This window comes from Citrobacter sp. 506 (assembly GCF_050434985.1).
Taxonomy (GTDB): domain Bacteria; phylum Pseudomonadota; class Gammaproteobacteria; order Enterobacterales; family Enterobacteriaceae; genus Citrobacter; species Citrobacter braakii.
Window position 1 is genome coordinate 1612463 of the sequence record NZ_JBNDJN010000001.1, and the last position, 230686, is coordinate 1843148.

At 52.6% G+C, this 230686-nt stretch carries 209 protein-coding genes, 1 tRNA gene, 1 other RNA gene, 2 pseudogenes and 1 other annotated feature (2 of these 214 cut by a window edge); of the genes and pseudogenes, 120 read left to right on the plus strand and 93 right to left on the minus strand.

The features are described 5' to 3' along the window. From miaB to ABIE10_RS08040, 12 genes and pseudogenes are all read left to right on the plus strand, one after another. A protein-coding gene (gene miaB, locus ABIE10_RS07985; RefSeq protein WP_103766019.1) for a tRNA (N6-isopentenyl adenosine(37)-C2)-methylthiotransferase MiaB crosses the window boundary here: on the plus strand, positions 1 to 165 show its end. Its footprint begins 1266 nt before the window's first position; only the last 165 of its 1431 coding nucleotides appear in the window; its start codon lies beyond the left edge, outside the window; it ends in the stop codon at positions 163 to 165. A 191-nt stretch (positions 166 to 356) separates the two neighbouring features. Beyond that, complete coding sequence (locus ABIE10_RS07990; protein WP_019076268.1) at positions 357 to 1403, plus strand: PhoH family protein; 1047 nt, start codon at positions 357 to 359, stop codon at positions 1401 to 1403. Next, positions 1400 to 1867 (plus strand): rRNA maturation RNase YbeY, encoded by a 468-nt coding sequence (ybeY, locus tag ABIE10_RS07995; RefSeq protein ID WP_003835559.1) that lies wholly within the window; start codon positions 1400 to 1402, stop codon positions 1865 to 1867. Before ABIE10_RS07990 ends, ybeY begins: the two co-directional genes overlap by 4 nt. 162 nt (positions 1868 to 2029) lie before the next feature. After that, positions 2030 to 2908, plus strand: a complete 879-nt coding sequence (gene corC, locus ABIE10_RS08000) for a CNNM family magnesium/cobalt transport protein CorC (protein WP_005121418.1) — start codon at positions 2030 to 2032, stop codon at positions 2906 to 2908. 24 nt (positions 2909 to 2932) lie between these two features. Continuing rightward, positions 2933 to 4471, plus strand: a complete 1539-nt coding sequence (lnt, locus tag ABIE10_RS08005) for an apolipoprotein N-acyltransferase (RefSeq protein ID WP_019076267.1) — start codon at positions 2933 to 2935, stop codon at positions 4469 to 4471. 357 nt (positions 4472 to 4828) lie between these two features. Beyond that, positions 4829 to 5737, plus strand: a complete 909-nt coding sequence (gene gltI, locus ABIE10_RS08010; RefSeq protein ID WP_016152242.1) for a glutamate/aspartate ABC transporter substrate-binding protein GltI — start codon at positions 4829 to 4831, stop codon at positions 5735 to 5737. Positions 5738 to 6025: 288 nt separating this feature from the next. Continuing rightward, positions 6026 to 6766: a glutamate/aspartate ABC transporter permease GltJ gene (gene gltJ / locus ABIE10_RS08015; RefSeq protein WP_016152241.1), complete on the plus strand. Its 741-nt coding sequence runs from the start codon at positions 6026 to 6028 to the stop codon at positions 6764 to 6766. Then, positions 6766 to 7440 (plus strand): glutamate/aspartate ABC transporter permease GltK, encoded by a 675-nt coding sequence (gltK, locus tag ABIE10_RS08020; RefSeq protein ID WP_003022757.1) that lies wholly within the window; start codon positions 6766 to 6768, stop codon positions 7438 to 7440. The genes gltJ and gltK overlap by 1 nt, the downstream gene beginning before the upstream one ends. Then, the gene (gltL, locus tag ABIE10_RS08025; RefSeq protein ID WP_003022754.1) at positions 7440 to 8165 is read left to right on the plus strand and encodes a glutamate/aspartate ABC transporter ATP-binding protein GltL; all 726 of its coding nucleotides are present in this window, start codon (positions 7440 to 7442) and stop codon (positions 8163 to 8165) included. The genes gltK and gltL overlap by 1 nt, the downstream gene beginning before the upstream one ends. 116 nt (positions 8166 to 8281) lie before the next feature. Further along, positions 8282 to 9217 (plus strand): pyrimidine-specific ribonucleoside hydrolase RihA, encoded by a 936-nt coding sequence (gene rihA, locus ABIE10_RS08030; RefSeq protein WP_103766016.1) that lies wholly within the window; start codon positions 8282 to 8284, stop codon positions 9215 to 9217. 284 nt (positions 9218 to 9501) lie between these two features. Then, positions 9502 to 9747 carry a hypothetical protein gene (locus tag ABIE10_RS08035; RefSeq protein ID WP_369463263.1) on the plus strand — a complete coding sequence of 82 codons (246 nt, stop codon included), beginning with the start codon at positions 9502 to 9504 and terminating at the stop codon, positions 9745 to 9747. A gap of 255 nt (positions 9748 to 10002) precedes the next feature. Further along, a pseudogene (locus ABIE10_RS08040) lies at positions 10003 to 10194 on the plus strand (type VI secretion system tube protein Hcp); the annotation flags it as partial. A gap of 49 nt (positions 10195 to 10243) precedes the next feature. Here the strand turns inward: ABIE10_RS08040 and ABIE10_RS08045 are convergent. Continuing rightward, positions 10244 to 10726 carry a zinc ribbon-containing protein gene (locus tag ABIE10_RS08045; RefSeq protein WP_003022748.1) on the minus strand — a complete coding sequence of 161 codons (483 nt, stop codon included), beginning with the start codon at positions 10724 to 10726 and terminating at the stop codon, positions 10244 to 10246. A gap of 235 nt (positions 10727 to 10961) precedes the next feature. On the opposite strand from ABIE10_RS08045, the gene leuS reads away from it, so the two are divergent. The 4 genes from leuS to nadD are packed head-to-tail and all read left to right on the plus strand — an operon-like array spanning position 10962 to position 15826. Then, on the plus strand, positions 10962 to 13544 hold the full coding sequence (gene leuS, locus ABIE10_RS08050; RefSeq protein ID WP_049040670.1) for a leucine--tRNA ligase: 2583 nt from the start codon (positions 10962 to 10964) through the stop codon (positions 13542 to 13544). Positions 13545 to 13558: 14 nt separating this feature from the next. After that, a complete protein-coding gene (lptE, locus tag ABIE10_RS08055) occupies positions 13559 to 14152 on the plus strand; it encodes an LPS assembly lipoprotein LptE (RefSeq protein ID WP_204551558.1) in 594 nt (197 codons plus the stop codon). Continuing rightward, on the plus strand, positions 14152 to 15183 hold the full coding sequence (gene holA / locus ABIE10_RS08060) for a DNA polymerase III subunit delta (RefSeq protein ID WP_047501748.1): 1032 nt from the start codon (positions 14152 to 14154) through the stop codon (positions 15181 to 15183). The genes lptE and holA overlap by 1 nt, the downstream gene beginning before the upstream one ends. Position 15184: 1 nt before the next feature. Continuing rightward, positions 15185 to 15826: a nicotinate-nucleotide adenylyltransferase gene (gene nadD / locus ABIE10_RS08065; protein WP_087121840.1), complete on the plus strand. Its 642-nt coding sequence runs from the start codon at positions 15185 to 15187 to the stop codon at positions 15824 to 15826. On the opposite strand, the gene cobD is transcribed toward nadD, so the two are convergent. Next, positions 15801 to 16895: a threonine-phosphate decarboxylase CobD gene (gene cobD / locus ABIE10_RS08070; protein WP_046274590.1), complete on the minus strand. Its 1095-nt coding sequence runs from the start codon at positions 16893 to 16895 to the stop codon at positions 15801 to 15803. The two genes, nadD and cobD, sit on opposite strands and share 26 nt — an antisense overlap. Positions 16896 to 16991: 96 nt before the next feature. Here cobD and ABIE10_RS08075 point away from each other — a divergent pair, with 96 nt between their 5' ends. From ABIE10_RS08075 to lipA, 10 genes are all read left to right on the plus strand, one after another. Continuing rightward, positions 16992 to 17603, plus strand: a complete 612-nt coding sequence (locus ABIE10_RS08075) for an adenosylcobalamin/alpha-ribazole phosphatase (protein WP_200051410.1) — start codon at positions 16992 to 16994, stop codon at positions 17601 to 17603. A 254-nt stretch (positions 17604 to 17857) separates the two neighbouring features. Further along, on the plus strand, positions 17858 to 18175 hold the full coding sequence (gene rsfS, locus ABIE10_RS08080; RefSeq protein ID WP_003022728.1) for a ribosome silencing factor: 318 nt from the start codon (positions 17858 to 17860) through the stop codon (positions 18173 to 18175). A 3-nt stretch (positions 18176 to 18178) separates the two neighbouring features. Next, positions 18179 to 18646 carry a 23S rRNA (pseudouridine(1915)-N(3))-methyltransferase RlmH gene (gene rlmH, locus ABIE10_RS08085; RefSeq protein ID WP_003022725.1) on the plus strand — a complete coding sequence of 156 codons (468 nt, stop codon included), beginning with the start codon at positions 18179 to 18181 and terminating at the stop codon, positions 18644 to 18646. Positions 18647 to 18676: 30 nt separating this feature from the next. Then, positions 18677 to 20578, plus strand: a complete 1902-nt coding sequence (gene mrdA, locus ABIE10_RS08090) for a peptidoglycan DD-transpeptidase MrdA (protein WP_016152233.1) — start codon at positions 18677 to 18679, stop codon at positions 20576 to 20578. Positions 20579 to 20580: 2 nt separating this feature from the next. Next, a complete protein-coding gene (mrdB, locus tag ABIE10_RS08095) occupies positions 20581 to 21693 on the plus strand; it encodes a peptidoglycan glycosyltransferase MrdB (protein WP_006685529.1) in 1113 nt (370 codons plus the stop codon). A 10-nt stretch (positions 21694 to 21703) separates the two neighbouring features. Beyond that, a complete protein-coding gene (rlpA, locus tag ABIE10_RS08100) occupies positions 21704 to 22813 on the plus strand; it encodes an endolytic peptidoglycan transglycosylase RlpA (protein WP_429155238.1) in 1110 nt (369 codons plus the stop codon). A 142-nt stretch (positions 22814 to 22955) separates the two neighbouring features. Then, entirely contained in the window at positions 22956 to 24167 is a 1212-nt protein-coding gene (gene dacA / locus ABIE10_RS08105) for a D-alanyl-D-alanine carboxypeptidase DacA (RefSeq protein ID WP_003022711.1), read from the plus strand. Positions 24168 to 24273: 106 nt separating this feature from the next. Then, positions 24274 to 24537 (plus strand): DUF493 family protein YbeD, encoded by a 264-nt coding sequence (gene ybeD, locus ABIE10_RS08110; RefSeq protein WP_003022706.1) that lies wholly within the window; start codon positions 24274 to 24276, stop codon positions 24535 to 24537. 96 nt (positions 24538 to 24633) lie between these two features. Beyond that, positions 24634 to 25275 (plus strand): lipoyl(octanoyl) transferase LipB, encoded by a 642-nt coding sequence (gene lipB, locus ABIE10_RS08115; protein ID WP_259686020.1) that lies wholly within the window; start codon positions 24634 to 24636, stop codon positions 25273 to 25275. 206 nt (positions 25276 to 25481) lie between these two features. Then, the gene (lipA, locus tag ABIE10_RS08120; protein WP_003022702.1) at positions 25482 to 26447 is read left to right on the plus strand and encodes a lipoyl synthase; all 966 of its coding nucleotides are present in this window, start codon (positions 25482 to 25484) and stop codon (positions 26445 to 26447) included. A 77-nt stretch (positions 26448 to 26524) separates the two neighbouring features. Here lipA and tatE read toward each other — a convergent pair whose 3' ends face one another. Together tatE and ABIE10_RS08130 are read right to left on the minus strand one after the other, a co-directional pair. Then, complete coding sequence (tatE, locus tag ABIE10_RS08125; RefSeq protein ID WP_016152230.1) at positions 26525 to 26728, minus strand: twin-arginine translocase subunit TatE; 204 nt, start codon at positions 26726 to 26728, stop codon at positions 26525 to 26527. A 128-nt stretch (positions 26729 to 26856) separates the two neighbouring features. Further along, positions 26857 to 27645, minus strand: coding sequence for a deaminated glutathione amidase (locus ABIE10_RS08130; RefSeq protein WP_049282443.1), 789 nt, complete (start codon positions 27643 to 27645; stop codon positions 26857 to 26859). 90 nt (positions 27646 to 27735) lie between these two features. Between ABIE10_RS08130 and crcB the strand changes: the two genes are divergently transcribed. Continuing rightward, positions 27736 to 28119: a fluoride efflux transporter CrcB gene (gene crcB, locus ABIE10_RS08135; RefSeq protein WP_003831281.1), complete on the plus strand. Its 384-nt coding sequence runs from the start codon at positions 27736 to 27738 to the stop codon at positions 28117 to 28119. 51 nt (positions 28120 to 28170) lie between these two features. On the opposite strand, the gene cspE is transcribed toward crcB, so the two are convergent. Both cspE and pagP read right to left on the minus strand, forming a co-directional pair. After that, positions 28171 to 28380 carry a transcription antiterminator/RNA stability regulator CspE gene (gene cspE / locus ABIE10_RS08140; protein ID WP_000034825.1) on the minus strand — a complete coding sequence of 70 codons (210 nt, stop codon included), beginning with the start codon at positions 28378 to 28380 and terminating at the stop codon, positions 28171 to 28173. A 189-nt stretch (positions 28381 to 28569) separates the two neighbouring features. Continuing rightward, positions 28570 to 29133 (minus strand): lipid IV(A) palmitoyltransferase PagP, encoded by a 564-nt coding sequence (gene pagP / locus ABIE10_RS08145; protein WP_210590548.1) that lies wholly within the window; start codon positions 29131 to 29133, stop codon positions 28570 to 28572. A 451-nt stretch (positions 29134 to 29584) separates the two neighbouring features. Here pagP and dcuC point away from each other — a divergent pair, with 451 nt between their 5' ends. Further along, complete coding sequence (gene dcuC, locus ABIE10_RS08150; protein ID WP_047501759.1) at positions 29585 to 30967, plus strand: anaerobic C4-dicarboxylate transporter DcuC; 1383 nt, start codon at positions 29585 to 29587, stop codon at positions 30965 to 30967. 149 nt (positions 30968 to 31116) lie between these two features. Here dcuC and dpiA read toward each other — a convergent pair whose 3' ends face one another. After that, positions 31117 to 31797 (minus strand): two-component response regulator DpiA, encoded by a 681-nt coding sequence (dpiA, locus tag ABIE10_RS08155; RefSeq protein ID WP_016152226.1) that lies wholly within the window; start codon positions 31795 to 31797, stop codon positions 31117 to 31119. Then, positions 31766 to 33427: a sensor histidine kinase DpiB gene (dpiB, locus tag ABIE10_RS08160; protein WP_046274583.1), complete on the minus strand. Its 1662-nt coding sequence runs from the start codon at positions 33425 to 33427 to the stop codon at positions 31766 to 31768. The genes dpiA and dpiB overlap by 32 nt, the downstream gene beginning before the upstream one ends. A gap of 388 nt (positions 33428 to 33815) precedes the next feature. On the opposite strand from dpiB, the gene citC reads away from it, so the two are divergent. The 8 genes from citC to rna all read left to right on the plus strand — a co-directional run bounded on the left by citC (position 33816) and on the right by rna (position 41470). Then, positions 33816 to 34892: a [citrate (pro-3S)-lyase] ligase gene (citC, locus tag ABIE10_RS08165; protein WP_016152224.1), complete on the plus strand. Its 1077-nt coding sequence runs from the start codon at positions 33816 to 33818 to the stop codon at positions 34890 to 34892. After that, on the plus strand, positions 34889 to 35185 hold the full coding sequence (gene citD, locus ABIE10_RS08170; protein WP_181220688.1) for a citrate lyase acyl carrier protein: 297 nt from the start codon (positions 34889 to 34891) through the stop codon (positions 35183 to 35185). The genes citC and citD overlap by 4 nt, the downstream gene beginning before the upstream one ends. Beyond that, positions 35182 to 36090: an aldolase/citrate lyase family protein gene (locus ABIE10_RS08175; protein ID WP_019076252.1), complete on the plus strand. Its 909-nt coding sequence runs from the start codon at positions 35182 to 35184 to the stop codon at positions 36088 to 36090. Before citD ends, ABIE10_RS08175 begins: the two co-directional genes overlap by 4 nt. Positions 36091 to 36099: 9 nt before the next feature. After that, complete coding sequence (citF, locus tag ABIE10_RS08180; RefSeq protein WP_429155249.1) at positions 36100 to 37632, plus strand: citrate lyase subunit alpha; 1533 nt, start codon at positions 36100 to 36102, stop codon at positions 37630 to 37632. A gap of 3 nt (positions 37633 to 37635) precedes the next feature. Then, positions 37636 to 38190 carry a citrate lyase holo-[acyl-carrier protein] synthase gene (gene citX / locus ABIE10_RS08185; RefSeq protein ID WP_429155251.1) on the plus strand — a complete coding sequence of 185 codons (555 nt, stop codon included), beginning with the start codon at positions 37636 to 37638 and terminating at the stop codon, positions 38188 to 38190. Next, a complete protein-coding gene (citG, locus tag ABIE10_RS08190) occupies positions 38159 to 39064 on the plus strand; it encodes a triphosphoribosyl-dephospho-CoA synthase CitG (protein WP_429155253.1) in 906 nt (301 codons plus the stop codon). Before citX ends, citG begins: the two co-directional genes overlap by 32 nt. Before the next feature lie 25 nt (positions 39065 to 39089). Beyond that, positions 39090 to 40553: a citrate/succinate antiporter CitT gene (citT, locus tag ABIE10_RS08195; protein WP_016152219.1), complete on the plus strand. Its 1464-nt coding sequence runs from the start codon at positions 39090 to 39092 to the stop codon at positions 40551 to 40553. A 110-nt stretch (positions 40554 to 40663) separates the two neighbouring features. Next, the gene (gene rna / locus ABIE10_RS08200) at positions 40664 to 41470 is read left to right on the plus strand and encodes a ribonuclease I (protein WP_049282446.1); all 807 of its coding nucleotides are present in this window, start codon (positions 40664 to 40666) and stop codon (positions 41468 to 41470) included. Positions 41471 to 41511: 41 nt separating this feature from the next. Here the strand turns inward: rna and ABIE10_RS08205 are convergent, their stop codons facing one another. Together ABIE10_RS08205 and ABIE10_RS08210 are read right to left on the minus strand one after the other, a co-directional pair. Further along, complete coding sequence (locus tag ABIE10_RS08205) at positions 41512 to 42135, minus strand: flavin reductase family protein (protein ID WP_429155254.1); 624 nt, start codon at positions 42133 to 42135, stop codon at positions 41512 to 41514. Between the two features lie 96 nt (positions 42136 to 42231). Beyond that, positions 42232 to 43062: an alpha/beta fold hydrolase gene (locus ABIE10_RS08210; protein ID WP_429155255.1), complete on the minus strand. Its 831-nt coding sequence runs from the start codon at positions 43060 to 43062 to the stop codon at positions 42232 to 42234. A gap of 275 nt (positions 43063 to 43337) precedes the next feature. Between ABIE10_RS08210 and rnk the strand changes: the two genes are divergently transcribed. Together rnk and uspG are read left to right on the plus strand one after the other, a co-directional pair. Beyond that, positions 43338 to 43748, plus strand: coding sequence for a nucleoside diphosphate kinase regulator (gene rnk / locus ABIE10_RS08215; RefSeq protein ID WP_005120853.1), 411 nt, complete (start codon positions 43338 to 43340; stop codon positions 43746 to 43748). A gap of 187 nt (positions 43749 to 43935) precedes the next feature. Continuing rightward, entirely contained in the window at positions 43936 to 44364 is a 429-nt protein-coding gene (gene uspG, locus ABIE10_RS08220) for a universal stress protein UspG (RefSeq protein ID WP_016152215.1), read from the plus strand. A 250-nt stretch (positions 44365 to 44614) separates the two neighbouring features. Here uspG and ahpF read toward each other — a convergent pair whose 3' ends face one another. Together ahpF and ahpC are read right to left on the minus strand one after the other, a co-directional pair. After that, complete coding sequence (gene ahpF / locus ABIE10_RS08225) at positions 44615 to 46180, minus strand: alkyl hydroperoxide reductase subunit F (RefSeq protein ID WP_429155257.1); 1566 nt, start codon at positions 46178 to 46180, stop codon at positions 44615 to 44617. Positions 46181 to 46334: 154 nt separating this feature from the next. After that, positions 46335 to 46898: an alkyl hydroperoxide reductase subunit C gene (ahpC, locus tag ABIE10_RS08230; protein WP_004859485.1), complete on the minus strand. Its 564-nt coding sequence runs from the start codon at positions 46896 to 46898 to the stop codon at positions 46335 to 46337. A gap of 374 nt (positions 46899 to 47272) precedes the next feature. On the opposite strand from ahpC, the gene dsbG reads away from it, so the two are divergent. From dsbG to ABIE10_RS08250, 4 genes are all read left to right on the plus strand, one after another. Continuing rightward, positions 47273 to 48019: a thiol:disulfide interchange protein DsbG gene (gene dsbG, locus ABIE10_RS08235; protein ID WP_049282448.1), complete on the plus strand. Its 747-nt coding sequence runs from the start codon at positions 47273 to 47275 to the stop codon at positions 48017 to 48019. A 205-nt stretch (positions 48020 to 48224) separates the two neighbouring features. Next, positions 48225 to 49145 carry a DNA-binding transcriptional repressor CitR gene (gene citR / locus ABIE10_RS08240; RefSeq protein WP_049282450.1) on the plus strand — a complete coding sequence of 307 codons (921 nt, stop codon included), beginning with the start codon at positions 48225 to 48227 and terminating at the stop codon, positions 49143 to 49145. A 149-nt stretch (positions 49146 to 49294) separates the two neighbouring features. Then, on the plus strand, positions 49295 to 50518 hold the full coding sequence (locus ABIE10_RS08245) for a phosphoadenosine phosphosulfate reductase (protein WP_047501773.1): 1224 nt from the start codon (positions 49295 to 49297) through the stop codon (positions 50516 to 50518). Beyond that, positions 50503 to 51120, plus strand: a complete 618-nt coding sequence (locus tag ABIE10_RS08250; protein WP_046275109.1) for an IbrB-like domain-containing protein — start codon at positions 50503 to 50505, stop codon at positions 51118 to 51120. Before ABIE10_RS08245 ends, ABIE10_RS08250 begins: the two co-directional genes overlap by 16 nt. Here ABIE10_RS08250 and ABIE10_RS08255 read toward each other — a convergent pair whose 3' ends face one another. Beyond that, positions 51121 to 52281 carry a pyridoxal phosphate-dependent aminotransferase gene (locus ABIE10_RS08255; protein ID WP_429155261.1) on the minus strand — a complete coding sequence of 387 codons (1161 nt, stop codon included), beginning with the start codon at positions 52279 to 52281 and terminating at the stop codon, positions 51121 to 51123. 132 nt (positions 52282 to 52413) lie between these two features. Here ABIE10_RS08255 and ABIE10_RS08260 point away from each other — a divergent pair, with 132 nt between their 5' ends. Beyond that, positions 52414 to 53502: an oxidoreductase gene (locus ABIE10_RS08260; RefSeq protein ID WP_016155948.1), complete on the plus strand. Its 1089-nt coding sequence runs from the start codon at positions 52414 to 52416 to the stop codon at positions 53500 to 53502. Positions 53503 to 53605: 103 nt separating this feature from the next. Here ABIE10_RS08260 and ABIE10_RS08265 read toward each other — a convergent pair whose 3' ends face one another. The 7 genes from ABIE10_RS08265 to entC form a co-directional block, all read right to left on the minus strand. After that, a complete protein-coding gene (locus ABIE10_RS08265; RefSeq protein WP_019076244.1) occupies positions 53606 to 53803 on the minus strand; it encodes a YbdD/YjiX family protein in 198 nt (65 codons plus the stop codon). A gap of 63 nt (positions 53804 to 53866) precedes the next feature. Continuing rightward, the gene (gene cstA, locus ABIE10_RS08270; protein WP_429155263.1) at positions 53867 to 55972 is read right to left on the minus strand and encodes a pyruvate/proton symporter CstA; all 2106 of its coding nucleotides are present in this window, start codon (positions 55970 to 55972) and stop codon (positions 53867 to 53869) included. Positions 55973 to 56156: 184 nt separating this feature from the next. After that, complete coding sequence (entH, locus tag ABIE10_RS08275; protein WP_029139447.1) at positions 56157 to 56570, minus strand: proofreading thioesterase EntH; 414 nt, start codon at positions 56568 to 56570, stop codon at positions 56157 to 56159. A gap of 2 nt (positions 56571 to 56572) precedes the next feature. Continuing rightward, positions 56573 to 57328: a 2,3-dihydro-2,3-dihydroxybenzoate dehydrogenase EntA gene (gene entA / locus ABIE10_RS08280; RefSeq protein ID WP_016155947.1), complete on the minus strand. Its 756-nt coding sequence runs from the start codon at positions 57326 to 57328 to the stop codon at positions 56573 to 56575. Further along, entirely contained in the window at positions 57328 to 58185 is an 858-nt protein-coding gene (locus tag ABIE10_RS08285; protein WP_153690631.1) for an isochorismatase, read from the minus strand. The genes entA and ABIE10_RS08285 overlap by 1 nt, the downstream gene beginning before the upstream one ends. Before the next feature lie 13 nt (positions 58186 to 58198). Continuing rightward, complete coding sequence (gene entE / locus ABIE10_RS08290; RefSeq protein ID WP_047358073.1) at positions 58199 to 59809, minus strand: (2,3-dihydroxybenzoyl)adenylate synthase EntE; 1611 nt, start codon at positions 59807 to 59809, stop codon at positions 58199 to 58201. 33 nt (positions 59810 to 59842) lie between these two features. Beyond that, on the minus strand, positions 59843 to 61018 hold the full coding sequence (gene entC / locus ABIE10_RS08295; protein ID WP_259685812.1) for an isochorismate synthase EntC: 1176 nt from the start codon (positions 61016 to 61018) through the stop codon (positions 59843 to 59845). Positions 61019 to 61205: 187 nt separating this feature from the next. Between entC and fepB the strand changes: the two genes are divergently transcribed. Beyond that, positions 61206 to 62162, plus strand: coding sequence for a Fe2+-enterobactin ABC transporter substrate-binding protein (gene fepB, locus ABIE10_RS08300; protein WP_016155944.1), 957 nt, complete (start codon positions 61206 to 61208; stop codon positions 62160 to 62162). Positions 62163 to 62220: 58 nt separating this feature from the next. On the opposite strand, the gene entS is transcribed toward fepB, so the two are convergent. Further along, positions 62221 to 63459, minus strand: a complete 1239-nt coding sequence (gene entS, locus ABIE10_RS08305; RefSeq protein ID WP_016152195.1) for an enterobactin transporter EntS — start codon at positions 63457 to 63459, stop codon at positions 62221 to 62223. A gap of 109 nt (positions 63460 to 63568) precedes the next feature. Here entS and fepD point away from each other — a divergent pair, with 109 nt between their 5' ends. From fepD to fepC, 3 genes are read left to right on the plus strand one after another with little or no spacing between them, the layout of a single operon-like run. Continuing rightward, complete coding sequence (gene fepD / locus ABIE10_RS08310; protein ID WP_235116623.1) at positions 63569 to 64576, plus strand: Fe(3+)-siderophore ABC transporter permease; 1008 nt, start codon at positions 63569 to 63571, stop codon at positions 64574 to 64576. Beyond that, positions 64573 to 65565, plus strand: a complete 993-nt coding sequence (fepG, locus tag ABIE10_RS08315) for an iron-enterobactin ABC transporter permease (RefSeq protein WP_016152193.1) — start codon at positions 64573 to 64575, stop codon at positions 65563 to 65565. The genes fepD and fepG overlap by 4 nt, the downstream gene beginning before the upstream one ends. Beyond that, a complete protein-coding gene (fepC, locus tag ABIE10_RS08320) occupies positions 65562 to 66359 on the plus strand; it encodes an iron-enterobactin ABC transporter ATP-binding protein (protein WP_046275116.1) in 798 nt (265 codons plus the stop codon). The genes fepG and fepC overlap by 4 nt, the downstream gene beginning before the upstream one ends. Before the next feature lie 46 nt (positions 66360 to 66405). Here the strand turns inward: fepC and wzz(fepE) are convergent, their stop codons facing one another. The 4 genes from wzz(fepE) to fes all read right to left on the minus strand — a co-directional run bounded on the left by wzz(fepE) (position 66406) and on the right by fes (position 73121). Further along, the gene (gene wzz(fepE), locus ABIE10_RS08325; protein WP_235116624.1) at positions 66406 to 67539 is read right to left on the minus strand and encodes an LPS O-antigen length regulator Wzz(fepE); all 1134 of its coding nucleotides are present in this window, start codon (positions 67537 to 67539) and stop codon (positions 66406 to 66408) included. A 228-nt stretch (positions 67540 to 67767) separates the two neighbouring features. Next, entirely contained in the window at positions 67768 to 71658 is a 3891-nt protein-coding gene (gene entF / locus ABIE10_RS08330; protein WP_429155269.1) for an enterobactin non-ribosomal peptide synthetase EntF, read from the minus strand. Next, complete coding sequence (locus ABIE10_RS08335; protein ID WP_016152190.1) at positions 71655 to 71873, minus strand: MbtH family protein; 219 nt, start codon at positions 71871 to 71873, stop codon at positions 71655 to 71657. The genes entF and ABIE10_RS08335 overlap by 4 nt, the downstream gene beginning before the upstream one ends. 30 nt (positions 71874 to 71903) lie before the next feature. Then, positions 71904 to 73121 carry an enterochelin esterase gene (gene fes, locus ABIE10_RS08340; protein ID WP_279265177.1) on the minus strand — a complete coding sequence of 406 codons (1218 nt, stop codon included), beginning with the start codon at positions 73119 to 73121 and terminating at the stop codon, positions 71904 to 71906. 253 nt (positions 73122 to 73374) lie between these two features. On the opposite strand from fes, the gene ABIE10_RS08345 reads away from it, so the two are divergent. The 6 genes from ABIE10_RS08345 (at position 73375) to ABIE10_RS08370 (ending at position 80677) form a co-directional block, all read left to right on the plus strand. Then, positions 73375 to 75669 (plus strand): TonB-dependent siderophore receptor, encoded by a 2295-nt coding sequence (locus tag ABIE10_RS08345; protein WP_200046384.1) that lies wholly within the window; start codon positions 73375 to 73377, stop codon positions 75667 to 75669. Between the two features lie 50 nt (positions 75670 to 75719). Further along, on the plus strand, positions 75720 to 76382 hold the full coding sequence (gene entD / locus ABIE10_RS08350; RefSeq protein ID WP_141874952.1) for an enterobactin synthase subunit EntD: 663 nt from the start codon (positions 75720 to 75722) through the stop codon (positions 76380 to 76382). A gap of 117 nt (positions 76383 to 76499) precedes the next feature. After that, positions 76500 to 77441 carry a D-ribose ABC transporter substrate-binding protein gene (locus tag ABIE10_RS08355; RefSeq protein ID WP_016152186.1) on the plus strand — a complete coding sequence of 314 codons (942 nt, stop codon included), beginning with the start codon at positions 76500 to 76502 and terminating at the stop codon, positions 77439 to 77441. Between the two features lie 11 nt (positions 77442 to 77452). After that, the gene (locus tag ABIE10_RS08360) at positions 77453 to 78061 is read left to right on the plus strand and encodes a DUF2291 family protein (protein WP_016152185.1); all 609 of its coding nucleotides are present in this window, start codon (positions 77453 to 77455) and stop codon (positions 78059 to 78061) included. Beyond that, entirely contained in the window at positions 78061 to 79587 is a 1527-nt protein-coding gene (locus ABIE10_RS08365) for a sugar ABC transporter ATP-binding protein (RefSeq protein WP_176443253.1), read from the plus strand. The genes ABIE10_RS08360 and ABIE10_RS08365 overlap by 1 nt, the downstream gene beginning before the upstream one ends. A gap of 1 nt (position 79588) precedes the next feature. Continuing rightward, positions 79589 to 80677 (plus strand): ABC transporter permease, encoded by a 1089-nt coding sequence (locus ABIE10_RS08370; protein ID WP_016152183.1) that lies wholly within the window; start codon positions 79589 to 79591, stop codon positions 80675 to 80677. An 81-nt stretch (positions 80678 to 80758) separates the two neighbouring features. Here ABIE10_RS08370 and ABIE10_RS08375 read toward each other — a convergent pair whose 3' ends face one another. Further along, complete coding sequence (locus ABIE10_RS08375) at positions 80759 to 81709, minus strand: sugar-binding transcriptional regulator (RefSeq protein WP_047358065.1); 951 nt, start codon at positions 81707 to 81709, stop codon at positions 80759 to 80761. 316 nt (positions 81710 to 82025) lie between these two features. On the opposite strand from ABIE10_RS08375, the gene ABIE10_RS08380 reads away from it, so the two are divergent. Genes ABIE10_RS08380 through ABIE10_RS08395 form a run of 4 tightly spaced genes read left to right on the plus strand, consistent with a single transcriptional unit; the run spans position 82026 to position 86793 of the window. Next, on the plus strand, positions 82026 to 82856 hold the full coding sequence (locus ABIE10_RS08380) for a transketolase (protein ID WP_016152181.1): 831 nt from the start codon (positions 82026 to 82028) through the stop codon (positions 82854 to 82856). After that, a complete protein-coding gene (locus tag ABIE10_RS08385) occupies positions 82849 to 83796 on the plus strand; it encodes a transketolase family protein (RefSeq protein WP_016152180.1) in 948 nt (315 codons plus the stop codon). Before ABIE10_RS08380 ends, ABIE10_RS08385 begins: the two co-directional genes overlap by 8 nt. Positions 83797 to 83833: 37 nt before the next feature. Next, positions 83834 to 85252: an L-fucose/L-arabinose isomerase family protein gene (locus ABIE10_RS08390; protein WP_047358063.1), complete on the plus strand. Its 1419-nt coding sequence runs from the start codon at positions 83834 to 83836 to the stop codon at positions 85250 to 85252. 32 nt (positions 85253 to 85284) lie between these two features. Beyond that, complete coding sequence (locus ABIE10_RS08395) at positions 85285 to 86793, plus strand: FGGY family carbohydrate kinase (protein ID WP_429155274.1); 1509 nt, start codon at positions 85285 to 85287, stop codon at positions 86791 to 86793. Positions 86794 to 86868: 75 nt separating this feature from the next. Here the strand turns inward: ABIE10_RS08395 and ABIE10_RS08400 are convergent, their stop codons facing one another. Next, positions 86869 to 87573 (minus strand): GNAT family N-acetyltransferase, encoded by a 705-nt coding sequence (locus tag ABIE10_RS08400; protein ID WP_065554207.1) that lies wholly within the window; start codon positions 87571 to 87573, stop codon positions 86869 to 86871. 169 nt (positions 87574 to 87742) lie between these two features. On the opposite strand from ABIE10_RS08400, the gene ABIE10_RS08405 reads away from it, so the two are divergent. Together ABIE10_RS08405 and ABIE10_RS08410 are read left to right on the plus strand one after the other, a co-directional pair. Continuing rightward, complete coding sequence (locus ABIE10_RS08405) at positions 87743 to 88861, plus strand: YbdK family carboxylate-amine ligase (RefSeq protein ID WP_429155276.1); 1119 nt, start codon at positions 87743 to 87745, stop codon at positions 88859 to 88861. 66 nt (positions 88862 to 88927) lie between these two features. Then, entirely contained in the window at positions 88928 to 89176 is a 249-nt protein-coding gene (locus ABIE10_RS08410; protein WP_016152175.1) for a DUF1158 domain-containing protein, read from the plus strand. A 21-nt stretch (positions 89177 to 89197) separates the two neighbouring features. Here ABIE10_RS08410 and ABIE10_RS08415 read toward each other — a convergent pair whose 3' ends face one another. After that, on the minus strand, positions 89198 to 89539 hold the full coding sequence (locus tag ABIE10_RS08415; protein ID WP_003021996.1) for a RamA family antibiotic efflux transcriptional regulator: 342 nt from the start codon (positions 89537 to 89539) through the stop codon (positions 89198 to 89200). Between the two features lie 17 nt (positions 89540 to 89556). After that, positions 89557 to 90669 (minus strand): MBL fold metallo-hydrolase, encoded by a 1113-nt coding sequence (locus tag ABIE10_RS08420; protein ID WP_429155278.1) that lies wholly within the window; start codon positions 90667 to 90669, stop codon positions 89557 to 89559. Positions 90670 to 90858: 189 nt separating this feature from the next. On the opposite strand from ABIE10_RS08420, the gene ABIE10_RS08425 reads away from it, so the two are divergent. From ABIE10_RS08425 to ABIE10_RS08440, 4 genes are all read left to right on the plus strand, one after another. After that, positions 90859 to 91440, plus strand: a complete 582-nt coding sequence (locus ABIE10_RS08425; protein ID WP_016152173.1) for a TetR/AcrR family transcriptional regulator — start codon at positions 90859 to 90861, stop codon at positions 91438 to 91440. Next, on the plus strand, positions 91440 to 91808 hold the full coding sequence (locus ABIE10_RS08430; RefSeq protein ID WP_016152172.1) for an MmcQ/YjbR family DNA-binding protein: 369 nt from the start codon (positions 91440 to 91442) through the stop codon (positions 91806 to 91808). The genes ABIE10_RS08425 and ABIE10_RS08430 overlap by 1 nt, the downstream gene beginning before the upstream one ends. 119 nt (positions 91809 to 91927) lie before the next feature. Next, on the plus strand, positions 91928 to 92581 hold the full coding sequence (nfsB, locus tag ABIE10_RS08435) for an oxygen-insensitive NAD(P)H nitroreductase (RefSeq protein WP_200051393.1): 654 nt from the start codon (positions 91928 to 91930) through the stop codon (positions 92579 to 92581). A 64-nt stretch (positions 92582 to 92645) separates the two neighbouring features. Further along, positions 92646 to 93890 carry a mechanosensitive ion channel family protein gene (locus tag ABIE10_RS08440; protein ID WP_016152170.1) on the plus strand — a complete coding sequence of 415 codons (1245 nt, stop codon included), beginning with the start codon at positions 92646 to 92648 and terminating at the stop codon, positions 93888 to 93890. A 3-nt stretch (positions 93891 to 93893) separates the two neighbouring features. On the opposite strand, the gene ABIE10_RS08445 is transcribed toward ABIE10_RS08440, so the two are convergent. The 5 genes from ABIE10_RS08445 to pheP form a co-directional block, all read right to left on the minus strand. Then, positions 93894 to 94874: a LacI family DNA-binding transcriptional regulator gene (locus ABIE10_RS08445; RefSeq protein ID WP_016152169.1), complete on the minus strand. Its 981-nt coding sequence runs from the start codon at positions 94872 to 94874 to the stop codon at positions 93894 to 93896. Positions 94875 to 94951: 77 nt separating this feature from the next. Next, a complete protein-coding gene (locus tag ABIE10_RS08450) occupies positions 94952 to 96103 on the minus strand; it encodes a Gfo/Idh/MocA family protein (RefSeq protein WP_049282473.1) in 1152 nt (383 codons plus the stop codon). Continuing rightward, positions 96100 to 97128: a sugar phosphate isomerase/epimerase family protein gene (locus tag ABIE10_RS08455; protein ID WP_429155282.1), complete on the minus strand. Its 1029-nt coding sequence runs from the start codon at positions 97126 to 97128 to the stop codon at positions 96100 to 96102. The genes ABIE10_RS08450 and ABIE10_RS08455 overlap by 4 nt, the downstream gene beginning before the upstream one ends. A 15-nt stretch (positions 97129 to 97143) precedes the next feature. Continuing rightward, complete coding sequence (locus ABIE10_RS08460; RefSeq protein ID WP_429155284.1) at positions 97144 to 98385, minus strand: MFS transporter; 1242 nt, start codon at positions 98383 to 98385, stop codon at positions 97144 to 97146. A 165-nt stretch (positions 98386 to 98550) separates the two neighbouring features. Then, a complete protein-coding gene (gene pheP, locus ABIE10_RS08465; protein ID WP_047415083.1) occupies positions 98551 to 99945 on the minus strand; it encodes a phenylalanine transporter in 1395 nt (464 codons plus the stop codon). Positions 99946 to 100191: 246 nt separating this feature from the next. Between pheP and ABIE10_RS08470 the strand changes: the two genes are divergently transcribed. From ABIE10_RS08470 to ABIE10_RS08480, 3 genes are all read left to right on the plus strand, one after another. Further along, positions 100192 to 101367, plus strand: coding sequence for a DnaJ family molecular chaperone (locus ABIE10_RS08470; RefSeq protein ID WP_016152164.1), 1176 nt, complete (start codon positions 100192 to 100194; stop codon positions 101365 to 101367). A gap of 618 nt (positions 101368 to 101985) precedes the next feature. Then, on the plus strand, positions 101986 to 102564 hold the full coding sequence (locus ABIE10_RS08475) for a helix-turn-helix transcriptional regulator (RefSeq protein WP_047501815.1): 579 nt from the start codon (positions 101986 to 101988) through the stop codon (positions 102562 to 102564). A gap of 196 nt (positions 102565 to 102760) precedes the next feature. Further along, positions 102761 to 112093: an autotransporter outer membrane beta-barrel domain-containing protein gene (locus tag ABIE10_RS08480; protein WP_429155287.1), complete on the plus strand. Its 9333-nt coding sequence runs from the start codon at positions 102761 to 102763 to the stop codon at positions 112091 to 112093. A 188-nt stretch (positions 112094 to 112281) separates the two neighbouring features. Here ABIE10_RS08480 and ABIE10_RS08485 read toward each other — a convergent pair whose 3' ends face one another. From ABIE10_RS08485 to rclA, 6 genes are all read right to left on the minus strand, one after another. Then, complete coding sequence (locus tag ABIE10_RS08485; protein WP_016152160.1) at positions 112282 to 113049, minus strand: putative bifunctional diguanylate cyclase/phosphodiesterase; 768 nt, start codon at positions 113047 to 113049, stop codon at positions 112282 to 112284. Between the two features lie 101 nt (positions 113050 to 113150). Beyond that, complete coding sequence (locus ABIE10_RS08490) at positions 113151 to 113738, minus strand: helix-turn-helix domain-containing protein (protein ID WP_019076223.1); 588 nt, start codon at positions 113736 to 113738, stop codon at positions 113151 to 113153. 24 nt (positions 113739 to 113762) lie between these two features. Beyond that, on the minus strand, positions 113763 to 114449 hold the full coding sequence (locus ABIE10_RS08495; RefSeq protein ID WP_047501820.1) for a flagellar brake protein: 687 nt from the start codon (positions 114447 to 114449) through the stop codon (positions 113763 to 113765). A gap of 578 nt (positions 114450 to 115027) precedes the next feature. Beyond that, a complete protein-coding gene (gene rclC / locus ABIE10_RS08500) occupies positions 115028 to 115588 on the minus strand; it encodes a reactive chlorine resistance membrane protein RclC (protein ID WP_016152157.1) in 561 nt (186 codons plus the stop codon). Between the two features lie 11 nt (positions 115589 to 115599). After that, complete coding sequence (gene rclB / locus ABIE10_RS08505; protein WP_049282516.1) at positions 115600 to 115836, minus strand: reactive chlorine resistance periplasmic protein RclB; 237 nt, start codon at positions 115834 to 115836, stop codon at positions 115600 to 115602. Positions 115837 to 116000: 164 nt separating this feature from the next. Continuing rightward, positions 116001 to 117326, minus strand: coding sequence for a reactive chlorine resistance oxidoreductase RclA (gene rclA, locus ABIE10_RS08510; RefSeq protein WP_429155290.1), 1326 nt, complete (start codon positions 117324 to 117326; stop codon positions 116001 to 116003). Between the two features lie 235 nt (positions 117327 to 117561). Here rclA and rclR point away from each other — a divergent pair, with 235 nt between their 5' ends. After that, positions 117562 to 118416, plus strand: a complete 855-nt coding sequence (gene rclR / locus ABIE10_RS08515) for a reactive chlorine-specific transcriptional regulator RclR (RefSeq protein ID WP_259685794.1) — start codon at positions 117562 to 117564, stop codon at positions 118414 to 118416. A gap of 51 nt (positions 118417 to 118467) precedes the next feature. Here rclR and ABIE10_RS08520 read toward each other — a convergent pair whose 3' ends face one another. The 4 genes from ABIE10_RS08520 to ABIE10_RS08535 form a co-directional block, all read right to left on the minus strand. After that, positions 118468 to 121611, minus strand: a complete 3144-nt coding sequence (locus tag ABIE10_RS08520) for a CusA/CzcA family heavy metal efflux RND transporter (protein WP_016152153.1) — start codon at positions 121609 to 121611, stop codon at positions 118468 to 118470. Positions 121612 to 121622: 11 nt separating this feature from the next. Continuing rightward, positions 121623 to 122915: an efflux RND transporter periplasmic adaptor subunit gene (locus tag ABIE10_RS08525; protein WP_016155926.1), complete on the minus strand. Its 1293-nt coding sequence runs from the start codon at positions 122913 to 122915 to the stop codon at positions 121623 to 121625. Positions 122916 to 122991: 76 nt separating this feature from the next. Beyond that, the gene (gene cusF, locus ABIE10_RS08530; RefSeq protein ID WP_016152151.1) at positions 122992 to 123339 is read right to left on the minus strand and encodes a cation efflux system protein CusF; all 348 of its coding nucleotides are present in this window, start codon (positions 123337 to 123339) and stop codon (positions 122992 to 122994) included. A gap of 32 nt (positions 123340 to 123371) precedes the next feature. Next, positions 123372 to 124754, minus strand: a complete 1383-nt coding sequence (locus ABIE10_RS08535) for an efflux transporter outer membrane subunit (RefSeq protein WP_429155294.1) — start codon at positions 124752 to 124754, stop codon at positions 123372 to 123374. A 195-nt stretch (positions 124755 to 124949) separates the two neighbouring features. On the opposite strand from ABIE10_RS08535, the gene cusR reads away from it, so the two are divergent. The 6 genes from cusR to ABIE10_RS08565 all read left to right on the plus strand — a co-directional run bounded on the left by cusR (position 124950) and on the right by ABIE10_RS08565 (position 129673). After that, positions 124950 to 125633 carry a copper response regulator transcription factor CusR gene (cusR, locus tag ABIE10_RS08540; RefSeq protein WP_016152149.1) on the plus strand — a complete coding sequence of 228 codons (684 nt, stop codon included), beginning with the start codon at positions 124950 to 124952 and terminating at the stop codon, positions 125631 to 125633. Next, positions 125623 to 127074 (plus strand): Cu(+)/Ag(+) sensor histidine kinase, encoded by a 1452-nt coding sequence (locus tag ABIE10_RS08545; RefSeq protein WP_049282488.1) that lies wholly within the window; start codon positions 125623 to 125625, stop codon positions 127072 to 127074. Before cusR ends, ABIE10_RS08545 begins: the two co-directional genes overlap by 11 nt. Before the next feature lie 246 nt (positions 127075 to 127320). Next, entirely contained in the window at positions 127321 to 127647 is a 327-nt protein-coding gene (locus ABIE10_RS08550) for a hypothetical protein (protein WP_016152147.1), read from the plus strand. 369 nt (positions 127648 to 128016) lie between these two features. Beyond that, a complete protein-coding gene (locus ABIE10_RS08555; RefSeq protein WP_075846844.1) occupies positions 128017 to 128523 on the plus strand; it encodes a hypothetical protein in 507 nt (168 codons plus the stop codon). A 14-nt stretch (positions 128524 to 128537) separates the two neighbouring features. Beyond that, positions 128538 to 128789, plus strand: coding sequence for a membrane lipoprotein lipid attachment site-containing protein (locus ABIE10_RS08560; protein WP_019076216.1), 252 nt, complete (start codon positions 128538 to 128540; stop codon positions 128787 to 128789). Positions 128790 to 128869: 80 nt separating this feature from the next. Next, the gene (locus ABIE10_RS08565) at positions 128870 to 129673 is read left to right on the plus strand and encodes an MBL fold metallo-hydrolase (RefSeq protein ID WP_016155919.1); all 804 of its coding nucleotides are present in this window, start codon (positions 128870 to 128872) and stop codon (positions 129671 to 129673) included. Between the two features lie 69 nt (positions 129674 to 129742). Here ABIE10_RS08565 and ABIE10_RS08570 read toward each other — a convergent pair whose 3' ends face one another. After that, positions 129743 to 132187, minus strand: a complete 2445-nt coding sequence (locus tag ABIE10_RS08570) for a trimethylamine-N-oxide reductase 2 (protein ID WP_429155297.1) — start codon at positions 132185 to 132187, stop codon at positions 129743 to 129745. 20 nt (positions 132188 to 132207) lie between these two features. Further along, positions 132208 to 133302, minus strand: coding sequence for a NapC/NirT family cytochrome c (locus tag ABIE10_RS08575; protein ID WP_016155916.1), 1095 nt, complete (start codon positions 133300 to 133302; stop codon positions 132208 to 132210). 528 nt (positions 133303 to 133830) lie between these two features. On the opposite strand from ABIE10_RS08575, the gene uspF reads away from it, so the two are divergent. Beyond that, a complete protein-coding gene (uspF, locus tag ABIE10_RS08580) occupies positions 133831 to 134259 on the plus strand; it encodes a universal stress protein UspF (protein WP_016152141.1) in 429 nt (142 codons plus the stop codon). Between the two features lie 240 nt (positions 134260 to 134499). On the opposite strand, the gene torD is transcribed toward uspF, so the two are convergent. The 3 genes from torD to torC are packed head-to-tail and all read right to left on the minus strand — an operon-like array spanning position 134500 to position 138819. Next, the gene (gene torD / locus ABIE10_RS08585) at positions 134500 to 135114 is read right to left on the minus strand and encodes a molecular chaperone TorD (protein WP_429155299.1); all 615 of its coding nucleotides are present in this window, start codon (positions 135112 to 135114) and stop codon (positions 134500 to 134502) included. After that, a complete protein-coding gene (gene torA, locus ABIE10_RS08590) occupies positions 135111 to 137651 on the minus strand; it encodes a trimethylamine-N-oxide reductase TorA (RefSeq protein ID WP_016152139.1) in 2541 nt (846 codons plus the stop codon). Before torA ends, torD begins: the two co-directional genes overlap by 4 nt. Further along, positions 137641 to 138819, minus strand: a complete 1179-nt coding sequence (gene torC / locus ABIE10_RS08595; protein WP_429155301.1) for a pentaheme c-type cytochrome TorC — start codon at positions 138817 to 138819, stop codon at positions 137641 to 137643. Before torC ends, torA begins: the two co-directional genes overlap by 11 nt. A gap of 131 nt (positions 138820 to 138950) precedes the next feature. On the opposite strand from torC, the gene torR reads away from it, so the two are divergent. Next, on the plus strand, positions 138951 to 139643 hold the full coding sequence (gene torR, locus ABIE10_RS08600) for a two-component system response regulator TorR (RefSeq protein WP_016152137.1): 693 nt from the start codon (positions 138951 to 138953) through the stop codon (positions 139641 to 139643). Here the strand turns inward: torR and torT are convergent. Then, positions 139616 to 140647: a TMAO reductase system periplasmic protein TorT gene (torT, locus tag ABIE10_RS08605; protein ID WP_047358039.1), complete on the minus strand. Its 1032-nt coding sequence runs from the start codon at positions 140645 to 140647 to the stop codon at positions 139616 to 139618. The two genes, torR and torT, sit on opposite strands and share 28 nt — an antisense overlap. An 82-nt stretch (positions 140648 to 140729) precedes the next feature. Between torT and torS the strand changes: the two genes are divergently transcribed. Beyond that, on the plus strand, positions 140730 to 143516 hold the full coding sequence (gene torS, locus ABIE10_RS08610; protein WP_429155304.1) for a TMAO reductase system sensor histidine kinase/response regulator TorS: 2787 nt from the start codon (positions 140730 to 140732) through the stop codon (positions 143514 to 143516). Between the two features lie 8 nt (positions 143517 to 143524). On the opposite strand, the gene ABIE10_RS08615 is transcribed toward torS, so the two are convergent. Both ABIE10_RS08615 and ABIE10_RS08620 read right to left on the minus strand, forming a co-directional pair. Then, positions 143525 to 143601: transfer RNA gene (locus ABIE10_RS08615), tRNA-Arg, on the minus strand. 39 nt (positions 143602 to 143640) lie between these two features. Beyond that, complete coding sequence (locus tag ABIE10_RS08620) at positions 143641 to 143820, minus strand: hypothetical protein (protein ID WP_016152134.1); 180 nt, start codon at positions 143818 to 143820, stop codon at positions 143641 to 143643. A 37-nt stretch (positions 143821 to 143857) separates the two neighbouring features. Between ABIE10_RS08620 and fimW the strand changes: the two genes are divergently transcribed. From fimW to fimZ, 3 genes are all read left to right on the plus strand, one after another. Beyond that, entirely contained in the window at positions 143858 to 144451 is a 594-nt protein-coding gene (gene fimW, locus ABIE10_RS08625) for a fimbria biosynthesis transcriptional regulator FimW (RefSeq protein ID WP_429155306.1), read from the plus strand. 385 nt (positions 144452 to 144836) lie between these two features. Beyond that, positions 144837 to 145559, plus strand: coding sequence for a fimbria biosynthesis regulator FimY (gene fimY, locus ABIE10_RS08630; protein WP_047501853.1), 723 nt, complete (start codon positions 144837 to 144839; stop codon positions 145557 to 145559). A gap of 587 nt (positions 145560 to 146146) precedes the next feature. Then, entirely contained in the window at positions 146147 to 146779 is a 633-nt protein-coding gene (gene fimZ, locus ABIE10_RS08635; RefSeq protein ID WP_016152131.1) for a fimbria biosynthesis transcriptional regulator FimZ, read from the plus strand. Between the two features lie 49 nt (positions 146780 to 146828). Here fimZ and sfmF read toward each other — a convergent pair whose 3' ends face one another. The 6 genes from sfmF to fimA all read right to left on the minus strand — a co-directional run bounded on the left by sfmF (position 146829) and on the right by fimA (position 152898). Beyond that, positions 146829 to 147365, minus strand: a complete 537-nt coding sequence (gene sfmF, locus ABIE10_RS08640) for a fimbria assembly protein (protein ID WP_141874935.1) — start codon at positions 147363 to 147365, stop codon at positions 146829 to 146831. Further along, the gene (gene fimH / locus ABIE10_RS08645) at positions 147358 to 148365 is read right to left on the minus strand and encodes a type 1 fimbria D-mannose specific adhesin FimH (RefSeq protein WP_047501858.1); all 1008 of its coding nucleotides are present in this window, start codon (positions 148363 to 148365) and stop codon (positions 147358 to 147360) included. Before fimH ends, sfmF begins: the two co-directional genes overlap by 8 nt. A gap of 4 nt (positions 148366 to 148369) precedes the next feature. Next, on the minus strand, positions 148370 to 150991 hold the full coding sequence (locus tag ABIE10_RS08650) for a fimbrial biogenesis usher protein (RefSeq protein ID WP_429155308.1): 2622 nt from the start codon (positions 150989 to 150991) through the stop codon (positions 148370 to 148372). A 7-nt stretch (positions 150992 to 150998) separates the two neighbouring features. After that, complete coding sequence (fimC, locus tag ABIE10_RS08655) at positions 150999 to 151691, minus strand: type 1 fimbria chaperone FimC (RefSeq protein WP_065554225.1); 693 nt, start codon at positions 151689 to 151691, stop codon at positions 150999 to 151001. A gap of 41 nt (positions 151692 to 151732) precedes the next feature. Continuing rightward, on the minus strand, positions 151733 to 152266 hold the full coding sequence (gene fimI, locus ABIE10_RS08660) for a type 1 fimbrial protein subunit FimI (protein ID WP_429155310.1): 534 nt from the start codon (positions 152264 to 152266) through the stop codon (positions 151733 to 151735). A 77-nt stretch (positions 152267 to 152343) separates the two neighbouring features. Further along, positions 152344 to 152898 carry a type 1 fimbrial major subunit FimA gene (fimA, locus tag ABIE10_RS08665; RefSeq protein ID WP_032931075.1) on the minus strand — a complete coding sequence of 185 codons (555 nt, stop codon included), beginning with the start codon at positions 152896 to 152898 and terminating at the stop codon, positions 152344 to 152346. Between the two features lie 575 nt (positions 152899 to 153473). Between fimA and folD the strand changes: the two genes are divergently transcribed. From folD to ABIE10_RS08680, 3 genes are all read left to right on the plus strand, one after another. Continuing rightward, the gene (gene folD, locus ABIE10_RS08670) at positions 153474 to 154340 is read left to right on the plus strand and encodes a bifunctional methylenetetrahydrofolate dehydrogenase/methenyltetrahydrofolate cyclohydrolase FolD (protein WP_003021887.1); all 867 of its coding nucleotides are present in this window, start codon (positions 153474 to 153476) and stop codon (positions 154338 to 154340) included. Position 154341: 1 nt separating this feature from the next. Further along, positions 154342 to 154554: a ribosome-associated protein YbcJ gene (gene ybcJ / locus ABIE10_RS08675; protein WP_016152124.1), complete on the plus strand. Its 213-nt coding sequence runs from the start codon at positions 154342 to 154344 to the stop codon at positions 154552 to 154554. Between the two features lie 123 nt (positions 154555 to 154677). Beyond that, entirely contained in the window at positions 154678 to 155202 is a 525-nt protein-coding gene (locus tag ABIE10_RS08680; protein WP_429155313.1) for a metal-dependent hydrolase, read from the plus strand. 90 nt (positions 155203 to 155292) lie between these two features. Here ABIE10_RS08680 and cysS read toward each other — a convergent pair whose 3' ends face one another. After that, positions 155293 to 156678 (minus strand): cysteine--tRNA ligase, encoded by a 1386-nt coding sequence (gene cysS, locus ABIE10_RS08685; RefSeq protein WP_006685638.1) that lies wholly within the window; start codon positions 156676 to 156678, stop codon positions 155293 to 155295. A 173-nt stretch (positions 156679 to 156851) separates the two neighbouring features. Between cysS and ppiB the strand changes: the two genes are divergently transcribed. The 5 genes from ppiB to mnmH all read left to right on the plus strand — a co-directional run bounded on the left by ppiB (position 156852) and on the right by mnmH (position 161001). After that, positions 156852 to 157346 (plus strand): peptidylprolyl isomerase B, encoded by a 495-nt coding sequence (gene ppiB, locus ABIE10_RS08690; RefSeq protein ID WP_003021875.1) that lies wholly within the window; start codon positions 156852 to 156854, stop codon positions 157344 to 157346. A 2-nt stretch (positions 157347 to 157348) separates the two neighbouring features. Continuing rightward, positions 157349 to 158071 carry a UDP-2,3-diacylglucosamine diphosphatase gene (gene lpxH, locus ABIE10_RS08695; protein ID WP_103765973.1) on the plus strand — a complete coding sequence of 241 codons (723 nt, stop codon included), beginning with the start codon at positions 157349 to 157351 and terminating at the stop codon, positions 158069 to 158071. Between the two features lie 173 nt (positions 158072 to 158244). Continuing rightward, the gene (gene purE / locus ABIE10_RS08700) at positions 158245 to 158754 is read left to right on the plus strand and encodes a 5-(carboxyamino)imidazole ribonucleotide mutase (protein ID WP_016152120.1); all 510 of its coding nucleotides are present in this window, start codon (positions 158245 to 158247) and stop codon (positions 158752 to 158754) included. Beyond that, positions 158751 to 159818, plus strand: a complete 1068-nt coding sequence (gene purK, locus ABIE10_RS08705; protein WP_429155316.1) for a 5-(carboxyamino)imidazole ribonucleotide synthase — start codon at positions 158751 to 158753, stop codon at positions 159816 to 159818. Before purE ends, purK begins: the two co-directional genes overlap by 4 nt. Positions 159819 to 159915: 97 nt before the next feature. Next, entirely contained in the window at positions 159916 to 161001 is a 1086-nt protein-coding gene (gene mnmH, locus ABIE10_RS08710) for a tRNA 2-selenouridine(34) synthase MnmH (RefSeq protein ID WP_200079453.1), read from the plus strand. Here mnmH and ABIE10_RS08715 read toward each other — a convergent pair whose 3' ends face one another. The 6 genes from ABIE10_RS08715 to ybbA form a co-directional block, all read right to left on the minus strand. After that, positions 161002 to 161661 carry a methionine ABC transporter permease gene (locus ABIE10_RS08715; RefSeq protein ID WP_003831085.1) on the minus strand — a complete coding sequence of 220 codons (660 nt, stop codon included), beginning with the start codon at positions 161659 to 161661 and terminating at the stop codon, positions 161002 to 161004. Further along, positions 161654 to 162670, minus strand: a complete 1017-nt coding sequence (gene sfbB / locus ABIE10_RS08720; RefSeq protein ID WP_235116646.1) for a virulence-associated ABC transporter ATP-binding protein SfbB — start codon at positions 162668 to 162670, stop codon at positions 161654 to 161656. The genes ABIE10_RS08715 and sfbB overlap by 8 nt, the downstream gene beginning before the upstream one ends. Before the next feature lie 62 nt (positions 162671 to 162732). After that, positions 162733 to 163563, minus strand: coding sequence for a MetQ/NlpA family ABC transporter substrate-binding protein (locus tag ABIE10_RS08725; protein ID WP_016152116.1), 831 nt, complete (start codon positions 163561 to 163563; stop codon positions 162733 to 162735). Between the two features lie 244 nt (positions 163564 to 163807). Continuing rightward, positions 163808 to 164941 (minus strand): porin, encoded by a 1134-nt coding sequence (locus ABIE10_RS08730; protein WP_047416825.1) that lies wholly within the window; start codon positions 164939 to 164941, stop codon positions 163808 to 163810. A 187-nt stretch (positions 164942 to 165128) separates the two neighbouring features. Continuing rightward, positions 165129 to 167543 (minus strand): putative ABC transporter permease subunit YbbP, encoded by a 2415-nt coding sequence (gene ybbP / locus ABIE10_RS08735; protein WP_429155318.1) that lies wholly within the window; start codon positions 167541 to 167543, stop codon positions 165129 to 165131. Further along, complete coding sequence (ybbA, locus tag ABIE10_RS08740) at positions 167540 to 168226, minus strand: putative ABC transporter ATP-binding protein YbbA (RefSeq protein ID WP_016152113.1); 687 nt, start codon at positions 168224 to 168226, stop codon at positions 167540 to 167542. Before ybbA ends, ybbP begins: the two co-directional genes overlap by 4 nt. Here ybbA and tesA point away from each other — a divergent pair. From tesA to ABIE10_RS08755, 3 genes are read left to right on the plus strand one after another with little or no spacing between them, the layout of a single operon-like run. Further along, positions 168194 to 168820, plus strand: coding sequence for a multifunctional acyl-CoA thioesterase I/protease I/lysophospholipase L1 (tesA, locus tag ABIE10_RS08745; protein WP_085951033.1), 627 nt, complete (start codon positions 168194 to 168196; stop codon positions 168818 to 168820). The genes ybbA and tesA overlap by 33 nt on opposite strands. Positions 168821 to 168848: 28 nt before the next feature. After that, entirely contained in the window at positions 168849 to 169619 is a 771-nt protein-coding gene (locus tag ABIE10_RS08750) for an SDR family oxidoreductase (protein ID WP_429155320.1), read from the plus strand. Positions 169620 to 169677: 58 nt separating this feature from the next. After that, positions 169678 to 170532 carry a co-chaperone YbbN gene (locus ABIE10_RS08755; protein ID WP_016152110.1) on the plus strand — a complete coding sequence of 285 codons (855 nt, stop codon included), beginning with the start codon at positions 169678 to 169680 and terminating at the stop codon, positions 170530 to 170532. A gap of 78 nt (positions 170533 to 170610) precedes the next feature. On the opposite strand, the gene fetB is transcribed toward ABIE10_RS08755, so the two are convergent. Next, positions 170611 to 171390 (minus strand): iron efflux ABC transporter permease subunit FetB, encoded by a 780-nt coding sequence (gene fetB, locus ABIE10_RS08760; RefSeq protein ID WP_016155894.1) that lies wholly within the window; start codon positions 171388 to 171390, stop codon positions 170611 to 170613. Further along, positions 171377 to 172054 carry an iron efflux ABC transporter ATP-binding subunit FetA gene (gene fetA / locus ABIE10_RS08765; RefSeq protein ID WP_019076194.1) on the minus strand — a complete coding sequence of 226 codons (678 nt, stop codon included), beginning with the start codon at positions 172052 to 172054 and terminating at the stop codon, positions 171377 to 171379. Before fetA ends, fetB begins: the two co-directional genes overlap by 14 nt. Before the next feature lie 134 nt (positions 172055 to 172188). Between fetA and ABIE10_RS08770 the strand changes: the two genes are divergently transcribed. From ABIE10_RS08770 to ABIE10_RS08785, 4 genes are read left to right on the plus strand one after another with little or no spacing between them, the layout of a single operon-like run. After that, positions 172189 to 173106 carry an SPFH domain-containing protein gene (locus ABIE10_RS08770; RefSeq protein ID WP_016152106.1) on the plus strand — a complete coding sequence of 306 codons (918 nt, stop codon included), beginning with the start codon at positions 172189 to 172191 and terminating at the stop codon, positions 173104 to 173106. Next, positions 173103 to 173561 carry an NfeD family protein gene (locus ABIE10_RS08775; protein ID WP_016152105.1) on the plus strand — a complete coding sequence of 153 codons (459 nt, stop codon included), beginning with the start codon at positions 173103 to 173105 and terminating at the stop codon, positions 173559 to 173561. Before ABIE10_RS08770 ends, ABIE10_RS08775 begins: the two co-directional genes overlap by 4 nt. A 19-nt stretch (positions 173562 to 173580) precedes the next feature. Further along, positions 173581 to 175725 (plus strand): hypothetical protein, encoded by a 2145-nt coding sequence (locus tag ABIE10_RS08780; protein ID WP_153690657.1) that lies wholly within the window; start codon positions 173581 to 173583, stop codon positions 175723 to 175725. Beyond that, entirely contained in the window at positions 175695 to 176411 is a 717-nt protein-coding gene (locus ABIE10_RS08785) for a DUF3142 domain-containing protein (RefSeq protein ID WP_053389379.1), read from the plus strand. Before ABIE10_RS08780 ends, ABIE10_RS08785 begins: the two co-directional genes overlap by 31 nt. Here the strand turns inward: ABIE10_RS08785 and cueR are convergent. Next, positions 176408 to 176818 (minus strand): Cu(I)-responsive transcriptional regulator, encoded by a 411-nt coding sequence (gene cueR, locus ABIE10_RS08790; RefSeq protein WP_029139441.1) that lies wholly within the window; start codon positions 176816 to 176818, stop codon positions 176408 to 176410. The genes ABIE10_RS08785 and cueR overlap by 4 nt on opposite strands. 290 nt (positions 176819 to 177108) lie before the next feature. On the opposite strand from cueR, the gene ABIE10_RS08795 reads away from it, so the two are divergent. The 10 genes from ABIE10_RS08795 to ybaK all read left to right on the plus strand — a co-directional run bounded on the left by ABIE10_RS08795 (position 177109) and on the right by ybaK (position 188702). Then, positions 177109 to 179253 carry a TonB-dependent receptor plug domain-containing protein gene (locus tag ABIE10_RS08795; RefSeq protein WP_016152101.1) on the plus strand — a complete coding sequence of 715 codons (2145 nt, stop codon included), beginning with the start codon at positions 177109 to 177111 and terminating at the stop codon, positions 179251 to 179253. A 2-nt stretch (positions 179254 to 179255) separates the two neighbouring features. Next, positions 179256 to 180080: a heme/hemin ABC transporter substrate-binding protein gene (locus ABIE10_RS08800; RefSeq protein ID WP_316148077.1), complete on the plus strand. Its 825-nt coding sequence runs from the start codon at positions 179256 to 179258 to the stop codon at positions 180078 to 180080. 18 nt (positions 180081 to 180098) lie between these two features. Next, positions 180099 to 181445, plus strand: a complete 1347-nt coding sequence (hutW, locus tag ABIE10_RS08805; protein WP_049282504.1) for a heme anaerobic degradation radical SAM methyltransferase ChuW/HutW — start codon at positions 180099 to 180101, stop codon at positions 181443 to 181445. A 3-nt stretch (positions 181446 to 181448) separates the two neighbouring features. After that, complete coding sequence (gene hutX, locus ABIE10_RS08810) at positions 181449 to 181943, plus strand: heme utilization cystosolic carrier protein HutX (RefSeq protein ID WP_047501882.1); 495 nt, start codon at positions 181449 to 181451, stop codon at positions 181941 to 181943. Further along, positions 181943 to 182566, plus strand: a complete 624-nt coding sequence (gene chuY / locus ABIE10_RS08815; protein WP_016152097.1) for an anaerobilin reductase — start codon at positions 181943 to 181945, stop codon at positions 182564 to 182566. Before hutX ends, chuY begins: the two co-directional genes overlap by 1 nt. A gap of 51 nt (positions 182567 to 182617) precedes the next feature. After that, positions 182618 to 183610 carry a FecCD family ABC transporter permease gene (locus ABIE10_RS08820; protein ID WP_207388536.1) on the plus strand — a complete coding sequence of 331 codons (993 nt, stop codon included), beginning with the start codon at positions 182618 to 182620 and terminating at the stop codon, positions 183608 to 183610. Continuing rightward, positions 183607 to 184377, plus strand: coding sequence for a heme ABC transporter ATP-binding protein (locus tag ABIE10_RS08825; RefSeq protein WP_019076187.1), 771 nt, complete (start codon positions 183607 to 183609; stop codon positions 184375 to 184377). Before ABIE10_RS08820 ends, ABIE10_RS08825 begins: the two co-directional genes overlap by 4 nt. Positions 184378 to 184523: 146 nt before the next feature. Continuing rightward, the gene (copA, locus tag ABIE10_RS08830; RefSeq protein WP_429155325.1) at positions 184524 to 187025 is read left to right on the plus strand and encodes a copper-exporting P-type ATPase CopA; all 2502 of its coding nucleotides are present in this window, start codon (positions 184524 to 184526) and stop codon (positions 187023 to 187025) included. 202 nt (positions 187026 to 187227) lie between these two features. Continuing rightward, positions 187228 to 188022: a TraB/GumN family protein gene (locus ABIE10_RS08835; RefSeq protein WP_047358021.1), complete on the plus strand. Its 795-nt coding sequence runs from the start codon at positions 187228 to 187230 to the stop codon at positions 188020 to 188022. A 200-nt stretch (positions 188023 to 188222) separates the two neighbouring features. Further along, positions 188223 to 188702 (plus strand): Cys-tRNA(Pro)/Cys-tRNA(Cys) deacylase YbaK, encoded by a 480-nt coding sequence (gene ybaK, locus ABIE10_RS08840; RefSeq protein WP_016152092.1) that lies wholly within the window; start codon positions 188223 to 188225, stop codon positions 188700 to 188702. A gap of 181 nt (positions 188703 to 188883) precedes the next feature. Here ybaK and ushA read toward each other — a convergent pair whose 3' ends face one another. Continuing rightward, positions 188884 to 190536, minus strand: a complete 1653-nt coding sequence (gene ushA / locus ABIE10_RS08845; protein ID WP_181546436.1) for a bifunctional UDP-sugar hydrolase/5'-nucleotidase UshA — start codon at positions 190534 to 190536, stop codon at positions 188884 to 188886. A 297-nt stretch (positions 190537 to 190833) separates the two neighbouring features. On the opposite strand from ushA, the gene fsr reads away from it, so the two are divergent. Together fsr and ybaL are read left to right on the plus strand one after the other, a co-directional pair. Further along, on the plus strand, positions 190834 to 192054 hold the full coding sequence (gene fsr / locus ABIE10_RS08850; RefSeq protein ID WP_016155879.1) for a fosmidomycin MFS transporter: 1221 nt from the start codon (positions 190834 to 190836) through the stop codon (positions 192052 to 192054). A 224-nt stretch (positions 192055 to 192278) separates the two neighbouring features. Beyond that, a complete protein-coding gene (gene ybaL, locus ABIE10_RS08855; protein ID WP_016152087.1) occupies positions 192279 to 193958 on the plus strand; it encodes a YbaL family putative K(+) efflux transporter in 1680 nt (559 codons plus the stop codon). A gap of 45 nt (positions 193959 to 194003) precedes the next feature. On the opposite strand, the gene gsk is transcribed toward ybaL, so the two are convergent. After that, on the minus strand, positions 194004 to 195308 hold the full coding sequence (gene gsk, locus ABIE10_RS08860) for an inosine/guanosine kinase (RefSeq protein ID WP_429155329.1): 1305 nt from the start codon (positions 195306 to 195308) through the stop codon (positions 194004 to 194006). Positions 195309 to 195460: 152 nt separating this feature from the next. Here gsk and aes point away from each other — a divergent pair, with 152 nt between their 5' ends. Then, positions 195461 to 196420 carry an acetyl esterase gene (gene aes, locus ABIE10_RS08865; RefSeq protein ID WP_047501896.1) on the plus strand — a complete coding sequence of 320 codons (960 nt, stop codon included), beginning with the start codon at positions 195461 to 195463 and terminating at the stop codon, positions 196418 to 196420. On the opposite strand, the gene hemH is transcribed toward aes, so the two are convergent. The 8 genes from hemH to ABIE10_RS08905 all read right to left on the minus strand — a co-directional run bounded on the left by hemH (position 196417) and on the right by ABIE10_RS08905 (position 204587). After that, positions 196417 to 197379, minus strand: a complete 963-nt coding sequence (gene hemH, locus ABIE10_RS08870; protein WP_016152084.1) for a ferrochelatase — start codon at positions 197377 to 197379, stop codon at positions 196417 to 196419. The genes aes and hemH overlap by 4 nt on opposite strands. A gap of 180 nt (positions 197380 to 197559) precedes the next feature. Continuing rightward, a complete protein-coding gene (adk, locus tag ABIE10_RS08875; RefSeq protein ID WP_003021773.1) occupies positions 197560 to 198204 on the minus strand; it encodes an adenylate kinase in 645 nt (214 codons plus the stop codon). 232 nt (positions 198205 to 198436) lie between these two features. Beyond that, the gene (htpG, locus tag ABIE10_RS08880) at positions 198437 to 200311 is read right to left on the minus strand and encodes a molecular chaperone HtpG (RefSeq protein WP_016152083.1); all 1875 of its coding nucleotides are present in this window, start codon (positions 200309 to 200311) and stop codon (positions 198437 to 198439) included. 110 nt (positions 200312 to 200421) lie between these two features. Then, the gene (gene recR, locus ABIE10_RS08885; RefSeq protein ID WP_016152082.1) at positions 200422 to 201027 is read right to left on the minus strand and encodes a recombination mediator RecR; all 606 of its coding nucleotides are present in this window, start codon (positions 201025 to 201027) and stop codon (positions 200422 to 200424) included. Continuing rightward, positions 201027 to 201356 carry a YbaB/EbfC family nucleoid-associated protein gene (locus tag ABIE10_RS08890; protein WP_003021764.1) on the minus strand — a complete coding sequence of 110 codons (330 nt, stop codon included), beginning with the start codon at positions 201354 to 201356 and terminating at the stop codon, positions 201027 to 201029. Before ABIE10_RS08890 ends, recR begins: the two co-directional genes overlap by 1 nt. 58 nt (positions 201357 to 201414) lie before the next feature. Continuing rightward, positions 201415 to 203346 (minus strand): DNA polymerase III subunit gamma/tau, encoded by a 1932-nt coding sequence (gene dnaX, locus ABIE10_RS08895; RefSeq protein WP_047501898.1) that lies wholly within the window; start codon positions 203344 to 203346, stop codon positions 201415 to 201417. Next, positions 202018 to 202082: a sequence feature (DnaX frameshifting element), on the minus strand. It overlaps the preceding gene by 65 nt. Positions 203347 to 203464: 118 nt before the next feature. Beyond that, a complete protein-coding gene (gene apt / locus ABIE10_RS08900) occupies positions 203465 to 204016 on the minus strand; it encodes an adenine phosphoribosyltransferase (protein WP_006685676.1) in 552 nt (183 codons plus the stop codon). A 193-nt stretch (positions 204017 to 204209) separates the two neighbouring features. Beyond that, positions 204210 to 204587 (minus strand): DUF454 family protein, encoded by a 378-nt coding sequence (locus ABIE10_RS08905; protein ID WP_029139439.1) that lies wholly within the window; start codon positions 204585 to 204587, stop codon positions 204210 to 204212. Positions 204588 to 204656: 69 nt separating this feature from the next. On the opposite strand from ABIE10_RS08905, the gene priC reads away from it, so the two are divergent. Continuing rightward, positions 204657 to 205184, plus strand: a complete 528-nt coding sequence (gene priC / locus ABIE10_RS08910; RefSeq protein ID WP_016152078.1) for a primosomal replication protein N'' — start codon at positions 204657 to 204659, stop codon at positions 205182 to 205184. Between the two features lie 14 nt (positions 205185 to 205198). Continuing rightward, complete coding sequence (gene rsmS, locus ABIE10_RS08915) at positions 205199 to 205360, plus strand: pleiotropic regulatory protein RsmS (RefSeq protein ID WP_103765961.1); 162 nt, start codon at positions 205199 to 205201, stop codon at positions 205358 to 205360. Positions 205361 to 205434: 74 nt separating this feature from the next. On the opposite strand, the gene mscK is transcribed toward rsmS, so the two are convergent. Next, positions 205435 to 208800: a mechanosensitive channel MscK gene (mscK, locus tag ABIE10_RS08920; protein WP_047501900.1), complete on the minus strand. Its 3366-nt coding sequence runs from the start codon at positions 208798 to 208800 to the stop codon at positions 205435 to 205437. Positions 208801 to 208927: 127 nt separating this feature from the next. Then, positions 208928 to 209578 carry a multidrug efflux transporter transcriptional repressor AcrR gene (gene acrR, locus ABIE10_RS08925; RefSeq protein WP_047416857.1) on the minus strand — a complete coding sequence of 217 codons (651 nt, stop codon included), beginning with the start codon at positions 209576 to 209578 and terminating at the stop codon, positions 208928 to 208930. A 141-nt stretch (positions 209579 to 209719) separates the two neighbouring features. On the opposite strand from acrR, the gene acrA reads away from it, so the two are divergent. The 6 genes from acrA to ABIE10_RS08955 all read left to right on the plus strand — a co-directional run bounded on the left by acrA (position 209720) and on the right by ABIE10_RS08955 (position 216512). Then, entirely contained in the window at positions 209720 to 210913 is a 1194-nt protein-coding gene (gene acrA, locus ABIE10_RS08930; protein WP_016152074.1) for a multidrug efflux RND transporter periplasmic adaptor subunit AcrA, read from the plus strand. Positions 210914 to 210935: 22 nt separating this feature from the next. Beyond that, positions 210936 to 214085 carry an efflux RND transporter permease AcrB gene (gene acrB / locus ABIE10_RS08935; RefSeq protein ID WP_016152073.1) on the plus strand — a complete coding sequence of 1050 codons (3150 nt, stop codon included), beginning with the start codon at positions 210936 to 210938 and terminating at the stop codon, positions 214083 to 214085. Positions 214086 to 214572: 487 nt separating this feature from the next. Then, positions 214573 to 214947, plus strand: a complete 375-nt coding sequence (gene tomB / locus ABIE10_RS08940) for an Hha toxicity modulator TomB (RefSeq protein WP_019076175.1) — start codon at positions 214573 to 214575, stop codon at positions 214945 to 214947. 27 nt (positions 214948 to 214974) lie between these two features. Next, on the plus strand, positions 214975 to 215193 hold the full coding sequence (locus tag ABIE10_RS08945) for an HHA domain-containing protein (RefSeq protein ID WP_002892050.1): 219 nt from the start codon (positions 214975 to 214977) through the stop codon (positions 215191 to 215193). Between the two features lie 180 nt (positions 215194 to 215373). Then, positions 215374 to 215925, plus strand: a complete 552-nt coding sequence (maa, locus tag ABIE10_RS08950; RefSeq protein ID WP_429155340.1) for a maltose O-acetyltransferase — start codon at positions 215374 to 215376, stop codon at positions 215923 to 215925. A 116-nt stretch (positions 215926 to 216041) separates the two neighbouring features. Further along, a complete protein-coding gene (locus ABIE10_RS08955; RefSeq protein WP_016152071.1) occupies positions 216042 to 216512 on the plus strand; it encodes a YlaC family protein in 471 nt (156 codons plus the stop codon). Between the two features lie 78 nt (positions 216513 to 216590). Here the strand turns inward: ABIE10_RS08955 and ykgO are convergent, their stop codons facing one another. Both ykgO and ABIE10_RS08965 read right to left on the minus strand, forming a co-directional pair. Beyond that, positions 216591 to 216731 carry a type B 50S ribosomal protein L36 gene (ykgO, locus tag ABIE10_RS08960; RefSeq protein WP_005125190.1) on the minus strand — a complete coding sequence of 47 codons (141 nt, stop codon included), beginning with the start codon at positions 216729 to 216731 and terminating at the stop codon, positions 216591 to 216593. A gap of 1 nt (position 216732) precedes the next feature. Beyond that, positions 216733 to 216993, minus strand: a complete 261-nt coding sequence (locus ABIE10_RS08965; RefSeq protein WP_016152070.1) for a type B 50S ribosomal protein L31 — start codon at positions 216991 to 216993, stop codon at positions 216733 to 216735. A 188-nt stretch (positions 216994 to 217181) separates the two neighbouring features. Here ABIE10_RS08965 and ABIE10_RS08970 point away from each other — a divergent pair, with 188 nt between their 5' ends. Beyond that, a complete protein-coding gene (locus ABIE10_RS08970) occupies positions 217182 to 218735 on the plus strand; it encodes an EAL domain-containing protein (RefSeq protein ID WP_047501906.1) in 1554 nt (517 codons plus the stop codon). A gap of 51 nt (positions 218736 to 218786) precedes the next feature. On the opposite strand, the gene ABIE10_RS08975 is transcribed toward ABIE10_RS08970, so the two are convergent. Together ABIE10_RS08975 and ABIE10_RS08980 are read right to left on the minus strand one after the other, a co-directional pair. Beyond that, the gene (locus ABIE10_RS08975) at positions 218787 to 219140 is read right to left on the minus strand and encodes a DUF1428 domain-containing protein (RefSeq protein WP_003831033.1); all 354 of its coding nucleotides are present in this window, start codon (positions 219138 to 219140) and stop codon (positions 218787 to 218789) included. Between the two features lie 64 nt (positions 219141 to 219204). Then, positions 219205 to 219834, minus strand: coding sequence for a YczE/YyaS/YitT family protein (locus tag ABIE10_RS08980; protein WP_016155872.1), 630 nt, complete (start codon positions 219832 to 219834; stop codon positions 219205 to 219207). 87 nt (positions 219835 to 219921) lie between these two features. Here ABIE10_RS08980 and ABIE10_RS08985 point away from each other — a divergent pair, with 87 nt between their 5' ends. Then, entirely contained in the window at positions 219922 to 221349 is a 1428-nt protein-coding gene (locus ABIE10_RS08985) for a PLP-dependent aminotransferase family protein (protein WP_047501908.1), read from the plus strand. A 59-nt stretch (positions 221350 to 221408) separates the two neighbouring features. On the opposite strand, the gene ABIE10_RS08990 is transcribed toward ABIE10_RS08985, so the two are convergent. The 3 genes from ABIE10_RS08990 to ffs all read right to left on the minus strand — a co-directional run bounded on the left by ABIE10_RS08990 (position 221409) and on the right by ffs (position 222169). Further along, on the minus strand, positions 221409 to 221627 hold the full coding sequence (locus ABIE10_RS08990) for a hypothetical protein (RefSeq protein ID WP_016152066.1): 219 nt from the start codon (positions 221625 to 221627) through the stop codon (positions 221409 to 221411). Continuing rightward, positions 221624 to 221875, minus strand: a complete 252-nt coding sequence (locus tag ABIE10_RS08995; RefSeq protein WP_259685574.1) for a hypothetical protein — start codon at positions 221873 to 221875, stop codon at positions 221624 to 221626. The genes ABIE10_RS08990 and ABIE10_RS08995 overlap by 4 nt, the downstream gene beginning before the upstream one ends. Before the next feature lie 197 nt (positions 221876 to 222072). Beyond that, positions 222073 to 222169: signal recognition particle sRNA small type (gene ffs / locus ABIE10_RS09000), an RNA gene on the minus strand. Between the two features lie 84 nt (positions 222170 to 222253). Between ffs and ABIE10_RS09005 the strand changes: the two are divergent. Further along, a pseudogene (locus tag ABIE10_RS09005) lies at positions 222254 to 222643 on the plus strand (MGMT family protein). Positions 222644 to 222674: 31 nt separating this feature from the next. Here ABIE10_RS09005 and ABIE10_RS09010 read toward each other — a convergent pair. Then, positions 222675 to 223244: a YbaY family lipoprotein gene (locus tag ABIE10_RS09010; RefSeq protein WP_016152063.1), complete on the minus strand. Its 570-nt coding sequence runs from the start codon at positions 223242 to 223244 to the stop codon at positions 222675 to 222677. A gap of 212 nt (positions 223245 to 223456) precedes the next feature. On the opposite strand from ABIE10_RS09010, the gene tesB reads away from it, so the two are divergent. Next, entirely contained in the window at positions 223457 to 224317 is an 861-nt protein-coding gene (tesB, locus tag ABIE10_RS09015) for an acyl-CoA thioesterase II (protein WP_016152062.1), read from the plus strand. A gap of 49 nt (positions 224318 to 224366) precedes the next feature. Here the strand turns inward: tesB and amtB are convergent, their stop codons facing one another. From amtB to decR, 5 genes are all read right to left on the minus strand, one after another. Next, positions 224367 to 225653 carry an ammonium transporter AmtB gene (gene amtB / locus ABIE10_RS09020; protein WP_008783954.1) on the minus strand — a complete coding sequence of 429 codons (1287 nt, stop codon included), beginning with the start codon at positions 225651 to 225653 and terminating at the stop codon, positions 224367 to 224369. A gap of 31 nt (positions 225654 to 225684) precedes the next feature. Then, positions 225685 to 226023, minus strand: coding sequence for a P-II family nitrogen regulator (glnK, locus tag ABIE10_RS09025; RefSeq protein WP_003021657.1), 339 nt, complete (start codon positions 226021 to 226023; stop codon positions 225685 to 225687). Between the two features lie 256 nt (positions 226024 to 226279). Beyond that, positions 226280 to 228058 (minus strand): SmdB family multidrug efflux ABC transporter permease/ATP-binding protein, encoded by a 1779-nt coding sequence (locus tag ABIE10_RS09030; RefSeq protein WP_053388981.1) that lies wholly within the window; start codon positions 228056 to 228058, stop codon positions 226280 to 226282. Further along, a complete protein-coding gene (locus ABIE10_RS09035; protein ID WP_425135516.1) occupies positions 228051 to 229823 on the minus strand; it encodes a SmdA family multidrug ABC transporter permease/ATP-binding protein in 1773 nt (590 codons plus the stop codon). The genes ABIE10_RS09030 and ABIE10_RS09035 overlap by 8 nt, the downstream gene beginning before the upstream one ends. Positions 229824 to 229867: 44 nt before the next feature. Beyond that, the gene (decR, locus tag ABIE10_RS09040) at positions 229868 to 230326 is read right to left on the minus strand and encodes a DNA-binding transcriptional regulator DecR (protein ID WP_016152059.1); all 459 of its coding nucleotides are present in this window, start codon (positions 230324 to 230326) and stop codon (positions 229868 to 229870) included. A 116-nt stretch (positions 230327 to 230442) separates the two neighbouring features. Between decR and ABIE10_RS09045 the strand changes: the two genes are divergently transcribed. Next, positions 230443 to 230686, plus strand: partial view of a PLP-dependent cysteine synthase family protein gene (locus ABIE10_RS09045; RefSeq protein WP_429155347.1) — the start only. It continues 812 nt past the right edge of the window; only the first 244 of its 1056 coding nucleotides appear in the window; it begins with the start codon at positions 230443 to 230445; its stop codon lies off the right edge, out of view.

Sequence of the window (230686 nt, forward strand, 5' to 3'; positions counted from 1 at the left end):
AAGTTCGTGGATGTAGAAATTACCGATGTCTGGACGAACTCCCTGCGCGGTAAAGTGGTGCGCACCGAAGACGAAATGGGTCTGCGCATCGCTGAATCCCCTGAGTCGGTTATTGCGCGTACCCGCAAAGAAAACGATCTGGGCGTCGGTATTTATCAGCCTTAATCTTCAATGCCCGATGGCGCTACGCTTATCGGGCTTACTCTTCTGGGCTCGCTGCCCCGGCGGGCCTTGTAATCTACCTCATCATCCCCATATTTATCGCAATGCTTGCGCCTTTCCCCCATGGCGTGAATAATTTCCTTAGATGCCGGTAAATGTTCAGCGTCCGGCAAGACATGCAAAAGAGGAACAGTTTGAACATAGACACTCGTGAAATCACCCTTGAACCCGCAGACAATGCCCGCCTGTTGAGCCTTTGCGGCCCATTTGATGACAACATCAAGCAGCTGGAACGTCGCCTCGGCATCGAAATTAACCGCCGTGATAACCACTTTAAGCTGACCGGTCGCCCAATTTGCGTCACCGCGGCGGCAGATATTTTACGTAGCCTGTACGTCGATACTGCCCCAATGCGTGGTCAGACGCAGGACATTGAGCCTGAACAAATTCATCTGGCAATTAAAGAAGCGCGAGTGCTTGAGCAAAGCGCAGACAGCGTGCCGGAATTTGGCAAAGCGGTGAACATCAAAACCAAGCGCGGGGTAATTAAGCCGCGTACGCCGAACCAGGCACAATACATTGCGAATATCCTCGACCACGACATCACCTTTGGCGTTGGCCCTGCGGGTACGGGTAAAACGTATCTTGCGGTTGCCGCTGCGGTCGATGCGCTTGAGCGTCAGGAGATCCGTCGAATCCTGCTGACCCGTCCGGCAGTGGAAGCGGGCGAAAAACTCGGCTTCCTGCCGGGTGACCTCAGCCAGAAAGTCGATCCCTACTTACGACCGCTGTATGACGCACTGTTCGAAATGCTCGGGTTTGAGAAGGTCGAAAAGCTGATTGAGCGTAACGTCATTGAAGTTGCGCCGCTGGCCTACATGCGCGGTCGTACGTTAAACGATGCGTTCATCATTCTTGATGAGAGCCAGAACACCACCATCGAACAGATGAAAATGTTCCTGACCCGTATCGGCTTTAACTCCAAAGCGGTTATCACCGGCGATATCACCCAGATTGACCTGCCGCGAAGCACCAAATCCGGTCTGCGTCATGCCATTGAAGTGCTGGCTGAAGTTGACGAAATTAGTTTTAATTTCTTCCATAGCGAAGACGTGGTTCGCCACCCGGTGGTCGCCCGTATCGTCACGGCGTATGAAGCCTGGGAAGAAGCAGAACAGAAACGCAAAGCCGAGCTGGCTGCAGAACGCAAGCGCGAAGCTCAGGAGCAGGAACAAAAATGAGTCAGGTTATTCTCGATTTACAGCTGGCATGTGAAGACGAATCCGGTTTACCAACAGAAAGTCAGTTTCAAGGTTGGCTGGATGCGGTGATCCCACAGTTTCAGGAAGAGTCTGAAGTTACCATTCGTCTGGTCGATGACGCGGAAAGCCACGAGCTGAACCTGACCTATCGCGGGAAAGATAAGTCAACCAACGTACTCTCTTTCCCGTTTGAAGCCCCGCCGGGCATTGAAATGCCGCTGCTGGGCGATTTGATCATCTGCCGTCAGGTAGTCGAGAAAGAAGCGCAGGAACAAGGCAAACCGCTTGAGGCCCACTGGGCGCACATGGTGGTGCACGGTAGCCTGCATTTACTCGGTTACGACCATATCGAAGACGATGAAGCGGAAGAGATGGAATCCCTAGAAACAGAGATTATGCTTGCTCTGGGCTATGAGGATCCGTACATTGCCGAGAAAGAATAAGCATTTCGAAATCTTGTAAGCCTGATAAGGCGCAGCCGCCATCAGGTATTGCGCCTTATCCGGCTTACCTGGTTTGAAGTACGATGAAGAGACATGCCGTCAACAGCTGAATATACGCATGACGAGCTTTGTATTAACTAACATGAGAACCCATACGACGCCATGAGCGACGACAATTCACACAGTAGTGACACCTTAAACAGCAAAAAGGGATTTTTCTCCCTGTTACTGAGCCAACTTTTCCACGGTGAACCAAAAAACCGCGACGAACTGTTGGAGCTGATCCGTGATTCCGGGCAAAACGACCTTATCGATGAAGATACGCGCGATATGCTCGAAGGGGTGATGGATATTGCGGACCAACGCGTGCGCGACATCATGATCCCTCGCTCTCAGATGATTACCCTGAAACGCAACCAGACCCTGGACGAATGTCTCGATGTCATTATCGAGTCTGCCCACTCGCGTTTCCCGGTGATCAGCGAAGACAAAGATCACATTGAAGGGATTCTGATGGCCAAAGATCTGCTGCCGTTTATGCGCAGCGATGCCGAAGCCTTCAGCATGGAGAAAGTGTTACGCCAGGCGGTTGTCGTACCTGAAAGCAAGCGAGTTGACCGCATGCTGAAAGAGTTCCGCTCCCAGCGTTATCATATGGCTATCGTCATCGACGAATTCGGCGGTGTCTCAGGTCTGGTGACCATTGAGGACATCCTTGAACTGATCGTGGGTGAAATTGAAGATGAGTACGACGAAGAAGACGATATCGATTTCCGTCAGCTCAGTCGCCACACCTGGACCATTCGCGCTCTGGCGCCGATCGAAGACTTCAACGACGCTTTCGGTACCCATTTTAGCGACGAAGAAGTAGATACCATCGGCGGGCTGGTCATGCAGGCCTTTGGTCATCTGCCCGCGCGCGGGGAGACTATCGACATTGATGGTTACCAGTTCAAAGTGGCAATGGCCGACAGCCGTCGTATTATTCAGGTTCATGTCAGAATTCCGGACGACTCACCCCAGCCCAAACTGGACGAATAAACCCGAAACTGGATCTAAGACTACATGGCATTTGCCCCATTAATTGAACGCCAGCGCATTCGCCTGCTGCTGGCGTTATTATTCGGTGCCTGCGGGACGCTGGCTTTCTCTCCGTATGACATCTGGCCCGCTGCGATCGTTTCGCTGATGGGCCTGCAGGCTCTTACCTTCAATCGCCGTCCGCTCCAGTCTGCCGCAATCGGCTACTTCTGGGGATTGGGGCTGTTTGGCTCCGGCATCAACTGGGTTTACGTCAGCATCGCGCAGTTTGGCGGTATGCCGGGCCCCATTAATGTGTTCCTCGTGGTTCTGCTTGCCGCATACCTTTCCCTCTACACCGGCTTGTTTGCCGGCGTGTTGGCGCGTCTGTGGCCGAAAACCACCTGGATACGCGTGGCGATTGCCGCGCCGGTCGTCTGGCAAATAACCGAATTCCTGCGCGGCTGGGTACTGACCGGCTTTCCGTGGCTACAGTTCGGCTACAGTCAGATCGACGGTCCGTTAAAAGGGCTGGCTCCGGTGATGGGCGTTGAGGCGATTAACTTCCTGCTGATGGTGGTTAGCGGCCTGCTGGCGCTGGCGCTGGTGACGCGTAACTGGAAGCCGCTGATTGCCGCGCTGGTGCTCTTTGCTCTGCCCTTTCCGCTGCGCTATATCCAGTGGTACACGCTTGAGCCGGAAAAAACCACTCAGGTCTCGATGGTGCAAGGTGACATTCCGCAGTCGCTCAAATGGGATGAAGGTCAGTTACTCAACACCCTGAAGATTTATCTCGACGCCACCCAGCCTGAGATGGGCCAATCACAGCTGATCATCTGGCCAGAATCCGCTATTCCGGACCTGGAAATTAATCAGCAGCGTTTTCTGGGCATGATGGATGACCTGCTGAGATCGAAAAACAGCACGCTGATTACCGGTATCGTTGACGCACGTCTGAACAAGCAGAATCGTTACGACACCTACAACACCATCATCACGCTGGGTAAAGACAGCCCGTACAGTTACGATTCCAGCAACCGCTACAACAAAAACCATCTGGTACCGTTTGGCGAATTCGTCCCGCTGGAATCGATCCTGCGCCCGTTAGCGCCGTTCTTTGACCTGCCAATGTCGTCTTTCAGCCGTGGGCCTTATGTGCAGCCACAGCTGCATGCGCACGGCTTTAAGCTGACGGCTGCCATCTGCTATGAAATCATTCTTGGCGAACAGGTACGGGATAATTTCCGCCCGGATACGGACTACCTGCTGACGATTTCCAACGATGCCTGGTTTGGTAAATCCATCGGCCCGTGGCAGCACTTCCAGATGGCGCGTATGCGTTCCCTCGAGCTGGCGCGCCCTCTGCTGCGTAGCACCAACAACGGTATTACGGCGGTGATTGGTCCACAGGGTGAGATTCAGGCGATGATCCCGCAGTTTACCCGCCAGGTCCTGACCACCAGCGTGACGCCAACAACGGGCTTAACCCCTTATGCCCGTACCGGTAACTGGCCGCTCTGGCTGCTGACCGCGCTGTTTGGCTTTGGTGCGGTGGTAATGAGCCTGCGCCAGCGTCGTAAGTAACCTTCCTTTCCTGGCCGGATAACGTTTCGCTTATCCGGCCCACAAAACATTTCCCGCTCCCCATTCTGGCACGTCTATTGCTTTGTTCTACAAGACAAATGCAGTTTTGGCTGAATGTGCAACCTGGTCGCACCAACGTTGAGCGCCGGTAGCACCTGAAAAGTGCAACAAGATATTTTTGCCCCCAAATGGTGCGGCGCACTTCGCAAAAATAAACAATAAAACAGCAAATTCTTTACATTCATCCAAACTAAATGTTAACAAACATATACAAGACTGCACGTTTCAGTAGCAAACAATAACAACATCACAATGGGTATCAATGCGTCCCTGGCGCAGACGATAAAGGAGTTGGATATGCAATTACGTAAGCTCGCCACTGCCATGCTGGTCATGGGAATGTCCGCCGGTCTGGCGCACGCAGAAGACGCAGCACCAGCGGCAGGCAGCACGCTGGACAAGATCGCCAAAAACGGCGTGATTGTGGTCGGCCACCGTGAATCATCGGTACCGTTTTCTTACTACGATAATCAACAAAAAGTTGTCGGTTATTCACAGGATTACTCCAACGCGATCGTTGAAGCCGTGAAGAAAAAGCTGAACAAGCCTGACCTGCAGGTGAAACTGATCCCGATTACTTCACAAAACCGTATCCCGCTGCTGCAAAACGGCACCTTCGACTTTGAATGTGGCTCCACCACCAACAACGTCGAGCGCCAAAAACAAGCGGCTTTCTCTGACACCATTTTCGTTGTTGGTACTCGTCTGCTGGCGAAAAAAGGCGGCGACGTCAAAGATTTCGCCGATCTGAAAGGTAAAGCCGTAGTCGTGACTTCGGGTACCACCTCAGAGGTGCTGCTGCACAAGCTGAATGAAGAGCAAAAAATGGATATGCGCATCATCAGCGCGAAAGACCACGGTGACTCTTTCCGTACTCTGGAAAGCGGCCGCGCCGTTGCCTTTATGATGGATGACGCCCTGCTGGCTGGCGAGCGCGCGAAGGCGAAGAAACCAGACAACTGGGAGATCGTCGGCAAGCCGCAGTCTCAGGAAGCTTACGGCTGCATGCTGCGTAAAGATGACCCTCAGTTCAAAAAGCTGATGGATGACACTATCGCCAAGGCGCAGACCTCAGGCGAAGCTGAGAAATGGTTTGATAAGTGGTTTAAAAATCCAATTCCACCGAAGAACCTGAACATGAATTTCGAACTGTCAGACGAGATGAAAGCCCTGTTCAAAGAACCGAATGATAAAGCGCTTAACTAATTAATTAGAAGAGTACACAAAACCTTTCAAGTTATATCGAGGCGGCAACTGAGCGAATTCCCGGGCGCTTACATGAGTAAGTAACCGGGATGAATAAAGGCAGCCAACAACGAGACATCTTGAAGGATGAAGTGTAATCAGGGAGGCTTCCCCTCCCTCTCGATTGCTACTCAGCACGGACAGACTATAAGCCTGATGGTCGTTCCCCATCAGGCCTGAAAACCGCAAAACGCTGAATAACAATCTTCGGGGGTAGCGCTGCTACCCTTTTTTTTCTGGAGTAGATTTATGTCTATAGACTGGAACTGGGGTATTTTTTTACAACAAGCCCCGTTCGGCAACACCACCTATCTCGGCTGGCTTTGGAGTGGTTTCCAGGTCACTGTCGCGTTATCTATCACCGCCTGGGTTATCGCTTTCCTCATCGGCTCTTTATTCGGCATCTTACGTACCGTACCAAATCGTTTCCTTTCCGGGATCGGCACGCTGTACGTCGAGCTGTTTCGTAACGTTCCGCTCATCGTCCAGTTTTTTACCTGGTATCTGGTCATTCCTGAACTGCTGCCGGAAAACATCGGGATGTGGTTTAAGTCAGAACTGGATCCCAACATTCAGTTCTTCCTCTCATCCATGCTTTGTCTGGGGCTGTTTACCGCTGCGCGCGTCTGCGAACAGGTTCGTGCCGCTATTCAGTCTCTGCCTCGCGGGCAGAAAAATGCCGCGCTGGCGATGGGGCTGACGTTGCCGCAGGCCTACCGCTATGTTCTGCTGCCAAACGCTTACCGCGTGATTGTTCCGCCAATGACCTCAGAGATGATGAACCTGGTAAAGAACTCCGCGATCGCCTCCACTATCGGCCTGGTCGATATGGCTGCGCAAGCGGGAAAACTACTGGATTACTCCGCCCACGCATGGGAATCGTTTACGGCCATCACTCTGGCCTACGTACTGATTAACGCCGTCATCATGCTGGTGATGAATCTCGTCGAACGCAAAATCCGCCTGCCTGGCAATTTGGGAGGCAAATAATGTACGAATTTGACTGGAGTTCTATCGTCCCTTCCCTGCCGTATCTGCTGGATGGGCTGATCATCACGCTGAAAATCACCGTCACGGCAGTCGTCATTGGTATCGTCTGGGGGACCATCCTTGCAGTAATGCGTCTGTCCAGCTTCGCGCCGATTGCCTGGTTTGCGAAGGGCTACGTCAACGTATTCCGCTCCATTCCGCTGGTGATGGTGCTGCTGTGGTTCTACCTGATTGTGCCCGGCTTCCTGCAAAACGTGCTGGGTCTGTCGCCAAAAACCGATATTCGCCTGATCTCAGCGATGGTCGCATTTTCGATGTTTGAAGCCGCGTACTATTCCGAGATTATCCGCGCCGGTATCCAGAGTATTTCTCGCGGGCAGTCCAGTGCCGCGCTGGCGCTGGGGATGACCCATTGGCAGTCGATGAAGCTCATCATTCTGCCGCAGGCATTCCGCGCGATGGTGCCGCTGCTGCTTACCCAGGGCATCGTACTCTTCCAGGATACCTCGCTGGTCTATGTATTGAGTCTGGCAGACTTCTTCCGTACCGCCTCCACCATTGGCGAGCGTGACGGCACGCAGGTTGAAATGATCCTGTTTGCTGGCGCCGTTTATTTTGTATTCAGTCTGAGCGCATCGTTGTTGGTCAGCTATTTGAAGAAAAGGACAGTTTAATGATTACCCTGAAAAATGTTTCTAAATGGTATGGTCACTTTCAGGTGCTGACCGACTGCTCCACGGAAGTGAAAAAAGGTGAAGTGGTGGTGGTCTGCGGCCCGTCAGGTTCAGGTAAATCAACGCTTATCAAAACGGTGAACGGGCTGGAGCCGGTACAACAGGGCGTCATCACCGTTGATGGTACCGTGGTGAATGATAAAAAGACCGATTTGGCCAAACTGCGCTCCCGCGTTGGCATGGTGTTCCAGCACTTTGAACTGTTCCCGCATCTGTCGATTATTGAGAACCTGACTCTGGCGCAGGTAAAAGTGCTTAAACGCGATAAAAAGCCGGCCCGCGACAAAGCGCAAAAGTTACTGGAACGCGTTGGTCTGTCAGCGCATGCCGAGAAGTTTCCAGCTCAGCTCTCCGGGGGCCAGCAACAGCGTGTCGCCATCGCTCGGGCGCTGTGCATGGATCCTATCGCTATGCTGTTTGACGAACCGACGTCAGCGCTCGACCCAGAAATGATCAACGAAGTACTGGACGTCATGGTTGAACTGGCCAATGAAGGGATGACCATGATGGTGGTTACCCACGAAATGGGCTTTGCGCGTAAAGTGGCTAACCGGGTGATCTTCATGGATGAAGGGAAGATTGTTGAAGACTCACCGAAAGAAGAGTTCTTCGCTAATCCAAAATCAGACCGTGCCAAAGACTTCCTCGCGAAAATCCTGCACTAATTTTGCTGGCGCGCACCTCCATGTGCGCGCCACCTCACGATTTATCTCTTCACTTCTCGAAACAGGCACAGCCCAGCGTTAACCTTGTCACAAAGTCCCACTTACAAGGAGCAACAATGGCACTTCCTATCCTGTTTGATTGCGATCCAGGTCATGACGACGCTATCGCAATTGTTCTCGCCCTCGCTTCACCTGAACTGGATGTGAAAGCGATAACCTCCTCTGCCGGTAACCAGACCCCCGACAAAACGCTGCGTAACGTATTGCGTATGTTAACGTTGCTCAACCGTACGGATATCCCAGTGGCCGGTGGCGCAGTCAAACCGCTGATGCGCGACCTGATAATTGCCGATAACGTCCACGGTGAGAGCGGGCTTGATGGCCCGGCGCTGCCTGAACCCGCTTTTGCTCCACAGGACTGCACCGCCGTGGAATTGATGGCGAAAACCCTGCGTAACAGTCAGGAACCGGTGACGATTGTCTCCACCGGGCCGCAAACTAACGTGGCATTGCTACTGAATAGCCATCCTGAACTGCACCCCAAAATTGCCCGTATCGTGATCATGGGTGGTGCAATGGGCCTCGGAAACTGGACGCCCGCCGCTGAGTTCAACATCTTCGTGGATCCAGAAGCCGCTGAGATCGTGTTCCAGTCGGGCATTCCGGTGGTGATGGCTGGACTGGATGTCACGCATAAAGCGCAAATACATCGTGAAGATACCGAACGGTTCCGCGCTATCGGCAATCCCATTTCGACAATCGTTGCTGAACTACTCGACTTCTTCTTTGAATATCACAAAGATGAAAAATGGGGATTCATTGGCGCGCCGCTGCACGATCCATGCACCATTGCCTGGCTGCTGAAACCTGAACTGTTTACCACCGTTGAACGCTGGGTTGGTGTGGAAACTCAGGGCAAATACACCCAGGGAATGACCGTGGTTGACTACTACTCCCTGAGCGGCAATAAGCCAAACGCCACCGTGATGGTGGACGTGGATCGCCAGGGGTTTGTCGATCTGCTAGCGGAGCGTTTGAAATTTTACGCCTGAAATTTATCATTGAGTAAGATCGCTATGTTGAATCATAGCGATCTTACTGTTAGCTAATAGCGAACGTGAATACTGCGTTACTTCATTAATTTGTCAGGTAATACTGAATAAATCCCCCCAGCAGATTAATGTATCATGCAACATCCGGCACAACAAATCAGAGGAACATTGAATGAATGCTTCAGATTATCTCAGGGTAAGATTTCAGAATGACAGGCAGTTATCTATATATATTGAGAATGGATTCACAAATACGATGTACACGGTTTACTGTAGCCTCAGCTATGGCGGAAGCTATTGCACAGTCAGCGTTTCTATCAAAAGCCGTTGCGCGAAAACTGGCTGGTAAAATGCCAGTTGGCGTTTATCTTCTGCAGGTCTATGGGTTTCAGCAAAAAGCAGCTATGGCAGCCCGGGCACAGAAAGCAATAGATCCAAGTTATTATTGGATTCTTTACCAAGCAAAGCTGGAGATGCTCTATTACTTCGTTGAGCCAGCTTCTTTCAGAAATAATTCAGAAAGTTCATGATGGTATCTATTCTAACCTCGATCAGCTTGCCGACGAAATCATGGAAAGATTCGATGTTTAAGAGTCTAATATCAGTTGTACTCTATAATCTTGTACTCCCAGCAATCTTGATAGTTTTTGCCGTGCTCTGGTTATATTTATTTCCTGAATACTGGTGGGAGCTAATGCTCATCAGTATTATTGCTATTTTTTGGTTTTATCCGTTCATTACAGAAAAATTCGAAAAATTAAAATAACCCAATATTATATATTTATATGGAAAAGGAGTATTTTAATATCATTCTAAACAATGTGAAAATCACATCCATTACCGCAGATCTTTATCCTGGAGCTTCAACCGGGACACATCTTGAAACCATTCTACTACGCTATGAAAGCATCACATGGAAGCATTGCGATGGAAATATCATCTATACGGATGCGTGGAATCAACGCGTTGTGGCGTAACACATTCGCAATCCCTCACAGAGCCGCGTTAGCGGCTCTCAGGTGAAAATCACGGCTCAAACGGTCGACGCTGGAACTGATCGTGTCCGCATTTCGGGCATAGCGGCAGCACATCAGGAGTGTACACCGCTAAATGGAAGTGGCACTTCTCGCACACCAGATTGCCCAACCCGACCACCTCGCCGCTGTGATAAACCCCGTGATGGCTGAGGTCCTGGAACACTTCGCGCCATTCGAGCTGCGTTTTATCGGTAATATCGGCCAGTTCCTGCCAGATACTCTCTTTGATTACCCGCATAAAGACGCTATCGGTCTCCTCATCGAGGCTTTCTTCATAGCTCAGAGCAAACTCTTCCAGGTCGCGTCTGACGGCCCGGGTGAGCTCTTCCACCTCGGTGCGCGTTAACTCCCCGGTCTGCATAACGCGCTGACGCGCCTGTTCCACCAACGCATCAATATCGCGTTCGCCATTACGCAGGCGTTCACTCAGTGAAGCCACCAGTTCACGGTAATATTGAGCAACCTTGTTCATCGCTTCGCCTCCTGGGTCGTTAACTGTCTATAATAATAGACGTTATTTACGCTACGCTTTGCAAGACTGTCCACAGAGTGTGTAAATTCGTGCAAGAATTATCCTTACGGGAATTCAACGTTGAATGCGCGAAAGGCTGTTTTGGCGCGGGCGTTTGGGCTATGCTATGCGGATCTAAAACACCACATCTAGAGCTACGTTTGTAGCTGTATTGAAAACAGGACCACTGGCTGCCATGCAAGAGCAATACCGCCCGGAAGAGATAGAATCCAAAGTACAGCTTCACTGGGATGAGAAGCGCACATTTGAAGTTACCGAAGACGAGAGCAAAGAGAAGTATTACTGCCTGTCTATGCTTCCCTATCCTTCTGGTCGACTACACATGGGCCACGTACGTAACTACACCATCGGTGACGTGATCGCTCGCTATCAGCGTATGCTGGGCAAAAACGTACTTCAACCAATTGGCTGGGATGCGTTCGGCCTGCCTGCCGAAGGCGCTGCGGTTAAAAACAACACCGCCCCGGCACCGTGGACGTATGACAACATTGCATACATGAAAAACCAGCTCAAAATGCTGGGTTTCGGTTACGACTGGAGCCGTGAGCTGGCAACCTGCACCCCGGAATACTACCGCTGGGAACAGAAGTTCTTCACCGAGCTGTACAAAAAAGGGCTGGTGTACAAGAAAACGTCTGCCGTTAACTGGTGCCCGAACGACCAGACCGTACTGGCGAACGAACAGGTTATCGACGGCTGCTGCTGGCGTTGCGATACCAAAGTTGAGCGTAAAGAGATCCCGCAGTGGTTCATCAAAATCACCGCTTACGCTGACGAACTGTTGCGCGATCTGGATAATCTGGATCACTGGCCTGACACCGTGAAAACGATGCAGCGCAACTGGATTGGCCGTTCTGAAGGCGTGGAAATCACCTTCGATGTGAACGATTACGACAACACGCTGACCGTCTACACCACACGCCCGGACACCTTTATGGGTGCGACCTACCTGGCGGTTGCTGCAGGTCATCCGCTGGCGCAGAAAGCCGCTGAAAATAACCCAGAACTGGCTGCCTTCATTGACGAATGCCGCAACACCAAGGTTGCTGAAGCCGAAATGGCGACCATGGAGAAGAAAGGCGTCGACACTGGTTTCAAAGCCGTTCACCCGCTGACTGGCGAAGAGATCCCGGTTTGGGCGGCAAACTTCGTGCTGATGGAATACGGTACAGGCGCAGTTATGGCCGTTCCGGGTCACGATCAGCGCGATTACGAATTTGCGACCAAATATGGCCTGACCATCAAGCCGGTAATTCTGACCGCTGAAGGCGCAGAGCCGGATCTGTCTGAACAAGCGCTGACCGAAAAAGGCGTGCTTTTTAACTCCGGTGAGTTTGACGGCCTCGACTTCGAAGCGGCCTTCAACGCCATTGCTGACAAGCTGGTAGCTAAAGGCGTGGGTGAGCGTAAAGTTAACTATCGTCTGCGTGACTGGGGTGTTTCCCGTCAGCGTTACTGGGGCGCGCCGATTCCGATGGTGACGCTGGAAGACGGTACCGTCCTGCCAACGCCAGAAGACCAACTGCCGGTTATTCTGCCGGAAGACGTAGTCATGGACGGCATTACCAGCCCAATCAAAGCCGATCCGGAGTGGGCGAAAACCACCGTTAACGGTATGCCTGCGCTGCGTGAAACTGACACCTTCGATACCTTTATGGAGTCGTCCTGGTACTACGCGCGCTACACCTGCCCGCAGTATCAGGAAGGTATGCTGGATTCCGACGCGGCGAACTACTGGCTGCCGGTTGATATCTACATTGGCGGTATTGAACACGCCATCATGCACCTGCTCTACTTCCGCTTCTTCCACAAACTGATGCGCGACGCAGGCATGGTCAACTCTGATGAACCAGCTAAACAGCTGCTGTGTCAGGGGATGGTTCTGGCCGATGCGTTCTACTACGTTGGCGCCAACGGCGAACGTAACTGGGTTTCTCCGGTTGATGCCATCGTTGAGCGTGACGAAAAAGGTCGTATCGTCAAGGCTAAGGACGCAGAAGGCCATGAACTGGTGTATACCGGCATGAGCAAGATGTCCAAGTCAAAAAATAACGGTATCGACCCGCAGGTCATGGTTGAACGCTACGGCGCCGACACCGTACGTCTGTTCATGATGTTCGCTTCTCCGGCTGATATGACGCTGGAATGGCAGGAGTCCGGCGTTGAAGGGGCGAACCGCTTCCTGAAACGTGTCTGGAAACTGGTTTACGAACATACGTCCCAGGGAGATGTTGCTGCCCTGAACGTTGATGTGTTGAGCGAAGATCAAAAAGCGCTGCGTCGCGACGTGCATAAAACCATTGCTAAAGTCACCGATGATATCGGTCGTCGTCAGACCTTTAACACCGCGATTGCGGCGATTATGGAGCTGATGAACAAGCTGGCGAAAGCACCGCAGGCAGACGAGCAGGACAGAGCCCTGATGCAGGAAGCATTGCTGGCTGTTGTACGCATGCTTAACCCGTTCACCCCACACGTTTGCTTCACCCTGTGGCAGGCGCTGAAAGGCGAAGGCGATATCGACAACGCGCCGTGGCCGGTGGCGGACGAAGCAGCAATGGTTGAAGACTCAACGCTGGTTGTGGTTCAGGTAAACGGCAAAGTACGTGGCAAAATCACCGTTCCGGTAAACGCCACTGAAGAGCAGGTTCGTGAACGTGCTGGCCAGGAGCATCTGGTGGCAAAATATCTTGATGGCGTTACCGTACGTAAAGTGATTTATGTACCGGGTAAACTCCTCAATCTGGTCGTTGGCTAAGCGCGGGAGGAAGCGTGCGACTTCTGACAACATTGTTGTTATCGCTGGCGGTGCTTGTCACCGCCGGGTGTGGCTGGCATCTGCGTAGTACTACGCAGGTTCCACCCTCAATGAAAACCATGATCCTGAACTCTGGCGATCCGAACGGCCCGTTAAGCCGCGCGGTGCGTAATCAGCTGCGTCTGAACGGCGTTACGCTGCTTGAAGACGGCACCATGCGTAAAGATGTGACGTCCTTACGTCTGGGTGCGGTCAGCCTTTCGCAAGATACGGCATCGGTATTCCAGAACGGTCAAACGGCTGAATACCAGATGGTGATGTCCGTAAGTGCTACTGTGCTGATTCCAGGTCATGATATTTACCCAATCAGCGCCAAAGTTTATCGTTCGTTCTTTGACAACCCACAGGCTGCACTGGCGAAGGATAACGAGCAGGACATGATCATAAAAGAGATGTATGACAAAGCGGCTGAACAGTTGATTCGTAAGCTGCCAAGCGTACATCTGGCCGATACTCAGTCATCCAATGCTGATGCTGAGCCTGCGGAGAATAAAACCGTAGCGCCTGCGTCATCTCCGGCGCGTGTCTCCACCACGCTGGGTAACTGATGCTCAAGTTGTACCCTGAACAACTCCGCGCACAGCTCAATGAAGGGCTGCGCGCGGCGTATTTACTCTTGGGCAACGATCCCCTCTTATTGCAGGAAAGCCAGGATGCCATCCGTCAGGCTGCCGCAACACAAGGATTCGAAGAACACCACGCCTTCACTCTGGACAACAGCACCGACTGGGGAGAGATTTTTTCACTCTGCCAGGCGATGAGCCTGTTTGCCAGCCGTCAAACCCTGCTTCTGCAATTGCCTGAAAATGGCCCTAATGCCGCCATTAATGAACAGCTCGCGTCACTCGTCACTCTGTTACATGACGATCTGCTGCTGATAGTTCGCGGCAACAAACTCACCAGGGCACAGGAAAACGCCGCATGGTATACCAAACTTGCCAATAATGCGGTGCAGGTAAGCTGCCAGACGCCGGAACAAGCACAGCTTCCTCGTTGGGTTGCCGCCAGGGCGAAACTTAACAACCTGCAACTGGATGACGCGGCCAATCAGCTTTTGTGCTATTGCTATGAAGGTAATTTGTTAGCACTGGCGCAAGCGCTGGAACGATTAGCGTTGCTTTGGCCTGACGGCAAACTAACGCTGCCTCGCGTAGAGAAAGCGGTTAACGATGCCGCGCACTTTACCCCATTCCACTGGGTAGACGCGCTGCTGATGGGCAAAAGCAAACGCGCGCTGCACATTCTGCAGCAGCTACGCCTGGAAGGTAGCGAGCCGGTTATTTTGCTGCGTACGATCCAGCGTGAGTTGCTGTTGCTGGTTAACTTAAAACGGCAGTCGGCCCATACGCCTTTGCGCACGTTGTTTGATAAACACCGGGTGTGGCAAAATCGCCGGGGCATGATGGGAGATGCGCTAAACCGGCTGAACCCGGCGCAACTGCGTCAGGCTGTTACGCTTTTAACGCGTACGGAAATTACGCTTAAACAAGACTATGGTCAGTCAGTGTGGGCGGAACTTGAGGGGCTTTCCCTTTTGCTCTGTCATAAATCGCTGGCCGATGTTTTTATTGATGGTTGATATGAAATCATTGCAGGCTCTGTTCGGTGGCACCTTTGATCCGGTGCATTACGGTCATCTTAAACCGGTTGAAATTCTGGCGAATCTGATTGGCCTTTCCCGGGTCATCATCATGCCCAATAACGTGCCGCCACATCGTGCGCAGCCCGAAGCGTCCGGTGAGCAACGTAAGCGTATGGTTGAACTGGCCATTGCTGATAAACCGCTGTTTTCCCTGGATGAACGCGAGCTGAAACGCGATACCGCCTCCTACACCGCGCAAACGCTAAAAGAGTGGCGCGAGGAGCAAGGCCCGAACGTGCCATTAGCGTTTATCATTGGTCAGGATTCGCTGCTTACCTTCCCTTCCTGGCATGACTACCACACGATTCTGGGTAATACCCACCTCATCGTGTGCCGACGTCCGGGCTATCCACTCGAAATGGCGCAGGAAAAACACCAGCAATGGCTGGAGGATCATCTGACCCATTCAGCAGATGACCTGCACAACCTGCCTTGCGGGAAAATTTACCTGGCCGAAACGCCGTGGTTTAACATCTCCGCCACGCTCATCCGTGAGCGCCTGGAAAAGGGCGAGCCGTGCGACGACCTGATGCCAGACGCGGTGCTTGACTATATCAATCAACAGGGACTGTACCGCTAAGCGCCTTGCGTAAGGCCGTCAGCAGGCGGTTATTCTCTTCCTGGCTGCGAACGGCTACCCGATAATAGCGCGCATCCAGCCCCGGATAATTGGCGCAACTGCGAATCAAGACATGCTGTTTCAGCAACGCAAGTTGCAGATCAATATCCGCACGATCGCAGCGTAATAAACGATAATTTGCCCGGCCGGGATACGCCGTCAGGCCGGGCAGATCTTGCAGTTGTTGATCAAACCGCTCCCCCTCTTGTTCCAGCCATTTCCACGTCGCCCGCTGATATGCGCTATCGCGTAAGATAATCTCGCCTGCCAGGGCAGCAAACGCATTAATTGACCACGGCATTTGTTGGCTGCGCATCTGTGCAACGGCCTGTTCGTTACTGTTGACCAGATACCCCAGACGCAGTCCCGGGATCGCATAGAACTTGGTGAGCGAACGCAGCACCCAAATATGCGGGTTCTCGTGCAGTAACGGGATAAATCCCGACTCCCCGGCAATAAAATCGATAAACGCTTCATCAAGGATCAGGGCGATCCCCAGCGACTCGCAACGCGTGGCAATTTCACGCAGCAGGCGGGTTTCGGGCAACAACCCGGTGGGATTATTGGGCGTACAGAGAAACAGGCAGTCCAGCTCAGGCGTTAACGCATCGAGGATCGCATCGGTAAGCTGCCAGCCATCGTCTTCGCACAGCGCAAACTCATGGATCGTACACTCTCCCCATTGCAGCGCCCGACGATATTCCGCAAACCCGGGCGTCACGATCATCGCGTGGCGTGGCTTCAGGCCATGCACCAGGGTAAAAATGGATTCGGTTTCACCGTTCCCGGCCAGGATCCACGAGGACGGAATTTGATGATGCTCCGCCAGCGCGGCATGCAGTTGCGCGTAATCGACATCCGGGTAACGCTCCGTGCAGTCCAGATTGTCGATAATCGCCCGTTTTAAACTTACTGGCATACCCAGCGGGTTAATATTCGCGCTAAAATCCAGCAACTGCTCAGGCAAGATGCCCAACAATTCGGCGGCTTCTCGGGTGTTACCGCCATGTGCGCTCTTCAATAAAGACATCGTGCCGCTCCACGTAAAAAAGGGTATTTTAGTGAAAAATCACTGCGCAATCAGGGCAAACATCATATTTTGTGCGAATAGCCTCACGAGGAAAACATGAGACTCTGGTTAGTACGTCATGGCGAAACCGAAGCCAATGTCGCTGGTTTATATAGCGGCCATGCCCCCACACCGCTAACGGAACGGGGGATCGCTCAGGCACAAACGCTGGGTACGCTGTTACGCAATGTCCCTGTCGACAACGTTCTGTGCAGCGAACTGGAACGCGCCCACCATACAACGCAGTTGATTCTGGCGGAACGCGAAGTTCCTGTGCGCAACATGCCTGAGCTTAATGAGATGTTTTTTGGTGACTGGGAAATGCGTCACCATCGCGATCTGGCGCGCGAAGACGCCGAAAATTACGCCGTGTGGTGTAACGACTGGCAGAATGCGACGCCCACCAATGGCGAAGGTTTTCAGGCGTTTTCCCAGCGAGTGGAACGTTTCATTGCCCAGCTTGCTGATTATAAAGCGTGCCAAAATCTGCTGGTGGTGAGTCATCAAGGCGTGCTGAGCGTGTTGATCGCCCGTCTGCTGTCCATGCCCGCTGCGGCAATGTGGCATTTCCGCGTCGAACAAGGCTGCTGGAGCGCAATTGATTTTTGTGACGATTTTGCGGTTCTGAAAGTGCTTAACAGCCGGGCCGTATGGCGCGACGGGGAGTGAAAGCGCTGTTTTTTATGCCGAAGAGCCTCTCTCCCATTGACACCCCATGACAGGCTGTTATTCTCCGCAGCCTGACTTTTCCCGCCCTTCAGAGCTTTGCAGAAATTGTTTTACAAAAATGGCGATGCATTCTGTGGCGTGGGGTGGGATGATAGCGCACTTCACAAGCGCATTCGGAGACATTTGTCCCGATATCGCCTCTGGTTCAGGTATACTAACAGACGTTTTTAACTCTTTTCACCCAGGGGGAACACTTGCAGGGTAAAGCACTCCAGGATTTTGTAATCGACAAAATTGATGACCTGAAAGGTCAAGACATCATCGCCTTAGACGTTCAGGGCAAATCCAGCATCACTGATTGCATGATTATCTGCACCGGTACATCCAGCCGTCACGTTATGTCTATTGCAGACCACGTGGTCCAGGAGTCCCGCACTGCTGGCCTGCTGCCGCTCGGCGTGGAAGGCGAGAATGTCGCTGACTGGATCGTCGTTGACCTCGGCGATGTGATTGTCCACGTGATGCAGGAAGAGAGTCGTCGCCTGTATGAACTGGAAAAACTCTGGAGTTAATGCGTGAAGCTGCAACTTGTCGCTGTGGGTACGAAAATGCCTGACTGGGTACAAACCGGATTTACCGAGTATCTCCGTCGGTTTCCGAAAGATATGCCCTTTGAGCTGATCGAAATCCCGGCAGGAAAGCGCGGCAAGAACGCGGACATTAAACGCATTCTCGACAAAGAGGGTGAGCAGATGCTGGCTGCCGCAGGCAAAAACCGCATCGTCACCCTTGATATCCCGGGTAAACCCTGGGACACGCCGCAGCTGGCGACCGAACTGGAGCGCTGGAAACTGGACGGTCGTGACGTCAGTCTGTTAATTGGCGGGCCGGAAGGTCTCTCTCCTGCCTGTAAAGCCGCAGCGGAACAAAGCTGGTCACTCTCTGCATTAACCCTTCCACACCCTCTTGTTCGGGTTCTGGTTGCGGAGAGTCTGTACAGGGCGTGGAGCATTACCACCAACCATCCTTATCACCGTGAGTGATCATTGATTCTTGAGTAGATTAAGCAGCGGATGAAACTACAGAATTCTTTTCGCGACTATTCGGCTGAGTCCGCGCTGTTTGTGCGCCGGGCGCTGGTCGCTTTTTTGGGGATTTTGCTGCTAACCGGCGTGCTGATCGCCAACCTTTATAATCTGCAAATCGTTCGCTTCACTGATTATCAGACCCGTTCGAACGAAAACCGCATCAAACTGGTGCCTATCGCGCCGAGTCGCGGCATCATTTATGACCGCAACGGAATTCCTCTCGCCCTTAACCGCACCATTTATCAGATAGAAATGATGCCGGAAAAGGTAGACAACATTCAGGATACCCTCGACGCGCTGCGTAACGTCGTAGACCTGACGGACGACGATATTGCCGCCTTTAAAAAAGAGCGCGCCCGTTCACACCGTTTCACCTCTATTCCGGTAAAAACCAACCTGACTGAAGTTCAGGTCGCACGCTTTGCCGTGAATCAATATCGCTTTCCTGGGGTCGAAGTTAAAGGCTATAAACGCCGCTATTACCCATACGGCTCTGCGCTGACCCACGTAATTGGCTACGTATCGAAGATCAACGATAAAGACGTAGACCGCCTGGACAAAGACGGTAAACTGGCTAACTACGCGGCAACGCATGACATCGGCAAGCTGGGTATTGAACGCTATTATGAGGACGTGCTTCACGGCCAAACCGGGTATGAAGAAGTTGAAGTGAACAACCGCGGCCGCGTCATTCGCCAGTTGAAAGAAGTGGCGCCGCAGGCCGGGCACGATATCTATCTCACCCTTGATTTGAAACTCCAGCAGTATATTGAAACGCTGCTGGCGGGCAGTCGTGCCGCCGTGGTAGTTACCGACCCGCGTACCGGTGGCGTTCTGGCGCTGGTATCTATGCCGAGCTACGACCCGAATCTGTTCGTGGATGGTATCTCCAGTAAAGATTATTCCGGGTTGCTCAATGACCCGAACACCCCCTTGGTTAACCGCGCCACACAGGGTGTTTACCCCCCTGCTTCGACGGTTAAACCTTACGTTGCCGTTTCTGCGTTAAGCGCAGGCGTCATCACCCGCAATACCGGCCTGTTCGATCCGGGCTGGTGGCAGCTACCGGGCTCTGAAAAACGTTACCGCGACTGGAAAAAGTGGGGGCACGGCCATCTGAATATCACCCGCTCTCTGGAAGAGTCCGCGGATACGTTTTTCTATCAAATCGCCTATGATATGGGGATTGACCGGCTTTCAGAGTGGATGAGCAAATTTGGCTACGGCAAATATACGGGCATCGATCTTGCCGAAGAACGCTCTGGCAATATGCCAACCCGCGAGTGGAAGCAAAAACGGTTTAAAAAGCCATGGTATCAGGGTGATACCATTCCCGTCGGCATCGGCCAGGGTTACTGGACAGCAACCCCAATCCAGATGAGTAAAGCGCTGATGATCCTTATCAACGACGGTTTGATAAAAGTCCCGCATCTGTTGATGAGCACGGCAGAAAACGGCAAGCAGGTGCCGTGGGTACAGCCGCACGAACCGCCCGTTGGCGATATTCATTCTGGTTACTGGGAAATCGCGAAAGACGGTATGTACGGTGTTGCGAACCGCCCTAACGGAACTGCGCATAAGTATTTTGCTGGCGCGCCTTACAAAATTGCGGCGAAATCCGGTACCGCGCAGGTCTTTGGCCTGAAAGCTAATGAAACCTATAACGCACATAAGATCGCCGAGCGTTTACGTGACCACAAGCTGATGACGGCCTTCGCCCCCTATGATAAACCCCAGGTCGCTGTCGCCATGATCCTTGAAAACGGCGGTGCGGGTCCGGCGGTGGGTACCATTATGCGCCAGATCCTTGACCATATTATGTTGGGCGACAACAACACCAATCTGCCTGCGGAAAACCCAGCGGTTGCAGCAGCGGAGGACCAATAATCGTGACGGATAATCCGAACAAAAAAACATTCTGGGACAAAATCCACATCGATCCCACAATGTTGCTTATTTTGCTGGCTCTGCTGGTTTACAGCTCACTGGTCATCTGGAGCGCCAGCGGCCAGGATATTGGCATGATGGAGCGCAAAGTCGGCCAGATCGCAATGGGCCTGGTCATCATGGTAGTGATGGCGCAAATTCCCCCCCGGGTGTATGAGGGCTGGGCGCCCTATCTCTATATCTTTTGCATCATTCTGTTGGTGGCGGTAGACGCCTTCGGCGCCATTTCCAAAGGTGCGCAGCGCTGGCTGGATTTGGGTATCGTGCGTTTTCAGCCTTCTGAAATTGCCAAAATCGCCGTGCCGCTGATGGTTGCGCGCTTTATTAACCGTGACGTTTGCCCACCATCGCTAAAAAATACCGCCATTGCGCTGGTGCTGATTTTTATGCCCACGCTGCTGGTCGCCGCCCAACCTGACCTCGGCACTTCAATTCTGGTCGCTCTTTCCGGTCTGTTTGTCTTGTTCCTTTCTGGTTTGAGCTGGCGCTTAATCGGCGTTGCGGTGGTTCTGGTCGCGGCGTTTATCCCGATACTGTGGTTCTTCCTGATGCATGATTACCAGCGTCAGCGCGTCATGATGCTGCTCGACCCGGAAACCGATCCGCTGGGCGCGGGTTATCACATAATTCAGTCTAAAATTGCTATTGGCTCCGGCGGGTTACGCGGCAAAGGCTGGCTGCATGGTACACAATCGCAGCTTGAGTTTTTACCCGAACGCCACACCGACTTTATCTTTGCTGTCTTAGCGGAAGAGCTGGGTCTGGTGGGGATCTTGATTCTGTTGACGCTCTACATTTTGCTGATTATGCGCGGATTATGGATCGCTGCCCGCGCGCAAACCACCTTTGGTCGCGTCATGGCGGGTGGCTTAATGTTGATATTATTCGTTTATGTCTTCGTAAATATTGGTATGGTGAGCGGTATTCTGCCCGTGGTTGGGGTTCCACTCCCACTGGTCAGTTACGGAGGCTCGGCACTTATCGTGCTGATGGCCGGGTTCGGGATTGTTATGTCGATCCACACCCATAGAAAAATGTTGTCGAAAAGCGTGTAAGGGGTACGCAATGCGTAAGCAGTGGCTTGGTATCTGCATCGCAGCAGGAATGCTCGCGGCGTGTTCGAGTGATGATGGTCAGCAACAGGTTGCTGTCGCGCCGCAGCCTGCGGTGTGTAATGGTCCGATTGTTGAAATCAGCGGGGCCGATCCGCGCTTTGACCCCCTGAACCCAACGGCGAATCAGGACTACCAGCGTGATGGTAAAAGCTACAAAATCGTGCAGGATCCCTCCCGCTTTAGCCAGGCCGGACTTGCCGCTATCTATGATGCGGAACCAGGAAGCAACTTAACCGCGTCTGGCGAAGCGTTCGACCCGATGCAGCTGACCGCTGCGCATCCGACGCTGCCTGTCCCCAGCTATGCCAGAATTACCAATCTGGCGAACGGCAGGATGATCGTCGTGCGCATTAACGATCGCGGGCCTTATGGCAACGATCGCGTGATTTCACTTTCGCGCGCCGCAGCCGATCGTCTGAACACCTCCAACAACACTAAAGTGCGTATCGACCCAATCATCGTCGCCCAGGATGGTTCATTGTCCGGACCGGGTATGGCTTGTACCACGGTCGCGAAACAAACTTATGCCTTGCCTGCGCGTCCTGATTTAAGCGGTGGCGGCAATATGGGAAGCATGCCTTCGCCATCGGATGCAGGTCAGCCGCAAGGCGATATTCGTCCGATCAGTAATTCCACGCTGAAAAGCGATGATCCAACCGGTGCGCCAGTAAACAGCAGTGGATTCCTCGGTGCGCCAACCACGCTCGCATCAGGCGTGCTGGAAAGCAGCGAGCCGACTCCGGCGCCGCAATCGACAACCACCGCACCGGTCACGTCAACCGCGCCGGCAGCAACCCCAGCAGCCGTCACAGCTCCTGCGCCTGCGGCAACCGCCAACGGACGCTATGTGGTTCAGGTTGGCGCAGTCAGCGAGCAGTCGCGCGCGCAGCAGTATCAAAAGCGTTTAAGCCAGCAGTTTGGCGTTCCTGGCCGGGTGGTACAAAACGGCGCAGTCTGGCGTATCCAGATGGGGCCGTTTGCCAGCAAAGCTGAAGCCTCCACATTGCAGCAGCGTCTTCAATCCGAGGCGCAATTACAGTCCTTCATCACCGGCGTGTAATAACGTAAATCAGGTATCTGAACTGTCAGTTTCTGTAAATGACATTAACAAAGTCACGCGGAAAGTCAGATGCCTGCCAGTTATGCATTTGCTATAGTAGGGCACTTTTTTTAATTTCATCACGGACGTCGTAGTTCAGACCATGAAGACCACTTTTTCCGCTCGTTTCGTGCAGCGTATGGCGCTCACCGCGGCTCTCTGCGCAGCCTCTCTCTCTGCTGCTCATGCCGATGACCTGAATATTAAAACCATGATCCCGGGTGTTCCGCAGATCGATGCGGAGTCGTATATCCTGATTGATTACAATTCAGGTAAAGTTCTGGCAGAACAGAACGCAGACACTCGCCGCGACCCCGCCAGTCTGACCAAAATGATGACCAGCTACGTCATCGGCCAGGCGATGAAAGCCGGGAAATTCAAAGAAACCGATCTGGTCACCGTCGGCAATGACGCATGGGCTACGGGCAACCCGGTCTTCAAAGGTTCATCGCTGATGTTCCTCAAGCCAGGCATGCAGGTTCCTGTTTCTCAGCTGATCCGTGGTATTAACCTGCAATCCGGAAACGACGCGTGCGTGGCGATGGCAGACTTCGCAGCCGGTAGCCAGGATGCTTTCGTCGGCCTGATGAACAGCTATGTGAATGCGCTGGGCCTGAAAAACACCCACTTCCAGACCGTTCATGGTCTCGATGCTGACGGTCAGTACAGCTCGGCTCGCGACATGGCGATGATTGGTCAGGCTCTGATTCGTGACGTGCCTAACGAATACTCTATCTATAAAGAAAAAGAGTTCACTTTTAACGGCATTCGTCAGTTAAACCGCAACGGCCTGCTGTGGGATAACAGCCTGAATGTCGACGGTATCAAAACCGGTCACACCGATAAGGCTGGCTATAACCTCGTTGCATCCGCAACCGAAGGCCAGATGCGTCTGATCTCCGCCGTTATGGGTGGTCGCACCTATAAAGGCCGAGAAACCGAAAGTAAAAAACTGCTGACCTGGGGCTTCCGTTTCTTTGAAACCGTGAACCCGTTGAAAGTGGGTAAAGAATTTGCCTCAGAACCCGCCTGGTTTGGTAACACCGATCGTGCGTCGTTAGGCGTTGATAAAGATGTCTACCTGACCATTCCGCGCGGCCGCATGAAAGACCTGAAAGCCAGCTATGTGTTGAACACCACTGAACTGCACGCCCCGCTGCAGAAAAACCAGGTTGTCGGCACTATCAACTTCCAGTTGGATGGCAAAACCATTGAACAGCGCCCGCTGGTGGTGCTGCAGGAAATCCCTGAAGGCAACTTCTTTGGGAAAATCATTGATTACATTAAATTAATGTTCCATCACTGGTTTGGCTAAAAATCGAACACTTGAAAGTGTGATTTACGTCCCCATATACTAGGTATCCAGATAACTCCCACGCGCAGTGGGAGTTATTATTTTTTGATGTAACGCCGGAGCTGACATGAAAACCAAACTTAACGAACTGCTTGAATTCCCTACTCCATTTACTTACAAAGTAATGGGGCAGGCGTTGCCTGAGCTGGTTGATCAGGTGGTTGAAGTGGTACAGCGCCATGCGCCAGGTGATTACTCTCCGACGGTAAAACCGAGCAGCAAAGGCAACTACCACTCGGTCTCAATCACCATCACTGCTACACACATTGAGCAGGTTGAAACGTTGTACGAAGAATTAGGCAATATCGATATCGTACGCATGGTGCTGTAAAAACCTGTCGGTTACCCGCTGCATCCCCGCTCGGGTAACCCCTCCCCCCTGTGATATACTTTTCCCCTCTTTAACATTCTCTACGGAGATGCCGTTTTGTATCAGGATAAAATTCTGGTCCGCCAGCTCGGTCTTCAACCTTACGAGCCAGTCTCTCTGGCCATGCATGAATTTACCGATACCCGTGATGAAAACAGTCATGATGAAATCTGGCTGGTAGAGCATTATCCTGTCTTCACCCAGGGTCAGGCAGGTAAAGCTGAGCACGTATTGATGCCGGGAGATATTCCGGTGATCCAGAGCGATCGTGGCGGTCAGGTGACCTACCACGGACCAGGCCAACAGGTTATGTATGTGCTGTTGAACCTGAAGCGTCGTAAACTTGGCGTGCGCGAACTGGTTACGCTGCTGGAGCAAACCGTCGTGAATACCCTTGCGGAAATCGGCATTGACGCCCACCCGCGAGCCGATGCGCCTGGCGTATATGTGGGTGAGAAGAAAATCTGTTCTTTGGGATTACGTATCCGTAAAGGATGTTCATTTCACGGCTTAGCGCTCAACGTGGATATGGACTTGTCACCTTTCCTGCGAATCAATCCTTGCGGTTATGCCGGAATGAAGATGGCGAAAGTATCGCAGTGGGATAGCACAGCCACGACCGAGAGCATTCGCCCCCGCCTGCTGGCCAACATCTTCGCGCTGTTGGGTAACCCACCGCACGAGTACATTGCGGGCTGAAAATACGGTCATACTTTGCCACGGCATATGTTGTGGCAAATGGCACAAAACAACAACTATTTTACATTTTGCCAGCCTGTCAGGCTGCTTTCTGGCCCGTTTCAATGATATACTGCGTATCACTAATTCAAAAATAGTTGATAAATGCAACATTCCCTTGAATTGAAACGCTTTCCTTCGTAATTCGCAACTGGAACACGCAAGCTATGAGTAAACCCATTGTGATGGAACGCGGTGTTAAATACCGCGATGCCGATAAGATGGCTCTTATCCCGGTAAAAAATGTGGCAACAGAGCGTGAAGCCCTGCTGCGTAAACCGGAATGGATGAAAATAAAACTGCCAGCGGACTCCACTCGCATCCAGGGCATCAAAGCGGCAATGCGCAAAAATGGCCTGCACTCTGTCTGCGAAGAAGCTTCCTGCCCTAACCTGGCTGAATGTTTCAATCACGGAACAGCAACCTTTATGATCCTCGGCGCAATCTGTACTCGCCGTTGCCCATTCTGTGACGTTGCCCATGGCCGTCCGGTTGCTCCTGACGCCAACGAGCCGTTAAAACTGGCTCAGACAATTGCGGACATGGCGCTGCGCTATGTCGTGATTACCTCCGTTGACCGCGACGATCTGCGTGACGGCGGCGCTCAGCACTTTGCTGACTGCATCACCGCGATTCGTGAGAAAAGTCCGTCGATTAAAATCGAAACGCTGGTGCCTGACTTCCGTGGTCGTATGGATCGCGCGCTGGATATCCTCACAGCCACGCCGCCGGACGTGTTTAACCACAACCTCGAAAACGTACCGCGTATTTATCGTAATGTACGCCCTGGGGCTGACTACAACTGGTCGCTGAAGCTTCTGGAACGCTTCAAGGAAGCGCACCCGGAGATTCCGACCAAATCGGGTCTGATGGTGGGTCTGGGTGAAACTAATGCTGAAATCATTGAGGTCATGCGCGACCTGCGCAGCCATGGCGTGACCATGCTGACGCTGGGGCAGTATTTACAGCCAAGCCGCCATCACCTCCCGGTTCAACGCTATGTAAGCCCGGATGAGTTCGATGAGATGAAAGCAGAAGCCATGGCTATGGGCTTTACCCACGCTGCTTGCGGTCCATTCGTGCGCTCTTCATACCATGCTGACATGCAGGCCAAAGGGCTGGAAGTGAAGTAATCGTGTAATACTCACTTACATATCAGCAATAAAAAACCGGCAAATCGCCGGTTTTTTTTCATGCAGAGTTTGCAGAATTACTCTTTATGAGAAAGCTTCTCAGCCTGAACGCTACCATCAGCCTCTTTCTTGGCATCGGCATTATCGTCGTTCATTGCTTTCTTGAAGCCCTTGATTGCCGTCCCCAGGTCTCCACCCAGAGTACGTAACTTCTTGGTACCAAACAGCAGAACAACCAGTGCGGCAACCACCAGCAGTTTGGTAATACTAATCTCACCCATAGATACCTTCTTGACTTAAACCAGGCTACATAAAGCGCCATATTAACCTGAGAATATTAACGGCCTTTCGACGCGCGCACACAATAGCAATCTGTAACAAGGTGAATCAAGCCTTGTTTAAAAAAACGTCATAATAATTGCGGTGGCGCAAAGCGTCGGTTACTTAACACCGGAAGTTGTGCCCTGACCTGCCTGACCCGCTCGGCGGAAACCTCGGCCATAATGAGCGCGGGTGTTTCAGCCGCCGCCGCAATAGTCACGCCAAAGGGATCGATGACCCGGCTTTGGCCGATATTCTTGTTGCCGCATTCTCCGGCCGCAACCAGATAACACGTGGCATCCAGCGCTCTTGCCGCCAAAAGCGTGGCCCAATGATGCTCTTTTAACGATCCCCGCACCCAAGCCGCAGGTAAAACGAGAATCTCAGCCCCCTGCAACGCGAGCGCCAGCGCCAGCTCAGGGAAGCGCAGGTCATAGCAGGTCATTAGTCCTACTTTTAATCCGCCTACGTCCAGCAGCGGCGCTATGGCGTCCCCTGCATCGACATTACGTGACTCCTGAATCGAAAAGGCGTCATAGAGATGTAATTTAGCGTAATGGGCCACTACCCGACCAGCCCGTAGCGCCACCAGCATGTTAAATGCCCGGCCTGGCACAGAGGGAACATGAATCGTCAGGATTGTCGTCATCTCATTTTGTGCGCTTTCTCGCAACAAACGCGTCAGAAACCCACCTTCCAAAAGCTGAGCTGATTTCACTGACAGGTCAGGGTCTAAATCGTCACGCGCCAGCAATGCCTCCGGTAATACCAGTAGCGACGCCCCCTCTCCTGCAGCCTGAGACATCAGTAAGGCGCAGGTTTCTGCATTTTTTTCCCATGAAGGTCCCACGGCAAATTGCCCTGCTGCAACGAACATATTCCCTCCAGAAAACTTTGTTAAGCTCGCCAACAACAATTATTCAGCGTTACACTCACCCTCTATACAATCAAATAGCAGGATTACGCAGTGTTACAACTCCTTTTAGCGGTTTTTATCGGTGGTGGCACAGGTAGCGTAGCAAGATGGATGTTGAGTATGCGGTTTAACCCGCTGCATCAGGCCATTCCATTCGGTACGCTGGCTGCAAACTTACTTGGCGCATTTATCATTGGTATGGGTCTGGCATGGTTTAATCGCATGACAAATATTGACCCAATGTGGAAGGTGCTGATTACTACTGGCTTTTGCGGGGGACTGACAACGTTTTCCACTTTCTCTGCTGAGGTAGTGTTTTTACTGCAGGAAGGACGCTTTGGTTGGGCTATGGTGAATGTACTGGTTAATCTGTTGGGATCATTCGCGATGACCGCCCTGGCATTCTGGTTGGTATCTGCTTCTCCCGCACATTGAAGCGAAAAAAACCCGCAATTAAGCGGGTTTTGAATGCTTGCTGTCGTATGCTTACAGAGCGATTACGTTTGCAGCAGAAGGGCCTTTGGCACCGTTAGTGATTTCGAACTCTACACGCTGACCTTCAGCCAGAGTTTTAAAACCATTGGTCTGGATTGCAGAGAAGTGTACGAACACATCTTTGCTGCCATCTTCCGGAGTAATGAAACCGAATCCTTTGGACTCATTAAACCACTTAACGTTACCTTTAATCTTAGACATCAAAATTACCTTTACATGAAAAATAGACACAAATGCTGTGTCGGGTATCAGTACAACAATTGTGGTGCACTTTGTCCAGTCGAACTTTATCAAAAAGTGATAAATGTCGCGTTATTTTTCAGTTAAACTTACTATCACTATGTTTTTAAAAGATTTTTCAATAAACCACCTGACAATACAGGTAGTCCATCAAAACTGGAACCGCATCCACGCAAAGTAGACGTTGCCGTTATTATACGTTCCAGGAATGTAGGTCATCTGAAACGTTGCCGGACCATAACCAATTGATGCCAGAGGTAACAGCACCGGTACCGGAATGTAGTTCCAGTTATCACGCGCGGTGAAACCGGCGGTAAAGCCGAGACCTGTATGGAAGTTTTCATCAGCCAGCGGTCGCCAGGTTTTTTCCCAGCCATAGCCGCCAATGGGTTCCCATTTATTGTAGGAATCCTTAAACGCCATGATATAAAGTCCGTGCCAGTTACCTTTATCATCCCAACGGGATTGACCAAATCCTGCACCCCACGGCCGTTCATTGTAGCGATCCGTTTTTTCTTTATCGTAGGCAAAACGCGCATGCCAGGTAATAGCAGGTACATACAGATCATAATGTTCCGGCTGCTGCCAGGTTTCACTGACATTATCTTTAAAAGTAGCAAACCAGCCTTTATCTTCAGCAGCAGCCTGGGAAGTGAAAGCTAACTGAATAAAAGTAAATGAAAAAATGAGAAAATATCGTTTAGCGAAAATCACAACTTAATTACCATCCTGGGATTTATTATTAATTTTAGCAAACCCAACCTTAATGTCAGCTTAACAAAAATGCGCAAATAAAAAATCAGAATATTCCTCAGCCTATAAGTTATCCCTTTATTTACTGAGCCATTTCATAGGAACTATTTTCTCTTTATTGCCAATAAATTGTGCTTTCCTGCGGCAAGAGTTAAATAACATTACAACAAATTAACAATAAATTATCAATAACACCACAAAACACACACACCAACGCTGCGCTTCACAGTTTTTTATTGTGATATTCTTTTTTTAATCGCGATGCTGAAAAAACGGCTTAGCCATCGCTTGAATCCGTATTTTTATTGATTTCAATCAGCAAGAGTTATCGGTTTATTAGGCACATTCTGTCACCACTTTTTACTTTTTTTAGTTTTTTAACTTTCTGGGCAGCAATGCGACAGGGGAAACAATGTTGACATTTATTGAACTCCTTATTGGGGTTGTGGTTATTGTGGGTGTAGCGCGCTACATCATTAAAGGTTATTCCGCGACAGGCGTACTGTTTGTCGGCGGTCTGGTTTTGCTGATTATCAGTGCGTTGATGGGCCATAAAGTTTTGCCGTCTAGCGCAGCAACGACGGGCTATACGGCAACAGACATTGTTGAATATATTAAAATTTTGCTGATGAGCCGTGGCGGCGATCTCGGCATGATGATTATGATGCTGTGTGGTTTTGCCGCCTACATGACGCATATTGGCGCGAATGATATGGTGGTTAAGCTGGCCTCTAAGCCGCTGCAGTATATCAATTCACCTTATCTGCTTATGATTGCCGCCTATTTTGTCGCCTGCCTGATGTCCCTGGCGGTCTCTTCAGCAACCGGTCTGGGCGTATTGCTGATGGCGACATTGTTCCCGATCATGGTTAACGTTGGGATTAGCCGTGGCGCCGCAGCGGCCATTTGCGCCTCCCCAGCCGCTATTATTCTTTCGCCAACATCCGGTGATGTAGTGCTGGCTGCAAAAGCCGCGGAAATGCCGCTGATCGATTTCGCGTTTAAAACCACGCTGCCAATTTCCATTGCCGCCATCATTGCTATGGCGATTGCCCACTTTTTCTGGCAGCGTTATCTGGATAAAAAAGAGAACATTTCTCATGAAATGTTAGATGTGGCTGAAATTACCACTACCGCCCCGTCGTTTTACGCCATCTTGCCATTTACCCCGATCGTTGGCGTCCTGATTTTCGATGGGAAATGGGGCCCACAGCTTCATATCATTACGATTCTGGTGCTGTGCATGCTCATCGCTGCTGTACTGGAGTTCGTACGAGGATTCAACACCCAGAAGGTTTTCTCGGGTCTGGAAGTCGCCTACCGTGGTATGGCGGATGCCTTTGCTAACGTGGTGATGCTGTTAGTCGCGGCGGGCGTTTTTGCCCAGGGTCTGAGCACAATCGGCTTTATTCAGAGTCTGATTTCTATCGCCACCTCGTTTGGCTCCGCGAGCATTATTCTGATGCTGGTACTGGTGATCCTGACTATGCTGGCGGCAATGACCACGGGGTCCGGTAACGCACCGTTCTATGCCTTCGTTGAGATGATCCCGAAACTGGCGCACTCTTCTGGTATTAACCCGGCTTACCTGGCTATCCCGATGCTGCAGGCATCAAACCTTGGACGCACAATCTCTCCGGTCTCCGGTGTGGTTGTCGCTGTCGCAGGGATGGCAAAGATCTCTCCGTTCGAAGTAGTGAAACGTACCTCGGTTCCGGTTCTGGTTGGACTGCTGGTTGTGATTATCGCAACTGAAGTGATGGTGCCGGCGACGTCCGCCCTGATTGGCGGTTAACGATAACTGTCAGTATCTGACCTTGATACGCAAAATCATTTAAGCTGCATCAAGGCGGCAAGTGAAGACATCCCCAGTACCATAGATAATTATGTGACTGGGGTTTCTTCACGCAGCCCACAAAGAGGCAGCTTCAAGGATGACGTGAATTAGCCGCCGTGATAAATACGCTGCGGCCTCCCCACCTTACCGTGAATAATCTCCGCAATAATCAAATGACGGCTGGCACAGTACTCCAGGTAGCGCCTGGAGGTGGTACGGCTGATAGTGAGCGCCTGGGCGATCGTTTCCGCAGTATGATGTACCGTCGGATCGGCAAATAATTTCAACACCGCATTCAGCGTTAACGCATCAATTCCGGTCGGCAAATCGCCTTTCGGTTCGCCGCGCGCATAAGCATTAAACATTTCATCAATCTGCTTTTGACTGGCGCTGTCATTACCGGCCAACATGCGTCTGCGCTGTTGATAACGCGTCAGCGTCTGTCCCAGGCGCTCGTAGGCAATGGGTTTGACCAGATAATCAAACGCGCCGCTGCGCACGGCCTCGGAGACCGTTTCCATGTCGCTGGCCGCCGTGGTAAACACCACGCCCCCCGGATAACGCGTCTGGGTTAGCTCATGCAACAACGTAATTCCCTTGCCGTCCGGCAAGTAGTTATCGAGCAGAATCAAACCGGGCTTAAAACGCTCAATCATCATCCTCGCTTGCGCAAGATTACCCGCCAGCCAAATCTGGCTGAAGCCGGGTATATGGCGGATATATTCAGCATGCATTTCCGCCAGTAGCGTTTCATCCTCAACGATCAATAGCGTTAATGGTTCCGTCATTATTTTTTTTCACTTTCGGAAGAAATAAAGAAAATAAGGTGCCGCAGGGGGAGTTATCTTCGAGTGTAATCACCCCGTTACAGCGCCTCACATAACTTGCAATCAGATACAAACCGATGCCATGTTCACCTGGTTCATCGGTACGGGTGCTCACACCCTGTTCAAATATTTTTTCACGCAATGCTTCCGGTACACCGCATCCCTGATCGGCAACTTCGATGATCACGTCATCCCCTTCATCGCTCAAATAGAGTTCGACGATCTTGTTGCCTTGCTGGGTGCGCAAGCTCGCTTCAAATGCATTATCAAGCAGATTGCCAACAATTGCTGCAAACTCTGTGCTATCCAGCCCCTCAGGGAGTTGATGCAGTTGACTGCCAGGAACGATAGTCATAGTGAGGCCCAGTTCACGTGCACGCTGCACCTTGCCAAACAACAGACCGGCTACCTGACGATCGGCAAACGCGCCACGCAGGCTGTCAATCAGTTGCTGTTGCGCCTGCGACTCCCCCTGCACCATTGCCAGCACCCGGTCATACTCTTTCATTTGCAGCAGGCCATTAATGGTCGACATCCAGTTAAGGTGTTCATGACGCAGCGTTCTCAGGCTCTCTACATACTGTTTGATCTGCGTTAATTGCGCATTAAGAGTAGCAATTTCATCTTTACTACGAAAACTGATGATTGCCCCAAGCAGTTCATCGCCGGAGCGAATCGCCTCACGGTTAGCGATAACGCTCAGGCCATTAAAGTTCACCATCGCGTCCTGTCGTTTTTCCGCAATCTGCTGGGTGAAAAAGTCAGTCGGCTGAACCACCTCACTAACCGGTTTTCCAAGCCACTTTCGTCCAGGCGAAGACAGTCCCAGCATTTTCCTCGCGCTGCGGTTTATTGCGGTGATATACCCATCAGGGTCCACGGCGATCAAACCTTCATATACCGAGCTGAATAGCGCTTCCTGCTGACGCACTACCCGCGCAATTTGCTTAGGCTCCATCCCCAACATCTGCCGGCGAATATGGGCGGCAAATAACCAGGAGAGCAGCATAAGTACCAGCAACAGCAGGATAAACACCCCTGCCATTGGGAGTAAAAAGTCCGATCGCCAGCTATCGATTTTACTGATCAGATAGCCAATTGAGACCACGCCAATGATTTTGCCATCGTCATCAAAGATGGGCGTTTTGGCACGCATCGCCATCCCAATCGACCCTTTGCCGGTAATAAAGTAACTTTCCCCTCTTTCCAGCGCGCCGGGTTTGGTGAACTGCATCGGGTAGCCAATTTTTTCCGGATTTGGGTGGTAAAGGCGGACAGAATTGGTATCCCCGATAACCACATAGTCGAAGTCAGTCCCGCTCTGCAGTTTGTCGGCAATGGTCGCCAGACGCTTGTAATCACGATGCTTCACCGCCGCGATGATACTGTCGTTAGAGGCGATGATTTTGGCCTGGTTCATCGCCATATCGCGGACATGCGTTGCCAGATAATCTTCAAAACTGGCGGTAAAGTATTGTGCTAACGCGGCGATAATAAAAACAGAAACGACCAAAATAAGCAGAAAGATACGCAATGGAAACGCCAGACTACGAAAAAAAGGAAACCGTGTTTTATTTTTCTGCTCTGCCATATTTCTTCCTCAGCGACGATACCCGAAACTTATTTCTCATTGTAGTTGTAATAAAAATGTTTTATTTGCAAGTTGCGGTATAAAACAGGATCGTTGCAGATTCCCCACCTTAAATCAATTAAACAAATTAAAACCACACGCTATTTTGGAGTTAAATTAATTAAAAAACTTAAAACCATAAAACACATTAAAACCTTCTAACTTATTGTGAAATAAATCAAAAATTACCTCCAAAATACTCCTTACGATGTATGCAGCAGGGAAAAAAAGAAATACTCCGTAATAAAAAACATTCCCTTCAATTGCAAACAAGAAGTTATCAGGTTGCTAAACAGAGCAACAAAAACAGAAACCCAGTAACAAATATAGCATCGGGGCTCTATTCACTATGTTCGGTAATAATATATTCACGCAAGTTAAACGCTCAGAAAATAAAAAGATGGCGGCTATCGCGCAATTTCTGAAAGAGAATGATTTGAGCGTTGATACAACTGTCGAAGTATTTATCACCGTCACCCGTGATGACCGCCTGATTGCCTGCGGCGGCATTGCCGGCAATATCATAAAGTGCGTCGCCATCTGCGAATCCGTAAGGGGTGAAGGCTTAGCGCTGACGCTGGCGACCGAGTTAATCAACCTCGCCTATGAGCGCCACTGTACGCACCTCTTCATCTATACCAAAACCGAGTACGAGTCGCTGTTTAAGCAGTGCGGTTTTTCTACGCTGACCAGCGTTCCCGGCATTATGGTGCTGATGGAAAACAGCACCACACGTCTGAAACGCTACGCTGAATCACTGGCGAAACAGCGCCATGAAGGGAAAAAAATTGGCTGTATCGTCATGAACGCCAACCCCTTCACCAACGGACATCGTTTTCTGATCCAACAAGCAGCCGCGCAATGTGACTGGCTGCATCTGTTTTTGGTGAAAGAAGATACCTCGCGTTTTCCGTATGAAGACCGACTGGATCTGGTGCTTAAAGGGACAAAAGACATTCCACGTTTAACCGTTCATCGCGGTTCGGAATACATCATTTCCCGCGCCACGTTCCCGTGCTACTTCATCAAAGAGCAGAGCGTTATTAACCACTGCTATACCGAAATAGACCTGAAAATCTTCCGCCAGTATCTGGCCCCGGCTCTTGGCGTCACGCACCGCTTCGTCGGTACCGAGCCGTATTGCACCGTCACCTCCCAGTACAACAACGATATGCGCTACTGGCTGGAGACCCCAACGCTTCCCGCCCCACCGATTGAACTGGTGGAAATTGAGCGGCTGTGCTTCCAGGAGATGCCGATTTCTGCCTCCTGGGTGCGCAAGCTGCTGGTTAAAAAAGATCTCACGGCTATCGCATCCCTGGTCCCTGACGCCACGCTGCACTATCTGCAAAGCATGGTTGAGCGGGCCTCATCGGGTGCGGCAGTCCGCCAAAATACCCCCGCATTAGCAACAGGTGAAAAATGAAAATAAACCAGGCAGCCGTCGCAGGCACACTCGAGTCCGGTGATGTGATGATTCGCATCGCCCCACTCGATTCGCAGGATATTGACCTGCAGGTTAACAGTAGCGTCGAAAAGCAGTTCGGTGATGCCATCCGGGCCACCATTCTGGACGTTCTGGCCCGCTACAACGTACGCGGCGTGCAATTAAATGTTGATGATAAAGGCGCACTGGACTGCATTTTACGTGCGCGACTGGAAGCACTACTGGCCCGCGCTGGCGGTATTCCGGCACTGCCATGGGAGGATTGCCAGTGATTAGTGAATCTTTGCAGCAACGTAAAACCCGTACCCGCCGCAGCATGCTGTTCGTACCGGGCGCCAATGCCGCCATGGTCAGCAACTCGTTCATCTATCCGGCAGATGCGCTGATGTTCGACCTGGAAGACTCCGTCGCGCTGCGCGAGAAAGATACTGCTCGCCGTATGGTGTACCACGCGCTGCAGCATCCGCTGTATCACGACGTTGAAACTATCGTGCGCGTAAACGCCCTCGACTCCGAATGGGGCATTAACGATCTCGAAGCCGTGGTACGCGGCGGCGCTGACATCGTGCGTTTACCGAAGACCGATACCGCGCAGGACGTCATCGACATCGAAAGCGAAATCCTGCGTATCGAGAAAGCCTGTGGCCGTGAGCCCGGCAGTACCGGTCTGTTAGCTGCCATCGAATCGCCGTTAGGCATTACCCGCGCGGTAGAAATTGCCCACGCTTCCGAGCGCCTGATCGGTATTGCACTGGGTGCGGAAGATTATGTGCGTAACCTGCGCACTGAGCGCTCTGCGGAAGGGACTGAACTGCTGTTTGCCCGCTGCTCTATTTTGCAGGCGGCACGCTCTGCCGGCATTCAGGCGTTCGACACCGTTTATTCCGATGCCAACAACGAAGCAGGTTTCCTGCATGAAGCCGCACACATCAAACAACTGGGTTTCGACGGTAAGTCGCTCATCAACCCGCGCCAGATCGAGCTCCTGCACAACCTGTACGCGCCGACACGCAAAGAGCTGGCTCACGCGCGCCTGGTCGTGGAAGCCGCTGAAGCCGCCGCTCGCGAAGGCCGTGGCGTAGTTTCCCTGAACGGCAAAATGGTCGACAGCCCGGTTATCGAGCGCGCCCTTCTGGTTATCTCCCGTGCAGAACTTTCCGGCATTCGCGAAGAATAAGGCAAAAAAATGACGCAGAAAATCGAACAGTCTCAACGCCAGGATCGCGTGGCGACCTGGAGCCGTCATGCAGAAAGTGAGCTTTCCGCTTATCAGAGCACCGCAAAAGTAGAATTACAGGCGCAAAAACCGCGCGACAAAAAGCTGTGCGCTAACCTGGAAGACGCCATTCGTCGTTCAGGTTTACAGGATGGCATGACCATCTCTTTCCACCACGCTTTTCGCGGTGGCGATCTGACGATTAACCTGGTGATGGACGCCATCGCCAGAATGGGCTTTAAAAATCTGACGCTGGCCTCCAGCTCCCTGAGCGACTGCCATGCTCCGCTGGTTGAGCACATCCGTCAGGGCGTGGTCAGCCGTATTTACACCTCCGGGCTGCGTGGCCCGCTGGCGGAAGAGATCTCCCGTGGCCTGCTGGCCGAGCCTGTGCAGGTCCACTCCCATGGCGGCCGTGTACACCTGGTGCAGAGTGGCGAACTCAGTATTGATGTGGCGTTCCTCGGCGTACCGTCCTGCGACCAGTTTGGTAACGCTAACGGCTATACCGGTAAAGCGTGCTGTGGTTCACTGGGCTATGCCCGCGTCGATGCCGAAAATGCAAAACAGGTTGTCCTGCTGACTGAACAGCTGCTGACCTATCCGCATAACCCGGCCAGCATTACGCAGGATCAAGTGGATCTGATTGTACAGATCGATCAGGTCGGCGATGCGGACAAAATCGGTGCTGATGCGACACGCATGACCACCAACCCGCGTGAACTGTTAATCGCCCGTAGCGCGGCAGACGTCATTGCTAACTCCGGTTACTTCAATGAAGGCTTCTCACTGCAGACAGGAACCGGCGGCGCTTCTCTGGCCGTTACTCGTTTCCTGGAAGACAAGATGCGCAGCCGCGATATCCGTGCTGACTTCGCGCTGGGCGGCATCACCGCTACCATCGTTGACCTGCACGAAAAAGGCCTGATTCGCAAACTGCTGGACGTACAGAGCTTTGACCGTAACGCGGCAGAGTCGCTGGCCCGCAATCCAAACCACATTGAAATCAGTGCCAACCAATATGCCAACTGGGGCTCAAAAGGCGCCTCCGTCGATCGTCTGGACGTCGTGGTGCTGAGTGCGCTGGAAGTTGATACCAGCTTCAACGTTAACGTACTGACCGGTTCTGACGGCGTACTGCGCGGCGCATCCGGCGGTCACTGCGATACTGCGGTTGCCGCTGCGCTTTCTATCATTGTCGCTCCGCTGGTTCGCGGACGCATCCCGACGCTGGTTGATAACGTCCTGACCTGCGTAACCCCGGGCTCCAGCGTAGACATCCTGGTCACTGACCACGGTATCGCCGTTAACCCTGCGCGTCCGGAACTGGCTGAACGTCTGAAAGAAGCCGGTATGAAAGTGGTGTCCATTGAATGGCTGCGCGAACGTGCACAGCTGCTCACCGGTCAGCCACGCGCTATCGAATTCACCGACCGCGTGATTGCCGTTGTGCGTTACCGCGATGGCTCGGTGATTGACGTTGTGCATCAGGTGAAGGAATAAGCCATGCGCCTGCTCCCTGAACACGCCACCCAAAACGCGGTTTCGATTCCCGAGCTGCTCGCCAGCCGGGATGAGAGACAAGCAAGGCAACATGCCTGGCTGACGCGTCATCACGCGCCACTGGTCTCATTTACCGTGGTCGCACCGGGTCCGATTAAAGACAGCGCATTAACCCGTCGCATCTTTAATCACGGCGTCACCGCCCTGCTCGCGCTGGCGGAAAAATTCGCCTGGATTGTCAGGGAGCAAACGGCGCTGGTTTCTGCCAGCGGTCCGGAAGGTCTTTTGTCTATTGAGGCCCCGGCCCACGATCTCAAGCTCGCCACGATTGAACTTGAGCATTCACATCCGCTGGGACGGTTATGGGACATCGATGTCCTGACCCCTGAAGGGGAAATTCTGTCCCGGCGTCATTTCGCACTCCCTGCCCGCCGCTGTCTGCTGTGCGAGCAAAGCGCTGCCGAATGTTCTCGGGGTAAAACCCACGCGCTTTCCGACTTACTCTCTCAGATGGAGGCTCTGCTGCATGATGCCGATTCCCGCAACATCAACCAATAACGCAGTCCTTCCTCTGGATCTGCCTGACGCTTACGCAACGCTTGCGTGGCGGGCCATGTTGACTGAAGTCAACCTGTCGCCCAAACCAGGTCTGGTGGATCGTATTAACAACGGCGCACATAAAGATATGGCGCTGGAAGATTTTCATCGCAGCGCTGAGGCAATTCAGGCCTGGCTGCCGCGTTTTATTGAATATGGGGCGTTTAGCGCACAGCTGTCGCCCGAAGATGTGTTGAAAGGACTGCGCCCACTGGGCATGGCCTGCGAAGCCGATATGTTTCGCGCCACCGAGGGGGTAAACACCCATAAAGGGAGCATCTTTTCACTGGGGCTGCTGTGTGCCGCCATTGGCCGCCTGCACCAGCTCCAACTGACTGTTACCGCTGAAACCCTTTGCTCAACGGCAGCAACATTTTGCCGTGGCCTGACCGAGCGCGAACTGCGCCAGAACAATCAACAACTCACGGCTGGCCAACGTCTTTATCAGCAACTGGGATTAACCGGCGCACGGGGCGAAGCCGAAGCGGGATACCCGCTAGTCATCCAGCATGCCCTGCCGCACTACCGCGCACTGCTGACTCAGGGCCGCGATCCTGAACTGGCGCTACTCGACACGTTATTGCTGCTGATGTCTATCAATGGCGACACCAACGTGGCTTCACGTGGCGGCGCAGAAGGTCTGCGCTGGCTACAGCAGCAGGCCACAACTCTTTTGCAGCAAGGGGGGATTCGCACCCCTGCCGATCTCGAATACCTGCGCCAGTTCGACCAACAGTGCATTGAACGCAACCTCAGCCCAGGAGGCTGCGCCGATCTGCTGATCGTCACCTGGTTCTTAGCTCAGATTTCACAAGTTCATTATTATCACAATTAAAGATCCTTTCCGGAGAATCACACACATGTCTTTAGCAAAAGATAAAATATGGAAATTACTGGCCCCATTGGTCGTAATGGGCGTCATGTTTCTTATCCCTGTCCCTGATGGAATGCCCCCGCAGGCCTGGCACTATTTTGCCGTTTTCGTGGCAATGATTGTCGGGATGATCCTGGAGCCAATCCCGGCAACAGCGATAAGCTTTATCGCCGTAACGATCTGCGTCATCGGCAGCAACTATCTGCTGTTTGATGCTTCAGAGCTGGCCGACCCAGCGTTTAAAGCGGGTAAGCAAGCGCTGAAATGGGGTCTGGCAGGCTTCTCCAGCACGACCGTGTGGTTGGTGTTTGGCGCGTTTATCTTCGCGCTGGGCTATGAAGTCACCGGTCTTGGTCGTCGTATCGCGCTGTTCCTGGTAAAATTCATGGGTAAGCGCACCCTGACGCTGGGCTACGCGATTGTCATCATCGACATTCTGCTGGCGCCGTTTACACCGTCCAACACCGCGCGTACCGGTGGTACCGTATTCCCGGTTATCAAAAACCTGCCGCCGCTGTTTAAATCATTCCCGAACGATCCGTCCGCACGCCGTATCGGCGGATATCTGATGTGGATGATGGTAATCAGTACCAGCCTGAGCTCCTCTATGTTCGTTACCGGTGCTGCACCTAACGTGCTGGGTCTGGAATTCGTCAATAAAATTGCCGGTATTCAAATCAGCTGGTTGCAATGGTTCCTCAGCTTCCTGCCGGTTGGTATTATTTTGCTGATCGTTGCTCCGTGGCTGTCCTATGTTCTTTACAAGCCAGAAGTTACTCACAGTGCTGAAGTTGCCGCGTGGGCTGGTGATGAACTGAAAACCATGGGTAAACTGACGCGTAAAGAGCTGACCCTGATCGGTCTGGTTCTGCTCAGCCTGGGTCTGTGGGTCTTTGGCGGTAAACTGATTGATGCGACCGCTGTGGGTCTGCTGGCAGTCTCGCTGATGCTGGCGCTGCACGTTGTCCCGTGGAAAGACATCACCCGTTATAACAGCGCATGGAACACCCTGGTTAACCTCGCCACGCTGGTCGTTATGGCGAATGGTTTAACCCGTTCAGGCTTCATCGACTGGTTCGCCAACACGATGAGCTCGCACCTGGAAGGCTTCTCGCCTAACGCGACCGTGATCGTTCTGGTGCTGGTGTTCTATTTTGCTCACTACCTGTTTGCCAGCCTTTCCGCACACACCGCCACCATGCTGCCGGTTATTCTGGCCGTCGGTAAAGGCATCCCGGGCGTTCCGATGGAACACCTGTGTATCCTGCTGGTACTGTCCATCGGTATCATGGGCTGTCTGACTCCGTATGCAACTGGCCCTGGCGTTATTATTTACGGCTGCGGTTATGTGAAGTCCAAAGACTACTGGCGTCTGGGTGCTATCTTCGGCGTTATCTACATCTCTATGCTTCTGCTGGTCGGCTGGCCGATTCTGGCAATGTGGAGCTAATCATTCGGGTTCCCGCCTGATGAAAATGATGCCAGTCAGCTAAACCTGACTGGCATTTTTTATGATTAAATAGATGATATTCAGAATTTATATAAGTATCCGAAATCATCATGACATCAACATGGCGTTATTCTTCGCTGCTGGCAGCACTTCTGCTCCCAGTTTCTGTAGCTCAGGCCGATGAACTTCAGGCAAAACAGTACGCTGATTTTGACAGCTACGTGCTGGCCCTCTCCTGGCAAACCGGATTTTGTCAGAGCCAACACGAGAGAAATCGTCAAGAGCCCGACGAATGTCGTCTGCAAAAAGAGAGCGCGGATAAAGCAGATTTCCTGACCGTTCACGGTTTATGGCCCAGCCTGCCAAAATCCATCGCCGCCCGTGGAGTAGACAACCGCCGCTGGATGCGCTTTGGCTGCGCGACTCGCCCTATTCCCAACCTGCCTGAAGCGCGCGCCAGCCGTAAATGCGCGGCTCCCGAAACGGGCCTGTCGTTGGAAAGCGCGGCAAAACTCAGTGCCGTAATGCCCGGTGCCGGCGGGAGATCCTGTCTGGAACGTTACGAATATGCCAAACATGGCGCCTGTTTCGGTTTTGATCCCGACGCGTACTTCGGCACGATGGTACGGATGAATAATGAGGTTAAGAACAGCGAGGCTGGCAAATTCCTCGCAGAAAACTACGGCAAAACCGTCAGCCGCAGCGCATTTGACGCCGCCGTCGCTAAAAGCTGGGGCAGAGAGAACGTTAAAGCCGTGAAGCTAAGCTGCCACGGCAATCCGGCCTATCTCACAGAAATCCAGTTGTCCCTGAAAGCCGACACCATTAACCAGACGTTATCCGCACAGTCATTCTTACCGCAACCGCATCCGGGTAACTGCGGTAAACAGTTTATTATCGACAAAGTGGGATACTGAAAATAACGACCGGCGCGGCAAGCTGGCGTCGGTCCATATGGTTAGCGTTTTGAACGGGCATCCGGGCGAACTAAATCAAAGCGGTGTGTTTCACTGTTCGAATAATACGCCGTTGGCCCGCCCGCACGCAGTACCGGTTTTGCTTTCGCCGTCTGGTAGATGACGCCTTCCAGTAGCGTTTCATCAATATGAATGCCCACCACTTCTCCCAGCACCAGCCAGGTTTCAACAGGCGAACCATCAGCGGTGGTCAGTTGCAGACTTTGCGATAAACGACACTCAAAATTGACCGGGCTTTGCGCCACCCGCGGCACGCTGACTATCCGACTATCTGCCTTACTAAGCCCGGCGGCAAAAAACTCATCCTCGCCGTGAGGCAAGCTGGCTGACGTTTCGTTCATTGCACTGGCCAACTCAAGAGTCGTCAGATTCCAGACAAACTCACCGGTGTCGATAATATTCTGCACGCTGTCTTTCCAGCCGCTGCTGGCGAAACCAATAATCGGCGGGTGATAATTAAAGCAGTTAAAGAAACTGTACGGTGCAAGGTTATGCCGACCATCGCTGTCGCGGGAGGCAATCCAGCCAATAGGGCGCGGTCCAATGATGGCATTCAGCGGGTCATGCGGTAAGCCGTGTCCTTGTGATGGTTGATAGAAATACATAGTGTTCTCTGTTGAAGTTAACATCAGCGCAGCACAAATTATGCTTCGCTCATCTCCCTGGAAAAAGAAGATCAGCGTAGAACAATCCGCTAAAGATTACGATTGAATAAAGTTGAGCAGATCGCCGTTGATCTGTTGTTTATGGGTAGTGCAAATGCCATGCGAACCGCCAACATACAACTTCAACTGCGAGTCCGGCAGTATTTGCGCCGCAACCTTTCCGCAGGTTTCAAACGGGACAATCTGATCGTCATCACCATGGATCACCAGCGTCGGGATAGTCATCTTTTTGAGATCCTCACGCAGGTCAGTTTCTGAAAACGCGTGAATACAGTCGTACAACGCTTTGATGGAACCTTGTAAGCCCTGTTCAACAAAGCTTTCACGAACGGCTTTCGACGCATTTACGCCCGGGCGGTTGTAGCCATAGAATGCAGCGGTCAGTTCATAGAAGAAGGCAGCGCGATCGTTTATCACTCCCTCACGGATGCCATCAAACACCTCTTTCGGCACACCATTTGGGTTAAAGTCTGTCTTGATCATTATGGGCGTCACCGCGCCGATTAACACCGCTTTGGCTACCCGCTGCGTTCCATGGCGTCCAATGTACCTCGCCACTTCCCCGCCCCCGGTAGAGTGTCCAACATGTACGGCATCTTTAAGATTGAGATGCTCGGTAAGTTCAGCCAGATCGTCAGCATACTGATCCATATTGTGACCATCCCAGGGTTGGGCTGAACGCCCATGCCCACGCCTGTCATGGGCGATCACCCGAAATCCTTTCGACCCGAGGAACAGCATCTGATCCTCAAACGCATCTGCCGTCAGCGGCCAGCCATGGCTAAAGACGATAGGCTGCCCACTTCCCCAATCTTTAAAATGCAAATAGCTGCCGTCTTTCAAGGTAAGTTTGTCGTACTGGCTCATGAGATCTCCTGTCGCGGAACACTGAGTTGTTTGACGCGCCCGCAGCGAGCGCTTAAAAAGCATAATGCAAATTGGAGAACGATCGCGTTTTTCGGCTAAAATCACACCATACGCAACAATATTGATGATTTGCCTGAATGTGAACTAAATCACTTCAAACCAGGGGTAAGTCTCAGTATCATCATAAAAGCTAAACCCTTGCCGCCTGACGGTGAGGGTTTTCTTTTGGGATTATTTACCTGCGCACCCGCAGTATCGACGACATGGAGTAACAAATGTCCAGACCAACTATCATCATTAACGACCTCGATGCGGAACGCATTGACCGCCTGTTGGAGCAACCTGCGTTTGCTGGTTTACCGATTGCCGACGCCCTGAACGCCGAGCTGGATCGTGCCCAAATGTGTTCACCAGAAACCATGCCGCACGATGTCGTGACCATGAACAGCCGCGTGAAATTCCGCAATCTGAGTGATGGCGAAGTCCGTGTGCGTACCCTGGTGTATCCGGCCAATATGACTGACAGCAGCACACAGCTTTCGGTAATGGCACCTGTTGGCGCTGCACTTCTGGGCCTGCGCGTTGGCGACACCATTCACTGGGAACTACCAGGCGGGACCTCAACACACCTCGAAGTCATCGAGCTTGAGTACCAACCTGAAGCTGCGGGCGACTACCTGCGCTAACTCTGTCTTATCAAAGCCACTCGCTTTATCTTACAGGGGATGCATCCGCATCCTCTTTCCGGTTAGTCCTCTGCTCCTGACTCTCACCTTATCTCCTGTTCGCAAAACATAAATCTGTGTCGTGACTGACAGAATCATTTTTAATACTATGCTGATATGTGTTCATGTAATGACAAGGAGAATGTTTATGTACAACACAATCATAATGCCTGTTGATGTATTCGAAATGGAACTGAGCGACAAGGCTATTCGCCATGCAGAATTTCTGGCACAGGAAAACGGGGTTATCCATCTGCTGCATGTGCTGCCAGGCTCAGCAAGCTTAAGCCTGCACCGCTTTGCAGCCGATGTCCGTCGTTTTGAAGAGCATCTACAACACGAAGCGGAAACTCGTCTGCAAACGATGGTCGGTCACTTCAGCATCGATCCTTCCCGTATTAAACAACACGTCCGCTTTGGCAGCGTACGTGACGTCGTCAACGAGTTGGGTGAAGAGTTGAATGCGGATGTGGTCGTCATTGGATCGCGCAACCCATCAATCAGCACTCATCTGCTCGGCTCAAACGCTTCCAGCGTTGTTCGCCACGCTACTCTGCCAGTGCTGGTTGTACGTTAATAGCCTCTAATTTGCTAAAGAAAACCCCTGCCAGGTTAACGCCTGACAGGGGTGACCATTAAAACGTAATGCAGGTTGATATAATAAAGAAAACGCCTCATCTTTCTTTGATGAAACTAATGGTCAGACTCATTAAATGAATGTGTTATGCGGTTTATTGTTTCAAGAATTGACAATCTGAAAGCGTGGAAATAAAAAACCGCCAGCGGATGGCTGACGGTTTTGGCATTGCAGGTGTGTCTTACTTTTTTTATGCTACTGTCGTGCGAATCAGATAATCAAACGAACTCAATGAGGCCTTCGCGCCTTCACCGGTCGCGATGATGATCTGCTTATACGGTACGGTGGTGCAGTCACCAGCGGCGAAAACCCCCTTCACGCTGGTTTCGCACTTGGCATCGATGATGATTTCACCCATGCGATTACGCTCGACGGCACCTTCCAGCCAGTTGGTGTTTGGCAGCAGACCTATCTGTACAAAGATACCCGCCAGTTCCACACTGTGAACGTCGCCACTCACGCGGTCGCGATACTCCAGGCCGGTGACTTTGCTGCCATCGCCTTTCACTTCTGTCGTTTGCGCATTCAGAATAATATTGACGTTTTTCAGACTGCGAAGCTTATTCTGCAGCACCTGGTCAGCCTTCATTTCAGGTGCGAACTCCAGCAGCGTCACATGTTCAACAATGCCTGCCAGGTCAATAGCAGCTTCAACACCGGAGTTGCCGCCACCAATCACCGCAACGCGCTTGCCTTTGAACAGCGGGCCATCGCAGTGCGGGCAGTAGGTTACGCCTTTGGTGCGATACTGATCTTCGCCCGGAACGTTCATGTTGCGCCATTTCGCACCGGTGGCAATGATAATGCTGCGTGCTTTGAGCACCGCGCCGGATGCCGTTTCAATCTGATGTAAACCGCCTTCCTGCGCCGCCGGAACCAGTTTACTTGCGCTCTGGCTGTCGATCACATCAACATCATAATCATCAACGTGTGCTTTCAGCGCACCCGCCAGTTTCTGGCCTTCGGTTTTCGGTACCGAGATGTAGTTTTCAATATCAACGGTATCAAGAACCTGACCGCCAAAACGTTCGCCCATCAGACCGGTGCGAATACCTTTACGTGCAGAGTACACTGCCGCTGCCGCCCCCGCAGGACCGGAACCGACAATCAGCACGTCATAAGCATCACGTTTGTTCAGCTCTTGTGCCGCACGTTTTTCTGCGCCGCTATCTACTTTCGCCACGATCTCAGTCAGCGTCATACGCCCCTGACCGAACTCTTTGCCGTTCATATACACCGCCGGAACGCCCATCACGTTGCGATCGGTAATTTCGTTCTGGAATGTACCGCCATCAATCGCCGTATGCTTGATGCGTGGATTCAGTACCGACATCAGGTTCAGCGCCTGTACCACGTCCGGACAGTTATGACAGGAAAGCGAATAATAGGTTTCAAACTCAAAATCACCGTCGAGATCGCGGATCTGCTCCAGCAACGCCTGCGCCTCTTTTGACGGATGACCACCGGTCCACAGCAGCGCCAGCACCAGGGAGGTAAACTCATGGCCCAGCGGAGAACCGGCAAAGCGCGGCCCCTGGTGAGAACCTGGATTGGTGATCAGGAACGATGGCTTGCGTACCGCCAGAGTATTGTCTTCTTTAAAGGTGACTTTTTCTGACAGTTCAGCAATTTCAGTCAGCAGTTCCTTGATTTCTGCCGATTTGGCGCTGTCATCCAGCGTAGCAATCAGCTCAACAGGTTTGGTCAGTTTCTCAAGATAAGCCTTGAGCTGGGTTTTCATATTTGTGTCGAGCATTCTTCTTCCCTCTCTGAAAACATCATCATGCAAGCCGACTTTGCGGGACTGCATTAATGCAACTTGCGTCATGGTGCTGGAATAAAACAGGCGCAAACTGCGCCTGTGGAATGGCCGGATGCACTGCGTTTATCCGGCCAACAAACTATGCGACTTAAATCTTACCGACCAGATCTAAGGATGGAGCCAGGGTCGCTTCGCCTTCTTTCCATTTCGCCGGGCAAACTTCACCTGGGTGAGAGGCAACGTACTGTGCGGCTTTAATTTTACGCAGCAGGTCAGACGCATCACGGCCGATACCTTCAGCGGTAACTTCGATTGCCTGGATGATACCCTGCGGGTCTACAACGAAGGTTGCGCGGTCAGCCAGACCTTCATCTTCACGCATGTTGTCGAAGTTACGGGTCAGGGCGCCAGTCGGGTCGCCGATCATCGCGTATTTGATTTTCGCGATGGTGTCAGAGCTGCTGTGCCATGCTTTGTGGGTGAAGTGGGTGTCAGTAGATACGGAATAGACATCTACGCCCAGTTTCTGCAGTTCTTCGTAGTGGTCAGCCACATCACCCAGCTCGGTCGGGCAAACGAAAGTAAAGTCAGCCGGGTAGAAGAAGAAGACGCTCCAGCGACCTTCGGTATCTTTCTCGGTTACTTCGATGAACTCACCGTTTTTGAACGCCTGGTTTTTGAAAGGTTTAATTTTGGTATTAATCAAAGACATCTGTACTTCCTCCGTGTTTTCGTTGAGAGATAAGTTAACGAAAATCTCTTCGCAGGGCTAATGCGTTTCCTTTATCAAATCAATAAGCGTTAACTAACAACCCACTCAAACTCATGTTGTGAACCTAAAGATAAAAGTAAAAAAGGCCCCCTTTGCAGGGAGCCTCATTACCCGAGCTACCCGCAGGTAACGTCAGTGCCAGCAGGGCTGGCTATGTGTTGCGCTCTACATTACCTTAACAAAGGTCGTAACAGCGATTGGGATTACATCACCCCACTCAAGAAAGGGCAATCGACAGACGGTCGATCTTACCTATGGCTGCGATAGGTTTTGCAACTTAGCCCCCTTTCCTTCTGATTTTATAAGGAAAATCAATGTTTAAACGTACCTTACTCTTAACCCTGCTTCCTGCCGTGGTGCACGCCGAAGAACTTCCTGCTCCCGTTAAAGCTATTGAGAAACAGGGCATTACTATTCTGAAACCCTTCGACGCGCCGGGTGGAATGAAGGGCTACCTGGGAAAATACCAGGATATGGGCGTTACTATCTATGTTACGCCTGACGGTAAACACGCCATTTCCGGTTATATGTATAACGAAAAAGGTGAAAACCTCAGTAATGCGCTGATAGAAAAAGAGATCTACGCCCCTGCCGGGCGCGAAATGTGGCAGCGAATGGAAAAAGCATCCTGGATTCTGGACGGGAAAAAAGAGGCTCCGGTCATTGTCTACGTGTTTGCCGATCCCTTCTGTCCCTATTGCAAACAGTTCTGGCAGCAGGCTCGCCCGTGGGTGGACTCAGGTAAAGTTCAGTTGCGCACATTACTGGTTGGCGTAATTAAACCCGAAAGCCCGGCTACCGCCGCAGCGATTCTGGCCGCAAAAGATCCGGCCAAGACCTGGCATGACTATGAGGCATCCGGTGGGAAAATGAAGCTACAAATCCCGACTTCCGTCTCACCGGAGCAGATGAAAGTGTTGAATATCAATCAAAAGTTGATGGATGATTTAGGCGCCAACGTCACGCCGGCTATCTATTACATGAGTAAAGACGATACGTTACAACAGGAAGTCGGCTTACCGGATAAGGAGAAATTAAACATTATCATGGGTAATAAATAAATGTGAAAAAATGAGTGGTTGTTATCATTCCCATGTCAATCACTCATTTAAATTAACTTTTTTGGTCAAAATTACGCAACATGTGCTATTTTTAGTTTAAATTAATAATTCATTAAGCACACAAACATAAATCACAAGAATATTCACAACTTAAAATATTTCAGAATTAAATTTTTCAAAACATGACCATCACAGGAAGGTATGTATGGCTAACCTCTATGACCTTAAAAAGTTCGATCTCAATCTATTGGTTATCTTTGAGTGTATTTATCAACATTTGAGTATCACTAAAGCTGCCGAAACTTTGTATATCACCCCCTCTGCCGTTAGCCAGTCACTGCAACGGCTACGCACACAATTTAATGACCCACTGTTTATCCGCTCCGGAAAAGGCCTAACGCCAACGATTATGGGGATTAACCTCCATCATCATCTTGAGAAAAACCTCAACAGTCTGGAGCAGACACTAAACATCATGAATAACTCCAGTCTGAAGAAAAAATTCGTTATTTACTGTCCACAACTGCCAACCATTATCAACATCGAGGAAGTTATTCATTTTCTCAGAGAAGACTCGCATGTCGAAATTGAGCACCATAACATACTGATCACTGCTGAAAGCACGGAAAATCTGTTGGCTTACAGAAAAGCAGATTTAGTCATTGCTACCGCTCCAGTGAGTAATCGTTCGATAATATGCTCGCCATTTAAAACTGCTGAAACAATATTAGTTTGCAACAAAAACCATCCGAGAATTAATGGAGAAAGTACGCTTGAAACAATATTAAAAGAACAGTTCACGCAACTTATCTCTGAAGATCCTGGCGTTAAAGAATACTGGCAAAAAACCAGCGCATTGCTGGCTAATCGAGATATTGGCTTCCGCAGCGACTCATTAATAACGATCATTAATATTATTTCAAACACAGATATCATAGGTCTGTTACCAAGAGATGTTTACGAACAATATATCGGCTCATTTAATTTAAAAGAGATCCGTATCGATATCCCCTTACCCAAAATAAATTTATTTTTAATGTATAACAGAGCGTCACTCAACAATACTGGCTTCGTTAATTTAATTAATAAAATAAATGATAAAAATGACCAAAGGACTAACAAGTAGAGCTTTACCTATTCATTTTATATTTTTATGAATGAAGGCAATTCAAAATAACCATGAATGTATTAAAACGTTGCACCTGGAAAAAATTAGCATATCTTATTGTCAGCATTTGTTATTGTTTTAAATAATAATTTTGATATGAGTTTAATATGTCTATTTATAAAATCCCGCTTGATCAAAACGTGCTGGACGCCGCTCTGGAGCGCATAACCTGGGCGCTGGAAACTCTGCCTCGGGTTTGTGTCTCTTTCTCCGGCGGGAAAGATTCAGGACTGATGTTACATCTGACAGCTATGCTTGCACGCCAACTGCATAAAAAAATTGACGTACTATTTATCGACTGGGAAGCCCAGTTTTCCTGCACTATTGATTATGTTGAGGCGCTTCGTGCACGTTATTCTGATGTCATCGAGCGCTTTTATTGGGTGGCTTTACCGCTCACCACCCAGAATTCACTCTCTCAATTTCAGCCAGAATGGCAGTGTTGGGAACCAGGTACTCCGTGGGTTCGCCAGCCTCCCACGGATGCCATAACCGATCCAGATTATTTCTCCTTCTATCAACCCGGCATGACCTTTGAACAATTTGTTCGCGAGTTCGCTGACTGGTATTCAGAGAAACGTCCAGCCGGCATGATGGTCGGGATCCGCGCCGATGAGTCATATAATCGTTTTGTCGCCATTGCCAATTCGCAAAAGCAGCGCTTTGCCGATGATAAACCCTGGACCACCAGCGCCCCCGGCGGGCATACCTGGTATATTTACCCGATTTATGACTGGAAAACTGCCGATATCTGGACCTGGTTCGCAAAAACCAGAATGTCGTGCAATCCCTTATACAATCTCATGTATCAGGCCGGTGTCCCAACACGTTACATGCGTATTTGTGAGCCCTTTGGCCCGGAACAGCGTCAGGGATTATGGCTATATCACGTCATTGAACCCGAGCGTTGGGCAACCATGTGCGCCCGTGTCAGCGGTGTAAAAAGTGGCGGAATTTATGCCGGTCAGGACAACCATTTTTACGGGCACCGCAAAATATTGAAACCCGAACATTTAAACTGGCAGGAATACGCCATGCTGCTGCTCAACAGCATGCCGGAAAAGACCGCTGAGCATTATCGCAATAAAATCGCCATCTATTTGCAGTGGTATAAGAAAAAGGGCATGGACAATATCCCGCAAACTCAGGAAAAAGATATTGGCTCAGCGGATATTCCGTCATGGCGGCGTATCTGTAAAGTCCTGCTGAATAACGACTACTGGTGCCGGGCGCTGTCATTCAGCCCCACAAAACCCAAAAACTACCAACGTTATAATGAACGCATGAAAATAAAACGCCAGCAATGGGGAATCTTATGCAACACCGACTAACTCAAGAACTCACTGGTTTTCTTTCTGGGCTGTCAGAAGAAGAACGAATTGAAGCAATCAACCAATTCAGAATGGCTATCCACAGCGTCAGCCCTTTTCGCGAAGAGCCAGTAGACTGTGTACTATGGATTAAAAACGAGCATATCTCACCCAATGACTATAACCCTAATAACGTTGCGCCTCCGGAGAAAAAGCTGCTGCAGAAATCCCTCGAAGCAGACGGATTCACGCAGCCCATCGTGGTAGTTCACTCCACGGCGGAAGAATACGAAATTGTCGATGGTTTCCACCGTCATGAGCTAGGTAAAAGCAAACCGTCGCTGAAATCACGCCTGCATGGCTACCTGCCGGTCACCTGTTTACAGCGTGAGCGCCATGAACGCATGGCAGCGACAATTCGTCATAACCGTGCCCGTGGGCGGCATAAAATTCATGCCATGTCGGAAATCGTTCGTGAATTATCACTACTGGGATGGAGCGCAGAGAAAATCAGTAAAGAGTTAGGTATGGACGACGATGAGGTTTTACGTCTGAAACAAATTAACGGTCTGCAAGAGTTGTTTGCCGACCGTCGCTTCTCCAAAGCCTGGACAGTAAAATAACTACAGTGCAACCAGACGTTCGGCTGCCGCCAGCAGCGTCGATTCTTGCTTGGCAAAACATAGGCGAATCAGCTTATGCGGGAAAGGATCGGCGCAGAAAACCGACAACGGGATCGCGGCAACGCCCACTTCTTTGGTCAGCCACTGGCAAAACTCAACGTCGTTAAGCGTGGAGACGGCACTGTAATCGACCAGCAGAAAATAGGTGCCTTCACACGGCAAAATTTCCAGTCGGCTGTCACGCAGCGCGTGCACCAACACATCGCGTTTTTTCTGATAAAAGGCTGGCAACTCACGATAGTGTGTTGGATCCTCCCGCAGCATATCCGCCAGCGCCAACTGAGCCGGCGTATTAACTGAGAACGTCAGATACTGGTGTACCTTGCGTAATTCAGCGCTAATGGCGGCAGGCGCAACGCAGTAGCCGACTTTCCAGCCGGTCATATGGTAGGTCTTCCCAAACGATGAAACGGCAACGGCGCGTTCGCGCAGCTGTGAATGCGCCAGCACGCTGGCATGTCCTTGTCCGGCGAAGCAAATGTGCTCATAAACTTCGTCGCTGATGACAAAGATCTCGCGTTCTTTAATTGCCTGCCACAGGGCATCAAAATCGGCGTGATGCCATACGGTGGCGGAAGGATTGTGCGGCGTGTTAAGGATCACCAGTCGGGTGCGTTCGCTGAGTACAGCGCTAAATTCCTGCCAGTCGACGCGAAAAGACGGCGGTTGCAGCGCGATACGTTTAACTACGCCGCCGGATAATTCGACCGCGGGTGCATAGCTGTCGTAGCTCGGGTCAAAACAAATCACCTCATCGCCAGGACGCACCAGCGCCGTAATTGCGGCGAACAGCGCTTCTGTGGCCCCCGCCGTCACGGTCACTTCACTATTCGCATCAGGTTTATAGCCGTACAACTGCGCGGTTTTATCCGCAATGGCTTCGCGCAGCGGCTGTACGCCCGTCATCGGCGCATACTGGTTTGCGCCATGCGCGACGTGATACGCCAGACGTTCCTGCAAAAAGAGTGGCCCGTCAAAATCAGGAAATCCCTGCGAGAGGTTAATGGCCTGATGCTGCTGCGCCAGCGCGCTCATTTGCGTGAAGATAGTGGTGCCAAGATTAGGCAGTTTGCTTTGCGGAATCAGCGGGTTATTACTCATTATTGTTATCCCAGCGGGTGATGTTGTGGTTGAAGCCACTATAGCACGATGCTAGTATTTGGCAATCAAGACGTTCAGACGTCTATATAAAAATAACCTGCATTGACAGGACAGCCAAAAGGACAACACAACATGAGTAATACCGAGATTCGCGTCGTCACCGGCCCGGCCAACTATTTTTCCCATCCCGGCAGCCTGTCAAGACTCAACGATTTTTTCACCGCAGAGCAACTCTCACGCGCCGTCTGGGTGTACGGTGAACGCGCCATCGACGCGGCCCGCCCTTATCTGCCTGAGGCATTTCATCTTGCCGATGCCAGGCACCTGCTGTTTACGGGACATTGCAGCGAAACCGATGTTACTCAACTGGCAAAAGAGTCAGGAGAGAATCGCAGCGTGGTGATTGGTGTGGGCGGCGGGACATTGCTCGACACAGCCAAAGCGCTGGCTCGTCGTCTGGGTCTGCCTTTTGTCGGTATTCCTACTATCGCAGCGACCTGCGCCGCATGGACACCGCTCTCCGTCTGGTACAACGATGCAGGCCAGGCGCTGCATTTCGAAATTTTCGCTGACGCCAATTTCCTCGTGCTGGTCGAGCCAGAGATCGTTCTCAATGCGCCTGAAGAATACTTACTGGCGGGGATCGGCGACACGCTGGCGAAATGGTACGAGGCCGTCGTGCTCGCACCTGAGCCGGAAAACCTGCCTCTGACCGTACGTCTGGGTATCCATGCTGCGCAGACGATCCGCGACGTCCTGTTGGAAAGCAGCGAGCAGGCGCTGGTCGATAAGCAACAAGGCACGTTAAGCCGCACGTTTTGCGATGTGGTGGATGCAATTATTGCCGGAGGCGGCATGGTCGGCGGTCTGGGTGAGCGCTACACCCGCGTGGCGGCGGCGCATTCGGTACATAATGGCCTGACCGTGCTCCCGCAAACGGAGAAGTTTTTACATGGCACCAAAGTGGCGTACGGCATACTGGTGCAAAGCGCGCTGCTGGGACAAGATGATGTGCTGGCGCAGTTAATTACCGCCTATCAGCGCTTCAACCTGCCAACCCGGTTGGCTCAACTGGACGTGGACATCAACAACCGCGCCGAAATCGACAACGTGATTGCGCACACCCTGCGCCCGGTGGAGTCCATTCATGCGCTGCCGGTAACGTTAACGCCACAGACGCTGCGCGCAGCGTTCGAAAAAGTAGAATCGTTTACGGTGTGATTATGGTGTGGGATGCCTGATGGCGGCAACGCAGCGAAACCCTGGAGCTTACAAAGGTAAGTGACCAGGGTGAACACGCCTGCAGCTTGAATGATGAAGAGCATTAACAGCAGCGTGCGCCGCCTTTCCCCCCGTAGCGCGCATCCTGGCGTTCGCGGAAAAATTCTTCGTAGGTCATTGGCGTCAGGTCCGGATGCGTGACGCGCATATGCTCAACATAGTTGTCGTAATCCGGCACACCTATCATTAATCGGGCGGTTTGACCCAAATACTTCCCGGCTTTAGAGAGCGTTTCAAACATAGTGGTTCCCTGTCGAACAAACGCCCTCCCCATTCAGGAGAGGGCTCGTTGGTTAAGAGAATATTAGTGCGCGCCTTTCGCCTGCGCCACGATCTCTTCGACATTCTCAGGCATCGGTTCGTATGGCGTTTCTTTCGACGTAGGTTTGTCCTCTTTCAGTGCTGCCAGTGCAGTTTTGATGGAGAACAGACCCAGCACCACAACGACTACCATGAAGAAGATAGTGAGACCCGCATCCAGGCGGTTGTTAAACACCAACTGCGTCAGCTGCGACTGAGTGTACTGCGCCGGAATATTACCGCTGTCGATCATCGCCTGGAACTTGTTAGCGATGGCGAGGAAGCCAATTTTCGCATCCGGGCTAAACGCTTTCTGCCAGCCGGCGGTCAGGGTACAAATCAGCAGCCAGGCCGTTGGCACCAGCGCCACCCACGCGTAGCGCTGACGTTTCATCTTGAACAGCACCACCGCGCAAAGCATCAACGCCATACCGGCCAGCATCTGGTTGGCGATACCAAACAGTGGCCACAGGGTATTAATACCACCCAATGGATCCACCACGCCCTGGTGCAAGAAGTAACCCCAGGCCAGCACGCACAGCGCCGTTGCCAGCAGGTTCGCAGGCAGGGAATCAGTACGTTTCAGACCCGGTGACACCACGCCCAGCAGATCCTGCAGCATAAAGCGTGCGGCGCGCGTACCGGCGTCTACCGCCGTCAGAATAAACAGGGCTTCAAACAGAATGGCGAAGTGATACCAGAACGCCACATCCATCATGCCGCCCAGCGCACCATGCAGAATATACGCCATGCCCACCGCCAGCGTCGGCGCACCGCCTGCGCGGGAGATAATGGATTGTTCGCCGACATCGTTCGCAATCTGATGCAGCGTATCAGGCGTGATAACAAAGCCCCAACTGCTCACAACCTGTGCCGCTGACGCAACCACATCGGTGGTTCCGGCAGGTGCCAGTACAGCCATCGGGCTGTTCATCGCAAAATAGACGCCCGGGTCGATAACGCAGGCCGCCACCAGCGCCATAATGGCGACAAAGGATTCCATCAGCATCCCGCCGTAGCCAATAAAACAGGCCTGACCTTCATTCGCCAGCATCTTCGGCGTGGTGCCGGAGGCAATCAGCGCGTGGAAACCAGAGACCGCACCGCAGGCGATGGTAATAAACAAGAACGGGAACAGGTTACCGCTCCAGACCGGGCCTGTACCGTCAACAAACTTGGTCAGCGCAGGCATGGTCAGCGTCGGACGCATGATCAGAATCCCTACCGCCAGACCAACAATGGTACCGATTTTCAGGAAGGTAGAGAGATAATCACGCGGTGCCAGCAGCAGCCACACCGGCAACACAGCGGCGACAAAGCCGTATCCCACCAGCATCCAGGTCAACTGTACGCCGGTAAAGTCAAAGTACGGTGCCCAGGTCGGGCTTTCAGCCACCCAGCCGCCGGAAATAATAGCAAACACCAGGAATACCAGACCGATGACCGACACTTCACCAATGCGGCCCGGGCGCAGATAACGCAGGTAAATCCCCATGAAGATCGCCAGCGGGATAGTAAAGGTGACGGTGTAGGTTCCCCACGGGCTGTGGGTCAGCGCTTTCACGACGATCATCGCCAGTACCGCGAGGATAATCACCATGATCATAAAACAGGCCACCAGCGCAATGACGCCCGCCGTTGGGCCCATTTCTTCTTTCACCAGTTCGCCAAGGGAACGACCATCGCGACGGGTAGAAACAAACAGCACCATAAAGTCCTGCACCGCCCCCGCCAGTACCACCCCGGCAAGCAGCCAGATCATACCCGGCAGATAGCCCATTTGCGCCGCCAGCACCGGTCCAACTAATGGACCCGCTCCAGCAATCGCCGCGAAATGGTGGCCAAACAGCACTTTTTTATCGGTAGGAACATAGTCCAGACCATCGTTATGACGCACGGCAGGCGTCATACGCGTCGGGTCCAGCGCCAGTACATTTTTCGCGATGTACAGGCCGTAGAAACGGTAAGCGATAAGGTAGACACAGACCGACGCCACGACTATCCACAACGCGTTGATCTGTTCGCCACGATTTAATGCGATATAGCCGAGGGCAAATGCTCCCATAACGGAGAGCACTGTCCAGACGAGGTACTTCCCTGATTTATTCATACTTGGTTTTCCGTTGTCCTGGTCAGAGAGATGTTACATTTTGTTTCTATAACATCTTTTCTGAATTTAACAACCTGACAACCATGTAAACCCGAAGTATCACTGAGTATTTACATTGCATTGTTAACTGGATCACTTCATTTAGCCGTTAACCCTGCAATTTCATTTTACTTTGTCGGGCGACTCACCCCATCACCGCAGTGCCTAAACGACAGGTGCAACAGCGTCGTCCCTGCTCATCAAAGATGACGATTTCCCAGCTTTGACTCTGACGCCCGAGGTGCAACGGCTGGCAAACGCCGCGCACTTTCCCCTGCGCAACCGCCCGATGGTGCGTGGCGTTCAGTTCCGTACCCACCACACACTGCCCGTCGCGAGTCATCAGATAACCCGCCATCGAACCCAATGTTTCCGCCAGGGCCGCCGACGCGCCGCCGTGCAGCAGACCAAACGGCTGATGCGTCCGGCTATCCACCGGCATTTCGGCTTCCAGCACATCATCCCCCAGTCGGGTATAGACCATGCCTAAATGCGCCACCATCGTGTTCTGACTAGTGGCATTGAGTTCATCCAGCGTTAAATGACGTTTCCAGATCATCGTCATGCCCCCAGCGTGGAGCCGCCGTCCACCACGATATCCTGAAGCGTAATGTGGCTCGCCAGATCGGAAGCGAGGAATAAAATCGTGTTAGCGATTTCCTGTGGACGAGCGATTTTCCCCAGCGGAATGCCGAGCTTAAACTGCTCGCCAAACCCACGAATGCGCTGTTGCTCCGCATCATCGCTGACCCACAACGTACGCTGCATGTCGGTGTCGGTCGAGCCTGGCGAAACCACATTGCAACGCACACCGCTGCCTGCCAGTTCAAGTCCGACGGTCAGTGCCAGGTTTTTCAGCGCGGCTTTTGACGCACCGTATGCGCTCATACCGATACGCGGCGTGTGCGCCGCATCCGACGCGACGGTCACGATTGCCCCGCCCTGCTGGCGACGAAACTGCGCCATCGTCTGCTGAAACAGATTGAACGCCCCACCAACGTTAACCGCAAACGTCTGCTGCCACTCCTCAATGCTCAGCGCATCGGTGGCCCCCATACGCAAAATACCCGCCGCATTGACCAACACATCCAACCGCTCGCGCGTTTGCAGGACGCGCTGACACACCTCAGCCACCTGTTCAGCATTCGCCACATCCAGCACTTCGGTGGCAAACGGGTAGTTATTCTGAGAAAATTCACGATCGAATCCTGTCACCTCAGCACCCGCTTTCACAAACGCCAGCGCCGTGGTGTAGCCAATCCCTTTTCCCGCGCCGGTTACCCAGACGGTTTTCCCTGCGAAGTCAAATCCAGACATTACTTCACCTCGCGAGAGAGCAGCGTCCACCAGGCGTCAATGGTCGGGTTTTTCGCCAGCATCACGAAGTCAATATCGCTATGAACCTTACGCCAGCGCGCCGCCAGCGCCATCATGCGCACAGAATCCAGTCCGTAGTCGATCAGGTTTTCGTCATCCATCGGCTCTTCGGACTCATCGAGCAGCGGCAGAATAATGCTGCGTAACGCATCTTTGCTGGCCGGTACCGGCGTCGGTAATAATTCCTGAGTCATCACCACACGCCCGGAGCGTCCCGCCACGTATTTCAGCGACATCAGATGTTCGTCACGGCTAAAGTCTGCCAACGCATCGGCAACCATAAACGGCTTGATGTCGCGCATAAAGGCGTCCGTTGCGGTGGTCATACAGCCAATATGCGCATACACGCCGGTAATGATCAGTTGATTACGTCCGGTTTCCTTAAGCATCTGTTCCAGCGGGGAGCGATGAAATGCGCTGTAACGCCATTTCACCAGAATGGTATCCGCTTCATCCGGCGCCAGCGCCTCTACGATTTTTTGCTGTTCCGGCGAACGCGTCAGTCCCGGTCCCCACATATCATTGAGCAGTGCGCGGTCTTCATCACTTTGTTCTTTCGGCTGAGCGGTGTAATACACCGGAATGTTATGCTCTTTGCAGTACTGACGCAGTGCGGCGATGTTAGCGACGACCTGCTCCATCATCGGGCAGTTATCGCCCCAAAAACCGATAAAATAGTCCTGCATGTCGTGGATCAGCAGTGCGGCGCGTTCGGGGTCAAACGCCCAGTCCACTTTGTTCACCGGAACATCAAGCGCCGTGGGTAGCGCATAAGCCTGCAGTTTAGGAATTGCCATCTCTTATTCTCCTTCAGGCCAGTGAACGTGATGCCAGCCACTGACGTAATTGTTTTTTATCTACTTTCCCAACCGGAGTCAGCGGTAACGACTCAACGCACTCCACGCGGTCAGGTAATTTAAATTCCGCTACGCCCTGTTCGCGTAGAAAACGACGCACCTGCACCGCTCGCAGCGGCTCTTTTACCACCAACCAGGCACAGCTTTTCTCGCCCATCAGTTCGTCATCCATACTGACCAGCGCGGCATGGATCACCATCGGGTGGCGCAGCAGCAGGTTTTCAATCTCTTCTGCAGCGATCTTCTCCCCACCGCGGTTGATCTGATCTTTCTCGCGTCCCTGGACGGTGATGTAGCCATCTCGATCGATGGCGATCAGATCGCCGGAGCAGTAAAAACCGTTGGCGTCAAAGGCGCTGGCATTGTGCTCAGGACTGTTGAAGTAGCCGCGGAAGGTGTATGGGCCACGCGTCATCAGGCGCCCGGTTTCTCCCTCGGCTAAAGGGTTGCCGTCAGCGTCTGCTACCCAGACTTCATCATCGGGACACATCGGGCGGCCCTGGGTATTGATGATGCGTTCAGGACTGTCGTCCAGACGGGTGTAGTTCACCAGCCCTTCCGCCATGCCGAAGACCTGCTGCAGCTGGCAGCCGATCTCCGCCGGAATACGCGCCGCAAGCGAGGCGGAAAGCCGAGCCCCACCGACCTGTAGCAGCGTCAGCGAAGCCAATTGCGCATTGCTCCCCCACTCCGCAATTGCTTGCAGCCACAGGCTCACCGCTGGCGGCACCAGCGCCGTGACGTTAACCTGATGCTGTTCAATCAGAGGGAAGCACAGGGTGGCGCTCGGGTCAGCCGCCAGCACGACGGTGCCGCCAGCCAGGAATACCCCCAACGCGCCAGGCGAACTCATCGCGTAGTTATGCGCCGCCGGGATCGCGCATAAATAACGCGTTTCCCCGGTGAAGCGGCAAATCTCATTGCTGCGACGCACGCTGTAGTAGTAATCGTTATGGGTACGAGGAATCAGCTTTGGCGTCCCGGTAGTCCCGCCAGAAAGCTGGAAATAGGCCACCTCATCAGCAGGCGATGGCGTGGCGGAAAAATCAGTCGCAGGCTGGCTTATCGCCGTTTGCAGATTGTGTTCGCCTTCATCATTGCGCAGTTGCACCACGCGCACTGAATTGTGTTCAGCCACAAAAGCGTTAAGAAAATCGTCCCCGCTAAACAGCGCATGCTGACGATCGGCAATCAGCAGCGCCGGTTCAATCTGTTTGGCATAGGCGTTAAGTTCGTTACGCTGATGGCTGAATAATGCCAGCACCGGAGCTACGCCCAGCTTGAGCAGCGCAAAGAAAGTGATATACAACTCAGCCACGTTGCCCAGTTGCACCAACGCGGTTTCGCCGGGTTTGATCCCCTGACGGCGCAGACTGCAGGCGAGATTGTCAGTGGCCTGATTCAGTTGACGATAGCTCAGATGGCGTTCGCCATCGATCACCGCCGTATGGTCGCTGTCGGCGTGACGGGTCAGAATGTCGGTCAGCGGCAAATCCTGCCAGTAACCTTTTTCACGATAGCGGCGGGCAAACTCCTCCGGCCAACGGGTGAAAGGAATACTCATTATCGCTCCTTAGAGGCCTGGTCAATAAGGCTCTTAATGCAGTCCAAAAACATTCAACATCGTGGAGAGTTTGGCTCCCGTTTCACGCCATTCCGCAACCGGGGACGAAGCCGGAACAATCCCGGCACCGGCAAAGAAACGTACCTGATTACGCAGCAGCTTCGCACAACGGATCGTCACCACCCATTCGCCGTTGCCTTGGGCATCACACCAGCCGACAATGCCACCGAACAGTTCGCGATCGAACGGCTCCAGCTCGGCGATAAGTTTGCGCGCAACCTGATGCGGGAAGCCGCTCAGCGCAGGCGTCGGATGCAGCAGGCACGCGAGCGTCAGGGCGTTTTCTTGCGTGTTGGCTTTACCCTCAAACGGCGTGCCGAGGTGCCAGAGCGTAGGCGTGGTGACCAGTTGCGGAGAAGAAGGGAGTTGCAGTTCACGGCTGCGATCGCGCAGGACATTTTTCATGGCTTGCGTCACCAGTTCGTGCTCATGGCGATCCTTTTCGGACGCCAGCAGGCGGATGCCCGCCTCACGGTCCAGCACATCGTCCGGTTGACGTCGTGCCGAGCCTGCCAGCGGTAATGAGCTGAAACGATCGCCTTCTTTGCGTAACAGCAGTTCCGGACTGGCGCCAATCAATACGCCACCGTCTTCAAGGGGAACGTGAAAGTTGTAGCTCGCCGGATTTTGCGCCACCAGGCGCTCCAGCAGCGCCCCGCTGTCAATATTGGCATCAGCGGTGATATCGATCAGGCGTGACAACACCACTTTGTCGACTTCCGGGGTTGCCGTCAGCGCAGCCGCGCGAGTGACCATATCTTCAAAGAAGTTCTGTTCCGGGATCGATTTACGTTCAACAACGTTCAGCGACTGATGCGCGTTAAAGTAACGAGATGATTGCTGCTTCGCCGTTCGGGAGAAAGTCTGCCATGACTGGGGAATAAACAGCGATGACGGCTGGCGGGTGTCAAAAGGAATCGCTCCGACCATGATGGGGTTAGCGATACCCTGCGCTTTGGCATCAGCAAACAGCGCATGCATTTTTTGTTGGAAAGGGCTGTCTGGCGAATCGCCATCAATTGCCGGTTCCGCATAGCGGGCGAAGCATCCTGACGTCGTAAAACTACGGTACGGCGACATAAAGAAAAAACTGTCGGGAGCGAGCGTCGGCATAGTCTGCGTTTTTTCCTCGGCCAGTGACGTTTCCATATCATCCTCCAAAAATGATAAAAGCTCTAATAATGATTATCATTTATATTTTCGGTCGCTAACCTAAAAGCAAAGCGGCGGTATGTCAACTCTTGTGGCAGCACAATGTGCGACTTTGGCTTGCATCCTTGTCCACTAACAATGAAAATGAGAAGCATTACTTATACTGATAACAGGATGCTGATTCGTGAGTCTCCCCTCTTTTTGCCGCACCGTGCTCTTACTGGCAGGTTTGTCTATTTCAGGAATTTCTTCAGGTTATGCCGCCGACTGGCCGCGTCAGGTTACCGACAGTCGTGGTACGCATACGCTGGAACATAAGCCGCAGCGAATTGTCTCCACCAGCGTCACCCTCACCGGCTCGCTGCTGGCAATTGATGCCCCGGTCATCGCCAGCGGCGCTACTACGCCGAACAATCGCATCGGCGATGCACAGGGCTTTTTACGCCAGTGGAGCGAAGTGGCAAAAGCGCGCAAACTGAGCCGCCTGTATATCGGCGAACCGAGCGCTGAGGCCGTGGCGGCGCAAATGCCGGATCTGATTCTGATCAGCGCCACCGGGGGAGATTCAGCCCTCGCGCTATACGATCAGTTGTCCACCATTGCGCCAACGCTAATCATTAATTACGACGACAAAAGCTGGCAGGCGCTGCTGACGCAGTTAGGTGAAATTACCGGTCAGGAGCAACAGGCGGCTGCGCGTATTGCCGAGTTTGATAAGCAACTGCAGGCGGTCAAGCAGCGTATTACCCTGCCGCCGCAACCGGTCAGCGCGCTGGTGTACACCGCTGCAGCGCACAGCGCCAACCTGTGGACGCCTGAGTCGGCGCAGGGCAAGCTGATGGAGCAGTTAGGTTTCACCCTGGCACCGCTGCCTGCCGGATTGCACACCAGCCAGAGTCAGGGCAAACGCCACGATATCATCCAGCTTGGCGGTGAGAACCTGGCGGCTGGCCTGAACGGCGAAGCGCTGTTCCTGTTCGCTGGCGACAACAAAGATGCCGACGCCATTTATGCTAATCCGCTGCTGGCACATCTGCCGGCCGTGCAGAATAAACGTGTTTACGCCCTGGGTACGGAAACCTTCCGTCTCGACTACTACAGCGCGACCTTGCTGCTGCAACGTCTGTCAGCTCTCTTTTAATCGCCAGCGCCGGATACGGCTAACGCCTTATCCGGCCTACAAACCGTAGAGGACAACGCTATCCGGCATTCACAGGCATTTGTCGGAATCGGCGCACTTCTCCCAGCAACAGCAGCAGTAGCAGACCGACAATCACCAGCCCAAACCCACTTACGCTTGCCGAAGCAACCGGTGTCATCATCGCCCCCAACCCCCCTAACAGCGCCGCGCCGATCGCATCTCCTGTTACGTTCTGCGCAGTCCACAAACCGTTAATTCGCCCGAGCATCGCTTCTGGCGTCTGCGTCTGTAACAGGGTGTACTGCAACAAAGAGCTGACCGCACTCAGCCAACCGAACAGCGCCAGGCAGACAACGCCAAGCTCCCAGACCGGCATCAACCCAAACAGACCGATAGCCAGGAACGAAGCCACGGTCGATACCAGCATGATCAGTCCCGGACGCACGCTGTGCGCCAGTTGCCCGCTGGTCAACGCGCCCACCGCCGCGCCAAGAGGAATGGCCGCATACAGCAGACCTATTTGCGCACTCGACATTTGCCAGTTAATCGCCAACGCGGGGTACAACACGCGCACGGCGCTCGCCATAGTCAACAGACCGCCAAGCAGCGCAATGCCGCCAATCAGCGGGCTGGCAAGCAGAAAGCGAAATGCTGCCAGCAGCGATTTTAGCGGATGCTCGCGCGGCTGCGGCGGAGGTGGCAGCGCAGGAAGGCTCAGCAACGGCAGCAAGGTAATGAAAGTGCCCGCCGCCGCCAGACCGTAGTTCCACGCCACGCCACCGGTCGCGAGCAATACCCCGCCAAGCATCGGCGAAATAACCGAACCCAGACGTACCGTCAACATGGTAATCGCCCCGGCCTGCATCAAATTCTCCCGGCCAACCAGCGCCGGTGTTGCCGCCAGCAACGCGGTCACGCCCAGCGAGGCAAAGAAACCGTCCCATAAGCCAAGCAAATAAATCGCCAGTAACGACGGTTCGGGCAGCAGCGCATTCAGACACAGACCAATAAAGCCGATTCCGCAGGTTCCACGAGCCAACAGGATCACTTTTTTACGCTCATAGCGGTCGGCCAGCACCCCGCCCACCATCAGACCAATAAACATTGCGCTGCCGGTCAACGTCACTGACAAACCTACCTGCCAGGTCGACTGGGTCATCATCTGGATCTGTACCGGAACCGCCACGCCGAGTAGCCCCAGAGAGACAATGGAAATAAAACGGGCGAGGAAGACGGCGCGAAATGCAGGGTGGGTCTTTAACAGGCTGAGATTGAGCAGCCAGGATTGTCGATTCATTACAGAGCCTTACCAGGTACTTTTTCAATATCCATTCGATGGCTGCACATGCTAACATATCCAAATAAGATCGATAACGATAATTACTATCATTATCAGGGAAGTTGATATGTCATGCTCTGTTTCCGCGACACGTGCCTTCGCCGTTCCCGGACTATTGTTATTACTTGTTCTCACCACGATATTAAGTCTGGTTATTGGCGCCAAGTCGCTACCTGCCTCCGTGGTGCTGGATGCACTTACCAGCAGTTGTCAAAGCGCTGATTGCACCATCGTGCTGGACGCGCGACTGCCGCGCACGCTGGCGGGGCTTCTCGCCGGTGGGGCGCTGGGTCTGGCTGGTGCATTAATGCAAACGCTCACGCGTAACCCTCTCGCCGATCCCGGCATTCTGGGCGTTAACTCCGGTGCCAGCTTCGCTATTGTGCTGGGAGCCGCGCTGTTCGGCTTTTCCTCTGCGCAAGAACAACTGCTGATGGCCTTTTCCGGGGCGCTGGCCGCGTCGCTTATAGTGGCATTTACCGGCAGCCAGGGCGGCGGGCAGTTAAGCCCGGTGCGTCTGACGCTGGCGGGCGTTGCGCTGGGCGCGGTACTGGAAGGATTATCCACCGGAATCGCCCTGCTCAACCCGGATGTCTACGATCAGTTGCGTTTCTGGCAGGCCGGTTCATTGGATATCCGCAGCCTGCAAACGCTGAAGGTCGTCCTGGTGCCGATACTGATTGCCGCGGCTGTCGCGTTGTTCCTTAGCCGCGCCCTGAACAGCCTGAGCCTCGGGAGCGACACCGCCACCGCGCTTGGCAGCAAAGTCGCTCGCACGCAGTTTATTGGCCTGCTGGTGATTACCGTACTGTGCGGCAGTGCGACCGCGATTGTCGGCCCTATCGCCTTTATCGGCCTGATGATGCCGCATATGGCGCGCTGGCTGGTGGGGGCAGATCACCGTTGGTCGCTGCCCGTTACCCTGCTGGCAACCCCCTCTCTGTTGTTAATTGCCGATATCATCGGTCGCCTGATTGTCCCCGGCGAACTGCGCGTTTCAGTGGTCAGCGCATTTATCGGCGCGCCGGTGCTTATCTTTCTGGTACGCCGGAAACCGCGCGGGGGTGGCGCATGATGCACCTCTCCCGCCGCCTGATCGTCAGCAGCCTGCTGCTGGTTGTAGGTTGTCTCGCCGTTGGCTTGTGGAGCCTGCGTAGCGGCGTCGTGACGCTGGAAACCCAGCAAATTATTGCCGCTCTGCTTGGCGATGCGCCGCGCAGTATTACGCTGGTGGTGACCGAATGGCGTTTGCCACGCGTGCTGATGGCGCTATTGATTGGCGCGGCGCTCGGCGTGAGCGGTGCAATATTCCAGTCGCTGATGCGCAACCCGCTGGGCAGCCCGGATGTGATGGGTTTCAATACCGGTGCCTGGAGCGGTGTGCTGGTGGCAATGGTGCTGTTCGGACAGCATCTCACCGCTATCGCGCTTGCGGCCATGGTTGGCGGGGTCCTGACGTCTCTGGTGGTCTGGGCGCTCGCCTGGCGCAATGGTATCGACACCTTTCGGCTGATTATTATTGGGATCGGCATACGCGCCATGCTGGTTGCGTTCAACACCTGGCTACTGCTGAAGGCATCATTAGAAACCGCGCTGACCGCCGGACTGTGGAACGCCGGATCGCTCAATGGCCTGACCTGGGCCAAAACCTGGCCTTCTGCCCCACTGATTATCCTTATGCTGGTGTGCGCCACGCTGCTGGTGCGCCGGATGCGTTTACTGGAAATGGGTGATGACAGCGCCTGTGCGCTTGGCGTCAGCGTAGAGCGCTCACGTCTGATGATGATGCTGGTTGCGGTTGTACTGACCGCTGCCGCCACCGCGCTGGCTGGCCCTATCTCGTTTATTGCCCTTGTCGCCCCACATATCGCGCGGCGGATTAGCGGCACATCGCGCTGGGGATTAACCCTGTCGGCGCTGTGTGGCGCGTTGCTGCTGTTGATGGCGGATTTATGCGCCCAACAGCTGTTTATGCCTTATCAGCTTCCGGTGGGCGTTGTCACCGTAAGCCTCGGCGGTATTTATCTTATCGTCTTGTTAATTCAGGAGTCCCGCAAAAAATGATCGAATCAGTAGCCCGTTTGCGTGGCGACCAGTTAACGCTGGGTTATGGCAAATTTACCGTAGCGGAAAACCTCAATGTGTCGATTCCAGACGGTCACTTCACCGCGATTATCGGGCCAAACGGCTGCGGAAAATCAACGCTACTGCGCACGCTTAGTCGTCTGATGACGCCCGCGCACGGTAAGGTCTGGCTCGACGGCGAGCATATCCAGCACTATGCCAGCAAAGAGGTTGCTCGCAGAATAGGTTTGTTGGCGCAGAACGCCACCACGCCGGGTGATATTACGGTACAGGAGCTAGTTGCCCGTGGGCGCTACCCGCACCAGCCATTGTTTACCCGCTGGCGAAATGAGGATGAAATCGCGGTCTCAAACGCAATGCAGGCGACGGGAATCACTCATCTTGCGTCACAAAGTGTGGATACCCTTTCCGGTGGACAACGCCAGCGCGCATGGATTGCGATGGTGCTGGCGCAGGAAACGTCGATTATGCTGCTCGACGAACCTACCACCTGGCTGGATATCAGCCATCAGATCGATCTGCTGGAGCTGCTGAGTGAGCTAAACCGGGAGAAAGGGTATACGCTGGCCGCCGTTCTGCACGATCTTAATCAGGCGTGTCGCTATGCAACGCATCTGATTGCGCTGCGTGACGGAAAAATTGTTGCCGAGGGTGCGCCGAAGGAGATCGTCACCGCGCAGCTTATTGAAAAAATCTATGGTCTGCGCTGTATGATTATCGACGATCCAGTTGCCGGAACGCCGTTAGTGGTGCCGCTTGGGCGCAATAAATAGCAAGATTTACCGTCTGGCGGACTGTTCGCCGCCAGACGAAAAGTCATCACACCAGTTGTTGGTCAATAAACGTCATTTTTTGCTTACGCGCCACCATGGCGTAATTCAGCAGAACACCACCGCACGCCACCATGCCACCCAGCAAAGCAGCCAAAATAACGATCATCGATTTTGCCGGACCATCTTTATGCACTGGTAGCGAAGGTGAAAGTTGATATTTAAATGGCGTAAATTTTACATCATTCACATTCATAGCTAACAGCTGTTCAACGTGATATTGGCGGTTACGTAATTCACCGTTAATTTCAGCAACATCCGTTACCGACTTTTCTATTTCTAATTTACGTGCAATGCCATCAGCGCCCAGTGAAATAGAGAAATCAGGGTCATCTTTCACCGCCTGGCCATTACTGTAGACCGGTTTTTTAATCCCAGCGGCATTCGCAATTTCCAGTGAATAATTCAGTCGCTGGATTTTGGCGTCCAGTTGATTCTTAAGCCTGACGCGATCCATCTCCAGTCTTTCTTTCTCAAAGCTGGTTTTGATGGACAGTTTATTACGAATATCTTCCAGCGTTTCTTTCACCACAGCATCAGAAATATACTGGATATAGCCCTTCAGCACAGACTGGGCTTCTTCAGCCTGGGGCGCGGTAAAGCTTAGCGTCCATGCGGTATACAGCGAAGTCTCATTCTTTTTTCCCACATTGCTGTCAACGGCGTTCATTTTTTCACTGAGCCTGACAATTGCCCGATGCAGGTCCATTTCATCGATATCCGCGCCTTTCAGTTGTCCCATCACGTAAGGAGAAGAACGCAGATACTCTTCCAACAATGAGGGCGACTGAAATTTTTTGATAAACAGGTTAAATACATCACCACGGCTAACGTTAATATCCATATCCAGCACGCGCAATTTGGTCAACGTATTTTCGAGGTTCTGCCACTGGACGGGCTCGGCCGGCGTCACGATGGCCTGACTGGTCCATTTTTGCGGTAGTAGAAAAGAGAACAGAATACCCACACAGGCAAAGGCGAAAACGGTCGCCATAATTTTCGTCCTGGCGCGCCATAAGATTTCGATTAGATTAACTAAATCGATTTCGTTAGCATTTACCGCTGGCTGAGGATACGCAGTAAAATCCGAAACGTTATCTTGCTTAATATTTAATGATGACATGTGTGTGACCTGAGATCCGTACCCAAAGAAGAACATTTCCGAAAGAGAAGTCTACCAGTTAGTAAGAATTATCCGAAACACTCTTTGTGCACGAAGCCCTACCAAAAATTATATTCGGAATTTATTCACCCTTTTAATCGCCCTCATCACACCAAAAAAGATCAACCCCATAACATAATTATTACATCATGGGGTTATTTGATCGTCGCGATAGTAAGATTCGCTTTGTTACACCGATTTATTGATCAGGGTGTTTATTATTGGCCCTATCGCCTCAAACGAGCTGGGAGAGATAATATCGACATGCGCGCAATCCTGACGATATACATCCAGACTGGATATCCACGGTGACCAACTGCGTTCAGGACTGACACCCGGCACTAAGGTGCGCTCAGCGACGAACAGCGTGGCGTGACCAGCAAATGGCACGCTGTGTGCCGTGGTGAGCAGGCGAACCGCATCGGCGTAGTTGCCTTCGATAGCATTAAATAAGGCCTCTGACGCATTCCCCTGCTGCGCTGCCAGAAACGCTTCACGTTCACGCTCGATCTCGGCCAGTACCGCGGGATCCAACCCATTAGCCTCCTTTTCCTGCCAGTTTTGCGTTTCCGGCGGCCAGGTATCCAGCAGCCCCAGGAATGCAACTGTCTCTCCTCTGGCATGTAAGCGTGCGGCGATTCCCTGCGCCAACGTCCCCCCCAGCGAGTAGCCTAATAAATAATAGGGACCATGAGGCTGCTGGCTGAGCAGCGTTGCCAGGTGATGTTCGCATACCGCATCAAGGTTTTCCGCCGTCTGCATAGGGCCATCCGGTCGCGGCGACTGAATGCCAATAATCGACCACTGCGGACTGAGGTAACGCGACAGCACGCTAAACTGCCAGGCGAAACCCGACGCCGGATGGAAGCAAAACAGCGTTGGGCCATGACTTTCACGCAGCGGCAGCAGCGTCTCGAATCCCAGACGCTGCGACTGTTCATCATCATTGCTCTCCAGCAGTGCACTCAGTTGTTCAACAGTAGAAGCCACCATTATTTGCCCAGGCGTTACCTGACGCTCAAAAATCTGGCTCAACTGCGCTGCCAGCTTCATCGCCAGCAGCGAATGTCCGCCAAGCGCAAAGAAGTCAGCCTCTACGTCATTAACCTCGCAATCCAGCAAAGCCGCAAAAGACTGCGCGATGGCGGTTTCAGTCCCTGCTCGCGGCGCACGTCCTGACGTACGCGACGTCAACTGCGGCATCGGCAGCGCTTTACGATCCAGTTTACCGTTTGCACTCAGCGGCAGCTCCGCCAGTTGCAACAATACCGTCGGCACCATATGCGCAGGCAGTTTTTCACGCAGAGTTTCCCGCAATGCAGACGTATCCAGCGGTAACCCCGATTGCGACACCAGATACCCCACCAACTGTCGTGCATCGCCGCCTGTCGCCGCCGCCTGGTTGAATACGCAGGCGTGGGCTACGGCATGTTCGACATCTGGCAGTTGCTGCATCACCCGATCAATCTCACCGAGCTCAATGCGCTGTCCGCGAATTTTAAGCTGGTCATCGCTGCGCCCGAGGTATTCCACTGCGCCATTCTCCAGCCAGCGCGCCACATCCCCGGTACGGTACATGCGTTCACCAGGGTTAAATGGATCGGCGATAAAGCGGCTCGCGGTTAGATCCGCTCGCCCCAGGTATCCTTGCGCCAGTTGGATCCCCGTCAGATAGAGATCACCTGCCACGCCAAAGGGCACCGGGCGCATCATGGCGTCCAGGATCCGTAAACCGGTATTCCATACCGGATAGCCAATCGGCACGCTATTGCCCGTTACGGCAGCGAGATCGTCCCCCCAGGCCGGATACCAGCTCACATCGACCGCCGCTTCCGTTGGCCCGTATAAATTGTGCAGTGGCGCATGAGTCAACTGTTCCCATTCGCGGCATAAATCTGCAGGTAAGGCTTCGCCGCTGCAGAATACCCGTTTCAGCGAGGCACAGCTCTCCCGCGCGGTTTCCGGCGTCAGTGAAGCAACAAAAGCGGCCAGCATAGAGGGAACAAAGTGCGTGGTCGTCACCCCTGATTGCGCAAAGAACTGCTGCATCGCCAGCGGATCGCGGTGCGCTTCAGGTTCTGCCATGACCAGTTTTGCCCCGGCAATAAACGGCCAGAAAAACTCCCATACCGAGACGTCAAAACTGCACGGCGTTTTTTGCGCCACCACATCATCGGCGGTCAGTGGATAGTGATTTTGCATCCACAGCAAACGGTTAACGATGGCTGTTTGCCCGACCATCACCCCTTTTGGTCTGCCGGTAGAACCGGAAGTAAAAATAATATAGGCCGTATGATTAGGTTGAGATAGCGCCAGCGGTGCAGCATCCTCTTCTGGCAGCGGCGCGTTGTAGCACAGACTTTCCAGCTCCGGAATATCGCTAAAGCGCGCCAGTTGCTCTTCGGTCGCGATCAACAATTTTGGCTTCGCGTCTTCGAGCATCATCCGCAGGCGATCGTCCGGGTATCCGGTATCCAATGGCAGCCAGGCGGCTCCCGCCTCAACAATACCGTGCAGCGCCAGCGTGAGGAACACGGAACGCGGTAATGCCACGGCAACGCTGTCACCAGGCTGTACGCCACGCTCGCGCAGGCGGCGCGCCAGCGCCACAACCTGTTGGCGCATTTCACGATAGCTAAACTGATAGCGGGCATCAGCCAGCGCCGGGGCATCCGGCGTTTTATCGGCCTGCTGTGCCACCAGCGCGCTCAGCGTGGTGGACGGGATCGCCACGGTCGTGTCGTTAATCTTCGCCAGCCGCTCATGTTCTGTCGGCAACAGCATCCCGGCATCGCCGCAGCATAGCGACGGATTGTCGGCAAACTGCGCGATAAGCGCGGTTAAACGTGATGCATGTTGCGCCAGCGTCGCGGCATCGTAGCGCTGTTTATTGGCCAGGATTTCAATACTCAGCCCGCCGTTTTCATCCGGGAACAGCGCCAGCTCCAGATCGTTCACCGGACCTGTCGCCAACGTATGGGTTTGCGCCTGAACGCCAGGAATATTCAGTTGATAGTCGAATATTTTCACGTTCAGTACCGGGCCAAACAGCGGTTCGGCACCGGCTGCGCGCCCGCTGTCGCGAACAATTTGCTCAGCATCATATCGCTGATGTCGGCGCATTTTCTTCAACTGTGCGGCCAGTCGTTGGGCAAGTGCAGGCAAGCTTTCTGCCGCATTCAACTGCACGCCAAATGGCAGGACGTTTAAAACCGGTCCGGTGGACGTGAGCGCCGCCGACCCCATACGCCGCATAAAGATAAACCCGGCGGCATATTCCATTCGGCTGCATAAACGGCCGAGCCACAGCGCCACCAGCGCAAGGGCCAGATCCGCACGCTGAACGTCTGGCATACGTGCCGCAAGCCGGCGAAACTCCCCTTCAGGCGCGGTTAACTTCAGACGAATAATATCCGCGCTGGCCGACCGCCCTGGCAGGGGTTTGTTAGACAGCGAAGCCGGAGGTGGGAGTTGCTTTCGCTGCTCGGTCCAGAAGGCGCCGTCGCGTTGCCAGGCATCGCTTTGCCGATACTGTTGATACTCTTCCACCACCTCAGAAAATGGCGTAAAAGGTGATTCCGGCGTGGGCTCGCCATGCAGCCATGCGCGGTAAATTGCGGCTATCTGGCGGGTAATGGCCGGGAAACTGAAGCCATCAACCAGCAGATGATGGTAACGCTGATACCAATACCAACGCTTTTCTCCCACCTGAATGAGCAGGTGAAAAACCAGCGGCTTAGTGCCATCAGCACGGATGTCCTGCTGCAGGTCTGCCTGCATCAAGGCGCGCGCTGTCGCATGCAGATCGGATTTTTCGCGCAGATCGATAATTTCTGGTGGCGCAAAGGCAAGCGCAGAGTCTACCCATTGCCAGACCTCGCCGTTATCTTCGCTAAACCGCATCCTTAGAGTATCGGCCTGCTGCAGACCCGCCACTACCGCTTTCGCCAGCAACGGTGCGTCCAGTTCGCCGGTTAATTCTACGTAGTGCGCCACGCTCCACGCTGAGGGCAATGTGGAGAGTTTTTCCGCCATCCAGATCCCCGGCTGAGCCGCAACTAACGGTAAACGTTGAGTCATGGAGCCTCCTGCACATCGACGTAGTTCGCTGGCGTCAGCGTGGTCCAGTTTGCATCCAGCCATTGCTGGCAGGCTTCCTGTGATTGGGGTTCGCACGCGACCGTCCAGCCAGCAGGAAGTGAGCATTGCTGCGGCCAAAGGCTAAACTGACGTTGGGGATTTTGCAGAATGTAAAACTGGCCCTGCGGATTATCGAAGGGGTTACTGAATTCCATACTCAACTCCTGTCGTGGAACATCGTCCGGTTAAATCGTGTCGGTAAGCGGTTGCCAGAGCGTGATCAGCCCTTGCATGAGTCCGCCGCGCCAGCAAAGCGCATCGTGTCCACCATCAACCTGACGCCAGAAAATAGACTGTGGTGCAGAGGGTAACTGGGCATATAGCGCCTGATTGGCGCGATAAATAATGGGCTCGCGGATCCCGGCTTCCAGGATAATACGCAGCCCCTGGGCGCTTATCTTTCCGCTCTTCAGTTGCTCAACGATCGCCCCATCCTGATGACCACCGCGATGCGGCCACCAATAAGAGCCCGACTGGCTGAGCACACAGCCAAAGCGCGCGGGCCAGTTCAGCCCGGCATACAGCGATGACAGCCCGCCAAAACTTTGCCCGGCGACGACGGTACGCTGCGGGTCGTCACTGAACGCGGTCGTGGTCTTCACCAGCGGCAATAACTCCTGCTGTACCGCCAACCAAAAATCCGCATTACACGGCAATTCGCGGCTGCGGTGAGCCGTGTCGATGGTATCAATCAGGAGATAAACAGCGGGCGGGAGGTGTCCGCGATGGGTGAGTGAAGTCAGCGCAGGCCAGACCGGCATACTCTGTGCCCAAAACTGTCCGTCCAGCAGGATAGCCAGCGGACGCGCTTCCGGCTGGGCTTCACCAGTGGTAAACACCCACACGCGGCGCGTATTGCCGAGCCTGGCGCTACGCCATTGCAGGCAAACTGCGGGCGAGTCGGGGTTTTCAGGTCGATCCCATCCCGGTTGTACGGGTGCATCAGGCATTTCCAGCGCAGACACCGCATGGCCACGACCGCCCTGCCAGCTCTGCGGATTGAGGGGATCGGCAATAGCCTGCGGCAACAATTGCCGCCAGCCTTCACGCAGCACGGTTCGGTCAGGCGCTTCGCCCGGCGTCTGCGCGGCAAAAATATCATTTCGTTCTGTTGGGATAAAACAGTAACTGCCGCGCCAGTTGGCGCTAAGGGAAACACTCCAGCACCAAACATTTGTCCCATCAATGCGTTGCATCGACTGCGGGGTGGCATTTTGATGGTGGTCGGTGACGCCGGTGATATAGACCCATACGCGATGAATGGCTGACTCTTTTTCCGTTCCCTGCGGGTCGCGCCACCAGAAGGTTACCCGATAATTTCCGTTGTCTTCACGCTCCCACTCCGGGCCTTTTTTTGACTGCCACCACGCCTCGCTTCCCATCTTTAACGTCGTCACCGCCATAACCCCATGTTTATTGTCAAATTTTATGATCTAGCGTGAAATATATTGATAATATTATTGATAACTATTTGCATTTGCAATAGCGTATTGTCGCGCTGTGGGAAGCGCGCACAGTTTTTCACCACTTATAAACCGGCCTGGCGCTGCGTACTTTTTCTGGAAGGGAGGGTTTACGCGGATGCGGGCGACATCAGACCAAATGCCGCACCACGGCACATTGGTACTCGTGGCTAAAAGAACAGCAGGACATACAATGAACAACAAGATTCATTCACTGGCCTTATTGGTCAATTTAGGGATTTACGGGGTAGCCCTGCCAGCGATGGCAGAAGATCAAACCGATAGCGCCGCTGTCTCTCATGAAGACACCATAGTGGTTACCGCCGCCCAGCAGAACCTGCAGGCACCGGGCGTTTCAACCATTACCGCTGATGAAATTCGTAAGAATCCTCCCGCTCGCGATGTGTCGGAAATCATCCGTACCATGCCAGGCGTCAACCTGACCGGTAACTCAACCAGCGGTCAACGCGGCAACAACCGCCAGATCGATATTCGCGGCATGGGGCCGGAAAACACCCTGATTCTGATCGACGGCAAACCGGTAACCAGCCGTAACTCTGTGCGTCAGGGCTGGCGCGGCGAGCGTGATACCCGCGGCGATACCGCATGGGTTGCTCCGGAAATGATCGAACGTATTGAAGTGCTGCGTGGTCCTGCCGCGGCACGCTATGGCAACGGTGCGGCTGGCGGCGTGGTGAATATCATCACCAAGAAAGGCGGCGATGAGTGGCATGGCTCCTGGAATACCTATTTCAACGCCCCGGAACATAAAGACGAAGGTTCAACCAAACGCACCAACTTTAGTTTGAATGGCCCGCTGGGCGGGGATTTCAGCTTCCGCCTGAACGGTAACCTCGACAAAACCCAGGCCGACGCGTGGGACATTAACGATGGTCACCAGTCTGCACGTACGGGCGACTACGCAGATACCATGCCAGCGGGTCGTGAAGGGGTAAAAAACAAAGATATCAACGGCCAACTGCGGTGGGATTTTGCGCCAATGCAATCGCTGGAGTTTGAAGCCGGCTACAGCCGCCAGGGCAATCTATACGCTGGCGACACCCAGAACACCAACAACGATAACAAAACCAACGGACTGGTAAAAAAATACTACGGTAAAGAAACCAACCGTATGTACCGTCAGAACTATGCGCTGACGTGGAACGGCGGCTGGGACAATGGCATTACCACCAGCAACTGGGCGCAATACGAACATACCCGCAACTCCCGTTTGGGTGAAGGTCTGGCAGGAGGTCTTGAAGGGCTATTTAACAGTAATCATTTTACCGACACTGACCTGGCGGATGTCACCCTGCACAGCGAAATTAGCATTCCATTCGACCTGTTGGTTAACCAAAATCTGACGCTCGGTACCGAATGGAACCAGCAGCGCATGAAGGACATGAGTTCTAATACTCAGACCTTTATGGGCGGTAATATTCCTGGGTCCAGCAGCACCAACCGCAGCCCGTACTCAGACGCAGAGATTTTCTCTCTGTTTGCTGAAAACAACATGGAACTGACCGACAGCACCATGCTGACGCCAGGTTTGCGTTTCGATCATCACAGCATTGTGGGCGATAACTGGAGTCCGTCCCTGAACCTGTCCCAAGGTCTGGGCGATGATTTCACCCTGAAGATGGGGATTGCGCGCGCCTATAAAGCGCCAAGCCTGTATCAGCTCAACCCGAACTACATTCTGTACAGTAAAGGTCAGGGTTGCTACGCCACTGGCTCAGCGACCGGTATTGGTTGCTACATGATGGGCAACGATGATCTGAAGGCCGAAACCAGTATCAACAAAGAGATTGGTCTGGAGTTCAAACGTGATGGCTGGCTGGCCGGGGTAACCTGGTTCCGCAACGATTATCGCAACAAGATTGAAGCAGGAACCGTACCGTTAAGCAGAACATCGATTACCCAGCAAAACCCGACCACAGGTAAAACAACAACAACCTACACCGATATCTATCAGTGGGAAAACGTGCCTAAAGCGGTGGTGGAAGGTCTGGAAGGGACGTTGAACGTGCCGGTTAGCGAGACCGTTACCTGGACCAACAACATTACCTACATGCTGCAAAGTAAGAATAAAGAGACCGGCGAACGCCTGTCGATTATTCCTGAATACACGCTGAACTCGACCCTGAGCTGGCAGGCACGTGAAGATCTGTCATTGCAATCCACCTTCACCTGGTACGGCAAACAGCAGCCGAAAAAATACGATTACCAGGGTAAACCGGTGACCGGCAGTTCAGCCCAGGAAGTGAGTCCGTACAGCATTGTCGGCCTGAGTGCGACCTGGGATGTGACGAAAAACGTCAGCCTGACCGGCGGCGTGGATAACGTCTTCGACAAACGTCTGTGGCGTGAAGGTAATGCCCAAACCACCAGCGACAACAAAACTGGCTATTATATGGCGGGCGCAGGCGCGCACACCTATAACGAACCGGGCCGGACGTGGTTCATGAGCGTTAACACACACTTCTGATAACGTTTTTCCCTCTCCTCGTTACGGGGAGAGGGAAACCGTAAGAAATCATGCACACAACGCACATCCCGCTCCCTTTCGCAGATCATATGCTGCACATTGTCGAATTTGATCCCGACACTTTCCATGAGCACGACCTGCTCTGGCTTCCCCACCACACTCAGCTCCACTCCAGTGGGCGTAAGCGTAAAGCTGAGCACTTAGCGGGGCGTATTGCCGCAGTACACGCACTGCGTGAATTTGGCCACAAAACCGTGCCCGGCATCGGTGTGCAACGCCAACCATTGTGGCCGCAGGATCTGTTTGGCAGCATCAGCCATAGCGCAACAACGGCGCTGGCGGTCGTATCAACGCATCCCATTGGGCTGGATATAGAAGCTATTTTTACACCACAAACCGCAGTTGAGCTGGCTGATGGCATTATTGATAACCACGAACATCAGATTTTACAGCATGCCTGCCTGCCCTTTCCGCTCGCCTTAACCCTGGTATTCAGCGCAAAGGAGAGCCTGTATAAGGCGTTTTCCAATCAGGCATCGGGGCTACCAGGTTTCACCAGCGCAAAAATCACCGCACTCACGACTCAGCAATTAACATTACAAATCATGTCGTCATTTTCGGCAAACCTCGGCAATCAAGAAGTTAACGTTCATTGGTTTCAGCGTGATAAAAATATCGTGACGCTATTTCCATCCTCACCATCAGGATCGTGATCCTTTTCTCTTTTTAAGAAATTAGCTGCGCAAATCGTAGACAGTTCGATTATCTCGACTTATCGTTAACTTGAATAATAAATCATATTTGAATAAATATTCAAAGTGGAGAAAGAGATGAACAAGACCTTGATTAAATCCGTATTACTGGCCTCGATCCTTACCACATCGGGTTCGCTGTATGCTGCCGACAACGGACTGATTGCGATTATTACCCCTTCTCACGATAACCCGTTTTTTAAAGCCGAAGCCGACGGTGCAGTCGCCAAAGCAAAAGAGCTGGGATACGCCACGCTGGTTGCCTCTCATGATGATGACGTCAATAAACAAAACCAACTGATTGAGACTGCTATTGCTCGTAAAGCGAAAGCGATCATTCTCGATAATGCGGGTGCAGATGCCACCGTAGGGCCGCTGGAAAAAGCCAAAGCAGCGGGTGTAGCTGCTTTTCTTATCGATCGCGAAATCAATAAAACCGGCATCGCGGTGGCGCAAATCGTGTCGAATAACTATCAAGGCGCACAGCTCGGCGCAGAGAAGTTCGCCAGGTTACTGGACGGAAAAGGGAAGTACGTTGAACTGCTGGGACGTCAATCCGACACCAACGCCCATGTACGCTCGCAGGGGTATCACGATGTACTCGATGACTATCCGGACATGAAAATGGTAGCCCAGCAGACGGCAAACTGGAGCCAAACCGAAGCCTTTACCCGAATGGAAGCCATTCTACAAACCAACCCAGATATCGTAGGCGTGATCTCAGGTAACGATACTATGGCGCTGGGTGCAGAAGCCGCACTAAAAGCGGCGGGGAAAAATAATGTCATCGTGGTCGGTTTTGATGGCAGCGACTACACCCGCGATTCAATCATTAATAAAAGCAATATTAAAGCGACAGTACTGCAGCCCGGCTGGCAGCAGGCACAAATGGCTGTTGAGCAGGCGGATTACTATCTGAAAAACGGCAAAGCCCAGAAAGAAGAAAAACAGCTCATGGATTGCGTGCTGATTGACGAAACCAATGCCAGCAAGCTGAACAAGTTCAACCTGAGCCACTAAGCGGAGGCACTATGTCGTTAACACAATGGGGTGCCGCGCTGGTTGGATGCGCCACCCTGTTGCTGACGGCCTGTACGGTAGTTGACCTCGACGAAAACGGCAAACCAATTATCCCGGCCGATCCTCAGGCCAAAGCCAGTTTCGACAACCAGACTCCCGATCAGATCGCGCAACAAACCTGGCAATCCCGCGTCCTGGAAGCGGCACAGCAACATGTTCTGGATGCTTCAGCGCTGACCACTCGCCTGAAGGCCCCCTCACCCGCTCCCGAAAGCGTGTTTGTACGCCTGACCAGCCAGATTGATAGCGTCGACACCACCAATGGGCGAGAGCACACCATCGTGGTGAGGGTCAATGATATGCCCGTCACGATTCAGATTGGCCCGGTAATGCGTGGCAATGCTATTCGCGATGCCAGTGGTTTCAAGTTTGAAGATTTTACTAACCAGGTTCAGTTTGCCCAACTGTCACGGGCTTATAATCGTGAAGCGGCGAAACAGTTACCCGCCGTAGACACTAGCTGGCAAGGGAAAACTGCCACGGTGCTGTTCGCCGTGACGTTGAATGCTGGAAAAGCGGAAAACGCAGCAGCACTGACGCTGGAACAGGAGGCTCACTAATGCGCAATACCTCAGCTGATGACATCATCCTGCGCACGCATGCCATTTCAATGCTGTTTCCCGGCACAATTGCGCTGGACAGCGTCGATTATCAGGTCTGGCGTGGCAAGGTGAATGTGATTATTGGTGAGAATGGTGCGGGGAAATCGACGTTGATGAAGATCCTCGCTGGCGTTCAGCAACCCAGTAGCGGTGAGATGTCGCTCAATGGAAATCCCGTGCGCTTTGCCAGCACCCGGGATGCTGCGGCACATGGAATTGGTATGGTGCATCAGGAGCTAAACCTGTTTGAGAACCTCTCCGTCGCGGAAAACATTTTCCTCGGTCGGGAGATTCAAAAAGGCATGGCTCCCATTAATGAGGCCGAGCAAGAGAAACGCACCGCGGAATTATTAACCCGGCTCGATCAGCCGATATCACCGCGCGACCTGGTTGGCAATCTCAAAGTAGGGCAGCAACAGCTGGTCGAAATCGCCAAAGCACTGGCTGAAGATGCAGATATCCTGATTCTTGATGAACCCACCTCAGCGCTCAGTAAAACTGAAGTCGAGATTCTGTTTCGCGTGATCCGTGAACTTACTCGCCAGGGCGTGTCGATAATCTATATCTCCCATCGCCTCGAAGAATTGATGGCAATTGGCGATGTGATCACTATTTTACGCGATGGTAAATTTCAAGCCGAAGCCAAGGTTAGCGACATCGATGTCCCGTGGATTGTGCGCGAGATGTTGGGCAGTGATCCGGTAAGCAACTTTCTCGAACCCGGCCGCACGTTTGGAGCTCCGGTTCTGGAAGCTGAACATATCACCTGCGTGAATACCGCTGGCAGCGCAGTCGTCAATGACGTCACCTTTAACGTTCATGCCGGTGAAATTGTCGGTATCTATGGACTTATGGGGGCTGGGCGAACCGAATTGTTCGAGTGCTTGTTAGGTACTGAGCGCAACTACCTCGGAAAACTGTGGCTCGACAGCAAACCGGTCCCGCAGCGCTTAACCACCGCCGATCGCATCCGTATGGGAATGAGTCTGGTGCCGGAGGATCGCAAGCGCACAGGGATTTTCCCCATTTCATCCGTCGCCACCAATCTGACCATTGCCAGCCTTTGGCGGCGTCTGCAACGTGGCTTTGCCATTGCCCGCAAAGATGAAGAGGCCGTGGTCGCCAGCACAATTGGCAATCTGTCGATAAAAGTCTCCTCGCCAGAGGTTGAAATTCAGGCGCTGAGCGGGGGGAACCAGCAAAAAGTGGTGATTGGTCGCTCTCTGCTCACCAATCCCAAAATTCTATTTCTTGACGAACCCACACGCGGCATCGATGTCGGGGCGAAAGCCGATGTGTTCCGCATGATGGTCCAGCTTTCCCAGCAGGGTATTGCTGTGGTCTTCTCCACCTCAGATTTAAAAGAAATTATGGCGGTTTCTGACCGCATTCTGGTGATGTCCGGCGGCAAGCTAACTGCCGATATCGCCCGCGATCGTGCCGAAGAATCGGCGCTGGTAACCGCAAGTGCTCAGGGGTTCTGATATGAAAACACTACAATCTGCCGCCATCGCGCCTCGATCCACAGTCGCCTTCTCTCGGGAAAATATCCTGCTACTAATCCTAAAACTGCGCACTTTTATTGCACTGTTTTTAATCGTCGGGTTCTTTGCCTTCACCGTACCGGGATTTCTCTCTGGCGGCAGCATGGTCATTATGATCAAGCATATCGCCATTAACGCCTTTCTGGCGCTGGGGATCACGTTTGTCATTATTACCGCCGGGATTGATCTCTCAATTGGCGCTACGCTTGGGCTGTGCGGCATGGTCGCGGGATGGCTAATCACTAAAGGCATTGTATTGCCAATGTTCGGCATCGCAATTTTCCCCAGCGTCTGGGTGATTGTGCCTGTCGTCTTGTTGATTGGTGGGCTGATTGGCGCGGCAAATGGTTGGATCATCACCCACTATAACGTCGCACCGTTTATTTGTACGCTCGGAACCATGTACGTTTTGCGCGGGGCGGCGATGCTGACCTCCGATGGGCAAACCTTTCCCGGGCTTTCCGGCAATCCGCAGCTCGGCAATACCGGTTTTGATGAGATTGGTGCCGGTACACTGTTTGGGATTCCGTGGGCCATCTGGATGATGATTGTGCTGGCACTGGTCATTGCTTACGTCGCTCGTCGTCTACCTTTTGGTCGCCACGTTTACGCCATCGGGGATAACGAACGCGCTGCTGAGCTGTCAGGGGTAAAAGTAAAACAGGTGAAAATCTGGGTGTATACCCTATCCGGACTGTGTGCCGCGATTGCTGGAATTGTGGTCTCGGCACAGCTTTCCGCCAGCCATCCGGCCAACGGTACGGCATTTGAGATGAACGCCATTGCCGCAGTGGTTCTCGGCGGTACGTCACTGGCCGGTGGACGGGGCACGATTTTAGGCACGCTGATTGGCGCTTTCGTTATCGGTTTTCTGGCCGATGGTCTGGTGATGATGGGCGTCAGCGAGTTCTGGCAAATGGTGATTAAAGGTATCGTGATTATCGTCGCGGTCATCATCGACCAGATGCAAAACCGGATGCAGCAAAAAGCCGCGGTGGTAGCACAAAAGGCGGCGATGGAAAGCCAGTAATCCCCTCTGAAAAGTCTGATATGCACAACCAGACAGCTCAGGAACCTCCTGGGGCTGTCAATTGTTTAACTCACCGTGACATCACCCTTTCACCAGACTGCGGGCTGTCGGGTAGTCGGTGATCAATACGTCAATATAATTCCCCTGCAATGCCCCGCGTATCGCATTCTGTTTTTCCACACCACCAGCCAAAGCAATCACGTGGTTACACTCCCGGATCTGCGAAAGCTCCATTCCGATGACCGGGTCTTCCTCATGGCTGAGTACCGGGTTGCCTGCTGCATCGTAATAATGCAGACAGATATCGCCTACTGCGCCGCGCTCGGCGAGCAGTCGCAACATTTCTTCGTTGTAGTAGTTGCCTGAGTTTTTCAGCAATTGAGAAGGCTCCAGTTCGCCAATACCGACAATTGCCACATCCACTTCAGCGAACTTTTCAACCACCGCGGCAACGTCAGGGCTGTTAACCAACCGTGTACGCTCTTCAACCGAATGCTCAATACTTTGTGAAGGCAGCAGCCAGGCCGGACAGCCGAGGTGCGCTGCCAACTGTTGCGTAAGAATCGTGGCCTGCACGTTACCATTCGGCCCTACGCCGCCCAGCAGTTGGATCACACCCGCCGCACGGATATTTTGCGGGTGCATCTCATCGACCATACAGCGAATGGTGCTACTCCAGGAGGAAATTCCAACCAGGTCCTCGGCTCGCAAGCGGGTTTCAACGTAATGCGCCGCCGCGCTGCCAATAGCATGCTTAATTTGCGTATTGCTGGGGTTGTCACCGACATCCACGACAATCGCCTGACGAATACCAAACTGCTCTTCAATGGCTTTTTCCAGCGCCACAAAGATATTGGTCGGCTGTACGACGGTGATTTTCACCAGCCCTTCTTTCTGACAACGCGTTAAAGCACGGGAGACAAAGGACTGCGACAAATGCAGCAGCGTGGCGATTTCAGACTGTTTTTTATTTTCGGCGTAGTAAAGCGTGGCAATCTTAACCAGCAACCGCTGTTCATCCTGCTTTGACATGGCATTCCCCCTGATAAACTGCCTGTTATTTTTATTCATACCTGAATAGATAACAAGTCATCAGTACCTTTCCAGTTATCACGTTAGTGTGATCCTTTTCTCTTTTCTCCAAAATTTGGTGGCACAAGCCGTAGACAAACCGCCAGACAAGGCATATCTTTAATCATGAATAATAAATCAGTAGTGAATATTTATTCTAACCAATAACGACTGACTGTTTTATCTGCAGATTACGTAGTGGGTAGAGAGACAGTTGCACTACTGCACTCACATGGAATATTTATTCATTCAAGATTAAACATTCAAGAGGTGTCTTATGAATCCGTTTTCGCTCTCAATACCAGAGCTAGAAAAGAAAGCACGTGCCGTGCGTCGCCGCATTATCGTGTTGAATGCTGAAAGCCCGGCTGGCGGGCACACTGGCGCAGACCTGTCGCAGGTTGAACTGCTGACAGCACTCTATTTTCGTATCCTGAATTGCTCCCCGGAGATTAAAGAGAGCGACGAGCGCGATATCTACATCCAGTCAAAAGGTCACGCTGTGGGCGGTTACTACTGTGTCTTGGCAGAAGCCGGTTTTATTCCTGTGGACTGGCTGGCGACCTATCAACACGCTGATTCGCATCTGCCGGGGCATCCGGTAAAACATAAAACGCCAGGAATTGAATTGAATACCGGAGCTCTTGGTCACGGTCTGCCGGTTGCAGTAGGGATTGCGCTGGCGGCTAAACGCAGCAACAGCAAACGCCGGGTGTTTGTCGTCACCGGTGATGGTGAACTGGCCGAAGGCAGCAACTGGGAAGCAGCACTGGTCGCTGCCCACTATAAACTGGATAACCTGATTATCATCAACGACAAAAATAACCTCCAGCTTGCCGGATCAACCAAAGAGATCATGAACACCGATCCGCTGGATGAAAAATGGCGAGCCTTCGGTATGCAAGTCACAGAGTGTCGCGGGAACGATATGAGCGATGTGGTGCGCACGCTGGAAGGATTAACCCCTGAAGGCAAGCCATATGTCGTCATTGCACACACCACCAAAGGAGCTGGGATCTCTTTTATCCAGGGCCGCCCGGAATGGCACCACCGCGTGCCAAAAGGAGAAGAAGTTGAACTGGCGCTGGAGGAACTGAAAGATGCGTAATAGCGAACACCTCGCCACCGTCATGGTGAACACGTTAATTGCCGCGGTCAAACGTGGAATGGATGTTGTGCCGGTGGTGGCTGACTCAACATCAACAGCAAAAATCGCCCCATTTATGAAGGAATTTCCCGGTCGTCTGGTCAACGTGGGTATTGCCGAACAGACGTTGGTCGGTGCTGCTGCCGGACTGGCGCTGGGCGGTAAAATCGCCGTCACCTGTAACGCTGCGCCCTTCTTGATTTCTCGGGCCAATGAGCAAATTAAAGTCGATATTTGCTACAACAATACCAACGTGAAGTTGATTGGCCTGAACGCAGGGGCCAGCTACGGCCCGCTCGCCAGTACACACCACAGCATTGATGATATTTCCGTGCTACGCGGTTTTGGCAATATTGAGATTTACGCCCCGTCCTGTCCGGTGGAATGCCGACAGATTCTCGACTACGCCTTAAGCCACATAGGTCCGGTTTATATTCGCCTGGATGGCAAAGCCTTACCCGAATTACACGATGAAAACTACCAGTTCGCGCCGGGTAATATCGATATTTTGCGCAAAGGAAAAGATGTCGCACTGGTGGCAATGGGCTCAACTGTGCATGAAATTGTCGAGGCTGCCACAGTGCTGGAACAGGCGGGTATTGACGCCAGCGTAATCAGTGTACCGTCAATTCGTCCCTGCAATACCCAACAGTTACTGGCGGCTTTAACCCACTGCAAGGCAGTGGTTAGCGTGGAAGAACATAACATTAATGGCGGCGTGGGAAGTCTGGTGGCTGAAGTGCTGGCAGAAGCTGGCTGTGCCATTCCACTGCGTAGATTGGGGATTGCCGATGGCCAATATGCAATCGCAGCCGATCGTGCAGCAACGCGCGCGCACCATGAAATTGACGCGGCGGGTGTCGTGAAAAACGCCACCGCACTGTTGCTGGCAACACGATAAAACAATAACAACAACAGAACACTTACTGGAGAAAGCGATGTCACGAATTCCTCATCAGTTGACCATGGCGGTGATTATTGGCAATCGGGGATTTTTCCCGAGCTATCTGGTTGCTGAAGCCCGCGAACAAGCCAGCGTGCTCTTTGAACGGCTGGGCATTAACACCATAATGCTCAACGAAACGCAGACAGAACTCGGCGGTGTTGAAACCCGTCAGGATGCGAAAGTTTGTGCTGAACTTTTCCGCGCTCACCGCGACAAGATTCACGGTGTGGTGGTACTACTGCCGAACTTTGGCGATGAAAAAGCGATAGCGGAAACGCTGCGACTTTCCGGTTTAGATGTCCCGGTTCTGATCCAGGCGCAGGAAGACAACCTGGATAAAATGGGGCTTGCCACTCGCCGTGACAGCTTCTGCGGCAAGATCTCCCTGTGCAATAACATGCGCCAGTACGGTATACCGTTTACGCTAACCACCCAGCATGTCTGCGACCTGTCAGGCGAGGTGTTTGCACAAGACCTGAAACGTTTCGAACAAATCTGTCGCGTGGTCGCCAGCATGCGCGGAGTTCGCGTCGGCGCTATCGGCGCACGTCCAGCCGGGTTTAATACCGTCCGTTACAGCGAAAAATTGCTCGAAAGACTGGGTATTGCCGTCGAAACACTGGATCTGTCTGAAGTATTTACCCGCATCAAACGACTGCGCGACGACGATATCCGGGTGGATGAAAAACGCCGCCTGTTGATGGATAACGCCGACGCCAGCGCCATTCCAGCCGACAAACTGGTCACCATGGCAAAACTGTTTGTCGTTATCAGCGAATGGGTCATCGCTAATGATATTGATACGACTGCCATCCAGTGCTGGACCTCGCTGCAGGAAAATTTAGGCATCAACGTGTGCTCAATCATGAGCGTGATGTCCGGGCAGTTAATGCCCAGTGCCTGCGAAGTGGATGTGATGGGCGCGTTGTCAATGTACGCCCTCGCCAGCAGCAACTTAAGTCCAGCATCCATTGCCGACTGGAACAATAATTTCGGCGACGATCGTGATAAATGTGTTCTTTTTCACTGCGGTAATTTCGCATCAGCCAGTCTGGACAGCCCAAAGATGGGGACGGCGGATATCATCGGTACCACCGTCGGTAAAGAGAACACCTGCGGTGCAGTTCACGGTCGTATGAAAAGCGGTGCCTTGACCTACTTCCGCCTGAGTACCGACGATTTAACCGGTGAAATCAAAGCCTACGTCGGTGAAGGGCTATCGGTTGACGATCCGCTGGACACTGTCGGCTGCCGAGCGGTAATCCAGGTGCCTCATCTGGAGAACCTACTGGCCTGGATTTGTCGTAATGGCTTTGAGCATCACGTGGCAATGAACCATTCCGCCAGCGCAGAGGTACTGCATGAAGCTTTCACCCGCTATCTCGGGGTGGATACCTTTTTCCATCGCTAATACTCAGGGAAACCGAAGGGCTGGAGAAAACAATGTCAGCACAAAAAGACATTATTATTGCGCTTGATGAAGGCACCACCAATGCCAAAGCCGTAGCGCTGGATGGTCAGGGAAACGTGGTCGCGAAGTTCTCCCGCGCGCTGGCGATCCACACGCCCCGTGAAGGCTGGGTTGAACAGTCAGGTGATGCACTTCTGGACGCATCGCTGGATGTTGTGGCACAAGCCATTACCTGCGTCGGCGCACAACGCGTCGCAGCGCTGGCGATCAGCAATCAACGTGAAACGGCGATAGGCTGGTATCGTGCCAGCGGTCGCCCTCTCGGCCCTGCTATCACCTGGCAATGTTCGCGCACGGCCGATTGTTGTCGTGCATTACGTGAACAGGGACACGAGGCGTACATAAAATCCATCACCGGATTACCCGTTGCCCCACTCTTTTCCGCCTCTAAAATGCGCTGGCTGCTGGAATCAGTTCCCAACGGTATGACGCTCGCACAGCAAGGGGAAATATGTCTCGGGACCATCGATAGCTGGTTACTGTGGAACTTAACGCATGGCGAGGAATTTCGTTGCGACATCTCCAACGCTTCACGCACGCAGTTGCTCAATCTCAACAGTGGACAATGGGATAGCGAGATGTTGGCTCTATTCGGTATTCCGCAGCAGGCGTTACCCGAAGTTTGCCCTTCCAGCCACCATTTTGGCGTAACAAAAGGTCTGGAGAGGATACCTGATGGAATCCCTATTCTGGCGATGATTGGCGACTCACATGCTGCGCTTTTTGCCCATGGGCTGGGTATGGAAGGCTGCGTCAAAGCGACCTATGGCACCGGATCTTCCATTATGGCACCCGTATTCTCGGCGCAGTCCGAGGTGAGCGCGCTGGCAACGACCATTGCCTGGCATGACGGTGACACCCTGGTCTACGGGCTGGAAGGTAATATTCCGCATACGGGAGATGCCGTCGCATGGATGGCCGATAGCACAGGTCTTAGCGAATTACCGGAAGAGCAACTGCTTCATGAGCTCAATACGCTGCCCGCCACGGTTGACTCCACGCTGGGCGTCTATTTTGTTCCGGCCCTTACCGGGCTGGGCGCGCCCTGGTGGGATGAAGATGCCCGGGGGTTGATTCACGGTCTCAGCCGCGGAGTGAAACGCGCACATCTGGTACGTGCGGCACTGGAGTCGATTACCTATCAGATTGCCGATGTTGTTTTAGCGATGCGCCAGCACAACGGTTTTCGGCTCAGCGCGTTAATGGTTGATGGCGGGCCAACAAAAAATGACTGGCTAATGCAGTATCAAGCCGATTTATTGGGCTGTCCGGTGATGCGCAGCGATATCCCTGAACTTTCCGCTATCGGTGCCGGATTGCTGGCACGCAAGAAGCTGCAAGGTGCATCTACCAGCCAGTTGCGAGATTATCTGCCCGATCACGTATCGTTCCAGCCAAACATGGCGCGCCATGGGAGATTGCAAAAACGCTGGCATGAATGGCAAGGAGCCGTCGAACGCACCCGTTGGCAAACCCGTTAATAAATCAACGCTAATGATAAATGCGCCCGCAGCCATAACTGACTGTGGGCGCACTGTTAATTCTTCAAAAGCGAGCTACTGTTGCTGACACGCCGCCAGCGATCGGCGTTGCTGCCCTTTTTCATCGAAGTTATCGGCAGCCAGCCAGCGCTGCAAAACAGCGTCGCACTGGGGCCATTCGCTATCAATCATCGATAACCAGTCGCTGTCGCGATTACGCCCCTTGCGCACAATCTTCTGGCGAAAACGTCCTTCGAAGATAAACCCAAGGCGCTCCGCCGCCCGACGGGAAGCCGTGTTCAGAGAGTCACATTTCCACTCCACGCGACGATAGCCCAACGCAAACGCCTGGCGCAGCAACAGCCAGATGCTTTCGGTGCCGAGTACCGTATTTTTCATGCGCGGTGACCAGGTCACATGACCAATTTCAACCGAACCATGCTCCTGTTCGATCGCCATAAAGCACACCAGTCCCACCGCACGACCGGAACGCTGTTCAATGACAGCATAGGGAACCAGAGATGCATCCGTGGATTTGCCCTCTACCCAGCAAGCTGTGGCCTCAACGCTCGTGGGGCGAGAACTTGCAAGCCAGGTCCAGTCGCGATCGTCTGGCGCCTGCGCGTAAGCATCAAACAGATCGGCGGCATGGCTGTCGGCATCCAGGGGAACCAGTCGACAATATTGCCCTGCAAGTTCTTCCCGCGGCAGTACGGCGGCACCATTCCAGTCAGGCACAATATCGCCGACGGTCTGTCCATAAAGATTAATTTCCGGCACGATTCAACCCCTGTTGCGAAGTAAAAAATAGTTATAACACCGGCCATTTCGCCTTCAAAGCATCGCGGGGGGATTTCTGACAACGAACAGAAAATCAGCGGCCCTTCTATATGCAGCTTGCAAGATGACGCGTCTATACTGATTAAAAATCAACGCTGAAGAGAACACTATGTCCCTACCCGATTTTCATGTTTCTGACCCTTTTACGTTAGGCATTGAACTGGAAATGCAGGTGGTCAATCCTCCGGGCTACGACCTGAGCCAGGACTCTTCCCGACTGATTGACGCCGTAAAGCCGCAGCTCACCGCCGGAGAAGTAAAGCACGATATCACTGAAAGTATGCTGGAGATGGCGACCGGGGTTTGTCGCAATATCGACCAGGCGAGTGCTGAATTATCCGCCATGCAGCAGATAATCTCACGGGTTGCTGCCGAGCATCACCTCGCCATCTGTGGCGGCGGTACGCATCCGTTTCAAAAATGGCAACGTCAGGAAGTCTGCGATGACGAACGCTATCGGCGCAACCTGGAAAATTTTGGCTATCTTATTCAGCAGGCGACGGTATTCGGCCAACATGTGCATATCGGCTGTGTAAACGGCGATGATGCTATTTACCTCCTGCACGGCCTGTCGCGATTTGTTCCCCATTTTATTGCGCTCTCTGCCGCCTCACCTTATATGCAAACGTCCGACACGCGGTTTGCCTGCGCGCGGCTGAATATTTTCTCTGGATTTCCCGATAATGGCCCGATGCCGTGGGTGAATAACTGGCAGGAATTTGAGGGGTTATTTCGTCGACTGGCTTACACCAGCATGATTGATAGCATTAAAGATTTACACTGGGATATCCGCCCCAGCCCGCACTTTGGTACGGTAGAGGTTCGCGTCATGGACACTCCGCTAACCCTTGAACACGCAGTCAATATGGCGGGACTTATTCAGGCTACCGCCCACTGGTTGCTCACTAAACGGCCATTCAAGCACCAGGAGCGTGATTACCTGCTGTATAAATTTAACCGTTTCCAGGCCTGCCGCTTTGGCATGGCGGGAATCATCACCGACGTCAATACTGGCGATGGGCACCGCCTGTCAGATGACACGCTACGGCTACTGGAGAATGTCGCCGCTTCTGCGGACAAAGTGGGCGCGACCAGCGCGATTAAATCCTTACGTCTGCAGGTTAAAAATGGTCATGATGAAGCGCAGAGCATGCGTGATTTTGTCGCCGATGGCGGATCACTAAGCGGTCTGGTGAAAAAACATTGTGAGATTTGGGCCGGGCTGTAAGCGTGGCGTTTGCGTTGCCCACAGAGATCCCGGACAATGGCTTTTTAACTCAAGTTTAACAATGCCATGAAACACCCGCTTGAATCACTGATGACCGCCGCAGGGATCCTGCTGCTGGCTTTTTTGTCTTGCCTGCTGCTGCCCGCCCCCTCACTGGGCATTGTGCTGGCGCAAAAACTCGTCGCCACCTTTCATCTAATGGATCTCAACCAATTTTATACTTTACTGTTTTGTCTGTGGTTTTTACTGCTGGGGGTGATTGAATATTTTGTACTGCGTTTTATCTGGCGGCGCTGGTTCTCGCTGGCGGATTAGGCCCGCGAGAACCCTTTGCCGTTAATGCGTTCGGCTATGATTTTCTTTGCGATACGCGCCCGGCGGCTGGCTGAACGTACGGGTGAAAATTCGCGTAAAGGTCTGCTGCGAATCGAATCCGTATTTCAAACAGATGTCATACACTTTCTGGTCGGTATCGCGTAGATCGCGCGCCGCCAATAGCAGCTTACGCTCGCGGATGTAGCGCCCGAGGCTTTCACCTTTGTACTGCATAAAAAGACGCTGCAGGTGCCATTTGGAATATCCCGCATGGCGTGCAATATCATCAATGCGCAATGGTTGATTCAAATTATCATCAATCCATTCAACAATCGTATCAATGACCTGAGCAGAAATCGTCATCATGCTCTCCCCTGTATTCATTGAGTCGCCTGTTGCCACCAGGCCGTAAACGGTTGGTCCGGTTCGGACAGTATTACCGGTTCACCCAGCATTGGCGTCAGTAGTCGGTAATCCTGACGACGGCTGGCAAGCGCCAGTCGTTTGTAGGGATCATCCCAGGTATGTTTCGCCAGAACGAAACGGCCGGCATGCCCTGGCAACACGGCTTTCGCATGCAGATCGGCCGCGGCCAGCGCCGTCTCTTCTGGCATCATGTGAATAAACTTCCAGTCCTGGTCATATTGACCGTTCTCCATAATCGCCAAATCAACCGAGCCAAACTGCTCACCGATGGCTTTAAAATGCGGTCCATAGCCGGAATCTCCGCTGTAATAAACGTTCTGCTCCGGCGTTTCGAACATGAAGCTCGCCCATAGCGTCTGGTTGCGCTTGATACCGCGCCCCGAAAAATGACGAGCAGGCAGCACATGAACGATCAGCGAATCCGTCACTCTGACGGACTGATTCCAGTCCCGCTCTTCGATTATCTCGCTGCGCATCCCCCAGTAACGCAGATGCGACCCTACGCCGAGCGGCGTAATCACCCGCTTAATTTTCGGCATTAACGCCTTGATAGTGGCGAGATCCAGATGGTCATAGTGATCGTGCGAGATAATGAGCAGATCGATCTCCGGCATCGTCTGCGCAGTCCACGGATAATCCCCGGCAAAGGCTTTGTTCAGGAATGAAAACGGCGCGGCATAATTGCTAAATACCGGATCAATCAGGATACGTTGACCCGCCAGCTGCAAATACCATGAGGAGTGGCCGAGCCAGACCAGAGTATCCTGTTGTGGCGAAAGTCCGGCGAGATCGGTTGCCACCAGCGGTAACGGCTGCGCCGGGCGCGCATTATCACGCTTAGCGACCAGAAATTCCCACCAGGCCGCCAGCATGCCTTTGTTGCCGGTATAGCCCGGTGTCGGCACCTGGTTATGAAACTGTCCATCACGATAGTGAGGTGACTGTTCAACCAAACTCAGTTGTGCCCCTTGCGGGGCCTGACCAAACCCGGCATTGAGTACAAACGGTAAACTTGCAGCTGCGGCAATAAGCATAATAACAACCACACAAACTGTGAGACGCTTCATATCCTGACCTTAAACGCGCCCCTTTCCGCTGGTTTGCGCGACTGACTCTTGATTATGAGTGAGTAAGCACTCATTATAGAAATCGAAAGTTCGCCGTCAAGATGATTTTCAATCTTTGACATTCGCCGTTGCGGTGCTGCAAAGGCCGTGATTCAATCATGTTTTTTACAGACTTAAGGGTAAAGTGTAGTGGCTCGTCCGAAGAGTGAAGACAAAAAACTGGCATTACTGGAAGCTGCAACCACAGCATTTGCACAATCAGGCATTGCGGCATCTACCGCCGTGATAGCCCGCAATGCAGGGGTTGCGGAGGGGACGTTGTTTCGCTATTTCGCGACCAAAGATGATTTGATCAACGAGCTTTACCTCTTTTTGAAGCAAGACCTTTGTCAGTCGATGATGGCAAATTTGGATCGATCGGTGACCGATGCCAAAACCATGACTCACTACATCTGGAACAGCTACATTAGCTGGGGCCTGAACCATACCTGCGGGCATCGCACGATTCGCCAGTTGGCCGTCAGCGAGAAAATCAGCAAAGAAACGGAACAGCAGGCTGACGATATGTTCCCGGAACTGCGCGATCTTTGTCATCGCTCCGTACGACCTGAGTTTATGTCTGACGAGTATCGCGCCTTTGGCGACGCGCTGTTTCTTTCTCTGGCAGAGACCACCATGGAGTTCGCCGCCCGCGACGCGGCTCGCGCAAAAGAATATATTTCGATGGGATTTGAGGCGATGTGGCGCGCACTCACCCGTGAGGAAAAATAATGGACGGCCAGACCTTACATGCCTGTGCAAAGCGCCTTGCGCTCGAACTGCCTTTTACCGAGCACTGCTGGCCATTCGGCCCGGAATACGATGTCTTCAAAGTCGGCGGCAAAATTTTTATGCTGGTCTCAGAGCTTCGCGGACGCCCGCTGGTTAACCTGAAAGCCGATCCGCAAAAGTCACTGTTAAATCAGCAGATCTACCCCAGCATTGAACCCGGCTATCACATGAATAAAAAGCACTGGATATCGGTCTACCCAGGCGACGACATTACCGAGTCATTACTGACGGAGTTGGTAAATGATTCATGGCATCGCGTCGTAGACGGCCTGGCGAAGCGGGATCAAAAACGCCTGCGTCCAGGTTGATTTATCGTTAACTCCGATAAGTGTTTTTGCATTTTCCTGTCTTATCTTTTTCTTGCTAACCCTGTACCCTGCTGAAACAAAACGCACCCGCAGGGTATGAAAAATCACCAGGAGTAGTTATGGATATTGTTTCTGTCGCCTTAAAACGTTACTCCACTAAGGCATTCGATCCGAATAGAAAACTGACCGCTGAGCAGGCCGAAAAATTAAAAACGCTGCTGCAGTTTAGTCCGTCCAGCACCAACTCTCAGCCGTGGCACTTTATCGTTGCCAGCACTGACGAAGGTAAAGCGCGCGTAGCGAAATCCGCAGCCGGCGGTTTTGTATTCAACGAACGTAAAATGCTGGATGCTTCCCACGTCGTGGTGTTCTGCGCCAAAACGGCGATGGACGATGCCTGGCTGGAGCGCGTGGTGGATCAAGAAGAGCGCGATGGCCGTTTCGCCACCCCTGAAGCCAAAGCCGCAAACCACAAAGGCCGTACCTTCTTTGCCGACATGCATCGCAAAGAGCTGAAAGATGACAACCACTGGATGGCAAAACAGGTGTATCTGAACGTCGGTAACTTCCTGCTGGGCGTGGCGGCGATGGGTCTGGATGCGGTGCCGATCGAAGGCTTCGATGCGGCGGTGATGGATGCAGAATTTGGCCTGAAAGAAAAAGGTTTCACCAGCGTAGTTGTGGTCCCGGTGGGTCATCACAGCGTAGAAGATTTCAACGCCGCGCTGCCAAAATCTCGTCTGCCGCTGGAAACAACACTGACGGAAGTTTAATCCCCGCATTTGCATAAGCTCTACACAGCGGTCATCATAGACCGCTGTTTATTAAGGAGACGTTATGCAGGAATTGATATCTCAGGTAGAAGAACTCGGCATTGAAATAAATCACACCACCTCACTGGTGATGATTTTTGGCATTATTTTTATCACCGCCATTATTGTTCACGTTATTTTGCATTGGGTGGTATTACGCGCATTTGAAAAGCGCGCCAACGCCAGCTCCCGCCTGTGGCTACAAATCATCACGCAGAACAAGTTATTTCATCGGCTGGCATTCACCCTGCAGGGTATCATTGTCAATATACAGGCCGCACTCTGGTTACAGAAAGGCAGTGAAGCAGCAGAAATATTAGTAACCTGCGCACAGCTGTGGATCATGATGTACGCCCTGTTGTCCTTGTTTTCCCTGCTGGACGTCATTCTCAATCTGTCGCAAAAATTCCCTGCCGCATCGCAATTGCCGCTAAAAGGCATATTTCAGGGCATCAAGCTCATCAGCGCTATTGTCGTCGGAATATTGATGATTTCCCTGCTGATTGGTCAGTCACCGGCAATATTGATAAGCGGTCTGGGTGCCATGGCCGCCGTGTTAATGCTGGTGTTTAAAGATCCGATCCTCGGGCTGGTGGCCGGAATACAGCTTTCAGCCAACGATATGTTGAAGTTGGGTGACTGGCTGGAAATGCCTAAATACGGCGCAGATGGCGCGGTGATTGATATTGGCTTAACCACCGTAAAAGTGCGCAACTGGGATAACACCATCACCACTATCCCAACCTGGTCACTGGTATCGGACTCTTTTAAAAACTGGAGTGGGATGTCGGCTTCCGGTGGGCGACGCATTAAACGCAGCATCAGCATTGATGCTACCAGCATTCATTTTCTTGATGAGGATGAGCGTCAGCGGCTGCATAAAGCGCACCTGCTGAAACCGTATTTGACCACGCGTCATCAGGAAATTGACGAGTGGAATCAGCAGTTAGATGCGCCTGAATCGGTATTAAACCACCGTCGAATGACGAATATTGGCACCTTCCGCGCCTATCTGAACGAATATTTGCGTCATCATCCGCGGATTCGCAAAGATATGACGTTAATGGTGCGCCAGCTTGCGCCAGACGATCACGGTTTACCGATCGAAATTTATGCTTTTACCAATACGGTGGTCTGGCTGGAATATGAAAGTATTCAGGCTGATATTTTCGACCATATATTCGCCGTGATCGAAGAATTTGGCTTGCGCATTCATCAGTCGCCCACCGGAAATGATATTCGCGCACTGTCAGGCGCGTTTCAACGCTAACGCTCAGGTACTGGCGCGTGAAATATAGCGCCAGTCCATCATCACCCTTTCCGTCTGCGCGTCAGGATTTTCTATTTTATTCAGCAGCAATCCTACCGCTTTGCGGCCTATATCCCGCGAGGGCTGCTCAATGGTCGAAAGCTGTGGGGAAACCATTTCTGCCAGTTCCGTACCGTCGAATCCCACGACGGCGATATCCTGCGGGATCTGTAATCCGGCATTGAGAATAGCACGCATCGCGCCAGCGGCCAGCGTGTCCGATACGGCAAACACCGCGTCGGGTTTCACCTCTGCGGCAAGCAATGTTTTCATCGCCGCAATTCCTGCGCTGGAACTTAATTCGCTGGCGTATTCTACGGCCTGATACTCAAGCGACAGCGCATGCAGCGCCGCTTTATAGCCACGTTCGCGCAACCGGGCGTATTTATAACTCAGATCATGATTGATTAGCGCAATGCGTCGATAGCCCTTTTCCACCAGGTGAGATATTACCGACTGCGCAGCGTCAACATCGTTAATCCCTACGCAGGAAACCGCGCCTTTATCAGCATATTCCGCGCACTGAACCCAGGGAGCGTCGCCAATCAGCGTGGTCAGTTCCGGTAATTTTGAGAATGCATCCATGGTGATAATGCCATCGACGATTTTCCCCGACAGCAGCTTTAGCGCCGATTTTGAGCGGGCGGTATCCGAGCCGGAATTACACAGCAAAATGCGATAGCCATTCTTTTCCGCCTCTTCTTCAATGCCTTTAACAACCTCTGCACAAAAAGGGTTGGCAATGTTGGAAACCATCACCAGAATCATCGAACTGCGTGCCGTACGCAGCTGACGAGCCAGCAGGTTGGGCTGATAATTGCTTTCTTTAATAGCCTGTAGCACGCGCTCGCGATTTTTGGCTTTGACGGTATCACTGTGATTCAGCACACGCGATACCGTCGCCACCGACACACCGGCAAGCTGGGCGATTTTTTGAATAGACATAACGACGACAAGTCCTGCGGTTTAGGCTTTACGTTGAGGCTACCATAAAATCACTGCCCGGCGAACCGGGTGCGTGTTTAGCGCTGCACTGATACCCAGCGCTGCTGCTGATGGCTTTTTATAATCGCATCAATGATATACATCACATCCGCACCATCAGAAAATGACGCAAATCGACGCTCAGCCGTCGCGGGCATTTTGCCTGCCTGCACCGCCTGATAGAACTGCTGCATCATATTCTTGAACGCATCCGGCCAGCCCTCAATATGCCCACCCGGAAAGTGCGCACTGGCAGCAACATCCGCATTCATCAATCCTGGGTCATCGGTCAGGATCTGGTTCGCCTGCTGACGGTGCCCGATCCAAAGCTGTTGCGGCGTTTCCTGATCCCAGTGCAGTGAACTCTGGCTACCGTTAATTTCAAAGCTCAGGTGATTCTTGCGCCCGGCACTCACCTGTGAAACGCTAAAGCAGCCTTTGCTACCATCGTCAAAACGTACCAGCACCGATCCACAATCTTCCGTCGTCACCGCTTTATCCTCAAATTGCAGGTCAGCCGTTTGCTGGCCAAACGTAGCGTTACTGGCGATGCTGGCTTTTCGTACCGGCCAGACGATAGCCAGATCGGCCATCACCTCGACAATACGTTTTCCAGTGACGAATTGCACCGTGTCACACCAGTGGGAACCGATATCCGCTACCGCCCGTGAGTTGCCGCCCTGTTTGGCATCGACCCGCCAGTTGTAGTCAGTTTCCAGCAGCATCCAGTCCTGCAAATAGCTCCCCTGGACGGCAAACAGACGCCCCACGCTACCGCGCCTGACCATGCTGGCAGCCTGTTGTACCATCGCAAACTGACGATAGACAAAGCTCACGCCGTGCACCACTCCTACCTGCTCCGCCAGCGTTTCCAGTTCACGAGCCTCATCAGGCGTCATACACAGCGGCTTTTCTGAAAACACGTGCAGACCCGCGCGTAAAATCTGCCGATTGATGTCGGCATGCAGATGATTCGGCGTACAGTTATGCACCACCTGCAGCCCGGGATGCGCCAGCAGCGCCTCAACGCTGCCGTACGCCTGAGGAATATGAAGAGCATCTGCACGTTCCTGGGCAACCGCCAGCGAGCTATCGCAGAGCGCCACCACGTTCACACCGCCGAGTCGACGCAACGCCTCGATATGTGCAGGCCCAATAAAACCGCTGCCAATAATGCCAACCTGTATCATTTGCGTACCTCATCGCCAGCGGCGAAATCATCAAATGCGCGTGAAGAAACCGGAATAATGTGGCGGCGTATAAAATCGCTCCCTTCACGCGCCCCGGTTTGCGCGTCTTTCAGGCAACACTCCCATTCCAGTACCGCCCAGCCAGGGAAATCATATTGTGTGAGCTTGCTGAAGATGGTTTTGAAATCGACCTGACCGTCCCCCAGGGAACGGAAACGCCCAGCGCGATCGAGCCACGGCTGATAACCGCCATAGACACCACTGCGGCTACTGGCATGGTACTCAGCGTCCTTGACGTGAAACGCTTTAATGCGCGAGTGGTAAACATCGATAAACCCAAGGTAATCCATCTGCTGCAATAACAGATGGCTCGGGTCATAGAGAATGTTGCAGCGAGGATGATGATTAACCAGTGCCAGAAAGCGCTCGAACGTTACGCCATCGTGCAGATCTTCACCGGGATGGATTTCAAAGCAAACATCCACCCCATGATGATCAAAGCGATCGAGAATGGGTCTCCAGCGGCGAGCCAGCTCCAGAAAAGTCTCTTCGAAGCGCTGACGGTTATGCGGTGGCCACGGATAAAAGAAGGGCCAGGCGAGCGAACCTGAAAACGTAGCATGCGCCGTCAGCCCCAGCCTTTGCGAAGCCGCAGCGGCCTGGTGGAGGGTTTCGACGGCCCACGCCTGCCTGGCCTGCGGATTAGCGCGTACAGATGGCGGAGCAAATCCGTCAAAAGCGTCATCGTAAGCCGGATGGACGGCAACCAGTTGGCCTTCAAGATGGGTAGATAGTTCGCTAATCACCAGCCCATGCCCGGCCAGCATCCCACGAATATCATCACAATAGGCCTGACTTCTGGCTGCTTGTTCGACATCAAACAAAGACTTGTGATTACACGGGATTTGTAATGCCTTATAGCCCAGCTCCGCCGCCCATTTTGCCACGCCTTCCAGGGTGTTAAATGGGGGACGATCCCCGATAAATTGCGCCAGAAAAATGCCAGGCCCCTTGATGGTTTTCATAACCCCTCCTGAAAATTACGCCTGCTCTTTGTCGTCATACTTGAAAGAGAAAAGGAAAATCACGGCAATCACTGCGGCAGCCACTGCCGGGATCCACCAGAATGTGGTCCACGCCTGAGGCACCGTTTGTCCCGCCACCAGACGGTTGTAAAGTGCGCCTGAAATTTGCGAACCAAGCAGCATACCGATCCCATAGGTAAACATCACGATCATGCTTTGCGCCTGACCTTTAACTTTCTCCCCGGCGATACGATCGGTGTAAATAAAGCCGACCACGAAGAAGAAGTCGTAGCACACGCCGTGCAGCAGAATGCCGAGATACAGCAGGAATCGGCCCTCTTCGCTGATGCCGAGGGCAAAGAATGCGTAGCGCACAAACCAGGCGCACATCCCGATTAACAACATGTATTTCACGCCCAGACGCCTGAACAGGAACGGGATCACCAGCATGAAGAAAATTTCAGACATCTGACCAAACGACATCGCCGTACTGACATCGCTAACGCCCGCATCAGCCAGAAACGACGCGGTATATGCGTAATAGGTTCCCAACGGTACAGAAATAAGCGTCGCGCAGAGCGAGAAGACAAAAAAGTGACGAACCTTGAGTAAGGCGAAAGCATCCGCACAAAACAGATCGCGCACTTTTACCGGCAGTCCTTTCGCCGGTGCTGGCGTGTTGGGCAACGTCAGGCTGTAGAGCGCCAGAATCACAGAAATAACCGCCGCCAGCGTAAAGATGCCGGTAGTATCCGAGATTCCGGTTACGCCGATAAAAATCCCCGCGACAATCCAGCCAATGGTGCCAAACACCCGCACCACCGGGAAAGTTTTGTCTTTATCCGACAGGCTATGAAAAGCAATGTTGTTGGTAAGCGCCAGCGTTGGCATGTAGCACAATGTGTAGCCAAACAGCAGACCAATCAACAGCGCACCGTTTTGCGCCACCAATGCCTGCGGAACAAACCAGAGGATCGCCGCGCCTGCAAGGTGCATCACCGCCATCACCTTTTGCGAGGCAAAGAAGCGGTCTACCAGTATCCCTAAGACGAACGGCGACAGAATAGAGGCAATGGGCCCGGCTGAAAACGCATCGCCAATCAGCAGCGACATGTTGTGCTGGCTCATCACCAGCCCCAGCGTGACGGACCAACTTCCCCAGATAAAGAACTGTAAGAACATCATTAGCGACAGCCGGGGTACCAGCAGCCGGTACTGTACGTTCTGTTTTCCACTACTTTCGGTTGTTGACACCATTTTTTGCCTCACCTTTAAAAAGTAATCGATTACAAAATAGATTCAATAAAAAAGTAATCGATTACAAAATAAAGATCCTGCCAGCAATGGCAAAATTGCGAGAGCGGTCACGATAAACATTGAGAGAAGATCCGATCCCATCCTGACGATGGGATCGGTAGAAACTTAGCGGGACTTACGACACAGCAGTTTGAAGGCAACGAACAGGAACAGGATCCACACCGGCAGGAGGATAGCTGACAGGCGCATATCGTCCATCGTACACATCAGCACCAGAATCATGCCAAGGAAAGCAATACACAGGTAGTTCCCTGCCGGGTACAGCAGCGCTTTGAACTGCGTCTCACGTCCCTTACGACGCATCGCCGCCCGGAATCGCAGATGGGCCAGGCAGATCATAATCCAGTTCAACAGCAGCGTCGCTACAACCAGCGCCATCAGCAGACTAAAGGCCTTTTGCGGCAGGACATAGTTGATCAGTACGACCAGAGACGTAATAGCACCGGAGAGGATCAGTGAATTCACCGGTACGCCGCGACGGCTGACGCGGGTTAAGAACTTCGGCGCGTTCCCCTGGACAGAGAGACCAAACAGCATACGGCTGTTAGAGTAGACGCCACTGTTATATACCGACAGCGAAGCCACCAGAATGACAAAGTTCAGCGCTGAAGCCACCACGTTGCTATCAAGATTATGGAAGATCATCACAAACGGGCTGCTGTTGGATTTCACTTCCACCCACGGGTACAGCGCCAGCAGCACCACCAGAGAACCGATGTAAAACAGCAGAATACGGTACACCACCTGGTTTACCGCCTTTGGAATGCTTTTCTGCGGATCCTGCGCTTCTGCGGCAGTAATCCCGATAAGCTCAAGTCCGCCAAAGGAGAACATAATCACCGCCAGCGACAGGATCAACCCGTTCCAGCCGGTGGCAAAAAAGCCGTTGTAACGCCACAGGTTATCAATGCTTGCATGTTCCCCGCCGTGACCGGAAAACAGCATCCACACGCCAAAACCAATCATGCCGATAATGGCCAGCACTTTAATCAGCGCAAACCAGAATTCCGTTTCGCCATACAGACGTACGTTGACCAGGTTAACCGCGTTGATGATCACGAAGAATGCCGCGGCCCAAATCCAGGTCGGGACATCGGGCAGCCAGTACTGCATGTAGATCCCAGCCGCGGTCAGTTCCGCCATGCCAACCAGCACAAACATCACCCAGTAGTTCCAGCCGGACAGAAAACCCGCGAACGGTCCCCAGTATTTATAGGCAAAATGGGCAAACGATCCGGAAACGGGTTCTTCCACCACCATTTCGCCCAGTTGACGCATAATCAAAAAAGCGATGATCCCGGCAACGCCGTAACCCAGTAACACCGCAGGTCCCGCCATCTGAATAGCCGGGCCAATGCCCAAAAACAGGCCGGTACCAATTGCGCCGCCCAGCGCAATTAATTGAATATGGCGGTTTTGCAACCCCCGCTGAAGCGTCGGCTCATTCGTTGACGCGGCATCAGACACGCTGGTGTCAGATGCAGTTGACGCGTTTTTCACGCCCTTCCCCTGTGTCGTTTTTATTGAAGGGGCTTCTTTTAACATTTCAACCTGGTTGTCGCAAGGCGCAATAAGGACCCGCTGTGCCCGTGGCATTGCGTTTGTTCATAATTACAGTGAATTATTCTGGACGAAAAGGCATCGCAGGCCACAGAATGCGCTTTACTGTTTTTCTAACATTTTCAAACGGGTGAACCCGCTGTGTTTCAGCCACTCGTTTTTGAGCCAGGCCAGGCAACGACTGTCATGAATAAGATCATCAAACGACTGGAAATCGTCAAAAGCGCTATTGAACTGGAAGATGAGGAGATTATTTTCCAGCAGGTAGATCATCTGAAAAATGAGCCTATGTCAGTCTTGCCAGGCGCCATCGTTCAGGCGCTCGAAGCACGGCGCTTTAGTGACGCCCTACGTGAAATCACGGCCTGGCTGCAATCTCAACGGGCAGTCTCAACGTGGCAGGATCCTGCCATTGCCGCCAGTAAACTGGAGCTAAAAGCGCTCGAAACACAGCTGCGTGACCTGATCGATAAGCGCAACACGCGCATTCAAATCCTCGATGATTTCAACGATCTGTATCATCTTCGCCTTGGGCCTCTGATGAGCCGGATCCTCGAGTTGCGTAAACAGCTCGCCGCCAGCGCCCAGCGCAAACAGGAAGCGGAGCGAAAACGCCGGGAACAAGACTATCAATCCTGCCAGCACTATATTTCCCAGGCTGTTGATCAACTGGCCAGGCTTAAGCAGCTCTGGATGAACCAGAATTCAGATTCGCGCGAATCGGTGGAAACACGTCAACGAATTCAGCAACAAACGGAGCTTATTACCGCCCTGCTGGCGGAGATTCGTGAGCTGGAAAACGACTTTTCTCGCCAGGACGACAGCGCAGCCCGTCAGGCACAGGAAGAAGCCAGCCATGAATATGATGAATATCAGGAGCAGCAGCAGGATGCGCAACATCGTTTTAGCCGTGACCAACGGCTTTCTTCTGAAGAGCGTAATGAGTTAAAACGCCTGTGGCGTCAGGCCAGCCGTCTTTGTCATCCGGACGTGGTGGCGGACGATCTGAAAGAGAAAGCGCATCAGATGATGGTGCAGCTTAACCAGGCGCGCCAGAATGCCGACCTTGCTGCCGTTCGGGCGCTACTGACTCAATTGCAAAGCGGCCTCGAACCGATGATGGCGAGTGACCGATTGAACGATCTGCAGCATTTACGCAGCAAAATACAGCAGCTCAGAGAACAAATTAACGCACTGCTCAAAGAGATTACCGAACTGGAAGCTGAGAACGCCTGGCGCCTTGCCACCTCCGTGACGGATAAAGAGGCTTACTTCTCCGATCAACAACGGGCGCTTACGGAAATCCGCAATACGCTGGAACAACAAGTGCAACAGGTTGAGCAGGAGCTGTTGGCGGGCTAAGCGCTATCAGCGATAGCAAGCAGAAAATACAACATCTTCAAGCGAGGTTTGAAGATTAAGCACCAAATGATAAAAATAGCACAAAATGCTTAATTATTAAGATAGGTAAGAGTTTTCAACTTAAATACTCGAGTTTTAGGTCGATAACTACAAATAAGACAATATTTCTCTCTCCCACCGCTCTCCCTCTCTCTTTATCCTGGCCTTGATTAAGAATTCTCCTACCTACCAATAGTCCCATAAAGAAGAATGGTTATCTGTTTGAAATATAAGATTTTTCATATAAATCCCCTCCAGTATAAATAGGAATACCCTGTCTTTATTGAAATGGCTGAAACATTATTCGCGTAATCCATAAGCGAAATCTATCAATCATTTACTCAGAGCTGAAATAAACGATTTATCTTAAATTTTAACAAAGTGTAATATCTACTTTAAGAATAGTTAATGATTCAAATTAATACAGAAAATATCTGTTGAATCTGCAATAAATAAGGATGCGTTCACACCAAAGAACGTCATACGAGATTTAATTAACATTTCATGCGTCGCAAGAAACTCTTTTTTTAGCCTAAAAAAAGAGGCGACCGCCTGCACCAAAATTTCAAGGAGATCGTTATGTCTAAGGCTATTTTTTTGGGTGAATCAATTTATCCCTGGCTAGGCATGCGAGAAATCCTACGTGGTTCATCATTATATATTGATATCGCGTACTACTCCTCTCAGACGCTTTCTGCCGTCAACATAATCCCTTATGAAATGGATTGCATCATTATTAATCCTGACAACTCAGATTTTTTAAAATATGCCAGGATTATCCGCAACATGGCTTTACGCCCTGCCACAAAAATTATTGTTTTGGCAGATGAAGCTACTTTTTCTATTTTTCAAACCGTTTGCGGGAGGAACATGCTGTTCCTCGATCAAGACGCCAGCCTAGATCGGTTACTGCATGCCGTGACGTGTATATCACAAAACAAAAAACCACGTAATATCAAAGAAATAAATAACAAAATCACAGCAAACGAATTTAACGTAATGATGATGCTTGCCCGGGGTTGGTCATTGACTCAAATCGCTGGGGCATCACAAAAAAGTGAAAAAACCATCGGGGCGTACAAAAGCAACATTGCCAGAAAACTCGGGAAAAATAACTCCCGACTCAAGTACACCATTTCTCACTATAGCCAGCCGTAACTGACTTATTTAAGGACAATTATCACGGTTATTATTTAAAAGATTTCCTTTCGGCTCACTTTTTAATTCCGCATCGCACGGAAGGGAATCCTATTTCCAAAAATCCATTACCGGGTAGCACATCCGCGTGCCAACCATAGCCAACAACTCAATGTATTAACAATACACATAACAGGAATGTAGACGAGGGTTATATATGAACAAAGTTTACAGCATTATTTGGAACGCGGCGCTCGGTATCTGGGTGGTCGTTTCCGAATTAACCAAAGGAAAGAAAAAAAGCAGCTCACGTAAAACTGTCGCCGTACTCACGGCCGGCGCATTAAGCGCTGCTTCAATGCAAGCTTCAGCAACTCCGATCATCGACATCGGTGAACATAATATTTTCGCCGACTACCAGACAGGTATTTTTGTTGGGGATTATGAGGGTGTCCACGACTACGGATTCTTATATGAAGATATCACTGCTGGTGAGGCGCTCAATATCAGCGGCGCGATCCCAACCATCAGTCCGGGTCAAAGTGGCGTTGTTGAATCAACGACCATCAGAGAGCTACTGCAAACCGGCAAAATCACCCTGCAGGCCACCAGCCCTGACCAGGGCGTAAAAACGATTACTACCGCCGAGGAGCTGGCGGAATACCTGACTTATAACCAATCATCAACGCCTTCACAGAGCACAGAATTTGAGATTAACGACCCGGCGTTCCCCGGCGAAAAAACAACCATTAAAGTCTTTGATACCAACGCGTTAAGTAACTTTCTTACCGAATCACAGATTGGCGATTCGGCATTAAACACTTACGATCCGACGCAGTCTAAAATCTACAAACAATTTGGCATCGCGCTGGCGACAAACGGCTCCACAGCCAATCTGAATTTGGGCGACGACACGCTCAATGTACGCGCCAAAGCCAATACCATCGAATTACTGGCCAAAGACTCCTCCTTACTGGAGGCTCAGGACGCGGGTAGCCAGGTTTACTGGCAATCCGATAACTTTATAAAATTTAACGCCGCCCCGGTTATTCCTGAAAAAACCTTCGCCGGCTCAGCGCAAACCTCCGTGTTTGGCGATGATGTCACGCTCATGACCTACGGCTATGATACGGACGGCAAAGTCGTCGAAACGGGTGAGCGCACATTTAACATCACCAACACGCAGGAGTTGGCCGAATTTAACGACTGGCTGTTGGGCAATAGCAGCGACGCGGCGGAAAACCCGGAAGGCGAAAAAGTCAGCCAAATCCAGCTGTGGCTGGAAGCGAATGAAGTCACTACCGTCACCGCAGCACAAACGAAGTATGCCGAGCTGATTGATGGCCTGATCAATTCCAGCAAGCCCTCTGACGTGCTCAGTTGGGATTACGACGTCTGGACAGACGGCTTATCGCATGCCAATAACGCGACCGCTGACCGCGGTGAGCTGCATGCTATTTACGCCAATGGCGCAGGCACCTCCGGCACCCTGAACAAAGATGCGATTCTTGCCGTTGACGGCAGTATTAATGGCGTCATGAAAGCCGTTGATGGCGGGGTTATCACAAACTTTGGCGAACTGAACGCATTACGAACGTCTACCGGGCAGAGCCTGGCGATTGGCATGCTGGCACAAGACGCGACGGCAACCAACAACGGGATGATCAACTCCGGGCTGTTTATCGATAAAGACGGCAACCAAAACGTCAACAGCTATGGCGCATTTGGTATGCAAGGTCAAGGCACCAGCCAGATCGCTAACAACGGCATCATCAACCAGGCGATCACCACCGATAACTTTGGTACCGCTTCGGCAGCCGATCCCTGGAGCAAAGACGTCCCCGCTTCTTCGCTGACGCTGGCGATTGGTATGCAATTGTCTGACGATGCGCAAGGGGTCAACAATGGCGAGATTAACGTCGTAGACGGACGTAAAAGCGGTACATCCTTTGCCAGCGGCACCGCTTATGGCGTAGAAGTCGCCGGGAATGCCACCTTTACCAATGCTCAGAATGCCTCTATTTATCTTGGTCGCGACGCAAGCGATCCGGCTAAAGATGTCACCATGGCAGGCGGTTCCAGCCTGAGCGCCGGTATTATGATCAAGAGCGCCAAAGAGGTGATTAACAACGGCCTTATCACGCTGGGAACCGGCGTCCGTAACGCCGCAGGGATTTTGGTCGGAAATGCCACGGGCAACGTCCTCAATACCGGCAATATCGTGATCAATGGCGGTTCTAAAGGGGGCAGCAGTAAGAACTACGGCATCTCCGTACACGACAGCGGCGCAGAAAATAATCAGGAAATCCGTAACGACGGCAAGATTAACGTGAATGGCACCAACAACGTAGGGATCCACGTTAGCGCCAATAACAAAAATGCCGAAGTCACCACCAGCGCTGCAGGCTCTATCGTGGTGGACGGTGAAGGCGGCGTCGGTAACCGTAACTACGCCATCTGGGCGGAAGGTGGCGCCAACGGTCAGGCAGTGGTCAACGTTTACTCTAATATTACGCTGGATAAAGCCGGTAACATCGGCGTCCACGTGCGTGATAACGCCATCGCTAACGTTGACAGCTTAAGTAGCCCCTCATTTAACAGCACCGATCAGATTGGTTATTACCTGTATGGTAAGGGCGCGACCGCCAATATTGGTCAGGCGGTGATGAATGACAACGGTCAGGATCGCACCACCATTTTCCGTATCGCCAATGGCGCATTGCTGGCCGGTAATACCACTAACCCGAAAGATCAGTCCACTTCCAACCTGGATTTGACTCTCAGCGGTAACAATTCCGTGGGCGTTCTCGCCACTGGCGCAGGCAGTAACGTAGATACCGGTGAAGCAACGTTTACCGTTAAGGGCACTGACTCTGCGGCGCTGGTTATCGAAGGCGGCGCGAAAGGGACCATCAGCGATAAAACTACCATCAATTTAACCGGTGAAAGAACCGTTGCCGGGGTTGTGGATGGTCAGGCGCATCAGTTGAATGGTAATACGCAGGGCAATGCCACGAGCACGACCCTCACCTCAAACGCGAAGATCACCTCTGAAGCCAGCGGCAACAAGGTAATCGCCTATGTGGCGAGGAATCTGGGCAACCTGATCCTCGATACCAAATCGATTATTGATCTGGCCAGCGTCGACAGCATTGGTGTCGATGTTCAAAAAGGCGGTAGCTTAACCAATAACTCCTCCCTCGCCCTGCATGTCAGCAACGGCATCGGCGTACGCGCCTCAGGCTCCAGCGCGCAGATTAATAAGCTGGGCAAAATTCAGGTTGATGATGGCACCGCTGGCGTTCTGTTAACCCAAGGGGCAAGCCTGCTGATTAACGGTATGACTGGCGACAGCATTACCACCGATGGCTCCGCTGACGGTATTCGCCTGGCCGAAGGCGCTGGCGCTCTGGCCGCGCAAAGCGTGATGATCCGCGCTGATGGTACCGGTGCCGGTATTCAAAACGATGCCAACAACACCAATATCACGCTGCGTGATGTCACCATCGACTCCAACGATGGCCCAGGGATCCGTACCAGCGTGGCGCTGACCATGAACGATGGGCTGAACAACATCCTCAACGTCAACGGTAAAGGTACCGGCTTCGCCTTTGAACAACGTAATGGCGACGCGGTGACGGGCAATCTAACCATCGGCAAAGGCTATACCATTGAGGTACTCAACAGCGAAGGCAGCGGTATCCGCGCCAATACGGACGGTCGTATCACCACCAATGCCGACATCAACGTGCATGACAGCGCAGGTGGTTCAGCAATCATCGCGAAAAACGTTAGCGCATTGACCAACAGCGGCAAGATTATCTCTGCCAGTACCACCTCACCGGTAATAGACGCCAGCGGCGACAGCAGTAAAGCCATCACCAACACGGGAACCCTGCAGGCCATCAACGACTCGGCCGTGGCAGTTCAGTCTGGTAAAGGCAATGACACCATCGATATCAGCGGCGGTGTGACCAGCGGCGTAATCAACACCGGCGAAGGTACGGATACCTTCAACTGGCGTAGCGGCTCTTATGCTGGCGAAGTGAATTTCGCGGGTACTGGCGGTAACAATAAAGCCAATATCGGCAATGTGACGCTGGATAAAACGCGCCACATCCTTACCGCAGCGGGTACGGGCAACGCCCTCACCTTCACTGATACAAAAGATGCGAAGATTGGTACGCTGGCTAGCGACAACCTGAATACCGGTACCAACATTGGCACCGGCTGGGATTCACTGACCATCAGCGGGTCAAATGCAGATGTACGCATCGTTGAAAACCTGAATCTGGCGAGCGAAACCCTTGCTGTAAACAATGGCGCCACGCTGCGTACCGGCGACCACGTCGAGCCAACCAGCACTGCCGCAAGCATTGGCGATTACAATGTCACCACCCAGGGCGCAGATAGCAAAGTTATCTTCGATACTCAGGGGGATACCTCAGCAGCACAGATCTATCGCGGGATTATCAGCGGCGACGGGAAATTTGAACGTGCGGCGGGCGGCACCACGGTGTTTACCGCCAACAACAGCTACACCGGCTCTACCACCATTGATCAAACCGGTACGCTGCAGTTAGGTGACGGTGGAAATGAAGGCGAAGTGAGCGCCGTCTCTGACATCATCGACAACGGCGTATTGGCGATTAATCGCGCCAACACCGTGCTGCTCAACGGTGTGATCTCCGGTATCGGCGCGCTACAGCAAATCGGTGGCGGCATTACCCGCCTGAACGGCAACAATACCTATACCGATAACACCACCGTTACCAACGGCACGCTGCTGGTGAATGGCGATCAAAGCGCGGCGCGCGGCGTCACCACCGTCAGCGGTACGTCCACACTTGGCGGTAAGGGCATTATCGGCGGCAACGTGCTGATGAACGATGCCACAACCATCAGCGCCGGTGACGGCGGTGCGGGTACGCTATCTGTTAACGGTAATCTGCAGCTTGGCAGCAAAACGACCTCCGCTTTCGAACTGGGCCAGGCCTTTACGCCAGGCGGTGCGCTAAACGATCTGGTGAACGTGGCAGGCGATCTGCAACTGGACGGGACCCTGGATGTTACCACTTCGCAAGGCGGTAACTTCGGACCGGGCGTGTACCGTATCTATAATTACGGCGGTACGCTGGATAACCAGACGCTGGAGCTGGGCGCAATACCGGACAGTCAGGATAAGAGCAATATTTTTGTCCAGACCTCTATCGACAAACAGGTCAACCTGGTGAACGCCAACGGCGTTACCCTGCAATTCTGGGACGGAGCGACGGTAAGTCAAAGCCACGGCGCGTCGGGCATTGAAGGCGACAGCAAAATTGACGGTGGCGATGGCAAATGGATGGCGATCGGCAGTCAGGGTGATAACAACTGGACCACGGCAACGGGCGAAGGTAACGCACCTTGGGCGCAGAAGTCCTTTGCCGTCTTCACCACCAAAGGTGGCACCGTTACCGTGGATAACGCCGCGGGAGAAGTTAACTTCTCCGGGGCACAGTTTGACGCCGATGGCTATGTCGTTAAAGGCGACGCACTTAACGCTTATGCCACCACGGAAAACGCGACCCACGCCGGCCAGACGCCGGGAACCGGTGAACTGCTGCTGCGCGTTGGCGCGGGTGGCGCGGGGCAAAACTATACCGCGACCATTGAGTCCGTCATCCGCGAAGCCAGCACGACTGACAAGCTGACGCTGGTGAAAACCGACCTTGGTCGTCTGATCCTCAGCGGTGATAACGCGTATCGCGGCGGCACACGCATTGATGGCGGTACGTTGCAGATTTCCGCCGACAGCAACCTCGGTCAGAGCGGAACCGACCTGGCTATCAACAACGGCTCCACGCTGCAGATGGGCGCGGACCTGACCAGCAATCGCACCATTGTGCTGGGCGCGAATGATAACGCGGCGGTGTTTGACCTCAATTCACATGATTTCACGCCAACAGGTGAGATTACCGGCGACGGTAAACTGAAAGTCACCAGCAGCTCAAGCGATGCGGGCAGTACCCTGTCGCTCAATCGCGCGAACAGCTATAAAGGCGACACAGAAATTGCCGGTACCGGAAATGCCAACAATGTGACGGTCAACGTCAGCAAAACCGGGGCCTTTGGTAGCAATGAAAGCAGCACCGTGAACGTCAATAACGGGGCGACGCTCAATGTCAGCGGAACAGAGACCAGCCTGAAATCCCTGACCATGAACATTGCCGACAGTCTGTTAACGCTGGCGGATAACGTCACCGCCGCGAGCGCAAAACTGAACCTGACGGGCACAGCGAAAGCGCTGTTAACCGATAACGCCACCGCGGGCGAGGCGACGGTTAACGTGTCAAAAGACAGTACGTTGGCGCTGGAAGAAAATGCCAGCGGTGGTTCTGCTAGCGTGAATAACAGCGGACTGATGACCTTTGCGGACCAGGCGTTAGCAGAGAATACCGTCGTTAAAAACCTGGCGGGCGGCAAGGTCGATATCAGCGCAGTCGACAGCGCAACATCTATCGGCTCGTTGTCCGGCGCGGGGAATGTCGAACTGGGCAATAAAGAATTGTCGCTGGGTAATCTGCATCTTGATGACACCATCAGCGGCATTATCAGCGGCAACGACGGCAGCCTGGTGAAAATCGGTGACGGCACGTTAACGCTGACCGGCGATAACACCTGGACCGGCACCACGGACGTCAATGAAGGCGTACTGCTGGTCAACGGTAATCAGTCTGCCGCGACCGGTCAGGTGACGGTGAAATCTGGGGCAACGCTCGGCGGGAACGGTATTATCGGCGGCGCGGTTGATGTACTCGATGACGGCCATATTACCGCGGGTGCAGCCATCAATAGCGTGGGTAAACTGACTACCGGTTCACTGACGCTCAGCGATAACGCACAGCTTGATTACCAGTTTGGTCAGGCCTATACCCCAGGCGGAGCCTTCAATGACCTGATAGATGTGAATGGCGATCTGACGCTCGATGGTAAGCTCAATATCCAGACCTCTCCAGGCGGAAGCTTTGACGTTGGTGTTTACCGCGTCATCAACTACACCGGCACATTAACCAACAATGTGATGGACATTGCCGACGCGCCGGAAGCTGCGGACAGCCTGTACGTACAAACCTCGGTTAAAAACCAGGTTAACCTGGTCAACCATGCCGGGCTGACGCTACGTTTCTGGGACGGCACCGGCGGTGAGAATGGCGAGCTGAAAAACAACGGCGTCATCAACGGCAGCGACGGTATCTGGCAATCCAGCCAGGGTAATGACAACTGGACAACGGATGAATCAACGCCAGAAGGCGCGCTGAATGCACCGTTTACCGATGCAGCGTTTGCCGTCTTCCAGGGTGAAGCGGGCAACGTAGCCGTCGATAACAGCAAAGGCGACGTCATCATCAGTGGCGCACAGTTCGCCACCGATGGTTATCGCGTGGGCGGTGAAGCCATTACCACCGATACGGCTAATACGCTGATTCGCGTCGGCGATGGCACAGTAGACGGCGCTAACTACACCGCGACTATCGACAGCGTGATCCGCGGCACCGGCGGCCTGAATAAAGGCGACCTCGGTACGCTCATCCTCACTGGTGACAATACTTACAGCGGTGGAACCACCATCACCTCAGGTACGCTGCAGGTGGCGGGTGATACCAACCTTGGCGCACCAGAGACGGGAATTACCTTTAATGGTGGTACGCTGAAATATGGTGAAGCGTTTGATACCGCTCGTCAGGTGACTCTGGAATCCGGCGGCGGGACATTCGACACCAACGGACATAACGTTTCTCTGCTGACGGAAGTCGAAGGTAACGGTCAGTTGACCAAAACCGGTAAAGGCTCCCTCACCCTGACGCTGGATAACACCTACACCGGTGGCACCACCATCGAGCAAGGCGTTTTACAGCTGGGTAACGGCGGTGATATCGGCAGCATTCAGGGGGATATCGTTGATAACGGCGTACTCAACGTCAATCGTGGCGATACCCTGGCGCTGACAGGTAATATCAGCGGCGAAGGCCAACTGCATCAAACCGGCAGCGGTGTTACGGAGTTGCATGGTGAAAACAGCTACAGCGGCGCAACGCTGATTGCCAACGGTGTACTGCAGGCGGGTAATACCAACACTCTGAGTGGCGCATCACACCACTACGTTGTCGCTGACACCACCCTCAACACGCAAGGTTACAACCAGACGGTAGCGGGACTGAGCAACGGCGGCGATATTTCACTCATCGGTCAGCAGACTGGCACAACGTTAACCGTCAAAGGGGATTACACCGGCGAAAAAGGGACTATCAACATGGCGGCCACACAAAATGGCAGCGGCGCAGGCATTGCCGACCGTCTGATTATCGATGGCGGTAAAGCCAGCGGTAGTACGCTATTGGATGTCGATGGTTCTGGTCTCGGCGCACCAACTATTGGTGATGGTATCGAAGTGGTAACCGCGCTCAATGGCGCAACCACTACGGCACAAACGTCACGAGACGCCTTCCATCTTGCCGCCGATCGTATGGCTGCAGGCGCATTTGAGTATCAACTGCATGCGGGTAACGCTCAGGGTCAGGGTGAAAACTGGTATCTGAGAAGCGAATATCGTCCAGAAACTATGCTGTATTCTGGTCTCGCCAGCGTCGTTCGTCAGGGCGACATCAGCCTGTTAGGCAACATGCACCAGCGTATGGGTGACGAGGTTAAACCGGGTATTGATGAAGACAATCGCGCCTGGGCAAGAATGATTGGCTACTCCAGTAAAACCAAACTGGATGATGCGGCTGGAACGCAAACCAGCTCCCATACCATGGGGATTCAGGTTGGCGTCGATATGTATGCCAACGAAAGCTGGAAAGCCGGGATGTATACCAGCATTCTTGATATCGACAGCAACGTGAAAGGCACGAAGACAGGCAGCGACGGCAAAGGCGGCAAAATCGACGACAACGCGTTTTATGTCGGCGGCTACGCCACCTGGTTCTCGGGCGACGGGATGTATGTTGATAACGTCCTGCAATACGGTAACCATAAATCCCGCCTGGCGGCGACCGGTAACAACGGCTCGTATACCGTCAGAGGCAACACGCTGACGGCGTCAACAGAAGTGGGTAAATCGTTCCGTTTAGGCGCCAGCGCATGGAGTCTGGAACCTCAGGCTCAGTTGATCTATCAATACAGCGACTTTGATAACGGGCGGCTTGATGGTGTGACCCAAACGAAAGTGAAAATGGATACCGCGGATTCCTTTACCGCCCGTCTGGGCGTGCGTCTGGTCGCTGACTATGACACCAACCATGGCAAATTCCAGCCTTACGGCAGGGTCAACGTCTGGCAGGGTCTGGGTTCAAAAGACAAAACGCACTTTAGCAATGCGGTAGCCACCACCACGCTTGAGTCTTCACAACAGTACTCCAGCACTGAAGTTGCAGCCGGTCTGTCATGGTCTATCGACAGAAACCTGCAGGTCTACGGAGAGTTGGGTACGCAATTTAGCAACGGTGGCAGTAAGTCGCAGGTTGAAGCGCCGGTTAATGCATCAATTGGCTTTAAGAAATCGTTCTAAGCTGACATAAACTCGCTAGCCCTCTGTTTAACAGGGGGCTTTTTTTTGCCTGTCACGGATACAAAGCAACCTGATGCGCTTAACGTATCAGGCCTACGGACTTATTTTATAGGCAGGAAAAGCGCGGGAGCGGCCCTCTGGCAACGCGAAACAAACGAGATTCAGGGGAACAACAGAGAGGGAGAAGATTAAGGATTATACTGCGTCAGGAGTAACGGGATCTCTTCTGCCAACACCGGGGGAGAAATGAAAAAGCCTTGAATTTTGTCACAACCAATCTGCATCAGCCGGTCCAGTTCGGACTGGGTTTCCACCCCTTCAGCAAGAACTTCAATACCAAAATTGTGCGCCAGTGAAATTATACCCTCGACAATCTTTGTTGAGCGGGTATCGGGTTCAATGCCAGCGATAAATTCCTTATCAATTTTTAAGGTATCAAAAGGATATTTCAACAAATAGTTAAGATTGGCGTGGCCGGTTCCAAAATCATCAAGGGCAATTTTGACCCCTATCGCCTTCAGCTCCGTCATATTTTTAGCCGCGACTTGACTGTCGCACAGCGGCGACGTTTCCGTGACCTCTATCTGGCATCGATGGGGCGGGAGACCACATACAGTAAGATTTTTTCTGACGCGTTGGGGTAACAGCGGATCGCAGAATTCAAGCGCGGAAATATTGACGGACAATACAAGGGGCTCTGGCCAACGGGTTGCCACATCCCAGGGAGTGTGGGTAACCATATCTTCAATTGACATGATATTGCCGCTGTCTTCCAGCAAGGTAATAAAAACATCGGGAGAGATCATCCCCATCTGGGGGCTATTCCAACGCATTAATGCTTCAAACCCGCTAATACGCTGATTACGCAAATTAAAAATTGGTTGATAAACCATATAAAGCTGACTGGTATTCAATGCCTTTTCAAGCGCGGTTAACACCTCACTAGAATTAAACATTCCTCTCTCCCTCAACAAATCATAAAAATTAAAAACCAGTCAATATCACTCCCGAATTGTATCTACTATTAGGTGTGTTACATCAGAATAGAATGGCCAGGTTAGGGTAAAAAAGACATACGATGGGTAAATCTGACAATTAATTTATTTAATTCCGAGGTATTGGTCAGTCCCAGCTTGGTGACGACCCTCATTTTATGCGCCTGGATAGTTTTATAATTCAGGCTGACTAACTCTGAAATTTCTCTGGCGGTATATCCGTTTACCAATAAATTCAGAATCTGCTGCTCTCTCTCGGTTAATCTTTTCTGTGAACGATACAGTCGGGGATTCCATTTCCCGGCCGTTAACGACGCCAGTTGACCGAAATCGCGCAGTGAAGATTTCTCCGTCAAAACTATCGTTTTTTCAACATATAATAACTCTACACATAATTTCGCCACCAAACTATCAGCAATAATTACCACGACATTATTATAAAACTTGAAGCGGTTTTTATTCAAAAACTGCACGATAGTTGAACATGGTTGTTCGTTATCAATGATATTAAAAACCATGGTTTGATGCTGGCATAATGATGACTGATGCAACATATCCTCAAACTGGAATGTTTGTATCGGTACATGTTTGCTTGTCAGGTAGGCGAACAAACCGTTGCCCACAAAATTATCACTGCCACACATCAACATCCTGTTCATCGCTCCTTATCAGCATCAAATCTTGTTACTCATTAAAAATTTAATAATAATCTTCTCGACCTCTGCCTCTTCACGACGATTTTTAAAATCGAACTCACATGAGATCTGATGACAGGCATACAATTGATTATCCTCATCAAATTCATTGATCATGACGACATCGATCACTTTCAAATCCAGCTGTAAACTGCCAAACGTATCAAAATCCAGCGCGGCATTTTTGATCACCGCATCTTTATAGAGAAAACGGGAGTTCACATCTTTAACAATTAATGCACAACCGCCCTGCGAGATGTTTTTAATCTTCAGAGAGTAGTTTTCTCCGTTTTTGTAACGACCAAAACAGAAAAAGTCGTAACCCTTCAGGAAGGAAAAACGCTGATTTTGTCGCTGCTGGGCAAAGAAAATCATATCCGGGATGAAGTAGGATAATCCTGCTTGTACACCTGCTGATAAGGTTTGTTCGAATCTGGCACTAAATTTTACAATCCCACTCTCACTGTGCAGGATAAAGTACTGGACCTTTTCAGGAACAATGTCTTCGTGTCCGGAGATGACAAACCGCTCGAAATCAATCTTCTCTAACTGCGTGATAACACTATGGTTTTCACATAAAACTTCAAGTTTCGTTTTCTTGTGCAACTCTTCACGAAGGGTAGCGATGATTTCAAACTTGTTGTCCTTTGCTAATCCAAAGCTCATTCTAAAACCCTTATTTCCATATTTAAGATATGTCTCGCTTTTGGTTACTCACAAAACGCAAGATCAGCATCCACCCCTGGTGCTTAATTACCATAGTGGATTCCATGTCGAACAGTTGGTTAAAAATTAAGTTTTTAACTATCTTTAGCCATTTATTGATACGTAAAAACATTTAATCAAAGTTAATTCTAACTGAAGCCATGCCTAAAACCACATGAAGTTGTTGGCTAACTATAACAAAAGAGAATAATAAAATTTTTTGAGATGTCATTTTGAGATAACAAATAGCAAGAACTACACAGAAAAAAATAGAGGGAAATGAATGGGTTTTGATGGAAGGACCACGCAGTATGCGGACTGGCGTGCTATCGCAAGAAGAAGAGAAAATGCTTACTGCACTATATCATTAACCAGGAATATAGCTCCGACTAGTTATTGTGAAAAAGTGAATAATTATATTTCACCTGTAAAATAAATTTACCTTAGGGCAGAAAAAAGGCCAGCATCCTGCTGGCCCGGTAATTACCGAATCGAACTATAGAGGCTTACTGTCTTACAGAGGGTACAACGTTAAAAATTCAATACTTTTGCTTAATAATTGATCGCGATGAATCTGCGATGATCATCACCGCTCCCGCCAGCATTAATGTGTCTTTCAACACCAGACGCCCGGCTCCGGACAAGTACGGAAAACCGTGGTGCAAATCGCCCAGTGGCATCACCCATGCTTCCGGTGTGGTAATTAAAAATGATAAAGTCACAATCGGAGTAGCAAATGCCAGTACGCCACCAATTAATCCCAACCAACGGCTAACAGGATTAGCCAGCACCAGCAATGCGATCAGCACTTCGACTACGCCCAGGCCATTGGAGAACGTATAGGTGTTATTCGCCTTCTGCCATTCCCGCTCCTGCGGTTTAAACTCACCTTCGTGGGTTAAATGCTGCTTATATTCTTCTGGATGTTCATAAAAAAATGACATTACCGGACTATTGGCAACAAATGGCGTAATACTATCGGCTTCGTAAGGTACAAATTTCAATAAGCCAATCCAGATAAAAACAATGGCAATACTCAGGCGAATCAATGTTAATCCAATTCTATCGCCCTTGCTGAGTAAACGCAGATACTTTTCCATTCAGACTCTCCTCACTTGTACAAAATTGCGGTTGCGTGAGTGCTGCTATCAATGCGCATTGAGGTGATTTTCCAGGAAGTTGCCTTATTTTCCTGCGCCAGTCTGGCGATTGCATGTTCAACAACAGAAGGTGCGGCGGCAATTGCCGACACGCTGACGCGGGCTACTTCGACCGGCTGTTGTGCCAGTGCAGAAAATGTCACCGGCGCGGTCAGTAAAGCAGTCAACAATAATGAAGTTTTAAGCATGTTCATTTCTATTTCCATTAACTAGTGATTTCACTCGTAATAGAATAAAGCATTGTTGCTTATCTTATTTCCTCCATAACGCCAGAATAACTGTTCATGAGTATTTCTTTATATATGATAAAAAAAAGCCCCACACAGGTGGGGCAATCATGCAAACTATATTATTATTTTATAAGAGAGAAGAGATCGTTCAGTGATTCGCTCATACTCGGATGAGTAAATATTTGATCGCGCAATGTCGTGTAAGGTAAACCAGCATCCATAACGGTTTTAATGATATTAATCATCTCATGAGAATCCACGCACAGCAGCGATACGCCTAATATCTGTTTCGTTTCGCGATTTACCACCGCTTTAAGTACGCCACGCGTGTCATTCATCACCCGTGCACGCGGGATAGCCGCGACAGGCAGGGTGACAACCTGGACCGCCGCGCCGCTGGCGCGAGCTTGTTCTTCTGTCATCCCCACGCGGGAAAGCGGCGGCGTCATAAAAACAGAATACGGTACGTTTTGGCGATCGCCGGTGTTACGTAATCCCTCGCCTGACAGGTTGTCGCGCACAATACGGAAGTCATCCAGCGAGATATAGGTGAATTGTAACCCCCCCGTCACATCGCCAATGGCCCAGATATTGTCTGCCGAAGTACGCAGATATTTATTCACCACAATGGCACCGCGCTCGTTGACATCCACACCCGCATTCTGCAACTGCAGATTTTCAGTTGCCGGTTTGCGACCCGATGCCACCAGTAGCGCATCCACAGTCTGGACACCTTCCAGCATTTGCACCTGCACCGCGCCGTCATGGGACGAAACCGCCTGCACCCTGGCATTGAGGATAATCTCAACCCCTTTGTCGCGTAAAATGTTGGCGATAGCGTCGGCAATATCCCGATCTTCGCGGGCTAAAAACAGTGGGGCGGCTTCATAAATGGTGACCTTACTGCCAAAGTTGGCAAACATTGATGCGAATTCAACACCAATATAACCGCCGCCCAAAATCCCCAAACGTTCCGGTCGTTGCGTCAAATTTAACAACCCGGTACTGTCAAACACGCCCGGTGTAGTCATTAACCCTGCCACGTTTGGCATCGTTGCCTGTGCGCCGGTATTAATAAAGATCTTTTCGCCGCTTAGCTCAATCGCGCCTGTTGGCTGCACGACCCGCACCGTATGGTTATCAATGAATTCAGCACGACCTTCAATCACATCTACATTTTCCAGATCGGCAAGATTATGGAAGTTTTTATCACGCAGAAAGCTGACAACGGAGGCCTTGCGCTGCATCGCCGCAGCAAAGTCATGCTGAAGTTCAGCATCGTGTACCAGGGTTTTGGTGGGAATGCAGCCGATATTGATACATGTCCCGCCATACATGGTGTTTGACTGTTCAATAATCGCCACTCGCCAGCCCGTTTTCGCCAGGGTAGCCGCCAGCGTTTTACCCGCTTTGCCAAATCCGATAATAATCGCCTGATACTGATTCATGCTGTCTCTCCGCCATGTCACTGTTCGTTTGTTGAACTGAAGTATAGGTTTAACGATGCATGAACAATGTATCCATATCGCGCAAATTACTGTCAAATCGTCTAAATCACTACTATCTCTCTTCCACTCAATCCATCGAGGAAATAAACTAAGACCATAAATTTATTTAATAAATAATGAGTAACAGCGTTACTTCATCTCGACAAGCATCAACAAGAACTGCTCAGGAGTCTTTATGGATGCACTTAGCCGATTACTTATGCTTAACGACCCGCAGGGCTCGATTGATCAAAACTGCCTGCTGAGCAGGGACTGGCAACTGCCGCACGCGGCGGGTGAGCTGTCCGTTATCCGCTGGCATACGGTAACCCAGGGTTTTGCTCAACTGGATATGCCAGACGGAACGTCTTCTACGTTACGTCCAGGAACAATAGTCATTCTGCCTCAAAACTCCGCGCATCGGCTGTGCCAGACAGGGGAAGAACAAACGCATATTGTCTGCGGAAGCCTGCGATTGCAGGCATCTTCACGCTATTTTTTAACTGCCCTTCCGGAAGTATTAATACTGGCACCAGAAGATGACAGTCCCATTAGCCACTGGCTGAAGGCCATGATTGCGCTGATGCAGCAGGAATACATCAACGATCTGCCAGGCTCCAACATCGTTTGCAGCCAGCAATGCGCTACGCTGTTCGCGTTAGCCGTTCGCGAGTGGCTATCCCAGCCGATCCCCGCTAAAAATGTGCTGAATTTACTGCTGCACCCAAGGCTGGGTGCCGTTGTCTTCATGATGCTGGAGTCACCGGCTTTTCCCTGGACTGTCGAAGAACTGGCAAAGCGTGCCCATATGTCGCGGGCCAGCTTTGCGCAGCTATTTCGTGAAGTCTCAAACTCCACGCCGCTGGCGGTGTTAACCGAGCTACGCCTGCAATTCGCCGCCCAGATGCTGTCACGCGGATCGCAGCCGTTGATCGTTATTGCCGAGTCGGTGGGTTACGCCAGCGAATCATCGTTTCACAAAGTCTTTTTACGGGGATTTGGCTGCACGCCGGGCGAGTACCGCAAACGCGTGAAAGCGTTAGCGGCATAACGTACCGCCTGCTTCGGCAACAAAACCGACGCAGGCGAGCGCTTCAAGGCATTACTTTTGGCTGCGATGCCTGTGCAGCCACATCAGCTTATAAGCTGCCGGAATAATAAACAGCGACAGCAATGGCGCGGTAATCATGCCGCCAATCATCGGCGCGGCAATGCGGCTCATCACTTCTGAGCCCGCCCCTGTCCCCCACAAGATTGGCAACAGGCCCGCGATAATCACCGCCACGGTCATCGCTTTCGGACGCACGCGCAGCACCGCGCCGTGATACAACGCTTCATCCAGCTTATCCGCCGTAAAGGTTTGCGGATTTTCCAGTGCAGGCTCGGCTTCAATAGCATGGCGCAAGTACATCAGCATCACTACGCCAAACTCCGCGGCAACGCCGGCCAGGGCGATAAACCCGGTTCCGGTCGCAACCGACATATGGAACCCCATCCAGTAGAGGAACCAGATCCCCCCTACCAGCGCAAAGGGCACGCTGGTAATAATCAGCAGCGCTTCACCAAAGCGACGGAAAGCCAGATAAAGCAGGACAAAGATAATCATCAGCGTCATCGGCACCATCAGTTTGAGCTTATGGCTGGCGCGTTCAAGCAGCTCGAACTGCCCGGAAAACGCCACGCTGGTCCCCGGCTTTAACTGTACGTTTTCAGCGATCGCTTTTTTCAGATCGTTCACCACCGAAACCATGTCACGGTCGCGGGCGTCGATATAAATCCAGCTGGTGGGTCGCGCATCTTCGGTTTTCAACATCGACGGACCAGAAACCACTGTCACATCTGCAACATCAGCCAGCGTGATTTGCTGCTTCATGGGCGTCAGAATGGGCAGATTACGCAGCGCTTCCGGGCTATCACGATAGCTCTGCGCATAGCGAAGGTTAATCGGATAACGTGCAATCCCTTCCACCGTTTCGCCCACCATCGCGCCTCCGACCGCGGAGGTGACAAACAACTGTACCGCGCCGACGGTCATACCGTAGCGGGCTGCTTTCTCCCGATTAATGTCCACATTAATATAGCGCCCGCCCACCAGCCGCTCAGCCAGCGCCGAAGCAACGCCCGGCACGGTTCTGGCTACCTCTTCGATTTGTTCCGCCGTGGCGTCGATATCAGCCAGAACGTTACCTGACACCTTTATCCCAATCGGGCTTTTGATGCCGGTAGAAAGCATGTCGATACGGTTACGAATAGGCGGAACCCACAGATTCGCCAGCCCTGGCAAGCGCACGGTTTTGTCGAGTTCGGCGATGATTTTGTCCATCGTCATCCCCGGACGCCACTGATCCTGCGGCTTCAGTTGGATCGTTGTTTCGACCATTTCCAGCGGCGCGGAATCCGTTGCGGTTTCCGCCTTACCGGTTTTACCAAACACACGCGCCACTTCCGGAACGGTCATGATCAGCTTGTCGGTTTTTTGCAGCATATCCGCCGCCTGCGCCGCCGAAATCCCCGGCAGAGTTGACGGCATATACAGTAGATCGCCTTCGTTAATCTGCGGCAGGAATTCACCACCGACTTTATTCAGCGGGTAGATAACCGTCAGTATCGAAAGCACCGCCACCAGCAGGGTGGTTTTAGGCCAATGCAGCACCTTCAACAACAGCGGATGATAAATACGGATCAGGAAACGGTTAAGCGGGTTACTGCTTTCCGCCGGAATTTTGCCACGGATCCAGAAACCCATCAGGATCGGAATGACGACAATAGCCAGAAACGCCGCGCCTGCCATGGCATACGTTTTGGTGAACGCCAGCGGGCCGAACAGTCGCCCCTCTTGCCCCTCGAGCGTGAAAATAGGGATAAACGACAGGGTGATAATCAGCAAGCTGATGAACAATGCCGGGCCGACCTCTACCGAGGCATCGGTAATGACCTTCCAGCGCGTTGCGTTATCCAGTTTTTCATCCGGATGCTGATGTCCCCACTCTTCGAGCCGCTTATGGGCGTTTTCAATCATCACAATCGCGGCATCGACCATCGCCCCGACGGCAATGGCAATGCCCCCAAGCGACATGATATTGGCGTTCAGCCCCTGGAAATGCATCACGATAAACGCGATACACAGTCCCAGCGGCAGGGAAATAATCGCCACCAGCGCCGAACGCAGATGCCACAGGAACAGCGCACACACCAGCGCAACAACGATAAACTCCTCCAGCAGCTTATAGCTCAGGTTATCAATAGCGCGATCGATGAGCTGACTGCGATCGTATGTTGTAACTACCTCAACGCCTTCCGGCAGGCTGCTTTTCAGGGTGTCGAGTTTGGCTTTAACGGCGGAGATCACTTCACGCGCATTTTTACCGGAACGCAGAATTACCACCCCGCCCGCCACTTCGCCTTCACCATTCAGTTCGGCGATCCCACGGCGCATTTCCGGCCCAATCTGCACACGCGCGACATCGCGCAGGTAAACAGGTACACCGTCGGCCCCTGTTTTCAGGACGATATTATTGAAGTCATCAAGCGTTTGTAGATACCCACTGGCACGGACCATATATTCCGCTTCAGCCATCTCAACAGACGAGCCGCCCGCCTCCTGATTCGACGTATCCAGTGCAGATTTCACCTCCGCCAGGCTGATGCCATATTGCGTCAGCTTCATCGGGTCGATAACAACCTGGTACTGTTTAACCACGCCGCCTACCGAGGCCACCTCTGCCACGTTCGGAATCGTTTTTAACTCATACTTTAAAAACCAGTCCTGAAGAGTACGTAACTCTGCCAGATCGTGTTTACCGCTGCGATCGACCAGCGCATATTCAAAGATCCAGCCGACGCCCGTGGCGTCCGGTCCCATCTCCGCGCTGACTCCTGCCGGTAATTTCCCCTGAACCTGGTTGAGATACTCCAGTACGCGCGAGCGCGCCCAGTAAGGATCGGTGCCATCTTCGAAAATGACGTACACATAGGAATCACCAAACTGCGAGAAACCACGCACGGTCTTCGCGCCCGGTACCGACAGCATGGTGGTGGTCAGCGGGTAAGTCACCTGATTTTCAACGATTTGCGGTGCCTGCCCTGGATAGCTGGTTTTGACGATCACCTGAACATCAGAGAGATCGGGCAACGCATCAACCGGGGTATTAATGATGGTCCAGGTTCCCCAGATACTGAGAAACAGCGCCCCCATCATCACCAGAAAACGGTTTGCCACCGAACGGCGGATAATCCATTCAATCATTTATCATGTCCTCAGTGTGAATGGGTCGCCTGGGCTGGCTTTGCGGATGCGTCTTGCGCACCACTGTTCTGCGCGCGCATACGGTCCAGTGCGCCAGAGATATTCGCCTCGGAATCAATCAGGAACAGACCACTGGACACCACTTTTTCACCTTCAGTCAGGCCTGAGCGGATAGCCGTCAGCCCTTGAGATTCATGGAATACCGCAACCTGCTTCGGTACAAATCGACCTTCGTTATCGACGGTGATCACCCGTTGCTCGGTGCCTGTATCAATCAACGCCTTTGAGGGGATCAGCAGCATCGGTTCACTTTGCGTTTTCAGTTGCAGGTAAGCATTCATCCCCGGCTTGAGCGCCTCATCAGGGTTATTGACCTGCAAACGGATCTGCAGCGTACGCGTGGTGGCATCAACACTTGGCAAGATATTCCACTTGCTAATGGTGAAAGGCTTATCCGGCCAGGCGGGCACAGTGATGGTAAATTGCGAGGCGTCTTTGATCAGCCAGGCGATAGATTCCGGGACCGACGCGCTGACCCATACCGGGTCCATCCCCTGAATTTTCGCGACCACATTGTCTTTGGAAATGTTCATGCCGGTACGCAAATCGAATGCGGTAATCACCCCATCAATAGGGGCTTTCAGGGTAAAGCGGGTCTGAATTTTACGCGTCGATTTTAAGCGCTGAATATCCGCTTCCGGCATACCGGCCAGACGTAATCTCTCCAGAATCCCTTCCACCTGCGTCGCACTGCCGCCAGTCTCCCGCAGTAACAAATATTCGCTCTGCGCCTCAACCCAGTCGGGAATCGTCAGATCGATAAGCGGCGCACCTTGCTTAATTTTGTCGCCCACGGTTAGCGGGTAAACCTTTTCGATAAAGCCTGCGGAGCGGGCCTGGACAATAACAAACTGGTATTCGTTATAGCTAACGTTAGCCGGGAAAGTTTGCGCATAGTGCAGCGGGCCACGGCGCACAGGTTCTGTTTTCAGACCCAAATTTTGGGTCTGAGTAGGATCGATACGCACGCCAGGCGCTGACGCGCTCGCGGTCTCTTCATCGGCATATTTGGGGATCAGATCCATATCCATAAACGGTGATTTACCCGGCTTATCAAAGCGCGTGTTCGGGTACATGGGGTCATACCAGAACAACACTTTTCTGGCTTCTTTTTGCGAAGCCTGCCCGGTTTCAGCCGTTACGTTTGCTGATGAATAATAAGTATAAATACCGACAGAAATAACCCCACCGACAATCATGCCAGCGAGAATAAGCGCGGTATTTTTAATATTTAAAGACGCCATAGTGATTTCCATTGCGCGATAGTCTCACCCGAATTTCGAAGAATCCGGGCAAGAATAAAAGAGACCAGCGAGAACGTTATTTACTGATGTGAATATCGCGTAACACAGAGATATTTCCCTGCTGAACAAACGTAAACGCAACCTTATCGCCGGGTTTAATATCGTCAGCCTTGGTGTCGGCAACCCGCGTAAAACGCATCGTCATGGCAGGCCAGTTCACCGCGGGAATGGGATCATGCTTGATCGTGATTTTTTTACTTTCTTTATCAATAGCTTCAATCACCCCGGTGGCGCTAATGACGTCTTCCTGTTGGGCCGCTGGCTGCATGTTCATCATCTCGCCATGCTGATGCTCATTGGCCTGAGCGTTAAACATGACCACAGAGAAAAAGCTAAACAACACGGCTTTGGCGGTAGTATTCATACTTGATGCTCCTGAAAAGTTAATATTAAGGATTACTCCACCCAACCGCCGCCTAAGGCAGCAAACAGCTTAATTTCATTAACCTGTTGGGCGTAATTAAGATCGAGCAGCGATTGCTGCGTAGCGAATAAAGAACGTTCGGCGTCCAGTACTTCGATGTAGCTAACCGCACCATTTTGATAAAGCGCTCTGGCGCGTTGTAAGGTGATTTGCAATGACGTCAGGTAGCGCTGCTGACCGCTAATTTGATCGGCAATGCTTTGGCGCAACACCAGCGCATCCGCCACCTCTTTAAACGCGTTCTGAATTTTTTGTTCGTAATTCACCACCGACTGCTGTTGGCGAATTTCAGCGAGGTCGAGATTGGACTGATTACGTCCGGCGTTAAAAATGGGAATATCTATTTTGGGGACAAAATTCCACATGCCGCTGGTCGCATTAAATAAGCTGGAAAGATCGCTGCTGCTGCTGGAAACCGAACTGGTCAAGGTAATCGACGGGAAAAACGCTGCCCGTGCGGCGCCGATATTGGCATTCGCCGCCATTAATCCGTGTTCAGCTTCCAAAATATCCGGGCGCTGCAACAGGATTTGCGACGAGAGCGATGGCGGCAGCGTTACTGGTTTAATATCCCCGCTGCTGCGCATCTGGTCGTTGGGTAATTTCCCGTACGTACCCAGCAACAGTTGCAGCGCGTTGTTCGCCTGCGCCAGTTCACCTTTACGCTTCGCGATTTCGCTGCGCGTGCTTTCAATCACGCCCCGCGCCTGTTCCAGCGCCAGTACGTTGGTGCTTCCGGTCAGCAACTGCTTCTCAACAAAAGCGTAAGAACGCTGATAGTTTTGCAGCGTTTCTTCGGCAATTTGCAGTTGTGCATAAGCCAGACGCTGATTGAAATAACTTTGCGATACGTTGGAGATTAATGAGATGTGTACCGCCCGACGCGCCTCTTCGCTGGCAAAGAAATTCTGTCGCTCAGCTTCACTCATATTTTTCAGCCGACCAAAGAAGTCCAGATCGAAACTGAGATTGAGTCCAGCTTCGAATTCACGATCGGTGCTGCTATCGCCTTTTAATTTGCCGCTGTAAGTACCGCTGGAACCTGCCGTGATTTGCGGATAGCGGTCAGCGTCCGTGACGCCATATTGCGCTCTCGCTTCCTGAACTTTTAGCACTGCCATACGTAAATCGCGGTTATTGACCAGCGCCTCGCCAATCAGCGCCTTTACCTGAGAGTCAACGAAGAAGCTCCGCCAGCCCGTGTCCTGATATCCCACCGGTGCAGAAACCAAGGCGTTCTGGCTTAAGGAGAATTGCTGCGGTACAGGCAATGTCGGACGCTGATAGTCCAGCGCCAATGAACAACCGGCGAGAACGAATACAGCGCTGAGGGTAAGAAGCTTAAATTTGCTCATAGTTCTTCTCGTCCTGACCGGACTGATGGCCCTAAAAAATGTAGGAATTTATAGCGTTGTACTTTAACGAAGTGACTCTGTTTAAGCGGTGACAGGAAAATGACAAAACTGTCATTTTCCCAATAACCGATTGCTATCCGATCCCGCTTCCCTAGAATTGAAAGTCCGCACAACCCGTGTGAGAAGGAGAATGCGATGAAGGTGTTGATAGTCGAAGATGAGAAAAAAACCGGTGAATACCTGACGAAAGGCCTGACGGAAGCGGGTTTTGTCGTGGATTTAGCGGATAACGGCCTGAACGGGTACCACCTGGCGATGACCGGCGATTACGACCTGCTCATACTCGACATCATGCTGCCGGATGTAAACGGCTGGGATATCGTACGGATGCTGCGTTCCGCTAACAAAGGGATGCCCATTCTTCTCCTCACCGCGCTGGGTACCATCGAACATCGGGTTAAGGGTCTGGAATTAGGCGCTGATGATTATCTGGTCAAACCGTTCGCCTTCGCCGAACTGCTGGCGCGGGTCAGAACGCTGCTGCGCCGCGGGGCGGCGGTGATTGTCGAAAGCCAGTTTCAGGTCGCGGATTTAATGGTCGATCTGGTCAGCAGAAAAGTCACCCGCAGCGGGACGCGTATTACCCTGACCAGCAAAGAGTTTACGCTGCTTGAGTTTTTCCTGCGTCATCAAGGGGAAGTTTTACCCCGCTCGCTGATCGCCTCCCAGGTCTGGGATATGAATTTTGACAGCGATACCAATGCCATCGACGTCGCCGTTAAGCGTCTGCGCGCCAAAATTGATAACGATTTTGAGCCGAAACTGATTCAGACCGTACGCGGCGTGGGATATATGCTTGAGGTTCCTGATGCCCAGTAAACGATGGCGGCGCCCTTTTTCGCTGGCGACACGATTGACCTTTTTTATCAGTCTGGCGACGATCGCTTCATTTTTCGCCTTTGCATGGATAATGATCCACTCCGTGAAGGTCCATTTCGCCGAGCAGGACATCAATGATTTACAAGAGATCAGCGCCACGCTGGAGCGGATTATTAACCAACCCAACGAGCCGGAATCACGCCGTCTGGAAACGCTAAAAAACGTGGTTGAGGGCTACTCGAACGTCATTATTTCTCTGGAAGACAGTAAGCAGAAAGCCATTTTTCATTCGCCAAATGCGCCGGATCTCCGGCAATTTATCGCCAGCGCAAGACCGGATAAAAATGCCCATGCCAGCGATGTTTTTATTATATCCGGCCCAACACTGCAAACGTCCAAACATATTCACGGACAAAAAACGTCGTCTAACTGGCGAATGATTCGCCTGCCGGTAGGAAAGCTGACTGATGGAAAATCGGCGTATACGTTGTATCTGGCGTTATCGATCGATTTTCATCTGCACTATATTAACGACCTGAAAAACAAACTGATTATGACGGCATCGCTGATTAGCATGATGATTGTATTTATCGTGCTGTTCGCTGTGTATAAAGGCCATGAACCGATCCGTAATGTCAGTCGGCGCATCCAAAATATCACCTCAAAAGATCTTGATGTGCGCCTCGATCCGCAAGCGGTCCCTATTGAACTGGAACAGCTGGTAAGTTCGTTTAATCACATGATCGAACGCATTGAGGATGTATTTAAACGTCAGTCGAACTTCTCGGCGGATATTGCCCATGAGATCCGCACGCCAATAACCAACCTGGTCACGCAAACGGAAATTGCGCTCAGCCAAACCCGTAGCCAAAAAGAGCTGGAAGACGTGCTGTATTCCAATCTTGAAGAGTTTGGTCGTATGTCGAAAATGGTAAGCGACATGCTGTTTCTGGCGCAGGCAGACAACAATCAGCTTATCCCGGAAAAGACAGCGCTTAATCTGGCCGATGAGGTTGGTAAAGTGTTCGATTTTTTCGAAGCCTGGGCAGAAGAGCGCGAGGTTGGCTTACGTTTTGAAGGACGCGCATGCTGGGTTTCAGGCGATCCGTTAATGCTACGCCGGGCAATGAGTAATCTGCTTTCAAATGCCATGCGCTACACGCCAAAAGGCGAGTCGGTAACCGTGCGGGTGAAAGAGGCGGATGGCCTGGTCCAGATAGTCGTGGAAAATCCCGGCCCCCCCATTCCCCCACAGCATCTATCGCGGCTATTTGATCGGTTTTATCGGGTTGACCCTTCGCGACAGCGTAAAGGCGAAGGCAGCGGTATTGGCCTGGCGATTGTGAAATCGATTGTTATCGCCCATCAGGGGAAAGTCTCGGTGACATCCGATCAGCTTGCCACCCGTTTTATTCTGACGCTGCCCAAGCATGCGATGTAATTTATGATAATGGCGTTGATACCTTAAACAATTCGAGTTGCAGGAAGGCGGCAAGAGAGGGAATCCCCGGTCACTTACTTAAGTAAATGACTGGGGTGAACGAGCGCAGCCAACGCATATGCAGCTTGAAGTATGAACGATATATATCATCACCGATTCTCTGACATAACCGTCATAGTCCTGTCACGCCGCTGACAGCCCTCACCAATTATAATTTCTTCCGTAAACCCAAACAGGAGAAATATGATGAATAAGATATCCTCTTTTTTCGCTATCGCGTTTTTTATTTCAGCTGGCGTTAATGCGGCAGACACACCCAAAATGCATCAGCAGGCCGCAGCAGCCCATGAAATGATGAATAACAGCAGTGCCCCTGCACATCAACAAATGGCGCAAGAACACGTCGCGCAGACGAATAATTCAACGTCAACACCATCCCAGGCACGCCCTTTTTCACAAATGAATAAACATGAAAAAGCGATGGTCGTTCACCAGTCAGTGAATAACGGTCATTCATATGCCCATGAGGTTCAGGCCAGGCAGCACCGCGCACAGATCCCCGCGCAAGGGTAACGTTGCCCTGTGTTGAATAAAATGTCCATCAATACGCTATGTATGAATATTGCGGACAAAACGCGCCACGCAGGCCTGTACATTTACAAGCCTGCGTTCCTGCCGTTAATGTCAATATTAATATTTCTTTAAACACTTCATTAAAAAGTAAATATAATTAAGCGTTTTATCCCACTTGTATAAACTACGTAATTCACCTGCTTGTAATGTTGCATATTACAGCCCCCACACCCTCACCATTAATATAAATTAGGATTCCCCCTGGTATGCGTCATTAATATTTAATGGGAGACTGCCGTCGTCGTAAACATGACATTCGAACAGTTCGTATTCCTATAAATAAACTTAATGATGATAGTGAGCAAAAAAATGAAAAAACGTCTGCTGACCCTCTTTGTCCTCGGCCTGACAACGGCCACAACGGCATGCGCAATTACCCCGGCAATGCAGAAAAAGTATGAACATTCAGGTTGTACGCAAATGAGTGAACTCAATGGCTGCGATATCAATAAATCCTATCAGTGGAACCGCGATCATGGCTTTATTGAGAACGGCAACAGCCAGCAGAGCCGTCATCATCGTCATGGTGAAGAGCAGCAAAATACCGCTGACCGGGATAACCACGATAATGCCGATATTTACGGCAAATTCAGCGGAAATTACGTAGCCAAATTTGCCAATGGTCAACGCAGCGTTGATATTCACGTCGAGGGTTCCAGCGTGTACGTCAATGGTAATGAAGTGCGTGACGTAAATACCTATCAGGATACGATGACTTTCCGTGTCGGCTATGCCACTTACACCATTAAAACGAATGGTCGCGGTAGCTGGAATGACAGCGATGCCGGGAATGATGGCAAAATTGTGCGCGAGTAACGGATACCGCCACAATGAAAAAACTGATTTCCACGTTGGTTATTATGGCTAGTCTGTCGGGCTGTGCCGAACATCCTTATCTTTCTGCAGCCGCTGCTGGTATTGGGGCCGCAGCAGTTGCCACGGCGATCGCTAATCACAAAAACCGTGAAGCCAACCGTGATAAAGAGCATGAACGCCAGGAGCGTGAGCAAAGGGAGAACCAGCATGCGTGGCGGCATAGTCACCATCACTCCGATGATGACGGCCATTACTATCACCGCTAAGTCAGCACAAAGAGCGCTGCGATCACAGCGCTCTCAACGGTCATGTATTACAGTATGCCGTTTTAATACTGGAGTCAGGCATGGCATTAACCCTCACGGTATTGCTTGAAAACAGGCGCGCTGCGAGCGCAGATAAATCATTACGGGCAAAGCCTGGATTAAGTCTGTTAGTTCAGGATGAAACCACCACCATACTATTTGATACCGGCCCGGACGACAGCTTCATACTTAACGCCGCGCAAATGGGCGTAGACCTGACGCAATTGACCGCCGTGGTTCTTTCGCACGGCCATTACGATCACTGTGGCGGCGTGCCGTGGCTGGCGGATAACAGTCGTATCATTTGCCATCCCCAAATAGCTTGCGAGCGGTACGCCTCAATAACCCTGGCGGGAACGCCAAGAAAAATAAAAAAACTCTCGCGTGATAACGACTACTCTCGACTAATCATGGAATACACCCGTGAACCGTTGGCGATCAGCGATCGATTTTTGTGGTCCGGCGAAATTAGTGTCGCCACTCCACAGGCCTATGGCGTTATTAGCGAGAAAACACCTCAACCGGATTACATCAGCGACGAAGGCGTATTGATCTATAAATCTGATCGCGGGTTAGTCATCATTACCGGATGCGGGCATCGGGGAATAGAGAATATCGTACGCCATTGCCAAAACATCACTGGCGTTAACCAAATTTACGCCCTCGTCGGTGGGTTCCATTTACGCACTGCCTCCCCCGCTAAGCTATGGCGAACCCGACAATTTATTAAGCAACAACAGCCAGAAAAACTACTCGGCTGTCATTGCACCGGTTCGTGGGGTCGATTGTGGCTACCGGGAACTGACGCCCCGGCAACGGGAGATGTGATTGTGCTGGCAGAGTAACGGCGGTAAGACATTGCCGAAAAAGCAATAAAAAGCGGGAGCCTTACGGCCCCCGCTTTTCAACCATCATTACAGAGTAACGATTGCTGGCTCATCAAAGACGGTGAGTTTTGGCGCTTCGCCGGTGAATTTTTCTGCGTATACCAGGCTGGTATTCCCCGCGCAGCCATTCGCCAGCCTTGAGGTTGGGATATCCGCCGTCAGCACGTTCGCGCCGCCATTTTTGCAGATACCGTTCTCAATATCTGGCCATGCGCCTTCATGGATACAGATGATTCCCGGTTTGATACCGTCACTGATGTGTGCCCCCACCAGCACCTGTCCACGCGCATTCCATACGCGTACCAGATCACCCTCGGCAATACCTCTGGCTTTCGCATCATCCGGGTGAATCGTTACCGGCTCACGATTGGCAATCGCGTACTCTTTGCGCAGCGAAGCGTAGTTCAACTGACTATGCAGACGATGTGCCGGGTGCGCCGTCAGTAGCTGCAGTTGATCTTTCTCCGCAGTTCCTTTCCATTCATCGGGTTCAATCCATGACGCATGCGGCGGACAATCTTTGTATTGATAGCCTTCAATCGTTTTTGAGTAGATTTCTATCTTACCGCTCGGCGTTCCAAGCGCATTCATCACCGGATCGCTGCGGAAATCCGCGTAGCGTACATATTTGTTATTCTTTTCATTCTCACGCATTTCGATCAGTTTGTTTTGCTGCCAAAACGCGTTGAACTGAGGCATGGCGATACGCTGGGCGCGGGCGGCTTTTTGTGCGGCATCATAGAACTGCTTCAGCCACGCCATTTCATCTTTGCCCTCGGTGTAGACCGCCTTACCGCCAGGCTTGAGCATCTCCGCCAGATCGGCAAATACGTCAAAATCACTGCGTGCTTCAAACTGCGGCTCAATGACCTGCTTCATCGGCACCAGATGTTGGTTACTGTAATCACCGGTCATGGTCAGATCGTTGCGCTCAAACGACGTGGTGATCGGCAGGACTATATCGGCATGTTTGGCCGCTGCGGTCCAGTAGCACTCAGAGATGACAACCAGTTCAGGCTTCTGCCAGGCTTTGATTAAACGGTTAGTATCCTGATGATGGGTAAAGTTAGCGCCGCCCGCCCACCAGATCATTTTGATATCCGGGAAGGTTTGCTCTTTACCGTTATGCTGATATTTGCCGCCTGGATTTTCCAGCGCTTCGACAATTCGCGCTACCGGCAGGCTGATCACCGCATCGGAAACCGCCCAGTCGTTACCCGCAGATGACCCACCCTCAATTTGGGCGGAGATTGCTGGCAATACTCCCCCGGTACGCGTTGGGTTACCGCCGTTGGAATAGTGATAAGAGAACCCGAAACCACCGCCTTCGGTACCAATTTGCCCCAGCATCGCCGCCAGAGTCACCAGCATCCAGTGTTTTTGCTCACCGTATTGCTGGCGCTGAATCCCCCAACCCGCCATGAGCATGGTTTGATTGCTGGAGAAAATTTCCGCCAGCTTCTCCAGTTGCTCAGCAGGCACACCGCACACGCCGGAAGCCCACTCGGCGGTTTTCTCTATTTTGTCGCTCTTGCCGAGCAAATACTCTTCAAACTGCGGATATCCAGTGGTGTATTTTTCCAGGAAGGCTTTGTCATGGAGATTTTTCTTCACCAGCGTATGGGCGATCCCTAACATCATCGCCACATCGGTCCCCATATGTGGCGCAATCCAGGTTACATTATCACCAAAGAACTCAATGGTTTCGGAACGCATCGGATCGATGGCGATGACGCTTTTCCCTGATTTCTTCAGCAGATTAAAGTATTCAATCCCCTGTTCATCCGTGCTGCTCCAGGCAATCTTGAGGGTATTGAGCGGGTTCATCCCCCACAGCACCACGACCTGACTGTGCTCAAGCACCATCGGCCAGGTGGTTTGCTGCTCATAGACTTCAACCGATCCCACAACGTAAGGCATGATCACCTGCGCGGCACCGGTTGAATAATCTCCGGTATGACCTGCGTAACCACCGGCCATGCTCATATAGCGTTGCAGTAAGGTTTGCGCTTTATGCAGAACGCCGCTGGAGCGCCAGCCATAAGAACCAGCAAATATCGACGCTGGGCCATAGCTGCTACGGATCCGGCTATGCTGCTCGTGTATCAGTTTCAGGGCCTGCTCCCAGCTAACCCGCACGAAAGGATCGCTTCCACGTTTACCATCCGCATTACCTGGGTTTTCCAGATAGCTTTTGCGCACCATCGGATATTTTACGCGGATATTGGTATGGACCTGATCCGGCGCGGTTTGCTGTAACGAGTTCGGCACCGTTTTAGGCAACGCGCCTTTTGAGGAAACCACTTTGCCATCTTTTACTTCCACGTATACCGCGCCCCAACGCGCTGCCGTCAGAATCGCTCCGCCATTTTGGCCTTCGGCCCAGGCCGGCATTGGGATCACCGAAGAAATCGCCATTGTCCCGGTTGCCGCGCCAGCCGTCTTAATAAAGTCACGTCTTGTGAGTTTCATGATTTCTCCTGATTTATCGCTTATTTGTTCATGTCTTTAGCGTTGTACTGGAAGTAACGGCTCAGGATATCCAGTTCGTTTTCACTGATATTGGTGCGAGCGCCCATCCCTTTTGCTACTGAAGGCCAGGCGTTGAGCGTGAAATGATTCGCCGGAATTGGCGCATGGCAGCCCGCGCAGTACACATTGTCGAGTTTGCGTGCGTAATCCCACATCGGTTCACGGCTGGCGAGAGCGGAACCGCTCCATTCACCCTGCAGCACGACATCTCGCCACACATTGCCGTAATCATCTTTTTTCCAGTCGGAGAGGATCTTCAGCGATTGCTGACCTTTTTCACTCAGGCTGGCAAGAATCAAACGCTGTCCTGCCGCGTAGTAAATGACCTGTTCATTTCCCTGCATCTGGCTACCGCGAATCTCGACCTGTCGCGTATTGTCCGTTGTTTTCAGAACCTGCATTTTTGTTGCCGGGTAAACGGTTCCCAAATCGCCCAGCGCGGTGTTGCTTACGGCATAAAGCTCTGTTGCCGAAGCAGGGGTGGAGGCTGACTGCGCTTCAAGCCCTTTGAGCGCGCTGTCATCCATTTTTATTTCAGGTGGGAAATGGGCGACGCCTTTGTGGCAATCAATACAGGTTTGCTTTTCCTCGATGCCCATTTTGTGCATTTTCTGGGCCTCTGCGCTTTGTGCGGCAAGATCCATCGCGTCCATGCTGTGACAGCTACGGCAGGTCGCAGAATCGCTCGCTTTTAGCTGTGCCCAAACGGTTTGCGCCATCTCCAGACGGTGTTCTTCAAATTTTTCTGGGGTATCGATTTTTTTGGTTATGAACTGATGATAAACATCTTTTGAGGCCCGCAGTTTAGCCACCAGATAATCCAGGCCGCCCTGGGGGATATGACAATCAGCACACTCTGCACGAATACCTTTCTGATTCTGAAAGTGAACCGAACCGGTATATTCCTCATACGGTGCCTGCATCGTATGACACGATAAACAGAATTCCGTGCTTGAGGTTTTGTGCAACGTCCATTGCCCTGCCAAAACGATAACAGCACCAAGAACAATGCACAGCAGCATCGTCCCGAGGATGGTTTTATTTATTTTTCTCATCTTTTATTCCCACAAGATGAATACCCTTTAATGGGTAGACAATAATTACCCTAACGCGGCTACTTATTGATATTCATCAAACGCAGAGGGAAATGAGAATCAGCATGTGGGTAAGTTTGAAGGCGCTCGCATAATTAATACGAACGGAATTAAATATAAAATACCTTTTTAAATTCAGATAATTAAACCAAATCCAAGGTTTAATTAACCATTAATTATGGAAACGTCAGAATAAAAGTTTGATGAGTGCTGAATGGCATTAAAATTATGCCCTTGGCAATAGTCGCTATATAATAAAATATATAATGAAAAAACATAAAAACGAACCCTTTTCTATTACGTGATAACACGTATTAATGAAGATACCCCTCTTGTGGTTGTGCTCAGATATACATTCACGACAAGACTTGTGACACACACCTATCATTGACGCGCATTTATGCATGCAACCTTGATCTGGTCACTTATTATACAGATTCGATTTTCGCTACACTCTGGGTAGAGGTAAACAAACAGGAGGTAGTGAATATGTATCGCTCAATTCTGGTGCCCATTGATATCTCTGAAACCGATTTAACCCGCCATGTTGTTCCACAGGTCCTGGCGCATGCCAAAACCGCTAAGGTCCACTTTTTAGCCGTTATTCCTACCGTTCCGTTCTATGCCTCGCTGGGGCTGGCTTACTCAACAGAATTCCCGGACAGAAGCGGTCTGCAGGCCAAGGCCAGCGAAAAACTCGAAGAGATTATTAAGCAGTTCAATATTCCTGCAGGCAGGAGTCAGACTCACGTCGTTTACGGCCCGCCGAAGGATCAGATCCTCAAACTGGCGGAAGCGGTAGACGCTGAGCTTATTGTTATTGCCTCACATAAGCCTGGTTTTAGCACTTATCTGCTGGGTTCAACGGCGGCTGCCGTAGTACGCCATGCAAAATGTCCCGTGCTGGTTGTGCGGTGATAGGGTCAAAATGGGGGCGAATTTTCACTAACGTTTATAGGTTAAGCATTCTTGAGAACATGTGATTCTTGCTCAGGGTTCCATTCACCTCAGCGATAAATGTAGCAATATTCCGGAGGCAACAGATTCATTGCCTCCGGATGTCCCACTCTCAGTTACTCATTACGCCCTTTCATTTTCGTTAAAATGGCAAGCATTAGAGCGAATGTATTCCCGGTGTTCTGTGGCTTAGGCCATCACTCAGTTCTGAATATCCAGCCTGACCAGTGCCAGCAACAGCTGACTCAGCGCACCGTAGAAACCAAAGTCATCATAGCGGCGGCATTTGGCGGTAAATTCCGGTAACCAGCGTAACAGCCCCGCCAGCGTTTCTCTGCGCAGCGCATCAATACGCTGGCGGCTAAGCCCGGACTCTCCCAGAGAAAAATGCAGATGACTCAGCAGTTCGATAAAAATTGCCAGATGATCGGCTGACTCGCTAAACGTTTCGCTTACCTGCATGCCAGCATCGGCTAACAATCGTTTAATGACCCCGTAATTCGGCCCTCCTTCAAGATGGGCCGACGCATAGGGTAACGCCGCGTGTTTTTCCGTCATCAGAAACAGGCTACAAAAATCAGCCGCCAGTTCGAGGGTTGCGTCCTCACGCACCTGAAGCGCAGCAATTTTCTCCTCCAGCTGAAGGACTTCCGCTTCAAGCGACGGTTCACCTTTTAGCACCGCGAACCACTCAGCCATTTCGCTGGACTGCAAAAGTGCCAGGCTGTCATCGTCACGTTCCCGGGAAAACAACTGCGCCAGCCAGGCGTAAACGCAGGCCATCTGTTCTGTTGTCAGGGCAGAGTGTTTTATCATGACGATACCTTCTCCGCCGGAACATATTCGCACTGCGCCACCATTTTTATCGGGCCGCTGAACGCCGTCACGTTATCCACCTTGCCGGTATATTTCTCAATTTCCACCAGCGTGGTATGAGCGCTGGTCGCCTGCGCCAGTTGAGACGTGCCGATATCGATTGTTAATACGTTTGGATTGCCGTATTTACACAGCGCCCCAGTTTCTCCGCCGTTATCAGGGTCGTACCAGGCACCTTCATGAATACGCGCCACGCCTGGCGAGTAGAGATCGGAGACAACCGCCCCGGCCAGTACTTGTCCACGTGCGTTAAACACACGGACAATATCACCGTTGCGAATTCCCCTGACGCTGGCATCCTGCGGGTTGATAAACACCGGCTCTTTACCACTTACCGCATAATGCTTACGCAGCGCTTCAGATTCACAAAGCTGCGAGTGCAGACGGAAATCAGGGTGAACAGATTGCAGATGCAGTGGCCAACGCTGCGACCCGGGTCCACCATGTGAGCGTTCGATTTTCTCAAACCACATCGGATGCCCCTGGCAGTCGTCATACTGCATACCGGCAATGGTTTTCGAGAAAATTTCGATCAATCCGCTCGGCGTGCCCAGCGGCTCAAGATCGGGGTCTTCGCGGAATGCCTGATGACGTACAAACATCTGCGGATGTTCGAATTCAACGTACTCTTGCTGATTCCAGAAAACGTCAAAAGCGGGGAGATGAACGCCGCGCCCTTTCCCCTGCTGGCTTCCTTCCTGCCAGATCCGTTTCAGCCAACCCATCTCATCCAGCCCTTCGGTAAAGGCTTCTTCACGATTAAAGCGGCGGCAGAGATCGCGGAAAATATCGAAATCATTACGTGCTTCAAATTGCGGCTGCACCAACTGTTTCATGGCGATAATGCCGCGGTTGGAGTGGTTGCCATACTGATCAAGATCGTTACGCTCAAACTGGGTCGTCGCGGGCAATACGATGTCAGCGAATCGACAGGTCGAGGTCCACTGATTATCGATGGCGATAACGGTTTCCAGCTTACGCCAGCCCTCAATAATACGATTGATCTGCTGGTGACGATGGAAAGGGTTGGTCCCGGCAAAAACGCACATCTTCAATGGCGGCAACTTGACGGTTTTACCGTTCCAGTTAATTTGTTTACCCGGCTCAAGAATCGCATCGATAAAACGCGCGATCGGGATGGTGCTGCTGTACCCCTTATAATCAGTGCTGTCATGCACAGGAGGTACGGTGGTGGAGCCAGAAAAACCGCTCAGGATAATCCCTTTTCGGCTTGGCGTGCCCGCGCCGTTGTAGTGCCAGCCAAAGCCGAAGCCACCGCCGGGTAAGCCGATTTGTCCAAGCATTGAGGCCAGCACCACGATCATCCACGCCCACTGTTCCCCGTGCTGCATACGCTGGACGCACCAGCCGGCAATAATCTGCGTTCTTCCGCCCGCCATTTGCCGCGCCAGTTCACGAATCGTATCGGCATCAATCCCGCATATTTTTTCCGCCCACTGGGCATCTTTAGGCTGTCCGTCACTTTCCCCCAGCAGATAAGGCAGAAACTGCTCAAACCCAACGCAGTAGTTATCGAGAAAATGCTTATCGTAGAGCTTCTCGGTATAAAGTGTGTGCGCCAGCGCCAGCTGTAGCGGCACATCGGCCTGCGGATTCACAGCGACGTGTTTAACCTTGTCGCGGCCCAGGTAGTCGTGCGTCGAGGTGATGACCGGATCAACGCTGATAACCGAGATCTCGCCGCGCGCCACTTTTTCTTTCAGTTGTTCGTAGTATTCATAAACATCATGATCCGGGCACCACCAGTTCGCCTGCTGGTTTTTAATCAGGTCGGAACCCCACAGCACAATCGTTTTGCTGTTTTTCAGCACCAGCGGCCAGGAGGTCTGCTGTTCATATACCTCCATTGACCCGACCACGCGCGGCAGAATCACCTGGGCTGCACCAGTGGAATAGTCGCCCCCGGTACTTACGCTGTTGCCGTGCAGCGCAATGGCGCGCGCCAGCATCCCCGAGGCGTTATGGAACATGCCGGTTGATTGCCAACCGCTGGCCGTCAGCAGCGCGCTCGGGCCATAGGTCTTCTGAATTCGCTCCAGCTCCTGATAGAAGAAGTCCAGCGCTTCATCCCACGAAACGCGCACAAAGCGGTTATCTCCACGCTGCGTGGTATCGCTCTGATGGCGTTTACGCAACCAGTCGACACGGACCATTGGATAGCGAATACGCGCCCCGCCATGCACGTGGTCCGGCAGTCCGGCGATCATTTTTGACGGGTACTTATCACGCTCAAACGGTTTGGCTTCAATAAAACGCCCATCAACCACGGTGGCGCGGATTGCCCCCCAGTGAGATCCGGTCAGGATCCCCTCTTTGACGCCAGTTCCCTGCACCTCTGCGGCGTTGGCGCTGCGCGGTGTGAGCAGCGAAGGTCCTAACATACCAGCGACGGTCAAGCCGCCCAACTGCAGTAGAAAACGACGGCGAGATGCCTGAAAGAGATCGTTATTTTTCATTGCTTTCTCCCTTATCGCCATGCGGCTTGTCCGTGGTGTCAGAGGCATTCATCTGCAAATATTTCAGTAAGGTACGTTCTTCACGTTTATCCAGACTGGTAAATCCAATCATGCCGTTCAACGTGCCAATCCAGCCGTTGGCGTCAAAGTGTTCTTTCTCAGGTGCGCCGTGGCACTGGTTACAGGTTCCGTTATAGAGCGAGTCGGCATAAGCCCAGATTGGCTTAATGTCGTTAACCATATCGCCCTTCTGCATCCAGGCGGTGGCCTGCAGCTTGCTCCACTGCGTGTTCGTTTCCGCGACGGTCGTTTGCTCCAGGGTTTTCACGTGCTGCTGAATGTCGCCACGAATGGAGGCCACAAAAATGCGTTTACCTGGCAATTGCGCCAGCACGCGCTGACGCCCGTTACTCTCTGTCCAGCCCACAATCTCAATTTGCAGCCAGTCGCCGTCACGCTTTAACACTTTTACTTCAGAAGCAGGCAGCAGTGAGCCCGCAGGTTCTTTATCCCCTTTGGCGGCATAAATAGGTTTGATGTCCAGGGAATAGAGCGTATCGCCATCGTCGTTTGCGTTGGCGCGTAACTGGTCAAACTGCTTGCGGAAACCGCTGCTCATATCGGGAAGCTGATGCGCAATACCTTTATGGCAGTCAATACAGGATTGATTGTCCTTGGCCGCAATCTTCATCTGACGCGCAGCTTCAGGGTGCTGTTTCGCGTGATCCATCGCATCATAGTTATGACAGGAACGACAGGTCGCGGAGTTGTTCTCTTTCATTCGCGCCCATTCGCGCTCCGCCAGCTCGGCACGTTTGGCTTCGAATTTCTCAGGAGTATCAATAGAGTGGGCAACAAAGGTCTGGTAAATATCGTTGCTGGCCTCCAGCTTACGTTTCACCATGCCAGGGATATCGGATGGAATGTGGCAATCATGACACTCTGCGCGCACCCCGGAGGCATTCTGAAAATGCGCAGACTGTTTATATTCTTCATAAACCGGCTGCATGCTGTGGCAGCTCACGCAAAATTCGGTTGAACTGGTTAATTTAATGCCAACGTGCGGTAAGGCGATCAGCGCGATACCGACCACCATCCCGATGACGACCAGCGCCAACACTGACCAACGTGCGCTCGGTCTGAGCAGCGCCCTCCATAGTTTCCGCATAATAGCCCCTGTAAATATATGGTTTAGTTACAGAGGATCTTATTTCGCAAATGTGAACGGCAACACTGGTCAGGATGAATGGCTTACGGCACAATGTGAACAGATATGAACAGAAAGAGACAACAACCAGGATGTCGCATCACATTGTCATTGTTGAGGATGAACCCGTTACCCAGGCACGATTACAGGCTTATTTTGAACAGGAAGGTTATCACGTCTCGGTCACAGCCAGCGGAGCCGGCCTGCGTGAAATCATGTCACAACACTCTGTCGATCTTATTCTGTTAGATATCAATCTCCCGGATGAAAATGGCTTAATGCTGACCCGCGCCCTGCGTGAACGCTCAACGGTGGGGATCATCCTGGTAACGGGTCGTAGTGACCAAATTGACCGTATCGTTGGCCTGGAAATGGGGGCTGATGATTATGTCACCAAGCCGCTGGAGCTACGTGAACTGGTGGTGAGAGTGAAAAATTTACTCTGGCGTATCGACCTTGCCCGCGAGGCGCGACCGGAGGCCAAAGACAACTGCTATCAGTTTGCCGGGTATTGTCTGAACGTCTCCCGTCATACTCTGGAACTGGGCGACGAGGCAATCAAACTCACCCGCGCCGAGTATGAAATGCTGGTCGCGTTTGTCACCAATCCGGGGGAAATTCTCAGTCGCGAACGTTTACTGCGCATGCTTTCGGCACGACGGGTAGACAATCCGGACTTACGCACCGTGGACGTACTGATCCGCCGTTTACGCCACAAGCTGCGGGCTGATTTACTGGTGACACAGCACGGGGAAGGCTATTTTTTAGCGGCCGACGTGTACTGATACAGATAAACAGGACGGAATCCGCCGGGTGACAACGAGCACTTTACATGCTGGCTGTCGGCATTTTTCGGGGTGAGCACCAGGATCGGGGGACTGATATTTTCCGGCACCGGTTGTCCTTGTAATACTCTGATAGCCTGCTGAATCGCCAGTTCACCTTGCCAGACCATTTGATCGCTGGCAGCCATAATGATTCTTTCGCGTTTAAGCCCGCGATACACCTGATGCGACAGATAAAAAGAGACGACAGTTAACGGCGCGCCCTGATTGCGCTTCTCCCCCATCGCCGCTTCAGCAGCAATTGCCGTACCGGCCACCACGTCGGCATCCGGGTGACGCTCAAGCATCTCCTGCAACAGATTACGCTGTATTTCAATATCATTATCGCCCAACGCCACATCCACGATGCGCACCTGACTGCCGGCAATCGCCTGACGGAATCCGGCCACCATCTCACGACTGCCCCCGGCGTCATCAGGTCCTGGCAATAATAAGACCTTTAGCGGTTTGCCCGCGCTCCACTTAACCAAATAGCGGCCTGGCTGATAACCCATCTGGAACCACGGAACCCCAACCCGGGCTTTTACCGTTGCGTCATGGATAGCATTCACCACCTCGATAACCGGTAGCGTGCCAACCTGTGCCTGCAAATCCGGAAAAGTCGTCGTGCTGCTGCCCAACAAAATGGCATCCGCGCCCCATTGCTGGCATTGAGCGATTTGTGATTTTTGCGTGTCGAACTGGCGATACCCTCCCGCCTCGAGCACCTTCAGGCTTACGCCGTATTTTTTCGCCGCCTCCAGCATGCCGTAATTCACGGAAAGCCAGTAGGAATCCTTCAGGCTGGGATACAGCGCGCACAGTTTCCAGACTTTGTTTGCAGTAACGTCCGTTAGCGGCTCCGGCACTGCCTGCTGGGTATCCGGCCAGCGCAGCAGTGCGGACCCGGTCGCGTGACCTAAGCCGGGAAAAAGTGTGATAAGCAGGAAAACCAATACGCGCATGATAGCCTCAACATTGATAAGGCTTTATCCTAGTTGCTTTCCTCTTTTGGACTCAACCTTTTTAATCTGTGGCGACCCGACAGTGAATTTATCTCTGACCAAACGACTGTGGATAGGCTTCGGGCTGATGGCGGCACTGACCCTCATTAGTACGCTGGTTGGCTGGTATAACCTGCGTTTTGTCAGCCAGGTTGAGCAGGCCAATACCCAGGCGCTGATCCCGACCATGGACATGGCGCGCCAGCTCAGCGAAGCCAGCGCCTGGGAACTGTTTTCCGCGCAGAATCTGACCACCGCAGATAATGAAAATATGTGGCTGGCTCAGGGGCGTATGTTAACCGCCCAAAGCCTGAAAATAACCGCTTTACTGAAAACCCTGCGCGAGCAGGGCTTTGACACGTCGGCCATTGAACAACAGGAAAAAGAGATCGCCCAGTCGTTAAGCCATCAGGGGGAGTTGGTTGGCGAACGTCTGAAACTGCGCGATCGGCAGCAACAGCTCAGCCAACATATTGTTGAGGCTACCGCCGACGTTGCCGAAATGGCGCGCGGTCAGGCCAGTAATGCCGCCACCTCGGCGGGCGCTACGCAGGCAAGCATTTATGACTTGATTGAGAGCCATCAGGGGCAGGCGGCAGAACACGCTCTCGACAGGCTTATCGATATCGATCTGGAATATTATAACCAGATGAATGAACTGCGCCTGAGCGCGCTACGCGTGCAGCAAATGGTGATGAATCTGGGGAATAACCAGGCACAGAATAACCTTGCAGCGCTGGAAACCCAGCTTAATGCCGCCGTCAGAGTGCTTCACCGCCGACAAATACGCATTGAAGATCCGGTGGTACGCACTCAGGTTGCCGGCGCTGTAAATTCGATAAGCCGTTATGTCGATCTGCTGGCCCTGTATCGTCAGGATAATGACATCACCACCCGCTTACAGATCTTATCGCAGAACAATATCGAGCAATTTACCCGTTTCAGTAGCGAAGTCAGTCAGTTGGTAGAAATCATTGGCCAACGCAATCAGACCGGGCTGGCGCATCTCAAACAGGCCAGCCAGCGCGGGCAAACGCTGCTGCTGCTGTTAGGTGCGGTGTCATTGTGCTTGTTAATTCTCATTCTTTGGCGCGTAGTTTACCGCTCGGTGACGCGTCCGTTGGCGCAGCAAACCCAGGCATTACAGCGTCTGCTTGAAGGTGATATTGACTCCCCATTTCCGGAAACCGCGGGCGTTCGCGAACTGGATACCATCGGGCGGTTGATGGATGCCTTTCGCGGCAGCGTTCACGCCCTTAATAGCCATCGCGAACATCTGGCCGCTCAGGTAAAAGCTCGCACCGCCGAGCTGCGTTCTATGGTGTCGGAACACCGGCAGGCGCGGGCAGAAGCCGAAAAGGCCAACCAGGCAAAATCGGCGTTTCTGGCCGCCATGAGCCATGAAATACGCACCCCGCTGTATGGGATCCTCGGCACTGCGCAGTTGCTCTCAGACAATCCCGCTCTGGCGCAGCATCAGGAGAATCTGCGCGCAATCACCGACTCTGGCGAGTCTCTGCTGACCATCCTCAACGATATCCTGGACTATTCCGCCATCGAAGCGGGCGGAAAAAATGTGGCGATCGGCGATGAACCTTTTGAGCCAAGACCCTTGCTGGAAAGTACGCTTCAGCTCATGCACGGTCGCGTTGTGGGTCGCCCGGTCGTGCTGGTTACGGATTTTGCCGACGATGTCCCCGACTCCCTACGCGGCGATCCGCGCCGCATTCGGCAAATCATAACTAACCTATTAAACAACGCGCTGCGCTTTACCGATCGCGGACACATCACCCTGCGTAGCCGATGTAAAGATCAGGACTGGTATATTGAGGTTGAGGACACGGGATGCGGGATTGATCCTGTCCATCAGCGCGATATTTTTCAGCCGTTTGTTCAGGTTAGCGGTAAACGTGGGGGGACCGGGCTTGGACTCACTATCAGTGCCAGCCTTGCGCAGGCGATGCAGGGAGAACTGAGTGTCACCAGTACGCCGGGAGTCGGAAGCTGCTTTCGTCTGCGTCTGCCATTACGGGCTGGCGCGATGCCGGTAGCTAAATCCGTTCCACGTGCCATATCGTTACAGGGTTTACGCTTACTGCTAATCGAGGATAACCCCCTCACGCAGCGCATCAGTACAGAAATGCTCACCCTCAATGGCGCCCAGGTCACGGCTGCAGACAGTGCGGCTGCGGCGCTCACCATACTGCAGCAAGACACCCAGTATAATGCCGCGCTGGTTGATTTTGATCTTCCGGATATCGACGGCATCACGCTGGCGCAACAGTTAACCCGCGAGTTTCCGACGTTAAAGCTAATAGGCTTTAGCGCACACGTCATCGACGAAACGCTAAGCCAAAGAACCAGCACCCTGTTTCTCGGCGTTATTCAAAAACCGGTTCCCCAGGATGAACTCAGTCGGCTCATTACCCATTATCTGCACGGTAACGCCCCTCTCCCGGTTGCATTAGAAAATGACAACCAGCGGTTAGATACCCAGCAATTAGCCGGGGATATCCAGCTAATGGGATGGCAAAAGGTGCACGAATGGTTAGCGCTCTTTAAGCAACACACCCTTCCTGTATTAGATGAGATTGACGCAGCGCGTGCAGCATGTGAGTACGAGAAGATAAAACGTCTGGCACATCAGCTAAAAAGCAGCTGCGCCAGCATGGGGATGCGTTCTGCCAGCAGGATGTGCGCAGCGCTTGAACAGCAGCCGCTAGCTGATTTTTCACTCAGAGAGGAAGTACAACTAAGTCTTACGGAAGTGGAAATGTGGTTGGCAAAAGAAAATTTGTCGCGATTAGCCGAAGCTGAACATCAGAAGTGACGTTGAAATGGTACGCCCTGTAGGATTCGAACCTACGACCTACGGCTTAGAAGGCCGTTGCTCTATCCAACTGAGCTAAGGGCGCATTGCGAAGTGATTACTTCATGCAGATGAAACGCGTGAATTATACGGTCAGCGCTTGCTGAGTCAATGCCTTTTGTTTCGGTTGCTGGCGAAGTGTACGAATGTTGATTTTTTCTGCTCGTTCAAAGGTATCCAGGAAATCACCTGGTAACAACTCAGCCCGCAAAACGTCAGATTTAGGGATGCATGTATTTAGAATATTTATGATTTTGCTTAACATTCCTTTATCCCCTCTCCAGTGGTTCAGGAACTCTTTAATGTTAAGTATCGCCATCAAGGAAGAAAACAGTCACTTCGAACATGGACTGAAAATCATCATCTCCCATCTGGCAAATCAGTGGCATCAGGAGATTAGCTTTTTACCTGTCGAAGATATCGATCGCGCTGAAATCGCGTTTATCTCACTGGATGAAGATTGGCTCAGCGCCAATTGTTACATGGTTCCTGTCCATACCAGGCGCCAACACCGGGTGGTCATCTGTAGCAAAAACGACAAAGATAAGCTGATGTTCCGCCCCTGCCTGTACATGTTGCCACTGATTTATCGGGAAGATGACGTAGACGAGATAACCAAAAAACTGGTCCTCATCCTGCAAAAACGCGCACTGCGCACTAGCGTGCCCGCGACTATCTGCCATTACTGCACCACCCGCAACTTTTCTATCGAAGAACGCCAGTTCTTAATGTTTCTCGCCAGCGGGTATACGTTAGCCGAAACGGCTCATCTGCTCTCAGTCAGCGATATCCAGGCCAAAGCGACCCGCCGCAGCATTATGAAAAAGCTGCATGTGAAAAACGATCAGCAATTCTTAAGATACATCCGCGCACATCTGAACTTTCTGCAAAATTAGACGGGGTATCTCTGCCTAATTTTTATTGAGAAATATCTCATCATCGATTAAGCATCGGCTCCTACTGTACCTGGCTTCAGGCTGCGAGAATAATCCGGCCATACTATTTCCGGGGAAAAAGAAAGACACACCCGGTAATATTTTATCTAATCTCAGAGAGAGGTTGAACTGGATAAAACGATCTTTTGGGCATTGAGTAAGACATCAGAAAACTTCCGGCAAATTATTCTGATGGGGTACGCAATCGCCAGTCTGATGATTGTTGAAGCACTGAAACCCAACGGCATAAGTCAACTCACCTTTGCGCTGACAAAAGTTTGGTTCAGGGATGTCTGTAGTCAGCAATTTATCCAGACCTGCCGCAACAGAAATGGAATGGAAAAGGATGCACAGTGCAAAACGCCGGGACCGCTATCGCCGTATACGAAACGCTAACTGTAGCTGGCAATTTCCCCACTGTACCTCACAGGTATTTGACCGGATCGAGTATCTGGCGCAAAAACTCGAATGCACCTTACCAGACGGCACTATATCTCAGGCGATAATTACGACAGACTACTATCTGGCCTATGCGCTGAGTCGACATTTATTCTCAGGTACTCGCACGGCGATCTTCCAGAGCGTTGAATCGACCTTGCTCAGCATGCAAGAGCCGGTAATTAGCCAGTTAGTGATTGACATTGAAAGCTTAACAACCCCTTATTTCGATATACTTGAAAGCCTGCGCCAGCTAATTAAGAAGCATAATGACATCCAAATCTTCATAATGCTTTCCAGTCGCGATGAAGACCTCACTACATTTATTACACTGTCCGGTCCATTTTATATCTTGCCACGCAATTTGCGCCTCCCCGAGATGCGTCATGCCTTATTATCTCCGGTTCTTAGCTATATTCATTCCAGACGCATAAATCAGCTCGACTGGGAGCTGATTACCTTACTATTACAGGGTAACTCCTTAAAAAAGATTGCATTGTTACAGACACAACCCTATCACCGTATCATTTATCGCCTGAATCAGTTGATTACGCGCCTTGGATTACCCAGCAGGCAGCGCTTTTTGCATCTGATACACCGCCTCAACGTTACCTCTACCCATTTAATTTAACACCATAACTCATTGTGCTATAAGATTTTTTAGGAAATTACTTATTTTCAAATAAGAAAACAGATCTAATTTTTACAAATATTTAATATTTACAACTATTCCTGGTATTATGCCTGGAGCCACTCCCACACTTAACCTTACTGATCCTGTGCTTTTCAATAGAAAATAGTCCCATTGCAGTCTTAACAAAACCTAAACAATTGGTTTATTGTGTCGTTTTTACTGTTTAAAAAAAATTTTCAATCTGCCATAATTCGAACCGCAGATAAATAATACCAATAGTCATTAACACATCTGGATCTTTCAGAATATCCTAACTGACATTAACAACTAGGATGTTGTAAGTCTTTTCCGAATGAGCAGAGCAGGTATAATCCCCACAGTTTCCTGATTAATTGTTAGTTTTCCCGGTGTGAAATGGATTTTCCACAAATTCATTGTTCTGCAGAAGAACAACCGAATAAACAAGGATGAAATAATATTTATTCGGCTCTCCCTCAGAACAATTCTTGGCTATTTGACAATATTATAACGCCTGATGTTTTATCAAATTCGCAAGATACGCAAACAGTTTGAGGCATACAACAATGAAACCAGCATCCGTTATCATTATGGACGAACACCCTATTGTCAGAATGTCGATAGAAGTACTACTCGAGAAAAACAGTAATATTCAGGTAGTGTTGAAAACCGATGACAGCCGTACGGCAATAGAACACCTGCGCACGTACCCTGTCGATCTTGTCATCCTGGATATTGAACTGCCTGGTTCTGATGGGTTTACATTACTCAAAAGAATAAAATCATTGCAGGAGAAAACTCGGGTACTGTTTCTGTCCTCAAAATCCGAGTCGTTTTATGCCGGGCGTGCTATCCGGGCCGGTGCAAATGGGTTTGTCAGTAAACGAAAGGATCTCAATGATATCTACAATGCGGTAAAAATGATTTTATCGGGATATTCCTTTTTCCCTTCGGATACCCTTAATTTCATTAACAATATAAATGCACAAAAAGGCGTCTTACATGACATGCCGCTCTCTAACCGTGAAGTTACCGTTTTGCGTTATCTGGCAAACGGGCTATCCAATAAGGAAATTGCTGAGCAGTTGTTACTCAGCAATAAAACGATTAGCGCTCACAAGGCTAATATCTACTCCAAGCTCGGGTTGCACACCATCGTTGAGCTGATCGATTACGCAAAAATGCATGAATTAATGTAATAACACTCCCGGCGAGATTTCGTTCGGGAGTGTTTTGTTAGCGCATTGATTAGTTATAGTTAATCATGAACGTGGCATCAGCCTTGGCAATGCCAGGCTGAACCCCAGCAGCTAACGCGATATAGTTTGCGAAAAAGGTCAGCGTGGCGTTGCCGTTGTCATCAATCCCCACGGTCTGGCTGGCCTGCTCGAGCGGCAATCGCGTACGGTCGCTGTCGTGCAGTTCGATCGCCACCTTTTGCGCCATCACCGCGTCATCAAGCGCCAGCAACGTCGTGCCTGGGGCCGGAGTTCCGGAAAACGTTATCGAAGCGGATCCCGGCGGGCAGCCTTCTAGCTTCAGCGTAAACGCGACCGGTTGAGTGGTATCTCCGCTGGTCTGAAGCTGCTTTGTCGGCCAGGTGCCTAGCTCCACAGACTTATTGCTGTCGCCGGCAATTACCGCGCAGGTAAAGTCCACCACGTTACCGCGCAGTTCAATATTGATTTCCCCCAGCGACGAAGCGGCATGGCACAACGAGCTGAATGTCAGCAGGCACACTATTGCCAGAAGTGTCCCTGCGGCTGGCGTTTGTTTGTTAGTCATAATCCACTCGCAGATAGCCACGGGCTGTAAAAGGTCCTTCGGTAGGCTTATTGCCCGTTACGCTGACCGGCCATGTTCGAATACCCACGCTCGCCGCGGCGTTATCATCCAGTTGAAACGGGATAGTGCTGGACAGATTATTGGGCGTTAGCGGTTTACCGCTGCTGTCGGCGACAATAAAACCTAAATCCGGGTTGTCAGATACCATCATTTGCCCGGTGGCTTTCTCGGCCTCTACACGCATGGTTAAGTAGGCCTGTGCAGCGACGTTGGTACATTTTATCGCCACCGTTTTGGTCTGCGGATTGATGCCTTCAGGCCGGTTTCCCGCCCCTGCCTTGCTAAACAGCGATGCGCCAATATCACCAAAATCAAACTCAACAATCTGCCCGGCGTTTACTTCGCAGTTTTGTGGAACCTCCACCTTGCCGCTGTAGCTGATGGTATAAACCGGCACGCTTAGCGCATCTCCGGTACTGGTCGTGACATAGACGCTAAACATCGTCTGCCGCGGAATCGGCACCATGTTAATAAACGGGCGGATCACTTTGAGCTTAAACACCAGCTTTGAATCCATCACGCCAAAAGGCTGCTGCTTAGGTACGTTTGGGTGAGTCCCCATGCGAATGTAATTACGCGGGGGATAAAATAACCCGGCATAGTCATCAGTTATGCTCATGGCCCCCAGCAGGTAGTCATTGAGCTTCAGATACTGAAAACCGCCTTCGGTACTTTGCACCGGAAGTTCAGTGGCATAGCTTCGATAGGTGTAATTTACCGTTGTCCCGGCCGGACAGGTGGCCTTCACGCCAACCCAGCCAGATTTTTCCGGTAACGTCACCACCTGTCCCGGCTGGTTGTTACTACTGTTGAAGACATTCGACAGATCGTAAAAAACATCCGTTGACGTGCCATTCGAGTTTTGGCAGACCGTCGCCCAGGACGAATGGGTCATCAGCAGTAAAGCGCTTCCCAGTAACAAACCCGTTTGTCGTTTCATCGTATTATTCCTGTCGTGCTGACGGAGATTCGCACGTCACGTTCGTGAGCGTTACCGCTTGTTTCAGGCTCTCCTCTGGCAAGGCATAGCGCGCCACGCAGCGCGCGTTTGCGCCTTCCCCCCATTGGATCAACAACTCGCCTTTTAGCGGCAGGCCGCTCAGGTAGATTTGCCCGTCTTCACCCACCATGCTGGTCACGCCGCTGGTGTTTTCACGCACGACGGAGCCAAACGGCACTGGTTTACCGGCATGTTTGGCGGTAATCAGCGCCCGCACACCGATTCGTGTATCAAACGCCGCCCGCACCAGCGCCCCTTTCGTTGGCACTACGCTACTGACGTTATTCTCCACATCGGTATTGTTGTTCATGGAATTGGTGTCTAACGCGACGCGGTTATAGCGATAGACGGTGGCATATGGCATCACCGCGTATCCGCGCCAGTCGGTTTGAACGCCGGTCTGGTTCTCTATCCGTACACCCTGCGCGCCCGGCGCTTTAATCAGCACGTTGGTATCGCCCAGAGGCTGACTGAGCGTAATGCCGTCCGCATGCCCCACTACGCCGCCGGAGAGCTGCCAGTTGTAGTCATGCTGGTCACGGTCGTAGTTGTAACCCACGCCCAGCGTGCCATAAGCCGCCTGCCAGTTGGCGCTGGCGTTTCCGCTATAGCCATTGCTGCTGCTGTGTCCCTGATTCACGCTGTAGCTCAGGTTGCGCCCATCCAGCAACGTACCGCCGATCCCGCTCTGCCAACTGTTCTGTCCGTTGCTATTACGGTTGGCATTAAAGGTCGCGTAGGTGCGATCGAGGGCGTTATCACGCGAGTAACGCCGTCCGCTCAGCAGGCTGAACGGTACAGACATATTGAACGCCAGAATACGGTCGGTGTCGGAGATGCCAACCGATTCATTCCACGACCAGGAGAGTGAATAGCTAATCCCCTGCCAGCCGCTGGCATAACCCAGTTGATACCAGGTATTGGTGTCTGAAGTATTCCAGTACGTCTGCTGACTACCCGAGATATACAGCGATCCGTAATCCCCCAGATTCTGCGAAATGTTGATCTGGAAACGACCCTTTTTGCTGTAGCTCAGGTTGTGGTAACTCGTCACATTGGGCACGTCGTGGCGATTGCCCTCACTGTCGTATTCGTACTCATAGCCTTCCATACTGCGATACGCCACATCGTCGAGGGTATAGAATCCACGCGTTGAGTAGCGATACCCCAACAGCTGGAAGTTAGTGCCAAAATTGTTCAGCGATTTCGCATACAAGAAACGTAGCGACTGCCCCTGGTGCGTACTGTCATCCGCCAGTTGGCTGCGCGCATGGGTGAGATCGACAGAAACCGCACCCCAGTCCCCCAGGTTTCGACCGGTGCCTAAAACCACCGCGGTGTAACGTGAGGCCAACTGCGTACCACCGTATGCGGTATAGCCCTCTGGTAACCCGGCAATTAATGTTCCCTGAAAAAAGAACGGTGAAGATTGCTGGCTATTGCCGCTGCGAAAATCCCCGGCGACAACGTCATATTTGAAACGCCCTTCTCGTTGTAATAAGGGAACGGTGGAGTACGGCACCGTATAGCGTTGCTGGCTGCCGTCTTTCTCATCCACCGTGACCTCAAGATCACCGCTGGATGACGTTGGGTTGAGATCGGTTATCGAGAAAGCGCCGGGTGAAACATAGCTTTGATAAATTACATAGCCATTCTGACGAATGGTCAGTTTTGCTGCGGTACGCGCAATGCCGCGCACGGTAGGCGCGTAGCCCTGTAAGCTGTCGGGATACATACTGTCTGAGGAATAGAGCCGCGCACCGCGAAACCCGACGCTGTCAAAAACGTCGTTGCCAGTGTTGCTGTCGCCCATCACCAGTTCGCCCTTCAGCGGGATAATTGCGCGCTGAAGCCATGTACCGATGTTTTTCCAGCTTTGTGAGTGGTATCCGTCGCCCTTGGAGTAGCTCCACGCACCGTTGTTTCTCAACCGCCAGGGGCCATAGTTCAGACCACTGAGCATACTGAGGAAGTAACTGTCAGTATCACTGCCGCGGCTGCCGGTAAAGCTGTAGTTAACCAGCGCGGCCGGGATCCCTTCATCCCACTCTTCCGGTGGAATATAGCCGCGCGCGCTGTTTAACATTGACGCCTGTGGCAGGCTGACGTTTACGCGCAGGGTAGAAAAATCAAACGCAATCTCGCTGCCGGGAATCGCCTCAGGTAGATTGATACAGGTATCGTTCGGATCCTTACTGAGTGCCGGAAACGCGGCGATATTGACGCCAAGGCGCTTCACCCAGTCGAGTCCAAAGCACGGCATCAGCCCACCGGACTTCTCCCCGGCTTTTGCCGCACTGGTAGTAAAACGAATATCCTGAGTGGCAACAAACTCATCGTTGCGCCAGATATCCACGCGATAAACGCCTTCAGGCTGGTGATTGCCTTTTTCAAAACGTGATAAATCCGCCACGGTTGCCGTATCCGCAGATAAAAAGGCCGGATTAAAATAGCTTTCCCCATAGCTTAGAGAGGGAAAGAGCGCCGCCAGCGTGGACAACGCCACCCCCGCCAGCGGTGGCGTAACCCCCGGTAACAGGCCAGGAAAATACGTTGTCTTATTCATCGTTATCTCAACGCACACTAACCGTTTTAGCCGGGGTCACAGCGCCATAATCATTGACCGTCTGGAACGTGACGTTGCCCTGAACGCCCGTGGGTAGCAGGACCTGCGCATCGCTTTTCGGCGCAACCATCACGTTATCGACCTTCGTTTTCCCCACATTGAGATTAACCAACGTGACGTAGTACGCTGACGGATTGTTGATTTTCAGGTGGTTGCCGGAGCGAGCAAACGTCAGCATCCCGGGCGCATCTTCCGGGATTTGCGGCAGATTATTCGGACGAACGAAAAGTTTGATGCGTGACAGAATCGCCAGTTGCAGAACGTTTTTGCCCTCAAGGCTGTTTTTATTGACTGACGGAATGGCTTTGACGTTCATCCAGAACAGCGACTCACGGTCTTTGGGCAGCGGTTCACCGGCATAGATGATACGCAGCGTGTTTTCGCTTTTGGGTTCACTGACAAACAGCGGAGGCGTAACCACAAACGATTTTTCTTTAGCACCTGCGCTATTCTCAATCCATGAATTTACCAGGTAACGTTCTTTGGTATCGCTATTGCTAATAGACAGGGACGTTTGTTTAGCATCGGCCGGATAAATAACGCGAGTGGCGCCTAATGCAATGCCTCCGGCAGCCTGAACACTGGCAGCAGAAAATAAGGCCAGTAAAAGGATAAAACCTGATTTTAGATAATTAAACATAGCTAAAAATACCTTTGATGCGATTATCGTTGGGAAATAAATCAGGGATAAACCAACGTAAACCACACGTCTGAGCGAAGCGTTCCCGGTGTTATATTTTCCGAGACAGCCCGATAGCGGGCAGTGAAATGAAACGTCATCTCTTGCGTTATAATCGGCACATAATGAAGCGGCAGGGCATTCGGTATAATTTGCCGTTGGCGCTCGTCAAATAACGCCAGGCCAATCCCCGAAGCCGCAGACGCATCGCCGCTGGCAAGAAAAACCTGCGGATCTTCCGCTGGCGTCACGCCCGCAAACGCAATCCCAACATGGTTATAAACATCGGAGTTGCACGACGTTAAGCGCAGTGAAAACGGTACGCTGGTAGAGGCGAAGCTTCCCGTCCCAGAGAAAGCATTGGTGCGATACTGCCCCATTTGCACCCGCATATCCTGACTGTCAGTGGCGACCGTACAGGCGCCGTTGACGAGCTGCCCCCGTAAGTGAACGCGGCCACTTTCCAGTATTACCGTATGTGAAAGCACAGGCATTACGCACAGCATTCCCGCCAGCGCCACGCCTTTCCCTATCATCTGCCGCATCCTTCATCATCCCCGGATATTGCCTCATCCATTGAGGCGAACGTCATCCTTGCGCAAATCAAAACGGCTTATTCGTACTTCATGATGAACGTCGCGTCGGCATTTGCCTGACCCGGCGTTGCGCTTGCGGCAGTGGCTTTGTAACGCGCAGAGAAACGCAGGGTGTTGGTCCCTTCTACCAGCGCCTGAGCGGTAGAGAAGGTTGCGCCATCCGGCTTCAGCGCGGTGGACGTATTGTCCAGAATTTCAATCCCAACACCGCCCGCAGTGGTACCGTTGTCTGCAGAAGAGACGGCCAGCAGGTTGTTATTGGTATTATCGGACTGGCCAGAGAAAGCAACGGCTGCAGTTGCGGCAACGTTCGGGTCACAGTCGTTCAGCACGATAGAGAACGGAATTTGTGCTGTAGTGTCACCCACTGCGGCAAAACTGGCAGTACGATACTGGCCTAACGTCACAACCTGATCGGATGACTGAGTACTGACTGCACAGGCTGCATTGACCAGTTCACCTTCAAAATGCACAGTACCGCCGCTAACGCTTACCGGATCGGCTGCAACCGCTGCACCGGCGACTAACATCAGGCTGGCAATAACAGAAGAGGTCATTAATTTACGTTTCATGGATTTCCCTTGAATTACACACATCCGGCTCCAGCATCCTGCGGGATCCGTTTGAATCATTATCGACATTAAATGTCAGGCTAATTATCTCTGCATCCTGTAAAGATATATATCGCATGAGAATTAGCTAACCTTTTACCCCAACTCTCCTGAGTATTTGATTCACTAATTATTCCTCGCGAATATGACTATTCGTCACAGCAATAAATTAAACATTTCAATTAATGAAAAATACCTGCAAATCCTTTTAATGACCCTGGCTAATTCTTAATGGGACCCAGGAAAAATCTGGGTGGGAATGAGGTAAAATCCCTCATAATTAACCGTAACAGACTGGTTTGTGGCGCATTACCCCTGAAAATACCAGGGTGATGAGTTGTTTCATTCACGTTAATTTTGATTAGCATGCTCATTAATTATCCGCAAGGCTTAAGCCTCTGTCCTGACCCCATTCGCAGATCGTGACGCCCCCTGGCGCACGTAAAAATGCAAACGAAAACTGACAGCACGTCCCGCTTCTGACAAAATAGCGGCATCCCCTTCGATTTAACGTAACAGACGGAATCCTCTCTCTGATGGCAGCAAAGATTATTGACGGTAAAACGATTGCGCAGCAGGTGCGCTCTGAGGTTGCTCAAAAAGTTCAGGCGCGTTTAGCGGCTGGATTACGCGCCCCAGGCCTGGCTGTTGTGCTGGTAGGTAGCAACCCGGCTTCGCAGATTTATGTCGCGAGTAAACGCAAAGCCTGTGACGAGGTGGGGTTTGTCTCCCGCTCCTATGACCTGCCTGAAACCACCAGCGAGGCAGAGCTGCTCGAGCTGATCGATACGCTCAATGCAGATACCACCATCGACGGTATTCTGGTCCAGCTGCCGTTACCTGCGGGTATCGACAACGTTAAAGTTCTCGAGCGTATTGCGCCGGATAAAGACGTTGACGGTTTCCACCCGTATAACGTTGGTCGCCTGTGCCAGCGTGCGCCGCGCCTGCGCCCGTGTACTCCGCGCGGTATTGTGACTCTGCTTGAGCGTTACAATATCGACACCTACGGTCTGAATGCGGTCGTTATTGGCGCGTCGAATATTGTTGGCCGCCCGATGAGCATGGAGCTGCTGCTGGCTGGCTGCACCACCACCGTCACCCACCGGTTCACCAAAGATCTGCGTCGCCATGTAGAGCATGCAGACCTGCTGATTGTTGCCGTCGGCAAACCTGGCTTTATTCCCGGCGAGTGGATCAAAGAAGGTGCGATTGTGATTGATGTCGGCATCAACCGTCTGGAGAATGGTAAGGTTGTTGGCGATGTGGTCTTTGAAGATGCTGCCGCACGCGCGTCATATATCACGCCGGTACCCGGCGGCGTAGGCCCAATGACGGTCGCTACACTTATCGAAAACACGCTGCAGGCGTGTGTTGAATATCATGATGTAAAGGACGTTTAAGATGGCCACATTTTCACTGGGTAAACACCCACACGTTGAACTCTGCGATTTACTGAAGCTGGAAGGCTGGAGCGAAAGCGGCGCCCAGGCAAAAATTGCTATTGGCGAAGGGTTAGTGAAGGTCGATGGTGCGGTAGAAACGCGTAAACGCTGCAAAATCGTTGCAGGACAGACCGTCAGCTTTGAAGGCCACAGCATTAACGTCGTGGCGTGATCCCAGGTGCCGGATGAGGTTAACCCCTGTCCGGCCACTTCCTCTCTCCTTTTCAGATAATGACTTCATCACCACTTCACAGTGAACTGTTAGCATGTTGTTTTTCCACATGAAGCGATCATCATGCCAACAATCGTTACCCACGCTGCCGTTCCTCTCTGTTTAGGATTAGGTCTCGGGCGTAAAGTCATCCCCCCGCAATTACTGTTTACTGGCGTCATTCTGGCTATGTTGCCGGATGCCGACGTACTGTCGTTTAAGCTTGGCGTCGCCTACGGCAACGTGTTTGGTCACCGTGGTTTTACCCATTCGCTGCTGTTCGCCTTCGTGGTGCCGCTGCTCTGCGTATGGATGGGTCGACGATGGTTCAAGGCAGGCTTAATTCGCTGCTGGCTATTCCTGACGGTTTCACTGCTGTCGCACAGCCTGTTGGATTCGGTCACCACTGGCGGCAAAGGCGTCGGCTGGCTGTGGCCGTGGTCGGATGAACGCTTCTTTGCACCGTGGCAGGTGATTAAAGTCGCCCCGTTTGCGCTATCACGCTACGCCACACCATACGGGCACCAGGTGATAATTTCGGAGTTGATATGGGTATGGCTACCGGGAGTTATGATGATGGGGGGGCTGTGGTGGTATCGGAAATATTAATTTGCCGGATACGACAAGCGTCTTATCCGACCGACATTCGTACATTGATTGCCGGACAGGGCGCGAGCCGCCATCCGGCAATCAATATCATTACTTACGGCGCCAGGTAGTGCCCTGCGGGCCATCTTCCAGCACGATACCCATCTCATTGAGACGGTCACGCGCGGCGTCAGCCGCCGCCCAGTCTTTGGCTTTACGGGCATCCAGACGCTGCTGGATTAACGCTTCAATTTCAGCAACTTCACCGTCATCCGCCTGCGCACCGCTTTGCAGGAATGCTTCGGGCTCCTGTTCCAGCAGGCCCAACACGCTGGAAAGCTTACGCAGATGCGAAGCCATACCGTTAGCCGCCGCCATATCTTCACCCTTCAGGCGGTTAACCTCACGCGCCATATCAAACAGCACGGAGTAGGCTTCCGGCGTATTGAAGTCATCGTCCATCGCTTCAATGAAGCGTGCTTCAAAGGCTTCGCCACCGGCTGGAGCAACGGACTTATCGGTGCCGCGCAGCGCGGTATACAGACGCTCCAGCGCAGAGCGCGCCTGCTTCAGGTTTTCTTCGCTGTAGTTTAACTGGCTACGGTAATGACCAGACATCAGGAAGTAGCGAATGGTTTCGGCGTCGTAGTATTTCAGCACGTCACGCACGGTAAAGAAGTTGCCCAACGATTTGGACATTTTCTCCCGGTCAACCATCACCATCCCGGAGTGCATCCAGTAATTAACGTATTCACCGTCATGCGCACAGGTGGACTGAGCGATTTCGTTTTCATGGTGCGGGAACATCAGATCCGAACCACCGCCATGAATATCAAAATGGTTGCCCAACTGTTTGCAGTTCATCGCCGAACATTCGATGTGCCAGCCAGGACGACCCGCGCCCCACGGAGACGGCCAGCTCGGCTCGCCTTCTTTGGACATTTTCCACAGCACGAAGTCCATCGGGTTGCGCTTCACATCAACCACATCAACGCGTGCGCCCGCCTGCAGCTGATCCAGATCCTGGCGTGACAGCTGACCATAATTCGGGTCAGTCGGCACGTCGAACATCACGTCGCCGTTATCAGCGACATAAGCGTGACCTTTGGCAATCAGCTGTTCAGTGATTTCAATAATCTCAGCGATATGGTGCGTAGCGCGCGGCTCCAGATCCGGGCGCAGAATATTCAGCGCGTCGAAATCGCTATGCATTTCCGCGATCATTCTGTCGACCAACGCCACAAAGCTCTCACCGTTTTCATTCGCGCGCTTGATGATTTTGTCATCAATATCGGTAATGTTGCGCACATATTTCAGCTTATAGCCGAGGAAGCGCAGATAGCGCGCGACAACGTCGAAAGAAACGAAGGTACGTCCGTGGCCAATATGACAGAGATCGTAAACGGTAATACCACACACGTACATGCCGACTTCCCCGGCATGAATAGGTTTGAATTCCTCTTTTTGGCGCGTCAGTGTATTAAAGATTTTTAACATCGAAGATTCCGTGTAGACGTGTGTGGATAGTAAAGTCTGTATAATACCCATAATTTAGACCGGAAGCAGCACACTTTGCGAGGTGATCGCAGCTTGCGGTTATGCTATAACACACCCCTAACTCTGACCCTCCACGGGGTCGAAGCACCAATCTATCGGAACAGGATGCAAAAATGGTTACTTTCCACACTAATCACGGCGATATCGTAATCAAAACGTTTGATGATAAAGCGCCTGAAACAGTTAAAAACTTCCTGGACTACTGCCGCGAAGGTTTTTACAACAACACCATTTTCCACCGTGTTATTAACGGTTTCATGATCCAGGGCGGCGGTTTCGAACCGGGCATGAAGCAAAAAGCCACGAAAGAAGCGATCAAAAACGAAGCGAACAACGGTCTGAAAAACACCCGTGGTACGCTGGCGATGGCGCGTACTCAGGCTCCGCACTCCGCAACCGCACAGTTCTTCATCAACGTTGCAGACAACGACTTCCTGAACTTCTCCGGCGAAAGCATGCAGGGTTGGGGTTATTGCGTGTTTGCTGAAGTTGTTGAAGGCATGGACGTGGTTGATAAAATCAAAGGCGTTTCCACTGGTCGCAGCGGTATGCACCAGGATGTGCCAAAAGAAGACGTCATCATCGAAAACGTGACCGTCAGCGAGTAATCGTGACGACACTGTTTATTGCAGATCTTCACCTCTGCACAGAAGAACCGGCGATCACCGCCGGTTTTCTGCGTTTTTTAGCCGGTGATGCGCGAAAAGCTGATGCACTGTACATTCTCGGCGACCTGTTTGAAGCCTGGATTGGCGACGACGACCCAAACCCACTGCATCATGAAATAGCCGCGGCGATAAAATCACTGGTTGATTCCGGCGTTCCCTGCTTTTTTATTCACGGCAACCGAGATTTTCTGCTCGGCAAACGTTTTGCCCGTGAAAGCGGCATGAGCTTGCTGCCTGAGAAAAAAGTACTCAACCTGTATGGCCGCAAGGTATTGATCATGCATGGCGACACTTTGTGTACCGACGATGCAGGCTATCAGGCGTTTCGCGCCAAAGTACATCAACCCTGGCTACAGAAGCTGTTCCTCTCCCTACCTCTGTTCGTTCGCCAACGTATCGCCGCGAAAATGCGCGCCAACAGCAAAGCGGCCAACAGCAGCAAGTCACTGGCGATCATGGATGTGAATCCGCAGGCCGTCATCACCGAGATGGAAAAGCATCAGGTCCAGTGGTTAATTCACGGCCACACCCACCGCCCGGCAGTCCACGAGCTTACGGCCAATGAGCAACCCGCTTTTCGCGTGGTATTAGGCGCATGGCACACCGAAGGGTCGATGATCAAAGTCACGCCAGATGACGTTGAACTGATCGCATTTCCGTTTTAATTCCGCAGATATCCAGTTCCTCTTTACACAAAACTCGTTGAGATGCAGCCAGCTACAGAGGCTGCCTGAAGGGTGAAGTGTAAAGCGCGCAATCGTTTTCCTTGACGGCGAATTATGCTATTCTCTGTGGCCTCAAAAGTCGAGTGTAGTGCATCACAGGAGTTTTCAGACGCATGTCTTCCCGCAATAACCCGGCGCGTGTCGCCATCGTGATGGGGTCCAAAAGCGACTGGGCTACCATGCAGTTCGCCGCCGAAATCTTCGAAATTCTGAACGTGCCGCATCATGTTGAAGTCGTCTCCGCCCACCGCACCCCTGACAAGCTGTTTAGCTTCGCCGAAAGCGCAGAAGAGAACGGCTATCAGGTGATTATTGCCGGTGCGGGTGGCGCTGCGCATCTGCCGGGCATGATTGCGGCGAAAACGCTGGTGCCTGTTTTAGGCGTCCCGGTGCAAAGCGCGGCGCTGAGCGGCGTAGATAGCCTTTACTCCATCGTACAGATGCCGCGCGGTATTCCGGTCGGAACGCTGGCTATCGGCAAAGCGGGCGCGGCAAATGCGGCCCTGCTGGCAGCACAAATTCTGGCAACACACGACAAAGCATTACACCAGCGTCTGAACGACTGGCGCAAAGCACAAACCGACGAGGTGCTGGAGAATCCGGACCCGCGAGGTGCGGCATGAAGCAGGTCTGCGTACTCGGTAACGGTCAGTTAGGGCGCATGCTGCGCCAGGCCGGTGAACCGCTGGGCATTGCGGTCTGGCCCGTCGGGCTGGATGCCGAACCAGCAGCGGTCCCTTTTCAGCAAAGCGTGATCACCGCTGAGATTGAGCGCTGGCCGGAAACGGCGCTCACCCGCGAGCTCGCGCGCCATCCGGCGTTTGTCAACCGCGACGTTTTCCCGATTATTGCCGACCGTCTGACGCAAAAGCAGCTTTTTGACAAGCTCGGCCTGGCAACTGCGCCGTGGCAGTTGCTGGCGGATAAAAGCGAATGGCCTGCAGTATTCGACAAACTCGGTGAGCTGGCGATCGTGAAACGTCGCGTCGGCGGCTACGACGGTCGTGGGCAGTGGCGTTTACGCGTAAATGAAACCGAACAACTGCCGGATGACTGCTACGGCGAGTGCATCGTTGAGCAGGGAATCAACTTCTCTGGTGAAGTCTCACTGGTTGGCGCTCGTGCGCACGACGGTAGCACCGTCTTCTATCCGCTGACCCATAACCTGCACCAGGACGGCATTCTGCGCACCAGCGTGGTCTTCCCGCAGGCTAACGCCAAACAGCAGAAACAGGCCGAAGCGATGCTCTCAGCCATCATGCAGGAGCTGGGCTATGTCGGCGTGATGGCGATGGAATGTTTCATCACCCCGGAAGGTCTGCTGATTAACGAACTGGCTCCACGCGTGCACAACAGCGGGCACTGGACGCAAAACGGTGCCAGCATCAGCCAGTTTGAGCTGCACCTGCGCGCCATTACCCACCTGCCGTTACCCACGCCGATAGTGAACACTCCTTCGGTGATGGTAAATCTGATTGGTAGCGACCTGAACTACGACTGGCTGAAGCTGCCGCTGGTGCATCTGCACTGGTATGACAAAGAGGTGCGTGAAGGGCGTAAGGTGGGACACCTGAACCTGAGCGACAGCGATACCGCGCGTCTTAGCGCGACGCTGGAAGCGCTTATCCCCCTGCTGCCGCCGGAATATGCCAGCGGTATTATCTGGGCGCAGTCAACGCTGAAATAAGCCATTAATGCCGGGGATTTGATTTTATCCTTCCCCGGCCCCTCCTCTGGCGCGTAAAATCCCCTCCATTGCTGTTTTTGTATTTTCAGGATCACACATGAACGATGGAACGGACTATCGCGCAATTTTGCTCGCTGGTACGCCTATAATCGATGTACGCGCCCCCGTCGAATTTCTGCAAGGCGCAATGCCGGGCGCAATCAACCTTCCCCTAATGAACGATGACGAACGTGCCGCCGTGGGTACCTGTTATAAACGTCAGGGACCCGAGGCAGCCCTCACGCTCGGCCATCAACTGGTCTGCGGCAAGACTCGCCAACAACGTATGAAGGCCTGGCTGGATGCCTGTCGTCAAAATCCTGCGGGTTATTTATGCTGCGCGCGCGGCGGTCAGCGTTCGCACATTGTGCAGCAGTGGCTGCACGAGTCCGGGATTGACTACCCGCTGATACACGGCGGCTACAAAGCCCTGCGTCAGGCGGCGATTCAACTGACTGAAAAATTAGTGCAAAAGCCGATCGTCTTAATTGGCGGCTGTACCGGGAACGGTAAAACGCAGCTGGTGCAACAGCAGCCGAACGGCGTGGATCTCGAAGGTCTGGCGCACCATCGCGGTTCCTCGTTTGGTCGCACCGTTGAACCGCAGCTGAGTCAGGCGAGTTTTGAAAACCTGCTGGCGGTCGAAATGCTCAGAACCGACAGCCGTCAGGATCTGCGTCTGTGGGTACTGGAAGATGAAGGCCGCATGATCGGGGCTAATCATCTTCCTGAGTGCCTGCGTGAACGCATGACCCAGGCATCTATTGCAGTGGTGGACGATCCTTTTGAGCGTCGTCTGGAGCGACTGCGCGAAGAGTATTTCGTGCGGATGCACCACGATTTTACCCATGCTTATGGCGAGAGTCAGGGCTGGCAGGAGTATAGCGAGTATCTGCACCACGGCCTGTTTGCTATTCGCCGCCGTCTGGGTTTACAACGTTTTGCCGAGCTGACCGCCCTGCTCGACGTGGCTCTGCGCGAACAGCAAGCGACGGGCAGTACCGACGCCCATATGGGCTGGCTGGTGCCGTTGCTCAACGAGTATTACGACCCGATGTATCGTTATCAACTGGAAAAGAAAGCCGCGAAAGTCGTCTTTCGCGGCACATGGCAGGACGTTGCCGGATGGCTTAACGCACAGTGATCAGTGTCTGTCGCGCTTATCCGCGCGTTTCGCCAGCCAGTCGCCCAGCACCTGAACGACCTGTACCAGAATAATCAGCGCCACCACGGTGACGATCATGACCTGGGTTTCGTAGCGGTAATAACCAAAGCGAATCGCCAGGTCGCCTACCCCACCGCCGCCAACGATTCCGGCCATCGCGGAGTAACCGATCAGACTCACCAGCGTTATCGTCAACCCACGCAGCAGACCCGCGCTCGCTTCAGGTAACAGAACGGTGCAGATGATGCGCATCGGGCTGGCGCCAAAGGCTTCCGCCGCTTCAATAATGCCTTTATCGACTTCGCGCAGTGCGCTGTCGACCAGACGGGCATAAAAAGCGATTGCCGCCACCGAGAGCGGGACCGACGCCGCAATCGGCCCAATGGTATTTCCGAGTAAAAACTGGGTGAGCGGCAGCAGCAGCACCAGCAGGATCACAAACGGCACCGAACGGATGATATTCACCAGCACGGAGCTGAGCAGATACACAAAACGGTTTTGCCAGAATAAATGCCGGTCGGTGACGAAAATAAGAAAACCGAGCGGCAGACCGCCAATAATCGCCAGCACCGTAGAGATGCTTAGCATCTGAAAGGTTTCATTAAACGCCAGCGTCAAATCAGGCAATAAATCATCCACGAATCACCTCCACCTGTGCCGTGCGTTGACGAATATGCTCCACGGCGACATCCACCGCAGAAGGGTTATGCGGCGCGGTCAGTTGCACCACCAGAATCCCCAGCGCACGCTCGCCGATATATTCAATTTTGCCGTGCAGAATGTTCACCGCCACACCAAATTTAACCGCGACTTCTGACAACACCGGCTGTTCCGCCGAATCGCCGATGAACAGAATTTTCAGCAACTGGCCAGGCAAATGTTGACGCAAGCGTTCGGGTAGCGTCAGATTGAGGGTATGCGACACCAGTTGCTGCGTGAAAGCGTGCTGCGGGTGAGCAAAAACGTCAAACACTTCACCGGACTCCACCACCTTGCCGCCGGACATCACCGCCACACGATCGCAAACCGATTTGATCACGTTCATCTCGTGAGTGATCAGCACGATCGTGATCCCCAGCTGTTGGTTGATCTGCTTAAGCAATGCCAGAATAGTGGCCGACGTTTCCAGATCCAGCGCAGAGGTCGGTTCATCACACAGCAGCACATCCGGGTGATTGGCAATCGCACGGGCAATACCAACGCGCTGCTTTTGCCCGCCGCTGAGCTGCACAGGAAAGCGGTTCGCCTTGTCAGACAGCCCCACCAGCGTCAGGATTTCGCTGACGCGTGGGCCAATTTTACTGCGCTCCCATCCGGCAGCCTTCAGGCTGAAAGCGACGTTTTGCGCCACGGTACGGGTATGCATCAGATTAAAATGCTGAAAAATCATCCCAATACGCTGACGGGCTTTACGTAGTTGCGCCCCTTCCAGCGCGGAAATTTCTACGCCGTTAACCTTTACGCTTCCCAGGCCTGGTCGCGTTAAGGCGTTCAGGGTGCGCAGCAGCGTACTTTTCCCCGCGCCGCTGGTCCCGACAATGCCAAATATCTCACCTGCGCCTATGCGCAAGCTGACGTCATCAACCGCCCGGGTTGATGGTCCACGGCAGGCGCTAAAATCCACGCAAACCTTTTCTATCTCAATCATAGCCACCTCAGAAATGCGAAAAGGGCAGTCGCCGCTGCCCCTGTTAACCTTGTGCGCAGCGATTATTGGGCTGCCGACATCCATTCCGGTTTCTGGAAGGCGCTGTAAATATTTTGCGGATCGTCGATCACCGCGCGATACGCCGGAGATTTCACCGCCGCCACAATATCTTTCGCGAACGGTTTATCCGCATCTTCACTGCGTACCGCTATGATATTTTTCAGATTTTCGTCCAGATGCTCTTGCTTGATGGCACTGGCGAGATCCAGTTTTGCCGCCACGGCAAAGTTACCGTTGACCAGCGCGCCGGTCACACCGTCCAGGGTACGCGGCAGCTGCGCCGCTTCCAGCGGTTTAAACACCAGCCCTTTCGGGTTGCTGGCGATATCGCGCTCAGAGGCTTTAGTCGGATCGATAGTGTCTTTGATGGTAATAAGGCCAATAGACTGCAGGAAACGCAGACCGCGAGCCAGATTGGTTGGATCATTGGAAAGCGTGATCACATCCCCTTTTTTTAACTCATCCAGGCTTTTGATTTTATGTGAGTAAAAACCCATCCCGGCCGTCGGGACCACAATCAGCTTGCTCAGCTTCAGTCCTTTATCAGCGGTGAATTTGTCAAAGTAGAGCGAGTGCTGGAACAAGTTGGCATCAATACTGCCGTTGGAAAGCGCCATGTTCGGCTGCACGTAGTCGCTGAATTCGCGCACCACTACCTTATAGCCTTTCTCTTTCAGCGTAGGGGCAATGGCCTGTTTCACCATATCGCCGTACGGACCAGGTGCGACGCCAAACACGATGGTATGCGGGTCACTGTTCGCATGAGCAAGTTGTAATCCACAGGCCAGTAACAGCGCTCCGGTCGCGACGCGTAAACTCTGACGCAATCCCATAATTTCTCCATTTTAACGTTGTGGTGTCATGTCTCACGCCGTTCTTGCGGCGTTGTTCTTGTTGGCCTGTTAACAGGCTGATTGTTAACATGACACAGATCACAACCTGCTGTCCTTGAAATTATTTCATGATGTTGCGGGATATGTCGTTGAATGTACGCTGAAGGTACTAATGTGTTTTTCAGCAAAGGATAGTAAAAACCGGATAACCTTCTGGTTACCCGGTTTTGGCAGGGAAATTGACTTAGAAGTCGTAACGCAGACGAACCAGGTTCATATCACCCAGATCGTCGGTGCTGGAGGTGAAGACGTGTTCGTAATCCACACGGAAACCGTAGTCCAGCTGGAAGCTGATACCCACACCATTGTCGGTACGCAGGTAGTTACGACCATTCACGTATTCAATACGGTCGCCCATAACGTAGGGTTGAACGGATTTCAGCGCATACTGACCAACCGGGAAGGTATAACCCGCGAAATATTCCAGACCCCAGGCATCACCGGCAAAGTAATCGTTAACAGAGACTTTTTTGGTGGTCATGAAGTTTTGATACCAACCGCCGCCCATCGAGAAGGTCCAGTTGTCCGGTTTCCAGCTCAGCGCGGTACCGACGATGTTTTGATCGTAGGTTTTGCTGGTGTCGCCACGCATTTCCGCGCGGGTGTAGTTCCACGCCGTACCCCAGGTCAGGTCATCGGTGATGTGATAATCCACACCCAGCGAGCCACCGCCTTTACGCTTGTAGCGCAGACCGTTGTTCGGGTTGTAATCATCGCTGAACAGATAAGACGCGTAGAGATCAACATCGCCAACCGTTTTCTTATACTTCAGTGATTTACGCGTACGATAGGAACCGTCATAGTCGCCATTGATACCGTTACCTGGTGCCTGACCGATCATGTCGTAGTCCCAGATATCCGTTTTCGCACCAACCACATCATAGTAAATGCTGTTCTGTTGACCGAAGGTCAGCGTACCCCAGGTCGCGCTCTTCAGACCGGTGTACAACATACGACGCGTGGTATCGTTGGCGCCGTTAGCATAGTGATTATCCCAGTTGAACATTGCCGGGAAGTTAACGCCCAGCTCGTAATAACTCACCCAGCTGATGTCATCAAACAGATAGTAATCAGCGGCGAAGCGGAAACGCGTCCCGCCGTCGAAACCATTACGTTTGTAGCCATTCTTACCATCATCACCGGCCATATTCTGGAACTGCGGACGAATACTCCCGCCAACGGTGAAGTTAAGACGGCTCAGCGGGTTGCCCGCCTGTGGATCTTGTTTCAGGACCGTGATTTCCGCCTGGGAGGCGAACGTCGTTAATGCCACTGCTGCGCCGATCGATACCGCCAGCGCCGTTTTTTTTATAGTCATTATTTGTACCTTGATAGATAGCCTGCCAATTATTCAGCATACAAATATTAACGTTTATTAATACACTCGTGTTGTCGGGTTTTTATTGTTCTGTGCTGTTAAATATCAATGAGTTATCAATTTGTGCTACATAGATAAAAAAACGCACCGATTTAAAAAACCGGTGCGTAATCATCACGAATATGAATTAACTACTGAATTGACGGAACAGCGCTTTGCCTTTTAGCAGACGTGAACCGAGCCATCCGCCGCATAACGAGAGCAACAATGCCCCACAAAGCGGCAATACGACCCACAGTCGCCAGTCTGGCTCCCACGGAAAATCAAACACTCGGGTTTGCAGCACCGCCAGTGCGGTTTCCGCGCCGATGGCAGCCACCAGTCCGGCGACCATTCCGAGCATGGCGAACTCGCACCATAGCGTGGTACGCAGCAGCTTCTTACCCGCGCCCAGCGTGCGCCAGACCACCAGTTCCTGATGACGCTGACGCATTCCGACCTGGACCTGCGCTAATAGCAGCAACATACCGCAAGCGGTAACCAGCACCACCATCACCTCCAGTGCCCGGCTCACCTGCTCCAGCACCTGGCTCACCTGTTTGAGGATTGCGCCAATATCCAGCAGGCTGATAGTCGGGAATTCGCGGTTAAGCTGCGTCAGCATGCCGTTGCCGTTCTCCCAGCGAAAGCTGGTTAACCAGCTTTGCGGCTGAGCGTCCAGCGCGCCGGAGGGAAAGATAAAGAAGAAGTTGGGGCGCAGGCTTTCCCAGTCCACTTTGCGCAGACTGCTGACCGTGGCGCTGAAATCCTGGGTATCGCCCATAAAGGTCACCCGATCGCCAAGTTTGACGTTCAGCCGTTTCGCCAGCCCCTCTTCCATCGAGACTTCGCCCGCTTTTGGCGGCCAGCTTCCGGCAACGATCGGGTTATGATCCGGTCGGGTATCCTGCCAGGTCAGATTAAGCTCACGGTTCAGCGCCTCATCGTGATTGCCTTCGGTCGGCTTCTCATTGATCGCCGTCAGACGCGCCCGCACAATCGGATAGAACGATTCCGGGATCACCTGATGCTCAGCCAGGAAAGCCTTGAGTGGAACCACCTGTTCGGTGGCAATGTTGATGAGAAAATAGTTCGGGCTTTCCGGCGGCATTTGCTGCTGCCAGCGGTCGAGCAGGTCGCCACGCAGTACCAGCAGCAGCGCCAGCAACATAAAGGAAAGCGAAAATGCCGACAGCTGACTGAGCGTTGACCACGGCTGGCGCAACAGCCGACTGACCGCTAAACGCAGCGGCAGCGAGGTGAGCGTCAGGCCACGCAGCACATTGAGCAGCATCCAGCCGAGCACCCCGCACAAAAGCGCCAGCACTACCGCTCCGGCCAGCACGGCCCACAGCAGCGGACTTCCGCCCATCAGTCCGGCGAGCAGGGCAATCACGACTATCAATACCACCGGCAAATAAAACTTCAGCGGCCAGACGTTTGCCACCACGTCACGGCGCAGTACCCGCAGTGGCTGAGTCGCCACCAGCAAACGGTAAGGGCGTAACCCCACCAGCAGAGAAATGACCGTCATGGTGCCTAATGCCCATAGCCACGGCCAGGGACTGGCAGGCGGCAGTTCGCCGGGCAGTACCGGCTTAAGTAATACCACCAGCACGCGTTCAAACAACAGCCCGAATAACCCTCCGGTCACGCCAGACAGCACCAGCACCATCAGCCATTGACCAACAATTAGCCTGCGCAACTGTGCTCTGCCCGCGCCAAGGGTTTTCAGAATAGCCACCAGATCGTAACGACTGCGGCAGTAATGGCTCATCGCCACGGCAACTGCAGCGACCGCCAGCAGCAGGGTTAGCAGCGCCGACAGCAGCAGGAACTGTTGCGAACGCTCCAGTGATTTCCCCAGCGCCCCTTCATCCTGCTCCAGCCCATACCAGCGCTGTTCAGGCTTTAACTGCGGGAGCAGCCATTTTTCATAGGCTTCCAGTTGCTGCGGTGTCCCGCCAAATTTATAGCGCCAGGTCACCCGGCTTCCCGGCTGGACCGCCGCCGTTTTTTCGACATCCGCCACGTTCATCATCAGGCGCGGCGCTATCTGGAACGGATTAAAACCGGCATCCGGCTCCTGCACCACTTCCCCGGCGATGCGCAGCGTGGCATCACCCACGTCGATGGAATCACCGATTTTTAAGTTCAGCAACGCCATCAGACGCGGAGCCAGCAGCACCGAGCCAGGCTGAGGTTTCAGTCCCGGCGGATTGGTTTGCAACGTGCCATACATCGGATACACATCATCCACCGCTTTGACGTTCGCCAACTGCGGCGTATCCCGGGCAAAGGTCATAGTGGCAAAGGTCAGCTGTTCGCCCACTTTCAGGCCACGCTGTCGCGCCTCGTCAATCCACGCTTTCGGCACGGTACGCGAACTTTGCAGCGACCGATCTCCCGCCATAAACTCACGGCTTTGCTGGCTCAGCCCTTTTTCCATACGATCGCTGATATTGCCCAGAGCCAGCACGCAGGCCACGGCCAGACTCAGCGCCAGCCAGACAATCAGTAATGAAGGCGAGCGCCATTCGCGCCAGAACCAGCGTGCAATCATGCCTCCTCCTGCAACTGTCCGTTCACCAGGCGTAAACGCCGATCGCAACGCGCCGCCAGTTGAGAATCATGGGTCACCAGAATCAGGGTGGTGCCATGTTCCCGGTTCAGAGAAAACAGCAGGTCGGCGATTTTGTCTCCGGTCTGGCGGTCCAGATTGCCCGTCGGTTCATCGGCAAACAGCACGTCAGGACGACCGTTAAACGCCCGCGCCAGCGCCACGCGCTGCTGCTCCCCACCGGAAAGCTGGGCCGGAAGATGATCAAGACGTTTTCCCAGCCCCAGTTGCTCCAGCAACGTTTTTGCCCCGTCGCGACTTTTTCCACTGTTTTCACCGCGCAACAACGCGGGCAACTCGACGTTTTCCAGCGCGTTAAGGGTCGGAATTAACATGAATGACTGGAAGACAAAACCCACGTGTCGCGCCCGCAGCTGTGCCCGGGCTTCTTCATCCATGGTGTGCAGCGCCTGCCCCACCAGACTGACTTCACCGCTGGTGCCATCGTCCAGCCCGGCGAGGATCGCCAGCAGTGTGGATTTTCCTGAACCCGACTCGCCAATCAGCGCAATGGTCTCGGCGCGTTTGACAACCAGTTCAACTCCGGTAAGGATGGATAGCTCATGATCACCCTGACCGACGGATTTCTTAAGATGATGAACTTCAACAATGTTTTCCGCTGGCATTGGCCTTTCCTGTTCCTGGTCCTGTTAACTTTCCGCGCCGCCGCAGCGGACACGTTATTAATTCTGGGTGACAGCCTGAGCGCCGGATACCGTATGTCCGCCAGCGCCGCGTGGCCTGCGCTACTTAATGATAAATGGCAAACCAAAACGCCGGTGGTGAATGCCAGTATTAGCGGCGACACCTCGCAGCAGGGTCTGGCCCGTCTGCCTGCATTACTGAAGCAGCACCAGCCGCGCTGGGTGCTGGTCGAACTTGGCGGCAACGACGGTCTGCGCGGTTTTGCGCCTGCGCAAACCGAACAAACCCTGCGCACGATTCTGCAGGATGTGAAAGCAGCAAATGCCGAACCGCTGCTGATGCAAATTCGTCTGCCGGCAAACTACGGTCGCCGTTATAATGAAAGCTTTAGCGCGATTTATCCAAAACTCGCCAAAGAGTTTGATATACCTCTGCTGCCCTTTTTTATGGAAGAGGTTTATCTGAAACCCCAGTGGATGCAGGATGATGGTATTCATCCTAACCGTGACGCCCAGCCGTTTATTGCCGACTGGATGGCGCAACATCTCACTCCTCTAGTAAATCACGACTCGTAAAACAACGGAGATCCTGACAGGTAAAGTTATGCAAAAATCGGTCTTAATAACAGGATGTTCCAGCGGAATCGGTCTGGAAAGCGCGCTTGAGCTAAAGCGCCAGGGTTTTCAAATTCTGGCAGGCTGTCGCAAACCTGACGATGTGGCGCGTATGAACAGCATGGGATTCACCGGCATATTGCTGGATCTGGATTCACCCGAGAGCGTAGATCGCGCGGCTGATGAGGTGATCGCTCTGACCGAAAATCGTTTGTATGGGATCTTTAACAACGCCGGATACGGCGTCTATGGCCCACTGCCCACCATCAGCCGCGAGCAGATGGAACAGCAGTTTTCCGCCAACTTCTTTGGCGCACATCAGCTTACCATGCGCCTGTTACCCGCTATGCTACCCCACGGCGAAGGACGAATTGTGATGACCTCGTCGGTAATGGGATTGATCTCAACGCCGGGACGCGGGGCCTATGCCGCCAGCAAATATGCGCTGGAAGCCTGGTCCGACGCGCTGCGTATGGAGCTGCGCCACAGCGGGATTAAGGTCAGCCTGATTGAGCCAGGCCCTATTCGCACCCGCTTTACCGAAAACGTCAATCAGACCCAGAGCGATGCTCCCGTGGAAAACCCCGGAATTGCCGCGCGTTTTACGCTGGGGCCACAAGCGGTTGTCGCCAAAGTGCGTCATGCGTTGGAGAGCGACAAACCCAAGCTGCGTTATCCGGTTACGCTGGTGACCTGGGCAGTTATGCTACTGAAGCGCCTGTTGCCAGGCCGCATAATGGACAAAATTTTACAGGGTTGAGTTGAAGCACGCGCGTCAGCCCCCATGTAACAAGAAATCGACAAAAGAGAGTAACTCCATGTCCACACAGAATATTGTTAACATTAACGAATCGAACCTCCAGCAGACCCTTGAACAGTCGATGACCACGCCGGTCCTGTTCTATTTTTGGTCTGAGCGCAGCCAGCATTGTCTGCAATTAACGCCGGTACTGGAGAGCCTTGTTGCTCAGTACAACGGTCAGTTTATTCTCGCCAAGTTAGACTGCGACGCCGAGCAGATGATCGCCTCCCAGTTTGGTCTGCGCGCGATCCCCACGGTTTATCTGTTCCAGAACGGTCAGCCGGTAGATGGATTCCAGGGCCCGCAGCCGGAAGAAGTTATTCGCGCGCTGCTGGAGAAAGTGTTGCCGAGCGAGGAAGAGCTGAAAGCGCGCCAGGCGATCGAGTTCATCGAAGCCGGCAATCACGCTGATGCGCTGCCGCTGCTGAAAGAAGCCTGGCAGATCTCCAACCAGAGCAGCGAAATTGGCCTGCTGCTGGCGGAAACGCAAATCGCCCTGAACCGTTCTGACGAAGCTGAAGCGGTGCTGAAAACTATCCCATTGCAGGATCAGGACACCCGTTATCAGGGGCTGGTGGCACAGATCGAACTGCTGAAGCAGGCGGCTGATACGCCTGAAATCCAACAGTTGCAGCAGCAGGTCGCCAGCAATCCACAGGATGCGGCGCTGGCAACTCAACTGGCCATTCAGTTACACCAGGTTGGGCGTAACGAAGAATCGCTGGAATTGCTGTTCAGTCACCTGAAGAAAGATCTCACTGCTGCCGACGGTCAGGCGCGTAAAACCTTCCAGGAGATCCTTGCCGCACTGGGCACCGGCGATGCGCTGGCCTCGAAATACCGCCGCCAGCTGTACGCGCTGTTGTACTAATCCGCTGCATTTGCCTGATGGCGCTTGCGCTAATCGGGCCTACAATCTCCCCGTAGGCCCGCGCCATCCGGTACTCCATTAGTTTTTTTTCAAATGCGTCACCACCAGTTGGTGACGTGAATTATAGAACTTCCGATAGGTCAGGTAGCAGGCGATAATGGTTGACAGACTGGCGGTCGAAAGCAGCATAAACGTCACCATAATCTGATACTTAATCGCTTTTACCGGATCAATACCTGCAAAGATCAACCCTGACATCATCCCCGGTAAACTCACCAGTCCCACGGTCTTCGCTGAATCGATCGTCGGGATCAGCGAAGCGCGAATACTGTCGCGAATCAGCGGCGCGGAGGCCACTTTCGGCGTCGCACCGAGGCTGAGTTTTTCCTGAATTTGCTGCTGTTCGCTGTTAAACCGCTGCCCCAGATTGTTGTAACACAGCCCTACCGCAACCATCGCATTGCCTGCAATCATGCCGGAAATTGGGATCACCTGCATTGGGGTAAACTCGATAGAGCCTGACAGAACCAGCACCGCCAGCGTTAACCCCGCCCCCGCCGTGATGGCGATAAATGACGAGAGAAAAGCTTTATCAATATATTTACTGCGCTTTTGCGCGTTATAGGCCGCGTTGAAACAGATAAACAGCACCATCAATAAGGTCAGAATGCTGTGGTTAACGCCGAAAATATATTTCAGCACATAGCCAACGATAATAAGCTGAACCACCGCCCGGCAAACGCTCCAGAGAATATCTTTTTCCAGCGCCAGTTTTTCTTTGTTGCTGATCAGTATCGCGACCACCACCAGCATCATCGCTAACGCCAGTGATTCATTGGTAATATTATGCTCGTTCATTGCTTACTTCCTGCATTTCCCCGGCGTGCGGTTGAAGGGTTATGACATTATCCGCATGATTAATTTCATCTTTGTCGTGCGTCACCCACAGCACAGCAATATTCTTATCGCGAACATAGTGGTGAATTAATTCGTTCACATTCCGTTTATTGGCTTCATCCAGCGCGCTGGTGATTTCATCAAGCAGCAGGATTTTTGGCAGAAACTGTAAATTACGAATTAACGAGACGCGTTGCTTTTCGCCGCCGGACAGCTCATTGATGTTTTTTTTGAGGATCGTTTCGGGTAGCTCAAAACGGGCCAGATCGGCAAGAAACACATCCGGATCCGGACGTTTATCGCGGATTTGCCAGGGGAAAATGAGGTTGTCGTAAACGGTGTCACCAAACAACGCGGGCGTTTGCGCACAATAAGAAACCTGCTGGCGATATGTTTCAGGCTTAAGAGTGTTTATCTCCTTGCCCTCAAAGAGAATTTCACCGGCAGTCGGGCTAATTAATGACGCCACTATCTTGAGTAACGTACTTTTACCGCAACCAGACTGGCCGGTAATCAGCTTAAATTCTCCGGCCCGGAGATTAAAACAGATGTTATTGAGAACCTGCGTCGCCCCTGCCTGCCATGCGACATTTTTTAACTGAAGCAGAATGCTGCTTTCTTCCATTACCAATCCCTTTTTTACCTCTTTCGTGCAGACAGTCTATCCCTGTAATTTATTATAGGGGAGCCCACCCTGATAAATCGGGTATAATTTGACTAATGAGGCAGTAAAGGACAACACAACAGGAGGTTTCATCAATGCTCATTTTTATTCCTATTCTCATTTTTGTCGCGCTGGTCATCGTCGGTGCTGGCGTCAAAATCGTCCCGCAGGGATATCAGTGGACGGTCGAGCGTTTTGGCCGTTACACCAAAACCCTGCAACCGGGTTTAAACCTTGTTGTACCGTTCATGGACCGCATCGGTCGTAAGATCAACATGATGGAACAGGTGCTTGATATCCCCTCTCAGGAAGTCATCTCCAAAGACAACGCCAACGTCGCGATCGATGCCGTCTGCTTTATTCAGGTGATCGACGCGCCAAAAGCGGCTTATGAGGTCAGCAACCTGGAACTGGCGATCATCAACCTGACCATGACCAACATTCGTACCGTTCTCGGCTCGATGGAACTCGATGAAATGCTCTCCCAGCGTGACAACATCAACACGCGCCTGCTGCATATCGTTGATGAGGCCACGAATCCCTGGGGCATTAAAATCACCCGTATTGAAATCCGCGATGTACGTCCACCGGCGGAACTTATCGACGCCATGAACGCGCAGATGAAAGCCGAACGTACCAAGCGCGCCTATATTCTTGAAGCGGAAGGGATCCGTCAGGCAGAAATCGTCAAGGCCGAAGGTGAGAAACAGTCGAAAATCCTCAAAGCGGAAGGTGAACGCCAGTCGGCATTTTTACAGGCTGAAGCGCGTGAACGTTCCGCAGAAGCCGAGGCCCGCGCGACGCAGATGGTTTCGGAGGCCATTGCCGCCGGGGATATTCAGGCCGTGAACTACTTCGTGGCGCAGAAATACACCGAAGCGCTGCAGCACATCGGTTCGTCGAATAACAGCAAAGTGGTGATGATGCCGCTGGATGCCAGCAGCCTGATGGGGTCCATTGCCGGGATCGCCGAACTGGTGAAAGACAGCGCCAGCGAACGGAAAAAATCATGATAGCGATGATTCTGGTGCACCCGCACATCTTCTGGCTCAGCCTCGGCGGTCTGCTACTCGCCGCCGAGATGCTGGGCGGTAACGGCTATCTACTGTGGAGCGGCGTGGCGGCGGTGATTACCGGCCTGGTGGTGTGGCTCATCCCGCTTGACTGGGCGTGGCAGGGGGCGATGTTCGCCGTACTCACCCTGCTGGCGGCCTGGCTGTGGTGGAAGTGGCTGGCAAGGCGCGTACAAGATCAGAAACCCGCCGACAGCCATCTTAACCAGCGCGGGCAGCAGTTGGTTGGCCGTCGATTTATTCTGGAAACCGCCCTGGTCAATGGCCGCGGACATATGCGCGTCGGCGACAGCTCATGGCCCGTCAGCGCCCGCGACGATTTGAGCGCCGGAACGCAGGTTGAAGTTATTGCCGTTGAGGGAATTACCCTGATTATTACAGCGGTATCACACTGAAAAGACAGGAAATAAGACTATGGTCAGGAAGACATCCCTTACCTTTGCCCTTTGCTCATTATTGGTCGCCGCCCCGCAGGTATTCGCCTCTTTCGATATGGAAGACTGCAAATGGAGCGACGACAGCTGCCTGCTGAAAGGCACGCCCACCTTCAATCCGGAAAACGACAGCCGCGATAACCTGCTGCGGCTGCTGAGCCAGGAGAAATCATTTGCTCTGCCGGTGCAGTCGATGCCGGCGGACATCACCCGCTCCCGCGATTTCTATTTTGCGTATCATCCGCAGTGGGATGACATTGCCCCGCAGCCAGCCGCAGCGCAGGTATCTGCCGAAGACAGCCCCCTGTCCCGACAGATAGCCGAACTGAACATTAGCGCAGACGAAATAAACGTCAACGACGCTGAGCTTGAGAACCGTCATGTTTCGAACAATACCGCGAGCGTCAGCGCGTTTTTTGCCGCACTGCTGGCCGACTCAACGTTAACGGCAAATCAGCGTCAGGCCCTTGCCCAGGCGCGTACAGGACTGTTATCCGGGGCAACCCGCGAGCAAATTGAGTCATCGCTTGCCACTCTCCCGGCAGATTCTCCAGCTCAGTCCTACAAAAGCTATCTGGCAGCGGCCGCCAGTTTTTATGCAGGTAATTATGCCAGCGCCGAACAGGATTTCGCTCAGCTAGCCAAAAGCGATCGTCCGTGGCTGGCTGAGACCGCGCAATACATGCTGATACGTGCGGCGTTGAACAAAAGCAGCCAGAACAGCGTGGGCGAGTACGGCGATTTTGATATCACAAAAATTAACCGCGAGGACGCTTCTCAGGCTCAGACGCTGGCGCAAGCCTATCTGCAACACTACCCGCAAGGCCTGTACGCCGCTTCCTCGCACGGTATGCTGCGTCGTATCAACTGGTATTTACAGGCGTGGCCGCAATTGGCGGGATTGTATGAGCAGACGCTCCAGCAGTCGGCTGACGCACAGCAACTGCGTGAGATCGTCATCGAATACGATAATGTCTACGGCATGGCGTTCTACGAACAGTCCGTGGTGGAGGCTTTCCCCGATGCGCCGCTTGTCAGCTATATCGAACTGCTGCGCGCGTTGCGCCTGAATAACAACAACAAACCAACGCTGACGCAGGCCCAGCTTGACGCCAGCAAACCGGTGTTTGAGCAGAGCCAAAAACTGCCGCTATGGCGCGATCTGCAGCTGAATCTGTGGCTGGCAACGGGCAACTACGCGGCGATTATTTCGGCAGTTACTCCGGCGCAGAAACTTCCGGCCCACGATACGCTGGCCTTCAGCGAACAGGTGCTGTACGGCGAAGCGCTGATGGGCCAGCAGAAATGGACCACCGCACGTGATTTCTGGCAGACATTGCTGAAGCTCAGCCAGGACAACGAACAGCAGCAGTATGTGCAGGCTAAGCTAGCCGCGACGCTGGTTTATAGCGGCGACGTGGCGGCAATTTTCGCCCCAGAAAGCGCAGTAACTAACCTGCGCTTTCGCTCGCAGGTGCTGAAAACCCAGGCCACGCCTGAACTACTGCGCCAGCAAGCCGTCCATGGTCCTAATAACGAAGAGCGTACCATCGCCCTGCATACGCTGCTGGTGCGGGATCTCACTGAGCATCGCTTTGACGACTGGCTGAATGACAGAAAACTGGCCAGCGCCATTACGCCGCCGGTCATTGGCGAAGCGTTTGATGACGTTAATCTGAGTATTTTCGACTGGAAAGGCGACTCTGCCGAGAGCGGTTATACCTGTCGCAGCCTCAATGAAACGGTAACGGTTCTGAGCAAACAAGCGCATGATGCCCACGCCCTGAACTGCTTAGGCGAATTTTTCCGCACTACGCAAACCCACGTTGATTTATGGAAAAACAGCTCCGGCAACGATGTGCTTGAATCAGCAATCTCGCGCAAGAAACCGTTCGGCCAGTTCGACAGGCAAAGCTACTACCAGCAGGTGATCACATCGCCAAAAGCAGAGGTTGAAGATAAGAGCTTTGCGCTGTATCGCGCCATCATGTGCTATGCGCCGTCAGGCTCTAACGAGTGCGGCGGTGAGGAAGTGGATAAACTACAGCGTAAAGGCTGGTTCACCCAACTGAAAACGCAGTATCCGGGAAGTCCGTGGGCGCAAAAACTCAAATACTACTGGTAACTGCGCTGCTACTCGGCCAGGCACAGGCGGCGGAAATCGTCGCCGCCCGTGAACATCCGGCCTTCTGGCTATGGTCCGGAGTGAAGGCCAGTGACGAGCTGAAAAACGCACAAACAGTCTATCTGCATCAGGGCGAAGTCCTGGTTCGTTCAGGTAACGTGGTGTTCCAGCGTCTCGGACTGCCGGTTAATCGCCTGACTTTCCCCTCTATCTGGTTGACCGTGCGCTTTACCACACTCGACGTACCGGAGGAGATCCCGGCGCGCATCATACGCTTGATGCAACGCTGGCAAGCGGCCGGGAATCACGTCATCGGCCTGCAGGTTGATTTTGACGCGGCGACCCATCAGCTTGCCGATTACGCCCACTTTCTGCAGCAGTTACGCCAACGGCTACCGACCGAGTTTGCACTTGGCGTAACCGGACTACTGGATTGGGCAAAAACGGGCGACGTCGCCACGCTGAACGCGCTGGCGGTCGATGAACTGGTGGTCCAGAGCTATCAGGGACGTCACACGGTACCGAATTATCAGGCGTATCTGCCCGCCCTCAGTCGTCTGCGCATTCCATTTAAGCTGGGGCTGGTACAAAACGGTAGCCGGGACCCGCAGGCTGAAGCGCAGCTTGAGAAATCACCGTGGTACCGTGGCACGGTGGTGTTTATGCTTAATCCGCCACTCCGTTAAGCCTTCGCTTTATGGTGGCAGCAGCCGGAGAGATTATCAATAATCGGGCATTCGGCGCTGTCATCGCCAGGGCAACTCTCCGCCAGCGCCAACAAATGCAAGCGCATAGCCTGCAGCTCGCTGATATGACGCTCAATGTCCGCCACCTTTTCTAACGTACGCTTTTTCACATCTGCGCTGTGACGCGCCGGATCGTTAAACAGGTTCACCAACTCGCCGCACTCTTCCAGGTTAAAACCAACCTGTCGTGCCTGTCGTAACAGCGTAAGCTCATTCAGATGCTGTTGGTTGTATGTGCGATAGCCATTTTCGCTACGCAGCGGCGGCGTCACTAACCCCTTTTCTTCGTAAAAGCGTATCGCTTTGCTGGTTAAACCGGTTTTTTTCGCAACATCGCTAATATTCACATTTCCCCCGCTGATCTTGTTGGTACTGAGCCACATTATAGCCCACATTGCCGTAATCCTTTACCCAAGAACCCCGCGCATCTTCCACCATCACAGCGATGCACAAATCCTTTTAATTCACATTGTTATATCCGATTCAGATCACATTTCAGCATTTATTGACCACTCAAAATTGACTCAAATCAAAAGATGTATCGGTTCTGCACCTTTCATCTTGAACAAAGGGAAACAATTTTATATACAAACGCGAATGATAATGATGATCATTTACATTCAATAAAGGTTCTCTTATGTTGCCACGGATTAATCAAAGGCCATTTATTCTTTCAGCCCTGACATTATGCATGTCCGGCGCTACTTTTGCAGCGACCTCTCCAACACACGGTTCAACGTCCGACGAAGATACGGTGATCGTTACGGCTAACCGCACAGAAAGTAGTCTCTGGGATAGCCCGGCAACCATTCAGGTTATCGATCGCCAGACGCTACAAAACTCCACCAGCGTTTCTCTTGCTGATGATTTACAAGATATCCCCGGCGTCGAAGTTACCGATAACGCTCTCGCAGGTCGGAAACAAATTCGTATCCGTGGCGAAGCTTCTTCGCGGGTGCTGATTTTGATAGACGGCCAGGTCGTCAGCTACCAACGTGCCGGACAAAACTACGGAGCCGGTTTACTGATTGACGAATCCGCGCTGGAACGTATTGAAGTGGTCAAAGGCCCTTATTCTGTCCTCTATGGTTCGCAGGCAATTGGCGGCGTCGTGAACTTTATTACCAAAAAAGGCGGCGATAAGCCTCTGGGTGGTAGCGTTAAGGCTGTTTATAACTCCGCTACGGCAGGATGGGAAGAGTCAGCGGCAGCCTGGGGAAGCATCGGTAACTTTGACTACCGCATCAATGGCAGCTATTCCGACCAGGGGGATCGCGATACACCTGACGGAAGATTGCCCGACACCAACTTCCGTAATAACGGCCAGGGAGTGTGGCTTGGCTACAACCTCGATCGCCACAAAATTGGACTCTCACTCGACCGTTATAAGCTATCCACTCAAACCTGGTTTGACGATCCCGAAGGTCAGTTCGACGACTTTAGCGTCAAAATTCCTAAGCTGGAACGCGAGAAAATCGGTCTTTTCTACGACTACGCGGCCGACGGGGATTACCTGAAGAACATCCATTTTGACGCATACACCCAGACAATAGAGCGCAAATTTGAAAACCGGGTCAAAACGACCCAGATTATCCCCAGCCCGATGATTAAAGCGCTGACGGTAAGCAATCAAACCAATACCAACGACAAACAATATACCCAGGGTGTAACGCTGCAGGGCAATATCTCCCTTCCGGCTAACAACACGCTGGTGATTGGCACTCAGTATCAGCATGACAAAATAAAACAAGACACGGACGGCAGTACGCGCCAGACCGCGGCTACCGGCTTCTTCGATACGCAAACCCGTACCCTGTCATATAACGAAGCGGAACAAAGCAACACCTCACTGTTCGCGCAAAACGACTGGCGCTTTGCCGATGACTGGACGTGGACCGTGGGCGCACGCCAGTACTGGCTGTCTTCGAAACTCAATCGCAACGATACGCAAACTATCCAAAGCAGCGGCACCACCTGGCAATCCACCGGGGGAAATTCCGTTCACGATGATGAACTGGTGACCTCGACCAGCCTGCGCTATTCCGGCTTTGAAGATCTTGAACTCCGGGCTGCATACGCCCAGGGCTATGTCTTCCCCACGCTTACTCAGTTGTTCATGCAGACATCCGCCGGCGGCAGCGTTACCTACGGCAACCCAAACCTGAAGGCTGAACACTCGAATAACTATGAGTTGGGCGCGCGGTATAAAGGGAATATGTGGCTGATTGACGGTGCTATTTATTACTCCGAAGCCAAAGACTATATCGCCAGTCTGGCCTGTTCAGGCCAACCCGTTTGCAACGGCAACACCACCTCTTCCCGCGGCGGCTATTACTACTACGACAACATCGATCGTGCCAAAACCTGGGGCATGGAATTAACCGCAGAATACAACGGCTGGGCGGTTTCCCCCTACCTGAGCGGTAATCTCATTCGCCGTCAATACGAAGGCAACACCATAAAAACCTGGGATACCGGCGAACCCACGCTGACCGGGCGCGTTGGCCTGAAACATACCTGGTTGATGAATGTCGCTAACGTGACGTCCGATGTCTTTATTCGCGCGGCGTCCCGCGCTAAAGATAATACCGGCACCACGGAAATAAACTACCCAGGCTGGGCCACGCTAAACCTCGCATTCAACACTGAGTTTGGTCCGCAGGACCAGTATCAGGTCAACCTCGCGCTCAACAACCTGACCGACAAGCGTTACAGAACCGCGCATGAATCTATCCCAGACGCTGGTTTCAATGCCGCTGTTGGCTTTGCGTGGAATTTCTGACGATGAAAAAACTCATGATTGGCTTACTGAGCCTCGCCTGTGTTTTCAGCGCCCAGTCCGCTGACCGCCTGGTGGTGGCGGGCGGTTCGCTTAGCGAACTGATTTACGCCATGGGCGTCGGCAACCGGGTGGTTGGCGTCGATGAAACCACCTCGTACCCACCTGAAACTGCCGCACTCCCGCATATCGGCTACTGGAAGCAGTTAAGCAGCGAGGGCATTTTATCGCTGCACCCGGACAGCTTTATCACCTGGCAGGATGCAGGCCCTCAAATCGTTTTGGATCAGCTCCGGGCGCAGAAAGTTAACGTCGTTACATTGCCGCGCGTACCGGCCACCGTCGAGCAGATGTACGCCAACATTCGGGAGCTGGCTCAAAAGCTGCGCATTCCTGAACAAGGTGAAGCGCTGGTCAATCGCCTGCATCAACGTCTGGATCGTGTTCAGCACAGCGTGGCGGCGAAAAATGCGCCGGTCAAAGCCATGTTCATTCTCTCCGCTGGCGGCAGCGCGCCGCAGGTCGCCGGCAAGGGCAGCGTTGCCGATGCCATTATGACCCTTGCGGGCGCACAAAATGTCGCCACCCACGCGCAGTATAAAAGTTACAGCGCGGAGTCGCTGATCGCCGCCAACCCGGAGGTGATCGTGGTGACGTCGCAAATGGTGGATGGCGATCTGGCTCGTCTGAGCGCGATTGCCGGTATTACCCACACTGCGGCCTGGAAAAATCAGCGCATTGTGGCGGTAGACCAGGCGCTGATTCTGGGTATGGGGCCTCGCGTCGCCGATGCGGTTGAAGCCCTGCACCAGCAATTCTGGCCTCACTAACTGGATTTATAAAAAAGAATGAAAACTGAACACTCGCTGGATCTCACCGCGCATTTTGCGCTTGAGGGAAGTCAGCCCTTTAAGGATCGCCGCGCCACAATGCCATGGCGCGGGGCGATCCCGATTGCCAAAGAGCTATTGTCACAAACCTGGCAGGATGTTATCAGCCAGCCTACCCCGCCGCGTAAACGGCTGGTGTACTTGCATATCCCTTTTTGTGCAACGCATTGTACTTTCTGCGGTTTTTATCAAAACCGTTTCGAAGAAGATCACTGCGCCCGCTACACCAACGCGCTGTTGCGCGAAATAGAGATGGAAGCCGATAGCGCGTTACATCAGTCAGCCCCAATTCACGCCGTCTATTTTGGCGGCGGTACGCCTTCAGCGCTGTCAGCACGGGATCTGGGCAGAATCATCACCGCGCTGCGTGAAAAGTTACCGCTGGCGCCGGACTGCGAAATTACCATTGAGGGACGAGTGCTCAATTTTGACGATGCGCGAATTGATGCCTGCCTTGACGCTGGCGCCAATCGGTTTTCGATCGGTATTCAATCTTTTAACAGCCGGATCCGCAAGAAAATGGCGCGCACCTCGGACGGCCCAACCGCAATTGCCTTTATGCAGGGGCTGGTAAAACGGGATCGTGCCGCCGTGGTATGCGATCTGTTGTTTGGTCTGCCAGGACAAGATGCAAAACTGTGGGGCGACGATCTGGCGATTGCCCGTGACATCGGCCTCGACGGCGTAGATCTTTATGCGCTGAACCTGATCCCCAATACACCGCTTGGCAAAGCAGTTGAAACCGGGCGCACAACCGTTCCCTCTCCCGCCGAACGTCGCGATCTCTATCTTCAGGGTTGCGATTTCATGGACAACGCGGGCTGGCGCTGCATCAGCAACAGCCACTGGGCGCGTACCACGCGTGAACGCAATCTGTACAACCTGCTGATTAAACAGGGAGCGGACTGTCTGGCATTCGGCTCAGGCGCCGGGGGATCAGTCAATGGCTATTCCTGGATGGTCGAGCGCAATCTGACGACATGGCATGAATCTATCGCCGCCGGGAAAAAACCGCTAATGATGATGATGCGTACCGCCGAGCGTGGTTTCCAGTGGCGACACACTCTCCAGGCGGGCATTGAAACGGCCCGTGTCCCGCTGGATGAACTGACACCTCATGCACAAAAACTGACCCCGCTACTGACCCAATGGCATCACGCAGGACTGACGCGAGATGCCAGCACCTGCGTGCGCCTGACCAATGAAGGGCGTTTTTGGGCAAGCAATATTTTGCAGTCTCTTGATGAACTTATTCAGGCACTTAACGCGCCGCGCATTGCGGTAGAACAACCATACCAGGAGTGAATTATGAGCCATGTCTCTTTACAGGATTTTTTGAAAACTGAACCGGACGGTACGCTGGAAGCTATCGCTGCCCAGTACAACACCACGCTGCTGGAGGTGGTGAAAAACCTCCCCTCCCCGACGCTGGTTTCCGGCGATCAATTTGATACCGTCTGGGAAACCGTCAGCAAATGGGGCAAAGTCACCACCCTGGTCCATACTGCTGATGTCATTCTGGAATTCACCGGGGAATTACCTTCCGGATTCCACCGTCATGGCTACTTCAACCTGCGCGGCAAAAAAGGCATGACCGGTCATATCAAGGCAGAAAACTGTACGCATATTGCCCTGATTGAACGCAAATTTATGGGAATGGACACCGCGTCCATTCTCTTCTTTAACCAGGCGGGTAGCGCGATGTTCAAAATTTTCCTCGGTCGGGATGAACATCGACAGCTACTGGCCGAACAGGTCAGCGCCTTTCACGCGTTGTCTTCATCTTTAAAGGAACATGCCTGATGGCTCCATGGCTCATTTTTGGTGCGGGTGGTAGCGGCGTCGGCGCGAAAACGCTTGAACTCGCACTGGCGGAACAACGTCCGGTGATTGCCGTCGTTCGCAACGCACAGGTCGCTGCTGGGTTGCAGGAAAAAGGTGTGCAGGTCTTCATCGGCGACGCCTGCGATAGTCAGGTCACCGCCTGTGCCTGTCGCGCAGCGGGTCAACATGCCACGGTGATCTCCTCCATGGGCGGCGCCCAGGATTATCTGGCGCACAGAACCGTCATTGATGAAGCAGAAAAAGCGGAGATCAAGCGCATGATTCTGGTGACCTCACTCGGCTGCGGTGACAGTTGGCCTTTTCTTTCTTCACGCGCAAAGGCCGCATTTGGTCAGGCTGTACGGGAAAAATCGTTGGCTGAAAGCTGGCTACAAACCAGTCGACTGGACTACGCCATTCTCCGCCCCGGCGGTTTGCTAAACGGTGCAGCCACCGGCCAGGCACAACGAATACAGGCTCAGGAGTGTCACGGCTTTGTGATGCGTGCAGATGTTGCGAAGCATATTCACGAACTGGCCACTGCGCCAGCACTTAATAACCAGATTTACAGTTTGGTTGAGCCGGGACTGAAACCCGCGTAAACCCCTCACGGCGCGGGAACTCCGCGCCGCAAAGACGTTATGGAGCGTTACGTGCTTAAGGACTCGCTTTCTTCCGTCAGCATCCTGACGGGTCTTTCTCTTTTGCTGGTTGCTCTGATGCTCTTCGGTGCCAGCCAGGGGGCGCTAAACATTAGCTTCAGCGCTCTGTTCAACGACGAATATCGTGATATCTGGTTAAACATCCGCCTGCCTCGCGTGCTGCTGGCCGTTCTGGTCGGTGCTGCGCTGGCGACGGCAGGGGTCATCATGCAGGGACTTTTTCGCAATCCGATGGCCGATCCTGGCCTGCTTGGCGTCAGCAGCGGCTCCGCGCTGATGGTCGGCATCGCGATAGTTATCCCATTTTCGTTCCCCGTAGTGCTGGTGCTGTATGAGCAGATGATTTTTGCCGTCGCAGGCAGCATGGTGGTCTGCACGATTATTTTCCTGATAAGCCAGCGTCATAACCACGGTGGAATGATGCAACTGCTGTTAGCCGGTATCGCTATCAATGCCCTGTGCGGTTCGGCTATTGGCGTACTGAGCTATGTGGGCGACGAGCAGCAGCTACGTCAACTTACATTGTGGATGATGGGAAATCTCGGCCAGGCCCAGTGGCCAACGCTGTTGGTTGCCAGCACGTTTGTTCTTCCAGCCATTGTTGTAACCGTCTGCATGGCGGGAACGCTTAATTTACTGCAGTTGGGTGATGAAGAGGCGCATTACCTCGGCGTAAACGTCAAACGTAAGCGTCAGCAGTTACTGTTGCTCAGTTCGCTCCTGGTTGGCGCTGCGGTTTCCGTCAGCGGCGTAATTGGTTTTATTGGCCTGGTGATCCCACATCTGATCAGAATGACGACCGGCGCCGATCATCGCTGGTTGATTCCCTGTTCTACGCTGGCCGGTGCCTGTTTACTTCTGATTGCCGACACGTTGGCCCGCACACTTGTTCAGCCAGCCGAAATGCCCGTTGGCCTGTTAACCAGCCTGATCGGTGGACCGTATTTCCTGTGGTTAATACTGCGTAGCCGGAGGGTGTCATGATCGTCGCTGAAAATCTGGTCTACCACATTCAGGGAAGACGACTGACCGACGACGTTTCCCTGACGCTACCTGATGGAGAGATCATCGCGATTCTTGGCCCGAACGGAGCCGGGAAATCGACGCTGCTACGTCAGCTTACGGGATATCTGCAGCCCCACAGTGGGCGTTGTAGCATGTTTGGCAAGCCGCTGGACAAGTGGTCAATCACCGAGCTGGCAAAAACCCGTGCCGTGATGCGCCAGAATAGTCATATGGCCTTCCCGTTTAGCGTTCAGGAGGTCATTCGCATGGGCAGACATCCGTATCGTACGCGCAACACGGGCGATGAAACGGAGTACATCATGGCATTGTGTGATTGCCAGGCGCTGGCCGCACGCGATTACCGGCATCTGTCGGGAGGAGAACAACAGCGGGTACAGCTGGCGCGCCTGCTGGTTCAGCTTTGGGAGCCCGAGCCTGGGCCGAAATGGTTGTTTCTGGATGAACCCACCTCCGCGCTGGATATTCACCACCAGCAGCACCTTTTTCGTCTGCTACGTCGTCTGGTGCGTGAACGGCAGTTTAACGTCTGCTGCGTCCTGCACGATCTCAACCTCGCGGCGCGCTATGCCGACCGTGTGGTATTGATGGAACGCGGCAGGATAGTTGATAACGGATATCCGCAGGATGTTCTGAAGCAACGGTCGCTGAACGCGCTGTACGGTGCCGATCTCACGGTCATAAATGAACCGGAGCATCGAACGCCGATTATCGTCCTCAATCAATAACAGACCGGGAACCCCTGACGTGGCGTTCCCGTTTTTCTCCCTTTACACCCTTTTTTCACTTTTTCTAAAAACGTCCTTGACCTTCCCCTTGCTGGAAGGTTTAACCTTTATCACAGTCAGTTAATCCTGCAAAAAAGGAGTTGGTTATGTCTCAAACAATCGATCTAACCCTGGACGGCCTGTCCTGTGGTCACTGCGTAAAACGCGTTAAAGAAAGTCTGGAACAACGTCCGGACGTTGAGCAAGCGGATGTCACCGTGACAGAAGCGCATGTTACCGGGAGCGCCAGCGCAGAAGCGCTGATTGAAACCATCAAACAAGCCGGTTACGGCGCGGAGTTAAGCCACCCAAAGGCTAAACCGCTGACGGAGTCATCAATCCCGTCGGAAGCACTGGCAGCGGTCCCTTCCGAGCTTCCGGCAGCTACGGCTGATGATGACAGCCAACAGTTGCTGTTAAACGGCATGAGCTGCGCCAGTTGTGTGACCCGCGTACAAAATGCATTGCAAAGTGTACCGGGCGTCACGCAGGCACGGGTAAACCTGGCGGAACGCACTGCGCTGGTAATGGGCAGTGCCTCCGCCGCAGATTTAGTACAGGCGGTTGAAAAAGCGGGCTACGGCGCAGAAGCGATTGAAGATGATGCTAAGCGTCGCGAGCGTCAGCAAGAAACCGCCGTGGCAACCATGAAACGTTTTCGCTGGCAGGCAGCCGTCGCGCTGCTCCTTGGTATCCCGGTCATGGTATGGGGCATGATTGGCGACAACATGATGGTGAGCGACGACAACCGCAGCCTGTGGCTGATGATTGGTCTGGCAACGCTTGCCGTGATGGTTTTCGCGGGCGGTCACTTTTACCGCAATGCGTGGAAAAGCCTGATGAACGGCACCGCGACCATGGATACGCTGGTGGCGCTGGGTACGGGGGTGGCATGGCTCTATTCCATGAGCGTCAACCTCTGGCCACAATGGTTCCCGATGGAAGCGCGACACCTCTATTATGAAGCCAGTGCCATGATTATCGGTCTGATTAACCTCGGACACATGCTGGAAGCGCGGGCTCGCCAACGCTCGTCTAAAGCACTGGAAAAACTGCTCGATCTGACACCGCCGACCGCACGCGTCGTCACTGACGAAGGTGAAAAGAACGTGCCGCTGGCAGAGGTGCAGGCTGGAATGTTGCTGCGCCTGACCACCGGCGACCGCGTTCCGGTTGATGGCGAAATCACTCAGGGTGAAGCCTGGCTGGATGAGGCCATGCTGACCGGAGAGCCGATTCCACAGCAAAAAGGCGCAGGCGATAGCGTCCACGCCGGTACGGTCGTACAGGACGGTAGCGTGCTGTTCCGCGCCAGCGCTGTTGGCAGTCACACCACGCTGTCGCGCATTATTCGTATGGTGCGCCAGGCGCAAAGCAGCAAACCGGAGATTGGCAAACTGGCCGACCGCATCTCGTCGGTGTTCGTTCCGGTCGTGGTCGCCATTGCGCTGGTCAGTGCGGCTATCTGGTATTTCTTTGGACCGGCGCCGCAGATTGTCTATACGCTGGTAATCGCCACCACCGTCCTGATTATTGCCTGCCCTTGTGCGCTGGGTCTGGCAACGCCTATGTCGATTATTTCCGGCGTTGGGCGTGCCGCTGAATTTGGGGTGCTGGTACGTGATGCCGATGCGCTGCAGCGCGCCAGCACGCTCGATACCATCGTGTTTGATAAAACCGGGACGCTAACTGAAGGCAAACCACAGGTTGTCGCCATCAAAACGTTTGGCAATACCGACGAAGCGCTGGCAATTCGTCTGGCAGCGGCCCTTGAACAGGGTTCCAGCCACCCGTTAGCCAGGGCGATTCTGGACAAAGCAGGTGATGTCACGCTGCCGCAGGTCAACGGTTTCCGTACGCTGCGCGGTTTAGGCGTCAGTGGCGAAACGGAAGGTCATTCGCTGCTGCTGGGAAACCAGGTGCTGCTCAATGAACAGCAGGTAGATACCACTGAAATGGAGGCTGAAATCACCGCTCAGGCTTCCCAAGGCTCAACTCCGGTACTGTTAGCGATTGACGGTAAAGCGGCAGCGCTGTTAGCGGTACGTGATCCTCTGCGTAGCGACAGCGTGGCAGCGCTCCAGCGTCTGCACCGCGCCGGGTATCGTCTGGTGATGCTCACCGGCGACAACCCAACGACCGCCAACGCCATTGCCAAAGAGGCGGGTATTGATGAGGTGATTGCTGGCGTTCTGCCTGACGGTAAAGCCGAGGCGATTAAACGTCTGCAGAGCCAGGGGCGTCAGGTTGCCATGGTCGGTGACGGTATCAACGATGCGCCTGCGCTGGCTCAGGCTGATGTAGGGATTGCCATGGGTGGCGGCAGCGATGTGGCGATTGAAACCGCCGCGATTACGCTGATGCGCCATAGCCTGATGGGCGTTGCAGATGCGCTGTCTATCTCCCGGGCAACGCTGCGCAATATGAAGCAGAACCTGCTCGGCGCGTTTATCTATAACAGCATCGGTATCCCCGTTGCCGCCGGGATTTTGTGGCCGTTCACCGGAACACTGCTCAACCCGGTCGTTGCCGGGGCGGCGATGGCGCTCTCCTCCATTACCGTGGTGAGCAACGCTAACCGACTGCTGCGCTTCAAACCTAAAGAGTAAGCCTTTACCGGATGCCGCTCTGAACGGAGCCCCAAATCATTCGCGTTGCATTAAGGCGGCAAGTATAAAAACCCCAGGAGCATAGCCAACTATGTGACTGGGGTTTTTGCTCGCTGCCAATAAAGAGGCTGAGGGAATGATGAAGTGTATTTGCACCTTCCAGGACCACGCGCTAGCATGGAAGTCTACTTAGGGAGGCCGTATGGATCTGTTGTACCGGGTAAAATCATTTTTCACCGCGCTACGCGGCAACCACTATACCTGGCCTGCCATCGACATCTCCTTGCCCGGTAACCGCCATTTTCATCTGATTGGCAGTATTCACATGGGCAGCCGCGATATGGCGCCTCTGCCTGCCAAATTACTCAAAAAGCTCCAGCGTGCCGATGCGCTCATTGTCGAAGCCGATGTTTCCGGCGACGACGCGCCGTTTGCCAACCTTCCGACCTTTGCCGCACTGGAAGAACGCATCAGCCCAGAGCTGTTAGATAATCTGCACAAAGTCACCGACGAGCTGGGTATTTCCCCTTCCCTGCTGTCTACCCAGCCGCTGTGGCAAATCGCCATGGTCTTGCAGGCAACGCAGGCGCAGCAGTTGGGGTTACGGGCGGAATACGGCATTGATTACCAACTTCTGAATGCGGCAAAACAGGTGCATAAACCCATAATCGAGCTGGAAGGCGCATCCAGCCAAATCGAGCTGTTGTGTCAGTTACCCGATAACGGACTGGCTCTACTGGACGATACCCTGACGCACTGGCATACCAATGCCAGACTGCTACAACAGATGATGGGCTGGTGGCTTAAAACGCCGCCACGCAATAGCGAACTCACTCTACCCAATACTTTTAGCCAGTCGCTGTATGACGTTTTGATGCATCAGCGTAATGCGGCCTGGCGCGATCGACTCAGGGCGATGCCTGCCGGGCACTATGTCGTGGCCGTTGGCGCGCTGCATTTGTACGGAGAAGGAAATTTGCCGGAGATGTTACGGTAAAAAAATGGCCAATATTGCTATTGGCCCGTCAAAGAGGAATTTCATCATTATTATGATCCCGACGCTTAAAGCATCGGTGTAGTTCGATTGTCGCTCAAAGTAATCATCCTGCCAACACTATTGCGCAAGATGGTACTATTTTTTAGACAGACATCAGGCGTATGCTTGTGTCGTATTTTGTCTGGGCCAGGAAAATTGCTATGACACCCGCCGTTAAATTACTCGAAAAAAACAAAATTTCTTTCCAGATCCACACCTACGATCACGATCCGTCCGAGACGAACTTTGGTGACGAAGTGGTACGCAAGTTAGGTCTGAATGCGGACCAGGTCTACAAAACGCTACTGGTTGCCGTGAATGGCGATATGAAGCACCTGGCGGTTGCCGTTACGCCGGTAGCCGGTCAACTGGATCTCAAAAAGGTCGCCAGGGCGTTGGGAGCCAAAAAGGTCGATATGGCCGATCCGATGATCGCGCAGCGAACCACCGGGTATCTGGTAGGCGGCATCAGCCCGCTGGGGCAGAAAAAAAGATTGCCAACGCTCATCGACGCTCCCGCCCAGACGTTTGACACCATTTATGTGTCCGGCGGCAAACGCGGGCTGGATATTGAACTGGCAGCAGGCGATTTGGCGAAAATTCTGGATGCGAAATTCGCCGATATCGCACGCCGTGATTAATTGTCTTTTGCCCATTGATACGGCGATTGCGCCTACTGCGATTACAGGTTGTGATTGGTGAAGACAGTTTGGACTCGGCCAGCGCGCAGGAACCGGAGCATAGAGGTAATAAGTAGGATTATTGGGCCGCCATGAAGGGCGGCCCGGAGGAGCGGATAAAATGATGCCCCAAATTGCCCTGTTACTGCCAGCTTACCTCGCCCTTCGGCTCATACGCACCAGCATCGAGAGGTGAGTTCTTCTGTACGTACTCTTTCAGCACTTCCGCATCAATAAACCCGGTATTCACATAGCCAGGCTTGTTATCAATTCGCGGATAGCCATCGCCGCCGGTGGCATTGAAGCTCAGCGTTGCCATGCGATAGGTTTTGGCTGGCTCAACGGGTTCGCCTTTAATTTTCAAATCGTTAAGCTTGCCGTCTTTCGCCACGAAGCTGACGTTGGCAAACTGCGGATAAGCCCCGGAATCCGGCTTCATTTGTGCCACGGCGGTCAGATAGTCAATCACCTCTTTCCCGCTCATGTCGGCGTACACCACGATGTTACCGAACGGCTGCACTTTCAGCACGCTCTTATAGGTGATATCACCGCCTTCGATGGAGTCACGGATACCGCCGCCGCTCATCACGCCAAAATCAGCGCTGGTTCGCGCCATTTGCGCAGCCAGCAGTAAATGCCCCATGTTGGTCTGTACGAAACGGACTTTGCTACGGTCGCCTTCGAGGCGCGCATTGACGCTACCAATTTTCACGTCGAGCTGCGCTTTGCCTTTATTCTGGAATGGCGTCAGCAGAGAAAGCATTTGCTGATTTTCTGCAATTTCCGGGGTGTAGAGTACGCGCTCACTTTTACCGTTGTCCCAGGTCACTTTTTTCTTCAGGTTGACGGGGATGAGCTGGTAGTTAACCATTTTCATTTCGCCATTGCGGAACTCAAAGTCCGCCCGCCCCACGTATTTCCCCCACTCATGCGCCTGCACAATCCAGATCCCGTTTTGCTTGTCTGGCGCACACGGCGTACCCGGTACGTAATCAACCTGCTTCTTGTTTTCCGCGGCCATACATACCGGATCCTGCGAGTGACCACCCACAATCATTGCCAACGATCCCGCCGGCAGGCTGCGCGCCATTTCTACGTCGCCAGGCGCGTTCGAGCCGTGATTGCCATTGTCATAATGTCCCATATGGGTGGTCGCAATAATGATGTCCGGCTTTTCCCCCATATTCAGTTCCTGGATAACCAGTTTGGCTTCATCAGCAGGTTTACGGAACTCAATATCGGTAAAGAACTCTGGGTTGCCAATTTTCGCCGTATCGTCAGTGGTTAAACCGAGTACGGCAATTTTTAAATCCTGGCGCTTAAAGATGGCCCACGGCTTAAACAAACGCTCACCGGTGCTTTTCTGATAGATATTGGCCGAGAGAAACGGGAATTTGGACCATTTTTCCTGCTGGCGCAATACGCTAAGCGGATTATCAAACTCGTGGTTTCCGACCGCCATCGCATCATAGCCAATCAGGTTCATTCCGCGAAAATCAGGTTCCGCATCCTGCAGATCGGACTCCGGTACGCCGGTATTAATGTCGCCACCGGAAAGCAGCAGTACACTGCCTCCTTCCTCAGCCACCTCTTTACGAATACCGTCCACCAGCGTTTTTTGTGCCGCCAGCCCGTATTCACCGTATTCGCTACGCCAGAAGTGACCGTGATGATCGTTGGTATGCAGAATGGTAATTTTGTAGGTTTTATCTTTTTCGTACGCCTGTGCAGGTTGACCTGCCAGCGCAAATGCGGCTAATAACGCCAGCGCCACGCCCCGTTTTAAAAACTTCATATTTCACTCCCTGACTCAATATCAACCGCCATACCCGTTATCCTTCAAATTACATGTGCGTTGGCTGCGCTCACTTCCCCCTGTCGCTTATGCAGTAAGCTCCTGGGACTCTCGCGTTTGCCGCCTACCTGTAAGTCGAATTAGTTCGGGCATAAAATTACAGCTACTGAAAATAATAGCCGAAAATGTTTTCAGAAATGAGACTTCCTTCAAACACCTTCCGCAGGTATGTTAGTCAGGTAATAATAACAAATTAGATTACCCTCATAATCGCAACCCAAACAGAAGTGACTTTCTATGGCAATAAGTGAACCAACCCAGCCAGTGGCTGGCGCGTCAGCGTCGGTTGCTAAAGCACGCACCTCATTTGGCATTTTAGGGGCAATCAGCCTCTCCCATCTGCTAAACGATATGATCCAGTCGCTGATCCTGGCGATTTATCCGCTATTGCAGTCAGAGTTCTCGCTGACGTTTATGCAGATAGGGATGATTACCCTGACCTTCCAGCTTGCTTCCTCACTGCTGCAACCGGTTGTGGGTTACTGGACGGATAAATACCCAATGCCGTGGTCGCTGCCCATTGGGATGTGCTTCACGCTGAGTGGGCTTGTTTTGCTGGCCATGGCTGGCAGTTTCCATATGGTCCTGCTCGCCGCAGCGCTGGTTGGTACCGGCTCTTCGGTATTTCACCCGGAATCATCCCGCGTGGCGCGAATGGCCTCCGGCGGTCGTCACGGTCTTGCCCAGTCAATTTTCCAGGTTGGCGGCAACTTCGGTAGCTCTCTGGGACCGTTACTGGCGGCTGTCATCATCGCGCCATATGGTAAGGGTAATGTGGCCTGGTTTGTGCTGGCTGCGTTATTAGCGATTGTCGTTCTGGCGCAAATCAGCCGTTGGTATGCCGCGCAGCACCGGATGAGTAAAGGAAAACCGAAAGTCGCCATCGTGAATCCGTTACCACGGAATAAAGTAGTGCTGGCGGTAAGCATCCTGCTGGTGCTGATTTTCTCCAAATACTTCTATATGGCGAGCATCAGCAGCTATTACACCTTTTATCTGATGCAAAAATTCGGATTATCGGTACAAAATGCCCAGTTTCACCTGTTTGCCTTCCTGTTTGCCGTCGCAGCCGGGACGGTGATTGGTGGACCATTGGGCGATAAAATTGGCAGAAAATATGTTATTTGGGGCTCTATCCTCGGCGTAGCACCCTTTACCCTCTTTTTACCCTACGCAACGCTGGAATGGACCGGGATTTTAACCGTGATCATTGGTTTTATCCTCGCATCGGCGTTTTCTGCCATTCTGGTCTACGCGCAGGAGCTGCTTCCTGGCCGTATCGGCATGGTTTCTGGGCTATTTTTCGGTTTTGCCTTCGGCATGGGCGGCTTGGGAGCCGCGGTGTTAGGGCTGATTGCCGACCATACCAGCATCGATTTGGTCTACAAAATATGTGCTTTCCTGCCACTACTGGGGATACTGACCATATTCTTACCTGATAACCGACATAAAGCCTGATTTTCTGACGGCCAAAAGTAAATTTTGGCCGTCAGACTTACAGTAGCCATCAGCCTTTGCCTCTCACATACCGCTGTACTTTTCCGATCCGTGCTTTTTTACGTCTAAAATCCTATTTTCATCAAAATTCAATAATTATTCACAAACAAAAACATCAAAATTGTCATAAACTATTACTCGTCGTTTGAGTTTTCAGGATTATCACAGCAACCAAAGGAGACGGAATGCATCACGCCACCCCGCTTATCACCACCATTGTCGGCGGCCTTGTGCTCGCTTTTATATTAGGCATGATTGCCAATAAACTACGTATTTCTCCTCTGGTGGGATATCTGTTAGCGGGCGTTCTGGCCGGTCCATTTACACCTGGTTTTGTTGCTGATACCAAGTTAGCGCCTGAACTGGCCGAGCTTGGCGTAATCCTGCTGATGTTCGGCGTGGGGCTGCACTTTTCGCTGAAGGATTTGATGGCGGTAAAGTCTATCGCCATTCCCGGCGCGATTGCCCAGATAGCGGTGGCAACGCTGCTGGGCATGGCGCTTTCAGCGGTGATGGGCTGGTCGCTGATGGTAGGGATCGTGTTTGGTCTGTGTCTATCAACCGCCAGTACCGTGGTGCTATTGCGTGCGCTTGAAGAAAGACAGCTCATTGACAGTCAGCGCGGACAAATCGCCATTGGCTGGCTGATTGTCGAAGACCTGATGATGGTGCTGACGCTGGTTCTCCTGCCAGCCGTCGCTGGAATGCTGGAAAAAGAAGATGTCGGCTTTGCCTCGCTGGCCGTAGATATGGGCATTACCATCGGTAAGGTGGTGGCGTTTATCGCAATTATGATGCTGGTCGGTCGTCGCCTGGTGCCGTGGATTATGGCCCGTAGCGCCGCAACCGGCTCACGCGAACTGTTTACCCTGTCAGTCCTCGCCCTCGCATTAGGTATCGCATTTGGCGCAGTGGAGCTGTTCGATGTCTCCTTTGCACTGGGGGCATTCTTCGCCGGCATGGTGCTGAACGAATCTGAACTGAGTCACCGTGCGGCGCATGACACCCTACCGCTGCGCGATGCGTTCGCCGTACTGTTCTTTGTTTCCGTCGGGATGCTCTTTGATCCCATGATTCTGATTCAGCAGCCGCTGGCGGTGCTGGGCACGCTGGCGATTATCATCTTTGGTAAATCCCTTGCCGCCTATTTCCTGGTGCGCCTGTTTGGTCACTCCCAACGCACAGCGCTCACCATTGCCACCAGCCTGGCGCAGATTGGTGAATTTGCCTTTATCCTGGCGGGTCTGGGCATGGCGTTAAACCTGCTGCCGCAGGCCGGACAGAATCTGGTGCTGGCGGGGGCGATCCTGTCCATCATGCTTAACCCGGTGCTGTTCGCGGTGTTAGAAAAATATCTCGCCAAAACAGAAACGCTGGAAGAACAGACGCTGGAAGAGGCTATTGAAGAAGAGAAGCAAATTCCGGTGGATATCTGCAATCACGCCCTGCTGGTTGGCTTTGGGCGCGTCGGTAGCCTGCTGGGCGAGAAATTGATGGCTGCGGGGATCCCGCTGGTAGTTATCGAAACCTCACGCACCCGAGTGGATGAACTGCGCGAGCGCGGGATCCGCGCGGTGCTGGGAAATGCCGCCAACGAAGAAATTATGAATCTGGCGCATCTGGATTGCGCACGCTGGCTACTGCTGACCATTCCCAATGGCTATGAAGCGGGTGAAATTGTCGCTTCAGCACGCGAGAAGTGCCCGTCGATTGAAATTATCGCCCGCGCGCATTATGACGACGAGGTGGAATACATTACCGAACGCGGCGCCAATCAGGTCGTCATGGGTGAGCGTGAAATCGCCCGTACCATGCTGGAGCTGATTGAAACGCCGCCTGCAGGTGAGGTGGTCGTTACAGGCTGATGTCGTTGCCGGATGACGCTATCGCTTATCCGGCATGTGCATGATTTAACGATCCCAGTACGACTCTTCGAGGCTATCTTCGCGTTCCGGCAAACCGCGCGTCAGGCGCGGGGAATGCTGGTTCAGCACCTGATAACTCACGCGATTCGCATATTTACACACCTGGGCTAACGACGAATAGGTCAGCCAGGTGAACTTGTGCTTGCTGGAGTTAGGCACGTTGCTGCGGTGATAGCTGTTAGCGGTAATATCATGCAGCAATGCCGCCAGCGCGCCGTCGCCAGCGCCGTTGGTATTCATGATCTTCTCTGGCCCGCCCATATACGGCGCGATGTGCGAATACACACGCAGCGGATTGGTACAATCTTTATGGCGCATGGCGCGGCTAAACTCGTACTGGTTGAATTCGGCAATGGCCCCAGGCAGCAGCGGATGCTGGGTTTTACGTTTGACTTCTTCTTCCGTAAAGCCCGCCATATAAAGACCCGCCGGACCCGCTGTGCACAGCACCAGATCCACCCAATCCAGCGCCTTGTCGGACGCCAGCAGCGGATCGTTTTCGCCGGTCAGCGCTTCGGCCTCTTCTTCATTCATCGCCAGAATTGAGACATGCTCTTTCAGGAATGCCTGCCACCACTGCGGATTATCGGCAATGACAAATTTGGTGCCCAGCGTCAGTACCACCGGTACATTGTGTTTTTTAGCAAATTCGATCGCCTTCATGGTCGCTTCCGGCATTGGCTCGCCCGGCTCGCAGCGCACCAGATAGGACGTTAGCACCAGCGCGGACGCTCCGGCAATCACCGATTCAGGGATGCTATCCGCCCGCAGCTTGTTCATATGCCCTGGGCTGATTGCAAAGGTACGCTCACCGGACTCGCCAATCAGCGTAAAGCAGCGACCAATCGGTCCATCTACGCCCTGCAGGTAGTTCAGATCGGTACGACTGGAGGTATTGCATAAATAGCGGTACGCATAGCTGCCAATCTCGATATTGTTGCACATCACACCCAGCAGCACCGAGCGGTCATCCGCCAGCACGGAGTAGTTGTGCATCGTATTACCGATAGTACCGCCCGCAAACTGATGGGTGATCAAATTTTCACGCACCAGTTCCTGGTAGAGCGCTTCAGCGACATCATCTGCAATCACCAGAGAGTGCCCGGCGCTTAATCCATAACGTTTTACAAAGTTATCATCAACTTTGGCTTCAATATCCACCAGCGTCTGGTCAATACCCACCACCCAGGCTGCGCTGGTTTCATTTTCTGGCTGAATTTGTTGCAGCAACGGATCGCGCGCGCTGACGGGGAAATAGTGTTTGGATTTACGTTTACCGGGAAATTTCATGGTCGATTTTACGGGTGGTTAGCTGAGCGATGCATGGTAGCACATTCCCCGCTGCGCATGCGATGCGGCGCTGAGTTTCAATATCGGACGGTGAGATCGCAGTTTATCTGGGATGAATTTCTACAATAACTCACCTTCACAAGGAGCGCTTTATGAAGCCGGAAAACAAGATCCCCGTACTCGACAACATTTCGGATGAAATGAAAAGTGTGGTGAATTTTCATCGCGAAGATTTGCCACCGTGGCCCGCTGCTGATGACTTTGTGGCCCAGCGTAAACACTACATTCATGAACGGCAGTTGTGGAATGCCGATGCCCCACAGATGAATACCCGAGAATGTGTTATTTCTACCGCATGCGGCCCCGTTGCCACACGAATTTACGCTCCGCAGCCCCATAGCCAGGCGACGCTATATTACCTGCACGGCGGCGGTTTTATTCTCGGTAATCTGGATACCCACGATCGCATTATGCGTTTACTGGCGCGCTATACGCAGTGCACGATCATTGGCATCGACTATTCGCTTGCGCCAGAGGCCCGCTACCCGCAAGCCATCGAAGAGATTGTCGCCGTGTGTCAGTACTTTTATCAGCACGCTGGCGATTATTCCCTTAATGTGAATCATATTGGTTTTGCGGGCGATTCCGCCGGGGCCATGCTGGCGCTTGCCAGCGCGTTGTGGTTGCGGGATAAACAAATTGCCTGCGGCAAGGTGGCTGGCGTGCTGTTGTGGTATGGGCTTTACGGCCTGCAGGATTCACTGAGCCGACGGCTAATGGGCGGAGCCTGGGATGGTTTAACTCGCGAGGATCTGCAGATGTACGAAAACGCGTACCTGCGTAGCGCCGACGATCGTGAATCACCGTACTATTGCCTGTTTAATAACGACCTGACGCGCGACGTACCGCCGTGTTTTATCGCCGGTGCGGAGTTTGATCCGCTGATTGACGATAGCCGCTTATTATTCCAGACGCTACAGGCGCATCAGCAGCCCTGCCAGTACAAAATGTACCCCGGCACGTTGCACGCCTTCCTGCACTATTCGCGGATGATGAAAACCGCCGACGATGCGTTGCGGGAGGGCGCGCGTTACTTCAGAGCGCAGCTTTAACGGTAGGCTGCGGTCAGTTTAACCATCATTTCGATATGTTCCGGTGTGGCATTCAGCGCCGGAATATACTCATATTGCTTACCGCCTGCCTCAAGGAAAATCTCCCGGTTTTGCACCGCTATCTCTTCCAGCGTTTCGAGACAATCAGCCGCGAAGCCCGGACACATGACCTGGATATGTCGGGTCCCTTTCTCCGCCAGCATTTTTAACGTTTCATCGGTATATGGCGTTAACCACGGTTCACGGCCAAAGCGAGACTGGAAGGTCATCATCACTTTTTCCGGCGGCAAGCCAAGCGCTGAAACCAGCTCACGAGTCGTATCGCGGCAGCGCTGCGGGTAGTCATCGCCTTCATCGGCGTAGCGCTGCGGAATGCCGTGGTAGGAAAGCAGCAGCAAATCGGGTTCACCATGTTGAGCAAATGAATCACGGGCGCTCTTGGCCAGCGCATCAATGTAGCTGCTGTCATCGGCGTAATCACGAATAAATGAGATGCCAGGAATACTGCGTTTACGCGCTAAGATTCGCGCCAGTTCGTCCCAGACCGCCGCCACGGTAGAACAGGAATATTGCGGGTACAGCGGTAACACCACCATGTGTTCAACTCCGCTTGCCAGCAGTTCATCGACCGCGCTTTCAAGCGACGGTGAACCGTAGCTCATCCCCAGCGCGACAGGCGTATTTGGCAGACGTTGTGCCAGCGCCTGCTGTTGCGCCTTACTGTAGACCATCAGCGGGGAACCGTCTTCCATCCAGATTGACTGGTACAGCTTCGCCACGCGTGGCGCACGCAGCGGCAAAATCACACCACGCAGCAGCGGCCACCACAGCGCAGGTGACGTATCGACTACGCGTTGATCGCTTAAAAACTGGCGCAGGTAGCGCTTAACGGCTTCGGGGGTTGGGGCATCGGGAGTGCCGAGGTTTGCCAGCAGGATACCGGTTTTCGTCTGACGCATTACCGCCTCTTATCGATTCAAATTGTTGATAATTGTAGCGGAAAAGCGATAAAGAAGAACTAATTGCTGTGAAAGGTAAGACGAGAATTTGCCTGATGGCGCTGCGCTTATCAGGCCTACATAAAATCGTAGGCCGGATAAGGTGTTTACACCGCCATCCGGCATTGACTGCGCTAAAACTTAACCGAGGATTTTCTCCAGCGCTGCGCGAACGTCAGCCACAGCCTGGGTGCCGTCAACTTTCGCGTATTTGGTGTTACCCGCCTGCGCTTCTTTAGAGTAGTAGCCGATCAGCGGAGCGGTCATCTGATGGTATTCCACCAGGCGCTTACGTACGGTCTCTTCCTGATCGTCTTTACGGGTGGTCAGCTCTTCGCCGGTCACGTCGTCTTTGCCTTCAACCTTAGGCGGGTTGAATTTGATGTGGTAAACGCGGCCAGAAGCAGCGTGTACGCGACGACCCACGATACGGTCAACGATCAGCTCGTCCGGAACGTCGAATTCAAGAACGTAGTCCACGTTGATGCCTGCTTCTTTCATGGCATCAGCCTGCGGAATAGTACGCGGGAAGCCATCAAGCAGGAAACCATTACGGCAGTCTTCCTGAGCAATACGCTCTTTTACCAGCGCGATCACCAGCTCATCAGTCACCAGCTTACCGGCGTCCATGATGTCTTTCGCTTGTTTGCCCAGCTCGGAGCCAGATTTCACGGCAGCACGCAGCATATCACCGGTGGAGATTTGCGGAATACCATACTTCTCCATGATGAACTGAGCCTGAGTTCCTTTACCCGCGCCCGGAGCGCCAAGCAGAATGATACGCATTACGAAAATCCCCTTAAAGGTTGTCGATATTTTTTAAAAAGCGCTAAACGATACCACCATCACGCAATTGGCTCAAGGAAGACGCCCGACGCTGAAACGGTTAACGGTGGGAAAATTAAAAATGAGGAGAGAAAATGCCGGATCGCGGTGTAAACACCGTATCCGGCCAGGGATCGACGAGATGGTGTAAGCCGGACACGCGTTAGCATCATCCGGCATTACCTTACGGCTATCAGGACACCAGCAACTGGTTCATACGACGAATGAACTGGTTTGGATCTTCCAGCGTGCCGCGTTCAGCAAACAGCGCCTGATCCAGCAGCAGTTCAACCCACTCTTTGAACTGTGCTTCGTCCTGGGTATCCGCCGTGCGTTTGACCAGCACGTGGTCCGGGTTGAGTTCAAAGATATATTTCACTTCCGGTACGGCCTGGCCAGCAGCAGCGAACAGTTTCGCCATCTGGGTGCTCATTTCGTCCGCATCGGTGGTAACGATGGCCGGCGTGTCGGTCAGACGGTGAGTCAGACGCACTTCTTTTACGCGATCGCCCAGCAGGGTTTTCACGCGCTCAACGAACGGCGTCAGCGCTTTTTCCGCTTCTTTTGCCGATTCGTCAACGTCATCCGCCAGCTTGTCGATGGACTCGTCAGCTTTGGCTACGGACTGGAATGCCTTACCGTCGAACTCGGTCAGGTAGTTCATCATCCACTCATCGATACGGTCAGAAAGCAGCAGCACTTCGATGCCTTTCTTACGCAACAGTTCCAGGTGCGGGCTGCTCTTCGCCGCCGCATAGCTGTCTGCGGTGATGTAGTAGATTTTCTCCTGCCCTTCTTTCATACGCGACACGTAGTCTTCCAGCGACACGGTTTGTGCGGAGGAGTCAGTGTGCGTGGACGCGAAGCGCATCAGCTTAGCGATCGTTTCCTGGTTAGCGTTGTCTTCCGCCGGGCCTTCTTTCAGCACCAGGCCGAACTGTTTCCAGAAGGTCTGGTATTTTTCTGCGTCGTCTTTCGCCAGTTTTTCCAGCATCTGCAGTACGCGTTTGGTCAGCGCGCTACGCAGGTTACGGGTGACGGTGCTGTCCTGCAGGATCTCACGAGAAACGTTCAGCGGCAGATCGTTAGAATCTATCAGGCCACGCACAAAGCGCAGGTAATTCGGCATAAACTGCTCGGCGTCGTCCATAATGAAAACGCGCTGAACGTACAGTTTCAGACCATGCTTGTGATCGCGGTTCCACATATCCCACGGAGCCTGAGACGGGATGTACAGCAGGCTGGTGTACTCCTGCTTACCTTCCACACGGTTATGGCTCCAGGTCAGCGGATCAGTGAAGTCGTGCGCGATATGTTTGTAGAATTCGTTGTACTCGTCGTCTTTGATTTCCGACTTGTTACGGGTCCACAGCGCCTGCGCCTTGTTGATCTTTTCCCAGGAAACCACGGTCTCGCCGTCTTTCTCTTCGGATTTTTCGATCTCTACCGGCAACGCGATATGGTCGGAATATTTGCTGATGATGGAACGTACGCGCCAGTCATCAAGGAACTCGTCTTCGCCTTCGCGCAGATGCAGCGTGATTTCGGTGCCGCGATCGTCTTTGGTGATGTCGGCAACGGTGTACTCACCTTCACCCGCAGATTCCCAGAACACACCATTTTCCGGTTTATCGCCCGCTGCGCGGGTACGCACGGTGACTTTATCCGCCACGATGAACGCAGAGTAGAAGCCAACCCCGAACTGGCCGATCAACTGGCTGTCTTTCGCCTGATCGGATCCCATGGATTCAAGGAAAGATTTAGTACCGGATTTCGCAATGGTCCCCAGATGATCGATAACGTCATCACGGTTCATCCCCACGCCGTTATCGGCAATGGTCAACGTACGCTTATCTTTATCGAAGGAAACACGCACACGCAGCTCACCGTCACCTTCATACAGGTCCGGGTTAGACAGTGCGCGAAAACGCAGCTTGTCTGCCGCATCCGAGGCGTTAGAGATAAGCTCACGCAGGAAGATTTCTTTATTGGAATACAGAGAATGGATCATCAGGTGCAGAAGCTGTTTTACTTCTGACTGAAAACCACGAGTTTCTTGTCCTTTCATGTAGGTCTACCTCAACAATGCCATTTTCAATGGTAAAAACAGGTTGAGGGTGAAATGGGGACAAGCGGGAAGGATTTCAAGCGGAAGCCGCCGTCGCGGCCTCCGTTTGTTCAGAATTTAATCTTGTGCCGTCCTGCCAGAGAGTGCGACAGCGTAGTGCCATCGACCATTTCCAGCTCGCCACCAACCGGAACGCCATGGGCGATACGGCTGGCTTCAACGTCATATTGCATGCAAAGCTCAGCAATATAGTTGGCGGTCGCCTCTCCTTCGACCGTGGGATTGGTCGCCAGGATCAGTTCGCTGATTTGCTCAGATGCCAGCCGCTGCTCAAGACGATCCAGCCCGATATCATCAGGGCCAATACCGTCCAGCGGCGACAGGTGTCCCATCAGCACGAAGTAACGTCCGGAAAATTGCCCGGTTTGCTCAATGGCGTAGATGTCCGCCGGACTCTCCACCACGCAAATCTGACCATTTTCCTGGCGACGCGGGTTCGAGCAGATGTTGCAGACGTCCTGTTCTGTGAATGTGCGGCAATCGGCACAGTGGCCGATTTCCGACATCGCCTTCGTTAACGCCTGCGCCAGACGCATCCCGCCGCTGCGATCGCGCTGAAGCAGCGTGAACGCCATGCGCTGCGCAGACTTCGGGCCAACGCCCGGCAGACAGCGCAGAGCTTCCATAAGCTGAGTTAACAGCGGGCTGGTTTGCATCAGAACGGCATCTTAAAGCCAGGAGGCAGCTGCATTCCGGAGGAAACAGAGGCCATCTTCTCTTTCTGCGTCTCTTCAATACGGCGCGCGGCGTCGTTGAATGCCGCAGCAACCAAGTCTTCCAGCATCTCTTTGTCGTCTTCCAGCAGGCTTGGATCGATCTCCACACGACGGCAGTTATGCGCGCCGTTGATGGTTACTTTTACCAGACCCGCGCCAGATTCGCCGGTCACTTCCAGCTTGGCGACTTCTTCCTGCATCTGCTGCATTTTTTCTTGCATCTGCTGGGCCTGTTTCATCAGGTTACCCAGACCGCCTTTACCAAACATAGGCTTCTCTCTCAATCACGTTAAGGGATGACGACCGTCAAACCGTAATGGCTGACGATCAAATGGGGCGAATACTCTCTTCGTCCAGGTCCGCATCGAAAAAACGACGCAGCGTCTGAATGTTATTATCCGCAATAATCGACTCACGCGCCTGCGCGAGTTTCTCTTCATAAATGGCCTGACGCCACTCCAGCGGCGTGCGCACCGCTGGATTATCATCTTCAACGATGGTCAATTCAACCGTTGACCCTGTTAAGGAACTCAATGCTTCGGCCAGTTTTTGCTGCGCGCCGCTGGAGTTAAGGTGTCGCTGCGTGGAACGCAGGTGCAGGCAAACCACGTTGCCATTCTCTTCTTTCCAGGCATTAAGCGCCACCTGCTCCACCAGTTTAGGCAGCGAGAGCTGGCTCACCTGTGCGGCCCACGGGTCGCGTTCGATGGCCTCAGCCGCCAGCTTTGCCGCCAGTTCTGGCGTTTTTTCATGCTCAAGCGCTTTTTTCAGCGCTTTCGGCGTAGCGACGACTTCTTTGACTTCTGCAACAGGATTGGTCGCTTTCCAGCGATACGCTTCTTTCTTCGCTGGCGCTTTTTCCAGTGCAGAGACCGCTGGACGCGCCTGAACACGTTCCGACACCGAAGCCAGTCTTTCCAGCGCAGCATTATTCACCGGCCGCGCGCGGGAAGCGGCTGCCGGTTCACTCTTTTTTGGTTTGGTTGCTCCCTGAGCGCGTTGCAGCTGGCTGCGTGCCGCCAGCACCTGGCTGGTAGCATCGGAGAGCGGCACATTCTGTTGCTGTTGCGCTGCCGCAGGCTGCTGCTGCGGCACCTGCGTCGGGTTCATCACCGCAGTGGGTGCGACCGGGGCAAACGAGTGTCGTGGGGCTTCAGGTTCCGGGAGCGGCATGCGCGGATGAAAAGCCAGCGCACGTAGCAGCGTCATTTCAACGCCCATTCGCCTGTCCGGCGCATACGGCAGTTCTTTGCGCCCGATTAACAGGGTCTGGTAGTAAAGCTGCACATCGGTTGGCGGGACGATTCGCGCCAGTTCGCGCATACGCTGTTCAATAGCGGCCATATCGCTGCCGAGCGCGGCAGGTGAAAGCTGAACCATGGCAATACGATGCAGCAGAGCCGACATCTCAACCAGTAGCGCTTCCCATTCAATACCGCGCGCGGCGGCATCGTTCACCAGCGTCATAACGCGTTCGCCGTCCGCAGCCACAACCGCTTCAACCAGCGAAAGCGCCTGGTCGTCGTCCAGCGTGCCAAGCATGGTGCTGACCGCGTCGGTCGAGACCTGACCATCGCCGCTGGCGATCGCTTGATCGGTCAGGCTCAGCGCATCGCGCAGGCTGCCGTCCGCGGCGCGAGCCAGCAGTTGCAGCGCACGTGGCTCATGGGCGATATGCTCTTCTTTGAGGATATGCTCAAGCTGATGGCGAATCTGTTCGACATCCAACGCTTTAAGATGGAATTGCAGACAGCGCGACAGGATAGTCACCGGCAGCTTCTGCGGATCGGTAGTCGCCAGCAAGAACTTAACGTGCGCGGGCGGCTCTTCGAGCGTTTTCAGCAAAGCGTTAAAACTGTGGCGCGACAGCATGTGCACTTCGTCGATCAAATAGACCTTAAAGCGACCGCGCGCTGGCGCGTACTGGACGTTATCCAGCAGGTCACGGGTGTCTTCGACTTTGGTGCGTGAGGCGGCGTCGATTTCAATCAGATCGACAAAGCGCCCCTGCTCGATTTCACGGCAGTTATCGCACACGCCGCACGGCGTAGCGGTGATGCCGGTTTCACAGTTTAATCCCTTCGCCAGCAAACGGGCGATTGACGTTTTCCCGACGCCACGGGTGCCGGAAAACAAATAAGCATGATGAATACGCCCTAACGACAAGCCGTTCGCCAGTGCCGTCAGCACATGTTCCTGGCCGACGACGTCAGCAAAGGTTTGTGGGCGCCATTTTCGGGCTAAGACCTGATAACTCATTGGCAGGCTCTGAAAGGCTGGAGGGTGGATTCACAGGGGGATAATGCTAACACAACCTCGCAGCGACAGCGAGGTTGTGTGTCTCGGTATTAATCTGCCGAGATAGGATAGCCCGAAATTAGTGGCCCGGGAATGGAACCAGGCTATAACAGGTCAGTCCCTGCTTTTCCAGACGCTGCTCGCCACCCAGATCAAACAGGTTAATGATAAATGCAGCATCGGTCACTTCGCCACCCAGACGGCGGATCAGTTTCACGGTCGCTTCAATCGTGCCGCCGGTTGCCAGCAGGTCGTCCACAACCAGGACTTTATCGCCAGGTTTGATGGCATCAACGTGGATTTCCAGTTGATCGGTGCCGTATTCCAGCTCATAGCTCTCAGCAATAACTTCACGCGGAAGCTTACGGGGTTTACGTACCGGAACAAAACCAACGCCCAGACCCAACGCTACCGGCGCGCCAAACAGGAAGCCACGCGCTTCGGTACCAACCACTTTAGTGATACCCGCATTTTTGTAGCGTTCAACCAGCAATTCAATACTGAGGGCGTAGGCTTTCGGATCTTCCAGTAAACTGGTGACATCACGAAAAAGAATGCCCGGTTTTGGGTAATCGTGGATGCTTTTGATGCTATTTTTGAGAAACTCAAGCTGCTGTGCAGTCGCGGTCATAAGTTTGTGCCTGATTAATACAGTATTACTTCACGGCGCACTATACACTTCATCCTCGACGTATCTTGAATGATTTTGTGTCTGTATAAGAGCCAAGGTTATATTTGCTTAACCTTTGACCACCTGCGCCTGTGCTCGAAAACGGTCGAATTTACTGGCTGTGAGAGACAATTGCAACAGCGTTTATTGCGCTTTACTGCTTTTGTTGTTTTTCATCAATCACCGGGATCCGCCACATAAAAATCAGTAAACAGGCGAGAATAACCAGCAGCAGGCCGCGTACCCACATCATGTTGACCAGCCACAGTGAAATACTAAACGTCACCAGGATCAACAAAATAGCGCGCGGCTTTGCTCCCGGCGGCATCGCGCGGTGTTTTTGCCAGTGGCGCAGATACCCGCCGAACCACGAACGGTACAGCAACCAGTCGTGAAAACGCGGCGACGAGCGAGCAAAACACCAGGCGGCCAGCAAGATAAACGGCGTCGTCGGCAACAGAGGCAATACAACGCCCAGCGTTCCTAACACTACCGCTATCCAGCCTATGATGATTAGAATAATGCGTTGCATAATATGAATACTTAACACAGAGAATCGCTACTTTATCATAACAGTTCTCATTTTCATCGGAGTGTTGTCGTGAAAACCGTCATGCTGCTTCAGACGCTCGAAAACCAGCTTAACCGCTTACGGCAGCGTTGTGCCCCACTGGCACACCATGCCACGCTTAGCGCCCGCTTTGACAGGCATCTGTTTCACACCCGCAGCACGTTGCTACAGGCCTGTCTGGATGAAGCTGATGATAATCTCACTGCACTACGTCGCGCAGTTGAACAGCAACAACTACCACAAATTACCTGGCTTACGGAACACCTTGCCTCACAGTTAGAGGCGATTTCACGTGAAACCGCCAGTTGGTCGCTCCGGGAGTGGGACAGCGCCTCTCCTGGCCTGGCGCGCTGGCAGCGTAAGCGAGTTCAACATCAGGAGTTTGAGCGCCGCCTGGTTGAAATGACGCGTGAACGTAAAGAACGCCTGGCACAGGTTACGGGCTTTGAAGAACAGCAAAAACTGCATCGCGAAGTAGAGGCATTCGAAGCACGACTGGCACGCTGTCGTCATGCACTGGCAAGAATAGATAACGTGCTGGCGCGTTTAACCCGCTAATCCCCGGAGAATTTATGTCATTAGAGAACGCCCCAGATGAAGTCAAACTGGCCGTCGATTTGATTGTCCTGCTTGAAGAGAATCAGATGGAGCCTGAAACAGTTCTGAAAGCACTGGAGATTGTGAAGCAGGATTACGAGAAGAAACAGCTCTCTTTATCTAAAAAAGAGCGGTAACTGAAAACCTGATGGCGTTGCACTTATCAGGCCTACGAATGAATCGAAGCTCGCAGGCCTGATGATTATTTCTGTTAACCTACCGAAGGCGTCGGATCGTCACCTTTAATGATGTCACGTTTTACCTCGGTCACGGTGTCACCTTTCGCGTTATGCAGGTGAACTTCGAGCTGGTTAAAGGCGATATCAATGTCATTTTCACGGCACAAACGATCGACCGCCCGGTTAAGTTCATCAACCGTGTGGCTACGATCGCGCAATTCACGCACGTATAAACGCAGCTCATGATCCAGCGTACTGGCGCCGAAGGCGGTAAAGAACACTGCAGGCTCCGGATCGTGCATCACTTTCGGGTGTTCTGTCGCCGCCTGCAACAGCACCTTCTTCACTTTGTCCAGATCCGAACCATAGGCCACGCCAATGCGGATCACCAGACGCGTGGTGGTATCGGAGAGCGACCAGTTGATCAAACGCTCCGTCACGAATGCTTTGTTCGGGATGATCACCTCTTTACGATCGAAGTCAGTAATAGTAGTGGCACGGATACGGATCTTGCTGACCGTTCCGGAGAACGTACCGATGGTCACGGTATCGCCGATGCGTACTGGGCGTTCAAACAGAATAATCAGACCGGAAACAAAGTTACCGAAAATCTCCTGCAAGCCGAAACCAAGACCAACCGAGAGAGCAGCGGCCAGCCACTGTAGCTTATCCCACGAGACGCCGAGCGATCCGAAGACCGTCATCGCACCGATGGCGATGATGGCATAATTCAGGATCGTGGTGATCGCATAAGAAGCCCCCTGGCGCATCTTCAGTCGCGAGAGCACCAGCACTTCCAGCAGGCCGGGTAAGTTGCGGATCAGCGCCCACGCGACCATTGACGCAATAATCGCAAACAACAGGCTGCCCATGGTGACGTCTTTCACCACTGCCGCACCCGCTTCGGTGCCGTTGTAATGCCAGAGCGTTATGCTGTCGAGATAGCTGAACACGGTGATCAAATCAGACCAAATGGCCCAGAACAGAACACCAAACAGGGCAACCATCACCAGCATGGTTATACGCAGCGTTTGCTGGTTAACCTGCTCCAGCGCAATAGTCGGTTCTTCCTGCGGCTCTGCGCCTTCGGCCCCTTCTTTCACCAGGTTCTGACGACGCGCTAACGCACGACGCCAGGCGATACGGCGAGCCGCTACGCTCAACCCTCGCAGTACCGTCTGGTACAGCAGATTCCAGAGGATAACCAGATAGACCGTTTCAATCCAGCGGCCCGCCAGGCGCAGCGTGGTGTAGAAATACCCTGTCGCCGTCAGCACCATTAATGCAATCGGAATAATAGACAGCACGGTAATAGTGACCAGACGCAGACCATGCGACTCTTTGTCACGCCAGCTTTCGCGGCACATTGGCCATACCAGGAAGGCGATCAGCAGCAGGTTGAGGAAAATGACCACCTGGCCAAGCACATCGTCCATTAAATTAAGCGGCGACAGCTCAGCAATGACCGACCAGAAGTTAAGCGGCAACAGCGCAAGGCTAATACGCACAATCTGGCGACGCCAGTGGCTGGTCTGCTTCGCTGGCATGCCAAAATGACGTATCGCCACACCATCTTTTTCCAGCACCTTCCAGCACAGACCAAACACCAGCCAGAAGATGGTCATCTTCTTACTGAACGCCCACAGCAGGTCGCTAATATTCAGCTGCATAGTCAGCAGAATCAGACCCACCGCGAGGATAATCAGACACGCCGGCAAGGCTCTGATGAGATCGATAAGAATCGCTTTTGGCGTATTAAGCTGACTGTCATTGCGCAGGTTACCCACCGCGGCGGCTAATGTTGCCTGATAATCCTTCAGCCACTTCAAACGCCAGCGGATTAACCCGGCGATAAGCAGCAGCGGCAGCCCTGCCAGGAACGCAATAAATACGGCGGGCCAGGCTTTTTCCCAGTTCACCGTGATTTTCATCGACTTAAACTGGTCTTTTAGGGTTTGCGGGAAGGCTTTGATCCAGTCCCAGTCCATCGGACGGTTACTGTTAACCCAGAAGATTTGCTGCGTGAGGATCTCTTTCAGGTTTTTCGACACGCTCATTAACTGCTGCTGGTTGATTTGCAGATTAATCGCCATCATCAACTGGTTGCCCAGCTGCTTATTTAGCTGATCCAACAGTTCACGACGCATATCCACAACCTGCAGCAGGGCATCATGGACTTCAGGGTTAACGTCGTTGCTGTGTCCTTCTTCCAGTTTGGCGACAAACGCATCATTCTGGAACAACGTATCGCGCTGCTGGTTAACTTCGAACTGCTCCAGACGCAAATCGGCGATCCGGTTGGTCATATCGGCAAGCTCATCCGCCGACGGCAGCGTTTGTTGTTGCTGATATAAAATGCGCGACAGCAGCAGACTGCCTTTCAGAACGGCGATCTGCTCTTTAATGTTGCGTTCGGATTGCAGCGCGCGGTCAAGCCAGTTTTTGACCTTGATATTTTGCTGCATCAGGCTGTTGCCGTTTTCAGTCGCGGCAATCAGGCGCTGGCTGAGCTGATGGTTAACATCAAGCTCCTGCTTCACTAACGGATTGGACTGAATACGCTCGGCTTCGTCCGGCGTTACCGCTTCCTGTGCCGTCTTTTCGGTTAACGTCAGTCGTTTGCTGTTCACCGCCTCTTGCAGGAGCTGGAGCTGGTGTTCAAGGCGGTTACTGTGCGCCGTCACATAATCGCGTTGTTTTTGCAGGGTATCCTGCAAAACGGTATTCCCTTCGAGGCTCTTACGCTGCTGGTCGATCTGCGCGTTCAGCAATGCTTGCTGCGCCTGCAGCAGCACCTGCTGGCTGGGGCGTAAAGCCGCCTCTCCCACAGTGGTGCCATCGAGTCGATTGCGGATTTGCTGCATCTGTTGCGACGCAGTGTACATCGCATTTTGTACGCGTTCTGGCTGTGTCTGCAGCGATACCAGTTGGCTGTTGTAAGCGGCCAGATCGTTTTGCGAGCTTTGCAGGTCATCCAGGACCTGCGACACGCGCGACTCAAGCTGTCGTAAGGAGAGCGTACTCAGCGTTTTTCGCGTTTCATCGTCATTATCGACATCGCTAAGCGAATTTAGCGCATCCGTCGCCTGACGCATTTTCTCCGGCGCCTGGGCAACTTTTTGCCGAAGCTGTACGGTTTCATCCTTCACACGATCGATTTTATCCAGCGTGGCAATGGTATCGATGAGATCCTGTTGAACCAGCTTATCCTGTGCGGAGAGATCTTTTTGTTTATTCAGCGTGTCTAACTGGCTCTGAATATCCGCTTTCGTCGGCAGTTCACCACTCTGTTGCGCCCGCGCAAATGCAGATGACTGGCAGGATAGCAAAAGAATGAAGAAAAGAATGGTAATAGCAATAAGATGCTGTGAACGTTTATAGAGCTGCAACATAGTCATGAGAATGAAGGTTTCTGAACCGGAAAAGTGACCGAAAATAGTCAAGCGGCAAGAATATCACGGCTGTGACCGGCAGAATAGCAGGAGGCAAAATGACCAGGAGAATTCCTGGTGCGGACCCAGAGAGTTAACAGGTTTCCGTTACGTTAACCCGCAAGGTTGGGCAGAGAAGACACATCTCAAGCAGCACGGCGACGTATTCCCGTGCCTCTTTTTTCAGATCAAAAGATTCAGGGGCAAATAACCAGTTCTCGATAATTCCGGTAACATAACTACGCAGCAGCACCGCCACGCGACGCGTGTTCAGATTTTCCGGCAGCATGTTGGCGTTCATGCAGTGCCGCAATGTTTGTTCGATACGGTCGTAATTTTCAATACACAGACTGCGTTGAGCTAGCTGAACTGAGGCCATTTCCCCGACAAATTCGCATTTGTGGAATATAATTTCCAACAATAAACGTCGGCGTTCTTCTGTCACGGTAGCTTCAAGAACGTAAATTAAAATTTCTCTTAATACTGATAGTGGATCGTCGGGGAATTTTGCCTGATACTCAGTCTCTAACTCATCAATGTTAGGTTTTGCTAGCTCCCAGATTTCACTGAATAAATCCGATTTGTTTTTGAAATGCCAATAGATCGCGCCGCGCGTGACACCAGCGGCTGCTGCGATCTCCGCAAGCGAGGTGGATGATACCCCTTGTTGCGAAAACAAACGCAGAGCGACATCGAGAATGTGCTGTCGAGTTTCCTGTGCTTGTTGTTTGGTTTTTCGTGCCATAGGTCAGTGAATTTACAGGCGTTAGATTTACATACATTTGTGAATGTATGTACCATAGCACGACGATAATATAAACGCAGCAATGGGTTTATGGGCTTTCAGCCATTGATCAATTTGAAATCGGACACTCGAGGTTTACATATGAACAAAAACAGAGGGTTAACGCCTCTGGCAGTCGTTCTGATGCTCTCAGGCAGCTTAGCGCTAACAGGATGTGACGACAAACAGGCCCAACAAGGGGGCCAGCAGATGCCAGAGGTTGGAGTTGTTACGCTCAAAACTGAACCTCTACAGATAACAACCGAACTCCCGGGTCGCACCAGTGCGTATCGCATTGCAGAAGTTCGTCCTCAGGTTAGCGGTATTATCCTGAAGCGTAATTTCACGGAAGGTGGTGACATCGAAGCGGGTGTATCTCTCTATCAGATTGATCCTGCTACTTACCAGGCCGCTTATGAAAGCGCAAAAGGCGATCTGGCAAAAGCACAAGCCGCAGCAAATATCGCTCAACTGACGGTTAAACGTTATCAGAAACTGTTGGGTACTAAGTACATCAGTCAACAGGATTACGATAGTGCACTGGCAGACGCACAGCAGGCGAACGCCTCCGTTGTCGCCGCGAAAGCCGCGGTAGAAACTGCACGCATCAATCTGGCTTATACCAAAGTAACGTCGCCGATCAGCGGCCGCATTGGTAAATCATCCGTTACTGAAGGCGCTCTGGTGCAAAACGGTCAGGCAACCGCACTGGCAACCGTTCAGCAGTTGGATCCCATCTATGTGGACGTGACGCAGTCAAGCAACGATTTCCTGCGCCTGAAACAAGAGTTGGCCAACGGCACGCTGAAGCAGGAAAACGGTAAAGCGAAAGTCGAACTGGTGACCAATGACGGCATTAAATTCCCGCAGTCCGGTACGCTGGAATTTTCTGATGTCACGGTAGATCAAACCACCGGGTCGATTACGTTACGCGCAATCTTCCCTAACCCGGATCACACCTTACTGCCGGGTATGTTCGTCCGTGCTCGTCTGGAAGAAGGGACTAACCCAACTGCATTACTGGTTCCACAGCAAGGCGTTACCCGCACACCGCGTGGCGATGCCAGTGCATTGGTTATCGGTGCAGATAACAAAGTTGAAACCCGTCAAATTGTTGCCGCACAAGCGATTGGCGACAAATGGTTAGTCACTGATGGACTTAAACCGGGCGACCGCGTGATTGTCACTGGGCTGCAAAAAGTACGTCCTGGCGCGCAGGTAAAAGCGCAGGAAATCACCGCTGATAACAACCAGCAAGCTGCAAGCGGTAGCCAGCCTGAACAGTCCAAGTCTTAACTTAAACAGGAGCCGTTAAGACATGCCTAATTTCTTTATCGATCGCCCAATATTTGCGTGGGTGATCGCCATTATCATCATGTTGGCAGGGGGGCTCGCGATCCTCAAATTGCCGGTAGCGCAATATCCGACTATTGCACCGCCAGCAGTGACGATCTCCGCGACCTACCCTGGCGCTGATGCCAAAACAGTACAGGATACTGTTACGCAGGTTATCGAACAGAATATGAACGGTATCGATAACCTGATGTACATGTCCTCAAACAGTGACTCCACGGGTACCGTGCAGATCACGCTTACCTTTCAGTCTGGTACTGATGCGGATATCGCGCAGGTACAGGTGCAGAACAAACTGCAACTGGCAATGCCGCTTCTGCCGCAGGAAGTACAACAACAGGGTGTGAGCGTTGAGAAATCATCCAGTAGCTTCCTGATGGTTGTCGGCGTAATCAACACCAACGGCACCATGACGCAGGAGGATATTTCCGACTACGTGGGCGCCAACATGAAGGACGCCATCAGCCGTACTTCAGGTGTGGGTGATGTTCAGCTGTTCGGTTCCCAGTACGCGATGCGCATCTGGATGGATCCGAACAAACTGAATAACTTCCAGCTGACGCCGGTTGATGTGATCAGCGCCATCAAAGCGCAGAACGCCCAGGTTGCAGCCGGTCAGTTAGGCGGTACGCCGCCGGTGAAAGGCCAGCAACTTAACGCTTCGATCATCGCGCAAACCCGTCTGACCTCCGCCGATGAGTTCAGCAAAATTCTGCTGAAAGTGAATCAGGACGGTTCCCAGGTGCGTCTGCGTGACGTAGCGAAAGTCGAACTGGGTGGCGAGAACTACGACATCATTGCGAAGTTCAACGGTAAACCAGCATCCGGTCTGGGTATCAAGCTGGCGACAGGCGCTAACGCCCTGGACACCGCAAACGCTATCCGCGATGAACTGAAGAAGATGGAACCGTTCTTCCCGTCAGGTCTGAAGATCGTTTACCCGTATGACACCACGCCGTTCGTGAAAATCTCTATTCACGAAGTAGTGAAAACGCTGGCGGAAGCCATCATCCTCGTGTTCCTGGTAATGTATCTGTTCCTGCAGAACTTCCGCGCGACGCTGATTCCGACTATCGCCGTGCCAGTGGTGCTATTGGGTACGTTTGCCGTCCTTGCGATTTTCGGCTTCTCGATAAACACGCTGACGATGTTCGGGATGGTGCTCGCCATCGGCCTGTTGGTGGATGACGCCATCGTTGTGGTCGAGAACGTTGAACGTGTAATGGCTGAGGAAGGGCTACCGCCGAAGGAAGCAACGCGTAAATCGATGGGCCAGATTCAGGGCGCACTGGTTGGTATCGCTATGGTGCTGTCAGCGGTATTTATTCCGATGGCCTTCTTCGGGGGATCTACCGGTGCAATTTACCGTCAGTTCTCCATCACCATTGTTTCGGCGATGGCGTTATCAGTCCTGGTGGCATTGATTCTGACCCCTGCCCTGTGTGCGACCATGCTCAAACCGGTTGCTAAAGGCGATCACGGAGAAGGCAAAAAAGGTTTCTTCGGCTGGTTTAACCGCATGTTCGATAAGAGCACGCACCATTACACCGACAGCGTGGGCGGAATTCTGCGCAGCACCGGTCGTTATCTGGCGCTGTATCTGATCATCGTCGTGGGTATGGCCTATCTGTTCGTTCGTCTGCCAAGCTCGTTCCTGCCAGATGAAGACCAGGGGGTATTCCTGTCAATGGCTCAGCTGCCAGCGGGTGCAACGCAAGAGCGTACCCAGAAGGTGCTGGACGAAATGACGGATTACTATCTGACCAAAGAAAAAGCGAACGTTGAATCGGTGTTTGCCGTTAACGGCTTCGGTTTTGCAGGACGTGGTCAGAACACCGGTATCGCATTCGTGTCTCTGAAAGACTGGAGTGAACGTCCAGGCGAAGAGAACAAGGTTGAGGCAATTACTCAACGTGCGATGGGCGCATTCTCGCAGATTAAAGACGCGATGGTCTTTGCTTTTAACCTGCCAGCGATTGTGGAGTTAGGGACCGCGACCGGTTTCGACTTCCAGCTGATTGACCAGGCAGGTTTAGGTCATGAGAAGCTGACTCAGGCGCGTAACCAGCTGTTTGGTGAAGTTGCGAAACATCCTGATCTGTTAGTCGGCGTACGTCCTAACGGTCTGGAAGATACGCCGCAGTTCAAGATCGATATCGATCAGGAAAAAGCGCAGGCTCTGGGTGTATCCATTAGTGATATTAATACAACGCTGGGTGCAGCATGGGGCGGAAGCTACGTAAATGACTTCATCGACCGTGGTCGTGTGAAGAAAGTTTACATCATGTCTGAAGCGAAATACCGTATGTTGCCGGAAGATATTGGAAACTGGTATGTCCGCGGTAGCGATGGACAGATGGTACCGTTCTCCGCCTTCTCTACCTCACGTTGGGAATATGGTTCACCGCGTCTGGAACGCTATAACGGTCTGCCTTCCATGGAAATCTTAGGCCAGGCCGCACCGGGTAAAAGTACTGGTGAAGCCATGGCAATGATGGAGGAACTGGCCAGCAAACTGCCATCCGGTATCGGCTATGACTGGACCGGTATGTCCTACCAGGAACGACTGTCCGGCAACCAGGCCCCTGCTCTGTATGCCATTTCACTGATTGTCGTATTCCTGTGTCTGGCGGCATTGTACGAGAGCTGGTCAATTCCGTTCTCCGTCATGCTGGTGGTACCGTTAGGTGTTATCGGTGCATTGCTGGCGGCAACGTTCCGCGGCCTGACCAACGACGTTTACTTCCAGGTAGGCCTGCTCACAACCATTGGGTTGTCGGCGAAGAACGCGATACTTATCGTCGAATTCGCCAAAGACTTGATGGATAAAGAGGGTAAAGGTCTGATAGAGGCGACGCTGGATGCGGTCCGCATGCGTTTACGTCCGATCCTGATGACATCGCTGGCCTTTATTCTGGGCGTAATGCCGCTGGTTATCAGCTCCGGCGCAGGCTCCGGCGCGCAGAACGCCGTTGGTACTGGCGTAATGGGCGGGATGGTGACGGCAACCGTGTTGGCTATCTTCTTTGTTCCGGTGTTCTTTGTGGTGGTACGCCGCCGCTTTAGCCGCAAAAGTGAAGATCTTGAGCATAGCCACTCAGTAGACCATCATTGATAGATCTCTAAAGATAAGGCCGCGCAAGCGGCCTTTTTTCTGGAAAAATCATAAAAATCACTTATTGCTATTTCGTTTATTTTCTCCAGGGTAAATAAGCGATATAATCCCTGTAGCCTTAAAGGCTATTCTTAAAAATCATTGAGAGTTCTTATTTACTTTAATAAATATTAAGATTATTCCTGGTAAGCGGTTCACATTGTCGATTGTTACCTTTCGTTGCTAAACCTAATCAAGATAACTCGATGATTGCCCGAAGAATAAAGAAATTGTCCGATTCGGAATAACCGCATTTATCTGTTAAAATGTAAAAATGACCTGACATCATAAGTTTGCATAATTGTAATTTTTCGTGATATGACGATGAAATCTTTTTTAGACTAGATTATAGTTAAATCATCAGGAGTCGCGGGCAAGTTCCAGGTAGTCTGTTGTATCCATCCCGAAGGTGTTCGGTTAGTTTAAGCCACGAAGAAGGGGATGCGTTATGGATGAATACTCACCCAAAAGACATGATATCGCGCAGCTTAAATTTCTCTGCGAAACCCTGTATCATGACTGTCTTGCAAACCTTGAACAAAGTAACCATGGCTGGGTTAATGACCCTACCTCTGCCACCAGCTTGCAGCTCAATGAACTGATAGAGCATATTGCAACCTTCGCACTTAATTATAAAATTAAGTACAATGAGGACAATAAGCTGGTCGCGCAGATAGATGAATACCTGGATGACACTTTTATGTTGTTCAGCAGTTATGGTATTAATACGCAGGATCTGCAGAAATGGCGGAAGTCAGGTAATCGACTGTTTCGCTGTTTTGTCAATGCCACCAGGGCTAATCCTGTTAGTTTGTCTTGTTAAAAATTATTACAATCATAGGTAAGATTTATGTCCGATAAACCATTAACTAAAACTGATTATTTGATGCGCCTGCGACGTTGTCAGACAATTGACACACTTGAGCGCGTTATTGAAAAAAATAAATATGAATTGTCCGACAACGAACTGGCTGTATTTTACTCAGCAGCAGATCACCGCCTTGCTGAATTGACCATGAATAAGCTCTACGACAAGATTCCAACTTCTGTTTGGAAATTCATTCGCTAATTGCTCACGGGTTAAGTCAGGTATAGCGGTACATTTGTCTGGCTGACCATTTTCGTATTTACAATGGTTATTTAAATCAAATCACGTGACTACGATCACAGCGAAGAAGTGGGAACGTTCCCCTTGCTTGCATTGCGTTTTACTGTGTTGAAATGACCTCCAGTACACAGGAAATTCGTAATGAGTAATGAAAAGCAAAAAATGATCGCCGGTGAACTTTATCGCCCGGCGGATGAAACATTGCGCCACGACCGACTACGCGCTCGTCAGTTGACCCATCGCTACAACCTCACCGCTCCCGATGAAAAAAATGCGCGACAAGCTATCCTGCATGAGCTGTTGGGCCAGAGCGAAGGGGCTTATATTGAACCCTCTTTTCGTTGTGATTACGGCTATAACATCTATCTCGGTAAAGAATTTTACGCCAACTTCGACTGCGTTATGCTCGACGTCTGCCCGATCCATATTGGCGACAACTGCATGTTAGCCCCAGGAGTCCATATTTATACCGCCACCCACCCGCTGGATGCCACCGAGCGAAACAGTGGCATGGAGCTCGGCAAACCCGTGACTATTGGCAACAACGTCTGGATAGGTGGACGCGCAGTGATAAACCCTGGCGTAACGTTGGGTGATAACGTGGTTGTGGCCTCAGGCGCGGTGGTCACGAAAAGCGTTCCGGCAAACTGCGTGGTTGGGGGCAATCCCGTCAGGATTATCAAAACGCTGTGATCTTAAATGTAACTGTTATGCTAAATTGTGGTTAATCTGTTACTTTCTTCACAAGGTATCCCCTTTTAAAATAGGGCGATCGCATCTGAATATCGCAGACACTACAAAGGCAAGAGATGACAGAAATACAGCGCCTGCTTACCGAAACCATCGACGACTTAAATATTCGCGAAAAGCGCGACAACAAACCGCGCTTTAGCATCAGCTTTATTCGCAAACATCCCGGCTTGTTCATCGGCATGTATGTTGCGTGGTTTGCCACGCTGGCGGTGATGCTGCAGTCAGAAACGTTAGTCGATTCAGTATGGCTGCTGGTGGTTCTGTTCGTCATACTCAACGCGTTTTTCTTTTTCGACGTTGCGCCGCGATACCGCTTTGAAGATATCGACGTACTGGATTTCAGAGTTTGCTATAACGGGGAATGGTATAACACGCGCTTTGTCCCCCCTTCACTCATCGATACCATCCTGCACTCACCTTCCGTCGATAGCGAACATAAAGCGCAGCTGCAAAAGATGATATCGCGTAAGGGTGAACTCTCGTTTTACGATGTCTTTACGCTAACCCGCCCCCAGACCAGTCAGTAACGACATCTCAACGCAGATAAAAAAAGTGCGTCCCGATGAAGGAAACGCACTTTAATCCCTGAAATGTTGGTAAAGAAACTAACGTCTTTTTTTACGCCCCTGAACAGCTTTAAAGCGCGGATTCGTTTTGCAGATGACGTACAAACGCCCTTTGCGTTTCACTATCTGGCAGTCAGGATGACGCTGTTTTGCACTACGAAGTGAATTGAGTACCTGCATCTTAACCTCGCTTAGTGCCAATAAAATGACCAAAACGTTTCTGGAAACGTGCTGCACTGCCTTCGTTATCAAAGGTTTTTTGTTTCCCGGTATAGTACGGATGCGATTTGGAAGAGATATCCAGGGTCACGTACGGATACATTTTCCCCTCAAACTCAATCTCACGTTCCGTTTTAATGGTCGAGCCGACCTTAAAAAATTCATTGGCACTGGTATCGTGAAACACCACAGTACGGTAAAAAGGATGAATATCCGGCTTCATGGCAACCTCAATTTGCTACGTTATAACATAACAATCAAAATACACCACTCTTGTATAAATCACAACCTGGTTTACGCGATTAAGAGTTAAACGGGATGATAAGTGGCCGTAAATATATGATGCCAATCGAATAGCTTTTTCGGCTTTCGGATATACTTTCCCTACGCTGTGTTAATAAGGATATCACTGTGATAACACGACATCTGATAAGCCTGGTGACTGGGGTGCTGTTTCTTTCCATCCTCGCGCCCGTAGGTTTAAGCCTGTGGCTGGCGCATCGTCAGGTCGAAACGAAATTTATCGATGAACTCGATATGTTCTCAACCCGAGTCGCATTACGTACGGAACGCGTAGGTGAACAGGCCAAAAAAGCGTTGCGCCATATTGAAGCTTTTCAGGGTGAACCTTGTAGTGAAGAGCATCTGCTTGAAATGCGTCGTTTGTCATATAGCTATCGCTATATTCAGGAAGTGCTGTACCTCAAAGATAACGTTCCACAATGCTCATCCCTGGAAAAAAGAAGCCGGGCAGCCGCGTTTCCTCCAGCAATGAAAATCACGCCCGATGGCTACCACGCATGGTTGACCATGCAAAACGATTTGGGCATCAAGCGTTTTATGGCGGCATTAGGTAGCAAGCATTACGTCGTGATGATCGATCCCGGTTCTTTTATTGATGTCATCCCGTTTGGCTCATGGCCGATTGAAGTCGCTATCCTTGGTACCGCGCGTAACACGGTGGTAGCCAGTAGCACCGATCTGCCACCGGATGTTTTACAACATGTGCAACTAGAGCATTCGATTACCCATCTGCAGAAAGACGGCAGTATTTATAACGCCCGCCCCTTCCCCGAACTGGGCATTACGGTTGTAACCTGGGCATCCACTGTACCTTTGCAAAAAAGCTGGCACCGACAAGCGCTCATCTGGCTGCCGGCAGGGATCCTTCTCGGCTTACTCACCGCAGCCTTTATTCTGCGTATTTTGCGCCGTTTACAGTCCCCTCATCACCAGTTGCAGGACGCTATCCAGCATCGGGATATTAAGGTCTACTACCAACCGATTATCTCGCTCAAAACGGGGAAAGTGGTCGGGGCAGAGGCGCTGGCTCGCTGGCCACAGGCCGACGGGAGCTATCTGTCGCCTGAGATTTTCGTCGCACTGGCGCAAGAGACCGGGCTTTCAGAGCCGCTCACCCGTTTGATTATTGAAAGCGTATTTGACGATTTAGGAAAATGGCTGCGTCAATATCCCCACCAGCATATATCCATTAACCTTGAGTCAGCCGATCTGACCTCCGAAACACTTCCTGCTCTGTTAAGCCAGAAGGTGAACCATTGGCAACTTAAGCCTGCACAAATCGCACTGGAACTGACCGAACGCGAATTTGCCGACCCAAAAAACAGCGCGCCGTTTATTGCTAAATACCGACAGGCAGGCCATTCGATCTATATTGATGACTTTGGTACCGGCTATTCAAGTCTTAGCTATTTGCAGGATCTGGATGTGGATATCCTGAAGATCGACAAATCGTTCGTCGATGCGCTGGAGTACAACAACGTCACGCCGCATATCATCGAGATCGCGAAAACGCTGAAGCTGGAGATGGTGGCAGAAGGTATTGAAACCGAGAATCAGGAAGCCTGGCTACGCCAGCACGGCGTGCAGTACGGTCAGGGCTGGCTTTACAGTAAAGCGCTGCCGAAAGCAGAATTTATTCTGTGGGCAGAAAAACGGCTTTAGCATGGCTGTTGATGGTGAGATGGCTGGCGGCACGCCGCACAGCCAGTCACATCACTCTTCCATAATGGGCGCAAATCCACCGTAGATCATTCGCTTGCCATCAAATGGCATAGATTCACCGAATTCCTTCATACGGGGATCGGACATCATCTTCTGATTCGCCGCATCGCGGACCTCTTTGGAAGGGTATTCAATCCAGCTGAATACCACTTCTTCATGATCCTGCGCTTTCACAGCCATGCGAAAATCGGTCAGTTTGCCGTCGGGGACATCATCTGCCCAGCACTCCACCACGCGCAATGCACCGAACTCCTTGAAAAGCGGAGCTGCTTTTGCCGCCATCGCAATGTACGCCTCCTTGTTTTCAGCGGGTACGGCAACCACAAAGCCATCAACATACTTCATGAGAAAAACCTCCGAAGTGTACTGCGCGGCAAGCCGATTCCGGCCGCGTCAGTCGAGGTTAAGTTTAGTCGCCAGCAGGCGATCGTGCCCCAGGCGCATTCCTGATACGAATACGCGCCTGCGGCTGATGGCAAAACCATGGCAGGCAAATTTGAATCAGCGGCCCAATAGCCAGTGCATACAGCACCGTTCCAAACCCAACGGTTCCCCCCAACAGCCAACCAATAAGCAACACGGACACTTCGATTGCGGTTCGAATTCGTCGTACTGGCCAGCCGGTACGCGCGTGAATTCCAGTCATCAGACCGTCACGCGGGCCCGCGCCAAAACCGGCACCAATGTACAGAGCGGTTGCTAACGCATTCAGTATCACCGCTGACACCAGCAGCCCGCTGCGCGCCAGCAGGGATTCAAATCCCGGAATCACCAGCAGCGCGACATCTGCCGCCAGCCCAATCATAATCACGTTGCTTAACGTGCCAAACCCTGGGCGCTGGCGTAGCGGTATCCACGCCAGAAGCACCAACACACCCACGGCAATAATCACCACGCCGATATTCATCGACAGTAAATTTGCCACCCCCAGGTGAAACACGTTCCACGGATCGGCCCCTAAATCGGCACGGACAAACATCGCCGTCGACACACCGTACAGCGTCAGCCCGATAAACAGCTGAAGTAAACGACGCAGCATGTTCTTCCCCTCTTACTCTCAGATAACTTTCATCTTCACCGCAATTGGCACTATGATTAATGTCCAGTTTTCAAAAAGTGGACTGCTATGTCATCTCGCCGTTACGGAAGCCAGTCTTTGCAACGCCTGCTCGGACACTGGCAGGAAAGTCCCTCGCGAACGCCCATCTGGCGACAGTTGGCAGAAGCGTTACGTTTGCTGATCCTCGATGGGCGACTGGCGCTGGATAGCCGCTTGCCCGGTGAACGCGAACTCGCTGCCGTTCTGCAAGTCAGCCGAACCACCGTCGCCAGCGCCATGGCGCAACTGCGTGAGGAGGGATATCTGGAAAGCCGACATGGTAGCGGTTCACGGGTGATCCTGCCGGAACACATTCGCCATGTGCCAACGCGGACCAGCACTGGCACAGCGCTTGATTTGTCCACGGCAGCGCTGAGTGCCGGTCCTGAAATTCATCAGGCTTACCAGCAGGCACTGTTCGCAATGCCGCAGCATCTGCTGAGCTCCGGGTATCTACCGCAGGGACTGTCGGTTTTGCGTGAATCCATCGCCCGGCATTATTGCGAACGCGGACTCCCGACGCAGCCCGACGAAATAATGGTCGTGAACGGCGCGGTCAGCGGTCTGGCGTTGATCCTGCGTTTACTCACCGGCCCCGGCGATCGCGTAGTGGTAGATCACCCCACTTATCCGCTGGCCATTGCAGCAATACAAGGGGCGTCATGTCGCCCCGTCGGCGTGTCGCTGCCCGAGCACGGTTGGGATACGGCGGGTCTGGTCGCCACCATCGCGCAAACTGCACCGAGAATGGCCTATCTGATGCCGGATTTTCACAACCCGACCGGGCGCTGTATGGACACCGCTACTCGCCAGGTCGTGGCGGATATTGCTGAAAGAACCCACACGACGTTGGTGGTCGATGAGACCATGGTGAACCTGTGGTATGACGCCCCACCGCCACCGCCGCTTGCCGCATTCAATCGCGATGCCCCAATCATCCTGCTCGGTTCAGCAGGGAAAAGCTTTTGGGGCGGATTACGTCTGGGCTGGATTCGGGCGTCGGCGCGTACCATTGCCGCGCTGGTCCAAACCCGCGACACCTTCGATTTGGGCTCCCCGGTGCTTGAACAACTCGCCACCAGTTGGCTGCTGGATAACGCCGAGGACTTTCTTCCTGACAGAAGACGCCGGCTCACATCACAGCGAGACCTGTGCTCGCGCCTGATGAACTCACATTTTCCGGAATGGCAATTTACCCAGCCACAAGGAGGACTCTCTTTCTGGGTTGAACTGCCTGATACGCTGGCGACGCTCTTTGCCACGCGCGCCGAAAGCGCAGGCATTCAGTTGGGAACCGGTACGCGGTTCGGCCTTGATGGCGCATTCGACCGATTTTTGCGTATGCCCTTCACGTTGCCGGATGACACAGCGTGTGCCGCCTTCAGAGTGTTGCAACCCATTTGGGATAGCCTGCGTTTGCAGGCCAGCGGCGGGAAAATGCGTAAAATAATCTAAACGACGAGTTAAAGGACTCGCTCTTGAATGCCGTGATGGACGAGGAGGTCCTGGCAATACTACCGCTGAGGAGGAACCGGAAAACCCTTCAGGGAAATCACGAAATTCTCACCGTCTTTCTTAATTTTTGCCCCGGCATCACACCAGTCGGAGGCAATACGGAAGAATTCATCGCTGCCGACATTCCAGCTCAGACGAACGTGTTTCACATAACCGGAGCGCAGCATTTCACAGGCTTCGCCGTAATTACAAGCGGTTGAGAGCGATTGTTGTTTCATTTTTTCTTCTTCAGTAATCTTCGCAATGCTTTGATTTCTTTAGGAGTCAGTGCGTCAACTACGGATTCTTCCGTATGCTGGCTATCGATATCCTCAGCGGAGACTCCCACCTCTTCAATGACGGAAAACGCGATCAGTAGCAGTTTTTCCGTGGCGATACTCAAATTTTCATTATGCACTTCAGCATAATGGCGAAGCTTTTCTTTTAGCGCCTCATCAACTTTGACATTCAATACAGCGGTCGACATCGTAGAAAATCCTTGTGGTCAGCCACAACACACCGGATGTAAGACCATGTCATTACAGCGCAATGGCGGCGGCAAAAGCTCAAATAACATCCCCAAAACACAGTGACAGTATTTGATGACAATAAAATGACGATCCGATGACAAAGAAAAGAAGATAAACAGAAGAGAAATTGCCGGACGGCAGAATTGGGTGGGGGCCCTGCCAGCTACATCCCGGCACACACGTCATCTGCCTTGGCTGCTTCCTTCCGGACCTGACCTGGTAAACAGAGTAGTGTTGCGGGAGAACCAACAGAGCCCCCATTGAGAGCGTTGTTAACCAACGCGCAGGCGCATTATCACTGCTGCACCCTGTAATTGCAACCCATCCAGCATCGGATGCTGTTTTCTTGTGCAATGCGGCTTCACTCCTTCGCCATTCGGCATTATGCTGGAGGATTAGCGCAGGAATAAATGATGGATATACAGGACTCTTTCCCCCAACGCGTCTGGCAAATTGTCGCTTCAATCCCCGAAGGTTTCGTCACCACGTATGGCGATGTTGCCCGGCTTGCGGGATCGCCGCGCGCTGCGCGTCAGGTAGGCGGCGTGCTTAAGCGTCTCCCCGAAGGCAGCACCCTGCCCTGGCATCGGGTGGTCAATCGCCACGGAGCCATTTCGCTGACGGGCCCCGACCTGCAACGACAACGTCAGGCGTTGCTGGCAGAAGGAATAGTGGTTTCAGGAAGCGGACAGATCGATTTACAGCGCTATCGCTGGGTGTACTAACCCTCTCCAGGCGGAGAGGGTTACAACGACTTTAGTACTGCGTGGGAGCCGGAACCGCAGATGACGGATTCACCTGGGTTGGTGAAGTAGACGGAACCGTGGTAGTAGCCCCACCGCTCGCCTGAACCGGTACTGCTGTTTGCTGTACAGGGACCAACGTCAGGTCGGCTTTAGTCCCACCCTGATTGATGACCGTCTGAACGGTATCAGTAATAAAGACCAGTTTATCATTTACCGTAATAGCCGCACTCAGCAGAATACGGGCGTTAGGTTGAATATCTGCCGGGTTAAACGGTAATACAAAGCTGAATGGCGCCTGTTTACCTTCAGTACGGACCGCTTTTTGCGACAGCACTTTTGACGGCGCATCGGCCAGTGAAGCATCTGACAGCGTAACGGTTAGCACCGCATCGGGTGGCAAGGCCACTTTCTGACGGATCCATACTGTACCGGAGACATTTGGCTGCTGAATTTTAGACTGTGTGTCAGAAATTGACGTATTAGGGCTTGGCGCAGGTGTCTGAATATCAGCGCTTTTATCGGCACAGGCCGCCAGAGCGACTGCAACCGCTAAACCACTTACCATGTGCACGAGTTTCATTAAATTCTCCTTATCATCTATGCACCAGCGAGAACTTTCCTCGCCAGAAGAGTGGTTAACAAAAACATAACGTGACTAAGTGTGGCACAAGACAGCTATTTTTGCCTGTAATAGGCCAGTAATTCAGACAATTGCACCCATCGGACCACTTTTAAAATTGCGTTATACTCTGCCTACCTCGCTGCGACATCGATATCACCTGGAGAGCACGTATGAGTCTGGCACTGAAAAATTTGCTGACATTGTTAAATCTGGAAAAAATTGAAGAAGGACTCTTTCGGGGCCAAAGTGAAGACTTAGGGTTACGTCAGGTTTTTGGGGGACAGGTTGTCGGTCAGGCGCTGTATGCCGCAAAAGAAACCGTACCGGAAGAGCGTCTGGTGCACTCTTTTCACAGCTACTTTTTACGCCCCGGCGATAGCCAAAAGCCCATCATCTATGATGTGGAAGTCCTGCGTGATGGTAACAGCTTCAGCGCGCGCCGCGTTGCCGCGATCCAGAATGGTAAACCCATTTTTTACATGACCGCCTCTTTTCAGGCACCGGAAGACGGATTTGAACATCAGAAAACCATGCCGGATGCGCCGGGTCCCGATGAGCTGAAATCAGAAACGGAAATTGCCCGCTCAGTGGCGCATTTGCTGCCGCCGCTGTTGAAAGAAAAATTTATCAACGATCGTCCGTTGGAAGTACGCCCTGTCGAGTTTCATAACCCCCTCAAAGGTCACGTCGCACCTCCGACGCGCCAGGTGTGGATTCGCGCTAACGGCGTGCTGCAGGACGATCTGCGCGTCCATCAGTATCTGCTGGGTTATGCCTCAGACCTGAACTTCCTGCCTGTTGCGCTGCAACCGTACGGGATTGGCTTCCTGGAAAAAGGGATTCAGATCGCCACCATTGACCATTCTATGTGGTTCCACCGTCCGTTTAATATCAATGAATGGCTGCTATATAACGTCGAGAGTACTTCGGCATCCGGTGCCCGGGGCTTTGTACGCGGAGAGTTTTATACCCAGGATGGCGTGCTGGTCGCTTCTACCGTACAGGAAGGGGTAATGCGTAATCGCAATTGAGAATTACCGGATGGTGGCGCAAAAGCGTTGCCATCCGGCAAATTGAGAATCAGGCGTTGTAAGCGTTCTCGCCGTGACTGTTTACATCCAGACCTTCGCGCTCCTGCTCTTCCGGTACGCGCAAACCAACCGTCATATCCGCCAGCTTATAGCCAATGAAAGCCACCACACCAGACCAGACGATGGTGATCGCCACGCTTTCCAGTTGCACCAGCAGCTGATGCCCCATGGTCACGCCCTCGGCAAAGCCCACGCCTCCCAAAGAGCTGGCAGCGAAAACTCCGGTCAGGATACAGCCGACAATACCGCACACACCGTGAACGCCAAACACGTCACACGGATCGTCCACACGCAGAAAACGCTTCAGCATGGTCACGCCCCACAGGCCTGCCAGACCCGCAACGACACCGATAATCAGCGCGCCGCCGACACCGATATAGCCACATGCAGGTGTTACGCCCACCAGACCCGCAATGGCGCCAGAGCAGGCGCCCAGCAGAGACGGTTTACCACGCAGCGCCCATTCACCGAAGATCCATCCGAGGATGGCTGCAGCGGTGGCGACCACGGTATTGACGAAGGCCAGTGCGGCGATTTCATTTGCCGTACCCGCTGAACCAGCGTTAAAGCCAAACCAACCAATGTAGAGAATAGCGGTACCGGTGAAGACCATCGGCAGGTTATGCGGTTTAAAAGCTTCTTTGCCAAAACCGACACGTTTGCCAATCAGATACGCGCCTACCAGACCGGCAATCGCCGCGTTGATGTGCACAACCGTTCCGCCGGCAAAATCCAGCGCGCCGTGGGAAGCCAGCAAGCCGCCGCCCCAGACCATATGCGCAATGGGGATGTACGACAGCGTTAACCATACCACCACAAAAATCAGCACCGCGGAGAAGCGAATACGTTCAGCCAGCGCACCGACGATTAGCCCAACGGTGATGCAGGCGAACGAGCCCTGAAAAGCAACGTGAATGTACTGGTAGAAGCTCCCCGTTACCGCCGTTAGCGCAATATTCTTCAGCAATACCCAGTTGAAGTTGCCGAAGAAATTATTTCCTTCGCCAAAGGCCAGTGAGTAGCCATAAACCACCCATAAAATACAAACCAGAGCAAATGTCACCGTAACCTGAGTCAGCATCGACAGCACGTTCTTACCGCGAATCAAACCGCCGTAGAACAGCGCAATGCCAGGGATGGTCATAAACAGCACCAGCGCGGTACAGATCATCATAAAAGCGTTATCCGCTTTATCCGCAACCGCCGGTGCCGCCATCGCCAGTCCCGGCAGCAGCGCCAGTGAAGCAATACCTGTTTTCATCGTTGCTATCTTCATTTTTTGGTTTCCTATCACTGTGTGCCAGACGTTACAGTGCGGCTTCGTCGGCTTCGCCGGTACGAATACGAATCACACGTTGCAGCTCGGCGACGAAGATTTTGCCGTCGCCAATTTTTCCGGTGTATGCCGCCTTACTGATGACATCAATCACGCCATCCAGTTGGTCGTCGGCAATCGCCACATCAATCTTCACCTTCGGCAGAAAATTGACGCTATATTCAGCCCCACGGTACAGCTCAGCATGACCTTTCTGTCGGCCAAACCCCTTCACTTCGGTGACGGTCAGCCCCTGAATACCAATAGACGACAATGCTTCACGGACGTCTTCCAGTTTGAACGGTTTGATTACCACGGTAACCAGCTTCATAGATCCCCTCCAGTCAGAATTCAGTAGTGGCTGCAGATACACGAGAGGAATATTGCAAGGGATGTGCCAGGAATGAAAAAGGCGGGATGATTCAGGTTCTCAGGGTACTTCCGGGAGAGAAAAAGAAAAAACGCACTATAACGGTGCATAGTGCGTTACATTTTTGCACCAGATTGTTGATTGCCGGATGGCAGCGTAAACGCCTTACCCGGCCTACGAGACCGTGCTGGCCCCAGACCGGATAAGCGCCGCGCCATCAGGCGATAACAGAATCGTCTTGCGTACTGGCGGCTAACTCTTCACCCGCCAGCTGCAGCTGATACATCTGCCAGTAACGGCCTTGCGCCGCGAGTAATTGCTGGTGCGTACCACGCTCAACCGCCTGACCGCGATGCAGCACCAGAATGGTGTCCGCATCAACAATCGTCGATAACCGATGCGCAATCACCACCAGCGTGGTGTGTTCACGTACCGCCGCCAGAGCTTGCTGAATGGCCTGTTCAGTACCGGAGTCAATACTGGCCGTGGCTTCGTCGAGGATCAACACCTGTGGCGTTTCAACCAACACCCGCGCCAACGCCAGCAGCTGTTTTTGACCAACGGAGAGATTATTGCCCTGCTCGCCCAGCCGGGTATGAATCCCCTCGCTCAGACCTCGCGCCAGTTCTGCCAGTTGCACGGTCTCCAGCGCCTGCCATACCCGCTCTTCTGAAATATCGCGGCCCAGCGTGACGTTCGCCAGGAAGGTATCTGCCATCACCACCGGATCCTGCTGCACCATGGCGATGCCCTGACGTAACGCACCGTGGCTCAGTGAAGACAGCGGCCGTCCATCAAGGCGGATTTCCCCCTGCGTCAGCGGGTAGTAACCCATCAGCAGGCTGGCGAGCGTGCTTTTACCACTGCCGGTGTGTCCGACCAAAGCCACAAAGCTGCGCGAAGGCACGGACATACTGATATTTTGCAGCACCAGATTGTCGTCGCGATAGGCAAATGAAACGTTATCCACCTCAATGTCCCCGCTCTTTAGCGGTCGCTCATCTTCACCATAGCGCTGACGTGGCCCATCCATCAGTTCGAACACTCGCTCACCGGCGACAACCGCCTGCTGCAGCATTGATTGCTGAGTGGTCAACTCGATCAGCGGTTCGTTCAAACGGCCGAGATAGCTGATAAACGCGTACAGCACGCCAACCTCGATCGAGCTGCCAGAGGTAAAACTGAACAGCATCAGCAATCCGCAGAGGATCAGCGCCGAGAAAAGGCTAAGCAGCGGGCGCAACAAAAAACCATCCAGTCGCAGGGTCTGCATACGCGCCATATAGTGCGAGCGGCTTGCTTCGCCCATTCTCTCGCCAAATCGCGCCTGCTGGCGGAACTGCTGGATAACACTCATGCCGTTGATGACTTCGTTAAAGCCATCGTTAATATCCGCCAGATAAGCGCGAACCCGGCGCACAATCGGGGTGCTGTAGCGTTGATAAATCACCATCACCACCAGCACGGCCGGGAAAATGGCCATCGCCACTACCGCCATACGCCACTCAAGGCTGAACATCGCTACCAGCATGGCGCCAATTAATGCCGCGCTGCGCAGGACTGTTGCTACCACCGTCACGTACAGGTCGCGAATAACTTCGGTGTCGTTGGTCACGCGGGAGATTAGCTGCCCGACGGGTTGAGTATCAAAGGCGCTGAGCGGCTGGCGCAGCGCAGCGTCCATTACGTCGGTGCGCAACTGTTGTACTACGCCAACTGCCGCCTGGTTAAACAACAATGACTGCGCGTAATGCAGGCCAGCCGCCAGCAGTTGCAGACCGATATATGCCGCAACCAGCCCGGCGACCATCGCCAGCGGCAGATTATTCTTCGCCACCATGTTATCGATAAAATAGCTAATCAGCAGCGGACCGCTGACTTCCGCCGCAGCCGCCACCCACAGCATGACTACCGCAATAGCCAGCTGTTTTCGCCATGGAGAGCCATACGCCAGCAATCTTTTTAGGGTCGGCCATAATTGCCCAAAACTACGCATTAGCCGCCTCCTCGTTTATCTCTGGTGCATCAGTCAGCGCCGCTTCCAGTTGCTGATAGCGGTACATATCGCGATACCAGCCAGGCTGCTGCACTAACGCATCATGCTCGCCGCGCTGGGCAATATGCCCATGCTGCATCACGATAATCTCACTGGCTTCCGTCAGGGCCGATAAACGGTGGGCGCTAATAATGACGGTTCTGCCTTCGCCCCACTGGCGCAGGTTATGCAGGATCTGATGCTCGGTACGACCATCTACCGCCGACAGCGCATCATCCAGAATCAAGATTTCAGCGTTCAGGAGTAGCGCTCGAGCGATAGAAATACGCTGTTTTTGCCCTCCAGACAGCATCACCCCTCGTTCGCCCACTTCGGTGTCGTAGCCCTGCGGAAGACGTAAAATATCCTCATGAACGCTGGCAAGGCGTGCCACATACTCGATCTCTTCCTGCGTGGCCTGAGGGCGTCCTAACGCGATGTTATTGCCAATGGTATCCGAAAACAGGAATGGCGTCTGGCTGACAACTGCCAACCGGCTGCGCCAGCTATCCAGTTGTAATCGCGTTAAGGGGATATCATGAAAGCGCACATCGCCGTGGGTGATATCAAAATGACGCTGAATCAGCGACAGCACCGTACTTTTCCCCGCGCCGGTAGGCCCACAAATGCCCAGCATCTGCCCAGGTTTAAGCTGGAAGTTCACATTTTCCAGCGCCGGGTGTGCCGTTTGCGGGTAGCAAAATTCGCGAATCGCCACCGCCAGCTCCCCACGCCCTTCCGGTACCGGTTCGGTGCCGTCATCCACCACCGGCGCTTCAGACAGCATGGCGCGAATACGGCTATACGCCGCGCTGCCACGTTCGACGATGTTAAACATCCATGCCAGCGCCAGCATCGGCCAAATCATCAAACCCAGATACATCATAAAGCTGGTGAGCTGGCCGAGCGTCAGCGAGCCGTGCACCACCATCCAGCTTCCCCCAGCAATCGCCAGTAGGTTAGCCATGCCAATGGCGATATAAATCGTGGGATCAAAACGGGCGTCAATGCGCGCCACGCGCAGGTTTTTCTTACCGGTATCTTCGGCATCGGTGGCAAATAATGCCGATTGCCGATCCTCCAGACCGAAGGCCTTGATCATGCGAATACTGGTCAGGCTTTCCTGAGTACGGTCGTTGAGACTGGAAAACGCCGCCTGCGCCAGCTTAAAACGGTTATGGAGTCGATCGCCGTAACGTTTGATCATCAACGCCATCACCGGCATCGGCAGCAGCGCAATTAACGTCAGCTGCCAGCTTATCTGCGTTGACATCACGATCAGCACCGCACATCCCATTACCAGCGAATCTACCAGCGTCAGCACGCCTTCTCCGGCGGCAAATACGACCCGATCGACATCGTTGGTCGCACGCGCCATCAGATCGCCCGTGCGGTGACGCAGATAAAATTCTGGATGCTGGCGACTCAACTGACGGTAATAATCTTCCCGCAGCTCAACCGCCAGTTGGTAGGATGCGCCAAACAGCAGCACGCGCCAGACATAGCGCAGCAAATAAACCACCACTGCAATCAGGGCAATTGTTCCCACCCACATCAGCAGCCACTCGGTGGTGAAGCGTTGAGTCGTCACGCCATCCACAATGATCCCGACCACTTTCGGCGGAATAAGCTGAAGGATAGCGATGATGATAAGCAGGGCCACCGCCCCGAGGTAGCGACGCCACTCCCGGCGGAAGTACCAGCTTAATTGAGCAAATAATCGCACGCGTTATGTCCTGACAAGATTTCCGGCAATAAGCGCCGGGAGAGTTATTCAATAGGGAGAGCAGTTGTGTATTTAATCTGTTCCATCGCAAAGCTGGAGGTGACGTCAGACAGGCCCGGTACGCTGTTCACCAGGCGCTTATAAAATTCATCGTAGCTTTTCATATCGGCGACCTGCACTCGCATCAGGTAATCATATTCCCCTGCCATACGCCAGAACCCCAGAACCTCCGGCATACCGGTGACTTCGGTGACAAAGCGGCAATACCATTCACTGCTGTGATGCTGAGTCTTAATCAGCACAAACGCGGTCAGCCCCAGCCCCAATTTTTCTGGATCCAACAGGGCGACTCTACCCAGCAGGATACCGTCATCCTCAAGCCGTTTGAGGCGTTTCCAGCAGGGGGTGGTAGTCAGATTAACGGCATCTGCTAACGCCTGCAAAGAAAGGGTGCAGTCCTGTTGCAGTAAGCTAAGCAGCTTACGGTCAATTTTGTCTAACATATCCACTCCACAGAGAAGAATTTTCTCCTTACATTCTATTTTAAAGGCTAAATGGCAACAATTTTTTCCGTGCTTTTCGCTATTCTTGGCACAAAATGACAAATGGATATCTATTAATGATGAATAGCTCCTGGGTTAAAAACGCCATCAATGAAATCAACGCGGATTATCAGCGTTCTGCGGATACGCATCTCATTCGTCTGTCGCTACCGGCGTTCCCGGGCATTCAGATCTATTTAAAGGATGAGAGCACGCATCCCACCGGGAGCCTGAAGCATCGTCTGGCGCGTTCACTGTTTCTGTACGGATTGTGCAATGGCTGGATTAAAGAAGGCACCACCATCATTGAATCATCGTCCG

Coding starts and splice junctions, on each gene's coding strand:
- ybeY (WP_003835559.1), top strand. CDS start 1,400: ATGAGTCAGGTTATTCTCGATTTACAGCTGGCATGTGAAGACGAATCC.
- corC (WP_005121418.1), top strand. CDS start 2,030: ATGAGCGACGACAATTCACACAGTAGTGACACCTTAAACAGCAAAAAG.
- lnt (WP_019076267.1), top strand. CDS start 2,933: ATGGCATTTGCCCCATTAATTGAACGCCAGCGCATTCGCCTGCTGCTG.
- gltI (WP_016152242.1), top strand. CDS start 4,829: ATGCAATTACGTAAGCTCGCCACTGCCATGCTGGTCATGGGAATGTCC.
- gltJ (WP_016152241.1), top strand. CDS start 6,026: ATGTCTATAGACTGGAACTGGGGTATTTTTTTACAACAAGCCCCGTTC.
- gltK (WP_003022757.1), top strand. CDS start 6,766: ATGTACGAATTTGACTGGAGTTCTATCGTCCCTTCCCTGCCGTATCTG.
- gltL (WP_003022754.1), top strand. CDS start 7,440: ATGATTACCCTGAAAAATGTTTCTAAATGGTATGGTCACTTTCAGGTG.
- rihA (WP_103766016.1), top strand. CDS start 8,282: ATGGCACTTCCTATCCTGTTTGATTGCGATCCAGGTCATGACGACGCT.
- ABIE10_RS08035 (WP_369463263.1), top strand. CDS start 9,502: ATGGCGGAAGCTATTGCACAGTCAGCGTTTCTATCAAAAGCCGTTGCG.
- ABIE10_RS08045 (WP_003022748.1), bottom strand. CDS start 10,726: ATGAACAAGGTTGCTCAATATTACCGTGAACTGGTGGCTTCACTGAGT.
- leuS (WP_049040670.1), top strand. CDS start 10,962: ATGCAAGAGCAATACCGCCCGGAAGAGATAGAATCCAAAGTACAGCTT.
- holA (WP_047501748.1), top strand. CDS start 14,152: ATGCTCAAGTTGTACCCTGAACAACTCCGCGCACAGCTCAATGAAGGG.
- nadD (WP_087121840.1), top strand. CDS start 15,185: ATGAAATCATTGCAGGCTCTGTTCGGTGGCACCTTTGATCCGGTGCAT.
- cobD (WP_046274590.1), bottom strand. CDS start 16,895: ATGTCTTTATTGAAGAGCGCACATGGCGGTAACACCCGAGAAGCCGCC.
- ABIE10_RS08075 (WP_200051410.1), top strand. CDS start 16,992: ATGAGACTCTGGTTAGTACGTCATGGCGAAACCGAAGCCAATGTCGCT.
- mrdA (WP_016152233.1), top strand. CDS start 18,677: ATGAAACTACAGAATTCTTTTCGCGACTATTCGGCTGAGTCCGCGCTG.
- rlpA (WP_429155238.1), top strand. CDS start 21,704: ATGCGTAAGCAGTGGCTTGGTATCTGCATCGCAGCAGGAATGCTCGCG.
- dacA (WP_003022711.1), top strand. CDS start 22,956: ATGAAGACCACTTTTTCCGCTCGTTTCGTGCAGCGTATGGCGCTCACC.
- ybeD (WP_003022706.1), top strand. CDS start 24,274: ATGAAAACCAAACTTAACGAACTGCTTGAATTCCCTACTCCATTTACT.
- lipA (WP_003022702.1), top strand. CDS start 25,482: ATGAGTAAACCCATTGTGATGGAACGCGGTGTTAAATACCGCGATGCC.
- tatE (WP_016152230.1), bottom strand. CDS start 26,728: ATGGGTGAGATTAGTATTACCAAACTGCTGGTGGTTGCCGCACTGGTT.
- ABIE10_RS08130 (WP_049282443.1), bottom strand. CDS start 27,645: ATGTTCGTTGCAGCAGGGCAATTTGCCGTGGGACCTTCATGGGAAAAA.
- cspE (WP_000034825.1), bottom strand. CDS start 28,380: ATGTCTAAGATTAAAGGTAACGTTAAGTGGTTTAATGAGTCCAAAGGA.
- dcuC (WP_047501759.1), top strand. CDS start 29,585: ATGTTGACATTTATTGAACTCCTTATTGGGGTTGTGGTTATTGTGGGT.
- dpiA (WP_016152226.1), bottom strand. CDS start 31,797: ATGACGGAACCATTAACGCTATTGATCGTTGAGGATGAAACGCTACTG.
- dpiB (WP_046274583.1), bottom strand. CDS start 33,427: ATGGCAGAGCAGAAAAATAAAACACGGTTTCCTTTTTTTCGTAGTCTG.
- citC (WP_016152224.1), top strand. CDS start 33,816: ATGTTCGGTAATAATATATTCACGCAAGTTAAACGCTCAGAAAATAAA.
- citD (WP_181220688.1), top strand. CDS start 34,889: ATGAAAATAAACCAGGCAGCCGTCGCAGGCACACTCGAGTCCGGTGAT.
- citF (WP_429155249.1), top strand. CDS start 36,100: ATGACGCAGAAAATCGAACAGTCTCAACGCCAGGATCGCGTGGCGACC.
- citX (WP_429155251.1), top strand. CDS start 37,636: ATGCGCCTGCTCCCTGAACACGCCACCCAAAACGCGGTTTCGATTCCC.
- citG (WP_429155253.1), top strand. CDS start 38,159: ATGATGCCGATTCCCGCAACATCAACCAATAACGCAGTCCTTCCTCTG.
- citT (WP_016152219.1), top strand. CDS start 39,090: ATGTCTTTAGCAAAAGATAAAATATGGAAATTACTGGCCCCATTGGTC.
- rna (WP_049282446.1), top strand. CDS start 40,664: ATGACATCAACATGGCGTTATTCTTCGCTGCTGGCAGCACTTCTGCTC.
- ABIE10_RS08205 (WP_429155254.1), bottom strand. CDS start 42,135: ATGTATTTCTATCAACCATCACAAGGACACGGCTTACCGCATGACCCG.
- ABIE10_RS08210 (WP_429155255.1), bottom strand. CDS start 43,062: ATGAGCCAGTACGACAAACTTACCTTGAAAGACGGCAGCTATTTGCAT.
- rnk (WP_005120853.1), top strand. CDS start 43,338: ATGTCCAGACCAACTATCATCATTAACGACCTCGATGCGGAACGCATT.
- uspG (WP_016152215.1), top strand. CDS start 43,936: ATGTACAACACAATCATAATGCCTGTTGATGTATTCGAAATGGAACTG.
- ahpF (WP_429155257.1), bottom strand. CDS start 46,180: ATGCTCGACACAAATATGAAAACCCAGCTCAAGGCTTATCTTGAGAAA.
- ahpC (WP_004859485.1), bottom strand. CDS start 46,898: ATGTCTTTGATTAATACCAAAATTAAACCTTTCAAAAACCAGGCGTTC.
- dsbG (WP_049282448.1), top strand. CDS start 47,273: ATGTTTAAACGTACCTTACTCTTAACCCTGCTTCCTGCCGTGGTGCAC.
- citR (WP_049282450.1), top strand. CDS start 48,225: ATGGCTAACCTCTATGACCTTAAAAAGTTCGATCTCAATCTATTGGTT.
- ABIE10_RS08245 (WP_047501773.1), top strand. CDS start 49,295: ATGTCTATTTATAAAATCCCGCTTGATCAAAACGTGCTGGACGCCGCT.
- ABIE10_RS08250 (WP_046275109.1), top strand. CDS start 50,503: ATGCAACACCGACTAACTCAAGAACTCACTGGTTTTCTTTCTGGGCTG.
- ABIE10_RS08255 (WP_429155261.1), bottom strand. CDS start 52,281: ATGAGTAATAACCCGCTGATTCCGCAAAGCAAACTGCCTAATCTTGGC.
- ABIE10_RS08260 (WP_016155948.1), top strand. CDS start 52,414: ATGAGTAATACCGAGATTCGCGTCGTCACCGGCCCGGCCAACTATTTT.
- ABIE10_RS08265 (WP_019076244.1), bottom strand. CDS start 53,803: ATGTTTGAAACGCTCTCTAAAGCCGGGAAGTATTTGGGTCAAACCGCC.
- cstA (WP_429155263.1), bottom strand. CDS start 55,972: ATGAATAAATCAGGGAAGTACCTCGTCTGGACAGTGCTCTCCGTTATG.
- entH (WP_029139447.1), bottom strand. CDS start 56,570: ATGATCTGGAAACGTCATTTAACGCTGGATGAACTCAATGCCACTAGT.
- entA (WP_016155947.1), bottom strand. CDS start 57,328: ATGTCTGGATTTGACTTCGCAGGGAAAACCGTCTGGGTAACCGGCGCG.
- ABIE10_RS08285 (WP_153690631.1), bottom strand. CDS start 58,185: ATGGCAATTCCTAAACTGCAGGCTTATGCGCTACCCACGGCGCTTGAT.
- entE (WP_047358073.1), bottom strand. CDS start 59,809: ATGAGTATTCCTTTCACCCGTTGGCCGGAGGAGTTTGCCCGCCGCTAT.
- entC (WP_259685812.1), bottom strand. CDS start 61,018: ATGGAAACGTCACTGGCCGAGGAAAAAACGCAGACTATGCCGACGCTC.
- entS (WP_016152195.1), bottom strand. CDS start 63,459: ATGAATCGACAATCCTGGCTGCTCAATCTCAGCCTGTTAAAGACCCAC.
- fepD (WP_235116623.1), top strand. CDS start 63,569: ATGTCATGCTCTGTTTCCGCGACACGTGCCTTCGCCGTTCCCGGACTA.
- fepG (WP_016152193.1), top strand. CDS start 64,573: ATGATGCACCTCTCCCGCCGCCTGATCGTCAGCAGCCTGCTGCTGGTT.
- fepC (WP_046275116.1), top strand. CDS start 65,562: ATGATCGAATCAGTAGCCCGTTTGCGTGGCGACCAGTTAACGCTGGGT.
- entF (WP_429155269.1), bottom strand. CDS start 71,658: ATGACTCAACGTTTACCGTTAGTTGCGGCTCAGCCGGGGATCTGGATG.
- ABIE10_RS08335 (WP_016152190.1), bottom strand. CDS start 71,873: ATGGAATTCAGTAACCCCTTCGATAATCCGCAGGGCCAGTTTTACATT.
- fes (WP_279265177.1), bottom strand. CDS start 73,121: ATGGCGGTGACGACGTTAAAGATGGGAAGCGAGGCGTGGTGGCAGTCA.
- ABIE10_RS08345 (WP_200046384.1), top strand. CDS start 73,375: ATGAACAACAAGATTCATTCACTGGCCTTATTGGTCAATTTAGGGATT.
- entD (WP_141874952.1), top strand. CDS start 75,720: ATGCACACAACGCACATCCCGCTCCCTTTCGCAGATCATATGCTGCAC.
- ABIE10_RS08355 (WP_016152186.1), top strand. CDS start 76,500: ATGAACAAGACCTTGATTAAATCCGTATTACTGGCCTCGATCCTTACC.
- ABIE10_RS08360 (WP_016152185.1), top strand. CDS start 77,453: ATGTCGTTAACACAATGGGGTGCCGCGCTGGTTGGATGCGCCACCCTG.
- ABIE10_RS08365 (WP_176443253.1), top strand. CDS start 78,061: ATGCGCAATACCTCAGCTGATGACATCATCCTGCGCACGCATGCCATT.
- ABIE10_RS08370 (WP_016152183.1), top strand. CDS start 79,589: ATGAAAACACTACAATCTGCCGCCATCGCGCCTCGATCCACAGTCGCC.
- ABIE10_RS08375 (WP_047358065.1), bottom strand. CDS start 81,709: ATGTCAAAGCAGGATGAACAGCGGTTGCTGGTTAAGATTGCCACGCTT.
- ABIE10_RS08380 (WP_016152181.1), top strand. CDS start 82,026: ATGAATCCGTTTTCGCTCTCAATACCAGAGCTAGAAAAGAAAGCACGT.
- ABIE10_RS08385 (WP_016152180.1), top strand. CDS start 82,849: ATGCGTAATAGCGAACACCTCGCCACCGTCATGGTGAACACGTTAATT.
- ABIE10_RS08390 (WP_047358063.1), top strand. CDS start 83,834: ATGTCACGAATTCCTCATCAGTTGACCATGGCGGTGATTATTGGCAAT.
- ABIE10_RS08395 (WP_429155274.1), top strand. CDS start 85,285: ATGTCAGCACAAAAAGACATTATTATTGCGCTTGATGAAGGCACCACC.
- ABIE10_RS08405 (WP_429155276.1), top strand. CDS start 87,743: ATGTCCCTACCCGATTTTCATGTTTCTGACCCTTTTACGTTAGGCATT.
- ABIE10_RS08410 (WP_016152175.1), top strand. CDS start 88,928: ATGAAACACCCGCTTGAATCACTGATGACCGCCGCAGGGATCCTGCTG.
- ABIE10_RS08415 (WP_003021996.1), bottom strand. CDS start 89,539: ATGACGATTTCTGCTCAGGTCATTGATACGATTGTTGAATGGATTGAT.
- ABIE10_RS08420 (WP_429155278.1), bottom strand. CDS start 90,669: ATGAAGCGTCTCACAGTTTGTGTGGTTGTTATTATGCTTATTGCCGCA.
- ABIE10_RS08430 (WP_016152172.1), top strand. CDS start 91,440: ATGGACGGCCAGACCTTACATGCCTGTGCAAAGCGCCTTGCGCTCGAA.
- nfsB (WP_200051393.1), top strand. CDS start 91,928: ATGGATATTGTTTCTGTCGCCTTAAAACGTTACTCCACTAAGGCATTC.
- ABIE10_RS08440 (WP_016152170.1), top strand. CDS start 92,646: ATGCAGGAATTGATATCTCAGGTAGAAGAACTCGGCATTGAAATAAAT.
- ABIE10_RS08445 (WP_016152169.1), bottom strand. CDS start 94,874: ATGTCTATTCAAAAAATCGCCCAGCTTGCCGGTGTGTCGGTGGCGACG.
- ABIE10_RS08450 (WP_049282473.1), bottom strand. CDS start 96,103: ATGATACAGGTTGGCATTATTGGCAGCGGTTTTATTGGGCCTGCACAT.
- ABIE10_RS08455 (WP_429155282.1), bottom strand. CDS start 97,128: ATGAAAACCATCAAGGGGCCTGGCATTTTTCTGGCGCAATTTATCGGG.
- ABIE10_RS08460 (WP_429155284.1), bottom strand. CDS start 98,385: ATGGTGTCAACAACCGAAAGTAGTGGAAAACAGAACGTACAGTACCGG.
- ABIE10_RS08470 (WP_016152164.1), top strand. CDS start 100,192: ATGAATAAGATCATCAAACGACTGGAAATCGTCAAAAGCGCTATTGAA.
- ABIE10_RS08475 (WP_047501815.1), top strand. CDS start 101,986: ATGTCTAAGGCTATTTTTTTGGGTGAATCAATTTATCCCTGGCTAGGC.
- ABIE10_RS08480 (WP_429155287.1), top strand. CDS start 102,761: ATGAACAAAGTTTACAGCATTATTTGGAACGCGGCGCTCGGTATCTGG.
- ABIE10_RS08485 (WP_016152160.1), bottom strand. CDS start 113,049: ATGTTTAATTCTAGTGAGGTGTTAACCGCGCTTGAAAAGGCATTGAAT.
- ABIE10_RS08490 (WP_019076223.1), bottom strand. CDS start 113,738: ATGTTGATGTGTGGCAGTGATAATTTTGTGGGCAACGGTTTGTTCGCC.
- ABIE10_RS08495 (WP_047501820.1), bottom strand. CDS start 114,449: ATGAGCTTTGGATTAGCAAAGGACAACAAGTTTGAAATCATCGCTACC.
- rclC (WP_016152157.1), bottom strand. CDS start 115,588: ATGGAAAAGTATCTGCGTTTACTCAGCAAGGGCGATAGAATTGGATTA.
- rclB (WP_049282516.1), bottom strand. CDS start 115,836: ATGCTTAAAACTTCATTATTGTTGACTGCTTTACTGACCGCGCCGGTG.
- rclA (WP_429155290.1), bottom strand. CDS start 117,326: ATGAATCAGTATCAGGCGATTATTATCGGATTTGGCAAAGCGGGTAAA.
- rclR (WP_259685794.1), top strand. CDS start 117,562: ATGGATGCACTTAGCCGATTACTTATGCTTAACGACCCGCAGGGCTCG.
- ABIE10_RS08520 (WP_016152153.1), bottom strand. CDS start 121,611: ATGATTGAATGGATTATCCGCCGTTCGGTGGCAAACCGTTTTCTGGTG.
- ABIE10_RS08525 (WP_016155926.1), bottom strand. CDS start 122,915: ATGGCGTCTTTAAATATTAAAAATACCGCGCTTATTCTCGCTGGCATG.
- cusF (WP_016152151.1), bottom strand. CDS start 123,339: ATGAATACTACCGCCAAAGCCGTGTTGTTTAGCTTTTTCTCTGTGGTC.
- ABIE10_RS08535 (WP_429155294.1), bottom strand. CDS start 124,754: ATGAGCAAATTTAAGCTTCTTACCCTCAGCGCTGTATTCGTTCTCGCC.
- cusR (WP_016152149.1), top strand. CDS start 124,950: ATGAAGGTGTTGATAGTCGAAGATGAGAAAAAAACCGGTGAATACCTG.
- ABIE10_RS08545 (WP_049282488.1), top strand. CDS start 125,623: ATGCCCAGTAAACGATGGCGGCGCCCTTTTTCGCTGGCGACACGATTG.
- ABIE10_RS08550 (WP_016152147.1), top strand. CDS start 127,321: ATGAATAAGATATCCTCTTTTTTCGCTATCGCGTTTTTTATTTCAGCT.
- ABIE10_RS08555 (WP_075846844.1), top strand. CDS start 128,017: ATGAAAAAACGTCTGCTGACCCTCTTTGTCCTCGGCCTGACAACGGCC.
- ABIE10_RS08560 (WP_019076216.1), top strand. CDS start 128,538: ATGAAAAAACTGATTTCCACGTTGGTTATTATGGCTAGTCTGTCGGGC.
- ABIE10_RS08565 (WP_016155919.1), top strand. CDS start 128,870: ATGGCATTAACCCTCACGGTATTGCTTGAAAACAGGCGCGCTGCGAGC.
- ABIE10_RS08570 (WP_429155297.1), bottom strand. CDS start 132,187: ATGAAACTCACAAGACGTGACTTTATTAAGACGGCTGGCGCGGCAACC.
- ABIE10_RS08575 (WP_016155916.1), bottom strand. CDS start 133,302: ATGAGAAAAATAAATAAAACCATCCTCGGGACGATGCTGCTGTGCATT.
- uspF (WP_016152141.1), top strand. CDS start 133,831: ATGTATCGCTCAATTCTGGTGCCCATTGATATCTCTGAAACCGATTTA.
- torD (WP_429155299.1), bottom strand. CDS start 135,114: ATGATAAAACACTCTGCCCTGACAACAGAACAGATGGCCTGCGTTTAC.
- torA (WP_016152139.1), bottom strand. CDS start 137,651: ATGAAAAATAACGATCTCTTTCAGGCATCTCGCCGTCGTTTTCTACTG.
- torC (WP_429155301.1), bottom strand. CDS start 138,819: ATGCGGAAACTATGGAGGGCGCTGCTCAGACCGAGCGCACGTTGGTCA.
- torR (WP_016152137.1), top strand. CDS start 138,951: ATGTCGCATCACATTGTCATTGTTGAGGATGAACCCGTTACCCAGGCA.
- torT (WP_047358039.1), bottom strand. CDS start 140,647: ATGCGCGTATTGGTTTTCCTGCTTATCACACTTTTTCCCGGCTTAGGT.
- ABIE10_RS08620 (WP_016152134.1), bottom strand. CDS start 143,820: ATGTTAAGCAAAATCATAAATATTCTAAATACATGCATCCCTAAATCT.
- fimW (WP_429155306.1), top strand. CDS start 143,858: ATGTTAAGTATCGCCATCAAGGAAGAAAACAGTCACTTCGAACATGGA.
- fimY (WP_047501853.1), top strand. CDS start 144,837: ATGCACAGTGCAAAACGCCGGGACCGCTATCGCCGTATACGAAACGCT.
- fimZ (WP_016152131.1), top strand. CDS start 146,147: ATGAAACCAGCATCCGTTATCATTATGGACGAACACCCTATTGTCAGA.
- sfmF (WP_141874935.1), bottom strand. CDS start 147,365: ATGACTAACAAACAAACGCCAGCCGCAGGGACACTTCTGGCAATAGTG.
- fimH (WP_047501858.1), bottom strand. CDS start 148,365: ATGAAACGACAAACGGGTTTGTTACTGGGAAGCGCTTTACTGCTGATG.
- ABIE10_RS08650 (WP_429155308.1), bottom strand. CDS start 150,991: ATGAATAAGACAACGTATTTTCCTGGCCTGTTACCGGGGGTTACGCCA.
- fimC (WP_065554225.1), bottom strand. CDS start 151,691: ATGTTTAATTATCTAAAATCAGGTTTTATCCTTTTACTGGCCTTATTT.
- fimI (WP_429155310.1), bottom strand. CDS start 152,266: ATGATAGGGAAAGGCGTGGCGCTGGCGGGAATGCTGTGCGTAATGCCT.
- fimA (WP_032931075.1), bottom strand. CDS start 152,898: ATGAAACGTAAATTAATGACCTCTTCTGTTATTGCCAGCCTGATGTTA.
- folD (WP_003021887.1), top strand. CDS start 153,474: ATGGCAGCAAAGATTATTGACGGTAAAACGATTGCGCAGCAGGTGCGC.
- ybcJ (WP_016152124.1), top strand. CDS start 154,342: ATGGCCACATTTTCACTGGGTAAACACCCACACGTTGAACTCTGCGAT.
- ABIE10_RS08680 (WP_429155313.1), top strand. CDS start 154,678: ATGCCAACAATCGTTACCCACGCTGCCGTTCCTCTCTGTTTAGGATTA.
- cysS (WP_006685638.1), bottom strand. CDS start 156,678: ATGTTAAAAATCTTTAATACACTGACGCGCCAAAAAGAGGAATTCAAA.
- ppiB (WP_003021875.1), top strand. CDS start 156,852: ATGGTTACTTTCCACACTAATCACGGCGATATCGTAATCAAAACGTTT.
- purE (WP_016152120.1), top strand. CDS start 158,245: ATGTCTTCCCGCAATAACCCGGCGCGTGTCGCCATCGTGATGGGGTCC.
- purK (WP_429155316.1), top strand. CDS start 158,751: ATGAAGCAGGTCTGCGTACTCGGTAACGGTCAGTTAGGGCGCATGCTG.
- mnmH (WP_200079453.1), top strand. CDS start 159,916: ATGAACGATGGAACGGACTATCGCGCAATTTTGCTCGCTGGTACGCCT.
- sfbB (WP_235116646.1), bottom strand. CDS start 162,670: ATGATTGAGATAGAAAAGGTTTGCGTGGATTTTAGCGCCTGCCGTGGA.
- ABIE10_RS08725 (WP_016152116.1), bottom strand. CDS start 163,563: ATGGGATTGCGTCAGAGTTTACGCGTCGCGACCGGAGCGCTGTTACTG.
- ABIE10_RS08730 (WP_047416825.1), bottom strand. CDS start 164,941: ATGACTATAAAAAAAACGGCGCTGGCGGTATCGATCGGCGCAGCAGTG.
- ybbP (WP_429155318.1), bottom strand. CDS start 167,543: ATGATTGCACGCTGGTTCTGGCGCGAATGGCGCTCGCCTTCATTACTG.
- tesA (WP_085951033.1), top strand. CDS start 168,194: ATGATGAACTTCAACAATGTTTTCCGCTGGCATTGGCCTTTCCTGTTC.
- ybbA (WP_016152113.1), bottom strand. CDS start 168,226: ATGCCAGCGGAAAACATTGTTGAAGTTCATCATCTTAAGAAATCCGTC.
- ABIE10_RS08750 (WP_429155320.1), top strand. CDS start 168,849: ATGCAAAAATCGGTCTTAATAACAGGATGTTCCAGCGGAATCGGTCTG.
- ABIE10_RS08755 (WP_016152110.1), top strand. CDS start 169,678: ATGTCCACACAGAATATTGTTAACATTAACGAATCGAACCTCCAGCAG.
- fetB (WP_016155894.1), bottom strand. CDS start 171,390: ATGAACGAGCATAATATTACCAATGAATCACTGGCGTTAGCGATGATG.
- fetA (WP_019076194.1), bottom strand. CDS start 172,054: ATGGAAGAAAGCAGCATTCTGCTTCAGTTAAAAAATGTCGCATGGCAG.
- ABIE10_RS08770 (WP_016152106.1), top strand. CDS start 172,189: ATGCTCATTTTTATTCCTATTCTCATTTTTGTCGCGCTGGTCATCGTC.
- ABIE10_RS08775 (WP_016152105.1), top strand. CDS start 173,103: ATGATAGCGATGATTCTGGTGCACCCGCACATCTTCTGGCTCAGCCTC.
- ABIE10_RS08780 (WP_153690657.1), top strand. CDS start 173,581: ATGGTCAGGAAGACATCCCTTACCTTTGCCCTTTGCTCATTATTGGTC.
- ABIE10_RS08795 (WP_016152101.1), top strand. CDS start 177,109: ATGTTGCCACGGATTAATCAAAGGCCATTTATTCTTTCAGCCCTGACA.
- ABIE10_RS08800 (WP_316148077.1), top strand. CDS start 179,256: ATGAAAAAACTCATGATTGGCTTACTGAGCCTCGCCTGTGTTTTCAGC.
- hutW (WP_049282504.1), top strand. CDS start 180,099: ATGAAAACTGAACACTCGCTGGATCTCACCGCGCATTTTGCGCTTGAG.
- hutX (WP_047501882.1), top strand. CDS start 181,449: ATGAGCCATGTCTCTTTACAGGATTTTTTGAAAACTGAACCGGACGGT.
- chuY (WP_016152097.1), top strand. CDS start 181,943: ATGGCTCCATGGCTCATTTTTGGTGCGGGTGGTAGCGGCGTCGGCGCG.
- ABIE10_RS08825 (WP_019076187.1), top strand. CDS start 183,607: ATGATCGTCGCTGAAAATCTGGTCTACCACATTCAGGGAAGACGACTG.
- copA (WP_429155325.1), top strand. CDS start 184,524: ATGTCTCAAACAATCGATCTAACCCTGGACGGCCTGTCCTGTGGTCAC.
- ABIE10_RS08835 (WP_047358021.1), top strand. CDS start 187,228: ATGGATCTGTTGTACCGGGTAAAATCATTTTTCACCGCGCTACGCGGC.
- ybaK (WP_016152092.1), top strand. CDS start 188,223: ATGACACCCGCCGTTAAATTACTCGAAAAAAACAAAATTTCTTTCCAG.
- ushA (WP_181546436.1), bottom strand. CDS start 190,536: ATGAAGTTTTTAAAACGGGGCGTGGCGCTGGCGTTATTAGCCGCATTT.
- fsr (WP_016155879.1), top strand. CDS start 190,834: ATGGCAATAAGTGAACCAACCCAGCCAGTGGCTGGCGCGTCAGCGTCG.
- ybaL (WP_016152087.1), top strand. CDS start 192,279: ATGCATCACGCCACCCCGCTTATCACCACCATTGTCGGCGGCCTTGTG.
- gsk (WP_429155329.1), bottom strand. CDS start 195,308: ATGAAATTTCCCGGTAAACGTAAATCCAAACACTATTTCCCCGTCAGC.
- aes (WP_047501896.1), top strand. CDS start 195,461: ATGAAGCCGGAAAACAAGATCCCCGTACTCGACAACATTTCGGATGAA.
- hemH (WP_016152084.1), bottom strand. CDS start 197,379: ATGCGTCAGACGAAAACCGGTATCCTGCTGGCAAACCTCGGCACTCCC.
- adk (WP_003021773.1), bottom strand. CDS start 198,204: ATGCGTATCATTCTGCTTGGCGCTCCGGGCGCGGGTAAAGGAACTCAG.
- htpG (WP_016152083.1), bottom strand. CDS start 200,311: ATGAAAGGACAAGAAACTCGTGGTTTTCAGTCAGAAGTAAAACAGCTT.
- recR (WP_016152082.1), bottom strand. CDS start 201,027: ATGCAAACCAGCCCGCTGTTAACTCAGCTTATGGAAGCTCTGCGCTGT.
- ABIE10_RS08890 (WP_003021764.1), bottom strand. CDS start 201,356: ATGTTTGGTAAAGGCGGTCTGGGTAACCTGATGAAACAGGCCCAGCAG.
- dnaX (WP_047501898.1), bottom strand. CDS start 203,346: ATGAGTTATCAGGTCTTAGCCCGAAAATGGCGCCCACAAACCTTTGCT.
- apt (WP_006685676.1), bottom strand. CDS start 204,016: ATGACCGCGACTGCACAGCAGCTTGAGTTTCTCAAAAATAGCATCAAA.
- ABIE10_RS08905 (WP_029139439.1), bottom strand. CDS start 204,587: ATGCAACGCATTATTCTAATCATCATAGGCTGGATAGCGGTAGTGTTA.
- rsmS (WP_103765961.1), top strand. CDS start 205,199: ATGTCATTAGAGAACGCCCCAGATGAAGTCAAACTGGCCGTCGATTTG.
- mscK (WP_047501900.1), bottom strand. CDS start 208,800: ATGACTATGTTGCAGCTCTATAAACGTTCACAGCATCTTATTGCTATT.
- acrR (WP_047416857.1), bottom strand. CDS start 209,578: ATGGCACGAAAAACCAAACAACAAGCACAGGAAACTCGACAGCACATT.
- acrA (WP_016152074.1), top strand. CDS start 209,720: ATGAACAAAAACAGAGGGTTAACGCCTCTGGCAGTCGTTCTGATGCTC.
- acrB (WP_016152073.1), top strand. CDS start 210,936: ATGCCTAATTTCTTTATCGATCGCCCAATATTTGCGTGGGTGATCGCC.
- tomB (WP_019076175.1), top strand. CDS start 214,573: ATGGATGAATACTCACCCAAAAGACATGATATCGCGCAGCTTAAATTT.
- ABIE10_RS08945 (WP_002892050.1), top strand. CDS start 214,975: ATGTCCGATAAACCATTAACTAAAACTGATTATTTGATGCGCCTGCGA.
- maa (WP_429155340.1), top strand. CDS start 215,374: ATGAGTAATGAAAAGCAAAAAATGATCGCCGGTGAACTTTATCGCCCG.
- ABIE10_RS08955 (WP_016152071.1), top strand. CDS start 216,042: ATGACAGAAATACAGCGCCTGCTTACCGAAACCATCGACGACTTAAAT.
- ykgO (WP_005125190.1), bottom strand. CDS start 216,731: ATGCAGGTACTCAATTCACTTCGTAGTGCAAAACAGCGTCATCCTGAC.
- ABIE10_RS08965 (WP_016152070.1), bottom strand. CDS start 216,993: ATGAAGCCGGATATTCATCCTTTTTACCGTACTGTGGTGTTTCACGAT.
- ABIE10_RS08975 (WP_003831033.1), bottom strand. CDS start 219,140: ATGAAGTATGTTGATGGCTTTGTGGTTGCCGTACCCGCTGAAAACAAG.
- ABIE10_RS08980 (WP_016155872.1), bottom strand. CDS start 219,834: ATGCTGCGTCGTTTACTTCAGCTGTTTATCGGGCTGACGCTGTACGGT.
- ABIE10_RS08985 (WP_047501908.1), top strand. CDS start 219,922: ATGTCATCTCGCCGTTACGGAAGCCAGTCTTTGCAACGCCTGCTCGGA.
- ABIE10_RS08990 (WP_016152066.1), bottom strand. CDS start 221,627: ATGAAACAACAATCGCTCTCAACCGCTTGTAATTACGGCGAAGCCTGT.
- ABIE10_RS08995 (WP_259685574.1), bottom strand. CDS start 221,875: ATGTCGACCGCTGTATTGAATGTCAAAGTTGATGAGGCGCTAAAAGAA.
- ABIE10_RS09010 (WP_016152063.1), bottom strand. CDS start 223,244: ATGAAACTCGTGCACATGGTAAGTGGTTTAGCGGTTGCAGTCGCTCTG.
- tesB (WP_016152062.1), top strand. CDS start 223,457: ATGAGTCTGGCACTGAAAAATTTGCTGACATTGTTAAATCTGGAAAAA.
- amtB (WP_008783954.1), bottom strand. CDS start 225,653: ATGAAGATAGCAACGATGAAAACAGGTATTGCTTCACTGGCGCTGCTG.
- glnK (WP_003021657.1), bottom strand. CDS start 226,023: ATGAAGCTGGTTACCGTGGTAATCAAACCGTTCAAACTGGAAGACGTC.
- ABIE10_RS09030 (WP_053388981.1), bottom strand. CDS start 228,058: ATGCGTAGTTTTGGGCAATTATGGCCGACCCTAAAAAGATTGCTGGCG.
- decR (WP_016152059.1), bottom strand. CDS start 230,326: ATGTTAGACAAAATTGACCGTAAGCTGCTTAGCTTACTGCAACAGGAC.